Annotated in this window: 202 protein-coding genes and 4 pseudogenes (2 of these 206 only partly in view); 104 read left to right on the top strand and 102 right to left on the bottom strand. The window is 71.8% G+C overall.

Annotation, left to right across the window (positions count from 1 at the left end):
* From DEJ47_RS31165 to DEJ47_RS31150, 4 genes are all read right to left on the bottom strand, one after another.
* Positions 1-830 carry the 5' portion of a sugar ABC transporter substrate-binding protein gene (locus DEJ47_RS31165; RefSeq protein WP_190415657.1) on the bottom strand. It extends 190 nt beyond the left edge of the window, so only the first 830 of its 1,020 coding nucleotides appear in the window; it begins with the start codon at positions 828-830; the stop codon falls past the left edge of the window.
* 115 nt (positions 831-945) lie between these two features.
* Positions 946-1,950, bottom strand: coding sequence for a sugar ABC transporter substrate-binding protein (locus DEJ47_RS31160; protein ID WP_150175984.1), 1,005 nt, complete (start codon positions 1,948-1,950; stop codon positions 946-948).
* A gap of 119 nt (positions 1,951-2,069) precedes the next feature.
* Entirely contained in the window at positions 2,070-2,807 is a 738-nt protein-coding gene (locus tag DEJ47_RS31155; RefSeq protein ID WP_150175983.1) for a GntR family transcriptional regulator, read from the bottom strand.
* Positions 2,808-2,940: 133 nt separating this feature from the next.
* The gene (locus DEJ47_RS31150; RefSeq protein WP_150173862.1) at positions 2,941-3,741 is read right to left on the bottom strand and encodes an SAM-dependent methyltransferase; all 801 of its coding nucleotides are present in this window, start codon (positions 3,739-3,741) and stop codon (positions 2,941-2,943) included.
* Positions 3,742-3,880: 139 nt separating this feature from the next.
* Between DEJ47_RS31150 and DEJ47_RS31145 the strand changes: the two genes are divergently transcribed.
* On the top strand, positions 3,881-4,894 hold the full coding sequence (locus tag DEJ47_RS31145) for a Gfo/Idh/MocA family oxidoreductase (protein ID WP_150173860.1): 1,014 nt from the start codon (positions 3,881-3,883) through the stop codon (positions 4,892-4,894).
* A gap of 67 nt (positions 4,895-4,961) precedes the next feature.
* Here DEJ47_RS31145 and DEJ47_RS31140 read toward each other — a convergent pair whose 3' ends face one another.
* The 4 genes from DEJ47_RS31140 to DEJ47_RS31125 form a co-directional block, all read right to left on the bottom strand.
* Positions 4,962-5,405, bottom strand: coding sequence for a PaaI family thioesterase (locus tag DEJ47_RS31140; protein ID WP_150173858.1), 444 nt, complete (start codon positions 5,403-5,405; stop codon positions 4,962-4,964).
* Between the two features lie 9 nt (positions 5,406-5,414).
* Entirely contained in the window at positions 5,415-6,620 is a 1,206-nt protein-coding gene (locus DEJ47_RS31135; protein WP_150175982.1) for a cytochrome P450 family protein, read from the bottom strand.
* Between the two features lie 98 nt (positions 6,621-6,718).
* Entirely contained in the window at positions 6,719-7,390 is a 672-nt protein-coding gene (locus tag DEJ47_RS31130; RefSeq protein ID WP_150173855.1) for a response regulator, read from the bottom strand.
* Positions 7,387-8,643 (bottom strand): sensor histidine kinase, encoded by a 1,257-nt coding sequence (locus DEJ47_RS31125; protein WP_150173853.1) that lies wholly within the window; start codon positions 8,641-8,643, stop codon positions 7,387-7,389. The genes DEJ47_RS31130 and DEJ47_RS31125 overlap by 4 nt, the downstream gene beginning before the upstream one ends.
* Before the next feature lie 157 nt (positions 8,644-8,800).
* Here DEJ47_RS31125 and DEJ47_RS31120 point away from each other — a divergent pair, with 157 nt between their 5' ends.
* Positions 8,801-9,007, top strand: coding sequence for a hypothetical protein (locus tag DEJ47_RS31120; protein ID WP_150173851.1), 207 nt, complete (start codon positions 8,801-8,803; stop codon positions 9,005-9,007).
* A 22-nt stretch (positions 9,008-9,029) separates the two neighbouring features.
* On the opposite strand, the gene DEJ47_RS31115 is transcribed toward DEJ47_RS31120, so the two are convergent.
* A complete protein-coding gene (locus DEJ47_RS31115; RefSeq protein ID WP_150173849.1) occupies positions 9,030-9,449 on the bottom strand; it encodes a ribonuclease in 420 nt (139 codons plus the stop codon).
* A gap of 204 nt (positions 9,450-9,653) precedes the next feature.
* Here DEJ47_RS31115 and DEJ47_RS31110 point away from each other — a divergent pair, with 204 nt between their 5' ends.
* Entirely contained in the window at positions 9,654-10,394 is a 741-nt protein-coding gene (locus DEJ47_RS31110) for an SDR family oxidoreductase (protein ID WP_150173847.1), read from the top strand.
* Between the two features lie 83 nt (positions 10,395-10,477).
* On the opposite strand, the gene alc is transcribed toward DEJ47_RS31110, so the two are convergent.
* Both alc and allB read right to left on the bottom strand, forming a co-directional pair.
* Positions 10,478-11,608 carry an allantoicase gene (alc, locus tag DEJ47_RS31105; protein ID WP_150173844.1) on the bottom strand — a complete coding sequence of 377 codons (1,131 nt, stop codon included), beginning with the start codon at positions 11,606-11,608 and terminating at the stop codon, positions 10,478-10,480.
* A gap of 4 nt (positions 11,609-11,612) precedes the next feature.
* The gene (gene allB, locus DEJ47_RS31100) at positions 11,613-12,947 is read right to left on the bottom strand and encodes an allantoinase AllB (protein ID WP_150175981.1); all 1,335 of its coding nucleotides are present in this window, start codon (positions 12,945-12,947) and stop codon (positions 11,613-11,615) included.
* A 440-nt stretch (positions 12,948-13,387) separates the two neighbouring features.
* On the opposite strand from allB, the gene DEJ47_RS31095 reads away from it, so the two are divergent.
* Complete coding sequence (locus DEJ47_RS31095) at positions 13,388-14,203, top strand: IclR family transcriptional regulator (RefSeq protein ID WP_150173842.1); 816 nt, start codon at positions 13,388-13,390, stop codon at positions 14,201-14,203.
* Positions 14,204-14,560: 357 nt separating this feature from the next.
* Here DEJ47_RS31095 and DEJ47_RS31090 read toward each other — a convergent pair whose 3' ends face one another.
* Positions 14,561-15,067, bottom strand: coding sequence for a universal stress protein (locus tag DEJ47_RS31090; protein ID WP_150173840.1), 507 nt, complete (start codon positions 15,065-15,067; stop codon positions 14,561-14,563).
* A gap of 96 nt (positions 15,068-15,163) precedes the next feature.
* Between DEJ47_RS31090 and DEJ47_RS31085 the strand changes: the two genes are divergently transcribed.
* A complete protein-coding gene (locus DEJ47_RS31085) occupies positions 15,164-16,636 on the top strand; it encodes a PLP-dependent aminotransferase family protein (protein WP_150173838.1) in 1,473 nt (490 codons plus the stop codon).
* A gap of 50 nt (positions 16,637-16,686) precedes the next feature.
* Here the strand turns inward: DEJ47_RS31085 and DEJ47_RS31080 are convergent, their stop codons facing one another.
* Positions 16,687-16,980: a DUF5955 family protein gene (locus DEJ47_RS31080; RefSeq protein ID WP_150173836.1), complete on the bottom strand. Its 294-nt coding sequence runs from the start codon at positions 16,978-16,980 to the stop codon at positions 16,687-16,689.
* 237 nt (positions 16,981-17,217) lie between these two features.
* Here DEJ47_RS31080 and DEJ47_RS31075 point away from each other — a divergent pair.
* The 6 genes and pseudogenes from DEJ47_RS31075 to DEJ47_RS31050 form a co-directional block, all read left to right on the top strand.
* Positions 17,218-17,823, top strand: a pseudogene (locus DEJ47_RS31075) (NTP transferase domain-containing protein); the annotation flags it as partial.
* Positions 17,824-18,156: 333 nt separating this feature from the next.
* On the top strand, positions 18,157-19,776 hold the full coding sequence (gene aceB, locus DEJ47_RS31070) for a malate synthase A (protein ID WP_150173834.1): 1,620 nt from the start codon (positions 18,157-18,159) through the stop codon (positions 19,774-19,776).
* A gap of 148 nt (positions 19,777-19,924) precedes the next feature.
* On the top strand, positions 19,925-20,509 hold the full coding sequence (locus DEJ47_RS31065; protein ID WP_150173832.1) for a sigma-70 family RNA polymerase sigma factor: 585 nt from the start codon (positions 19,925-19,927) through the stop codon (positions 20,507-20,509).
* Positions 20,506-21,279, top strand: a complete 774-nt coding sequence (locus DEJ47_RS31060; RefSeq protein WP_150173830.1) for an anti-sigma factor domain-containing protein — start codon at positions 20,506-20,508, stop codon at positions 21,277-21,279. Before DEJ47_RS31065 ends, DEJ47_RS31060 begins: the two co-directional genes overlap by 4 nt.
* A gap of 60 nt (positions 21,280-21,339) precedes the next feature.
* The gene (locus DEJ47_RS31055) at positions 21,340-22,932 is read left to right on the top strand and encodes a molybdopterin-dependent oxidoreductase (protein ID WP_150173828.1); all 1,593 of its coding nucleotides are present in this window, start codon (positions 21,340-21,342) and stop codon (positions 22,930-22,932) included.
* A 96-nt stretch (positions 22,933-23,028) separates the two neighbouring features.
* Positions 23,029-23,670 carry a fasciclin domain-containing protein gene (locus DEJ47_RS31050; protein ID WP_150173826.1) on the top strand — a complete coding sequence of 214 codons (642 nt, stop codon included), beginning with the start codon at positions 23,029-23,031 and terminating at the stop codon, positions 23,668-23,670.
* Positions 23,671-23,682: 12 nt separating this feature from the next.
* Here DEJ47_RS31050 and DEJ47_RS31045 read toward each other — a convergent pair whose 3' ends face one another.
* The 3 genes from DEJ47_RS31045 to DEJ47_RS31035 all read right to left on the bottom strand — a co-directional run bounded on the left by DEJ47_RS31045 (position 23,683) and on the right by DEJ47_RS31035 (position 26,297).
* Positions 23,683-24,588: a HipA family kinase gene (locus tag DEJ47_RS31045; protein ID WP_150173825.1), complete on the bottom strand. Its 906-nt coding sequence runs from the start codon at positions 24,586-24,588 to the stop codon at positions 23,683-23,685.
* Between the two features lie 57 nt (positions 24,589-24,645).
* Entirely contained in the window at positions 24,646-25,890 is a 1,245-nt protein-coding gene (locus tag DEJ47_RS31040; protein ID WP_150173823.1) for a serine hydrolase domain-containing protein, read from the bottom strand.
* A gap of 137 nt (positions 25,891-26,027) precedes the next feature.
* Entirely contained in the window at positions 26,028-26,297 is a 270-nt protein-coding gene (locus tag DEJ47_RS31035) for a DUF1905 domain-containing protein (RefSeq protein WP_150173820.1), read from the bottom strand.
* Between the two features lie 145 nt (positions 26,298-26,442).
* Between DEJ47_RS31035 and DEJ47_RS31030 the strand changes: the two genes are divergently transcribed.
* Both DEJ47_RS31030 and DEJ47_RS31025 read left to right on the top strand, forming a co-directional pair.
* Complete coding sequence (locus tag DEJ47_RS31030) at positions 26,443-26,898, top strand: MarR family winged helix-turn-helix transcriptional regulator (protein ID WP_150175979.1); 456 nt, start codon at positions 26,443-26,445, stop codon at positions 26,896-26,898.
* Between the two features lie 91 nt (positions 26,899-26,989).
* The gene (locus tag DEJ47_RS31025) at positions 26,990-29,080 is read left to right on the top strand and encodes an MMPL family transporter (RefSeq protein WP_150173818.1); all 2,091 of its coding nucleotides are present in this window, start codon (positions 26,990-26,992) and stop codon (positions 29,078-29,080) included.
* Here the strand turns inward: DEJ47_RS31025 and DEJ47_RS31020 are convergent.
* The 3 genes from DEJ47_RS31020 to DEJ47_RS31010 form a co-directional block, all read right to left on the bottom strand.
* Complete coding sequence (locus tag DEJ47_RS31020) at positions 29,077-29,913, bottom strand: alpha/beta fold hydrolase (RefSeq protein ID WP_150173816.1); 837 nt, start codon at positions 29,911-29,913, stop codon at positions 29,077-29,079. The two genes, DEJ47_RS31025 and DEJ47_RS31020, sit on opposite strands and share 4 nt — an antisense overlap.
* On the bottom strand, positions 29,910-30,512 hold the full coding sequence (locus DEJ47_RS31015; RefSeq protein ID WP_150173813.1) for a TetR/AcrR family transcriptional regulator: 603 nt from the start codon (positions 30,510-30,512) through the stop codon (positions 29,910-29,912). Before DEJ47_RS31015 ends, DEJ47_RS31020 begins: the two co-directional genes overlap by 4 nt.
* Positions 30,513-30,584: 72 nt before the next feature.
* Entirely contained in the window at positions 30,585-31,250 is a 666-nt protein-coding gene (locus DEJ47_RS31010) for a winged helix-turn-helix transcriptional regulator (protein ID WP_150173810.1), read from the bottom strand.
* 94 nt (positions 31,251-31,344) lie between these two features.
* Here DEJ47_RS31010 and DEJ47_RS31005 point away from each other — a divergent pair, with 94 nt between their 5' ends.
* From DEJ47_RS31005 to DEJ47_RS30960, 10 genes are all read left to right on the top strand, one after another.
* On the top strand, positions 31,345-32,556 hold the full coding sequence (locus DEJ47_RS31005) for a pyridoxal phosphate-dependent aminotransferase (RefSeq protein ID WP_150173808.1): 1,212 nt from the start codon (positions 31,345-31,347) through the stop codon (positions 32,554-32,556).
* Positions 32,557-32,606: 50 nt separating this feature from the next.
* Positions 32,607-33,212: a peptidase gene (locus DEJ47_RS31000; RefSeq protein WP_150173806.1), complete on the top strand. Its 606-nt coding sequence runs from the start codon at positions 32,607-32,609 to the stop codon at positions 33,210-33,212.
* A 35-nt stretch (positions 33,213-33,247) separates the two neighbouring features.
* Positions 33,248-34,474 (top strand): FAD-dependent monooxygenase, encoded by a 1,227-nt coding sequence (locus DEJ47_RS30995; protein ID WP_150175978.1) that lies wholly within the window; start codon positions 33,248-33,250, stop codon positions 34,472-34,474.
* Positions 34,475-34,593: 119 nt separating this feature from the next.
* Positions 34,594-35,898 carry a VWA domain-containing protein gene (locus DEJ47_RS30990; protein ID WP_150173804.1) on the top strand — a complete coding sequence of 435 codons (1,305 nt, stop codon included), beginning with the start codon at positions 34,594-34,596 and terminating at the stop codon, positions 35,896-35,898.
* On the top strand, positions 35,898-36,680 hold the full coding sequence (locus tag DEJ47_RS30985) for a hypothetical protein (RefSeq protein WP_150173802.1): 783 nt from the start codon (positions 35,898-35,900) through the stop codon (positions 36,678-36,680). The genes DEJ47_RS30990 and DEJ47_RS30985 overlap by 1 nt, the downstream gene beginning before the upstream one ends.
* 131 nt (positions 36,681-36,811) lie before the next feature.
* Positions 36,812-37,417 (top strand): histidine phosphatase family protein, encoded by a 606-nt coding sequence (locus tag DEJ47_RS30980; protein ID WP_150173800.1) that lies wholly within the window; start codon positions 36,812-36,814, stop codon positions 37,415-37,417.
* A 42-nt stretch (positions 37,418-37,459) separates the two neighbouring features.
* Entirely contained in the window at positions 37,460-38,383 is a 924-nt protein-coding gene (locus DEJ47_RS30975) for a TIGR03619 family F420-dependent LLM class oxidoreductase (RefSeq protein ID WP_223828557.1), read from the top strand.
* A gap of 42 nt (positions 38,384-38,425) precedes the next feature.
* Positions 38,426-39,067 (top strand): hypothetical protein, encoded by a 642-nt coding sequence (locus DEJ47_RS30970; RefSeq protein ID WP_161235379.1) that lies wholly within the window; start codon positions 38,426-38,428, stop codon positions 39,065-39,067.
* An 80-nt stretch (positions 39,068-39,147) separates the two neighbouring features.
* Positions 39,148-39,570: an acyl-CoA thioesterase gene (locus DEJ47_RS30965; protein ID WP_150173796.1), complete on the top strand. Its 423-nt coding sequence runs from the start codon at positions 39,148-39,150 to the stop codon at positions 39,568-39,570.
* Between the two features lie 211 nt (positions 39,571-39,781).
* Entirely contained in the window at positions 39,782-40,606 is an 825-nt protein-coding gene (locus DEJ47_RS30960; RefSeq protein WP_150173794.1) for an endonuclease I family protein, read from the top strand.
* Between the two features lies 1 nt (position 40,607).
* Here the strand turns inward: DEJ47_RS30960 and DEJ47_RS30955 are convergent, their stop codons facing one another.
* Positions 40,608-41,564: an aldo/keto reductase gene (locus tag DEJ47_RS30955; protein WP_150173792.1), complete on the bottom strand. Its 957-nt coding sequence runs from the start codon at positions 41,562-41,564 to the stop codon at positions 40,608-40,610.
* Positions 41,565-41,634: 70 nt separating this feature from the next.
* Here DEJ47_RS30955 and DEJ47_RS30950 point away from each other — a divergent pair, with 70 nt between their 5' ends.
* From DEJ47_RS30950 to DEJ47_RS30940, 3 genes are all read left to right on the top strand, one after another.
* Positions 41,635-42,405, top strand: coding sequence for a helix-turn-helix transcriptional regulator (locus tag DEJ47_RS30950; protein WP_190415655.1), 771 nt, complete (start codon positions 41,635-41,637; stop codon positions 42,403-42,405).
* A complete protein-coding gene (locus DEJ47_RS30945) occupies positions 42,368-42,967 on the top strand; it encodes a helix-turn-helix domain-containing protein (protein ID WP_150173790.1) in 600 nt (199 codons plus the stop codon). Before DEJ47_RS30950 ends, DEJ47_RS30945 begins: the two co-directional genes overlap by 38 nt.
* Positions 42,968-43,189: 222 nt before the next feature.
* Positions 43,190-43,717, top strand: coding sequence for a DUF4232 domain-containing protein (locus DEJ47_RS30940; protein WP_150173788.1), 528 nt, complete (start codon positions 43,190-43,192; stop codon positions 43,715-43,717).
* Between the two features lie 60 nt (positions 43,718-43,777).
* On the opposite strand, the gene DEJ47_RS30935 is transcribed toward DEJ47_RS30940, so the two are convergent.
* Entirely contained in the window at positions 43,778-44,890 is a 1,113-nt protein-coding gene (locus DEJ47_RS30935) for a serine hydrolase domain-containing protein (RefSeq protein WP_150173786.1), read from the bottom strand.
* A 217-nt stretch (positions 44,891-45,107) separates the two neighbouring features.
* Between DEJ47_RS30935 and DEJ47_RS30930 the strand changes: the two genes are divergently transcribed.
* Complete coding sequence (locus DEJ47_RS30930) at positions 45,108-45,995, top strand: GbsR/MarR family transcriptional regulator (protein ID WP_150173784.1); 888 nt, start codon at positions 45,108-45,110, stop codon at positions 45,993-45,995.
* Here the strand turns inward: DEJ47_RS30930 and DEJ47_RS30925 are convergent.
* Complete coding sequence (locus DEJ47_RS30925; protein ID WP_150175976.1) at positions 45,973-47,235, bottom strand: phytase; 1,263 nt, start codon at positions 47,233-47,235, stop codon at positions 45,973-45,975. The genes DEJ47_RS30930 and DEJ47_RS30925 overlap by 23 nt on opposite strands.
* A gap of 164 nt (positions 47,236-47,399) precedes the next feature.
* Entirely contained in the window at positions 47,400-47,843 is a 444-nt protein-coding gene (locus DEJ47_RS30920) for an ATP-binding protein (protein WP_150173782.1), read from the bottom strand.
* A gap of 156 nt (positions 47,844-47,999) precedes the next feature.
* Between DEJ47_RS30920 and DEJ47_RS30915 the strand changes: the two genes are divergently transcribed.
* Together DEJ47_RS30915 and DEJ47_RS30910 are read left to right on the top strand one after the other, a co-directional pair.
* Complete coding sequence (locus DEJ47_RS30915) at positions 48,000-48,830, top strand: helix-turn-helix domain-containing protein (protein WP_150173780.1); 831 nt, start codon at positions 48,000-48,002, stop codon at positions 48,828-48,830.
* Positions 48,830-49,075: a DUF397 domain-containing protein gene (locus tag DEJ47_RS30910; protein WP_150173778.1), complete on the top strand. Its 246-nt coding sequence runs from the start codon at positions 48,830-48,832 to the stop codon at positions 49,073-49,075. The genes DEJ47_RS30915 and DEJ47_RS30910 overlap by 1 nt, the downstream gene beginning before the upstream one ends.
* On the opposite strand, the gene DEJ47_RS30905 is transcribed toward DEJ47_RS30910, so the two are convergent.
* A complete protein-coding gene (locus DEJ47_RS30905; protein WP_150173776.1) occupies positions 48,975-50,339 on the bottom strand; it encodes an MATE family efflux transporter in 1,365 nt (454 codons plus the stop codon). The genes DEJ47_RS30910 and DEJ47_RS30905 overlap by 101 nt on opposite strands.
* A 103-nt stretch (positions 50,340-50,442) precedes the next feature.
* Here DEJ47_RS30905 and DEJ47_RS30900 point away from each other — a divergent pair, with 103 nt between their 5' ends.
* The gene (locus DEJ47_RS30900) at positions 50,443-50,970 is read left to right on the top strand and encodes a PadR family transcriptional regulator (protein ID WP_150173774.1); all 528 of its coding nucleotides are present in this window, start codon (positions 50,443-50,445) and stop codon (positions 50,968-50,970) included.
* Positions 50,971-50,994: 24 nt separating this feature from the next.
* Here DEJ47_RS30900 and proP read toward each other — a convergent pair whose 3' ends face one another.
* Complete coding sequence (gene proP / locus DEJ47_RS30895; protein ID WP_150173772.1) at positions 50,995-52,470, bottom strand: glycine betaine/L-proline transporter ProP; 1,476 nt, start codon at positions 52,468-52,470, stop codon at positions 50,995-50,997.
* 205 nt (positions 52,471-52,675) lie between these two features.
* On the opposite strand from proP, the gene DEJ47_RS30890 reads away from it, so the two are divergent.
* Positions 52,676-54,901, top strand: coding sequence for an alpha-N-acetylglucosaminidase (locus tag DEJ47_RS30890; protein ID WP_150173770.1), 2,226 nt, complete (start codon positions 52,676-52,678; stop codon positions 54,899-54,901).
* A 66-nt stretch (positions 54,902-54,967) separates the two neighbouring features.
* A complete protein-coding gene (locus tag DEJ47_RS30885) occupies positions 54,968-55,534 on the top strand; it encodes a DUF3291 domain-containing protein (protein ID WP_150173768.1) in 567 nt (188 codons plus the stop codon).
* On the opposite strand, the gene DEJ47_RS30880 is transcribed toward DEJ47_RS30885, so the two are convergent.
* Positions 55,488-56,135 (bottom strand): DUF4360 domain-containing protein, encoded by a 648-nt coding sequence (locus DEJ47_RS30880; protein ID WP_150173765.1) that lies wholly within the window; start codon positions 56,133-56,135, stop codon positions 55,488-55,490. The genes DEJ47_RS30885 and DEJ47_RS30880 overlap by 47 nt on opposite strands.
* Positions 56,136-56,387: 252 nt before the next feature.
* On the opposite strand from DEJ47_RS30880, the gene DEJ47_RS30875 reads away from it, so the two are divergent.
* From DEJ47_RS30875 to DEJ47_RS30865, 3 genes are all read left to right on the top strand, one after another.
* Positions 56,388-57,266, top strand: coding sequence for a chitosanase (locus DEJ47_RS30875; RefSeq protein WP_150173763.1), 879 nt, complete (start codon positions 56,388-56,390; stop codon positions 57,264-57,266).
* A 166-nt stretch (positions 57,267-57,432) separates the two neighbouring features.
* Positions 57,433-58,383, top strand: a complete 951-nt coding sequence (locus tag DEJ47_RS30870; protein ID WP_150173761.1) for a hypothetical protein — start codon at positions 57,433-57,435, stop codon at positions 58,381-58,383.
* Positions 58,384-58,401: 18 nt separating this feature from the next.
* Positions 58,402-58,830 (top strand): nuclear transport factor 2 family protein, encoded by a 429-nt coding sequence (locus DEJ47_RS30865; protein ID WP_150173758.1) that lies wholly within the window; start codon positions 58,402-58,404, stop codon positions 58,828-58,830.
* A gap of 27 nt (positions 58,831-58,857) precedes the next feature.
* Here DEJ47_RS30865 and DEJ47_RS30860 read toward each other — a convergent pair whose 3' ends face one another.
* Positions 58,858-59,289: an SgcJ/EcaC family oxidoreductase gene (locus DEJ47_RS30860; RefSeq protein ID WP_150173756.1), complete on the bottom strand. Its 432-nt coding sequence runs from the start codon at positions 59,287-59,289 to the stop codon at positions 58,858-58,860.
* A gap of 221 nt (positions 59,290-59,510) precedes the next feature.
* On the opposite strand from DEJ47_RS30860, the gene DEJ47_RS30855 reads away from it, so the two are divergent.
* Complete coding sequence (locus tag DEJ47_RS30855; protein ID WP_150173754.1) at positions 59,511-60,422, top strand: hypothetical protein; 912 nt, start codon at positions 59,511-59,513, stop codon at positions 60,420-60,422.
* A 95-nt stretch (positions 60,423-60,517) separates the two neighbouring features.
* Here the strand turns inward: DEJ47_RS30855 and DEJ47_RS30850 are convergent, their stop codons facing one another.
* From DEJ47_RS30850 to DEJ47_RS30815, 8 genes are all read right to left on the bottom strand, one after another.
* Positions 60,518-61,885 (bottom strand): nucleobase:cation symporter-2 family protein, encoded by a 1,368-nt coding sequence (locus DEJ47_RS30850; protein WP_150175975.1) that lies wholly within the window; start codon positions 61,883-61,885, stop codon positions 60,518-60,520.
* Between the two features lie 357 nt (positions 61,886-62,242).
* Positions 62,243-63,643: an 8-oxoguanine deaminase gene (locus tag DEJ47_RS30845; protein ID WP_150173753.1), complete on the bottom strand. Its 1,401-nt coding sequence runs from the start codon at positions 63,641-63,643 to the stop codon at positions 62,243-62,245.
* Between the two features lie 74 nt (positions 63,644-63,717).
* On the bottom strand, positions 63,718-65,136 hold the full coding sequence (locus tag DEJ47_RS30840; protein WP_150173751.1) for a nucleobase:cation symporter-2 family protein: 1,419 nt from the start codon (positions 65,134-65,136) through the stop codon (positions 63,718-63,720).
* Between the two features lie 70 nt (positions 65,137-65,206).
* A complete protein-coding gene (pucL, locus tag DEJ47_RS30835) occupies positions 65,207-66,139 on the bottom strand; it encodes a factor-independent urate hydroxylase (RefSeq protein WP_150173749.1) in 933 nt (310 codons plus the stop codon).
* Positions 66,140-66,144: 5 nt separating this feature from the next.
* The gene (gene uraH, locus DEJ47_RS30830) at positions 66,145-66,552 is read right to left on the bottom strand and encodes a hydroxyisourate hydrolase (RefSeq protein ID WP_150173747.1); all 408 of its coding nucleotides are present in this window, start codon (positions 66,550-66,552) and stop codon (positions 66,145-66,147) included.
* Positions 66,549-67,061, bottom strand: coding sequence for a 2-oxo-4-hydroxy-4-carboxy-5-ureidoimidazoline decarboxylase (gene uraD, locus DEJ47_RS30825; RefSeq protein ID WP_150173745.1), 513 nt, complete (start codon positions 67,059-67,061; stop codon positions 66,549-66,551). Before uraD ends, uraH begins: the two co-directional genes overlap by 4 nt.
* Positions 67,062-67,209: 148 nt before the next feature.
* Positions 67,210-67,587 carry a helix-turn-helix domain-containing protein gene (locus DEJ47_RS30820; RefSeq protein ID WP_150173743.1) on the bottom strand — a complete coding sequence of 126 codons (378 nt, stop codon included), beginning with the start codon at positions 67,585-67,587 and terminating at the stop codon, positions 67,210-67,212.
* On the bottom strand, positions 67,584-67,862 hold the full coding sequence (locus DEJ47_RS30815; protein WP_150173741.1) for a thiamine-binding protein: 279 nt from the start codon (positions 67,860-67,862) through the stop codon (positions 67,584-67,586). The genes DEJ47_RS30820 and DEJ47_RS30815 overlap by 4 nt, the downstream gene beginning before the upstream one ends.
* 126 nt (positions 67,863-67,988) lie before the next feature.
* On the opposite strand from DEJ47_RS30815, the gene DEJ47_RS30810 reads away from it, so the two are divergent.
* The 3 genes from DEJ47_RS30810 to DEJ47_RS30800 all read left to right on the top strand — a co-directional run bounded on the left by DEJ47_RS30810 (position 67,989) and on the right by DEJ47_RS30800 (position 71,386).
* Positions 67,989-68,813 carry a TIM barrel protein gene (locus DEJ47_RS30810; protein ID WP_150173739.1) on the top strand — a complete coding sequence of 275 codons (825 nt, stop codon included), beginning with the start codon at positions 67,989-67,991 and terminating at the stop codon, positions 68,811-68,813.
* A 45-nt stretch (positions 68,814-68,858) separates the two neighbouring features.
* Positions 68,859-69,749, top strand: a complete 891-nt coding sequence (locus DEJ47_RS30805) for a 2-hydroxy-3-oxopropionate reductase (RefSeq protein WP_150173737.1) — start codon at positions 68,859-68,861, stop codon at positions 69,747-69,749.
* A 179-nt stretch (positions 69,750-69,928) separates the two neighbouring features.
* Positions 69,929-71,386 carry a catalase gene (locus tag DEJ47_RS30800; RefSeq protein ID WP_150173735.1) on the top strand — a complete coding sequence of 486 codons (1,458 nt, stop codon included), beginning with the start codon at positions 69,929-69,931 and terminating at the stop codon, positions 71,384-71,386.
* Between the two features lie 349 nt (positions 71,387-71,735).
* Here DEJ47_RS30800 and DEJ47_RS30795 read toward each other — a convergent pair whose 3' ends face one another.
* Both DEJ47_RS30795 and gcl read right to left on the bottom strand, forming a co-directional pair.
* Positions 71,736-72,992, bottom strand: coding sequence for a Shedu anti-phage system protein SduA domain-containing protein (locus DEJ47_RS30795; RefSeq protein ID WP_150173733.1), 1,257 nt, complete (start codon positions 72,990-72,992; stop codon positions 71,736-71,738).
* A 97-nt stretch (positions 72,993-73,089) separates the two neighbouring features.
* On the bottom strand, positions 73,090-74,877 hold the full coding sequence (gene gcl, locus DEJ47_RS30790) for a glyoxylate carboligase (protein ID WP_150175974.1): 1,788 nt from the start codon (positions 74,875-74,877) through the stop codon (positions 73,090-73,092).
* Between the two features lie 282 nt (positions 74,878-75,159).
* Here gcl and DEJ47_RS30785 point away from each other — a divergent pair, with 282 nt between their 5' ends.
* Entirely contained in the window at positions 75,160-75,873 is a 714-nt protein-coding gene (locus DEJ47_RS30785; RefSeq protein ID WP_150175973.1) for a hypothetical protein, read from the top strand.
* On the opposite strand, the gene DEJ47_RS30780 is transcribed toward DEJ47_RS30785, so the two are convergent.
* Entirely contained in the window at positions 75,860-77,140 is a 1,281-nt protein-coding gene (locus DEJ47_RS30780) for an MFS transporter (protein ID WP_398337054.1), read from the bottom strand. The two genes, DEJ47_RS30785 and DEJ47_RS30780, sit on opposite strands and share 14 nt — an antisense overlap.
* A gap of 115 nt (positions 77,141-77,255) precedes the next feature.
* On the opposite strand from DEJ47_RS30780, the pseudogene DEJ47_RS30775 reads away from it, so the two are divergent.
* A pseudogene (locus tag DEJ47_RS30775) lies at positions 77,256-77,641 on the top strand (GNAT family N-acetyltransferase).
* Here the strand turns inward: DEJ47_RS30775 and DEJ47_RS30770 are convergent.
* Together DEJ47_RS30770 and DEJ47_RS30765 are read right to left on the bottom strand one after the other, a co-directional pair.
* Positions 77,619-79,253, bottom strand: coding sequence for an AMP-binding protein (locus DEJ47_RS30770; RefSeq protein ID WP_150173731.1), 1,635 nt, complete (start codon positions 79,251-79,253; stop codon positions 77,619-77,621). The pseudogene DEJ47_RS30775 and the gene DEJ47_RS30770 sit on opposite strands and share 23 nt — an antisense overlap.
* Positions 79,250-80,965 carry an AMP-binding protein gene (locus DEJ47_RS30765; RefSeq protein WP_150173729.1) on the bottom strand — a complete coding sequence of 572 codons (1,716 nt, stop codon included), beginning with the start codon at positions 80,963-80,965 and terminating at the stop codon, positions 79,250-79,252. Before DEJ47_RS30765 ends, DEJ47_RS30770 begins: the two co-directional genes overlap by 4 nt.
* Positions 80,966-81,136: 171 nt before the next feature.
* Here DEJ47_RS30765 and DEJ47_RS30760 point away from each other — a divergent pair, with 171 nt between their 5' ends.
* Entirely contained in the window at positions 81,137-81,985 is an 849-nt protein-coding gene (locus DEJ47_RS30760) for a helix-turn-helix transcriptional regulator (RefSeq protein ID WP_150175971.1), read from the top strand.
* A 24-nt stretch (positions 81,986-82,009) separates the two neighbouring features.
* On the opposite strand, the gene DEJ47_RS30755 is transcribed toward DEJ47_RS30760, so the two are convergent.
* Both DEJ47_RS30755 and DEJ47_RS30750 read right to left on the bottom strand, forming a co-directional pair.
* Entirely contained in the window at positions 82,010-84,487 is a 2,478-nt protein-coding gene (locus tag DEJ47_RS30755; RefSeq protein WP_150173727.1) for an FtsX-like permease family protein, read from the bottom strand.
* 5 nt (positions 84,488-84,492) lie between these two features.
* The gene (locus DEJ47_RS30750) at positions 84,493-85,254 is read right to left on the bottom strand and encodes an ABC transporter ATP-binding protein (protein WP_150173725.1); all 762 of its coding nucleotides are present in this window, start codon (positions 85,252-85,254) and stop codon (positions 84,493-84,495) included.
* A 229-nt stretch (positions 85,255-85,483) separates the two neighbouring features.
* On the opposite strand from DEJ47_RS30750, the gene DEJ47_RS30745 reads away from it, so the two are divergent.
* Both DEJ47_RS30745 and DEJ47_RS30740 read left to right on the top strand, forming a co-directional pair.
* Positions 85,484-86,755: a sensor histidine kinase gene (locus tag DEJ47_RS30745; RefSeq protein WP_150175970.1), complete on the top strand. Its 1,272-nt coding sequence runs from the start codon at positions 85,484-85,486 to the stop codon at positions 86,753-86,755.
* Complete coding sequence (locus DEJ47_RS30740) at positions 86,719-87,387, top strand: response regulator (protein ID WP_150173723.1); 669 nt, start codon at positions 86,719-86,721, stop codon at positions 87,385-87,387. Before DEJ47_RS30745 ends, DEJ47_RS30740 begins: the two co-directional genes overlap by 37 nt.
* Position 87,388: 1 nt before the next feature.
* On the opposite strand, the gene DEJ47_RS30735 is transcribed toward DEJ47_RS30740, so the two are convergent.
* The 6 genes and pseudogenes from DEJ47_RS30735 to DEJ47_RS37150 form a co-directional block, all read right to left on the bottom strand.
* Positions 87,389-88,546 carry a winged helix DNA-binding domain-containing protein gene (locus tag DEJ47_RS30735; RefSeq protein ID WP_150173721.1) on the bottom strand — a complete coding sequence of 386 codons (1,158 nt, stop codon included), beginning with the start codon at positions 88,544-88,546 and terminating at the stop codon, positions 87,389-87,391.
* Positions 88,547-88,619: 73 nt separating this feature from the next.
* A complete protein-coding gene (locus tag DEJ47_RS30730; RefSeq protein WP_150175969.1) occupies positions 88,620-89,885 on the bottom strand; it encodes an APC family permease in 1,266 nt (421 codons plus the stop codon).
* Between the two features lie 219 nt (positions 89,886-90,104).
* Positions 90,105-91,448, bottom strand: coding sequence for a sulfate adenylyltransferase subunit 1 (locus DEJ47_RS30725; protein ID WP_150173719.1), 1,344 nt, complete (start codon positions 91,446-91,448; stop codon positions 90,105-90,107).
* Entirely contained in the window at positions 91,448-92,389 is a 942-nt protein-coding gene (gene cysD, locus DEJ47_RS30720) for a sulfate adenylyltransferase subunit CysD (protein ID WP_150173717.1), read from the bottom strand. The genes DEJ47_RS30725 and cysD (DEJ47_RS30720) overlap by 1 nt, the downstream gene beginning before the upstream one ends.
* Entirely contained in the window at positions 92,386-92,952 is a 567-nt protein-coding gene (cysC, locus tag DEJ47_RS37155; protein WP_223828768.1) for an adenylyl-sulfate kinase, read from the bottom strand. The genes cysD (DEJ47_RS30720) and cysC (DEJ47_RS37155) overlap by 4 nt, the downstream gene beginning before the upstream one ends.
* A gap of 735 nt (positions 92,953-93,687) precedes the next feature.
* Positions 93,688-94,368 (bottom strand): annotated as a pseudogene (locus DEJ47_RS37150) (FAD/NAD(P)-binding protein); the annotation flags it as partial.
* Between the two features lie 156 nt (positions 94,369-94,524).
* On the opposite strand from DEJ47_RS37150, the gene DEJ47_RS30710 reads away from it, so the two are divergent.
* Complete coding sequence (locus DEJ47_RS30710; protein WP_150173713.1) at positions 94,525-94,989, top strand: RrF2 family transcriptional regulator; 465 nt, start codon at positions 94,525-94,527, stop codon at positions 94,987-94,989.
* 49 nt (positions 94,990-95,038) lie between these two features.
* Here the strand turns inward: DEJ47_RS30710 and DEJ47_RS30705 are convergent, their stop codons facing one another.
* Positions 95,039-95,275 carry a hypothetical protein gene (locus DEJ47_RS30705; protein ID WP_150173711.1) on the bottom strand — a complete coding sequence of 79 codons (237 nt, stop codon included), beginning with the start codon at positions 95,273-95,275 and terminating at the stop codon, positions 95,039-95,041.
* A 272-nt stretch (positions 95,276-95,547) separates the two neighbouring features.
* Between DEJ47_RS30705 and DEJ47_RS30700 the strand changes: the two genes are divergently transcribed.
* Together DEJ47_RS30700 and DEJ47_RS30695 are read left to right on the top strand one after the other, a co-directional pair.
* Positions 95,548-95,901 (top strand): PRC-barrel domain containing protein, encoded by a 354-nt coding sequence (locus tag DEJ47_RS30700; RefSeq protein ID WP_150173709.1) that lies wholly within the window; start codon positions 95,548-95,550, stop codon positions 95,899-95,901.
* A 70-nt stretch (positions 95,902-95,971) separates the two neighbouring features.
* Positions 95,972-97,345 (top strand): phosphatase PAP2 family protein, encoded by a 1,374-nt coding sequence (locus tag DEJ47_RS30695; RefSeq protein ID WP_150175968.1) that lies wholly within the window; start codon positions 95,972-95,974, stop codon positions 97,343-97,345.
* A 15-nt stretch (positions 97,346-97,360) separates the two neighbouring features.
* On the opposite strand, the gene DEJ47_RS30690 is transcribed toward DEJ47_RS30695, so the two are convergent.
* The 5 genes from DEJ47_RS30690 to DEJ47_RS30670 form a co-directional block, all read right to left on the bottom strand.
* On the bottom strand, positions 97,361-98,428 hold the full coding sequence (locus tag DEJ47_RS30690) for an LCP family protein (RefSeq protein ID WP_150173707.1): 1,068 nt from the start codon (positions 98,426-98,428) through the stop codon (positions 97,361-97,363).
* On the bottom strand, positions 98,425-100,542 hold the full coding sequence (locus tag DEJ47_RS30685) for a bifunctional polysaccharide deacetylase/glycosyltransferase family 2 protein (protein WP_150173705.1): 2,118 nt from the start codon (positions 100,540-100,542) through the stop codon (positions 98,425-98,427). The genes DEJ47_RS30690 and DEJ47_RS30685 overlap by 4 nt, the downstream gene beginning before the upstream one ends.
* Positions 100,539-100,901 (bottom strand): hypothetical protein, encoded by a 363-nt coding sequence (locus DEJ47_RS30680; RefSeq protein WP_150173703.1) that lies wholly within the window; start codon positions 100,899-100,901, stop codon positions 100,539-100,541. Before DEJ47_RS30680 ends, DEJ47_RS30685 begins: the two co-directional genes overlap by 4 nt.
* Positions 100,902-101,054: 153 nt before the next feature.
* Positions 101,055-102,896 (bottom strand): APC family permease, encoded by a 1,842-nt coding sequence (locus DEJ47_RS30675; RefSeq protein ID WP_150173700.1) that lies wholly within the window; start codon positions 102,894-102,896, stop codon positions 101,055-101,057.
* A gap of 123 nt (positions 102,897-103,019) precedes the next feature.
* Entirely contained in the window at positions 103,020-103,955 is a 936-nt protein-coding gene (locus DEJ47_RS30670) for an anti-sigma factor RsbA family regulatory protein (RefSeq protein WP_150173697.1), read from the bottom strand.
* Positions 103,956-104,250: 295 nt separating this feature from the next.
* Here DEJ47_RS30670 and DEJ47_RS30665 point away from each other — a divergent pair, with 295 nt between their 5' ends.
* Complete coding sequence (locus tag DEJ47_RS30665) at positions 104,251-104,886, top strand: DNA polymerase ligase N-terminal domain-containing protein (RefSeq protein WP_202456426.1); 636 nt, start codon at positions 104,251-104,253, stop codon at positions 104,884-104,886.
* Between the two features lie 8 nt (positions 104,887-104,894).
* Positions 104,895-105,914 carry a non-homologous end-joining DNA ligase gene (ligD, locus tag DEJ47_RS30660; RefSeq protein WP_398337042.1) on the top strand — a complete coding sequence of 340 codons (1,020 nt, stop codon included), beginning with the start codon at positions 104,895-104,897 and terminating at the stop codon, positions 105,912-105,914.
* On the opposite strand, the gene DEJ47_RS30655 is transcribed toward ligD, so the two are convergent.
* Genes DEJ47_RS30655 through DEJ47_RS30640 form a run of 4 tightly spaced genes read right to left on the bottom strand, consistent with a single transcriptional unit; the run spans position 105,892 to position 110,016 of the window.
* Positions 105,892-106,743, bottom strand: a complete 852-nt coding sequence (locus DEJ47_RS30655; RefSeq protein ID WP_150173693.1) for a glycosyltransferase family 2 protein — start codon at positions 106,741-106,743, stop codon at positions 105,892-105,894. The two genes, ligD and DEJ47_RS30655, sit on opposite strands and share 23 nt — an antisense overlap.
* Entirely contained in the window at positions 106,728-107,864 is a 1,137-nt protein-coding gene (locus DEJ47_RS37460) for a glycosyltransferase (RefSeq protein ID WP_263398911.1), read from the bottom strand. Before DEJ47_RS37460 ends, DEJ47_RS30655 begins: the two co-directional genes overlap by 16 nt.
* Positions 107,861-108,928 carry a glycosyltransferase gene (locus DEJ47_RS30645; protein ID WP_150173691.1) on the bottom strand — a complete coding sequence of 356 codons (1,068 nt, stop codon included), beginning with the start codon at positions 108,926-108,928 and terminating at the stop codon, positions 107,861-107,863. Before DEJ47_RS30645 ends, DEJ47_RS37460 begins: the two co-directional genes overlap by 4 nt.
* Positions 108,925-110,016: a glycosyltransferase gene (locus DEJ47_RS30640; RefSeq protein WP_150173689.1), complete on the bottom strand. Its 1,092-nt coding sequence runs from the start codon at positions 110,014-110,016 to the stop codon at positions 108,925-108,927. Before DEJ47_RS30640 ends, DEJ47_RS30645 begins: the two co-directional genes overlap by 4 nt.
* A 159-nt stretch (positions 110,017-110,175) precedes the next feature.
* On the opposite strand from DEJ47_RS30640, the gene DEJ47_RS30635 reads away from it, so the two are divergent.
* The 4 genes from DEJ47_RS30635 (at position 110,176) to DEJ47_RS30620 (ending at position 113,275) form a co-directional block, all read left to right on the top strand.
* Positions 110,176-111,054, top strand: a complete 879-nt coding sequence (locus DEJ47_RS30635) for a DUF72 domain-containing protein (RefSeq protein WP_150173687.1) — start codon at positions 110,176-110,178, stop codon at positions 111,052-111,054.
* 260 nt (positions 111,055-111,314) lie between these two features.
* The gene (locus DEJ47_RS30630; protein WP_150173685.1) at positions 111,315-112,256 is read left to right on the top strand and encodes a YihY/virulence factor BrkB family protein; all 942 of its coding nucleotides are present in this window, start codon (positions 111,315-111,317) and stop codon (positions 112,254-112,256) included.
* Between the two features lie 67 nt (positions 112,257-112,323).
* Positions 112,324-112,716 carry a DUF2267 domain-containing protein gene (locus tag DEJ47_RS30625; RefSeq protein WP_150173683.1) on the top strand — a complete coding sequence of 131 codons (393 nt, stop codon included), beginning with the start codon at positions 112,324-112,326 and terminating at the stop codon, positions 112,714-112,716.
* A gap of 25 nt (positions 112,717-112,741) precedes the next feature.
* Positions 112,742-113,275: a VanZ family protein gene (locus DEJ47_RS30620; protein ID WP_237548628.1), complete on the top strand. Its 534-nt coding sequence runs from the start codon at positions 112,742-112,744 to the stop codon at positions 113,273-113,275.
* Between the two features lie 20 nt (positions 113,276-113,295).
* Here DEJ47_RS30620 and DEJ47_RS30615 read toward each other — a convergent pair whose 3' ends face one another.
* The 7 genes from DEJ47_RS30615 to DEJ47_RS30585 all read right to left on the bottom strand — a co-directional run bounded on the left by DEJ47_RS30615 (position 113,296) and on the right by DEJ47_RS30585 (position 121,330).
* Positions 113,296-113,685: an STAS domain-containing protein gene (locus DEJ47_RS30615; protein ID WP_161270825.1), complete on the bottom strand. Its 390-nt coding sequence runs from the start codon at positions 113,683-113,685 to the stop codon at positions 113,296-113,298.
* Positions 113,686-113,861: 176 nt separating this feature from the next.
* Entirely contained in the window at positions 113,862-115,349 is a 1,488-nt protein-coding gene (locus tag DEJ47_RS30610; protein WP_150173679.1) for a SulP family inorganic anion transporter, read from the bottom strand.
* Positions 115,350-115,414: 65 nt separating this feature from the next.
* Positions 115,415-117,481 (bottom strand): iron ABC transporter permease, encoded by a 2,067-nt coding sequence (locus DEJ47_RS30605; protein WP_150173677.1) that lies wholly within the window; start codon positions 117,479-117,481, stop codon positions 115,415-115,417.
* Between the two features lie 4 nt (positions 117,482-117,485).
* Positions 117,486-118,466, bottom strand: a complete 981-nt coding sequence (locus DEJ47_RS30600) for an iron-siderophore ABC transporter substrate-binding protein (protein ID WP_150173675.1) — start codon at positions 118,464-118,466, stop codon at positions 117,486-117,488.
* Entirely contained in the window at positions 118,463-119,323 is an 861-nt protein-coding gene (locus DEJ47_RS30595) for an ABC transporter ATP-binding protein (protein ID WP_150173673.1), read from the bottom strand. The genes DEJ47_RS30600 and DEJ47_RS30595 overlap by 4 nt, the downstream gene beginning before the upstream one ends.
* 88 nt (positions 119,324-119,411) lie before the next feature.
* Positions 119,412-120,428, bottom strand: a complete 1,017-nt coding sequence (locus DEJ47_RS30590) for a hydroxyacid dehydrogenase (protein WP_150173671.1) — start codon at positions 120,426-120,428, stop codon at positions 119,412-119,414.
* 26 nt (positions 120,429-120,454) lie between these two features.
* Positions 120,455-121,330, bottom strand: a complete 876-nt coding sequence (locus DEJ47_RS30585) for a hypothetical protein (protein ID WP_150173669.1) — start codon at positions 121,328-121,330, stop codon at positions 120,455-120,457.
* Between the two features lie 215 nt (positions 121,331-121,545).
* On the opposite strand from DEJ47_RS30585, the gene DEJ47_RS30580 reads away from it, so the two are divergent.
* The 11 genes from DEJ47_RS30580 to DEJ47_RS30530 all read left to right on the top strand — a co-directional run bounded on the left by DEJ47_RS30580 (position 121,546) and on the right by DEJ47_RS30530 (position 135,789).
* A complete protein-coding gene (locus tag DEJ47_RS30580) occupies positions 121,546-121,734 on the top strand; it encodes a hypothetical protein (protein WP_150173667.1) in 189 nt (62 codons plus the stop codon).
* Positions 121,735-121,800: 66 nt separating this feature from the next.
* Positions 121,801-125,646: a hypothetical protein gene (locus DEJ47_RS37455; RefSeq protein WP_263398910.1), complete on the top strand. Its 3,846-nt coding sequence runs from the start codon at positions 121,801-121,803 to the stop codon at positions 125,644-125,646.
* A gap of 92 nt (positions 125,647-125,738) precedes the next feature.
* Complete coding sequence (locus tag DEJ47_RS36655; RefSeq protein WP_190415650.1) at positions 125,739-128,063, top strand: ArnT family glycosyltransferase; 2,325 nt, start codon at positions 125,739-125,741, stop codon at positions 128,061-128,063.
* A 946-nt stretch (positions 128,064-129,009) separates the two neighbouring features.
* Positions 129,010-130,368 carry a pyridoxal phosphate-dependent decarboxylase family protein gene (locus tag DEJ47_RS30565; protein ID WP_190415648.1) on the top strand — a complete coding sequence of 453 codons (1,359 nt, stop codon included), beginning with the start codon at positions 129,010-129,012 and terminating at the stop codon, positions 130,366-130,368.
* A 165-nt stretch (positions 130,369-130,533) separates the two neighbouring features.
* Positions 130,534-131,976, top strand: a complete 1,443-nt coding sequence (locus DEJ47_RS30560) for a hypothetical protein (protein WP_150173663.1) — start codon at positions 130,534-130,536, stop codon at positions 131,974-131,976.
* Between the two features lie 23 nt (positions 131,977-131,999).
* Positions 132,000-132,494 carry a hypothetical protein gene (locus DEJ47_RS30555; RefSeq protein ID WP_150173661.1) on the top strand — a complete coding sequence of 165 codons (495 nt, stop codon included), beginning with the start codon at positions 132,000-132,002 and terminating at the stop codon, positions 132,492-132,494.
* Positions 132,495-132,543: 49 nt separating this feature from the next.
* Complete coding sequence (locus tag DEJ47_RS30550; RefSeq protein ID WP_150173659.1) at positions 132,544-133,356, top strand: hypothetical protein; 813 nt, start codon at positions 132,544-132,546, stop codon at positions 133,354-133,356.
* Between the two features lie 25 nt (positions 133,357-133,381).
* Positions 133,382-133,807, top strand: coding sequence for a hypothetical protein (locus tag DEJ47_RS30545; protein ID WP_150173656.1), 426 nt, complete (start codon positions 133,382-133,384; stop codon positions 133,805-133,807).
* 39 nt (positions 133,808-133,846) lie between these two features.
* Positions 133,847-134,398, top strand: coding sequence for a hypothetical protein (locus DEJ47_RS30540; protein WP_150173654.1), 552 nt, complete (start codon positions 133,847-133,849; stop codon positions 134,396-134,398).
* A gap of 97 nt (positions 134,399-134,495) precedes the next feature.
* A complete protein-coding gene (locus DEJ47_RS30535; RefSeq protein WP_150175963.1) occupies positions 134,496-135,296 on the top strand; it encodes a polysaccharide deacetylase family protein in 801 nt (266 codons plus the stop codon).
* 43 nt (positions 135,297-135,339) lie between these two features.
* Positions 135,340-135,789, top strand: a complete 450-nt coding sequence (locus DEJ47_RS30530) for an SRPBCC family protein (protein ID WP_150173652.1) — start codon at positions 135,340-135,342, stop codon at positions 135,787-135,789.
* Positions 135,790-135,808: 19 nt separating this feature from the next.
* Here DEJ47_RS30530 and DEJ47_RS30525 read toward each other — a convergent pair whose 3' ends face one another.
* The 5 genes from DEJ47_RS30525 to DEJ47_RS30505 form a co-directional block, all read right to left on the bottom strand.
* A complete protein-coding gene (locus DEJ47_RS30525; protein WP_150173650.1) occupies positions 135,809-136,969 on the bottom strand; it encodes an XdhC family protein in 1,161 nt (386 codons plus the stop codon).
* Between the two features lie 52 nt (positions 136,970-137,021).
* Complete coding sequence (locus tag DEJ47_RS30520; RefSeq protein ID WP_150173648.1) at positions 137,022-138,479, bottom strand: NCS2 family permease; 1,458 nt, start codon at positions 138,477-138,479, stop codon at positions 137,022-137,024.
* A gap of 250 nt (positions 138,480-138,729) precedes the next feature.
* A complete protein-coding gene (locus DEJ47_RS30515) occupies positions 138,730-141,114 on the bottom strand; it encodes a xanthine dehydrogenase family protein molybdopterin-binding subunit (protein ID WP_150173646.1) in 2,385 nt (794 codons plus the stop codon).
* Between the two features lie 2 nt (positions 141,115-141,116).
* Complete coding sequence (locus tag DEJ47_RS30510; RefSeq protein WP_150175962.1) at positions 141,117-141,710, bottom strand: (2Fe-2S)-binding protein; 594 nt, start codon at positions 141,708-141,710, stop codon at positions 141,117-141,119.
* Positions 141,710-142,600 (bottom strand): FAD binding domain-containing protein, encoded by an 891-nt coding sequence (locus tag DEJ47_RS30505; protein WP_150173644.1) that lies wholly within the window; start codon positions 142,598-142,600, stop codon positions 141,710-141,712. The genes DEJ47_RS30510 and DEJ47_RS30505 overlap by 1 nt, the downstream gene beginning before the upstream one ends.
* Before the next feature lie 341 nt (positions 142,601-142,941).
* Here DEJ47_RS30505 and DEJ47_RS30500 point away from each other — a divergent pair, with 341 nt between their 5' ends.
* Both DEJ47_RS30500 and DEJ47_RS30495 read left to right on the top strand, forming a co-directional pair.
* Entirely contained in the window at positions 142,942-144,618 is a 1,677-nt protein-coding gene (locus tag DEJ47_RS30500) for a PucR family transcriptional regulator (RefSeq protein WP_150173642.1), read from the top strand.
* A 171-nt stretch (positions 144,619-144,789) separates the two neighbouring features.
* The gene (locus tag DEJ47_RS30495; protein ID WP_150173640.1) at positions 144,790-145,566 is read left to right on the top strand and encodes a hypothetical protein; all 777 of its coding nucleotides are present in this window, start codon (positions 144,790-144,792) and stop codon (positions 145,564-145,566) included.
* Positions 145,567-145,588: 22 nt separating this feature from the next.
* Here DEJ47_RS30495 and DEJ47_RS30490 read toward each other — a convergent pair whose 3' ends face one another.
* Positions 145,589-146,299 carry a GntR family transcriptional regulator gene (locus DEJ47_RS30490; protein ID WP_150173638.1) on the bottom strand — a complete coding sequence of 237 codons (711 nt, stop codon included), beginning with the start codon at positions 146,297-146,299 and terminating at the stop codon, positions 145,589-145,591.
* Positions 146,300-146,438: 139 nt separating this feature from the next.
* Here DEJ47_RS30490 and DEJ47_RS30485 point away from each other — a divergent pair, with 139 nt between their 5' ends.
* Positions 146,439-147,311 (top strand): (2Fe-2S)-binding protein, encoded by an 873-nt coding sequence (locus DEJ47_RS30485; protein ID WP_150173636.1) that lies wholly within the window; start codon positions 146,439-146,441, stop codon positions 147,309-147,311.
* Between the two features lie 224 nt (positions 147,312-147,535).
* Positions 147,536-148,612, top strand: a complete 1,077-nt coding sequence (locus DEJ47_RS30480; RefSeq protein ID WP_150173634.1) for a DUF2637 domain-containing protein — start codon at positions 147,536-147,538, stop codon at positions 148,610-148,612.
* A gap of 27 nt (positions 148,613-148,639) precedes the next feature.
* Here the strand turns inward: DEJ47_RS30480 and DEJ47_RS30475 are convergent, their stop codons facing one another.
* Complete coding sequence (locus DEJ47_RS30475; protein WP_190415646.1) at positions 148,640-149,125, bottom strand: ATP-binding protein; 486 nt, start codon at positions 149,123-149,125, stop codon at positions 148,640-148,642.
* A gap of 176 nt (positions 149,126-149,301) precedes the next feature.
* Here DEJ47_RS30475 and DEJ47_RS30470 point away from each other — a divergent pair, with 176 nt between their 5' ends.
* Positions 149,302-152,346 carry an alpha-mannosidase gene (locus DEJ47_RS30470; RefSeq protein ID WP_150173632.1) on the top strand — a complete coding sequence of 1,015 codons (3,045 nt, stop codon included), beginning with the start codon at positions 149,302-149,304 and terminating at the stop codon, positions 152,344-152,346.
* A 42-nt stretch (positions 152,347-152,388) separates the two neighbouring features.
* Here DEJ47_RS30470 and DEJ47_RS30465 read toward each other — a convergent pair whose 3' ends face one another.
* From DEJ47_RS30465 to DEJ47_RS30455, 3 genes are all read right to left on the bottom strand, one after another.
* Complete coding sequence (locus tag DEJ47_RS30465; RefSeq protein WP_150173629.1) at positions 152,389-154,131, bottom strand: pyruvate dehydrogenase; 1,743 nt, start codon at positions 154,129-154,131, stop codon at positions 152,389-152,391.
* Between the two features lie 124 nt (positions 154,132-154,255).
* Positions 154,256-156,028: a protein phosphatase 2C domain-containing protein gene (locus tag DEJ47_RS30460; RefSeq protein ID WP_150173627.1), complete on the bottom strand. Its 1,773-nt coding sequence runs from the start codon at positions 156,026-156,028 to the stop codon at positions 154,256-154,258.
* Positions 156,029-156,158: 130 nt separating this feature from the next.
* A complete protein-coding gene (locus tag DEJ47_RS30455) occupies positions 156,159-159,932 on the bottom strand; it encodes a S8 family peptidase (RefSeq protein WP_150173625.1) in 3,774 nt (1,257 codons plus the stop codon).
* A gap of 221 nt (positions 159,933-160,153) precedes the next feature.
* Here DEJ47_RS30455 and DEJ47_RS30450 point away from each other — a divergent pair, with 221 nt between their 5' ends.
* Positions 160,154-161,188: a helix-turn-helix transcriptional regulator gene (locus tag DEJ47_RS30450; RefSeq protein WP_150173623.1), complete on the top strand. Its 1,035-nt coding sequence runs from the start codon at positions 160,154-160,156 to the stop codon at positions 161,186-161,188.
* Between the two features lie 75 nt (positions 161,189-161,263).
* On the top strand, positions 161,264-161,746 hold the full coding sequence (locus tag DEJ47_RS30445) for a DUF456 domain-containing protein (RefSeq protein ID WP_150173621.1): 483 nt from the start codon (positions 161,264-161,266) through the stop codon (positions 161,744-161,746).
* 4 nt (positions 161,747-161,750) lie between these two features.
* Here the strand turns inward: DEJ47_RS30445 and DEJ47_RS30440 are convergent, their stop codons facing one another.
* From DEJ47_RS30440 to rsgA, 3 genes are all read right to left on the bottom strand, one after another.
* Positions 161,751-162,041 (bottom strand): hypothetical protein, encoded by a 291-nt coding sequence (locus DEJ47_RS30440; RefSeq protein WP_150173620.1) that lies wholly within the window; start codon positions 162,039-162,041, stop codon positions 161,751-161,753.
* 74 nt (positions 162,042-162,115) lie between these two features.
* The gene (locus DEJ47_RS30435; protein ID WP_150173617.1) at positions 162,116-163,573 is read right to left on the bottom strand and encodes a DNA-3-methyladenine glycosylase 2 family protein; all 1,458 of its coding nucleotides are present in this window, start codon (positions 163,571-163,573) and stop codon (positions 162,116-162,118) included.
* A 166-nt stretch (positions 163,574-163,739) separates the two neighbouring features.
* Positions 163,740-164,858 (bottom strand): ribosome small subunit-dependent GTPase A, encoded by a 1,119-nt coding sequence (gene rsgA / locus DEJ47_RS30430; protein ID WP_150173615.1) that lies wholly within the window; start codon positions 164,856-164,858, stop codon positions 163,740-163,742.
* A 524-nt stretch (positions 164,859-165,382) separates the two neighbouring features.
* On the opposite strand from rsgA, the gene DEJ47_RS30425 reads away from it, so the two are divergent.
* From DEJ47_RS30425 to DEJ47_RS30415, 3 genes are read left to right on the top strand one after another with little or no spacing between them, the layout of a single operon-like run.
* Positions 165,383-166,927, top strand: a complete 1,545-nt coding sequence (locus DEJ47_RS30425) for a hypothetical protein (protein ID WP_150173613.1) — start codon at positions 165,383-165,385, stop codon at positions 166,925-166,927.
* 43 nt (positions 166,928-166,970) lie between these two features.
* Entirely contained in the window at positions 166,971-167,879 is a 909-nt protein-coding gene (locus DEJ47_RS30420) for a 5'-methylthioadenosine/S-adenosylhomocysteine nucleosidase (protein ID WP_150173611.1), read from the top strand.
* The gene (locus DEJ47_RS30415) at positions 167,876-168,415 is read left to right on the top strand and encodes a hypothetical protein (protein WP_150173609.1); all 540 of its coding nucleotides are present in this window, start codon (positions 167,876-167,878) and stop codon (positions 168,413-168,415) included. The genes DEJ47_RS30420 and DEJ47_RS30415 overlap by 4 nt, the downstream gene beginning before the upstream one ends.
* Before the next feature lie 8 nt (positions 168,416-168,423).
* Here the strand turns inward: DEJ47_RS30415 and DEJ47_RS30410 are convergent, their stop codons facing one another.
* Both DEJ47_RS30410 and DEJ47_RS30405 read right to left on the bottom strand, forming a co-directional pair.
* Positions 168,424-169,095, bottom strand: a complete 672-nt coding sequence (locus DEJ47_RS30410; RefSeq protein WP_223828763.1) for a class I SAM-dependent methyltransferase — start codon at positions 169,093-169,095, stop codon at positions 168,424-168,426.
* 141 nt (positions 169,096-169,236) lie between these two features.
* Entirely contained in the window at positions 169,237-169,791 is a 555-nt protein-coding gene (locus tag DEJ47_RS30405) for a GNAT family N-acetyltransferase (RefSeq protein WP_150173605.1), read from the bottom strand.
* A 342-nt stretch (positions 169,792-170,133) separates the two neighbouring features.
* Between DEJ47_RS30405 and DEJ47_RS30400 the strand changes: the two genes are divergently transcribed.
* A complete protein-coding gene (locus tag DEJ47_RS30400; protein ID WP_150173603.1) occupies positions 170,134-171,351 on the top strand; it encodes a cytochrome P450 in 1,218 nt (405 codons plus the stop codon).
* Positions 171,352-171,377: 26 nt separating this feature from the next.
* Positions 171,378-171,572: a ferredoxin gene (locus tag DEJ47_RS30395; protein ID WP_150175960.1), complete on the top strand. Its 195-nt coding sequence runs from the start codon at positions 171,378-171,380 to the stop codon at positions 171,570-171,572.
* A 33-nt stretch (positions 171,573-171,605) separates the two neighbouring features.
* Here DEJ47_RS30395 and DEJ47_RS30390 read toward each other — a convergent pair whose 3' ends face one another.
* Positions 171,606-174,212, bottom strand: a complete 2,607-nt coding sequence (locus tag DEJ47_RS30390) for a polysaccharide lyase family 8 super-sandwich domain-containing protein (protein WP_150173601.1) — start codon at positions 174,210-174,212, stop codon at positions 171,606-171,608.
* A gap of 222 nt (positions 174,213-174,434) precedes the next feature.
* Between DEJ47_RS30390 and DEJ47_RS30385 the strand changes: the two genes are divergently transcribed.
* Together DEJ47_RS30385 and DEJ47_RS30380 are read left to right on the top strand one after the other, a co-directional pair.
* Positions 174,435-175,703: a hypothetical protein gene (locus DEJ47_RS30385; protein ID WP_150173599.1), complete on the top strand. Its 1,269-nt coding sequence runs from the start codon at positions 174,435-174,437 to the stop codon at positions 175,701-175,703.
* Entirely contained in the window at positions 175,685-176,980 is a 1,296-nt protein-coding gene (locus DEJ47_RS30380; RefSeq protein WP_150173597.1) for a hypothetical protein, read from the top strand. Before DEJ47_RS30385 ends, DEJ47_RS30380 begins: the two co-directional genes overlap by 19 nt.
* A 1-nt stretch (position 176,981) precedes the next feature.
* On the opposite strand, the gene DEJ47_RS30375 is transcribed toward DEJ47_RS30380, so the two are convergent.
* On the bottom strand, positions 176,982-177,746 hold the full coding sequence (locus tag DEJ47_RS30375; protein WP_223828554.1) for a class I SAM-dependent methyltransferase: 765 nt from the start codon (positions 177,744-177,746) through the stop codon (positions 176,982-176,984).
* Between the two features lie 299 nt (positions 177,747-178,045).
* Here DEJ47_RS30375 and DEJ47_RS30370 point away from each other — a divergent pair, with 299 nt between their 5' ends.
* A complete protein-coding gene (locus DEJ47_RS30370) occupies positions 178,046-180,910 on the top strand; it encodes a glycoside hydrolase family 2 TIM barrel-domain containing protein (RefSeq protein WP_150173595.1) in 2,865 nt (954 codons plus the stop codon).
* 20 nt (positions 180,911-180,930) lie between these two features.
* Here DEJ47_RS30370 and DEJ47_RS30365 read toward each other — a convergent pair whose 3' ends face one another.
* The gene (locus DEJ47_RS30365; protein WP_150173593.1) at positions 180,931-181,743 is read right to left on the bottom strand and encodes a dienelactone hydrolase family protein; all 813 of its coding nucleotides are present in this window, start codon (positions 181,741-181,743) and stop codon (positions 180,931-180,933) included.
* 590 nt (positions 181,744-182,333) lie between these two features.
* Here DEJ47_RS30365 and DEJ47_RS30360 point away from each other — a divergent pair.
* On the top strand, positions 182,334-183,212 hold the full coding sequence (locus DEJ47_RS30360) for a hypothetical protein (protein WP_223828553.1): 879 nt from the start codon (positions 182,334-182,336) through the stop codon (positions 183,210-183,212).
* 42 nt (positions 183,213-183,254) lie between these two features.
* Positions 183,255-184,034 (top strand): hypothetical protein, encoded by a 780-nt coding sequence (locus DEJ47_RS30355; protein ID WP_150173591.1) that lies wholly within the window; start codon positions 183,255-183,257, stop codon positions 184,032-184,034.
* A 10-nt stretch (positions 184,035-184,044) separates the two neighbouring features.
* On the opposite strand, the gene DEJ47_RS30350 is transcribed toward DEJ47_RS30355, so the two are convergent.
* Positions 184,045-184,455 carry an NUDIX hydrolase gene (locus DEJ47_RS30350; RefSeq protein ID WP_150173589.1) on the bottom strand — a complete coding sequence of 137 codons (411 nt, stop codon included), beginning with the start codon at positions 184,453-184,455 and terminating at the stop codon, positions 184,045-184,047.
* A 210-nt stretch (positions 184,456-184,665) separates the two neighbouring features.
* On the opposite strand from DEJ47_RS30350, the gene DEJ47_RS30345 reads away from it, so the two are divergent.
* A complete protein-coding gene (locus DEJ47_RS30345) occupies positions 184,666-185,106 on the top strand; it encodes a VOC family protein (protein WP_150175957.1) in 441 nt (146 codons plus the stop codon).
* Positions 185,107-185,163: 57 nt separating this feature from the next.
* On the opposite strand, the pseudogene DEJ47_RS30340 reads toward DEJ47_RS30345, so the two are convergent.
* Together DEJ47_RS30340 and DEJ47_RS30335 are read right to left on the bottom strand one after the other, a co-directional pair.
* Positions 185,164-185,703: pseudogene (locus tag DEJ47_RS30340) on the bottom strand (DUF6597 domain-containing transcriptional factor); the annotation flags it as partial.
* Positions 185,704-185,824: 121 nt separating this feature from the next.
* Positions 185,825-186,766, bottom strand: coding sequence for an AraC family transcriptional regulator (locus tag DEJ47_RS30335; protein ID WP_150173587.1), 942 nt, complete (start codon positions 186,764-186,766; stop codon positions 185,825-185,827).
* A gap of 96 nt (positions 186,767-186,862) precedes the next feature.
* Here DEJ47_RS30335 and DEJ47_RS30330 point away from each other — a divergent pair, with 96 nt between their 5' ends.
* Positions 186,863-187,741 (top strand): NAD(P)H-binding protein, encoded by an 879-nt coding sequence (locus DEJ47_RS30330; RefSeq protein WP_150173585.1) that lies wholly within the window; start codon positions 186,863-186,865, stop codon positions 187,739-187,741.
* A 52-nt stretch (positions 187,742-187,793) separates the two neighbouring features.
* On the opposite strand, the gene DEJ47_RS30325 is transcribed toward DEJ47_RS30330, so the two are convergent.
* Positions 187,794-188,972 carry a YihY/virulence factor BrkB family protein gene (locus tag DEJ47_RS30325; RefSeq protein ID WP_150173583.1) on the bottom strand — a complete coding sequence of 393 codons (1,179 nt, stop codon included), beginning with the start codon at positions 188,970-188,972 and terminating at the stop codon, positions 187,794-187,796.
* 17 nt (positions 188,973-188,989) lie between these two features.
* Between DEJ47_RS30325 and DEJ47_RS30320 the strand changes: the two genes are divergently transcribed.
* The 16 genes from DEJ47_RS30320 to DEJ47_RS30250 all read left to right on the top strand — a co-directional run bounded on the left by DEJ47_RS30320 (position 188,990) and on the right by DEJ47_RS30250 (position 204,249).
* Positions 188,990-190,624 carry an acyl-CoA dehydrogenase family protein gene (locus DEJ47_RS30320; protein ID WP_150173581.1) on the top strand — a complete coding sequence of 545 codons (1,635 nt, stop codon included), beginning with the start codon at positions 188,990-188,992 and terminating at the stop codon, positions 190,622-190,624.
* Between the two features lie 259 nt (positions 190,625-190,883).
* Positions 190,884-192,182 carry a GAF domain-containing protein gene (locus DEJ47_RS30315; RefSeq protein ID WP_150175956.1) on the top strand — a complete coding sequence of 433 codons (1,299 nt, stop codon included), beginning with the start codon at positions 190,884-190,886 and terminating at the stop codon, positions 192,180-192,182.
* A gap of 5 nt (positions 192,183-192,187) precedes the next feature.
* A complete protein-coding gene (locus tag DEJ47_RS30310) occupies positions 192,188-192,775 on the top strand; it encodes a GNAT family N-acetyltransferase (RefSeq protein ID WP_150173578.1) in 588 nt (195 codons plus the stop codon).
* Positions 192,776-192,888: 113 nt separating this feature from the next.
* On the top strand, positions 192,889-192,972 hold the full coding sequence (locus DEJ47_RS37550) for a putative leader peptide (protein WP_317850861.1): 84 nt from the start codon (positions 192,889-192,891) through the stop codon (positions 192,970-192,972).
* Positions 192,973-193,120: 148 nt separating this feature from the next.
* Entirely contained in the window at positions 193,121-194,818 is a 1,698-nt protein-coding gene (locus DEJ47_RS30305; RefSeq protein ID WP_150173576.1) for a nitrite/sulfite reductase, read from the top strand.
* The gene (locus tag DEJ47_RS30300; protein WP_150173573.1) at positions 194,815-194,994 is read left to right on the top strand and encodes a hypothetical protein; all 180 of its coding nucleotides are present in this window, start codon (positions 194,815-194,817) and stop codon (positions 194,992-194,994) included. The genes DEJ47_RS30305 and DEJ47_RS30300 overlap by 4 nt, the downstream gene beginning before the upstream one ends.
* Positions 194,991-195,704 carry a phosphoadenylyl-sulfate reductase gene (locus DEJ47_RS30295; RefSeq protein WP_150173570.1) on the top strand — a complete coding sequence of 238 codons (714 nt, stop codon included), beginning with the start codon at positions 194,991-194,993 and terminating at the stop codon, positions 195,702-195,704. The genes DEJ47_RS30300 and DEJ47_RS30295 overlap by 4 nt, the downstream gene beginning before the upstream one ends.
* On the top strand, positions 195,704-196,318 hold the full coding sequence (gene cysC, locus DEJ47_RS30290) for an adenylyl-sulfate kinase (RefSeq protein ID WP_150173568.1): 615 nt from the start codon (positions 195,704-195,706) through the stop codon (positions 196,316-196,318). The genes DEJ47_RS30295 and cysC (DEJ47_RS30290) overlap by 1 nt, the downstream gene beginning before the upstream one ends.
* Positions 196,315-197,253, top strand: coding sequence for a sulfate adenylyltransferase subunit CysD (cysD, locus tag DEJ47_RS30285; protein WP_150173566.1), 939 nt, complete (start codon positions 196,315-196,317; stop codon positions 197,251-197,253). Before cysC (DEJ47_RS30290) ends, cysD (DEJ47_RS30285) begins: the two co-directional genes overlap by 4 nt.
* Positions 197,254-197,255: 2 nt before the next feature.
* Complete coding sequence (locus DEJ47_RS30280; protein ID WP_150173564.1) at positions 197,256-198,623, top strand: sulfate adenylyltransferase subunit 1; 1,368 nt, start codon at positions 197,256-197,258, stop codon at positions 198,621-198,623.
* A 278-nt stretch (positions 198,624-198,901) separates the two neighbouring features.
* Complete coding sequence (locus DEJ47_RS30275; protein ID WP_150173562.1) at positions 198,902-200,005, top strand: aliphatic sulfonate ABC transporter substrate-binding protein; 1,104 nt, start codon at positions 198,902-198,904, stop codon at positions 200,003-200,005.
* 40 nt (positions 200,006-200,045) lie between these two features.
* On the top strand, positions 200,046-200,837 hold the full coding sequence (locus tag DEJ47_RS30270) for an ABC transporter ATP-binding protein (protein ID WP_150173560.1): 792 nt from the start codon (positions 200,046-200,048) through the stop codon (positions 200,835-200,837).
* Positions 200,824-201,735, top strand: coding sequence for an ABC transporter permease (locus DEJ47_RS30265; protein ID WP_150173558.1), 912 nt, complete (start codon positions 200,824-200,826; stop codon positions 201,733-201,735). Before DEJ47_RS30270 ends, DEJ47_RS30265 begins: the two co-directional genes overlap by 14 nt.
* 6 nt (positions 201,736-201,741) lie before the next feature.
* Positions 201,742-202,506 (top strand): sirohydrochlorin chelatase, encoded by a 765-nt coding sequence (locus DEJ47_RS30260; protein WP_150173556.1) that lies wholly within the window; start codon positions 201,742-201,744, stop codon positions 202,504-202,506.
* A gap of 11 nt (positions 202,507-202,517) precedes the next feature.
* Positions 202,518-203,375 carry an SCO6745 family protein gene (locus DEJ47_RS30255; RefSeq protein ID WP_150173554.1) on the top strand — a complete coding sequence of 286 codons (858 nt, stop codon included), beginning with the start codon at positions 202,518-202,520 and terminating at the stop codon, positions 203,373-203,375.
* A gap of 337 nt (positions 203,376-203,712) precedes the next feature.
* Complete coding sequence (locus DEJ47_RS30250) at positions 203,713-204,249, top strand: GNAT family N-acetyltransferase (RefSeq protein ID WP_150173551.1); 537 nt, start codon at positions 203,713-203,715, stop codon at positions 204,247-204,249.
* Here DEJ47_RS30250 and DEJ47_RS30245 read toward each other — a convergent pair.
* The 6 genes from DEJ47_RS30245 to DEJ47_RS30220 all read right to left on the bottom strand — a co-directional run bounded on the left by DEJ47_RS30245 (position 204,230) and on the right by DEJ47_RS30220 (position 209,718).
* Entirely contained in the window at positions 204,230-204,604 is a 375-nt protein-coding gene (locus tag DEJ47_RS30245) for a DUF4440 domain-containing protein (protein WP_150175955.1), read from the bottom strand. The two genes, DEJ47_RS30250 and DEJ47_RS30245, sit on opposite strands and share 20 nt — an antisense overlap.
* A 4-nt stretch (positions 204,605-204,608) precedes the next feature.
* Positions 204,609-205,160, bottom strand: a complete 552-nt coding sequence (locus DEJ47_RS30240; protein WP_150173549.1) for a DUF1697 domain-containing protein — start codon at positions 205,158-205,160, stop codon at positions 204,609-204,611.
* A gap of 91 nt (positions 205,161-205,251) precedes the next feature.
* A complete protein-coding gene (locus DEJ47_RS30235) occupies positions 205,252-206,460 on the bottom strand; it encodes a S8 family peptidase (protein ID WP_150173547.1) in 1,209 nt (402 codons plus the stop codon).
* A gap of 357 nt (positions 206,461-206,817) precedes the next feature.
* Positions 206,818-207,822, bottom strand: coding sequence for a CDP-alcohol phosphatidyltransferase family protein (locus tag DEJ47_RS30230; RefSeq protein ID WP_150173544.1), 1,005 nt, complete (start codon positions 207,820-207,822; stop codon positions 206,818-206,820).
* Positions 207,823-208,089: 267 nt separating this feature from the next.
* On the bottom strand, positions 208,090-209,292 hold the full coding sequence (mgt, locus tag DEJ47_RS30225) for a macrolide-inactivating glycosyltransferase (protein ID WP_150173543.1): 1,203 nt from the start codon (positions 209,290-209,292) through the stop codon (positions 208,090-208,092).
* Positions 209,293-209,328: 36 nt separating this feature from the next.
* Entirely contained in the window at positions 209,329-209,718 is a 390-nt protein-coding gene (locus DEJ47_RS30220) for a MarR family winged helix-turn-helix transcriptional regulator (RefSeq protein WP_223828761.1), read from the bottom strand.
* 170 nt (positions 209,719-209,888) lie between these two features.
* On the opposite strand from DEJ47_RS30220, the gene DEJ47_RS30215 reads away from it, so the two are divergent.
* Complete coding sequence (locus DEJ47_RS30215) at positions 209,889-210,950, top strand: hypothetical protein (RefSeq protein WP_190415644.1); 1,062 nt, start codon at positions 209,889-209,891, stop codon at positions 210,948-210,950.
* Between the two features lie 9 nt (positions 210,951-210,959).
* Here the strand turns inward: DEJ47_RS30215 and DEJ47_RS30210 are convergent, their stop codons facing one another.
* Positions 210,960-212,558, bottom strand: a complete 1,599-nt coding sequence (locus DEJ47_RS30210; protein ID WP_150173539.1) for an alpha/beta hydrolase — start codon at positions 212,556-212,558, stop codon at positions 210,960-210,962.
* Positions 212,555-214,816, bottom strand: coding sequence for an MMPL family transporter (locus DEJ47_RS30205; protein ID WP_150173537.1), 2,262 nt, complete (start codon positions 214,814-214,816; stop codon positions 212,555-212,557). Before DEJ47_RS30205 ends, DEJ47_RS30210 begins: the two co-directional genes overlap by 4 nt.
* A gap of 220 nt (positions 214,817-215,036) precedes the next feature.
* Here DEJ47_RS30205 and DEJ47_RS30200 point away from each other — a divergent pair, with 220 nt between their 5' ends.
* Positions 215,037-216,278, top strand: coding sequence for a sensor histidine kinase (locus DEJ47_RS30200; protein WP_190415642.1), 1,242 nt, complete (start codon positions 215,037-215,039; stop codon positions 216,276-216,278).
* Complete coding sequence (locus DEJ47_RS30195) at positions 216,275-217,015, top strand: response regulator (protein WP_150173533.1); 741 nt, start codon at positions 216,275-216,277, stop codon at positions 217,013-217,015. Before DEJ47_RS30200 ends, DEJ47_RS30195 begins: the two co-directional genes overlap by 4 nt.
* 39 nt (positions 217,016-217,054) lie before the next feature.
* Here the strand turns inward: DEJ47_RS30195 and DEJ47_RS30190 are convergent, their stop codons facing one another.
* From DEJ47_RS30190 to DEJ47_RS30180, 3 genes are read right to left on the bottom strand one after another with little or no spacing between them, the layout of a single operon-like run.
* Positions 217,055-218,371, bottom strand: a complete 1,317-nt coding sequence (locus tag DEJ47_RS30190) for an ABC transporter substrate-binding protein (RefSeq protein WP_150173531.1) — start codon at positions 218,369-218,371, stop codon at positions 217,055-217,057.
* Positions 218,371-219,207: a carbohydrate ABC transporter permease gene (locus tag DEJ47_RS30185; RefSeq protein WP_398336988.1), complete on the bottom strand. Its 837-nt coding sequence runs from the start codon at positions 219,205-219,207 to the stop codon at positions 218,371-218,373. The genes DEJ47_RS30190 and DEJ47_RS30185 overlap by 1 nt, the downstream gene beginning before the upstream one ends.
* Positions 219,204-220,127: a carbohydrate ABC transporter permease gene (locus DEJ47_RS30180; RefSeq protein ID WP_190415639.1), complete on the bottom strand. Its 924-nt coding sequence runs from the start codon at positions 220,125-220,127 to the stop codon at positions 219,204-219,206. The genes DEJ47_RS30185 and DEJ47_RS30180 overlap by 4 nt, the downstream gene beginning before the upstream one ends.
* A gap of 170 nt (positions 220,128-220,297) precedes the next feature.
* On the opposite strand from DEJ47_RS30180, the gene DEJ47_RS30175 reads away from it, so the two are divergent.
* Positions 220,298-221,161, top strand: coding sequence for a phosphotransferase enzyme family protein (locus DEJ47_RS30175; protein WP_150173529.1), 864 nt, complete (start codon positions 220,298-220,300; stop codon positions 221,159-221,161).
* A 46-nt stretch (positions 221,162-221,207) separates the two neighbouring features.
* Here DEJ47_RS30175 and DEJ47_RS30170 read toward each other — a convergent pair whose 3' ends face one another.
* The 4 genes from DEJ47_RS30170 to DEJ47_RS30155 all read right to left on the bottom strand — a co-directional run bounded on the left by DEJ47_RS30170 (position 221,208) and on the right by DEJ47_RS30155 (position 225,505).
* The gene (locus DEJ47_RS30170; protein WP_150173527.1) at positions 221,208-221,918 is read right to left on the bottom strand and encodes a 3'-5' exonuclease; all 711 of its coding nucleotides are present in this window, start codon (positions 221,916-221,918) and stop codon (positions 221,208-221,210) included.
* A gap of 78 nt (positions 221,919-221,996) precedes the next feature.
* Complete coding sequence (locus DEJ47_RS30165) at positions 221,997-223,238, bottom strand: SAV2148 family HEPN domain-containing protein (protein ID WP_150173525.1); 1,242 nt, start codon at positions 223,236-223,238, stop codon at positions 221,997-221,999.
* A 103-nt stretch (positions 223,239-223,341) separates the two neighbouring features.
* Positions 223,342-224,655, bottom strand: a complete 1,314-nt coding sequence (locus DEJ47_RS30160) for a copper amine oxidase (RefSeq protein WP_150173523.1) — start codon at positions 224,653-224,655, stop codon at positions 223,342-223,344.
* Positions 224,656-224,719: 64 nt separating this feature from the next.
* The gene (locus DEJ47_RS30155) at positions 224,720-225,505 is read right to left on the bottom strand and encodes a Tat pathway signal sequence domain protein (protein ID WP_150173521.1); all 786 of its coding nucleotides are present in this window, start codon (positions 225,503-225,505) and stop codon (positions 224,720-224,722) included.
* 157 nt (positions 225,506-225,662) lie between these two features.
* Between DEJ47_RS30155 and glgX the strand changes: the two genes are divergently transcribed.
* On the top strand, positions 225,663-225,810 hold the 5' portion of the coding sequence (gene glgX, locus DEJ47_RS30150) for a glycogen debranching protein GlgX (RefSeq protein ID WP_150173519.1). 1,961 nt of this gene lie beyond the right edge of the window; the window shows 148 of its 2,109 coding nt (coding positions 1-148); the start codon lies at positions 225,663-225,665; its stop codon lies off the right edge, out of view.

The raw sequence follows: 225,810 nt of genomic DNA, 5'->3' as shown, positions 1-225,810 counted from the left end.
GACTTCAGGCCCGCCGCGACCTTCTCGTTCAGGTCGAACGTGTCGACCTCGGCCTTGCTGCCCGCGCTGTCCGCGGCCTTCACGGCGGTGTCCGCGAAGGGCGCGCCGAGCGTGACGACGGCGTCGACGGACTTGTCGGTCTGCAGCCGCGCCTCGATGGAGGACTGCACGTCGGGCATGTTGGTGCCGGTCACGTACAGGTTCTGGATCTTGCCGTCGAAGGTCTTCTTGGCGCCGTCGCAGCGCTGCTCGTGGCCGACGTTGCCCTGCTCGTGCAGGATGCAGAGCGCCTTCTTCTTGCCGCGCTTGTTGAGCTCCTCGCCGACGGCCTCGCCCGCGATCGTCTCGTCCTGCCCGATGTGGGTGAGCGCGCCGAAGTCCTTGGACTCGGCCGACCCGGAGTTCACGGTGATCACCGGGATGCCGGCCTTCTTCGCGCGGGCGAGGGCGCCCTTCATCGCGTCCGGCTTGGCCAGCGTGACGATGATCCCGTCGACCTTCTTGTCGATGTAGGAGTCCACGAGCTGGGCCTGCTGCTGGGCCTCGTCGTCATGGGCGTAGAGGAAGTTGATGTTGTCCTTTCGGGCGGCCTGCTTGGCACCGCTCTGGACGATGTCCCAGAAGGTGTCGCCGTCGCCCGAGTGGGTCACCATGCCGAAGGTCCAGCGCGGTGTGTTCACCGCGGCCTTCCCCTGGGCGGTCGCCGCCTTGCGGGCGTCCTCCGCGCGTTTGCCGCCGGTGCTGCTGCATCCGGTGAGTCCCGCGGTGACCCCGAGCACCGCCACCAGCACGGCGCCCACCGTACGTACCCCTGTCTTCACCCTTGCCACGACGCCGTGCCCTTCTTGCTCTGCTGCTCTGTGCGGCCGGTCCGGATCCCCGGCCCCAGCCGCCCAAGTATCGACCACGCGGATCACGTGTGTGTTCATCGGGTGCCGCGAGTGTTCATCGCGTCCCGCGTGCGGTGTACTTCTCCAGCTTCGGCACGTCCTTCGCGGTGACGACGGCGGGCCCGGTGAGGACGGGCTTGCCGCCTCCCAGGACGTTGGCGTTGGTCTTGTAGAGCCACAGCTCGTCGACGGAGAGATAACCCTGGAGGTAGGGCTGCTGGTCGACGGCGAACCCGACCTCCTTCGCCTTGAGCCTCTTGACGACCTCGGCGTTGAGGTCGAACGTGTCGATCTCCGCCTTGCTGCCCGTGTCCTCCTTGGCCTTCACCGAGTACGCGGCGATGGGCGCGCCGAGGGTGACGACCGCGTCGATGTCCTTGGTGGCCTGGAGCTTCGCGCTGATGGAGGACTGGGAGGCGGGCGCGTTGGTTCCCTCGACGTTCAGGTTCTCGACGGAGCCGCCGAAGCTTTTCTTCACTCCGGCGCAGCGCTGTTCGAGCGAGACGTTGCCCTGTTCGTGGATGACGCAGAGCGCCTTCTTCCTGCCGCGCTTGTCGAGCTCGTCGCCGACGGCCTCGCCGGCCACGGACTCGTCCTGCCCGATGTGGCTGAGCGCGCCGAACTCCTCGGAGAACTCGCCGCCCGAGTTGATGGTGACGACCGGGATCCGGGCGGCCTTCGCCTCGGCGAGCACGGACCGCATCGCCTCGGGCTTGGCCAGCGTCACGATGATCCCGTCGACCTTCTTGTCGACGAAGGACTGGACGAGCTCGGCCTGGCCCTTGGCTTCTTTGTCGTTGGCGTAGAGGAACTGGACGTTGTCCTTGCGGGCGGCCTGCTCGGCGCCGCTGCGGACGATGTCCCAGAAGGTGTCGCCCTCGCCCGAGTGCGTGACCATCGCGATCTTGAGCCGGGGCGTGTTCACGCCCGTACCGCCCCCGCCTCCGTCGTCCCCGGACATGTCCTCGTCGTCCTTGCCGCCGGAGCTGCTGCAGCCGGCGACGAGCGCGATCACCGCCAGACAGCCGACGACGCCCCTGGCTGTACGGGATGTACGCATGACCTTGCGGGATGTACGCATGGTGGACCACCCCTCGTCTCCCGGCCGCCTCGGTGCGGCTGGAGGAGTTCTAGCGGGGGGCGCGCGGCACCGTCAATAAGTTTGTCAGAACATTCTGACTACGGCCGTACGAGGAGCTGGAACTCGAAGGAGTACCGCGAGGCCCGGTAGACGTGTGAGCCGAATTCGACGGCGCGTCCCGTGTCGTCGAACGTCGTGCGCCGCATCGTGAGCAGTGGGGCGCCCATCGGCTCGGTGAGCAGTTCCGCCTCGTCGGCGGTGGCGGCGCGGGCGCCGACGGACTGGCGGGCGCTGTGCAGGGTGAGGCCCGCGGCGCGCATGAGGCGGTAGAGGCCGGTGGCCTCCAGGCGTGCCGGGTCGAGGTCGAGGAGGCCGGTGGGCAGGTGGTTGCGCAGGTGGGCCATGGGTTCGCCGTGCGCGAGCCGGAGCCGTTCGACGAGGTGCACCTCGTCGCCCTCGGCGACCCCGAGCGCCGCCGCGACCTCGGCGGTGGCGGGTTCCAGGGCGGCGCGCAGGACCCGGGTCTCGGGCCGCTGCCCCGCGGCCTCCAGGTCGTCGTAGAGACTGCTGAGCTCCAGGGGCCGCTTGACCTGGCTGTGCACGACCTGCGTCCCGACGCCCCGCCGCCGCACGAGCAGCCCCTTGTCGACGAGGGACTGGATGGCCTGCCGCACCGTGGGCCGCGAGAGGCCGAGCCGCCCGGCGAGCTCGATCTCGTTGCCGAGGAGGCTGCCGGGCGTCAGGGCGCCCCGCTCGATCGCCGCTTCCAGCTGCTGGGCGAGCTGGAAGTAGAGCGGGACGGGACTGCTGCGGTCGACGCCGAGCCGGAGGTCCACGGTGGGGTCCTGGACCGGTTTGTCCTGAGCTGCTTTGGCGACTGGTTTGGACACGTGGCGAGCGTAGTCCCAGGAGATGATGACGGGAAGTTCTTAAGTTCTGTTGTCCGGACAAATTGGGGACCGGGTGGGGTCAGGGCTTGCGGGCCACCGCCCCGTACATCGCGATCGCGCTGTCGTCGATGCCCGCCTGCTCCGGGCCGGGGCGCCACTTGTGGACCTGGGTGACGCCCGGGTCGACCAGTTCCATGCCGTCGAAGAACGACGTGGCCGTCGGCAGGTCGCGCAGGGCCATGGGCATGCCCTGCGCTGCGTACTCCTCGGCGACCCGGCCCACCTCGTCGGGGGCGAAGTCCGCGGTGCCGATGGTCATGGCCAGGAAGCTGCCCGAGGGCAGCGGTTCCAGGAGGCGCTGGACGAGGCGGCGGTCGTCCGGGGGCAGGATGAAGTGGAGGATGCCGATGACCATGAGGCCGACCGGCTCCCCCAGGTCGATCAGCTCGCGGAACTCCGCGCTGTCCAGGATGGCGTCCGGGTCGTGCATGTCCGCGTCGATGTACGCCGTCGCACCCTCGGGTGTGCTCTGCAGGAGGGCGCGGGCGTGGGCCAGGACGATGGGGTCGTTGTCGACGTAGACCACGTGCGACTCGGGTGCCACCTCCTGGGCCACCTCGTGGAGGTTGGGCGCCGTGGGCAACCCGGTTCCTATGTCGAGGAATTGGCGGATTCCCTGCTCCTCGGCGAGGTAGCGCCCGGCGCGGTGCATGAAGCGGCGGTTCTCCAGCATGTGCACCGGCAGCGCGGGCCAGTGCTCGCACATCGTGTCGCCCGCCGCGGCATCCACGGGGTAGTGGTCCTTGCCGCCCAGGATGTAGTCGTACACCCGCGCCGAATGCGCCGTCGAGGTGTCGATCCGATCGCCCGCGCCGTGCATGGGCCGCTCCAATTCTCTGTGTTCCCACCGGACTTCGGTGTCTGCGCAGAACCTACGCCACCACGCGATGGGGGCCGCGTAAGTTCTGTTGTCAGGACAAAGGATTGACAGGACCGTCCGGCGTCGCGAGGGTGGGTGCATGCGCATCGGACTGATCGGAACGGGCCGCATCGGCTCCTTCCACGCAGCCGCCCTCAGCCGGCACCCCGACGTGACGTCCCTGGTGATCGCCGACGCCGACCCCGAGCGGGCCACCGCTCTCGCGGCGCGGACCGGGGCGACGGAGGTGCCGTCGGCGGACGACGTCTTCGCGACGGGGGTGGACGCCGTGGTGATCACCGCGGCGACGTCCGCGCACGCCGAGCTCATCGGCAGAGCGGCGCGCGCGGGCCTCCCCGTGTTCTGCGAGAAGCCCATCGCCCTCGACCTGCCGGGCACGCTCGCCGCCCTCGCCGAGGTCGAGGCCGCGGGGACCGTGCTGCAACTCGGCTTCCAGCGGCGCTTCGACGCGGGATACACGGCGGCCCGCGAGGCGGTGCGCGCCGGCCGGCTCGGTCGGCTGCACACCGTGCGGGCGATCACCTCGGACCCGGCGCCGCCCCCGGCCGCGTACCTGCCGCTCTCCGGTGGCCTCTACCGCGACTGCCTCGTCCACGACTTCGACATCCTGCGGTGGGTGACGGGCCGGGAGGTCACCGTGGTGTACGCGACCGGGTCCGATGCGGGCCCCGCGATGTTCCGCGACGCGGGCGACGTCGACACGGCCGCCGCGATCCTCACTCTCGACGACGGCACGCTCGCCACGGCCACCGCGACGCGCTGCAACGGCGCGGGGTACGACGTGCGCATGGAACTGGCCGGTGAACGCGACCAGTTGGCGGTAGGGATGGACGAGCGCACGCCGCTCACGTCCGTGGAACCGGCGGGCCCGCCCGCGCCGGTCAAGCCCTGGCCCGGTTTCCTGGAGCGCTTCGCCCCCGCGTACGAGGCGGAGCTCGCCGCTTTCGTGGAGGTGGTCCGCGGCGAGCGGGTGAACCCCTGCGACGGCCGCGAGGCGCTGCACGCGCTGCGCATCGCCGAGGCGTGCGAGCTGTCGCGGCGGGAGCGGCGCCCGGTGCGCATGGCGGAGATCAGGGAGCTGTACGGCGACTGAGAGCCTGCCTTTGAACCCGTAGCCGTCGCGGGCCCCGGCCCCCTACAAGGACCGGGTTCCGGTGCGCTCACGCCGTGGACAGCACCGCCCCCTGCGCGATCGCGCACAGCGTCTCCGCGCCCTCCTCGCCCACCGCGACCAGCTCGCAGCGCACCGTTGCCTGCCGTCGGCCCGAGTGCACCACGGCGGCGTGCGCGATGAGGGTCACGCCGGTCGCGGGTCGTACGTACTGGATGGAGAATCCCGACGTCAGGACGGCAGGCCCGAGCGTCGTGCCCGCGGCGAACGTGATGCTGTTGTCCGCCGCGTACGCCAGGACACCGCCGTGCAGGAAGCCGTTCTGCTGCCGGAGCTCGTCGCGGATCCCGATCTCCAGCGTGGCCGCGCCCTCACCGAACCGCGTGATGCGGGCCCGCATCATACGGCTGAACGGCTGTGCCTCCAGGACCTTCTGGGCCATGGCGAGGTCGAGGGGGTCGGATACCGGCTGCGCGGCCGTGGGCTCGGTCATGCCCGACTACTACCACCGGACGGGAAGCCGCCGCATCCCCCTGATCAGAGTCCCGGGCAGCCACTCCCCCGGCGGGCCGTCCGGCGCGAGGCCGGGGCAGCGTTCCAGGAGCGAACCCAGCGCGATCTTCGCCTCGACCCGGGCCAGCGGGGCACCCAGGCAGTGGTGCAGGCCGTGCCCGAAGGCCATGTGGCCCTGCGGGGCGCGGCGGATGTCGAAGCGGTCGGGCTCGGGGAAGCGGGCGGGGTCCCGGTCGGCCGCGGCGAGGCCGATCCGGACGATCGCGCCCCTCGGTATCACCACGCCACCCAGCTCGGTGGGCTCGGTCGCGAAGCGGTACGTCGCGCTCTCCAGCGGACCCTCATAGCGCAGGGCCTCCTCGATCGCGCCGTCGAGGAGGGTCATGTCGGCGCGCAGGGCGGCCAGTTGGTCGGGGTGGGTGAACAGGGCGTGCACGGCGTTGGCGATGAGGTTGACCGTGGTCTCGTGGCCGGCGATCAGCAGCAGGAACGCCATGCCGCGCAGCTCGGAGGTGGAGAGACGGTCGCCGCCCTCGTCGTCCGTGGTGCGGATCAGGGCGCTCAGCAGGTCGTCGCCCCGGCCCGAACGCCGCTTCTCCTCGACGAGGTCGGCCAGGAACGCGGCGAGTTCCTCGAAGGCGGCGCGCTCCGCCTCCTGGTCGGGCGAGGCCACAACTCCGTTGGACAGGCGGCGGAACGTGGCGCGGTCGATGTCGGGGACGCCCAGCAGCTCGCAGATCACGGTGATCGGAAGGTGGAAGGCGAGCGCTTCGAAGAGGTCGGCGCGACGGGTCGTGGCCGACTCGCCGTGGACGAGCATCGCGTCGAGGAGGTCGTCGGTGATGCGCTGGATGCGGGGGCGCAGGGCCTCGACGCGGCGTGCGGTGAACTCCCGGGTGATGAGGGCGCGCAGGCGAGTGTGCTGGGGCGGGTCGGCTATCAGCAGGTGGGTGCCGATCAGCTCTTCCTCGTGGAAGGCGAAGCCCGCCGCCGCGGCGGACTTGGCGAAGCGCGGGTCGCGGAGGGCGGTTCTGCACTCTTCGTATCCCACCACCAGGTACGTGTCGTCCATGTCCTCCGGAGGTGGCAGGCGGACGCGGTGGACCGGTCCCAGGGCGCGGAGTTCCGCGTAGACCGAGTGCGGGTCCTCTCTGAACCTCGGGCCGTACGTATCCAGGTCGATGCTTTCCGCCATGTGGGTCCCCTCCCAGGTGCTCATGAGGCCAACGTGCCGGGCGCGGCGCTCTGTTCCCGCCCCCGGCCCCGTTCATCCGTCCTGATGAACCGCCGGGTTCAGCCGTCCTCGTCCAGCAGTCCCGCGTCGTGCGCCAACAGCGCGATCTGCACGCGGTTGTTGAGGTCCAGCTTCGTCAGGATGCGCGACACGTGGGCCTTGACCGTGGCGACGCTCAGGAACAGCTGGGCCGCGATGTCCGCGTTCGACCCGCCGCGCCCGACCGCGACGGCCACCTCGCGCTCCCGCTCCCCCAGCGCCGCGAGCCGGTCCGACGCCCGGCGCCTGCGGTCGAGCTGCGGGTCGACGCCGGTGACCTGCGTGATCAGCTGCTGCGTCACCGTCGGCGAGAGCACGGGTTCACCCGCGGCCACCGCGCGCACCGCCGCGACGATCTCGGCCGGCGCCGTGTCCTTGAGGACGAACCCGGCCGCGCCCGCGCGCAGGGCCCGCAGCACCTGCTCGTCGGCGTGGAACGTGGTGAGGACGATGACTTCGGGGGCGTCGGGACGCCTGCGCAGCGCCTCGGTGGCGGCCAGGCCGTCCATCGTGGGCATGCGGATGTCCATCAGGACGACGTCGGGCTCGAGTTGGCCGACCAGCGGGGCGACCTCGGTGCCGTCGCGCGCCTCGCCGACGATCTCGATGTCGTCCGCGCCGCCGAGCATGAAGGACAGCCCGGCCCGCACGAGCGGATCGTCGTCGACGATGAGCAGCTTGATCGGTTTCATGGCGCCCACGGTAGCCAGGCCTCCAGGTGGAATCCGCCGTCGGCCCCGGCCTCGTGGCCGAGCCTGCCGCCCGCGAGCGAGGCCCGCTCGGCGAGCCCGATGAGGCCCTGTCCCGAGCCGGGCACCGCGGGTACGGGGCCGGGCGGTGCGGGGTTGCGGACGGACAGGGTCAGACCTTCGCCGGGCGCGCCCGTGACGGTGACGGTCACTTCGGCGCCAGGGGCGTGTTTGCGGGCGTTGGTCAGGCCTTCCTGGGCGATGCGGTAGGCGGTGCGGCCGAGGGCCGTGGGCACGGACTCGGGGTCGGCGACGCGGTTGTGGAGGACGACCTTCATGTCCGCGTCGCGGGACTCGGCGATCAGGGTGTCGAGAGCGGCGAGGGTGGGCTGCGGCCGACCGGAGGCGTCCGACTCGCCGCCGCGCAGGACACCGATCACCTGGCGCAGATCCTGCAGCGCCTCGTGGGAGCTCTCCCGGATGACACCGGCCGCTCTGACGATCTCCTCGCGGGGTGCGTCCGGGCGGAACTCCAGGGCGCCGGCGTGGACGCTGAGCAGGGTGAGCCGGTGGGCGAGGACGTCGTGCATCTCGCGCGCGATGTCCTCGCGAGCGAGCCGCTGGGCCTGTTCCGCGCGGAGCGCCGCCTCGTTCTCGGCGCGGACGGCACGGTCGCGCAGGCTGAGCAGGAGTTCGCGGCGGGAGCGCACGAACATGCCCCAGCCGATGACCGCGATCGTCAGCAGCACGCCGAAGGCGATCGCGACGCCGTACGGCATGGCGGCGTCCGGGCGCAGCCAGAAGGTGAGCGGGACCACGGCGACCGAGACTCCGCCGATCCAGGCGACGTACCGGAACGGCCGGTGCACGGCGAGGGTGAAGAGCGCGACGGCCGCGGCGCCGCCCGCCGTGTCGGAGGCCACCGCGACCGGCACCATCACGAGGGCGAGAGCGACGGGCCACCGCCTGCGCAGCCAGACCGCGGCGCAGGCCAGCGCGCCGAGCACCTGGTCGAACTCCGCCCAGCCCGGGGAGACGTGCGGGTTGTCGCCGACCGCGTCGGCGCCGAGCATGCCGATGAAGACGGCGGTGAAGAAGCAGGTGAAGTCGGCGATCCAGTCGCGGACGGTCCGCCGCGCCTTGCGTCCGGCGCGGCTCGGATCGAACTCCCGGGCGATGGCGGAGGGCAGCGTCCAGGGTCTCCTGGCCAGGGGCCGCTCGCCCTCGGGAGGTCGCTTGGGGTCAGTGCCGCTCATGGTCGACAAATCTACGCACTGCCGGTCGCCGTGCACGGTCCCCACACGTGATCGTCTACCAAAGTCGCGCAGGTCCACGACTTTCGGACCCGCTCCGGAGGAAGATCCTCGCCCCGCGGCGGATGTCCGCCGGAAAGTGCGGGACGAGGATCTTCGTATGAAGCAGCTACTGGAGTTTCTCGGTGTGGTCCTGTTGTTGCAGGGCGCGGTCGGCCTGGTCCACAGCTTCACCGGCGAGCTGCGCGGCTGGGGTCTGGTCCAGCGCTTCGGCTTCCTCGACGGTTACGAGACGTACGTGAGCGTGGCCCTGATCGTGCTGGGCTGCGCCCTGCTCGCCGCGCTGCGGAGCCCGGGGGCGGACTGAGCGCCGGCCCCGGGCCTCTCCCTCAGCAGCCGTGGTCGACCAGGTCGAAGGACGCGTAGTGGTCGGAGGTGTAGTAGTCCTCCTGGTTCTTCTCGCCGGTCACGATGCGGCGGGCGCCGCGGTCGTCGGAGCCGGGTGTGACGACGGTGTACTCGTGGTAGTAGCCGGAGCTCTGCTTCGGCAGTTCACCTTCGCGGTTCTGGAAGACGGTGCCGTCCTGCGGGTACGGGTAGGGGCCGCCCGCCTCGATCAGGTCGAGGGTGTCGTGCGCCTGAGAAGGCAGCGCTGAGTAGCAGATCTCGCCGACCGCGGTGATGGAGTGCGAGGCGGAGGCGACCGGGGCCGCAGGGGCCGCCGGTGCCGCGCTCGCCGCGACGGGGCCGCCGACGAGCAGGGCGGCGGCCAGGGCGGTGATGCTGACGATTCGTGGGGGGATTCGCATGGGTCCAGTGTGACGCGCGTAGAGGTTGTCGTGTCAACGACAAGTCCGCGAAATTTTCCGGGAGTTAACCGAACGGCGGCGACCCGAAAGCTCCGTGTCCGATTGCCGCCAGCCGATGCCCGTCCGAACGCCTTTCATTGAACCCGCAAGCACTTGGCGATCGTGACGCAGTGCGCTTCAGACGGATGTACGGAAGGTATCGACATGTCAACTCTCAACGGCAGGACGGCTCTGGTCACCGGCGGCAGCCGAGGCATGGGCGCGGCGATCGCGCTGCGGCTCGCCCAGGAGGGCGCCGACGTGGCTCTCACCTACGTGCACGACGAGGCGGCCGCCGACGAGGTGGTCACGAAGATCCGGGCCATGGGGCAGCGCGGTTTCGCGATCCGGGCGGACGCGGCGGACGCCGGGGACGCGGCGGGCGCGGTCGACCGCGCCGCCGACGACCTCGGCGGCCTGGACATCCTGGTGAACAACGCGGGCATCGGCGTCCTCGGCCCCATCGGCGACCTGACGCTCGCCGACATCGACCGGGTGATGGCCGTGAACGTACGGGGGGTCTTCCTGGCCTCGCAGACGGCGGCCGCACGGCTCCGCGACGGCGGACGGATCATCACCATCGGCAGCTGCATCGCGCAGCGCGTCCCGGGCCCCGGCGGCACGTTGTACGCGACCAGCAAGGCCGCGCTGGTCGGACTGAACAAGGCACTGGCGCGGGAGTTGGGCGGCCGGAGGATCACGGTGAACCTGGTCCAGCCGGGACCGATCGACACCGACATGAACCCGGCGGACGGCCCCTTCGCCGAGGGCCAGAGCGCCATGACCGCCCTCGGCCGTTTCGGCTCCGCCGACGAGGTGGCGTCTCTGGTCGGCTATCTCGCCGGGGACGACGCGGCGTACATCTCCGGCACCGAGCTGTCGGTGGACGGCGGTCACGCGGCCTGAGACCCGCGTACCGAGGGACGGACATGGGTGTGGGGCGCGCCGGGGCTGTCCACCCGGCGCGCCCCACGTTCAATGGGGGCGGATCAGCCGCCCAGCTCCTGGTGGCGGGCCGCCAGCTTGGCCGCGCCGTCCTCGGTCAGCGAACCGAACAGGCGCAGCCGGGAGATGCCGCCGTCCGGGAAGATGTCGATGCGGACGTGCGTGCCGACGACCGGCGCGTCCAGCACGAAGCGGTGGTTGGTGTCGGGCTGCAGGCGGGTGCGGGGCAGCGCCTCGACCCACTCGCCCGACGCGCCGTCGCGCACCGAAAGGGCCGCCCAGCCCGCCGAGTTGCCCTTGAGGTAGGCGGTGTCGATCTCGACCGCGCGGATCTCGGACTGCTGCACCAGCTGGTAGCGGATCCAGTCGTTGCCGGTGTCGCGGCGGCGGCGGGTCTCCCAGCCGTCGTCCATCTTGCGGGAGCGGCCCGGCTGGATGGTGTTGGTGGCCGGCGAGTAGAAGCGGTCGGACGCGTCCTCGACCTGGCCACCGTGTTCCAGGGCGACGACGTCGAACGTGCCGAGCGCGGCGAGCCACTTGGGGTCGGCGACGACCTCGCCGTACACGCGCAGGCGGGCGATGCCGCCGTCCGGGTGCTGGTTGACGCGCAGGTGCGTGAAGCGCTGCTCGATGTCGACGGCGAAGCCATTGGCGGCGTGGCCGCCGACGGGCGTGCGCGGGACGAGGGTCGTCCACTTCACGTCGTCGGCGCAGAGCTCCTCGGGCGTCGGCGAACCGTCGACGCTGGTGCCCTCCACGGAGACGGCCTGCGGGTAGTTGCCGCGGAAGTGTGCGGTGTCGACGACGATGCCGCGGATGATGCCGGGCGCGCCGAGCCGGACGAGCGCCCAGTCGTGGTCGTCCTCGGTGGGCCACGGGTGCTCGCCCGAGACACCACGCCGACGGCGGGTCTCCCAGCCGTCCATGACCTTTCCCTTGTGGCCGAAGTGCTCGGGGTCGAACACGGCCGGGTGGGCGAGGAGCAGGTTCTCGCGCATCGCGAAGAACTCGTCGTTGGCGGCGATCACACCGGCGCCGAGCTGCCGGTCGGCGAGGTTGGCGTACTGGGTGAAGGGGAAGTCGGCCGTGCGGTAGTCGGCGTAGGGCTCGCCGCCGCCGTAGGGGCTCGCGTCTCCGGTGAAGGTGGCCACGGGGGATATGTGCTGCGCCGTCACTGTTTCAGTTGTTCCTTTCCAGAAGACGGCCTGCGGGTTCACTGAACTCGCCGCCGTGCAGGATGCGTTCGCCGCGCAGCCAGGTGGATTTCACGACGCCGCTGAGGGTCTTGCCCGCGTACGCCGTGACCCGGTTCCGGTGCTGCAGCTCCGCGGGGTCCACGGTGAAGGTCTCGTCGGGCGCGAGGACCGCGAAGTCGGCGTCGCGGCCGGCCTCGATGGCGCCCTTCTGGTCGAGTCCGACCAGGTGTGCGGTGCGCGTGGACATCCAGCGCACCACGTCCTCGAGGGAGTGACCGCGCTTCCTCGCCTCGGTCCAGACGGCGGGCAGGCTCAGCTGGAGCCCGGAGATGCCGCCCCACGCGGTGGCGAAGTCGTCGGTCTTGAGGTCCGCGGTGGAGGGTGAGTGGTCGGTGACGACGCAGTCGATGGTGCCGTCCGCGAGCGCCTCCCACAGCAGGTCCTGGTTGTCGGCCTCCCGGATGGGCGGGCAGCACTTGAACTCGCTGGCGCCGTCGGGGACTTCCTCGGCGGTCAGGGTGAGGTAGTGCGGGCAGGTCTCGACGGTCAGCCGTACGCCCTCGCGCTTGGCGGCGGCGATGAGCGGCAGCGCGTCGGAGGACGACAGGTGCAGGACGTGCACGCGGGCGCCGAGCCGCTTGGCGACGGCGATGAGCCCCTCGATCGCGGTGTCCTCGGAGATACGGGGCCGGGTCTGGAGGTAGTCCGCGTACTTGGGGCCGCTCTTGTGCGGGGCGGCGTCCAGCTCGTGCGGGTCCTCGGCGTGCACGATCAGGAGCCCGCCGAACCCGGCGATCTCGGCCATGGAGGCGGTGAGCTGGTCCTGGTTCAGCTCGGGGAACTCGTCGACTCCCGAGGGCGAGAGGAAGCACTTGAAGCCGTAGACACCGGCGTCGTGCAGCGGCTTGAGGTCCTTGACGTTGTCGGGCAGGGCGCCGCCCCAGAAGCCGACGTCGATGTGCGCCTTGGCGCGGGCGACGTCCTGCTTGGTCCGCAGGTTGTCGACGGTCGTCGTCGGCGGCAGGGAGTTGAGGGGCATGTCGACGAGAGTGGTGATGCCGCCCGCGGCGGCGGCGCGGGTGGCGGTCCAGAAGCCCTCCCACTCCGTGCGGCCCGGGTCGTTCACGTGGACGTGCGTGTCGACGAGGCCGGGGAGCAGCGTGTCGTCGCCGAAGTCCTCCAGGCGGGCACCGTCCGGCACTTCGGCGTCGTACGCGTCGACAGCCACGATCTTTCCGCCGGCTACGGCCACCGAGGCGGCCCGGGTGCCTTCCGGGGTGATGACGCGGGTCGAGCGGAGCACCAGTTCCACGTTCACGCCCGCGGCGTCGGCCGCATCCGCCGCGCTCGTCGCACCCGTCGCATCGGCGCCGGCCGTTGCGTTCACGTCCCTTTCGGACACCCGCGTCCCCTTTCCGCTTTCTTCTGTTCCGCTACACAGACCTTTTGCTTCCGCTTAACGGAATTCAACGTTCTGTTGAAGGAGTTTTCACGCTCGCTCTCACGGCGTCAAGGGTGTGCTTGCCCACGGCCTTCGCGACCGCCGCCGGACTGGACGTTTCCACAAAGTGGAATTAGAATTCCACTGACCAGAACGTGGCTACGCACAACGAGGGCGTCGGGGCACGCCGGGACAACCTTGCGAAGACACGGACAAAGGCTCCCTGACCGGCGACGACGGCAAGCCGAGCACGAACCCTCGGGAAGAACCGACCGGTAGGCTGCTTCCTTGCCCGCCAGCACCGAAAGGAACGCGCCGTGCCGACGTCAAGCGCCAGCGACGCCCCTGCGGAAACCGCCGCCTCCAAGACCCCCGCCGCGAGCGGCGGTGTCCAGTCCCTCGAGCGCGCCTTCGACCTGCTCGAGCGGATGGCGGACGCGGGAGGCGAGGTCGGTCTCAGCGAACTCTCCGCCAGCAGCGGCCTCCCGCTCCCCACGATCCACCGCCTCATGCGCACGCTGGTCGCCTGCGGGTACGTACGTCAGCAGGCCAACCGCCGCTACTCGCTCGGCCCGCGCCTCATCCGCCTCGGCGAATCCGCGTCCCGGCTGCTCGGCACGTGGGCGCGGCCCTACCTCGCCCGGCTCGTCGAGGAGACCGGCGAGACCGCGAACATGGCGCTCCTCGACGGCGACGAGATCGTGTACGTCGCCCAGGTGCCGTCCAAGCACTCCATGCGGATGTTCACCGAAGTCGGCCGGCGGGTCCTGCCGCACTCCACGGGCGTCGGCAAGGCGCTGCTCGCGCACGCGTCGCCGGACGAGGTCCGCGCGCTGCTCGCCCGCACGGGGATGCCGGCCGCGACGGAGAAGACGATCACCACGCCCGAAGGGTTCCTGGCAGCCCTCGACGACGTGCGCCGCACGGGGTACGCGGTCGACGACAACGAGCAGGAGATCGGCGTCCGGTGCCTGGCCGTGCCGGTGCCCGACTCCCCCACGGCCGCGGCGATCTCCATCTCCGGGCCCGCGGGGCGGGTGACGGAGGCGGCCACGGACAAGATCGTGCCGGTGCTGCAGCAGGTGGCGGTGGAGTTGTCGGCGGCGCTGGCCAGTGCGACACCTGGCTCCTGAGCCTCGACCGGTCCCCAGCCCCGCCGCTGCGCGGCGGATCCTCTCCCACCCACCCGGCCCTCGGCACCACCGACTCCCCGTAGGTGCGCGCGTCACCGGCTCGTTGCCGGGTGACGGGTGGGGACCGTCGCGGAGCGACGGAGAAAACCAGGCCCAGGTCGCGGGGTGCCGGGTGGGCGGGTGGGAAGCCCGTCGCGGAGCGACGGAGTGAGTCGGGCCCGCGAGTCGCCGAGTACCGGGCGGGCGGGTGGGAAGCCCGTCGCGGAGCGACGGAGTGGGGCGGGGGCGTGTGTCGCCGGGGAACCGGCGCGGGCGGGAAACCGTCGCGGAGCGACGGGGAAGCCGGGGTCGCTGGGCTCAATGGCCGGCCAGGGCGAAGTCCGTCGGGGTCATTCTCCGAAGCGTCCGCCGCACCCCCTTGGGAAGCCGAGGCGCCGGAGTCGTGAGCACCGCGCACGTCGCGTGCGCGTGCACGTAACGATGGGTTCGAGGCGCAGGGCGCCAATGGGGGCGGGCGCCTATGACCAGAAGCGCGTCGGGATGCGCGGCCACGTCGCAGAGAACTCGCCCCGCCCGCCCCCGGATCACCCGCCGTTCGGAGACGACACCCCGCGGCGGCCCCCCGAAGACCTCGTCGAAGGCCCGGTCCAGGCGGCCCCTCGCCTCCCCGTACCAGTGGCGCGCCCACTCCGCGTCGGGGTGGCGCAGGTACAGCCCCTCGCCCTCGGGCGGCTCCCACGCCAGGACGGCGACCAGCACACGCCCCCCGCGCCGCGCCTGCTCCGCCCCTGCCCGCAGCGCCGCGAGGCTCGCGAGTGAACCGCTGACCCCGACCACCACCGCTTCCCGCCCTGACATCGTCATGGCTCCTTCCCCAGGCCAAACGCCGACTGAAGTGCTGTGATCGGCAGTCTGTACGCTGATTGGCCTGGACAGCAGGGCCAATCGGCGGGAGTTGGCATGGCAGACGCACGCGTGGTCCACACCGTGGACAGAAGGCTCGGCAGCCGTCAGCTCGCCCAGCTCCTGACCGGCACCGTCGGCGAACGCCCCGGCTACCGCGCGCTGGCGAGCGGCGTGCGCACGCTGCTCCTCGACGGCCGCGTCCCCCTGCACACCCGGCTCCCCGCCGAACGCGAGCTGGCCTCGGCGCTGGGAGTCAGCCGGGCCACGGTCACGGCGGCGTACGACGTGCTGCGCGAGGGCGGGTATGCCCTCAGTCGCCGCGGCGCCGGTACCTGGACCGAGCTGCCGCAGGGACAGCGACCGTCGAGCGTCGCCGCCTTCCCCGCGGGCGACGGCGTCCTCGACCTGGCCGTCGCCGCGCCGGGCGCCCCGGAGGCCGAGCTCGGCGCCGCCCTCGCCGCGGCGGGCGCGATGCTGGCCGAGCACGCCCCGACACCGGGCTACCACCCGTACGGCATACCGGAGTTGCGGACCGCCGTCGCCGAGCGCTTCACGCGGCGCGGTCTGCCCACCCTTCCCGACCAGATCCTCATCACCACCGGCGCCCAGCACGCGTTGTCCCTGACCCTCGCCCTGCTGGGGCGGCCCGGCGACCGTGTCCTCGTCGAGAACCCCTCGTACCCGAACGCGCTGGACGCGATCCGTGGCGCGGGCCTGCGCGCCGTCCCCGTCCCCGTCACGGAGGACGGGTGGGACCCCGGTCTCGTCGAGTCCTCGCTGCGGCAGGCGGCGCCCCGACTCGCGTACCTCGTACCGGACTTCCAGAACCCGACGGGCGCCCTGATGCCGCGTGAGCAGCGCGTACGCGTCCTGGAGACCGTCCGCGCCACCGGCACCTGGCTGCTGATCGACGAGACCATCGCGGACATCGCGCTGGACACGCCGCCGCCCGCGCCCTTCGCCTCGCTCGCGCCGCACGGGGCGGGTGAACAGGTCGTCACCGTCGGGTCGTTGAGCAAGACGCACTGGGGCGGACTGCGGATCGGATGGGTGCGGGCCGGGTCCCGGCTGATCACCGAGCTGGCGACGAAGCGGGTGCCGAGCGACATGTCGACACCGGTCATCGAGCAGCTCGTGGCGTTGCATCTGCTGCGCGGCATGGACGACGTCCTGCGCGAGCGGCTGCCGCGGCTGCGGGCGCAGCGTGACGCGCTCGCCGCGTCACTGGCCCGTCACGTGCCGGAGTGGCGCTGGCAGGTGCCGCCGGGCGGGCTGTCGCTCTGGGTGGACCTGGGCCGCCCCATCGCGTCCTCGCTGGCCCGCGCGGTGCTCGCGCAGGGCGTGCGGATCGAGGGCGGCTCACGGTTCGGCGCGGACCCGGGGACGCACGAGCACCGGCTCCGCATCCCGTACACGCTGTCCGCGGACCTCTCGGAGCAGGCGGTACGCCGCCTGGCGACAGCCCTGTCGGGCGACTTGCGCCCCGGCACGGGAGACGACGTGCCCCGCCGCCCCTGGGTGGCCTGACCTCGCAAGGGGTTGGAATCTTCGTCCACCCCCGCCGCAGAACCGATTCCTCAGCCCCGCCGCCCGTCCGGCTCCCCGAATATCTCCACGGCCATCCGTACCGCCGCCAGTCCCGCCGCCAGTGCGCTGACCGAGCCGATGGCGCCGGCCACGAGCAGGAGGGACCTGCGCATCCTGGGGACCTCGGGGGCACCGCCGTACGCCATCTCCGCCAGCGCGGCCAGTTCGTCCTCGGCGATGCCGCGGTCGGTGAATTCGGCCGGGTGCGCGGCGAGCTCCCGGCGCAGCCGGGCCACCGCGGCGCGCAGCTCCGCCACCCGCGGATCTTCCTCGCTCCCTGACACGTGCCCTCGCCCTTGCCCTTGCCTCTGCTCCACGCTCCGCACCACAGCTTTCCCCCGCGCACCCCGTCGGTGCGGCAGTTCTCGTCCACTTCCTCGGCTCCCCCGTTGCTGGTCGGGCACCAGGGGGCCGCGGGTCAGTAAACCGTTCCCGGGACGGGCCGCGCCACTTTCGCGCACGCCATGGGAGGTGGGTGTCGCGGACATCTCGTGTATCCAGGAGTCATGACGACGGAATCGATGAACACGCAGGTTGACGGGGTGGGCGAGGTCGTCGGGCTGGTGCTCGCCGCGGGGGGCGGGCGGCGCCTCGGGGGGCGGCCGAAGGCGCTGCTCGAACACAAGGGCCGACCGCTCGTGGAGCATGCCGTGCGGGTGTTGCGCGAGGCGGGTTGCGCGCGGGTGCACGTGGTCCTGGGCGCGTCCGCCGACGCCGTACGCGCGCGGGCCTCGCTCCCCGGCTGCGTACTGGTCGACAACCCGGAGTGGGAGGAGGGCATGGGCTCGTCGCTGCGCGCCGGTCTCGCCTCGCTCGCGGGCACGGGCGCGGCGGGCGCGCTGGTCTCGCTGGTCGACCAGCCGGGGATCGGGGCGGAGGCGACGGCGCGGGTCCGTGCCGCGTACCGCTCTCCGACGACGCTGGCGGCGGCGGCGTACGACGGGGTGCGCGGCCACCCGGTCCTGTTCGGGAGCGGTCACTGGGCGGGGATCGGCGCGAGTGCGGTCGGGGATCGGGGGGCACGCGATTACTTGCGGGGGCGCGTGGGCGAGATCACGCTCGTGGAGTGCGGGGACGTGGCGGAGGCGTATGACATCGACACGGCGGAGGACCTGATGCGCCTGGACCCCGGCACGGGCCTGCCGCCCGCCCCCGGAACCCCGGGTCCCGGTCTGTCCCCTGCCCCCGGAACCCCGCCGTCCGACTCCGCCGGAGGGTCGGGGTACGTGGAGTGACCGACGTGGCACTCAGCGACACGTTGTGTCGACGAGAAGAATCTCGACGTCAACAAACCATTGAACTTCCACTATGAGGAAACTAGTATCCACTGACCAGAAGGCCCGTTACCTCGGACGGGGCCAAAAGCCGTACCTCGGCTCCTGTGGCACCCAGTGCCACCGCGTCTGCCCGGCGGCTCGCCCGGCACCGTCCGTGCAGCTCTCTGAAGGAAGTGACAGGACATGTCCGCACTAGCGCCGTCGCCGCTGGCCATCGTCGACGCAGAGCCCCTGCCCCGGCAGGAAGAGGTGCTCACCGACGCGGCCCTCGCGTTTGTGGCCGAGCTGCACCGGCTGTTCACGCCCCGGCGTGACGAGCTCCTCGCCCGGCGTGCCGAGCGCCGAGCGGAGATCGCCCGCACCTCCACCCTGGACTTCCTCCCGGAGACCGCCGCGGTCCGCGAGGACGACTCCTGGAAGGTCGCACCGGCCCCGGCCGCGCTGAACGACCGCCGCGTGGAGATCACGGGCCCGACGGACCGCAAGATGACCATCAACGCCCTCAACTCGGGCGCGAAGGTCTGGCTCGCGGACTTCGAGGACGCTTCCGCTCCCACCTGGGAGAACGTCGTTCTCGGCCAGCTCAACCTCACCGACGCCTACGAGCGCCGCATCGACTTCACGGACGAGCGCACCGGCAAGTCGTACGCCCTGAAGGGCGCCGACGAGCTCGCGACGGTCGTCATGCGCCCGCGCGGCTGGCACCTGGACGAGCGCCACCTCCAGGTCGACGGCAAGCCGGTCCCCGGCGCGCTCGTCGACTTCGGCCTGTACTTCTTCCACAACGCCAAGCGCCTCATCGAGCTCGGCAAGGGCCCGTACTTCTACCTCCCGAAGACGGAGTCGTACCTGGAGGCCCGCCTCTGGAACGACATCTTCGTCTTCGCGCAGGACTACGTCGGCATCCCGCAGGGCACGGTCCGCGCCACGGTCCTCATCGAGACGATCACCGCCGCGTACCAGATGGAGGAAATCCTCTACGAACTGCGCGACCACGCCTCCGGCCTCAACGCGGGCCGCTGGGACTACCTCTTCTCCATCGTCAAGAACTTCCGTGACGGCGGCTCGAAGTTCGTCCTGCCGGACCGCAACCTGGTGACGATGACCGCCCCGTTCATGCGGGCGTACACCGAACTCCTCGTCCGCACCTGCCACAAGCGCGGCGCGCACGCGATCGGCGGCATGGCCGCGTTCATCCCGTCCCGCAAGGACGCGGAGGTCAACAAGGTCGCGTTCGAGAAGGTCAAGAACGACAAGGACCGCGAGGCGAACGACGGCTTCGACGGCTCCTGGGTCGCGCACCCCGACCTGGTCCCGATCGCGATGAAGTCCTTCGACGCGGTGCTCGGCGACAAGCCGAACCAGAAGGACCGCCTGCGCGAGGACGTCTCCGTCGCGCCCGGCGACCTGATCGCCATCGACTCCCTCGACGCGAAGCCCACCTACGACGGCCTGGTCAACGCCGTCCAGGTCGGCATCCGCTACATCGAGGCGTGGCTGCGCGGCCTCGGCGCCGTCGCCATCTTCAACCTGATGGAGGACGCCGCCACCGCCGAGATCTCCCGCTCCCAGATCTGGCAGTGGATCAACGCGGGCGTCGTCTTCGAGACGGGCGAGACGGCCACGGCCGACCTGGCCCGCAAGGTCGCCGCCGAGGAACTCGCCGCGATCCGCGAGGAGATCGGCGACGAGGCCTTCACCTCCGGCAAGTGGCAGCAGGCTAACGACCTCCTCCTCCAGGTCTCCCTGGACGCGGACTACGCGGACTTCCTGACCCTTCCCGCGTACGAGCAGCTCCGCTGACACCACGCACCACCGCAGTACGTCCACGCACTTCACCCCCGGCACCGCACAGCGCCGGGGGTGAAGTGTGTGGAACCTTGACCAATCCGGGGCGCCCGCGGCTACGTATCAGAGATGTACGTCGGTCTGTGGCCTGGAGGGTCTGCGCGTGAATGAAGTCGTCCGCATCGGGTCACGGTCCGCGCCCGGACCCGATCTGCAGGAGTTGCTCGCGCGGGTCGCCCGCGGTGACCAGCAGGCGTTCACCGGGGTCTACGACGCCGTGGCGGGGCCCGTCCTCGGAGTCGTGCGCGGTGTGCTGCGCGACCACGCGCAGTCCGAGGAGGTCACCCAGGACGTCCTGGTCGAGGTGTGGCGCACCGCGCCCCGGTACCGGGCCGACCGCGGTACCGCGATGACCTGGGTGCTCACGCTGGCGCACCGGCGCGCCGTGGACCGGGTCCGCTCCGTGGAGGCGGCCGCCGCCCGCGACCGCAAGGCCGCGCAGCTCGCCGACACCCCCGCGTTCGACGAGGTCAGCGAGGAGGTCGAGGCGCATCTGGAGCGCGAGCAGGTGCGCAGGTGTCTGCGCGGGCTCACCGAGGTTCAGCGGCAGTCCGTGACCCTCGCCTACTACCGCGGTCTGACCTACCGCCAGGTCGCCGAGCTCCTCGCCCTCCCCTTGGGCACCGTCAAGACCCGCCTGCGCGACGGACTCATCCGGCTGCGCGACTGCCTGGGGGTGAGCGCGTGAACAGCGCGGCCGAACTGCACACCCTGACCGGCGCCTACGCCGCCGACGCCCTCGACGACGCCGAACGCGCCCGGTTCGAGGAGCACCTGGCGCTCTGCCCGTCCTGCGACCAGGAAGTACGGGAGCTGACGGCGACCGTCGCCCGCCTGGCCCTCGCCTCGGCCGTCGCACCCCGGGCCGCCCTGAAGGACGAGGTGCTGCGGCGCGTCGCCACCGTCCGCCAGGATGTACCGGATCCGCGGCGTGGGACGGAGACGCCCCCCGGTCCCGCGCCGCACCGGGGGCGCGGCGTCCACCGGTGGGCGCTCGCCGCCTGTCTCGCCGCCGTCGTGGGTCTCGGCGGCACCGCGGTCTGGCAGCACCAGCGCGCTGAGGACGCGCGCGACCAGGCACGGCAGGTGCAGGAGCAGACGAGGGAGCAGGCGCAGGAGCTCGCCGCCGTGCTCGCCGCCCCGGACGCCAGGACCCGCACCGGCGGGCTCACGGACGGGGCGCGGGGCACGGTCGTCGCGTCCAGGAGCCTCGACAAGGCCGTGTTCATCGCGGACGGCATGGCACCGCCCCCCAAGGGCAAGGTCTACCAGCTCTGGTTCGACGACGGCGGTTCCATGCGCTCGGCCGGACTCATGGACCCCGACCGGTCCGCGGCGACCGTCCTGATGCGGGGCGGGATCGGCAAGGCGACCGGCATGGGCATCACGGTGGAGCCCGCGGGCGGTTCGGACGAGCCGACCTCCTCCCCCGTGGCGCTGATGGAGCTGCCCACCTGATTTCCCGCATCCGACGGGGAAGCGACCAATCCGCGCGGCCCGCGGCCTCGGATACTCCATGTGACGACAGAACGGAACCGCCGGAAACCGCGCAGCGACCTGGGGCGTGCCGCGGCCGGTGCCCTGAGCGGGGTACTTGCCGGGTTCGCCGCTCTCGCCGCCGCCGAGCTGCTGTCCTCCGCCGTACGTCCCGAGGCCGGGCCCGTCGTGGCGGTCGGCGGCGCGGCGATCGACCGTACGCCCCCGTCCGTCAAGGACTGGGCGATCCGGGAGTTCGGCACCGACGACAAACTCGTCCTGCAGTCCGGCATCGTCGCGGTGCTCGCGCTCCTGGCGGTCGTGCTGGGGCTCCTCGCCCTGCGCCACCGCCGCCTCGGCGCCGCGGGCGTGCTCCTCTTCGGGGTGGTCGGCGCCGTGGCGGCCGTCTCCCGGCCCGATTCGACCGGCTTCACGGACGCGTTCCCCTCCCTGGTGGGCGCCGTGGCCGGTGCGGCGCTGCTGTATGCGCTCGCCGGTCGTCTGGAGCCGCACGCCGCGTCGGAAGGGGGCGCTGAGGCCGCCGAGTGGGACCGGCGCGGGTTCCTCGTCGCGGCGACCGCTGCCGCCGCCGCGTCGGCGGGCGTCGGAGCCCTGGGCAGGTCGTTCAACGCCTCGCGCGGCAAGGACGCCATCGCATCGCGGGAGGGCATCGTGCTGCCCGCCCCCGCCTCGCCCGCGTCCGACGTCCCCAGGGGCGCGCGGCTGCGCGTGCCCGGCATCAGTCCCTTCCTCACGCCCGCCGAGGACTTCTACCGGGTGGACACCGCGCTGATCGTGCCCAAGGTCGACGCCGACGCCTGGCGGCTGCGCATCCACGGCAAGGGCGTGGCGCGTGTGACGAGCCTGTCCTTCCAGGACCTGCTGCGGCGTGGACTGGTCGAGCGGGACATCACCTTGACCTGTGTGTCCAATGAGGTCGGCGGCCCGTACGTGGGCAACGCCCGCTGGATCGGCGTGCGCCTCGCCGACGTGCTCGCCGAGTGCGGGGTGGTGCCCCCGGTCCGCGGCGGCCCCGCGGACCAGCTGGTCGCGCGGTCCGTGGACGGCATGACCATCGGCACACCCGTCGACGACGTGATGGACGGCCGTGACGCACTGCTCGCGCTCGGCATGAACGGTGAACCGCTGCCGTTCGAGCACGGGTTCCCCGTCCGCATGGTGGTGCCGGGGCTGTACGGATACGTCTCCGCCTGCAAGTGGATCGAGGACATCGAGCTCACGACGTTCGACGCGTACGACCCTTACTGGGTACGGCGCGACTGGGCCGCCAAGGCCCCCGTCAAGACCCAGTCCCGCATCGACACCCCCAAGCCGTTCGCCCGGCCGACGGCGGGCACGGTGATGGTCGCCGGGGTGGCGTGGGCGCAGCACCTCGGCATCGACAAGGTCGAGGTGCGCGTCGACGACGGCCCTTGGCGGAGCGCCGACCTGGCCGCCGAGGACACCCGCGACACCTGGCGCCAGTGGTCCTTCCCCTGGCAGGCCGCTCCGGGCGGTCACACCCTCACGGTGCGGGCGACCGACCGTACGGGCACCGTCCAGACGGCGGAACGAACCCGCACGAGCCCCGACGGGGCGAGCGGCCGGCATTCGGTGGTGGTCACCGTCACCTGACCCCGTGTCCCCCCTCCACTGACCCCCGTATCCCTTCCCCTCCGCCGGTACGCGAGTTCACCGGTACTCAAGTTCACTCACCCCCCTGGAGAAGTCATGAACACCACCCCCCGCCGTGTCCGTCGCGCCGCCGTCGCCGCCGCCTCGGCCGCCTTCCTGCCCCTCGCCCTCACGGCCTGCTCGGACGACAGCTCGGACAGCGCCGCCGACAGCCCCTCCAAGAGCGCGTCGGCGGAACCGTCCAAGGCGATGGGCTCCATGACGGAGCCGTTCGGGCCCGCCTGTTCGTCCGTGCCGAAGGACGGCAAGGGCAGCTTCGACGGCATGGCGAAGGACCCCGTGGCCACGGCCGCGTCGAACAACCCGGCCCTGTCCACGCTGGTGACCGCCGTCAAGAAGGCCGGACTGGTCGACACGTTGAACAGCGCCGAGGACATCACCGTCTTCGCGCCGACGAACGACGCCTTCGCGAAGATCCCCAAGGCCGACCTGGACAAGGTCCTCAACGACAAGGCGCAGCTCACCAAGATCCTCACGTACCACGTGGTCGGCCAGCGGCTGACGCCCGACGACCTGAAGAGCGGCTCCTACGCGACGCTGGAGAAGTCGAAGCTCACGACGTCCGGTTCGGGTGAGTCGTACAAGGTGAACGACTCGGCGAACGTCGTCTGCGGCAACGTCGAGACGGCCAACGCCAACGTGCACATCATCGACACGGTCCTCATGCCGAAGAGCTGAGGGCCGGGGTCGTCAGCCGAGATGGGTCGACCAGTCCTGCTGGGCCGCGGGCTTCCCGTGCAGATCGGGGACGCGCTTCAGCCAGGCGGGCCGGCCCTTCTCGGTGGCGGCGGCGCGCCGTGCGTCCGCGGCGGCCAGTTCGCCGCGGGAGGGGAAGCACGTGGGCAGCCAGACCGCGGAGGCGCGGGCGCGGGCCAGGAGGTGCTCCACGTACGCCTCGCGCACCGCGTCCGGCGAGTCGAAGCCCGGCTCGTCGGCGAGCCACGCGTCGGGGACGAGGGCGACGATCTCGCGGAGGGCGTCCTCGGTGACGAGGGGCGCCAGTTCGGCATCGGCGGCCGCCATGTCCGGGCCGTACGAACCGAGGGCGTGGTGCCGGAAGTCGTACTCCTTGTCGGGAGCGGAGGCGCCCCAGCGGTGGTGGAAGACGAGCGCGGCGCCGTGGTCGATGAGCCACAGCTTCGGCGCGTGCACACCGAACGTGGGCCAGATCATCAGGTTCGAACTGTGCACCGTGCGGTCGACGTTCGCGGTGAGGGCGTCGAGCCAGACGACCTTGCCGGCCTCCAGCGGGTCGACGTCGATCGCCTCGGGCGTGAAGTCCGCGGCGCCCGGCAGCAGGTCCATGCCGAGGTTGAGTCCCGCGCTGGCGTGCAACAGGTCCTGGACCTCCTGGTGCGGTTCGTCGGCGCCGACCGCCGGGTCGAAGTGGACCAGGACGAGCTCGGGGAAGCGCAGGCCGAGGCGGCGCGCGAGCTCGCCGACGATGATCTCGGCGACGAGCGCCTTGCGTCCCTGGGCGGACCCGGTGAACTTGACGACGTACGTCCCGAGGTCGTCGGCCTCGACGACACCGGGCACGGACCCACCGGTCCGCAGCGGGTTCACATACCGGACAGCAGTCACTTCACGCAGCACACGGGCCACTGTATGCCGGAGGTCGGTGCGGGCACGATCAGGTTTTCGCGCGCACGGTCATGTGGTGCCGAGGACGGCGCTCATCTCACGTTCGATGATCTCCTGGAACGGGATGTCGTCGTGATTGCCGAGGACGACGCCGACCCACCCGCTGTCCGGGTAGATGTTCCAGCTTGCGACGCTGCCGGGGTCGACGCCCGCGCGGCCGTTCAGCCACTGACCGTCGATCAGGCTCACGGGCATCATGTACGTCGCGAACGCCGCGTCGGCGGGGCTGGACCGGGCGGCTCGTAGACCGCCTCCCTGCGGGGCCAGCGGGATCTTGGGAGCGGTGAGGAGTTCGGCGTAGGGGCGGTCCAGTACCGTGCCGTCGGCCAGCGCGTGGGCGAAGCGGACGAGGTCCGGTGCGGTGGCGAAGCCGCCGTCGCCGGGGAGGTCGATGAAGCCGCGGGCCGGGTTCTTGCCCGGTTGGAGCGGGTCCGGGCTGCCCTTGTCCAGGTTGCGGACGGCGTCCACGCGGCTGCCGTCGGCCTGGCGCATGTACGCGTGCGCGATGTGCGGGTCGGTGAGCCACTGCGGCCTGGTGTAGAACGCCGTGCCGGTCATGCCGCACCGCCTGAAGATGTGCTCCTCCACGTAGTCCCAGTACGTCATGCCGGTCACCGCCTCCACGATCAGGGCCGGGATGGCGACCTCGGCACCGGCGTGGTCGGTGGGCGTGCCGGGCGGTGCCACCGGTTTCGCCTGCCGGGCCCACTCCTCGTGGAACTCGCGCACCTCTTCCTTGCTCCGGAAGACGCGTTGCGGGTCCTCCTCCGGGGTGTTGAGCCCGGACGTGCCGGAGAGCAGGTGGTGGATGGTCACCTTGTCGGCGATCTCCTCGGGGAAGCCCTTCAGATGGACGCCCACCGTGTCGGAGAGCCGCAGCCTGCCCCGCTGTGCCAGCTGCAGGACGGCCACGGCGCCGAACGGCTTGCCCGCGGAGGAGAGGTTGAACGCGACGCCGTCGTGGTTGCGGATGTTCTTCTCCTCGTCCGCCATCCCATAGCTGCGCGACAGCACCGTCCGGCCGCGGTGGGACAGCAGTACGACGCCGGAGAACCTGTCCTCGGCGGCCAGCTTCGCCACGTACCGGTCGTAGGCTCCGCCCGGTCGCGTGTCCCGCGGGATGCCGCGGCGACCGGCCGGGGCGGGGCGGGCCCCCACCGGCTGCGTTCCTCCCGCCGTCACGCCCACGGCGGCGAGACCGCCCCATCCGAGCAACCGCCGCCGCCCCATCCCCCGTACGGAATCCGAGCCCATGTCACGCGCCCTCCTGGTCGACGGACCAGCCGTCCGCCGGTCGGAGGGCGGTCCGTGGCTCCACTCAAGACGCGGGGGCGTTGTGGGGGCGTATGCGTTTTCGGATACACCCGCGATACGTGGCGTCCCGGTGCGCCTCAGGCGGTCAGCCGCTCCTCCAGGCGGACCGTCACCGTGTCTCCCTCCTCCTTGCCGATCGCCTTGCGCACCTCCGCCTTCACCGGCAGCTTGTGCGTGCCGTCTCCCAGCGCCATGAACGAACTCCGGAACGGATGGCCGTCGATCGTGCCCCGGACCTTCACCAGGCCGCGGGTGCCGAAGAACTCGGCCGACTCGGGCCACACGACGTACGTCCAGCCGCCGACGGCCGGGCTCTTCCGCAGGGTCGCGGTGAACTGCTTGTCCATCACTGGTACCGCCTCTCGATGAGGTATCCCTGTAGTCCCTGTCCATGAGGTCTCGCTGTAGGGAGGACCGTCGCGGGGGCGGAAAATCACCGCTCCCTCCCGTGGGCGTCCGCGGGCGGCTCTATAGGCTGCTCGCGTGGCGTCCATGAAAGATCCGGTACCTGACGGCAGCGCGGCGACCGACCTGGTCGCGTTCGCGGTGCAGTTGCGCCGTATGAACGGTGAGATCAACCGTCTGGTGCACGCGTTCGCCGCGGGTCACGAGCTGCACGCCACCGACGTCCAGGCCTTGGGCGCCATCCTCGACGCGCAGGAACCGATGACGCCGGGACGGCTCAGGGCGCACCTGGGCCTGACGTCCGGCGCCGTGACCGCGTGCCTGGACCGGCTGGAGCGGGCCGGGCACATCCGGCGGTCGCGGGAGAGCCAGGACCGCCGGGTCGTACACCTGCACTACGAGGCGAGCGCCCGCGCCGCCGCGCGGGCCTTCTTCCAGCCGCTGGCGGTGGCCACGGAGAGCGCGCGCGGGCGCTTCAGCGCGGAGGAACTCGCCGTCGTCCTGCGCTTTCTCACGGCGCTGAACGAGGAACTCGCCGAGTAGGACGGACGGGACGGGGCAAGTGTTTGGTTCAATCATTGAGATTGTTTTTTGTTGAGCTACTTTTAGGCCCCCAGGAGCTAGGAGCCCCCGCATGCCCTCCGCCCGCCTTCCCCGCTGGCTCCTGCCCGTCGTTCTGCTCGTGGTCTGGTTGGGGGTCGGTGCCACGCTGGGCCCCTACGCCGGGAAGCTGGGCGAGGTCGCCACCAACGACCAGGCCGCCTTCCTGCCGCGGAACGCCGAGTCGACGCGGGTCATCGACGCCCAGCGCGCCTTCGACCAGGAGGAGTCCGTGCCGGCCATCGTCGTGTGGACGGCGGACTCCGCCGCGTCGTCGGAGCGTCTGAGGGACTCGCAGCAGGCGGCGGCCACGCGCGCGCTGCGCTCGCTGGACGGCTCGTCCGGGGTCGCGGGCCGCGTGTCGCCCGCCCTGCCCGCCGAGGACGGCCGGGCCCTGCGGGGCGTCGTGCCCCTGCGGCCCGACCTGGGCGACCGGCTGCCGCAGGTCCTGGAACGGATCGAGGAGCGCGCGGCGCGGGTGCCGGGCACGACCGTGCAGGTGGCGGGTCCCGCCGCCAGTCAGGCCGACCTGTCCGACGCCTTCTCGGGCATCGACGGCATCCTCCTCGGCGTCGCCCTGGTCACCGTCCTGCTGATCCTGCTGCTGGTCTACCGCAGCGTGCTGCTGCCCTTCGTCATCATCGTCGGTGCCGTGTTCGCCCTGGGGCTGGCGTGCGCGATCGTCTACGTGCTCGCCGACCACGACGTGGTCCGCGTGGACGGGCAGGTGCAGGGCATCCTGTCGATCCTCGTCATCGGCGCCGCGACGGACTACGCGCTGCTGCTCACCGCCCGCTTCCGGGAAGAGCTCGCCGGCACCCGCGACAGGACGGCGGCCATGCGCGCCGCGCTGCGCCGTTCGTCCGGGCCGATCGTCGCCAGTGGTGCGACGGTCGCGCTCGGTCTGCTGGCGCTGCTGCTCAGCGATCTGACGAACAACCGTGCGCTCGGCCCGGTCGGTGCGATCGGCATCGTGTGCGCCGTGCTGAGCGCGCTGAGTTTCCTGCCCGCAGCGCTGCTCCTGCTGGGCCGCGCCGCGTACTGGCCCGCGAAGCCCCGCACCTCACCGGACCCCTCCGGCGGAGGGAACGGGGTCTGGGGGAAGGTCGCCGCGCTCGTGGACCGGGCGCCGCGCAAGGTGTGGGCCGGCACGCTCGCCGCGCTGTGCGTGTGTGCCGCCTTCGCCCCCACCCTCACCTCCAAGGGCGTTCCGCTGGACGAGATCTTCGTCAACGACGCACCCTCCGTGGCCGCGCAGGACACGCTGAGCCGCCACTTCCCCGGCGGCTCGGGCAACCCCGCCGTCGTGATCACCGACGCCGACCGCACGGACCGGGTCACGGCCGCTGCGAAACGCACGGAGGGCGTGGCCGACGCCTCCCCGGTGACCGCCTCGGGCCGCCCGGGAGATGGGGAGGACAAGCCCCGCGTCGTCCAGGGGAAGGTGCGGGTCGACGTCACGCTGAAGGATCCCGCCGACAGCGACGCCGCGAAGCGGACCGTGGCGCGGCTGCGCGACGCGGTGCACCGCACGGGCGGGCCCGACAGCCTCGTCGGCGGCTACACCGCCCAGCAGTACGACACCCAGCGCACGGCGGAGGAAGACCGCGCGCTCATCGTGCCGGTGGTCCTGGCCATCATCCTGGTGATCCTCGTCGGCCTGCTGCGGTCCCTGTTGATGCCGGTGCTCCTCGTCGCCACGGTGGCCCTGAACTTCGTCGCGACGCTGGGGGTGTCCGCTCTCGTCTTCGAGCACGTGCTGGGCTTCAGCGGCACCGATTCGTCGGTGCCGCTGTACGGCTTCGTCTTCCTCGTCGCCCTCGGCGTGGACTACAACATCTTCCTGATGTCCCGGGTCCGTGAGGAGTCCGCGCGCCACGGCACCCGGCAGGGGGTCCTGCGCGGGCTGACCGCGACGGGCGGCGTCATCACCTCCGCGGGCGTCGTCCTGGCCGCCACGTTCGCCGCCCTGGGCGTCATTCCCCTGGCCTTCCTGGTGCAGATCGCGTTCATCGTCGCGTTCGGCGTCCTGCTGGACACCCTGGTCGTACGGTCCCTGCTGGTACCGGCGCTGGTCCGGGACATCGGGCGGGTGGCCTGGTGGCCGGGGCACACGCGCCTCTAGGCGTGCAGTGCCTCGCGGAGGCGTTCGGCGAACGCGGCCGGGTGGGTGGTCAGGCCGGTGTGCCCGCCGGGAAAGTGCCGGAGTTCCGTGCCGAGACGCTCGGCCAGGAAGGCGGCGGGACGGTAGGGGAGTTCCCCGCGCGACTCCTCACCGCAGGCGAGCACGAGCCGGTCCGACAGGGTGGCGAGCCGGGTGACGTCGGGAGCGTAGGACATGAAGGCGGGCACGATGCGTCCGACGAAGTACGGCAGGGCGCCCAGGGTCTGCTCGGCCCGTGCCGCCGCCTGCGGCGGGAGTTCCGTCGCGGGTGCTGGGTCGGCGGTGTCGCCGTCCTTGCTCAGGCCGGCGGCGAACACGGCCATGGCCGGCATCGGTCCCCGCTCACGGAACGTCTCCTGGACCCGCGCGAGCAGCGCGCGGTGCGCGGCGGCGTCCGGCAGGACCTCCACGACCGGCGGTTCGTGCACGACGGCACATTGCACGCGTTCCGGGTGGGCGAGGAGCAGGTGCAGCGCGGCGATCGCTCCCGAACTGGAGCCGAACACGCGGGCGGGCGCGTCGGGCGAGAGCAGGTCGAGCAGCCGGGCCGCGTCCTCGGCGTGCTCGGCCACGCTCTGTTCCGTCTCCGGGTCGTCAAGCGTGCTTCCGCCCATTCCCCGTGGGTCGTACGTCACCACCGTGGAGGCGTCGGCCAGGTCGGCCGCCACCGCGGCGAGGGAGGCGGCGCCGCCCGTGCCACCCGGTATCAGGAGCAGGAGCGGGCCCCGCCCGCGCACTTCGTAGTGCAGGGTCGCGCCGTTCACGCGCAGGGTTCCGACGGTCGGCTCGGTCATGCCGTCTTCTCTCCGGTTTCGCTCTCGGACGTGGGCCAGTGCTCAAGGAGGGTGTGCAGGGCGTCGAGTGCGCGGCTCCAAGAGGCCTGGGCGGGGCGCTTGTGCGCGAAGCCGCCCGCCGCTTCCAGTGCGACGAACCCGTGGAACGTGCTGCGCAGCAGGCGGACCGCGTCGGTCAGGTCGGGTTCGGCGAGGCCGTAGGCGCGCAGCATGCCGTAGGTCAGCTCGACCGCGCGTCGCGGTCCCGGCGCGTCCGCGGCCAGCGCGGGATCGATGTCGACCGGGGTCTGCGTGGCCGTGTAGCGGCCGGGGTGCAGGCGGGCGTAGTCGCGCCAGGCGTCCGCGAACGCGACCAGCGCGTCCTTGCCCGACCGGCCCGCCGTGGCCTCCGCGATGCGGATCGTCTTCTCGTCCGCCGCCAGCAGCGCGATGCGTCCCCGCAGGTCCTCCAGGCCGCGCACGTGCGCGTAGAGACTCGCGTCCTTCACACCGAGCCGCCGCGCCACCTGGGACATCGTCAGCCGGTCGAGCCCGACCTCGTCCGCGAGTTCGGCGCCCGCGATCGTCACCCGCTCCGCCGTCAGTCCGGCCCGCGCCATGGACAACCTCCGTTCCTAGGGTCCCTAGGTTAAAACTAGGACCCCTAGGAACGGAAACCGGATACTGCCGCTTCAGCTTTCACGCAGGGCCTTCGCCAGGACGCCGTCACCGCTGAGCTCGATCCGGCCGTCCCGTACGCCCTCGCCGAGGGTGAGTTCGCCCCGGACGACGGCCGCACATGTCGCGGCGTCCAGAGCCACCCGGGCGTCCGGTTCCTCCGGGGCCTCGCCCTCGCCGTACCCCTCACCGCTCGCACCCGCACGCACGTGGAACACGCCCTCGTCGAGCCGCACCTCCAGCACCCCTTCGGCGTCCAGCGCCGCCAGGAACCCGAGGAGCGGCAGCGCGAACCAGTGCGCCCGCACCGCGTCCGTGGGCCTGCGTTCCGCGAGGGCGGGGGCGCCCCAGGCGGCGAGGGCCTTGAGGACCGGGAGCAATGCGCGGCCCCGTTCGGTCAGTTCGTAGACGAACGCCGACGCGGGCGGGGGCAGTTTGCGGCGGGTGCTCAGGCCCTGCTGCTCCATGTCCTTCAGGCGCGACGCGAGGACGTCCGTGCTGACGCCCGGCAGGTCGGCGTGCAGGTCGGTGTAGCGGCGCGGGCCCGCGAGGAGTTCACGGACGATCAACAGGGTCCAGCGGTCGCCCACGGCGTCGAGACCTCGGGCGGCGGCGCAGTACTGGTCGTAGCTTCGGCGGGACCGGGCGGCGGCGTTCGGCCGGGGCGGCTGAGGTGGCATGCGGCATAGTCTAAGCAAGTCGTTGGACTTTCCAAGCGGGAACTTGGTAAAACCAAGCGACACCGAGCAGTACTCGCCACGGGAGGCGCAGCGCATGGAGTTCCGGCAGTCGAGCAAGCTCAGCGAGGTCTGTTACGAGATCCGGGGCCCCGTCATCGAACACGCCGACGCGCTGGAGGAGGCGGGCCACAGCGTCCTGCGCCTCAACACCGGCAACCCCGCGCTCTTCGGCTTCGAGGCGCCCGAGGAGATCGTCCAGGACATGATCCGGATGCTCCCCCGGGCGCACGGCTACACGGACTCGCGCGGTGTCCTGTCCGCCCGCCGTGCCGTCGCCCAGCGCTACCAGGCACTCGGTCTGGACGACGTCTCCGTGGACGACGTCTTTCTCGGCAACGGCGTGTCCGAACTGGTCACGATGGCGGTACAGGCCCTCCTGGAGGACGGCGACGAAGTCCTCGTCCCGGCACCCGACTTCCCCCTGTGGACCGCCGTGACGACCCTCTCCGGAGGCAAGGCCGTCCACTACGTGTGCGACGAGTCCGCGGACTGGTACCCCGACCTCGACGACATGGCCGCGAAGATCACCGACCGCACCAGGGCCGTCGTGATCATCAACCCCAACAACCCCACGGGCGCGGTCTATCCGAAGGAGATCCTGGAGGGCATCCTCGACCTGGCGCGCCGGCACGGCCTGATGGTCTTCGCCGACGAGATCTACGACCAGATCCTGTACGACGACGCCGTGCATCACAGCGTCGCCGCCCTCGCCCCCGACCTGGTCGTCCTCACCTTCTGCGGACTTTCGAAGACGTACAGGGTCGCCGGTTTCCGGTCCGGGTGGATGGTCGTCACCGGGCCGCAGCAGCACGCCAAGAGCTATCTGGAGGGGCTGACGATGCTCGCCTCCATGCGGCTGTGCCCGAACGCGCCCGCGCAGTACGCCATCCAGGCCGCGCTCGGCGGCCGCCAGTCCATCCGTGAACTCACCGTGCCCGGAGGCCGGTTGCACGTGCAGCGCGACCGGGCCTGGGAGAAGCTGAACGAGATTCCCGGCGTCTCGTGCGTGAAGCCGAAGGGTGCCCTGTACGCGTTCCCGCGCCTGGACCCGAAGGTCCACCGGATCCACGACGACGAGAAGTTCGTGCTCGACCTGCTCCTCCAGGAGAAGATCCAGGTCGTCCAGGGCACGGGCTTCAACTGGGCCCGCCCCGACCACTTCCGCATCCTCACGCTTCCGTACGCCGACGACCTGGACGCGGCGATCAGCCGCATCGGCCGCTTCCTGAGCGGCTACCGTCAGTGACCCCAGTGGTATCCGAGACGCCGGTGACGGCGCCGACCGCCAGGAGCACCGTGCCGCCCTGTACCGACTGCGGACGTTCCGTCCTCACGCAGTTCGCCTCGCCCGACCTCGTCGCGCCCATCGTGTACGAGGGCTTCGACCGCGCCGCCGACCCGGCCTGGCGCACCTCGGGCGCCGCGACCCTCGACGACTACGCGCGCTGGTGCGGGCACCTGTGCGGCCTGACGTGCTTCCGGATGACTCTCGGCCCGTCCGCGCCGCCCCTGTTCGCCCTGCGGGACGGCGCGCTCGAGTACGGCGCGTACACCGACGTGGACGGCGTCATCAAGGGCATGGTCTATGCCCCGTTCGCCGAGTACGCCCGCGACGCGTTCGGCGTCGATGCCGAGGTCCACCGGCATCTCTCCGTCGCCGAGATCGGCGCGCTCCTCGACGAGGGGCGGCAGGTCATCGCCTCGGTGCACTTCGAGATCCGCCGCCCGCACCTGCCGTCGCCGGGCAGGGGCGGCCACCTGGTGCTTCTCACCGCGCGCACGGCCGAAGGACGCCTGCACTTCCACAATCCGTCCGGCGTCGACGCGGCGACCCGCACGGCGGTGCTCACCCCCGACACGTTCGAGCCGTTCTTCGCCGGGCGCGGGGTGTCACTGCGCTGACAGACGGTCACCGCGGCTGCCAGGATGGCGCCATGATGCGTGGAGGCAGGGTCGCCGTCGTGGGCGGCAGCGTCGCCGGATGCGCCGCGGCCCTGGCCGCGCACCGCGGCGGCGCGGACGAGATCACCGTGTACGAGAGGGCCGCCGGGGATCTCGCCGACCGCGGTGTGGGGCTCGCGGTGCACGACTCGCGCTACGCCGAGCTGGAGTCGGCGGGCTACCTGGACGCGGGCATGCCGTGGGTGCAGCTCGTGCGGCGGCGCTGGTACGTGCGGGACGACGCGTCCGGCGCCCCGGTGGGCCGGGAGATCGCCGTCATGCCGTTCCCCTTCCGCACGTACAACTGGGGTCCGCTGTGGCGGGAGTTGCGCCGCCGCGTCCCGGAGGGCGTGGACTTCCGCACCGGGGCCCCGGTGCGGCATGTGCGACCCGGACCGGACGGCGTCGAGGTGATCACGGACGGCGGCAGCACCCGCCACGACCTCGTGATCGGCGCCGACGGCTACCGCTCCGCCGTCCGCGCCGCCCGCTTCGGCGACGTACGCCCCGCCTACGCGGGCTACCTCGCCTGGCGCGGCGCCTTCCCCGTGGACCGGCTGAACGCTCCGGAGCTGTGGGCCGAGGACGACTGCGTGTACGCCGTCTTCCCGGGCGGCCACGTGATCATCTACCGCATCCCCGACGGCGCGGGCGGCCACCGCGTCAACTGGGTCCTGTACACCGCCCCGCCTCCCGGCCTCGACCTCGGGCTCGGCCTCGACCTGCGGCTGACCGGCCCCACGAGCCTGCCGCCCGGCGGCCTCACCGACGCGCTCACCGCCCACCTCGGCTTCGTGGCCGACGAACTCCTGCCGCCCTACTGGGGCGCGCTGCTGCGCGAGACGACGCCCGACGAGCTCTTCCTCCAGCCCATGTACGACTTCACCGCGCCGCGCTGCACGGCGGACCGCGTCCTGCTCGTCGGCGACGCGGCGGCGGTGGCACGGCCGCACACCGGCGCGGGCGCGGTCAAGGCGCTGCAGGACGCCACGGTCCTGGAGTCCGCCCTCGCCACGGCGGACACCTGGGCGGACGCCCTGGACACCTACGACACCGACCGCACCGTCTCCGGGCGCGCGATGGTGGACCTGGGACGGCGGCTCGGCGGGGCACTCGTCCAGGCGACGCCGGACTGGGGCGCGATGGACCAGGCGGCGATGGAGACGTGGTGGACGCGGGCCGACGGGTCGGGCGCGTTCGGGGGCCGCGTGCTGAAGCGCTGACGCCGAATCGCTGACGACGCTTCCCTGACGTCGCTGCTTCACTGACGTCGCGGCTTCACTGACGCCGTATCCCTGACGTCGTTTTGGGAATGCGCGCTCTTGATCAATAGTATCCGGCGATGATCACAAGACACCGGCCGGCGGCCTGGGTCATCGCCCTGCTCGCCGCCCTGACCGCCGGGCTCGTCACGGCAGGCCCCGCCGCCGCCGATGACGACGACGAACCGGCACGGCCCAACCCGAAGGTCGAGCTCGTCCTCGACGTCAGCGGCTCCATGCGCGCCCGCGACATCGACGGCAAGTCCCGCATGGCCGCCGCGAAGCAGGCCTTCAACGAGGTCCTGGACGCGACCCCCGACGAGGTCGCGCTCGGCATCCGCACCCTGGGCGCCAACTACCGCGGCGACGACCGCAAGACGGGCTGCAAGGACACCGAGCTGCTCTACCCCGTGGAGCAGCTCGACAAGGCGGGCCGCACCGACGCGAAGACCGCCGTGGCGACGCTCGCGCCGACCGGCTGGACGCCGATCGGCCCGACGCTCCTCAAGGCCGCCGACGACCTGACGAAGGACGACGACGCCGAGCGCAGCCGCCGCATCGTGCTGATATCCGACGGCGAGGACACCTGCCAACCGCTGGACCCGTGCGTGGTCGCCCGCGACATCTCCGCCAAGGGCATCCACCTCACCATCGACACGCTCGGCCTCGTCCCCGACGCCAAGACCCGCGACCAGCTGAGCTGCATCGCGGAGGCCACCGGCGGCACGTACACGTCGGTCCGGCACACCGACGAGCTGGCGGGCCGCGTCAAGCAGTTGGTGGACCGCGCGGCCGACCCGGTCGTCACGCCCGTGGAGGCGAAGGGCGCCGCGCAGTGCACCGACGCGCCCGAGCTGAAGTCCGGTCTCTACACCGACCGCGAGAAGTTCGGCGAGCACCGCTGGTACCGCGTGGACGTTCCCGCGGGCAAGGAGCTGCGCGCCTCCGTGAGCGTCGCCGCCGACCGGGCCGTCAACAAGGACTACGGCGTGCTGCTGCGCGCCGAGACTCAGACCGGCCGCGAGATCGTGCGCGGCCAGGAGTCCGGCGACGGACGCACCGACGTCATCTCGACGGGGCTGCGCTATCCGCGCCCCGAGGCGGACGACGGTGACGAGGGCGCCAAGTACGGTGCGAGTGAGACCGTGTGTCTGCGCGTCAGCAACTCCTTCTCCGCTCCCGCTTCGGTGAAGTCGTCTCCCGGCCTCCCCCTCGAGCTGGCGGTGGATCTCGTGGACTCCGGTGACGACGCGTCGGACGTCGCGTCCTTCGGGCTCGGCCACGGCTGGTGGCTGCTCGGCGTGCTCGTCCTGGTCGGCTTCGTCGCCGGTCTGCTCTGGGGCTGGCTGTCGCGCTGGCGCTTCGCGGTCTGGAGGACCAACTGATGCGTACGACACGTGTGGTGCGGCGCTTCGCCGTGACGACCGGCGCCGCCCTGCTGGCGCTGACCGGGGCGGCCGGTTCGGCCGCCGCCGACGACGAGACGCCCGAGAAGGTGACGGAGGCGGGCACGTCCTTCCGCACCGCCACCGCGCTCCGCATCGACCAGGAGGCGACGGCGGAGGCGTCCACGGGTGACTACCTGTACTGGGCGTTCCCCGTGGACGCCGGGCAGCGCGCCACCGTGCACGCGACGGTGAAGCTGCCCGAAGCGGCGGCCCGGCACGCCGCGTCCACCTGGCAGGTCGACGTGTACGACGGGCTGCGGCGCCGTCAGGCCTGCCGCCTCGGCACGCCCACGAAGACGGCCGCGCAGGACGCCGCGTCGGTGTCGCTCTCCTGCTCGCTGCGGACCGTCAGGTCCTGGTCGGAGCAGTGGGCGAACGACCCGCTGCCCGGCACGTACTACCTGCGGCTCACGGTCACCGACCTCAAGGCGGACGACCTGGGGCTTCCGGTGCGGGCCGAGGCGAAGGTCACCGCGACCGACGCGGGCGGCGCGCAGGCCGTCGACGGATCGCTGGGCGAGCCGCTGGTGCCGGGCGCGGGCTCGGACGAGCGGCGGGCGGCGGCCGTCGAGCCGGAGGACGGCTGGTCCGGCGGCTGGTGGTCCTCGCGCTGGCTCTGGACGGCGGCGGGCGGTGTCCTCGCGGCGCTCGCGGGCGTCGGCGGCTACGCGCTGACACGCGGGTCGGGACGGCCCGCGCGGGTGCCGCAAGGCATGTAGCGCCGGTCCCGGGGACCGACCGCCCCCGCTTGACGGGTCCCGCCGGGCGCGGGGGCCGGAGGGCGTGGCAGGCTCGGTGGTGGCGGTGCCGGACGGCCCGCCACCACCGGGAGAACAGGAACGGCGCGATCATGGGTGATCTGCTCCTCGTCCGGCACGGCGAGACGGAGTGGTCCCTGTCGGGGCAGCACACCAGCTGGACGGACATCCCCCTCACCGACAACGGCAGGGAGCAGGCCCGCTCGCTGGCCCCGCTCATCAGCAGGTTCCGGATCGGGGCGGCGTTCACGAGCCCGCGGCAGCGCTCGCGGGAGACCGCGGAACTCGCCGGGTTCGGTGACGCGCGGGTGGACCCGGACCTGAGCGAGTGGGAGTACGGCGCGTACGAGGGCGTCACGACCGTCGAGATCCACCGCACCCGGCCCGACTGGTACCTGTTCACGGACGGGGTCGCGCTCGGCCCGCCCGAGCACCCCGGGGAGAGCCCGGAGCAGGTGGGCGAGCGCGCCGACCGCATGCTGGCGAAGGTGGACGCGGCGCTCGCCGACAACGAGGGCAGCGTGGTCCTCTTCGCGCACAGTCACTTCCTGCGCGTCCTGACCGCCCGCCGCCTGGGCCTGCCCGCGTCGGGCGGCTCGATGTTCCTGCTGGCCACCGGCACGGTGAGCCGGCTGAGCACGGAGCACCGGCGGCACGTGGTGGCGAGCTGGAACCTGCGCCCGCAACTGGTGAAGTGACGCCGCCGTCCGTCGCTGTGACGGCATTCGACACACGTCACGATGATCATCAAGACTGCGGTCATGCGATACGGCGTGAACCTCCTCAACTTCGGCTCCGGCACGACCCCCGACTCGCTGCTCCGGCAGGCGACCGACGCCCGTGACCTCGGGTTCGGGTTCGCGATGATCTCCGACCACATAGCGGTGACGCCCGACGTCCACGAGGTCTATCCGGCGCCGTTCTACGACCAGTTCGTGCTCGCCGCGTACCTCGCGGGCCGGGTGCCGGGGCTGCGGCTCGGGACGACCATCACGGTCGTCCCGTACCGGCACCCCCTGCAGACCGCGCGCATGGCCGCCAACATCGACCGGCTCAACGACGCCGGGTTCATCCTGGGTGCCGGGGTCGGCTGGTCGGCGGCCGAGTACGAGGTGCTCGGCGTGCCCTTCCGCGAGCGCGGCGCGATCACCGACGAGTACCTGACGGCGATCCGCGCCGCCTGGCGCGAGGACCCGACGTCCTTCCACGGCACGTACGTCTCGTACGACGGTGTACGCACCGCACCCGCCCCCGCGAGCAGCCCGCTGCCGGTCTGGGTAGGCGGCAACTCCCCCGCGGCGCAGCGCCGTGCGGCCCGCCTGGGCGAGGGCTGGCACCCGTTCATGCCGAGCCGGGCCCTGCTCGACGAGGCGCTGCCCCGCATCGCCGCGGAGGCGGAGGCGGCGGGGCGGCCCGTGCCGGGCCTGGCGCCGCGCCTGCAGATCCGCGTCGGCGAGCAGCCGGACACTCCGGAGCGTCCGCTGGGTCACGGCAGCGTCGGCCAGATCCGCGGCGACCTGGAGACGCTGGCCGGTCTGGGCGCGACGGACGTCCTCCTGGACACGTATCCCGGCACTCCCGGGGAGCGGGCGGACGCGGCCGAGGACCGACGCGTCCTCGAACTCCTGATGTCAGTGGCGCAGGGCACCATCGGTACCAGTTGACGAACCCGTCGACGGAACCGGCCCGGGGAAGGGGTGCGCGCGGTGAAGCCTCCGACAGCTGCTCAGCGACGGATCATCGAGGCCGCGGACCCGCGGACGGGCCGCCTCTCCGGCACCGAGGCCCAGCTGCAGGCCCTGGTGCGGGCGCGTCTCGCCTTCCGCCATCCCCGGCCGCCGCACGCGTGCTTCCTGACGCCGGCGGGCCATCGCGTACGCGACGAGGCCGCCGCCCCCGCGTCTCCCGCCCCGGAACCACCACCCGCGCCGCCCGCCGAGTCCGGTGTCTTCGCCGCGCGCACCGGCACGGAGACGGAACGGACCGGCGCGGAGGGCCCGGCCCGCGTGCGTGAGGTCCGCAGCGCCTGGGAGGGGCTGGTCGAACTGCGCCGCATGACGAACCCGGACGCCGCGCGCGACCGACCTTGCGCGTGGGAACGCGCGCACCTGGTGCAGGCGGCGGCCCTCGCCCTGGAGGCGGCGGGCTGCCGCCCCGCGGACCCCGACCGACCGGGTTACCGGGTCTCCCCCACTCCGCAGCCGGAGGCCGTCGCCGTCCGCGAACCGACACCGGAGGGCATACGGGCGTGTGCCGCCGCCCTGGAACGGGCGGGCTGGCAGACCAGTGAGCACGCGGAGCCGCGCGGGGGCGGGCGCTGTGTACTGGCGTCGCCGCGGCGGGTGTGAGCGGCGGAATGCCGTACAGGTCGGCCGAGTTGAACGCAGCGAGCGAGCCCGATGAAGACCGGTCCAGCGAAGGGAACACCGTGACAGAGCCCTACTCCGTGAGTGTCGGCGTCCGTGGGTACGAGACGGACACGCAGGGCCATCTCAACCAGGCCGTCTACCTGCAGTACGCCGAGCACGCCCGCTGGTCGCTGCTGCGCGCGGCCGGCATCGCCCAGACCGACCTCCTGGACAAGGGCGTCGGCCCGGTGGTCCTGGAGACGACGGTCCGCTACCGGAGCGAACTCCTCGCGGGTGACGAGACGTCGGTGAGCTGCGTGTTCGTGTGGGGCGAGCGCAAGACGTTCGGCGTCGAGCAGACGATCACTAAGGCCGACGGGACGGTCGCCGCGACGGTCTCCTCCGTCGGAGGGCTGCTCGACCTCAAGGAGCGGCGGCTGGTGGCGGATCCGCGCGAGTACTTCAGGGCACTGGCGGTGGACGCGGCGGTGCTGGGGCTGTAGCGGCAGGCAGCGGCCACGAAAGGCGGCCCGATCGCTCCCCTCCTCCTTCGTGTACATGACATCGCCACCCAACCACCTCGATACGTTCACACAGTCGTACGCACATCCGTGCCACTCTCCCGATGGTTGAGTAGTCAACTCGCGTAGACCGCACGCCCGTCGGGTTCGGGTGGGCGGCGCGCGAGGCCCACGGGAAAGGACACACCCCCACATGCCCGTCCCGCGCGTACGCCGCTGGAAACCCCTGGCCCTGACCGCGGCCGCGGTCCTCGCCGGCATCACCGTGCCGGCCACCGCCACGGCCACCCCCTCCCCCACGCCCGCCCCGGCCCCCGCGGCTGTCGGCGCCTATGACGACACGTACTACAAGGACGCGCTCGGCAAGACAGGCCCCGAGCTGAAGTCCGCGCTGCACACGATCATCAGCAAGCAGACCAAGCTCTCGTACGACCAGGTCTGGAACGCCCTCAAGACCACGGACGAGGACCCGGCCAACAGCTCGAACGTGATCCTGCTCTACTCCGGCACCTCGCGGAGCAAGAGCAGCAGCGGCGGCGACCAGGGCGACTGGAACCGCGAGCACGTCTGGGCGAAGTCCCACGGGGACTTCGGCACGGCGACCGGCCCCGGCACCGACGTCCACCACCTTCGTCCCGAGGACGTCACGGTCAACAGCATCCGTGGCAACAAGGACTTCGACAACGGCGGCGGCGCGGTCCAGGGAGCCCCCGGCAACCTCACCGACGGCGACTCCTTCGAGCCACGCGACGCGGTCAAGGGCGACGTGGCCCGCATGATCCTCTACATGGCGGTCCGCTACGACGGCGAGGACAGCTTCCCCGACCTGGAGCCCAACGACCGGGTGGACAACGGCAGCGCGCCCGCCATCGGCCGGCTCTCCGTCCTGAAGCAGTGGAGCGACGAGGACCCGCCGGACGCGTTCGAGAAGAACCGCAACCAGGTCATCTTCGACAAGTTCCAGCACAACAGGAACCCGTTCATCGACCACCCGGAGTGGGTGGAAGAGGTCTGGTGACCTAGGGCCTGTGTCGAAGGTCCCGCCTGCCCGGCGACGCCCGGCACGCGTGCTCGCCGAGCGCGTCCAGTTCCGCGAGGTCATCGGCGTCGAGCCGGAGCGCAGCCGCCGCCACGTTCTCCGCCAGGTGGTCCGGCGACGACGTGCCGGGGATCGCGAGCATCGACGGGGAGAGGGCGAGCAGCCACGCCAGGGTGACCTGTGCGGGGGTGGCGCCGTGCCGGTCGGCCACATGCCGGAGCGCCGAGAGGTCGGGCGCTCCGGCGCCGCCGAAGGGGAAGTACGGGACGTACGCGATGTTCCGCGCGGCACACAGGTCGACCAGTTCCGCGTGGTCGCGTGCCAGCGGGCTGAACCTGTTCTGGACCGCGGCGACGGTCGCGATCGCGCTCGCCTCCGCGAACTGTCCGGGTGTCGCGTTGCTGACGCCGAGGTGGCGGATGAGGCCTTCGTCGCGCAGGGCCGCCAGCGTGGCGAACCGGTCGCCGCCCGGCCCGTCGGTCCGCAGGAAGCGGAGGTAGACCAGGTCGAGGTGGTCCCGGCCCAGCTCGCGCAGGTTCCGGTGGACGGCGGCGCGCAGCTCCGCCGGGTCGGCGGGGTCCATCCAGCTGCCGTCGGGGAGGCGGCCGGGGCCGACCTTCGTGGCGATGACCAGGTCGTCGGAGTAGGGGTGGAGGGCCTTGCGGATGAGGTCGTTGGCCGCGATGTCCCCGTAGAAGTAGAAGGCGGCCGTGTCGATGTGATTCACGCCGAGCTCGACGGCGCGGCGCAGCACGGCGATGCCCCGCTCGGGGTCGTGCGCGGGGCCGTCCCAGCCGGCGGAGGGCAGACGCATGGCGCCGAAGCCCATGCGGTGGACGGGGCGGTCGCCGCCGAGGAGGTGGGAGCCGGCCGAGGCGGCGGGGAATCCGTCCGCACTCGCATGCGGGTCTGCGCCGGTGTTCTCCGTGGTTGTCATGGGGCAGATCCTGCGATGTGCGCCTCCCGCACGCGATCACGTGGCCACTTGCTGCCAGACTGCCCCCACCATGCCGAGCACATCGAACACAACGAGCACATCGAACACGTCCAGCACGGATCAGATCGTGTCGCTGCGGGGCGAGCGGGAACTGGTGCGGCGGGCCGGTGAGCTCATCACCGGGGCCCGCGAGGAGTTCCTGTGCGCCGCGGCGGACCTCGTGACCTTCTCGCCGGGCGTGAACGCCGCGTTCGCCGGGGGCCGTCGGCCGCCGGTCACGCCGGGCGGTCTGACGATGCGCAAGCTGTACACGCCGCGCGCGTTGGCGGACGCCCGGTCGGAGGCGCGGCTCGTCCGGATCGCCGAATCCGGCGTGCAGGTGCGCATTTCGGCGGCGCCGCTCGCCCACGAGGCGATCGTCATCGACCGGCGTGTGGCGATCCTGGCCGGGGCGCCGGTCCAGGGGGTGCGTACGTTCACGGTGATCCGGACGCCGGTCGCGGTCGAGGGCGTCAGGACGCTGGTGCACGCGGCGTGGGAGACCGCCGTCGACCTCGACGAGTTCCGCAGGGCGCGCCCGCCCGCGCTGAGCGAGGAGGCGCGCCGGGTCCTGCGGGCGCTGAGCGCCGGGCACACGGACGAGGTGACGGCGCGCGGGCTCGGCATGTCGTTGCGTACGTACCGCAGGCGCGTGGCCGACCTCATGACGGCGCTCGGCGCGACGTCCCGTTTCCAGGCGGGGCTGCGGGCGCGGGAGTTGGAGTGGGGCGCGGGCGGTGGGACGGTCGACACGCAGACACCTCATGACCGGGAGGAAGGTGCCGACCGCTGTGACCGATGACCAGGCCGTACTGGAGAACGTCGGGCCGCGACTGCGGGGGTTCCGCAAGGCGCTCGGCCTCACTCTCGCCACGCTCGCGGAGCGCACGGGCCTCACGCCGAGCACCATCTCCCGGCTCGAACGCGGTCACATCCGGCCGACGCTTGAGCAGCTCCTCCCCCTCGCCCGCGCCTACGCCGTGCCGCTCGACGAACTCGTCGCGGCGCCGGCCACCGGCGATCCGCGGGTCCATCTGCGCCCCTTCCGCAAGGACGGGCTGACGTTCGTGCCGCTCGGGGTGAAGACGGGCGGGATGCGCGCGTACAAGGTGATCTACCCGCCCGTGTCGCAGCTCCCGCCGCCGCGCTTCCACGTGCACCCCGGCCGGGAGTGGTTCTACGTACTCAACGGGACGGTCCAGCTCGTCCTGACCGACACCCGCACGGAGCTGACGGCGGGTGAGGCGGCGGAGTTCGACACGGCGACGCCGCACTGGATCGGCAACGCGCGGGACGACATCCCGGCGGAGACGATCGCCCTCTACGGGCAGCAGGGCGAGCGCGTACACGTCGCGGATGTCTGAGGAGTCGTCCCGGTCGCCTCGCGGTAGCCCGTTCGTCCCAGTCCCTCGTTCCAGGGTGACGGCGTTTGTGCTGGTCAGAGACTGTTCTCGCGTTCCGGCGTCCCGTTTCGCAGGTGGGTGCTGGCGGCCGGGACGGATCACGGCCCAGGCTGTGGATCGTCCGAGCGGCTCGCCGGACGAACCACTCACGAGCCACCACTCACCGCACCCATGGAGCAACCAATGCGTTCGCGTCTCGCCGCCCGCCCCGCCCGTCTGGTCCTGACCGCCGTGGCCGCCGCCGCCCTCGCCACCACCGCCGCCGGTACCGCGCTCGCCGTCGGGGGGCAGTCGAAGGCCCCCGTCGAGCAGGTCTGCGGGACCAACGATCTCACCTTCAAGGTCACCGAGAAGACGCAGGCCGGCGGCTACCTGCTCGTGACCGCCAAGGCCAGGCCCGGCATCACCTGCTACCTGGAGGGCACGTTCCCCTCGGCCGGTTTCGGCTCGCACCCCGACCGGCAGGTCACCCCCGCCGAACAGGCCGTCACCGACAGCGTCAAGGTGTCCGGCACCAAGGCCGCGTACGCCGGCATCAACCCCAAGTCGACCAACGACGACTTCGGCGCGGAGTTCGACCGGATGGCGATCGCCGTCGCCGGTGACGAGGCGAACGCCACCGACGTCCGCCTCCCCAGCACGACCCTGATCGACAAGCCGAAGAGCACGAACTGGCACGCCGACGCGGCGGACGCCGTCCCGTTCGACTGACACCCGCTTCCGCACGACCGCTCCGCCCCGCCCGGGGCGGAGCGGTACGGGGCAGTCGCGTCAGGCCGACGCGAAGCCCAGGGCGCAGCCGTAGCTGAACTCCGTCTCCAGGAGGTCGTTGAAGATGCCGATCGGGTCCTCCCAGTGGCCCGTCGCCCAGTCCGCGTTGATGTTCACCGCGAGCATGTGCGTGCCGTCGCGTGTGCCGTAGACGTACGACCAGGAGCCGAAGAGGGCGCCGCCCATTCCCCAGACCGCCGTGCCGGAGGGCAGGAGCAGGCGGGAGATTCCGGCGCCGTACGTGGTGCGGGGGAGCCAGTCTCTGGTCGGCACCATCGTGAGCAGGTCCCGTTGCTGCTCGGGGCGCAGAAGACGGCCGCCGAGGAGGGCGGAGAAGAACTTGGTCAGGTCGTCGACGGTGGAGATCATGCCGCCCGCCGCCCAGTACGGGCTCGCCTCCAGCTCCGTGACGTCGTGGACCGGCGCGTCCGGGTCGGTTGAGAACAGTTTGGTGTAGTGGTGTGCGTGGGGCTTCGGGAGGGACCTGTCGGCCGGCGGTGGCAGGGACGTTCCCTTCAGGCCGAGCGGGCGGACGACGCGGTCGGCGAGCTCCTCCGCGAGCGTCCGGCCCGTCACCCGCTCGATGAGCATTCCGACGACGATGTAGTTCGTGTTGGAGTACGCCCAGCCCGTGCCCGCAGGGAAGTCCGCGGGGTGCGACAGGGCGATGCCGACGAGGTCCGCGGGCGTGTACGTCTCCTGCTTGCTCAGCGCCGCCTGGTCGTGCGTGTAGCTGTAGATCCCGCTGGTGTGGTCGAGGAGCTGCCGCACGGTGATGGTGGTGCCGTCGTGCCCGTTCCCCCGGAGCACGCCTGGCAGCCACTGTTCCACGGTGTCCCGCGGTGTCAGCCTGCGCTCGCCCACGAGCTGCAGGAGCACCGCGGCGACGAACGTCTTCGTGATGCTGCCGATCCGGAACCTGTCGTCGTGCCCCCGCACCCGCCGCGTCCGCGTGTCGGCGTCCCCCGCCGTGCCGTACCAGTTGCCGCCGCGGTCACGGACCTGGGCGACGATGCCCGGCACTCCCCCCTCCCGCACGGCCCGGTCGAGGACGCGCTGGGCGGATGCGTGGCCACCACCTCGGGTGTGCGCCACGCTAGTGGCGTCTTCCATGTGACCCCCCTGGTTCTGTCTGTCGCGCTGTTGTTTCTTCTGTTTCTTCTGTTTCTTCAGTCGCGCTTGGTCTCCTGCTTTCTTTCGCGACAACTGAAAGCTACGTTGCACATGCGTCCGTCTGAAGCGGCACACGGCGGACAACTTCGTGCAACAGGCGGGTTTTTGGGGTCGCGTAGCGTTGCCGATGAGGGCTAACGCAACGCTTAGGGGGGACATGGGCGGCGGAAGACTGTCGGCGGAGGACCGGAGAGCCATCGAGGCGGGACTTGCCGAGGAGTTGTCGTACGCCGCCATCGCCCGGCGGCTCGGACGGGCGACCTCGTCCGTGAGCAGGGAGGTCGCCCGCAACGGCGGCCCCGACGCCTATCGCGCGGAGCACGCCGACCGCGCCGACGCGTGGCGCAGGCGCAACCGGCCCCCTTCCCGACGACCCGCGGCACCCGAGCCCGAGCCCGAGCTGGATCACGATCCCGACCCCGCCGCCGTCCAGGCGTACGTGGACAAGTTCGCCTCTCTGCTGATCGCCGTGGGGCTGCCCCGCACGGCCGCGAGAGTGCTGGCGTGCCTGGTGACCTCCCCGACCGGTGCCGAGACCTCCGCGGAGCTCACTCGGCGCCTGAAGGTGAGCCCGGCCTCGGTGTCCAAGGCTGTCGGGTACCTCGAAGGGCTCGACGTCCTCTCCCGCGAGCACGAGCCCGGCGGGCGCCGCGACCGCTACGTCATCGACGAGGAGGTCTGGCTGCGCGCCTGGCTGACCAGCGCGCACAAGAACGCGGCCTGTGCGGCGACCGCCCGGGAGGGTGCGGACCTGTTCGGGCCCGACACCCCCACGGGGGCGCGGCTCAACGCGATGCACGCGTTCTTCGCCGGGATTCACCGGAGCATGACGGGACCGCCGACCTCCGCGGCCGTCGAGGACGCGCTGACGGTACTGGCCGCGCTCTTCCACGCGGCCCGGCCCCTCACCACGGGTGAGCTCGCCGCCGCCCTCGGCTGGCCGACGTCACGCGTCGTCAGCGCCGTGCAGGCGGCGGGATACGACCCGGGAGTGCGGCTCACACCCGAGCAGCGGGCGGCGCTCAGTCGTCCAGCGTCTTCATGACCTTGCCGAGGTCGACGAACTTGAAGTTCGTGGCGGGGCGGTCGCCGTCGCCGGGCGCGTCGTGGCCGTCCTGGACGACGAGAAGGCCGTTCGGGTACTTCGAGCCGAGCGGCTCGTTCAGCGCTGCCGCGCCGTCGCACTCCTCCGACCCGTCGAGCGCACCGCCCGCGGGAGTGACCCGGAAGCCACCCTCGTACTCGTTGCGGTCGCTCCGTTCGCGGTCGTACGCGGCGAAGGTGTTGTCGCCCTGGCTGGAGGCGAGGAGATACCCGTCCCCGTCCTCCTCATGGACGAGGGTGAGCCCCTCCACGTCGGCGGTGACGCGCTTGCCGCCGTACCCGGGGTCGGCGCCGGCCTCGCACTCCTCCGTCTCCTCGTCGTAGACGCCGGGCACGCCGTACTCCCGCACCTTGTCGACGAGTTCGGGCTTGCCGGTCAGGTCGGCGCGCATGCGCCAGATGCCGACGTCCTCCTGCCCGGCGTACAGCGTGCCGTTGGCCGGGTCGACGACCATGCCCTCGACCTGCGGGAGTTCGCCAGGTTCGGCGCACGGGCTCCACGTCGTGCCGTTCGGCAGCCGGAACGAGGACGGCAGGTCCAGCGTACGGACCTTGCGGTACGTGACCTTGCCGCCGCTCGCCGGGAGCAGTTCGAGGAGCGCGACGCCGGTGCGTTCGCGCTGACTGACCAGGGCGTACGAACGGCCGCTCGCCTTGTCCTGCCAGGTCGCGAGGCCGTACGCGGTGCGCTGCTCGTTGACCTCGTCCTGGTCGGCGGAGAAGACGCGCGGCGCGGCGGGGTCGGTGACGTCGGTCAGGGGGCCGCCGGACCGGTCGCGGTCGATCCGGTAGAAGCGCAGCTTGTCGTGGCCCCGGTCGCTGGTGACGGCGAGGTCGGCGGCCCCGGACGACAGCTTCAGGCCGCGCACGAGGTCGACGTTGTTGAAGCGGCCCGGCGCGTCGTCGGGCCCTTGGGCGGGCGGGGCGGCCACGGACTGGACGGGCCGGGCGTCCAAGTCGTAGGCGCGCAGGCCCCCTTCCTTGGCGGTGGCGATCACCAGGCTGCGCGCCGGGTCGGCGGTGTTGCGCCAGATCGCCGGGTCGTCGGCGTCGGCGTTGCCGCCCGCGTCGTCGTCGTGCAGGACAGGGGTCTCGGCCCTGGGGGTTATGCCGGGCAGCGGTTCGGCGGCCGTCGCGGTGGCGGAGGCGGTGGAGGTGGCCGCCACGAAGGCGGTGGTCATGGCGAGCACGACCGAACCAATCGTTCGACGGGTCGGACAGTGTCTGGTCACGCGGTGTCTCCTCGTTCCGGGAACGGATGGATCTTGCGTGAGACTGGGGCCCGACGGTGTCCGCGCGGCGTACGCGGCACATCGGGTAACACCCCGCCCGAATGTACGCGCGGTTAACTCCGTTCGTGGCCCTGCGTGGTGAGCTCGGCCCACACCGTCTTGCCGACCTTGCGTCCGGCCACGCCCCACTCGGTGGCGAGCGCGGCGACGATCACGAGCCCCCGCCCCGACTCGCCTTCCGCGCCCCCGGACTTGCGCGCGACGTGCGAGACGACGTCCGCACGGGCGTCGGCGACCTCGATACGCAGCGTGTCGGCGCGCAGCGTCAGGCCGAGCTCGAAGTCGAGGCCCGGTACGCGACCGTGGGTCACGGCGTTCGCCGCGAGCTCGGCGACGATCGCCTCGGCGGCGTCGGAGAGTTCGGTGTCGTACGCGATGCCCCAGCCGTCCAGGTGATACCTGGTCAGCCTCCTCGCGAGGCGGGCACCCCGGGGCGTGGAACTGAAGCGTTGCGCGAAGGTGCGGGGTGCGGCGGCGGGGCGCGCTTGGGTCGGCATGGCGGCAACGGTGGCTGTTCAGGGGGTCGGGGCACCAGGCACGAAACTCGTACGCTGAGTAATTGTACGAGTGCGAAGGGTGGACAGTACGGGTAACGGAACGTGAGCATGGGCGCGTTGGCGCAGACCGATAGCCGAGCGTCAGGGATACCCGTGATGTCGTCAAGTACGACGAACAGTAATGAGCCCGAACCGACCGATGGCCTCAAAGCCTTCGGTGCCGTTCTGAAGAGCTTCCGCAAGCGCGCCGGGTACACGCAGGAGTCCCTGGCCCCCGAAATCGGCTACTCGGCCCATTTCATCGCCTCCGTCGAGCAGGGCCGCCGGTTTCCGCCGCCCCGGTTCGTCGACCAGTGCGAGATGGCGCTGGACGCATTCGGGACGCTGAGGCTGGCGGCGAACCAGCTGTCGCGGCAGCGGGGGTTGGCGTCCTGGTTCCGCCAGTGGGCGCGGCTGGAGCAGGATGCGGTCGCGCTCTCCACGTACGAGTGCCGGTTGATTCCGGGCTTGTTGCAGACGGAGGCGTATGCGCGGACGCTGTTCATCAATCAGCTTCCGCCACTGGGCGACGACCAGATCGAGGCGCAACTGGAGGCGCGCGTCGAGCGCCAGCAACTCCTCACGGGGCGCCCGAACACGGCGTACAGCTTCATCCTTGAGGAACACTTGTTCCTGCGCGACATGGGCGGGCATGAAGTCACCATGGAACTCATCGACCACGTCCTCGGACTCGCCGAGCGGCGGAACATCGAGCTTCAGATCATGCCGGTGGTGAGGGAAAGCCATGCGGGACTGGGTGGGCCTGTGCAACTGCTGGAGACGCCGGAGAACCAGTGGTTTGCCTATTCCGAGGGGCAGCGGAGTGGCCAACTCATCTCCTCCCCGAAGGAGATCAGTGTTCTCCAGATGCGGTATGCCAGGATGCGCGCACAGGCTCTCTCGTTCGACGACTCCGTGGGCCTGTTGAGGCGGATGCGAGGAGAATGATGGGCACCCCCGAACTGACATGGTTCAAGAGCAGCTACAGCAGCAGCGGCGACGGCGACTGCCTGGAAGTCGCGCTCACCTGGCGCAAATCCAGCTACAGCGGCGGCTCTGGAGACGACTGCGTAGAGATCGCCCCCTGCCCCACTACCCTCCACGTACGCGACTCCAAGAACCCCGATGGCCCCCAACTCGCCCTGTCCTCCCGCGCCTGGACGGATTTCGTCGCGTACGCCTCCCTCCGCTGACGCGCGTCAGCGCCGCGCATTGCAGAGCCACCGCGCATGCCATGGCCCCACAGATGCCGGGTAGGCCGTGGTCCAACAGGGCGTACGCCAGGACCAGTTGGACCACGACACCGCCCGTCGTGATGCGGGCCAACGCCGGGCTGCTGCCACCGCCCTCGTAGACTCCGGCCACGCCGATGAAGCAGGCGAGCAGCACCAGGTACGGACCGAGGCATCGCAGGTACAACACGCCCGCGTCCGCCACCGCACCCTCCGCCCCGAACCCCCGCATGACCAAGGGCGCGGCGGCGAGCAGCACCAACGCCGCCGTCGCGCCGACCGCACCGGCGATCCGTAGCGCCTCACGGGCAACGGCCCTCCGCTCGTCCCGGCCCGCGCCCAGCAGATGCGCCGTATGGATCGCGGCGGCCTGGCGGACGGAGTAGAACGCCATCGTCGCGACGTACGTCGCCTTCGTCGCGATGCCGTACGCGGCGACCTCGTCCACACCGACCCGGGCCACCACCCCGACCAGCGCCAACGTGCCCGTCATGCGGACGACGAAGTCGGCAGACATGGGCAGACCTGTCGCCGCCGTCCGGCGCGCGTCCGCGAGGAGAGTCCGCACCCCCAGGCCTGACGGCCCGAGCGACGGCCGCAACACCAACAAGCCGCAGATCAGCGCCACCGAGCGACCGGATACCGTGGCGATCGCCGCGCCCCGCACGCCCAGGTCGCAGCCGAGGATGAGCAGCGGGTCCAGGACGAGGATCAATCCGTTGGCCAGCAGGGCGAGCCGCATCGGTGTGCGCGTGTTCCCCGAGCCTTTGAGGATTCCGTCGACCACGTTCGTGGCGAAGTAGACCGCCATGCCCGGCAGCGCGATCGCGAAGTACTGCGTGGCGAGGTGTACGGAGGTGCCGCCGTCCTCTCCGAGCACCCACCGGGCCAATGGCTCCCGGCAGACGTATCCGCCGACCGCAACCACCGGGGTGATCAGCGCCCACAGCACCCAGCCGCCCCGCACGGCCGAGCGCTCCGCCACCAAGTCCCCCGCTCCCCGCGCACGCGCCACCAGCACGGTCGTACCGGAACCGGCCATGAGGATCACGCCGAGCAGCACGTTCTCGACGTTCGTCGCGACGGCCACCGCGGCGACCGCGGCCCCTCCCAGTCCCGCCACCCAGACCATGTTGATGATCCCGGCGGTCACTCCGGCGAGGAGTTCCCCGTAGACCGGTAGCGCGAGCGACACCAGCCGCCGCCGGTGCTCCGTCGGACCCATGACCCATCCCCCTCCCTCGTACCTCGAAAAGAGGTATCGCGAAAAGAGATAGCATCACGGGCACGGAACGCACAAGGGTGACAAGGGTGAAAGGGCGCCGACCATGCTGGAGTTGGCGATTCTGGGGTTCCTGTACGAGGAGCCCCTGCACGGGTACGAGCTCAAGGGCCGTATCCAGGACCTGAACGGGCACATCCGGCCCGTGAGCGACGGCGCGCTCTACCCGGCGATCAGCCGGCTCACGAGCGCCGGGTACGTCGACCAACGCATCGAACCCGGCAGCAGCGCCGCGCCTCGCCGGGTCCTCTCCCTCACCGACGCCGGGCGCACCCGGCTCCTCGCACGCCTCCGCGAACCCAAGGACGTGGAGATCACCGACGGGCAGCGCTTCTTCACGCTCCTCGCGTTCCTGCGCCACCTTCCCGAACCGGCCGAACAGGCCGCCGTGCTCCGCCGCAGGCAGGCGTTCCTGTCCACCCCCGCCAGCTTCTTCTACCGCGACGGGAAACCCGTACGGGCGGAAGAGGCACCGGACCTCTTCCGCCAGGGGATGCTGCGCATCGCCCGCGCCACCGGCACGGAGGAGAAGGCGTGGCTGACCGAGGCCATCGCCACCCTGGAGGAATCCTGAGGGGAAAACCCTGAGGCATCCGCCTCAGGACACCCGCTGCGACTCCACCAGCTCCCGCGCCTCCTCGTCCGTCGCCACCGACGGCGGCGAGCCCTCGAGCGGCTTGCGGGCCGTCTCCTTCATCGCGGCGACCGCGATGATGCCGACGAGTCCGGCGAGCATCGTGTAGAACGCGGGCATCAGGTCGTTGCCGGTCGCGCCGATCAGCGCGGCGACGACCAGCGGGGTCGTGCCGCCGAAGAGGGAGACGGAGATGTTGAAACCGATGGAGAGGGAGCCGTAGCGGACGTCCGTCGGGAAGAGGGCCGGGAGCGACGAGGACATGACGCCCAGGTAGCAGACCAGGGCGAGGCCCAGGATCAGCAGGCCCGCGAAGACCGCGATCGTCCCGCCCTGCTTGATCAGCAGGAACGCGGGGAGGGCGAGGACGAAGAAACCCACCGAGCCCGCCATCAGGACCGGCTTGCGGCCGATGCGGTCGGAGAGGCGGCCGACGGAGTTGATCAGCGCCATCAGGATCAGCATGACGATGACGATCGACATCAGGCCGCCGGTCTCGCCGAAGCCGAGCTGCGTGAGGTACGTCGGCATGTAGGACAGGAGCATGTAGTCGGTGATGTTGAACGCCGCGACCAGCGCGATGCACAGCAGCATCGCGCGCCACTGGCCGAAGAAGGACTCCCTGAACGACTTCTTGTCGCGCTCGGCGGCAGGACCGCTCTCCGCCTCCTCCATCTTCTGGAACGCGGGCGACTCGTCGAGCTTCAGCCGCAGGTAGAGGCCGATGAGGCCGAGCGGCGACGCCACCAGGAACGGGATGCGCCAGCCCCACGACTGCATGGCATCGTCGCTGAGCCCCGCGGTGAGGGCGGTGACGAGGACCGCGGCGACCGTGTAGCCGATGAGCGTGCCGAACTCCAGGAACGAGCCCCAGAAACCGCGGCGCTTGTCGGGCGCGTACTCCGCGATGAACGTCGCGGCACCCCCGTACTCGCCGCCCGTCGAGAAGCCCTGCACCATGCGGCAGAGGACGAGGAGGACCGGCGCCCAGACGCCGATCGACGCGTAGCTCGGGATCAGGCCGATCGCCAGCGTCGCCGTCGACATCATGATCATGGTGAGGGCGAGGATCTTCTTGCGGCCCACCCGGTCGCCGAGCGGGCCGAAGAACATGCCGCCGATGGGCCGCACCAGGAACGCCGCGGCGAAGGTCGCCAGGGAGGAGAGGGTCTGCGCGGTGTCGTTCCCGGAGGGGAAGAACTCCTTGCCGATGATGACGGCGAGGTAGGCGTAGACACCGAAGTCGTACCACTCCATCGCGTTGCCCAGCGCGGTCGCCTTCACCGCGCGCTTGACCTGCGCCTCCTCGGTGACGGTGATGTCCGTCTGGCGCAGGCGCGGGTTCTTGCGGCGGTGGATCGCCCGGAAGAGCGCCCGGTGCCGTGCCACGGCTTCGGGAGCCGGTGCTGCCGGTGTTTCTGGGGCTTCGGGCGCGCTCACTTCTCAGTCACTCTCTCTGTCGGCACACGGGTCCGTCGGGGCGGACGTCGATCAACATTGCCAACCCCGATGAGGCAACGTGCCCGCTGTTGGTCCTTACGAACGTGGCCTGAAGTCCCTGTTCCGAGGGACTTGAGACCCGTTTCGCCACATACTCACCGGGCAGGTGTTGCTCCGGTGGCATCACCCGACCGACGGAGCCCGCATGCCCCTGCCCCGCCGCACCTTCCTCACCGGCCTCGCCGGGACCGCCGGTGTCACGGCCGTCTCCTGTTCCGGCACGACGGCTGACGGCGCCGCCCCTCACACCCCCGCCTCCGGCGCCGCCGCCGAGGCCGCCCGGCGCCTGCTCCCCCGCCACTGGAACCAGATCGAGTTCAGAACCGCGCCCAAGGAGGCAGGCGCCGAGGACTCCTTCCGGGTCACCGGCCGCCGCGGTCGCATCACCGTCACCGGCGCCACCCCCGCCGTGCAGCTCACCGGTTTACGCCACTACTTGAAGCACGTCACGCGCGCCGACATCACCTGGGCGGGCAGCCGCACCGACCACCTCCCCGACCGGCTCCCCGCACCCGGCGAACCACTCACCGGAGCGGCCAACACCCCGCACCGCTTCGTCCTCAACGACACCAACGACGGATACACCGGCGCCTACTACGACTGGGACTACTGGGAGCACGAGATCGACGTGTTCGCGCTCCACGGCTACAACGAAGTCCTCGTGTACGCGGGCACGGACGCCGTTTACCATCGCGCCTTCCAGGAGTTCGGGTACTCGGACGCCGAACTGCGGGCGTGGATACCGGGGCCCGCCCACCAGCCGTGGTGGCTCCTGCAGAACATGGCGTCGTTCCCGCACCCCGTCTCCCGGCAGCTGCTCGACGCCCGCGCCCGCCTGGGGCGCCGCATCTGCGACCGGCTGCGCGACCTCGGCATGACGCCGGTCCTGCCGGGCTGGTTCGGGACCGTGCCGCCGGACTTCGAGAAGAAGAACCCGGGCGCGCGGACCGTCCCGCAGGGCGACTGGGTCGGCTTCGCGCGGCCGGACTGGCTGGATCCGCGCACCGGCCATTTCGCGCGCGTGGCCGCCGCGTTCTACCGCGCGCAGGACGAGCTGTACGGCCCGACCACGATGTACAAGATGGACCTGCTCCACGAGGGCGGCAAGCCCGGCGACGTCCCCGTCGGCGACGCGGCGAAGGGCGTCGAGAAGGCGTTGCGGGCCGCGCACCCCGACGCCACCTGGGTGATCCTCGGCTGGCAGCACAATCCGCCGAAAGCCATCACCGACGCAGTCGACAAGAAGCGGATGCTCGTCGTCGACGGCCTCTCCGACCGCTTCCCGCACATCACCGACCGCGAATCCGACTGGGGCTCGACGCCCTACACCTTCGGCTCCATCTGGAACTTCGGCGGCCACACGACCCTGGGCGCCAACACCCCCGACTGGGCGGCCCTGTACGAGAAGTGGCGCACGAAGAAGGGCAGCACGCTCAGCGGCATTTCCCTCATGCCGGAGGCCGCCGACAACAACCCCGCCGCCTTCGAGCTGTTCTCGGAACTCGCCTGGCGCGACGGCGACCTGGATCTGGAGAGCTGGTTCCGGGAATGGTCGGCCTCCCGGTACGGCGCCGCCGACCCGCACGCCGAGGCCGCCTGGGACATCCTGCGCCGCACGGCCTACGGGACGACCCGCGCCGACAAGTGGGCCGAGGGCGCCGACGGTCTCTTCGGGGCCCGGCCCGACCTCGCCGCGAAGTCGGCGGCGGCCTGGTCACCGAAGAAGCTGCGGTACGACGCGGCGGCCTTCGAGCCCGCGCTCGGTGAACTCCTGGCGGTGCGGGCCGGCTTGCGGAACTCGTCCGCGTACCGTCGCGACCTGCTCGACGTCGCCCGGCAGGCGCTCTCCAACCGCAGCCGCGTCCTGCTGCCGCGCGTCAAGGAGGCGTACGACGCCGGGGACGCCGCCCGCTTCGACCGCCTCACCCGCGAGTGGCTGACCCTGATGGACCTGCTCGAACGGCTCGTGGCCACCGACTCCCGTCATCTGCTGGGGCGTTGGATCGCGGACGCCCGCGCGTGGGGCGCCGACGCGGCGGAACGGGACCGGCTCGCGTACGACCAGCTGTCCCTGCTCACCGTGTGGGGCACGCGCTCCGGTGCCGAGGCCGGCCTGCGCGACTACGCGAACCGCGAGTGGGCGGGTCTCGTGGGCGGCCTGTACCGGTCGCGCTGGGAGCGGTACTTCAAGGAGCTGCGCGCCGCCCTCGCGGAGAACCGCGCCCCCGAGAAGATCGACTGGTTCGTGATGGAGGAGGCGTGGACCGAGAACCCGGGACGCCTGGCGACCCGGCCGAAGGGTGACACGCACAAAGCAGCGGCAAAGGTATGGGACCACCTCAAACGTCACGGAGGGCATGTGAAGCGGTAAAAAGCAACGTCGACAGAGCCCGCGGCGGCGGCTACCTTCACCTGGTCTTCAACCAGGGAGAGACGCGTGCCCCAGCTTGCTCTGTACACCTTCGGCGTCCTGAAGTCACCGCTCGCCGACACCTCACCCCTGACGCGCGAGTTCTACGACATCGGCGGAACCGTCTACCAGGAGATCAGCCGGCAGCCCGGATACCTCGCGCACGCGGAACCGGCGGGCCACGACCGGGGCAAGCTCTTCGGGGCGGACTGGGGTGCGTGGGGCGAGTTCACCGTACCGAGCTGGTACGACAAGGGCCGCACGCCGGAGACCACCGCGCTGGCCACGACCCTGTCGCTCTGGACGGACGTGCGCCCCGCCTTCGACGCCCTCTACACCGGCCTGCACCGCACGGCGCTGAACAGGCGTTACGACTGGTTCGAGAGGACGGGGCACCCGAACCACGTGTTCTGGTGGGTCGCCGACGGGGCGATACCCACCTGGCGGGACGGGGTCGCCGTCCTGGAGTACCTCCAGGACGGCGCCCCCGCGCCACACGCCTTCACCTTCCACCACTCGTTCACCCCCGAAGGGGCGACGCCGGGACTCAGGCGCGCGGGCACTGCTTCCACGCCACGTGGTAGATCGTGCTGATGTCGCCGTCCGTCGAGTCCATCGTCATGAAGCTCGACTTCGCGGGATCGGACGTCCCGAGGTCGACCCGCAGCTCCGTGTTGATGTTGAAGTTCCGTTTCACGCCGCACGGCGCCCACACGAGCTGCGCCCAGTCCGTCGTGTCGGTCGCCTGCCAGTTGTCGTTGTAGGCGCCCTTGAACTCATGGCTGATCGCGGCCGTCTGGGGCGAACCCTGGAAGTAGTACGACGCCTTCTCTGTGCCCTTGGCGCCGGGCTGGAGCGAGGCGTAGCCGCGGTAGTCCGCGCTCGCGATCGCGTACGTGAAGCCCGAGGGAACGTGCACGATCAGGCTGAGCTGGCAGTTCCGGCGGAACGCGGTGGGGTCCGCGCCGCCGCCCGCCCTGGCGAGGTAGTCGCTGTAGGTCACGGTGAACGCCGTGTTGTCCTGGGAGACGGCGACGGCCGCGGTGCCCTGGGGGCAGCCGGACCCGTTCACCGTGGCGACCTCGATCACGATCTTGTCCGGGGGCGGATCGAGGATCGTCGTCGGGTTCTGCGCGGGGAGAGTCGAACCGAACAGCGCCGCGACGGCGCCGCTCAGCAGCAGTGCACCGGCCATGGTTCTCCGTTCCGTTACTGAGGAGGGGGGTTGGAGAAGTGCCTGTGTGCGTGGAACGCGGTGCGGGTGCCTGGAGCGGATTGCGTGAGCGAGGGGATCGTATGGACCCACGGGTCCGGCGCACAGAGCGATGTCCGGCCATTCGGAATATCGGGCTCATCGCGCCTTGACGGGTATACGCCACTCCAGATCTCTGGTAGGAAACCTTCCTAACAGTACGCGGCACGTGAACTCCCCCATCTGGAGGCCCCCGTGGAAACCCCCCACCACATACGCCCGCGCACCACCCGCCCGGCGGACACCACCGCGACCTCCCGTCGCACCCTGCTCGCCTTCATCGGCGCGGCAGCCGTGGCGGGCCCGCTCCTCGCCACCCAGTCGGCGGGCGCGGCCACCCCGTTCTCCTCCCTCATCACGGCGGGCGGACTCGACGACCCGGCGAAGAAGGAAATCGCGATGCAGATCGTCTGCAGCGCGGAGAACTCCTCGCTCGAATGGAAGAAGCAGTACCGGTACATCGAGGACATCGACGACGGCCGCGGCTACACCGCGGGCATCATCGGTTTCTGTTCGGGCACCGGCGACATGCTCGACCTCGTCGAGCTCTACACGCGGCGCAAGCCCGGCAACATCCTCGCCAAGTACCTGCCCGCGCTGCGCAGGGTCGACGGCTCCGACTCGCACGAGGGGCTCGACCCGACGTTCGTGCGCGACTGGGAGCGGGCCGCCGACACGGACGCGGAGTTCCGCAAGGCGCAGAACGACGAGCGCGACCGGGTCTACTTCAACCCGGCGGTCAAGCAGGGCAAGGCGGACGGCATCGGCACGCTCGGCCAGTTCTGTTACTACGACGCCATCGTCATGCACGGCGACGGCGGCGACTCCACCAGCTTCCGCAACATCCGCAAGCGCGCGCTGCGCTCGGCCAAGCCGCCGGCCCAGGGCGGCGACGAGGTGACGTACCTGAACGCCTTCCTCGACGCGCGCGTCTGGGCGATGAAGCAGGAGGAGGCCCACGAGGACACCAGCCGGGTCGACACGGCACAGCGCGTCTTCCTGAAGAAGCGCAACCTCAACCTGGACCCGCCGCTGGACTGGAAGGTCTACGGCGACCCGTACCACATCGGGTAGGCCGGGACGCGCGGGGCGCCCACGGCGTCCCGCGCCCTCCTTGCTTCTTCCTCCTTGCTTCTTCCTCCTTGCCTCTTGCCTCTTGCCTCTTGCACGCCGTCCTGGGTACGGTCCCGGCCAACTCCCCGTCTACGCGCGTCTACCTGCACCGAGGTGAGAGATCTCCATGTTCCTCCGTACGACCACGACCGTGCTGACCGCGGCAGCCGCCCTGCTCTCGGCGGGCGGCCCCACGGCGTCCGCGGCCCACGCGCCGGGCGGCGGCTGGCAGCAGGTCGGGGACGACATCAAGTCCGGCATCAGCGGGCTCGCCGTCACCAGCGACGGCCACCGGCAGGGGCGGACGGACGCCCTCGTCGTGCGCGACAACAAGAAGCCCGGCGAGAACCGCGTCGCGCGGCTTACGTACCGCCCCGGCGCCGACCGCACGGCTCCCACCCACGTCGAACCGCTCGCCTGGACGGGCACCGCGGAGCCCGTCGACCTGGAGGCGATCGAGGCGGTGCCGGGCGCCCGCGGCGAGTTCGTGGCCCTGGCGAGCCGCGGCCTGGTCCACCACCTCAAGATGACCGGCACCGGGATCCAGGTCCTCGACACCTCCCCGCTCCCCGCGACAGCCGACGGCGACGACTACGAGAGCTTCGCCCTGACCTCGCGGCACGGAAAGCTGGCCGCGGTCTGGGCCGACCGGGGCGCGGGCGAGAAACGTCCGGCGACGCTGCGCGCCTCGACGTTCTCCTTCAACAAGTCCGGCGAGGCCGACTTCGGCCCGGTCAGCACGGCTCGGCTCCGCGCCCCCTACCCGACGGGCGACGTCCGGCACGCCTCGGACATCTCCGTCGCCCCGTCGGGCCGCCTCGTGATCAGCTCGGCGTCCGACGCGGGCGACGACGGCCCCTTCGCCTCGGCCGTCCTGAACGCGGGCACGCTCTCCGTGAGCCGCTCCGGGAAGGTGCGGCTGTCCGTCGCCAAGTCACCCGAGGTGCTGCGGAAGTTCAAGGGCGTCAAGATCGAGGCGGTCGAGTGCCTGCCGGGCACCGGCGGCAGGGCGCTGCTCGGCACGGACGACGAGAACGCGGGCGGTTCGGTCAACTCCGCGTCCGTGTGCGGCAGGTAGGGGTGTTACGGTCCCGGCATGTCCGAGATCCAGATACCCGCGGCCGAGCAGCCCAAGGCCGAAATCGACGCACTGACCGCCGAGTTCTTCGGAGCTTTCGACAACCGCGGCGGCAAGGCCGCGGACGTCGCCAGGATCCGTCGGCTCATGCTGCCCGGCGGGGTGATCGTCGTGACGGGACCGCAGTACGCGGCCTACACCGTGGAGGAGTTCATCGAGCCCCGCGAGCGGCTGCTCGCCGACGGACGCCTCGTCGAGTTCGCGGAGTGGGAAGTCTCGGAACGCACCGACATCGCCGGTGACATCGCGTGCCGGTTCGGCGAGTACGCCAAGGCGGGCGTCATGGACGGCGAGCCGTTCGAGGGCGGCGGCACGAAGACGATGCAGTTCGTCCGCACGCCGGAGGGCTGGCGGATCGCCGCGTTCTCCTGGTACGACCACCCCTGACGTCAACCTCCCGGCCGAGGGTCGTTCTCAGCCGAGGATCGGGGTCGTCTGGGAGGACGTGATCCGCCAGGTCCCGTCCTCCTTCACAAGGACGTGCGTGAGGCGTCCCGCGGAGGCGGGCAACGGGGTCACCGCCTCGCCGTCGGCCCCCGGCCGCCGCCCGTCGGAGACCCGCTTGACGCTCGCCACGATCGCCACGTCGTCCCGGACGAAGCGGATGTCCTCCTCCTCGACCGTGGTGACCACGTCGGCGAGCGGCGACGCCAGCGCCTGCCGCATCGCCTCCTCCAGCGTGTCCCGTCCGGCGACGCGGCGCCCGCCGAAGTTCACGACGGTGGTGTCGGCGGTGAACAGGGGGATGAACCGCTCCACGTCGTTCTGGAACTCGCTCGCGTCCGCGACGACTTGACGGACGGCGGCGATGTCGGCGGCCTGAACAGTGGGCGACTCGGTAGGCATGACGGTTCCCCTGGAGGTCTTGAGTGGGACGCCCCCGGGTGGGCTTCCCTGATCCACACCCTCGTATCTCAAGTGCACTTGAGGTCAAGCGATCAGGAGTGCACCCCGGCAGCGGAAGACCCCCCGGACCACGAGGACTGCACGCGGTGCTGCCCTTCGGTTCCTGGCGCCGGCGGGGATGCACGGGAAGAGTGGGGCGCTCTGTACCTGGAGGAGTCCCGTTGCGCGACCACGACCACACCGGAAAGCACACCGCCGCGAAAGCGCGGGCCGCGGCCCGCAGACCCGCGGCCCCCGCCGACGCCCCGCTCCAGGGGCTCCTGGGTCTGCAGGGCTCGGCGGGCAACGCAGCCGTCGTCCAGATGCTCCGTCGGGCCGGACAGCCCGCGGGGCAGGAGCAGCACCAGCACGGTGCGGGCTGCGGCCACCAGCAGGCCGAGGAGACCGTGGTGCAGCGCGCGGGCGGGCAGGACCCGAATGCCATGGACATCGACCGGCTGGACTTCTCCGACGCGGAGGAGCTCTCGGACGGGGGCACGGACTCGGAGGCCGGCGAGTACGACTACCCGTCGTTCATGGCCGAGCGCGGCAAGCACCCCCGCTCCACCACGCCGACTCCTCAGCCCGCGGCGGGTTTCGGTGACAGCACCTACGGCATCGACCCCGGCAAGGTGAAGTCGATGCGAGAGGACAGGAAACAGGGCCGTGCCGTGCCGCCGCTGCGGTACCGCAAGGACAACGAGCCCCTGTACCGCTGGGACGGCAGGACGCCGGACCAGATCCTCGGCAAGGGGTTCAAGCCCTGGAACGAGAAGCTGCCGGCGAGCCTGCGGCACTACCAGAAGCTCCTGCAGCGCACGGGGTTCGTCAGCACGACCCGTTCGCCGGGCGGATACGTGCCCGACTGGGCGCGGCAGCCGGACGGCAGCGGCTGGCGATACGTGATCCACGCGCCCGGCGGGATCGACCTGGTCGACACACTGGGGACCACGTCCTTCGCCCAGCAGCAGGAAGTCATCTTCTGGAAGGGCATCCAGGCGGGTTACGTCGTCCGCGCGGAGCTGTGCGACGCGGGCGGGAACATCATCAAGGTCGTCAAGAGCGGTGGCGACGACGCGATGGACGTCGACTGAGCGCTGCGCGGCAGCGCTGAGAGAAGCGTTCCCTCGCGCGGGACCTGACCGCGCGAGGGAATGGCCTACTTTGTGCGTGGGACCTAACCGGGGCCTCAGTGCGCCACCGCCTCGCTCTGCCCCTTGCCCTGACCCGGCGCGCGCGTCTGCGCGATCTCACCGCCCGGCTCCATCGGTGCGGTCACGTCGTCCTCGTCGCGGCCCTTGCCGATGTGGTTGAAGACCAGGTTGAGGAGCACGGCGGCCACACAGCCCGTCGAGATGCCCGAGTCGAGGATGATCTTCGCGGTCTCCGGGAACGCGTGGTAGAACTCCGGCGCCGCGATGGGGATGAGGCCGACGGCGAGCGAGACGGCCACGATCAGGACGTTGTTGTCCTTCTCCAGGTTCGCCTTGACCAGCGTCTGGATGCCGCTGGCCGCGACCGACCCGAAGAGGACGACGCCGGCGCCGCCGAGCACGGGGCGCGGCACGACCGCGATGAGCGAGGCGGCCATCGGGCAGAGGCCCATGAGGACGAGGAAGCCGCCGCCGACGGCGACCACGTACCGGCTGCGGATCTTCGTCATCGCGACCAGGCCGATGTTCTGCGCGAAGGCGCTGCACATGAAGCCGTTGAAGAGCGGGCTGACCGCGGAGCCGAGGGTGTCGGCGCGCAGCCCCGCGGCGATGGTCTTCTCGTCGGCGGGACGGTCCACGATCTCGCCGAGGGCGAGCATGTCGGCGGTCGACTCGGTCATCGAGACGACCATGACGACGCAGAGCGAGACGATCGCGGCGGCCGCGAACTGCGGGGCGCCGAAGTGGAACGGGGTCGGGAAGCCCACGATGTCGGCGTCGCCGACCGGGCCGAAGTCCGTGACGCCGAACGGGATGGCGACGAGTGTGCCGATGACGAGGCCGAGCAGGACCGCGATCTGCTTCACGAAGCCGGTGGTGAAGCGGCGCAGCAGCAGGACGATGACGAGGGTGATGCCGGCGAGGCCCAGGTTCTTCATCGAGCCGTAGTCGTCGGCGCCGGGGACGGGCCCCTGCGCCCAGCCGAAGGCGACGGGCATCAGCGAGATGCCGATGAGGGTGATGACCGTGCCAGTCACGACCGGCGGGAAGAAGCGGATCATCTTCGAGAAGAACGGGGCGGCGATGAAGCCGAGGATGCCCGCCACGATCACCGCGCCGAAGATGATGGGCAGCGCGTCGTCCTTGTTGTCGGTCGACTCGACGACCGCGATCATCGGGGCGACACCGGCGAACGTGACGCCGTTGACGAAGGGCAGCCGGGCGCCGATCTTCCAGATGCCGAGGGTCTGCAGGAAGGTGGCGAGGCCCGCGGTGAAGAGGCAGGCGCCGGTGAGGAAGGTGAGGTCCTTGGCCGAGAGACCGATGGCGGCGCCGACGATGAGCGGCGGCGCGACGACTCCGGCGTACATGGCGGCCACGTGCTGGAGGCCGGTCGTCGCCATCTTCAGGGCGGGGAGCTTCTCGTCGACGGGGTGTATGGACCCGTCGGCGCGTATGGACCCGTCGTCGGTCTCTGGATCCGGGGTGGTGCCTTGCTTGGTGAACCTGGGCTGAGTGGCCACTGTGGCTCCTCCGGTTGTTTTCCGGTCCCGGCGGGGCCGCCGGCACTTTTCGCTTCTGGGAGGTGGTGCATGGTGCAAGGACTTGCTCGGTGTGCAGTTGTGGGAAATGCGCCCAGGTAGTGCTGACCGCCCCGGGAACGCGAAGCTTTGGGCCGCGTTCCGGGGCGGCACCTGAGCAGCCCGCTCGGCTGCTCAAGTCCGGTCGAGGGCCGTCCCCCCCGACCGGAGTTCTCGGGTTCAGCTCTCGGCGGCGATCCGCGCGAGGCGCTGCGCCTGCTCGCGGGTGGAGCGGGCGATGGCGTCCTCGTCGGCGTGCAGCAGGGTGCCGTTCTCGACGACCGGCTTGCCGTTGACGAGGGAGAGCGTGACGGGGGCGGCGGCGCCGAAGACGATGGCGGTCACCGGGTCGGCGATCGAGGCGTGCCCGATGCCGTCGATCTTCCACAGGACCAGGTCGGCGAGCTTGCCGGCCTCCAGGGAGCCGATCTGCGTGGCGCGGCCGAGGACCTGCGCGCCGCCGTACGTGCCGAGACGCAGGGCCTGGCGGGCGTTGAGCGCGGCTTCCTTGTGGGCGCCGAGGCGGTTGATCAGCAGGGCGTTGCGCAGCTCGGTGTGGAGTTCGCCGGACTCGTTGGACGCGGTGCCGTCGACGCCGAGGCCGACGGGGACACCCGCCTTGAGCATGTCGGGGACGCGGGCGATGCCGGCGGCGAGGCGGGCGTTGGAGGACGGGCAGTGGGCGACGCCCGTCTTCGTGCGGGCGAACGCCTCGATGTCGGAGTCGTTCATGTGGACGCAGTGCGCCATCCACACGTCCTCGCCGAGCCAGCCGGTGGACTCGAAGTAGTCGGTCGGGCCCATGCCGAACAGCTCGTGGCAGAACTTCTCCTCCTCGACCGTCTCGCTGCCGTGGGTGTGCAGACGCACACCCAGGCGGCGGGCCAACTCGGCGCCCTGCTTGAGGAGTTCGGTGGAGACGGAGAACGGCGAGCAGGGCGCGACGGCGACCTGCGTCATCGCGTCGAACGACGCGTCGTGGTGCTTCTTGACGGTCTCCTCGGTGGCGGCGAGCGCGCCGTCCAAGGTCTCGACGGCGAAGTCCGGCGGCAGACCGCCGTCCTTCTCGCTGCGGTCCATGGAGCCGCGGGCCAGGGTGAAGCGGACGCCCATCTCGGAGGCGGCACGGATGATCGACCCGGAGAGGTCGCCGGAGCCCCGCGGGAACACGTAGTGGTGGTCCATGGCGGTGGTGACGCCGCCGCGGGCCATCATGCCGAGGGAACCCTGCGCCGCCGCGTACGTCATCTGCTCGTCGATGCGCGCCCAGGTCGGGTACAGCGCCACCAGCCAGTTGAACAGGTTGTGGTCCGTGGCCAGACCCCGGGTGATCCACTGGTAGAAGTGGTGGTGCGTGTTGACCAGGCCGGGGGTGACGAGGTGGCCGGTGGCGTCGACACGGCGTACGACGTTCGTCAGGCCTTCGGGAGCCTTGCCCGCGCCGATCGACTCGATCCTGTTCCCGGCGACGACGATGTGGCCCGACGCGTACTCGGTGTCCTGGGCGTCGACGGTCGCGATCGCGGCGTTCTCGATGACGATGCGTTCTACGGCGCCTTCAGGGGTTGCCGATGCTGCCATGGTGCTTCCTTACTGTGTGTGGCATGGGGGTCCCCCATGCTCCTCAAGAGCTTGGGGGAGGGCACGGCATGACCCTAGGGAGATTTGAGTGCCGCGGCGGTGGAGCCACGGGTGCCGAGATGGTGAAAGAACAGGTTGAGCGTGACCGCGACGAGCGCGCCGGCGCTGATGCCGGAGCCGAGCACGGTCTGCGCCCAGGCGGGGAACTCCGCGTAGAAGGTGGGGGCGGCGAGCGGGATGATGCCCGCGCCGAGCGCCACGGCCACCAGGATGATGTTGGAGCTGTCGTCGAGGCCCGCCTCGGAGAGCGTACGGATGCCGCTGACCGCGATGGAGCCGAAGAGGACGATGCCCGCACCGCCGAGGACCGGCATGGGGACGACGTTCACGACGGCGCCGAGCACCGGGAAGGCGCCGAGCACGATGAGCGCGCCGCCCGCGACCGCGACGACGTAGCGGCTGCGTACGCGGGTCAGGGAGACCACGCCGACGTTCTGCGCGAAGGCCGAGGTGGGGAAGCCGCCGAAGACGGGGCCCACCAGGGTGGCGAGGCCGTCGGTGCGCAGGCCGCGGGTAATGGTCTTCCCGTCGGTCCTGCGCTCGCAGATCTCGCCGAGGGCGAGCATGCCGGCCGCGGACTCGGTCATCAGGACCAGCATGACGATGCAGAGCGAGAGGATCGCTGCGGGCTGGAAGACGGGGGCGCCGGCGGCGAACGGCGTGGGCAGGGCGGCGAGCGGGGCCGTCTGCACCGACGTGAAGTCGGCCATGCCGAACGGGATCGCGGCGAGCGTTCCGATGAACATGCCCGCGAGCAGCGCGACTTGCTTGAGGAAGCCGCGTCCGAACCGCTGGAAGAGCAGGATCACGACGAGCGTGAAGGCGGCGAGCGCCAGGTACTTCATGTCGCCGAACGTCGGGTCGGTCTCGTCGCCGCCCTGCGCCCACTTCACGGGCACGGGCATCAGTGTGACGCCGATGAGGGTGATGACGACGCCGGTGACGAGCGGCGGGAAGAAGCGGAGCAGCTTGCCGAAGAAGGGTCCGACGGCGAGGCAGAAGACGCCCGCGACCATCACCGCGCCGTAGATCGCGGGGAGTTGGTCGCCCTTGGCGTTGGTCTCGGCGATCGCGAGGATGGGTGCGATGCCCGCCGAGGACGCGGCGTTCACGAACGGCAGGCGGTTGCCGACGAAGCCCTTGACGCCGAGCGTCTGCAAGATGGTGGCGAGACCGGCGATCAGGAGACCGGCGGCGATGAGCCGGGTCTGGGCCACGGTGTCGAGACCGCAGGCCTGGCCGATGATGAGCGGAGGGGTGACCACACCCGCGTACATGGCGGCGATGTGCTGGAGTGCGGCGGGGACGAGCCGCGAGGGGTGGAGCTTCTCGTCCACCGGGTGACAGTCGTCGGTCGACGTGCTGTCAGCTGTGTCCGGTGGGGTGGAACACGGGCCTTCGGCTGCTGCCGGCCCCTTTGCAGGCTGTGCCATTGCGGATGTTCCCTCCGGTGTGGCGCGCCCCCCGCCCACTGCGGGCGGGACGGGGGGCGCGCATCCCGCGTCAGAGGTTGGTCATGTCGACCGGGATCTTCGGCTCGACGCCGTCCCGCAGGATCGTGGCCTCGATGAGGCCGTACGGGCGGTCGGCGGCGTAGTAGACGGCTCCGTCCTTGGCTTCGTTGTCGAGGCCGAAGGGCGAGAGGTCCTGGCGGAAGTGGTGCTTGTTGGGCGCGGAGAAGCGGATCTCGTCGATCTCGCTGCGGTTGTTGATGACCCGCGAGCCCATCTGGTACAGCGTCTGCTGGAGCGAGAGCGAGTAGGTCTCCACGAAGGCGTGCAGGATGTGCTTCTTCGCCTGCTCGTACGACCGCTCCCAACTCGGCATGCGCTGCTCGTCGTTGGTCCAGTTGTGCCGCCACCAGGTGGACAGGGAGGTGGCGAGGATGCGGTCGTAGTCTTCCTGGAGGGTCGTGTACTTGTCCTTGATGAAGCCCCAGAACTCGGAGTTCGTGGAGTTCATCACGGTCAGGTCCTTGAGCCCCGAGAGGACCTCGAAGTTCTCGCCGTCGTAGGTGATCTGGGCGAGCCGCGTCTCCTGGCCCTTGCGGACGAAGGAGTGGTTGACCTCGTCGGCGCCGATGAACTTGGCGTTGCTGTCGGAGCCGCCGATGCGCTCCCAGGCGTACTCCTCGATCCGGATGCGGGCGCGGTGGATCGAGGGCTGGCTGTCCACGAAGTGCCGGGCGAGGTGGATGCCGTACTGCTCGGCGGACTCGATGCCGTACTCCTTGGCGAACGCGAAGCAGGTGTTCTTCGTCGTGTCCGTCGGCAGGCAGTTGGCGTTCGAGCCGTTGTAGTGGACGTCGTCCAGGTCGCCGGAGAGGGCGACGGAGACGTTCAGGTCCTTGATGTGGTGGGTGTCGCCGTCCCGCGTGATCTTTACGACCCGGTTCTCAGCCTTGCCGTACTGGTTCTGTCCCAGAATGGTGGGCATGTCTGCTAGCTCCCTCGGTAAACGGAGTAGCCGAACGGGTTGAGCAGCAGCGGTACGTGGTAGTGCTCGCCCGGCGTGACGGCGAACGTGATCGCCACCTCCGGGAAGAACGCTCCGGTCGCACCGCTGTCCCGATTCGCGGGGGCGTCCTGCTGCGCCTCGGCTTGCTGATTGTTCTTGGTCAGGAAGTACGCCTCGGTCTCGAAGTCGAGGCGTACGTGCGAGGTGCCTTCCGGCAGGGCCGGCAGGTCCTTGCAGCGCCCGTCCGCGTCGGTCGCGCTGCCGCCGAGCGCCTTCCACTCATCCCCTGCACCACTGCGGGCGGACAGGGAGATGGCGACGCCCTCGGCGGGGCGGCCGACGCTGGTGTCCAGGATGTGCGTGGACACCGAGGCGGTCGTTTCCGTGCTCATGCGGTCTGCTCCTCCAGGAGGCGGGTCAGGCGGATGCGGTTGATCTTGCCCAGTTCGGCGCGGACGATCTCCCGCTCCTGTTCGGGCGAGTTGCCGATCCGCTCCTTGACCGCGTCCCGCATCTGCTCACCGGTGCGTCCGGTGGCGCAGATCAGGAAGACGTGACCGAACTTCTCCTGGTAGGCCAGGTTCAGTTCGAGCATTTCGGTCTTGAGTTCCTCGGAGGCGCCCGCCATGCCCCGCTGTTCGCGGGACGAGGTCGGGTCCCCGGGCTTCGGGCGCCCGATCGGCGGGTGCCCCGCCATCGCCTCGGCCAGGTCGTCCGCGGTGAGCTCGGCCATGGCGGCGTCGCTGGCGGCGAAGAGGTCTTCGGCGGTGGCGTAGGGGCGCTGGGCAAGCAGCTTGCTCCCCCAGGCCGAAGAGGCGCAGGCCTCGTGGAGCGCGGCGGTGGCCGCGGCCTCTTCCAAGGCGTTGAACCGGGTGAGACCGGGCGTCGTACTCGAAGTCACGGGGAGCCTCCGTGGCCTTGTGCTGGACGGGCTGCGGAACAGCTAAGACCTTGAACAACGCAGCGTCAACACTTTGTTGAAATAACTTGAACAAAGAAGCCGCCACCCGCGGAACGGGTGACGGCTCGGCTGCGCACCGTGAGGGAGCTCACTCGCCTTTCGCGGCGTTCTCCCTGTTCAGGTAGTTGTAAACGGTGAAACGGCTGACGCCGAGCGCGCCCGCCACCGTCTCGACGCCGTGCCGGACGGAGAACGCGCCGCGCGCCTCCAGTATCCGTACGACCTCCTGTTTCGCCTTGCGGTCCAGCTCGGACAGGGGCCGGCCCCGCTTCCGCTCCAGGGCGAGCAGGATGTGGTCCAGCGAGTCGGCGAGCTGCGGCAGCCGCACGGCCACCACGTCCTCGCCCTCCCAGGCGAGCACGACGTCGTCGGTCCCCGCCTGGTCGGGCGGCATCATCTCGCCGCCCATGGCGTCCACCAGCGGTTTCACCGCGGTGACGAAGGGGTCGTCCCCAAAGCCGGTCACTTATCCGCCTCCCCCGGGCCCGCCGGCTTCCCCGGCTCGCCGATCACGTTGACCTGGAGCGAGACGCGGGTGGCGCCCGCCCCCAGGGACCGGCGCAGCATCGCGTCGACGGCATCCAGCACCGCGTCGACGTCGCCCTCGGCCGTATTGCCGAACGGACCTACGTCCACGGCGTCCAGCGGGGCCCCCTGAATGACCTCACGGGCCACCACCGCGTGGGCGGGGGCCTCGTCGAGATCGAAGGGTTCGGTCGTGAACTCCACTCTCAATCGCACGCTCAACAACCTAATGCCGCCGTCGGAATTTTCGGCAGCCCCCTCTTGACAGCTTCCGCGGATCGGAGGCAGTCTTCCACCAGACAGAAATGAACTTCCGCAATACGGAAGGAGCGCGGAAGCCCCATGGGATACTCCGACCAGCGCTTCAATGTGAACCTGTCGATCCTCTTCACCGAGCTCCCGCTCCTTGAGCGCCCCGCGGCCGCCGCGAAGGCGGGCTTCGGCGCGGTCGAGCTGTGGTGGCCCTGGGTCGACGCCCCCACCCCCGAGCAGTCCGAGCTCGACGCCCTGAAGAAGGCGATCGAGGACGCGGGCGTGCAGCTGGTGGGCCTGAACTTCTACGCCGGTCAGCTCCCGGGCCCCGACCGCGGCGCCCTGTCCGTCCCCGGCGAGGAGAGCGAGAAGTTCCGCGCCAACCTCGCGGTGGCGGCGGACTTCGCGAAATCGCTCGGCTGCACGGCGCTGAACGCGCTGTACGGCAACCGCGTCGACGGCGTGGACCCGGCCGTCCAGGACGAACTCGCCCTGGAGAACCTGGTGCTCGCGGCGCGTGAGGCCGACCGCGTCGGTGCGATCCTGCTGATCGAGGCGCTGAACAAGCCGGAGTCGCCGCTCTGCCCGATCGTGAGCGCCCCCAAGGCGATCGAGATCGTGGACAAGGTGAACGCGGCCACCGGGCTCGGCAACGCGAAGTTCCTCATGGACCTGTACCACCTGTCCATGAACGGCGAGGACCTGCCGTCGGTCATCGAGCAGTACGCGGCCAAGACCGGCCACGTGCAGATCGCGGACAACCCCGGGCGCGGGGCTCCCGGCACGGGATCCCTTCCTCTTGAGGGTCTCCTCGACCAGCTCAAGAAGGCGGGCTACGAGGGGTGGGTCGGGCTGGAGTACAAGCCGGGCGACCGCCCGAGCGCCGAGGCGTTCGGCTGGCTGCCGAAGGCCTGAACCGCTCACCCGTTCACCGCAGTTGCAGTCAGAAAGGCACCCTCAATGAGCAACCTTCCCAAGATCGCGTGGATCGGCCTCGGCATCATGGGCTCCCCCATGTCCGAGAACCTGATCAAGGCGGGTTACTCCGTCACCGGCTACACCCTTGAGCAGGACAAGCTGGACCGTCTGGCCGCGGCCGGCGGCACCGCCGCCAAGTCCATCGCCGAGGCCGTCAGAGACGCCGACGTGGTCGTCACGATGGTGCCCGCGTCGCCGCAGGTCGAGGCCATCGCGTACGGTCCCGACGGCATCCTGGAGAACGCGAGGTCGGGCGCGCTGATCGTCGACATGTCGTCGATCACCCCGCAGACCTCCGTGGACCTGGCCAAGGCCGCCAAGGAGAAGGGCCTGCGCGTCCTGGACGCCCCCGTCTCCGGTGGCGAGGCCGGCGCGATCGAGGCCGTGCTCTCCATCATGGTCGGCGGCGAGCAGGCCGACTTCGACGAGGCCAAGCCGCTCCTGGAGGCTCTGGGCAAGACCATCGTGCTGTGCGGTCCGCACGGCTCGGGTCAGACCGTGAAGGCCGCCAACCAGCTCATCGTCGCCGTCAACATCCAGGCGTGCGCCGAGGCCGTGGTCTTCCTGGAGAAGTCCGGTGTGGACCTGAAGGCCGCGCTCGACGTCCTGAACGGAGGGCTTGCGGGCTCGACCGTGCTGACCCGCAAGAAGGACAACTTCCTGAACCGGGACTTCAAGCCCGGCTTCCGGATCGACCTGCACCACAAGGACATGGGCATCGTCACCGACGCCGCCCGCAACGTCGGTGCGGCCCTGCCCGTCGGCGCGGTCGTCGCCCAGCTCGTCGCCTCGCTGCGCACGCAGGGTGACGGCGGCCTCGACCACTCCGCCCTGCTGCGCGCCGTCGAGCGCCTCTCGGGCGCCGAGCTCTAGCCACGCCGCTGGAGCTCCCCTCCAACTTCCGGGCCGTGGCGGCGCTGACACCTGTCCTGTCGCGCCCAGGCGTCGCCGCGGCCCGGAACTCCATCATCAACTTCAACAAACTGTTGACGTAGCAGTTCAGGGGTCCTTACGCTCCGAACACCTCAGCAGTCACAGCACGGAAGGTCACGATGTCGAAGCGCGTGCTTACGACCGAGTCCGGCGCCCCCGTCGCCGACAACCAGAACTCCGCCACCGCCGGCGTCGGTGGCCCGATCCTCCTGCAGGACCAGCACCTGCTGGAGAAGCTCGCCCGCTTCAACCGTGAGCGCATCCCGGAGCGCGTGGTGCACGCCCGCGGCTCCGGTGCGTACGGCTACTTCGAGGTGACCGACGACGTCACCGGCTTCACCCACGCCGACTTCCTCAGCGAGATCGGCAAGCGCACGGAGGTCTTCCTGCGCTTCTCGACCGTGGCGGACAACCTGGGTGGCGCGGACGCCGTCCGTGACCCCCGTGGCTTCGCGCTGAAGTTCTACACCGAAGAGGGCAACTACGACCTCGTCGGCAACAACACGCCGGTCTTCTTCATCAAGGACCCCATCAAGTTCCCCGACTTCATCCACTCCCAGAAGCGTGACCCGTTCACGGGCAAGCAGGAGCCGGACAACGTCTGGGACTTCTGGGCGCACGCCCCCGAGGCGACGCACCAGATCACGTGGCTCATGGGCGACCGCGGCATCCCCGCCTCGTACCGCCACATGAACGGCTACGGCTCGCACACCTACCAGTGGACGAACGCCAAGGGCGAGGCCTTCTTCGTCAAGTACCACTTCAAGACGAACCAGGGCATCCGCTGCCTCTCCGCCGAGCAGGGCGCCGAGACCGCGGGCAAGGACCCCAACTCGCACCAGACGGACCTGCTTCAGGCCATCGAGCGCGGTGTGAACCCGTCCTGGACGCTGCACGTGCAGATCATGCCGGCGGCTGAGGCGGCCGACTACCGCTTCAACCCGTTCGACCTCACCAAGGTGTGGCCGCACAAGGACTACCCGCTGCAGCGCGTGGGACGCCTGGTCCTGGACCGCAACCCCGACAACGTGTTCGCCGAGGTGGAGCAGGCGGCCTTCTCCCCGAACAACTTCGTTCCGGGCATCGGCCCCTCGCCCGACAAGATGCTCCAGGGCCGCCTGTTCGCGTACGCGGACGCGCACCGCTACCGCCTGGGCGTCAACCACACCCAGCTCGCGGTGAACGCGCCGAAGGCGACGAAGGCCGACAACTACGGCCGCGACGGCCTGATGGCGTCCAACGCCTACGGCCGTGACCGCAAGAACTACGAGCCCAACTCGTACGACGGCCCCGTCGAGACGGGTCAGCCGCTCTCGGCGCCGCTCGCCGTCGCGGGCTACACCGGCACGCACGAGGCCGCGACCCACACCAAGGACGACGACTTCTTCCAGGCCGGTGAGCTCTACCGCCTGATGTCCGAGGACGAGAAGTCCCGTCTGGTGGCGAACATCGCCGGCGGCCTGTCGCAGGTCTCCCGCGACGACGTCATCGAGAAGAACCTCGCCCACTTCCACGCCGCCGACCCCGACTACGGCAGGCGCGTCGAGGAAGCGGTCCGCGCGCTGCGCGAGGACTGAGCGAGTTCCGCTGTAACTCCCAGGCTGCGCCAGTGGGTTGACGGGAGGTCGACCCACCGGCGCTGAGCCCGCACCGCCACGGACCCGGATGAGGGGTGGTCCCGTGCGCACCGCGGGCAGTCCGCTCCGGCGGACAGGCACGGGTCCGCGGCGGCTCTGCGAGCCAGTGCGGTGGTAAAGGTCCGACGGGCTCCCTTCTCGACCTGAGGGAGGGGAACCCCCGGTCCATCGCAGCCGCCGCGGTCCCCACCGACGCCCCCCTTCTCTACGGGGGCCCACAGACTCCGTCCGGCAGCGCGTATGCATGTTCCGCCAGTCGCGCGCGGTCGGACGGGCACCACGCAAGACCTCACGGCCGGAGCGCCGGGTACGGACGGTCCCGTACCCGGCGCTCTTCCGCGTGCGCGGGGCCCGCGAGGGAAAGGCGGGCGTTGTCGAGGAGCTCTTTGTAGGTGAGGACCTCGACGCGGCTGACATGGGAATTGAACGTCCGCAGAGCCTCGTTGATCTCCTTCTCCGGCACGTCGGACTGCACGTCGGGGTGGCCGACCAGGACCAGCGCGCTCGCCCTGCGCGTCTCGATGCCGAACTCCTCGCGGATGCGGTCGCGGTTCTCGTCGAGGCCCACCAGGTAGTTGACCGCTTGGCCCACGGCGTCGTGCACCTGGGCCGTCGGCACCCAGGCCCCCCGGTGCTTCTTCACCAGCGCGCCCTGCAGGCCCCTCGCTCGCTTCAGCTCCACCACGTGCAGGGAGCCGTCGCCGCGGAGCAGCGGGATGTCCAGCTCGTCACCGGGCACCAGGCGGCGCTGGGCGAACTCGGCGACATAACGGCCGCCGAAGATCCAGGGCTGGCCATGGAGAGCACGCTGCAGGTCGTGCTCGGACGCGTCGGGGTCCTCGACGACCTTGCGCAGCTCCTCGAGGCCGGCTGCGCGGCGCCGCAGCTCGGCCGCCCGCAAAAGAAGCCGCCCCTCGTCGTCGGCGGCGAGCAGCGCCAGTGCCTCCGGTGAGGTGGTGATCCGCTTGGCCGCCTCTGCGGGGTCCTCGATGTCGATGCGGCCGTCACGCAGGATGCGCTCCAGCCAGAGCGCGATCTCCGCGCTGCCGCGCGGGACGACGTAGCGCCCGGGGCGGTCTGCCGGTGCCTCCAGGAACCGGGCGTCCCGTTCCAGGCTCCGCAGCCGGTCCGACAACTCCCGCGCGGAGGCCTGCGGTTGCTCGGCGAGGTAGCTCTCGCAGGCGTCCGCCGCCTGGGCGTAGCCCGCCGCGACGATGCCCCCGATGCCTCCGCCGCCCGAGCGGCGCTCGCCGTCCCGGAACAGCCGCAGCCGGTCGTCCAACTCGGGCTTGAGAATGCGCCCTTCGGCGTAGTCCAAGGCGTCCTGCACGAGGCGTACGACCTGCCACTCGCCCGCCGCGGCCGCCTTGCCCCGGGCCTCCGCGAGCAGCCCGAGGAGCTTCTTGCCGCCCCGGATGTTCCCCCTCGGGTCCGAGCGCAGGTGCCGTGCCACGGCTGCCAGGCACTCCCCCGTGCCCGCGTCCGCCGCCGCCTCCGCGGCGATCTGCACCTGCTGCTCCAGCGTCGCGTCAGCTCTCGGTTGCATGCCGGCCAGTGTGCCGCCCGGCACTGACAGTCCCGCACGCCGAAGGGGCGGCCCACCCCCCACGGGTGGACCGCCCCGGTCAGTGGGTCGGCCGGTGTCAGACCTTCAGCGGGCGGATCGCCGTCGGCGCGTGGCCCGGCTCCGTCGCGAGTTCCTCGAACTCCTTGACGGCGCTGATGTCGGCCGTCGGGCTCATCGAGATGTTCGTGATGCGCTCCAGGATCGCCTCGACGACGACCGGGACCCGGTACTCCTGGGCCAGCTTCTTGGCCTGCTCGAACGCCGTCCCCAGCTCGTTCGGGTCGGTCACGCGGATCGCCTTGCAGCCGAGGCCCTCGGCGACCTTGACGTGGTCGACGCCGTACACACCGAGCTCGGGGCTGTTCTGGTTCTCGAACTCCAGGTTGACCTGGAAGTTGATGTCCAGGCCGATCTGCGCCTGACGGATCAGGCCCAGGTAGGCGTTGTTGACCAGGACGTGGACGTACGGGATGCGGTGCTGTGCGCCGACCGCCAGCTCCTCGATCATGAACTGGAAGTCGTAGTCGCCGGAGAGGGCGACGACCTGCGTGTCCGGGTCCGCCTTCGCGACGCCGAGCGCGGCCGGGATCGTCCAGCCGAGCGGGCCCGCCTGGCCGCAGTTGATCCAGTGGCGCGGCTTGTAGACGTGCAGCATCTGCGCGCCGGCGATCTGCGAGAGGCCGATCGTCGTGACGTACCGCGTGTCCTTGCCGAACGCCTTGTTCATCTCCTCGTAGACGCGCTGCGGCTTCATGGGGATGTCGTCGAAGTGCGTGCGGCGCTGGAGGGTCTCCTTGCGCTCCAGGTGGGAGGCGACCCACGCCGAGCGGTCCGGCAGCCTGCCCGCGGCCTTGAGCTCCTTCGCCACCTCGACGAACAGCTCCAGGGCGACCTTCGCGTCGGACGCGATGCCGTAGTCGGGGGCGAAGATCTTGCCCAGCTGTGTCGGCTCGATGTCGACGTGCACGAACTTGCGGTCCTTGGTGTACACGTCGAGGTTGTAGCCGGTGTGGCGGTTGGCCCAGCGGTTGCCGATGCCGAGGACGAAGTCCGACTCCAGGAACGTCGCGTTGCCGTAGCGGTGGCCGGTCTGCTGGCCGACCATGCCCGCGTTCAGGTCGTGGTCGTCGGGGATCGTGCCCCAGCCCATCAGCGTCGGCACGACCGGCGTGTCGGTGATCTCGGCGAACTCGACCAGCAGGTCGGAGGCGTCGGCGTTGATGATGCCGCCGCCCGCGACGATCAGCGGCCGCTCGGACTCGACCAGGAAGGTGATCGCCTTCTCGATCTGGGCGCGGGTCGCGGACGGCTTGTAGACCGGCAGCGGCTCGTACGTCTCCGGGTCGAACTCGATCTCCGTCTGCTGGACGTCGATCGGCAGGTCGATGAGGACCGGGCCCGGACGGCCCGAGCGCATCAGGTGGAACGCCTGCTGGAAGACGCCGGGGACCTGCGCGGCCTCCAGGACGGTGACGGCCATCTTCGTCACCGGCTTGGCGATCGACGCGATGTCGACGGCCTGGAAGTCCTCCTTGTGGAGCAGGTGCGTCGGCGCCTGGCCCGTGATGCAGAGGATCGGGATCGAGTCGCCGGTCGCGGAGTACAGGCCGGTGATCATGTCGGTGCCGGCGGGTCCCGACGTACCGATGCAGACACCGATGTTGCCCGGGTTGGTCCGGGTGTAGCCCTCGGCCATGTGCGAGGCGCCCTCGACGTGGCGGGCGAGGGTGTGGTCGATGCCACCGCCCTCCTTGAGCGCCTTGTAGAAGGGGTTGATCGCGGCGCCCGGCACACCGAACGCGTTGACGACGCCTTCGCGCTTGAGGATCTCAACTGCCGCGCGGGCAGCGGTCATACGAGCCATGGGGTTCTCCTGCTTCGACAACAACTTCGACAGCTGCGGCAGCTGTGTCAGCTGTTCGGCTGACGGATACGGCTGGCGGATCCGGCTCCCGTCGCGCCCCGCGGTGAGCTCCTGTTTCCGCATTGTGGAAATTTAGTTCTGCTATATGGAAGCAATGTAAGCGGGGGTGCCGGACACCGTCAAGAGAGATCGGTCAACTGGCAGCCGCCCGGCAACGCTTGGGTGGAGGATGGGGAGAGACCCGGGGTGGTGACGGCGGCGGTGACGGAGAGTGGCGTGCCGATGGTCCCGACAGTGCCGATACGGTGCCCGAAGTGCGGGCGCGAGCACGTGTACGCCCCGCCGTCCTACCCCTGCGCGTGCGGCGCCCCCGTGGCCCCGGCGGTGGGCCGGGACGCGACTCCCGAACCGGTCACGGACCGCACCTGGGCGGAGTCCTGGATCACGGCGCGCTGCGCGGCGTGCGGGCACGAGGGCCACTGGCCCCACCCGGAGCTGGACTGCTCCTGCGGGGCGGTACTGCGTGTTCCGGTCGCGGGGGCGACCCGCGTGCCGCCCGGACACCCCGCTCACATCCCCCTGCCGCGTACCGCCCCGCGTCCCCGCCCCGCCTTCCACCCCGTCACGATCCGCGACGCCCGCGATGCCGTGACCGTCGCCGCCCTCTACCTGCGCTGGCTCGGGTACCTGAACACCCGCAGCACCACGCGGCGCCCGCCCTCCGGGTCCCGGATCGCCGCCCGCGGCATGCTCGCGCAGGTCGAGCCGGCGCCGCGGCCCACCGCCCCGCGGGACATCGAGTGCCTGTGGCTGACCGCGCTGACGGAGGCGGGCGACACCCCCGTGGCGTGCGCGTTCTTCTCCCTCGCCGGTTATACGTCCGAGGCCCGCACACGCGCCGACTCCCTGGGCGTCCCTCTCTTCACGATGGACACGACCGGCACCCCCCAGCCGGTCAACGGAGCGGCGTACGAACTGGTGGCTACGGGCGCGTGAGGGACCCGGCGCCGCGCATGTGTGCCACGTGCCGGAGCAGCGCCGGCGTCGTGAGGACGGCGACCAGGCCGCACACCCCCGGCCAGCCGAAGGCCCCGTACGCGTGCACCGACAGCCACGAGCCGACGCTTCCGCCCAGATACGCGCAGGTCATGTACGCGGTGTTGAGGCGGGCCCGCGCCTCGTCGCTGAGTGCGAATATCCGTACCTGATTGGCGACCGTGCCGGACTGCATCGCGACGTCGAGCAGCAGCGACCCCACCGCGAGGGCGGCGAGCCCCACCGCCCCGCCGAGGCCGCCCGCGAACAGGACGGCGGCGGCCACGAGGACGGCGACCATGCAGACGAGATTCACCGCGTCGGAGCCCCGGCGGTCCACCTGGCGTCCCGCCACCGGCGTGCAGAGCATCGTCGCCGCGTTGACCAGCGCGAGCACGCCGACCGCCGACGCGCCGAGCCCGTACTCGGGCCCGGTCAGGAGCAGCGCGACGCCGGTCCACAGCGCGGAGAACCCACCGAAGATCATCGCCTGGTAGAAGCCGGAGCGGCGCAGGTCGGGCTCGGTGCGCAGGAGCCGCAGGGACGCGGCGAGCAGGGCGGGATAGCGCTGCCGGGTGGGCGCGGTCGACCAGGGCAGCGCGCGGGCCAGTACGCACGCGATGAGCAGCGCGACCAACGACGTCATCAGGTACGGCGCGCGCCAGCCAAGCCACTCCCCCACCGTCCCGCCGAAGACACGCGACAGCAGCATCCCGCCGATCGACCCGCTCAGGAGCGTGCCCGCGACGGCGCCGCGCCGCTCCTCCGGTACGAGTCCTGCCGCCGTCGGCGCGATGACCTGCGCCACGACGGTGGTGACGCCGACGAGGACGCTCGCGACGATCAGCGGCGATATCCCGGGCGCGGCGGCCGCGCCGAGCAGGCCGAGGCCGGAGAGGGAGAGGAGCGTGACGATGAGCGTCCGGTACGGGACGCGGTCGCCGAGCGGTACGAGGAGGAAGATGCCGCCCGCGTATCCGAACTGCGTGGCGGTCACGACGAGCGCGGCGGCGTCGGCCGACACGTGCAGTCCGTCGGCGACCAGGGGGCTGACGGCCTGCGGGAAGTAGACGTTGCCGACGGCCACGCCACAGGTGACGGCGAGCAGCAACACCATGCCCCGGCTCAGACCGGACGGCCCCACCCCGGCGGGGCCCGCGGTTCCGGATCCGGCTCCGGCTTCGACGGTCCCGGGCTCCTCGGGATCACCGGCCTCGGACAGACGCACACGCACCCCAGGGGATCGACGGGAAGGTCCACCTGCTCGACGGACCGGCCCACGATCCCCGCTCGCCCCGCCCCGGCACAACACATTTTGGCCGGGCCATATTCACCGCATGCGCATGCGCATCCGCCCCGCCACCGCCACCGACCTGCCCGCGCTCCAGGACATCGAGCGCGCGGCGGGCGAACCGTGGACCACCACGCGCCGCACATCGAGCAGGTCACCGTGCACCCCCGTGCCGCCCGCCGCGGCGTCGGGCGTGCGCTGATCGGGTACGCCGCGGGTCGCGCCCGGGAGGAGGGTGCGACCGCGTTGACGCTGACGACGTTCGCCGACGTGCCATGGAACGCCCCGTACTACGCCCGCGTCGGTTTCCGTCCGCTCGCGGACGCCGGACTCACCCCGGCTCTGCGTGCCATCCGCGCGCACGAGGCGGAGCCAGGCCTCGACCGGTGGCCCCGTCTGTGCATGCGCAGCGACCTCACTCCCCGTAGCGCTCCCTGAGCTCGATCTTGCGGACCTTGCCGGAGACCGTCATGGGGAACGCCTCCAGGACGCGCAGGGCCGCCGGGATCTTGTAGTGGGCCAACTTCCCCTTGCAGTACGCCTGGAGTTCCTCCAGGGTGAGGGCGTCGTCCGGGTCCCGCACGATCACGCAGGCCAGCGGCACCTCTCCGTACCGTTCGTCGGGGACGCCCACCACCTGCACGTCCGCGACCTTCGGGTGGCCGTACAGAAACTCCTCGATCTCGCGGGGGTAGATGTTCTCGCCCCCCTTGATGATCATGTCCTTGATGCGGCCGACGATCCGCACGTAACCGTCCTCGCGCATGACCGCGAGGTCCCCCGTGTGCATCCAGCGCCCGGAGTCGATGACCTCGGCGGTCCGCTCCGGCTCGTCCCAGTAGCCGAGCATCACGCTGTACCCGCGCGTGCACAACTCCCCGGAGGCGCCGCGCGGCAGCGTCACGCCGGTCGCGGGGTCGATGACCTTGACCTCGATGTGCGGCAGGACCCGGCCGACCGTGCCGGTGCGGCGTTCCAGGTCGTCGTCGCGGCGGGTCTGCGTGGAGACGGGTGAGGTCTCGGTCATGCCGTAGCAGATGGAGACCTCCTCCATGTGCATCTCGGCGACGACGCGCTTCATCACCTCGACCGGGCAGGGCGAGCCCGCCATGATGCCGGTGCGCAGCGAACTCAGGTCGTACGTCGCGAAGTCGGCGAGGTTCAGCTCGGCGATGAACATCGTCGGCACGCCGTACAGAGAGGTGCAGCGCTCCCGTTCGACGGCGTGCAGCGTGGCGACCGGGTCGAAGGACGGGGCGGGGATGACGATGCAGGCGCCGTGCGAGGTGGCGCCGAGGTTGCCCATCACCATGCCGAAGCAGTGGTAGAAGGGCACGGGCAGACAGACGCGGTCCCGCTCGGTGTAGCCGACGGTACGGCCCACCCAGTAGCCGTTGTTGAGGATGTTGTGGTGGGAAAGCGTGGCGCCCTTGGCGAAGCCGGTGGTGCCGGAGGTGTACTGGATGTTGACGGGGTCGTCGCAACTCAGCTCGGCCTCGCGGGCCGCGAGTCGTGCGTCGGTCACTCCGTCGGCCGCGGTCAGCAGCGCACCCCACGATCCTTCGTCCCCGATGTAGTGGACGGCGCGCAGTTCGGGGCAGCGGGGCCGCACCTCGTCGACGAGCGCGCGGTAGTCGCTGCTCTTGTGGGCCTGCGTGGCGATCAGGACGGAGACGCCGGACTGGTTGAGCACGTACTCCAACTCGTGTGCGCGGTACGCCGGGTTGATGTTGACCATGATGGCGCCGATGCGGGCGGTGGCGTACTGCACGAGGACCCACTCGGCGCAGTTCACCGCCCAGATCCCGACACGGTCCCCCTTGGCGACGCCCGCACCGAGGAACGCGCGCGCCAACTGCCGGATGTCGGCGCCGAATTCCGCGTACGTCCATCGCGTGCCCGCCGCGACGTCCACGAGCGCGTCCCGGTCGGGCCACGTCACGACGGCCCGGTCGAGGTTCCGCCCGATGGTGTCGCCGAGGAGCGGCGTACCGCTCGTACCGTGCGCGTAGGAGAGCGCGCTGGAAAGTGCTTCGTCTCGTCCGCTCACCGGAAGTCCTCCTCGCGGTACTCCGCGTCCGAACCCGCGGCGGTCGCCTCGCGCAGCTCGATGCGGCGGATCTTGCCCGACACGGTCTTGGGGAGCGCGCCGAACTCGATGCGGCGCACGCGCTTGTACGGGGCGAGCACCGCGCGCGAGTGCTCGAAGAGCAACTTGGCCGTGCCGGGGCCGGGTTCGAACCCTTCGGCGAGCACGACGTACGCCTTCGGCACGGCGAGCCGCACCGGATCGGGCGCGGGCACGACCGCGGCCTCGGCGACCGCCTCGTGCTCCAGGAGCGCGCTCTCCAGCTCGAACGGGGAGATCTTGTAGTCGGACGCCTTGAAGACGTCGTCGGCGCGCCCGACGTAGGTGATGTAGCCGTCGGCGTCGCGCGAGCCGATGTCGCCGGTGCGGTAGTAGCCGCCGGCCATCGCCTGTGCCGTGCGCTCGGGGTCGCCGTGGTAGCCGGCCATGAGGCCGACCGGGTCCGGGCCGAGGTCCAGGGCGATCTCCCCCTCCGTGGCGCCGGGCGCGCCGGTCACCGGGTCGAGGAGCTCGACGGCGAAGCCGGGGGTGGGGCGGCCCATCGAGCCCGGCTTCAGTTTCTGTCCGGGCGAGTTGGCGACCTGCACGGCGGTCTCGGTCTGCCCGAAGCCGTCGCGGATGGTGACGCCCCAGTCGCGCCGCACCTGTTCGATGACCTCGGGGTTGAGCGGCTCGCCGGCCGCGACGACCTCGCGCGGCGGGGTGCGCAGCTGGGTCAGGTCGGCCTGGATGAGCATGCGCCACACGGTGGGCGGCGCGCAGAACGACGTGACGCCGGCCCTGTCCATCTCCGCCATGAGCCGTGCGGCGTCGAAGCGGGCGTAGTGGTGGATGAAGACCGTCGCCTCCGCGTTCCACGGGGCGAAGAGGTTCGACCAGGCGTGCTTGGCCCAGCCGGGCGAGGAGATGTTCAGGTGGACGTCGCCGGGCTTGAGGCCGATCCAGTACATCGTGGCGAGGTGGCCCACGGGGTACGAGACATGGGTGTGCTCGACGAGCTTGGGCCGGGCGGTGGTGCCCGAGGTGAAGTAGAGCATCAGGGGATCGTCGGCGAGGGTGATGCCGTCGGGCTCGAAGACGTCGGGGGTGGGGGTGGTGTGCGCGGTGTCGTCGTCGGCACCGGCGTACGGGATCCATCCGTCGCGCGCGGCCCCGGGCTCCCCGCCGACGGTGATCCGTGTGTAGTCGCCGGGTACGTCGTCGAACTTCGCGGTGTCCTCGGGGCGTACGACGACGTGCCGGGCGCGGCCGCGGTCGATGCGGTCGCGCAGGTCGGCGGGGCCGAGGAGTGGTGTCGCCGGGATGACGACGGCGCGCAGCTTCATCGCTGCGAGCGCGATCTCCCAGAGCTCGGCCTGGTTGCCGAGCATGACGACGACACGGTCGCCGGCCCGGACGCCCAGCGCGCGCAGCCAGTTGGCGACCCGGTTCGAGCGGGCGGACAGGTGCGCGAAGGAGAAGCGCGACTCCGTGCCGTCCTCCTCGACGATGTGCAGGGCCGTGCGGTCGTTGTCCTGCGCGATGACGTCGAACCAGTCGAGCGCCCAGTTGAACCGTTCGGGCCGCGGCCAGGCGAAGCCTTCGTACGCGGCGGCGTAGTCCTCTCGATGCCGCAGGAGGAAATCCCGTGCGGTACGGAACTGCTCCGTGGCGCTCGTGCCGTCAGTCGTCATGTGCACCCCTAGTTGTGCTGAAGCTCGTGCCGTCGCTCGTGCTGCCGTACTCATTGCCGGACGCTACGGAACATCGTGTAATTCGTGAGGCGGATCTCACTACCCCCGGACGGGGGTGTCGCGAGGTGAAAGGGCGGGCGCGTGTCGGCTGACGGCGGCGAGACGGTGGAGATGCGGGCCGCTCTGCTGCGGCTGCGCCGCGGCACGGGGCTACCGGTGGCGTTCGGCGGTCTGCTCGACGGGCCGCGCCAGGTCCGCATCGGCGAACTCATCGGCACGGGTACGCGCGCGCTGCAGGGCCTCGCCATCTCGTCGGGGAACGGCCTCGGCGGCAAGGCGGTCGCCCTGTCACGGCCCTGCGCGGTCACCGACTACCGCGTCTCGCGGCACATCAGCCACGAGTACGACGCGGCGGTCGCGGCGGAGGGCCTGCGGTCGGTGCTGGCGGTGCCCGTGGTCGTACGTCGCCGGGTGCGCGGAGTCCTGTACGGCGCGCTGCGCGCGGCCCAGCCGCTCGGCGACCGGGCGCTGTCGGCGGCGGTGGCCGCGGCGCGGGACGTGGAGCAGGCGCTGGTCGTACGGGACGAGGTGCGGTCGCTGCTCGCGGCGGCGCGGGAAACGGTGGCGGGGCCGGGCGGGGGCCCGGGTCCGGGACCCGGGCCGGGGCCGGGGCCGGAGGCGTGGGAGCAGGTGCGGGAGGCGCACGGGGCGCTGCGCGCGCTGGCCCCGCGGGTCACCGACGCGTCCCTGCGGGCCGAACTCCTCGCGGTGTGCGGCCGCCTGGAAACGGCGGCACTCCTCCCCGGCCACCCCCGGGACCGCCCGGTGGCCCTCGCCCCGCGCGAGGTCGACGTGCTGTCCTGCGTTGCCGCCGGAGTGACGAACGCGACGGCCGCGGAACGCCTCGGCCTGCGCCCCGAGACGGTGAAGGGCTACCTGCGCTCGGCCATGCGGAAACTGGGTGCGCACACGCGCCTGGAAGCGGTGGTGGCGGCGCGCAGGGAGGGCCTGTTGCCTTAGGGGCTACAGGTGCCTCAGCGGGCTTCAAGGCCTGTACGGGACGTCCCGCCCGGCCCGCAGCGCCAGACCCGCAGGGACGACCGACGCCACCACGGCGAGCACCGCGCAGGCGCACAGGATCGCCCCGAGCGTCGCCCACGGGATCACGACGGGCGTCCACACCGAGAGCAGCCCCAGCGCGCCCCACATCCCCGCCAGGTTGAGCCCGGCGACCAGAGTTCCCAGCAGCCCGCCGATCACCACCACCGTCAGGGCCTCCGCGGCGACAAGGCGCAGCACCTGCCACCGCGTGGCGCCGGCCAGCCGCAGTGCCGTCAGTTCGCGGGTCCGGTCGGAGGTCGCCATGACCATCGTGTTGGCCAGGGAGACGCCCGTGTAGAGGAGAGCGATCCCGAGGACCATGAAGAGGCCCACCCGGGTCGTCCGGTCGGCCGCGGGGGCAGTCCCCCGCACCCACTCGTCCTTCGTGAGCACCTTTCCGCCCGACGTCCGCACCGCCTCGCGCAGGTCCGAGGCCGCTGCGGCCGGGTCCGCACCCGCCGCGAGGCGTACGTCGACCCGGTCGACGGGTGCCGCGGCGGCGTTGTGCGGGGTGACGTAGGCGCCGTTGTCACCCGTGCCGGTGGTCATGACGGCCGCGATCCGCAGGGACTTCCTCCTGCCGTCGCCGAGCCACACGTCCACCCGCTCGCCCACGGTGTGCTCCGCCCACTCCTCGTTGACGATGATCGAGTCGTCGTCCAGGTCCTCCGCCCTCCCCGCGGCCAGCGGGAGGCGTGCCGTGGCGGCGAGGGGTCCCGGTTCGACGGCTCTGGCGTCGGACCTGATGAGCGCCACGCCGTCCTCCAGGACGTACACGGCGGTCGACGAACTCGCCGCGACCTCGGTGGTGCCGTCCACGGCCCGGATCCGCCGCAGCGCCGGCTCGTCGAACCCGGTATCACCCGCCGAGGTGACCACGAAGTCGGCGGCCGTCCGCTCCCGCACCTCCGTCGCCTTCGCCCCGCCGAGGGTCGCCGTGGCGCCGAGCAGCGACCCGGCCAGCGCGACCGTGACGAGGACGGGAGCGGCGACGGCGGCGGTACGGCGCACCCCGGCGGCGGCGTTCTCCCGTACGAGCATCCCGCCCGCACCCGGCAGCCGGGCAGGCAGCCAGGCGACCAGCCGGGCCAACGGCCGCACCAGCACCGGCGCGAGCAGCGCGACGGCGGTGATCAGCAGCATGGGCCGACTCACATAGGTCTTGCGCTGCAGCAGCTCGCCCGGTGCCGTCACCAGAGCCAGGACCAGGGTCACCGCGCCGGTGGCCAGGAGCGCGGAGCCCGCCGCCCATCGGCCCCACGTCAGGGGCCGGGTGTCGACGGACGCCTCGCGCAGCGCTTCGGTGGGGCCGGTGCGCCCCGCACGCCAGGACGCGGCCATCGCACCGCACAGAGCGACGAGCAGGCCGGTCCAGAACGCCGCGTGGTAGGGCCAGGTGTGGTCACCGATGGTGAACCAGCGGGGCGCGAGGCCCTCGTGGACGGCCCACGCGGCGAGACGTGGTGCTCCGCAGGCGCCGAGCACGCAGCCGGCGGCCGAGGCGAGCACGCCGACCGCGAGCGCCTCGGCGACGACCATGCGGCGGATCTGCCCGGGGGTCGCCCCCGCCGTGCGGAGCAGCCCGAACTCGCGGCGCCGCTGGGCCACCGCGAAGGCGAAGGTGGACGCCACGACGAACACCGACACGAATCCGGAGACACCGCCCGCCGTGCCGAACAGGGCGTTCATGGCGGTGAGCGCCTCACTGTCCCGGTCGGGGTCGGCGTCGGCGTAGCGGCGCGCGTCACCGGTGAGAACCCGGACACCGCCGCCGTCGCTTGCGCGTACCACCTCGCGCACGGCCGCCGGGGCGGCATCCACCACGAGTTGGAGACTGCGCGGCGACAGTCGGGCCGCGCGGGCGTCGGTGTGGAACACGGCGTTCTCGAAGCCGAGTCCCGCGACGGTGCCGACGACGCGCACGGTGCCGCCGCCGGTCCGCAGCCGGGTGCCGGGACGGGCCCAGTCCCCGCTGACGACGACCTCGTCCGCGGCGCGGGGCGCGCGTCCCGCGTCGAGCTCGTACGGCGCGAAGGCCGCGGTGGACCAGGGGTGGCCCACCAGGTCGTCCGGACCGCGCTCCGCCCGCACGGCGAACGACCGGTCCTGTACGACGGTCCCGAGACGCCGCAGCTTCGCGACCAGCGCGTCCGGGACGGGGTGCGGCTGGGCGAGCTCGCGCGTGTGGATGCGGGTGCGGGTGGGGTCGTCGGGCGAGGTGGGCACCGTGAGGGTGTCCTGTCCCTTGACGACGACGGGCGCGGCGGCGAACCGGTCCGGGCCCCGTGCCGGTGCGTCCTGCGAGGAGGCCAGGGCGAGTGCCATGACGGCGATGAGGGCGACGCCCAGGGAGAGCGCGACGAAGCTGCCGACGAAGGTGGGCCAGCGGTGGCGGAGGGTACGGAGGGTGGTGCTCGGCATGGCGCTCAGCACGGTGCCGCCTCGAGGTTGGTCATGCGGGCGGCGATGGCGTCGGCGAAGGCGGCGCCGTTCAACCGTGTGGACCCGCCGCTCAGTTCACCGTTGACCCGCCCGTCGACGAGGAAGACCACACGGTCCGCGTGGGCCGCGGCGACGGGGTCGTGCGTGACCATGACGACCGTCTGGCCTTCCCGGTCGACCATGCCGCGCAGCAGGGCGAGCACCTCGCCGCCGGTCCGCGAGTCGAGCGCGCCGGTCGGTTCGTCGCCGAACAGCACGTCGGGCCGGGTGATCAGGGCGCGGGCGAGGGCGACCCGTTGCTGCTGGCCGCCGGACAGTTCCGTCGGCCGGTGCCGCGCCCGGTCGCCGAGTCCGACCTGCCGGAGCGCCTCGCGCACCTGCGCTTTCCTGGGGCGGCGCCCGGCAAGGCGCAGGGGCAGGGCCACGTTCTGCTCGGCGGTCAGCGAGGGCAGCAGGTTGAACGCCTGGAACACGAAGCCGATGCGCTCGCGGCGCAGCAGGGTCAGGCGTTTCTCGCCCAGCCCGGCCAGCTCCGTGCCGCCCACGGTGACCGACCCGGACGTGGGCCGGTCCAGACCCGCCGCGCACTGCAACAGCGTCGACTTGCCGGACCCGGACGGCCCCATCACGGCGGTGAACGTCCCCCTGGGGAACGTCAGCGATACGTCGTCGAGGGCGGTGACGGACGTACCGCCGGAGCCGAACCGCCGCGTCACAGCGCGCAATCGGATCGCGTCGTCTGTCATGTGTCGTGCCACCAGTACCCGCTCCTCGGCTCGTCGGTGGCACCACGAAACCGCGAAAGCCCCTGGTGACGCAGTACGGCGGGACCGAGACCCGGGGTAGGGCCAGGCATACCCCGGATACGGGCCCCGGCCTGATGGCAGCGGCCGACGGCGTCCCCGTACGGTCGTGCGCATGCATCCTCGGAACGTGCCGCAGGGGGCCGGGCGGCAAGGGAACCTCTGGCGGGCCATGTCCCGGCCCGGCTTCCTCCTGTCGGCCTGGCCCTGGCGCGCCGCCGCGTACCTGCTGACCGGCGCGGTGACCGGCGCCGTCACCCTGGTGGTGATCGTCGTGGTGGCGGCGGTCTGCGGCGCGCTCACCCTGGTCCTGGTCGGGCTTCCGCTGCTCGTCGTGGCCGCGCTCGGCGGAATCCCGGTGGCGGGGACGGAACGGCGCAGGCTCCGCCTGGTCGGCCGCGCCCCGGCGGCGGGACGCCACCAGGTGCCGACCGAGCCGGGCCTGCGCCCCTGGCTGACCACCCGGCTGCGCGAGCCGATGACATGGCGGGAGCTCGGGTACGCCCTGCTGTTCGCCGTGCTCCTGTGGCCGGTCGACGCCGTGGCGATCGTGGTCGCCCTGTTCCTGCCGCTTTCGGTGGTGGCGACACCCTTGCTGATGGCGACGGCCGGTGAAGGCGACGAGGCGAAGGTGCTGAAGCAGTGGACGGTGACCACGTGGCCAGCCGCGTACGCCGTCGCTGTCCTCGGCCTGCTCCTGCTGGCCCCCGGCGCGTACGTGCTCGGCGCCACGGCGGGCGCCCGAGCCGCCCTGACCCGTCTCCTGCTCTCCCCACCCGAGGGCGAGCTGGGCGCCAGGGTCGTCGAACTGGCGCGCTCCCGCGCCCGGTTGGTGGACGCCTTCGAGGCCGAGCGGCGCCGTATCGAGCGCGACCTGCACGACGGCGCCCAGCAACGCCTCGTGGCCCTGTCCATGACGCTGGGTCTTGCCCGGCTCGACGCCCCGCCGGGCCCGCTGGCCGACCAACTGGCCAAGGCACACGGTGAGGCGGGCGACGCGCTCGCGGAGCTGCGCGAACTCATCCAGGGCATCTACCCGAAGGTCCTCACCGACTACGGCCTCGAAGCCGCGGTCACCGACGCCGCCGACCGCTGCGCGGTCCCCGTCGACGTGGAGCTGCGGCTGCCGGGCCGGACCCCGCAGGCGGTCGAATCGGCGGCGTACTTCGTGGTCTGCGAGGCGCTCGCCAACATCGAGAAACACAGCGGGGCGGAGCGCGCGCGGATATCCGGCGGACATCGCGCCGGACGCCTCTGCCTGGAGCTGCACGACGACGGCCGCGGCGGCGCGGATCCGGCGGCGGGCAGCGGCCTCACGGGTCTCGCGGACCGGGTGTCGGTCCTGGATGGCAGACTTGCCCTGACCAGTCCGCCGGGCGGGCCGACTCTGTTGCGTGTGGAGTTTCCTTGCGAGTTGACCAGGGCGGCCGACCGCTCCGCGTAGTACTGGCCGAGGACAGCGTGCTGCTGCGCGAGGGACTCGTCGGACTGCTCGCCCGCTGCGGCCACGAGGTGGTGGCGGCCGTCGGGGACGCGCGGGCGCTGGTCGCCGCGGTCGAGGAGCAGGCCCCGGACATCGTCGTCACGGACGTGCGCATGCCGCCCGACTTCCAGGACGAGGGCCTGCACGCGGCGGTACGGCTGCGCGAGCGGCGCCCCGCGCTCCCGGTCCTGGTCCTCAGTCAGTACGTGCAGCGGTCGTACGCCGCCGAACTCCTGGACTCCGGCGACGGATCGGGCGTCGGCTACCTCCTCAAGGACCGCGTCGGCCAGGTCGAGGAGTTCGTGGAGGCGCTGCGGAAGGTGGCGGACGGCGGGACGGTGGTCGACCCCGAGGTGGTGCGCCAGTTGCTGCGCCGCCGCCGCGACCCGCTGGAGCAGCTCACGCCTCGCGAGCGCGAGGTGCTCGCGCTGATCGCCGAGGGCAAGTCGAACGGTGCGATAGCCAGGGAGCTGGTGGTGTCCGACGCGGCGGTCGGCAAGCACATCGGCAACATCCTGACGAAGCTGGACCTGCCGCAGACCGACGAGACGCACCGCAGGGTGCTGGCGGTGCTGACGTACCTGAGGGCGTGAGTCAGTCGCCGATGACGCTCCCGAAGCGGATGTCGTACGACGACGACGTCTCCGCGACACGCGTCAGCATCCACTCGGCCTCCCGCACCAACTCCTCCCGCTGCGCGCGCCCGAGCGCACGCCCGAAAGGCTCGATGGTGAGCAGGGCCTGCCCACTCCTCGGGTCCTCCTCCAGCCGCCACACTCCCGCGAGAAACCCGTCGAGCAGGAAGACGCAGTACGAAAAGTTCCCTTTCCACGTGCGCCCTCTGTACGCGGCTGGGATGACACGGGTCCGGTCTGCGTGCGACAGCAGAAGATTGTCGTACTCGGGAAGGAAGCGGGGCGGGGCCGGGGTGTCGGGGTCGGGGCGCGGTGCGTCGGGCAGGTCGAAGAGCTCGACGCCGTTCTCGTCGCGGAACGTACGCAGCCGGGGCCGGAGCCGCTCGAACACCGCACGGAGCCGGGTGAGGCGGGCCCAGGTCTGCATGTCCTTGACGGAGGCGGGCCCGAAGGCGGCGAGGTACCGCAGGACGGTGTCGTCGAGGGAGCCGACGCCGGATGCGGCCCCCGAGGAACCGTCACCCCCGACCCACTCCCCCAGCGTGGTGAGCGCGACCTGCCCGCTGCGCCGCCACAGCCCGCGCGGGGTGACCTGGACGAGCGGCAGCAGACAGCGGGCGGCGACGGCGAGGGACTGCGGGTCGGCGTCGGGCCACCGCACGAGCAGCACCTCACGGAGCTGCTTCATCGTGTGCGGCTCGGCCTCGACGGCCGCCCGCGCGATGTCCGCGAGCTCCGCCAGGTCGACGCCGACGAGCCCTTTCCTGAACCCCGTCAACTCCGCCTCGCGCGCGCCCTGGACGAGCGGCCGCAGGGTGCGGGCGTCGGCGGCGGTGTGCAGATGGATGGTGGAGCGCAGGGTGACGATACGGACGACTTCACGGGTTTCGAGGAGCGTGGAGAGCTCGCGGGGATCGAAGTCCGCGAGGCGGGCGGCGAGGGCGTAGTAGGGCGGCTTGACGTTCTGCGCCTGAAGACCGACGAGATGGCCGACGGCATCCTTGACCGACAGCTCATCCGTCCGACGCAGGAGGTGCTGCCGGTCGAGGGTGGCGCGGTTGAGGGCACGGGTTCCCAGGACGGGCGTTGACCGGCCCGAAGCCGACGTGTTCTTCATGGACGGCACGCTAACGGTGGTTGAGGACACCTACGGTCCGCGACCCCGCACGATTTCGGAGGTCCCGGCTTCGTCACGTGGCTCGGGCCGCCCTGCGGCGCGCCCCGAAGACCGCCGCCCCGACGAGCAGGACGGCCGCTCCCGTGATCACGGATGACAGCGGCAGGGCGAAGGCCAGGACGAGGCAGCCGGTGAGGCCGACGACGGGGACGGCGCGGTTCGGGCGGCCTTCGGCGGGGGTGAGGGTCCAGGCGGAGGCGTTGGCGATGGCGTAGTAGGCCAGGACGCCGAAGGAGGAGAACCCGATCGCTCCGCGGACGTCCGTGGTCGCCGCCGCCACGGCGACGACGGCGCCGACGAGGAGTTCGGCCCGGTGCGGAACCTTGTACTTCGGGTGCACGGCGGCCAGGGCGTGGGGCAGGTGGTGGTCGCGGGCCATCGCCAGGACCGTGCGCGAGACGCCGAGGATGAGGGCGAGCAGGGCGCCGAGGGCGGCCAGGGCGGCACCGACGCGTACGACGGGCGCGAGCCGGTCGGCGCCGGCGGTGTGCGCGGCCTCGGTCAGCGGCGCTCCGGCGGCGGCGAGACCGTCCGGGCCCAGGACCAGCAGGACGGAGACGGCGACGAGGGTGTACACGACGAGGGTGATGCCCAGCGCGATCGGGATGGCGCGCGGGATGGTGCGGGCCGGATCGCGCACCTCCTCGCCGAGTGTGGCGACGCGGGCGTAGCCGGCGAACGCGAAGAAGAGCAGGCCCGCCGCCTGGAGCACACCGCCCGCCGTCGCATCCGCGCCGATGTCCAGGTGCGCCGTGTCGACGGCGCCGGACGTGAGCGAGGCGACCACGACGGCGACGAGAACCGCGAGGACGACGGCGACGATGACGCGGGTGAGCAGGGCGGATTTCTGGACGCCCGCGTAGTTGACCGCGGTCAGGACGAGCACGGCGGCCACCGCGACCGCGTGGGCCTGGCCGGGCCAGACGTAGGAGCCGACGGTCAGGGCCATGGCCGCGCAGGAGGCGGTCTTGCCCACCACGAACGCCCAGCCCGCCAGGTAGCCCCAGAACTCGCCCAAGCGCTCACGTCCATAGACGTAGGTACCGCCGGAGGCCGGGTACTGCGCGGCGAGCCGTGCGGACGAGGTGGCGTTGCAGTAGGCCACGACGGCGGCGAGCGCGAGGCCGAGCAGCAGCCCGGAGCCGGCGGCGCGGGCCGCCGGGGCCAGGGCGGCGAAGATGCCCGCGCCGATCATCGCCCCCAGCCCGATCGTCACCGCGTCCGGCACCCCCAGCCGCCGCCGCAGCTCGTCCGGAACCCCGGCGGCGGGCTTGGACACCTTGTTCGACTCCACTGCTTCCCCTCGGCTGCGGGCGGGGTTCGGCGGCCCCGCTCTCGCGCGCACGATAGGCGACGGACGACCGCTACGGTCGCTTCGGCCGGCTCGGCGTCCGGGCTCAGCCGCCCTTTCGTGCCACCATGCGCCGCGTTCATCGCGCTGCTCGCGCCGGGTTCGAGGACGGCGAGGTGCGGCGGTCCGGCGGCGGGAGTTACGCGGTCATCGGCCGCAAGCGGTGGCCCCCGCCGCGAAGTCGCCCACCATGCCCGCGGTCAGCGTGGTGCCGTCGCCCGGGTCGATGAGGATGAACGAACCGGTGCGGCGCGAGTCGGCGTAGGCGTCGAGGGGCAGCGGCTCCGCGGTGCGCAGCCGCACCTGCCCGATGTCGTTGGCGACGAGCCGGCCGGGATGCGGGTGCTGGGAGAGGTCGTCGAGGGTGAGCCGCGACGGGATGTCCTTCACGATGGCCTTGACCGTGCGGGTGCCGTGCTTGAGCAGCACCCGCTGTCCGACGGTCAGCGGCGCGTCGGCCACGTGGCAGACCGTCGCCGTCACGTCCTGTGTGAGGGCCGGCGCGGCAGCGCTCGGCACGATCAGGTCGCCGCGCGAGACGTCGACGTCGTCCTGGAGCAGGACCGTCACCGACTGCGTCGGCCACGCCGCGTCGACCGGCTCGCCCAGCAGGTCGATGCCGGAGATCCGCGTGGTCCGGCCGGACGGCAGGACGGTGACCTCGTCGCCGACGCGGAACGTACCGGCGACGATCCTGCCCGCGTAGCCGCGGTAGTCCGGATGCTCGGCGGTGCGCGGCCGGATCACGTACTGCACGGGCAGCCGGGCGGCGCGGGTCGCGGGGTCCTGGCCGACGGGCACGGTCTCCAGGTGTTCCAGGACGGTGGGGCCGCCGTACCAGTCCATGTGCGCGGACGGCTCCACCACGTTGTCCCCGGCGAGCGCCGAGATCGGGATCGCGGTGACCTCGGGGACGCCGAGCCCGGTCGCGTACGCCGTGAACTCCCCGGCGATCTCCGCGAAGACGGACTCCTCGTACCCGACGAGGTCCATCTTGTTGACGGCGACGACGACGTGCGGGACGCGCAGCAGGGCGGCGATGGCGGTGTGCCTGCGGGTCTGCTCGACGACGCCGTTGCGGGCGTCCACCAGGATCACCGTCAGCTCGGCCGTGGAGGCGCCGGTGACCATGTTCCGGGTGTACTGCACGTGGCCGGGGGTGTCGGCGAGGATGAACCGGCGCCGGGCCGTGGCGAAGTAGCGGTAGGCGACGTCGATGGTGATGCCCTGCTCGCGTTCGGCGCGCAGGCCGTCGGTGAGGAGGGCGAGGTCGGGGGCGTCGGCGCCACGGCTCGCGGAGACGCGCTCCACGGCCTCCAGCTGGTCGGTGAGGACCGACTTGGAGTCGTGCAACAGCCGTCCCACGAGGGTGGACTTGCCGTCGTCGACGGAACCGGCGGTGGCGAAGGCCAGCGTGTCGACGGTGGCACCGGTCCTGCTGGTGGCGCCGGTGGAGCCGGTGGAGCCGGTCGTGCCGCTGGGAACGCTCATCAGAAGTACCCCTCGCGCTTGCGGTCTTCCATCGCGGCCTCGGACATCTTGTCGTCGGCGCGGGTCGCGCCGCGCTCGGTGAGCCGGGACGCGGCGATCTCGGTGATGACGGCGTCCAGCGTCGTCGCGTCGGAGTCGACGGCGCCGGTGCAGGACATGTCACCGACCGTGCGGTACCGCACGAGCCGCGTCTCGACCGTCTCACCCGCCTTCGGCCCGCCCCACTCACCCGCCGTCAGCCACATCCCCGCCCGCCGGAACACCTCACGCTCGTGGGCGAAGTAGATCCCGGGCAGCTCGATGTCCTCGCGGGCGATGTACTGCCACACGTCCAGCTCGGTCCAGTTCGACAACGGGAACACGCGCACGTGCTCACCCGGCGCGTGGCGGCCGTTGTAGAGCTGCCACAGCTCGGGGCGCTGGCGGCGCGGGTCCCACTGCGAGAACTCGTCGCGCAGCGAGAACACCCGCTCCTTCGCCCGCGCCTTCTCCTCGTCCCGGCGCCCGCCGCCGAAGACCGCGTCGAACCGCTCGCTCTGGATCTTCTCCGTCAGCGGCAGCGTCTGGAGGGGGTTGCGGGTGCCGTCCGGGCGCTCGCGCAGCACTCCGCGGTCGATGTAGTCCTGCACGGAGGCGACATGCAGCCGCAGCCCGTGCCGGGCCACCACCCGGTCGCGGTACTCCAGCACCTCGGGGAAGTTGTGTCCCGTGTCGACGTGCAGCAGCGAGAAGGGGATCGCCGCGGGGGCGAACGCCTTCAGCGCCAGGTGCAGCATCACGATCGAGTCCTTGCCGCCGGAGAACAGCAGCACCGGGTTCTCGAACTCACCCGCCACCTCGCGGAAGATGTGCACCGCCTCCGACTCCAGCACGTCCAGGTGCGAGAGGTGGGGTGCGCCGTCGGTCGGCAGTCCCGCGGTGGTTGACGCGACCGTGGTCATATGAGCCCCCGTTCGGTGAGCATGAGGTGGATGCCGTCCGCCGAGACGGAGACCGGCTCGCGGTGCGTGTGCAGGCGCAGGTCGGGGCGCTCGGGCGCCTCGTACGGGTCGTCCACTCCGGTCAGCCCCTTGATCGCACCGGCGGCCTGCTTGGCGTACAGGCCCTTCACGTCCCGTACCGAGCACACCTCCACGGGTGCCGCGACGTGGATCTCCAGGTACGGGATGCGCGCGAGGTCGTGGCGGAGCCGGACGCTCTCGCGGTTGGCCCGGTAGGGCGCGATGACCGGGACCAGCGCGATGACGCCGTTGCGGGCGAGCACCTCGGCGACCATGCCGACGCGTCGTACGTGCGTGTCGCGGTCCTCGCGGGAGAAGCCGAGCCCCGTCGAGAGGCTGGAGCGCATCTCGTCCCCGTCGAGGACCTCCACGCGGTGTCCCTCCGACCGCAGTCGGGTGGCCAGTTCGCGGGCGACGCTGCTCTTTCCGGCGCTGGGCAGTCCGGTGAGCCAGACCGTGCAGCCGGTGCGGTGGCGCACCCGCGCCGACGGTGGGGAGGCCACGACGACCGGGGTATCAGCGGCGACCGCGGGGGCGCTGTCGGTCCGGGCGGCGCAGAGGATCGAGCGTGCGATGTCCGCGGCCTGCTGCCGGATCTCCGGGACGGCGGTGGTCTCCCACAGTTCGCCGCGCCGGTGCGCACCGAGCGTCCACATCGAGCGGTATCCGTCGCGGGACCGCAGTTGGCCGCCGGGGGTGGTGGCGAAGCCCATGCCCAGCGGTCCCGGCAGGGCGAGTCCGGACGACAGCAGGCAGGTCAGCAGTGGGTCGTCGGATGCGGCCGGGCGGAGGCCCGGCCCGGAACAGTCCACCACCCAGCCGACCCGTACGGGTGCCGAGCCCTCCGGTGTGAAGGTCAGCGCGTCCGGATCGATCCGGGTGTCGGCGGCGTCGCCCACGTGCAGGCGCAGCCTCCGTGCGGCCCTGAGCCGGGACACCGCCTCCGCCGTTTCCGGCGCCATCCGGTGCCGGGCCACGTTCCAGCGGGACCGGTCGGTGCGCAGGAACTCCGCTCGCTGCTCGTCCCCCAGCGCGCCCCACAGGCGGGCGGTGAGCGGCCGCAGGCCGTCGACGGCCGGACGCCAGTCGCCGTGTGCGCGCGTGACCTCCCGGATGTGCCGCAGGACCGCCGCCCGCAGCGGTCGCAGCGGCAGGCCCTCCAGGGGTTCGGTTGGCGTCACGGGTGGCAGCGGCGCGACGGCGTGGGCCCGGGGCAGCAGGCCGTGGCGGGACAGTACGTGGACGGTGCGGCCGGGGCGGGCGAGGGTCAGGGCGACGTCCACAGCGGTGAGGCCGCTGCCGACGAGGAGTACGTCCGCGTCGTCGGCGAGCGGTCCCGTCAGCGCGTCGGGGGCCCAGGGGTCGCTCACGAACCTTTTGGACGCGCGGAGTTCGGGCGTCGCCCACGGGGAGCGCGCCGCGAGTGGGCCGGTGGCGAGGACCACGCTGTCGGCGGTGAGGCGGCTGCCGTCGGCGAGGGTCAGGCGGGCTCGGTCGCCGTGCCAGGCGCAGGCGGTCGCGCGGGTGTGGAGCCTCCGGTGGGTGACCAGGTCGCCCGCCCGGTCGACGGCGGCGGCCGAGGTGGCGGCGAGGTAGTCGCCGTAGTGGCGTCGGGGGACGAAGGAGCGGGCGGTCGCGGTGGCGTCGCGGTTCGCGACGAGCCAGTCGACGAAGTGACCGGGGCGGTCCGGGAGGCAACTCATGTTCCCGGCGGGCACGTTGAGGAGGTGCCGTGGATCGTCCGTGGCGAAGGCCACGCCCGCGCCGGTCCGCGGGCCCGGGTCGACCAGGGTGATCCGCACCGGCCGACGGCGCCGGACCGCTTCCTCGGCGGCGTGGATGACGACCATGGTTCCGGCGGCGCCGGCGCCCACCACCACGAGTCTGTGCGGGGCTTGTGCGCGTGTGCTGGAGAGCATCTGCACCTCCGCGAGGGATTGTCCACCAATTCGATAGGTTATATGCCAGGGGGTGGACGCAGTGCCCCCTGCGGTTCGTCAAATGTCGGGAACCAGCGGCAGGTTGGCCGAAAGCGACCTGGCGTGGCCCCGACCGGCCCACGGAGGGTGGAGCATATGCGGATCACGGCCCGGACGGACTATGCGATACGGGCGATGGCCGAACTGGCCCGCAGTCCGCAGTCCCCGCAGAAGGCCGAGCAGCTGTCCGACTCACAGGACATACCGGTGCGTTTCCTGCTGTCGATCCTGCGCGAGCTGCGCCAGCACCGTCTCGTGCACAGCAGTCGTGGCCCCGACGGCGGGTACCGGCTCGCCAGGCCGCCGGAGGAGATCTCACTCGCCGACGTCATCCGGGCCATCGACGGTTCGCTGGCGAACATCCGCGACCTCAAGCTCAGCGAGCTCAGCTACCCGGGCCCGGCGGCGGCGCTGCCGGACGTGTGGCGTGCGGTGCGGGTGAGCCTGCGCCAGGTCCTGGAACGGGTGACGCTCGCCGACCTGGCGGTCGGCGAGCTTCCCCCCTCGGTCAGGCAGCAGGCACAGGAGTACCGGGAGGACGTCAGGCACCCGCCCTCCTAGCACTCCCGCCCCACCGCCACTACCGGCGTCAGGACCTTCCGTACCGGCCTCAGGCCGCCTCGTCCTCGCGGCGTGCCCCCGCCACCGTCACCCGGCGTCCCCCGCGGTGCTGGCCGGAGGCGCCGGACGGCCGGGGGCGTCCGGCGTGCCCGGGGATCAGGCGCAGGTGGCGCCGGTGGCGGCCGGAGGGCGGTGGGGCCTCTGCTTCCAGACGGCTCTCGATCAGATCCATACCGATCAGGAGCAGCCCCATGACCGGCAACAACAAGAGAGCGACTATCAACATCTGCGGCAACCTCCCCGCGGCGTTCTCTCCCGGTTGCCCCTCCGGGGCGCCTTCACCGGTCCGGAGATGTGAAGGTCCCGCAACGCTGTCCGTGCGGCCCCACCCGGCAGGGGTGAGGGCGCCGGGCCACGTTTCATCCGCGCCGACGCGAGCATGCGGCTACCACGCGTCACTGAGAGCGGTTGCACACGGCGGTCGCCCAGAGCAGTCGCACTCAGCGGTCGCACACAGCACTGATGCCGATGCCGCTTGCGGCGGAGAGGAACCGCGCGATGACCGACAGAGTCCCGGCCCCGGGGAGCCCGCACAGCCACGTCTCCGTCGCCCGCCTCCTGGACTGCGCGGTGGAGGGCAGCGACGGGCCGATCGGCAAGGTCGACCCGGTCTCGGAGGAAGTGGCGCCCGACCACATCGTCGTCGACACCGGCGGGACGCTCCTGAGCAAGAAGGTCCTGCTGCCCCTCTGGGTCGTCTCGCACGTCGACGAGGCGACCCGTACCGTCCACGTGCCCCACACGAAGGACCACGTCAGAGACGCCCCGCGGTTCGACAGGGACCTGCGGGTCACCGACCCCAGCTACCGGGCGCGGATAGACGCGCACTACGCCACGCAGCCGGGAGGCTGACTCCCCCGCCGGACCGGTCCGGCCGAAAGAAACCTATAGTTTCGGGGTGTATTCGCGAATAGACCGCAGCATGGAGCGCGCCGCGTGGCGTCGGCCACGGGTGCTCCTGTGGGCCGGGGCGGGTGTGGTGGCCCTCGGGCTGCTCATCGCCCTGGAGGTCGCCGCCCGTCACTACGGCGGCGAGCCCGGCCCGCTCACCAATCAGGCGCGCGAAGTGCTGTTCCCGCCCAAACCGGGGCCGCTCTACGGCGGTCTCGCGCTGATGATGGTGGTCCTCACCTGGCGGCAGAGACTCATCGCGGCCGGTGCCGCCATCGGCATCGACGCCGTGTTCATCCTGGTGCGCCGGGCGGTCGACGCCGATGTGCCGGAAGGACAGTTCTTCGGCAACGGCGCCCTCTGGGCCATGCTGGGCGTCGCTGTCTTCGCGCTCACCCGCCGCACCGGCGAGCAGCGGATCCTGCTCCTGAAGGGCGTCGGTCTCGGCCTGCTCCTCGTGGCGGGCCGCAAGACCGGTGACACCTGGCTGCTCATCACGGCCAAGACCCGCCCGACCGTCCTCGACCCGTACGTGGCCGTCGCCGACCACGCCCTGGGCAACCCGTCGTGGCTCGCGGGCCGGCTCCTCGACGCGAGCGGCCCGGTCGTCCGGCACACCACGGACCTCGTCTACGCGCAGCTCGCGGTCGCCGCGGTCGTCGTCGCCCTGTACCAGCTGCGCAACGTGTCCGCCGAGGGCCGCTTCCCACGCCATCACCTGGTGCGCACGTTCCTGCTGATCGGCCTCATCGGGCCCGCCTTCTACATGATCTTCCCGGTGGTCGGGCCGATCTTCGCGTACGGCCCCGGCACCTCGGGCACCGGCGGTCTCCAGTGGGCGGTGGCCGACCTGTGGCCGCACACCCCGGTACAGATCGGCGTCCCGCATCCGGTGCCGTACGACGGGATCACCCCGCGCAACTGCATGCCCAGCCTGCACACCGCGTGGGCCACCGCGATCTTCATCCACTCCCGCAAGGGGCCGCGCTGGTTCCGGTACGCGGGCACGTTCTGGCTCGTCGCGACCCTCACCGCCACGCTGGGCTTCGGCTACCACTACGGCGTGGACCTCCTCGCCGGCGTGGTGTTCTCGCTCACGGTCGAGGCGGGTCTGCGCACGTTCGACCGCGGCTGGGACCGGTCCGGGGTCCGTCTCGTCGGATACGGCACCGCCGTGTTCGCCGCGCTCCTCGCCTCGTACCGCTTCCTGCCGGTGCAGATGGCCGAACACCCGTGGTTGTCCGGTCCCCTCGTCGTCCTCGCGATGCTCTCGGTGATCTACGTGTACGTGCGGACCACCCGCGCGTGGGACGCGCGGCCCGAGCCGGTGCGGCTGCCCCGGCAGGCGGACGGTGAGCCCGTGCCGGAGTCCCGGGAGCAGCCGCCCGCGCCCGAGCTCGTGTGAGTCATTCCGTCCGCGTCATGCGGCCGGCGGTCTGTCGTGCCGCAGATCGGCGAAGAGCCGGGGCGCCTTCTCCGGGTCCCACTTCAGGACGTTGCCCTTGGACGTGGGGACGCCTATGCCGGACACGGGCACGTTGAGCCGCCTGCCGTGTCCGCCCGACACGCTCTGCACGGCGCGGAACATCCGGCTGAGATCGCGCAGGCTCATGTCCTCGTCGACGATGAGCGTGTCGAGTCCGGCCTGCGCGGCCGGGCCGATCCGCGTGGGGTCGAAGAGCGTGTCGGGGCGTGCGGCCTGGTGGGCGAGGGTCGACAGGAGCTTCTGCTGGTTCTTCGACCGGCCCAGGTCGCCCTCCCGCTCCTGGTGGCGCTGGCGTACGTAGGCGAGCGCCTGCCTGCCGTCCAGGGTGTGGCAGCCCTCGCGCAGGTCGGCGCCCGACTTCTCGTCCTTGATGTCACGGTCCAGGCACATCCGTACGCCGCCGACGGCGTCGACGATGTTCACGAACCCGGCGAAGCCGATCTCCGCGTAGTGGTCGACGCGCAGGCCGGTGTTCCGCTCGACGGTGTGCGCGAGGAGCTCGGGGCCGCCGTAGGAGAAGGCGGCGTTCAGCTTGTCCCTCTCCGGGCGCTTGATCTTGCCCGTCGTCGTGTCGAGGCGGCCGGGCAGGGTGACCCAGGAGTCCCGCGGCAGGCTGACCATCGTCGCGCCGTTGGCCCCGGTGTGCAGCAGCATCATCGAGTCGGTGCGCCGCCCGCCGCCTCCGCCCGCGTGGAGGTCCTTCACGTCGTCCTCGGAGAGTCCGTCGCGGCTGTCCGAGCCGACGATGAGGTAGTTGGTGCCCTCGCCGGGCGGCGGTCGGTCGCCGTACGCGCCGAGGTCGACGTCGCGCCGGAGCCGGGTCTCGGCCCAGCCGTACGTGCCGCCCGCCGCGACGACCGCGGCGGCCAGCAGGACGAGCACCGTCCGCCGCAGCCTTCTGCGCCTCTTCGGTCTGCGGGCGTGGGCGCGCCGCGGCCCGTAGCGGGAGCTGGGGCGCTCGGCGAACCGCTCACGTGTGACCGTGGGGTCCGTCTGTGTCATGTCCGGCTCCCTTGCAGGGTCGGCCGCTCCTCCTCGGGCGGCGGGGGCGGTGACGGGGGCGGCGCCTCGACCAGGTAGGGGTCGGCCGTGCCCGCCCGTTTCATGCTGTGCCACTTCAGGCGGGTGCCGAGCAGCGCCGTGGTCACGGAGTGGATGACCACGAGGTACATCAGCTGGCGGTAGACGAGCTGCTGCAGCGGCAGCGCCCACAGGACCCGCAGCCGTTCGCGGTCGAGCCGCAGCGCGTACGCGGCGGTGACCAGCTGCACGGAGAGGAACCCGAACCAGACGAGCGCCGCCTCGACGGGGTCGCGGAAGACCGCGCCGAACAGGGCGAACAGGTCGACGACCGGCGCGCACAGCGGCAGCACGATCTGGAACAGCGTGACGTAGACCGCCACGCGGCGCCCGAAGCGTCCGGCGGGGCCGAGTTCCGTGACCGCGCGGCGGTGCTTCCACATCGACTGGAGGGTTCCGTAGCACCAGCGGTAGCGCTGGCGCCACAGCTGCCGGATGCTGGTCGGCACCTCGGTCCACGCGACCGCCGACTCCTCGTACACGACGCGCCATCCCGCCCGCCAGAGCGCCATCGTGAGGTCGGTGTCCTCGGCGAGGGTCTCGTCGCTGACGCCGCCGACGCCCATCAGGGCGTCCCTGCGGAAGGCGCCGATGGCCCCCGGCACGGTGGGCATGCACTCCAGTACCTCGAACATCCGCCGGTCCAGGTTGAAGCCGAGGACGTACTCCAGGTGCTGCCACTTGCCGAGGAGGCGGCGGCGGTTGCCGACCTTGGTGTTGCCGCTGACCGCGCCGACCGCCGGGTGGGCGAGCGGCTGGACGAGGCGGGCCAGTGCCTCGGGCTCGAAGATGGTGTCCGCGTCGACCATCACGACGATGTCGTGCCGTGCGTACGCCAGGCCGGTGTTGAGGGCGCTGGGCTTGCCGCCGTTGGGCTGCCGGATCACCGTCACCCGCGGGTCGGCGATGGACTCGGCGATGTCGGCGGTTGCGTCGGTGGAACCGTCGTCGACGACGATGATCTGGAAGTGCGGGTAGGTCGAGGCGAGCAGCGAGTACACGGTGGAGGCGATGCCCGCCTCCTCGTTGTACGCGGGCACCAGGACGGTCACCGGCTCCCGCACCTCGCGCAGCCGGGGCGCTCCGGGCCGGAACCGGTGGAGTCTGCGCACGTGGAGCCGGGCGAACACCGCGAACAGGAGCATGCGCAGGACGCCGAGCACACCGGTGAGGGTCAGCGCCCACACCATCACGGCGAGGAAGGCGTGCCCGAGCTGCTGCGTCCACACCAGGCCCTGGCCCTCGACCTCCCGGACGACCGGGACCTCCGCGTTGAACGAGGCCCTGCCGAGGCCGCCGCTGATGGTGGTGAACCGCTTGACGCGGTGGTCCCGCAGCAGGTCCTGGGCCTCGTGGTAGCCGAGGTCGGTCTGGCTGTGCTGGGTCACCACGCCCCGCCACGGCTTGCGGTCCTTGTGGTCGGAGGCGACCACGAGGTAGCCCTGGTCGGCGGCCCGTTTCGCGGCGGGCCACTCGGGTCCGCAGAGCGTGTCGGCGGCCGTGGTGTGCGGCAGTCGCAGCAGGGTCGTCTCGATGCCGGCCGTGCCCGCGAGCGCGGTCTGGGTGAGGGACAGTTCCAGGCGTGCGCGCAGCGGCGACGCGACACCGAGGTCACCGCCGCTGTACGTGTACGAGCCGATCTCGTGGCCCTCGCGCAGGATCCGCCCCATCAGCTCCGGATGTTCGGCGGCGTCCTTCCCGTACACGAAGAACGTGGCCTGCGCGTGGTGCCTGCGCAGCAGGTCGAGCAGGCGCGGTGTCCACACCGGGTCGGGTCCGCCGTCGAAGGTGAGCGCGGCGGTGCCGGGCGGCATGGCCGCGGTGGTGACTCCCTCCGGGCCGAACCGCAGCAGCGGCTTTCCGTCGTCGGCGGTGCGCGGGATCGGGCGGGTGCACGGCGGTTTGGCGCGCGCGGCGTCGACCTGGTGGGTCGTCCAGCCCTCGAAGAGGAGGGCGACGGCGACGACCAGGAGGACGAGCAGGAGCACGAGCCAGTGTCCGCGTGGGGGGCGGCGGACAGCGGCGCGCCGGCTCACTGCTCCGCGCCTCCGGCCGGCGCTGCGCCGGATCTGCCGGTGGGCGGGCGGTGCCGGTCGCCGCCGTCGCCATGGCGCGCACTCGTCCCCGCGCCCGTGGACGTACTCGTTCCGTTCGTGCTCGGCGGGTGTGTGCCGACGGGGTCGCGGAGGCCGTCTGCCAGCGCGCCGACGAACAGCAGGTAGCCGAGGCAGGCGCAGCCGACGAGCAGCGCCATGCCCTGCAGTGCGCGTCTGCGCAGTCCCGACTCGTCGATGAAGACGGGGAGTCGCGGTGCGACGGCGGCTTCGGGACGTCGTGTCACCGGCGCCGCGCGCGCCGTGTGCGGTGTGCCGGCTATGTGGGGGGTGCCTTGCACTGGTGCTCCTGATCTGCGGCCGCGCGACGCGCGGCTCTTTGTATGTGGGGGTCCCCGACCCTACTCGGGGACCCACGGCCCGGGGCAACAGGCCGATCGGGGAGGCCAGTCGGGGTGAAAAGCCGCGGACCGTCCCAGACGGGTCCGGGCAGATCAGGTCAGACGGAACCTGAGGCGACAGATCGCCGCGTCCGTGTTTCTGCGCACAGCGCGCGCGACGACCGCCCCGCGCCGGTTCTGCAGGATCCGCTGCCAGCGGCGCGCCGGTTCGGTCTCGGGGATGAGGACCGTGACCCGGGCGCCCGGGTGCGTCTCGTGGACCTTTCTGACGTACGCCGCCACCGGGCCGCCGACGGTGCGGCGCGCGGAGGGAAGTTCGACGAGGTCGACGCCCGGGTTCCACAGCTCCCAGTCGCGGCGCAGCGCGGCAGCCGTCTCGCGGTCCGCGGGTTCGTCGTACGTCACGGTCACCGCGCGCACCTCGTCGCCGAGCGAGACCGCCGTGTTCAGTGCCTCGCACGTCAGCTTCGACAGGCCGACGACCGGGACGACCACCAACGAGCGTGCGCGGCACGGGGGTTCGGGCACGCGGCCGATGCCGAGCCGTTCGCCGATACGTGTGTAGGCGCGATGGACGGTCTCGAGGGCGAGCACGAGCAGCGGCAGCGCGATCACGATCAGCCAGGCGCCGTCGTGGAACTTGGTGGCGGTCACGACGACCGCGCCGACGCCGGTGAGCAGTGCGCCCGCGCCGTTGAGCAGTGCTCTGCCGCGCCAGTTCGTGCCGCGCTCGCGCCGCCAGTGCAGCACCATGCCGGTCTGGGCGACGGTGAAGCCGACGAAGACGCCGATCGCGAACAGCGGCACGAGGGTGTTGGTGTCGCCGCCGGAGAACAGGAGCAGCGCCGCCGAGACGGCGGCGAGCGCGAGCACGCCGTGCCGGTGCACCTGACGGTCGGCCTTGAGGGCGAAGACGTGCGGGACGAAGTTGTCGCGGGCGAGCAGTTCGAGCAGGACGGGCAGGCCGCCGAAGGAGGTGTTGGCGGAGAGCGCGAGCAGCACCATGGTGGCGAACTGGACGACGTAGAAAGCCCAGTTGTGGCCGAGGGAGGCGTCCGCGAGCTGGGCGAGGACGGTGACGCCGTCGGCGGGCCGCAGCTCGAAGCGGGAGATGAGCACGGCGAGCCCGATCAGCATCGCGCCGAGCAGCCCGCCGAGGACGGCCTCCGCGTGCTGAGCGCGCCGGGCCCTCGGCTCGCGGAACGAGGGTACGGCGTTCGCGATGGCCTCGACGCCGGTCAGCGCCGAGCAGCCGGACGCGAAGGCCTTGAGCAGGAGGAGGGCGCCGACCGTCGTGGCGTTGTCGGCGACGACGGAGGCGTGACCGTCGGCGGCGGCGGTGGAGACCGGGCCGTCGCGGAAGAGACCGACGGCGATGAGGGTGAAGATCGCGACGACGAACACGGCGGTCGGGACGATGAACACCTTGGCGGACTCGACGATGCCGCGCAGGTTCACCGCCGTGATCAGGGCGAGCACCGCGAGGCAGATCACCAGCCGGTCGCCGTACAGCTCGGGGAAGGCGGAGGTCAGTGCGGCGACCCCGGCGGTGACGGCGACGGCGACGTTCAGGACGTAGTCGAGGACGAGGGAGGCCGCGGCGACGAGGCTCGTGCGGCGCCCCAGGTGGCGCTTGGCCACGGCGTAGGAGCCGCCGCCGTCCGGGAACGCGGCGATCACCTGCCGGTAGGAGGCGACGAGGACGGCGAGCAGGCCCGCGATGGCGAGGGTGACGGGGAGGGTGAAGCCGAGGCCGTGGCCGCCCGCCGCGGCGAGCACGAGGACGATCGCCTCCGGCCCGTACGCCACGGACGCCAGGGCGTCGAGGGAGAGCGCGGCGAGTCCGGTCAGGGCGGTGAGCCGGTGTCTGTCGCCGGGGTCGGGGCCCGCGGTCGTGCTCTCGGCGGTGACGGACCTCGCAGTCAGGATGGACATGCGCCCAGGTTCCGTCGGCGGGCGCCGCGCACGGCTCGTCCCTTACGGACCCTTCATGCCGCGCGCCCCGTTCCTGACGGGGTTCTGACGGTCAGGGGTCCCGTCGGTCGAGAACCCCGTCGGTCAGATGCACTGGAAGTAGCAGTGGGTGGTCGTGCCCAGGGCCGGGTCGGTGTGGACGCGGACGAGGTCGGTGAGCACGTGCACCATGAGCAGGCCGCGCCCCCCGAACTGGTCCTTGGCCGGGGAACGGCGGCCCGCGAGCGGATCGGTGAGGACACCGGCGTCACGGACCTCGCAGACGACGTGGCCGTCCTCGGCCCAGACCCGCAGGGCGCCCGAGCCGCCGCCGTGCACCACGCTGTTGGTCGTCAGCTCGGAGACGACCAGGGCGAAGTCCTGGAGGCGGGCCTCGGGCATGCCGAGTTCGGTGGCGCGGAGGATGGCGAGATGCCGTACGTCGGACAGGGACTGCTTCGCGTACGCCGCCGGGGGCACGTCTTCGGGGGCCGTCAGGGGCTGGTTGTAGCGGGAGACCACCGCGTCGGGCGCGTAGGTGTCGCTCGGGTCGGTCCGGCCCCCGCGGATGACGGTGGGATGGGTGGCGTGAGCGTCGGCCAGGACCGTTTCCGCCAGTCCCGCCTCGTCGTAGGGGCAGAGAATCGTTGCTTCACGGCCCTGGAACGCCAGGTTGATCAGTGCCTCGTGCTGCGCGCAGGCCGGGTACTCCGTCGCGGTGCGCGCGGCCCAGATGGGCTCGCCTATGATGCGCGCCCGCCGGCCGGGGTGGGCGTCGGCGAAGGCCCGGAGGACGCGCGGGATGATCCGCCCGGGGTTGCGGCCCGCCTGCTCCATGTCGAGCAGCCGCACCTCTCCCGCCCGCTCCCCCAGCGCGTCCCTGATGAGTTCCAGGTTGGCCGCGGGCACCGCCACGGCCACCGCCTCGCCCGCGTCGAGCCCCTCACGGACGAACGGCACGGTGCCCGCCAAGTACTCCTCCGCGCCCCGGTAGAACAGCGCCGGGTGGACGAAGGACTCGGTCTGGGTCGGGGCACTCATGGGGCGGACACCTCGCTTGCCGGCGGATCGGGCCGGAGCGGCTCCGGCGGGCGGGTGGCCCATTATCCCCTACGTGGCTCGAACCCACGGTGAGTCGAAGTCGAACAAGTCCGCCGCGGCCCGTGCCACGGCCGCGGGCGCCTGCCGTGCGCGTGAAACCGGGCGTGCATAATCTGGCCGAAACCGAGCACAGAGGGCGCGGAAGGGAGTCGAGGTGAGCGAGAAGAGCGGGAAGAACGACAAGGCCCAGAAGGCCGAGCGGAACGAGAAGGGCGGGCAGACCGGCAAGGACGCTCTGCGGACCTACCGCGGCAAGCGGCACTTCGACAGAACCGCGGAGCCCAGCGGTGAGCGCGGGGCGCGCGACGCGGACAAGCGCGACGCGGACGGGCGGGGCCCCGACAGCGAGCCCTCGTTCGTCGTGCAGATCCACGACGCGAGCACGATGCACTTCGACTTCCGTCTGGAGGTCGACGGCGTGCTCAAGTCGTGGTCGGTCCCCAAGGGCCCCTCCACCGACCCGCAGGACAAGCGGCTCGCCATCCCCACCGAGGACCACCCCCTGGACTACCGGGAGTACGAAGGCGTGATCCCCGAGGGCGAGTACGGCGGCGGGACCGTCATGGTCTGGGACCGCGGCACGTACCGGCCCACCAGCCACGACAAGCGGCGGCGTCCCGTGCCGTTCGCGCAGGCCCTGGAGAAGGGCCACGCCACGTTCGAGCTGCACGGCGAGAAGCTCCGCGGACAGTACGCGCTGACCCGCTTCCACGGCCGGGAGGAGCAGGACGCCCCGTCCGGCGGCCGTGCGAAACCGACGTGGCTGCTCGTGCGGACCGGGCACCACTCGGGCGGCGGCACCCCCGACCCCCGGCGCGCCCGCTCGGCCCGCAGCGGCCGTACGCTCCGCCAGATCGCCGAGCAGGGCTGACCCCCGCCGTGGAACGGAGCGCGCTGGAGACACTGCCGCCCGACCTGGCGGGCCGCACCCGCGAGGCCGCGCCGGGCGTCGAACTCGCGGCGTCGCCGATGCTGGCGACGCTCAGCGACCGGCGCGACTTCCCGCAGGGCTGGGTCTTCGAGAGGAAGCTGGACGGCATCCGCGTCCTCGCCGTCCGCGAGAACGGGCAGGTCACGCTCCGGTCCCGGTCCGGGCGGCGGCTCGACGCCACGTATCCGGAGATCGTCGAGGCGCTCGCCGCGCAGGAGTGCCCGGACTTCACCGTCGACGGCGAGATCGTCGCGTACGCGCACGGGCGCACCGACTTCGCGCGGCTCCAGCAGCGCATGGGCCTGACCCGGCCCGCCGACGTCGCGGCCAGCAAGGTCGCCGTGACCTACTACGTCTTCGACCTGCTGCGCCTGGACGGCACGGACGTGCGGCGGCTGCCGCTGCGCACCCGCAAGTCCCTGCTGCGCCGCTCGGTCGCGTTCGCCGCGCCGCTGCGCTTCAGCGCGCACCGCAACGCGGGCGGCCCCGAACTCCTCGCCGACGCGTGCCGGCGCGGCTGGGAGGGGCTGATCGCCAAGCGGGCCGACAGCACCTACCAGGGGCGGCGCTCGGACGACTGGCTGAAGCTGAAGTGCTCACAGGGGCAGGAGTTCGTGGTGGGCGGCTTCACCGAGCCCGCGGGCAGCCGGGTCGGCATCGGCGCGCTGCTGCTCGGCTACTACGAGGAAGCCGAAGGGCGGCTGCGGTACGCGGGCAAGGTCGGCACGGGCTTCGACCGCAGGACGCTGCTCGCCCTGCGCGGCGAACTCGACGGGCTGCGGGTGGACGCGTCGCCGTTCGAGGGCCGGGTCGCGGAGCGGGCCGCACGGTGGGTTCGGCCGCGGCTCGTGGCGCAGATCGCCTTCTCGGAGTGGACGCGCGACGGCCTGCTCCGTCACCCGCGCTACCAGGGGCTCCGCGACGACAAGGATCCGGCCGACGTCGTCAGGGAGCGGACGGAGCCCTGAGCAGCGGTCCCGGTTCCGCCTTGCGCCACGCGTCGGCCGCGTGGTCGTAGACGGCGAGGCCCCGCGCCTCGAACGCGCGCAGCCACCCCTCCATCGGCCAGCTGCCCCAACGGCGCTTGTAGATCGCCCCGTTGCGCAGGATGTCGTCGATGTGCTGCACGGGAGGCTGATGGGTGGGGTGGTGCTGGTGGTAGGCGGGCGCTCCGCCCACCCACCACAGGTCGACGCCCCGGTGGGCCGCGGTGGCGGCGAAGTCGGTGTCCTCGCCGCCGTATCCGGTGTAGTCCTCGCAGAAGCCGCCGACGTGTCTCCAGGTGCGGGCGGTCAGGGCGAACGACAGGGACCAGAACAGGTGCGGGTCTCCCCCGCGCAGCACCTGGCCGTGGGCGGGGACGGGCCGTGCGGGATGGGGCCGGGCCATGTCGTGCAGCTCGTCGAGGCGGTAGCCGCCGCGTGGCGGGGGCGGCAGATAGGCGACGGTGCCGCACAGCAGCGCCCAGTCGTGGGCGGCGTTGACGTAACTGTCCAGGAGCGTGGGCCCGGGCACACAGTCCACGTCGAGGAAGACCAGCAGGTCCGCCCCGAGCGCCATGGCCCGCGCCGCGCCCGCGTTGCGGGCGGCGGCGAGCGGCAGCCGCCCGTCGGCCAGCGGCAGCGTGACCACGTCCGCCGCGGGTTCCCTGCCGGTGGCGAGCGGTTCGATGTCCGGGTCGTCCATGGAGACGATCACATAGTGGTCTGGTACGCGTTCGCCCCGGGCGAGGCCGTCCTGCTGGAGCAGCAGGTGCCGGTGGCGCCCCGCCGCGAGAGTGATCACCGCGGTACGCATGCCGTCCTCCGCGTCGGCCGGGCCGCCAGGTCGGTGAGGAGGCGGGCCGCTCGGTCCGCGCCGTCGCCGTGGGACCACTGGTCCCATCGGTCCGGGCGGGCGGCCGCCTCGGTGAGGAGCGCGGGCCACTCCCCGGCGTCGGGCCAGCTGTCCCGCACGGTGGCGAGGCCGGCCGTCCGCAGCGCTCGGGCGGTGGCGTGCTGCTCGCCGTGGGGCCGGTCCTCGGGAATGACCACGGTGGGCGCGTGTGCGGCGGCACATTCGGCGACGGCGTTCTGCCCGGCGTGGGTGACCACGACACGGGCCCGGCAGAGCACGGGCCAGGGGTCTTCGAGCCAGGCCGACGGGGAGGCGCCGTCGGGGGTGGACCGGCCCGCGGTCCCGCCGCCCGAAGCCGGGGTGCCGCGGCCGGGGGCGTTCGGCGCTCCGGCGGGCGCCGCCGGGCCGCCTCTCGCGCGGTTTCCGGGGGCCCGGCCCCCCAGGACCGTCCACGTCCAGTCCGGCGTCGCCCGTTGCGCCTCGCGGAGGTGGTCCTCGGTGAGGTGCGTGCCGCCCGCGCCGAGCATGACCGCCACCTCCTTGGTGGCCGGGGCGGCGTCCGCCGTCGGCCGAGGCCGTCCGTCGTAGCGGGAGATGCTGCCCGTGTGGACCGTCTTGGCGTGCCAGTGCGCGGGCCAGCCAGGTTCCGGGACGGTGTGCGGCCAGGGGGCGAGGAGCGCGTCGGCGAGGTCGTAGCCGAGGCGGTGGGCGGGGTCCTTGCGGTCGCCGCGCATGGCCGCGACGACGACGGGGACGCCCATGAGGCGGGCCAGCGCCGCCGCCTCGACGGACACGTCGCTCACGAACAGGGACGGGCTCTCGCGGCGGATCCACTGCGCGATGATCCCCATGCGTTCGCGGTGCCCGGGATGGTGCAGCGGCACCCAGTGGAGGCGCCCGCCGGCCGTGGGGTCGAGCGGGTCGTCGGCGGTGTCCGTGGGCAGGGGGACCCACGGGCCCGTCCAGGCGGCGGGGCGGGGCAGGGAGGAGAGGAGGGTGACCTGGTCCGGCGTGCGGGACGCGATGCACATCGCGCGGTGCAGGTGCCCGCGCCCCTGGTGGTGGACGTAGTAGCCGATCACCTCGCCACCTCCTCGTACAGGCGCGTGTACGCGTCGGCGGTGCGGCCGAGCGAACAGAACCGTTCCGCGCGGCGCCTCGCCTCCCCGCGGTCGAGTTCCATGACGCGCGGGATGAGCGCGGCGAGCGCCGCCACGTCCCCGGGCGGCGCGAGCAGCCCGCAGGCCGGGGTGAGGATCTCCGCGAGGGCGCCGCGGTCGAAGCCGCAGACCGGCGTGCCACAGGCCAGCGCCTCGGCCACGACGAGCCCGTACGGTTCGTCCCAGCTGGGGGTGACCAGCGCGGCGGCCGAGTGGGCGAGGAGTTCGGCGAGCCCGTGCCGGTCGAGGTGGCCGACGTACTCCGCGCCGTCGCCGAGCAGCGGCGCGACCTCCTCCTCGTAGTACCGCTCGTCGGAGACCGGCCCCGCGAGCTTCAGCGGCACTCCGGCCGCGCGGGCGGCCCGGATCGCCAGGTGGGGGCCCTTCTCGGGGACGATCCGGCCCGACCAGGCCAGGTCGCTGCCGCCGGGCCCCGGCCGCCAGAAGTCGGTGTCGATGCCGTTGCGCACGACGCGTGCCTCGGGCACGACGGGGTGCCAGGCCGACGCCGTGTACTGGCTGACGGCGGTGAACACCACCGGGCACACGTCGTGGCTCTGGATGGCGGACTCCAGCCACGGGGTGGGGGGCGTGTGGAGCGTGGTGATGACCGGGACCCGCAGGGCCGAGGCCATCGCGACGGGCAGGTAGTGCAGGCTGTTGTTGTGCACGACGTCGAAGCGGTGCTCGCCGTCCCGCGCCAGGTCGAGCATCAGGCTGAGGTACGCGTGATGTTCCTCTATCCACGCGGTGCTGGGCATCGACGCGTCGGAGCGGGCCGCCGCGCTGAGCACGACGTGCCGCACGGGCAGTTCGCAGGCGCCGAGCGCCGGATCGGAACCGGGCGCCGCGAACAGGTCGACCTCGTGTCCGCGCCGCGTCAGCGCGTGCGCGAGGCCCCACGTGTGCGCTTCGAGGCCGCCCGCGAACGGCTCGGTGATGGGGTGCCGCGCCGACGCGATGAGCGCCACCCGCACGCTGCTCATCGGAGGACGTCGGTGTAGAGGGCGCGGTGGGCCGCCGCGATGTCGGCACGCTCCCGCGTCCTGTGCGGCACCGCGGCCCGCGGGGCCGGCCTCTGCGCGTGGGCGGCGAGCACCGCCTTGTGCAGGGACTCCTCGTCCAGACCGTCGTCCTGGGTGTGCCCGTAGGTGTGGCAGGGGCGCTGTTGCGCGTAGAAGCCGCAGTCGGGCGCGGCGACGGCGGTTCCGAGGTCGTGGCAGGCTTCGAGCCATCCGGAGTGCGTGCCGAACCGGTAGGGCAGCACGGACAGGTCGAGCGAGGTGAGGTAGTCCCAGAGCTGTTCGTCGTCGAAGTAGTCGTGCACGACGAGCGTGAGGCGGCCCCGTTCGTCGAGGTCCCGGAGCTCGCTCAGGAGCCGCGGGGCGTGCGCCGGGGAGGCCGGGTCCGCGACCTCCCGGTGGATGTTGACCTGGAGCTCCGCGTCGGGGAGCCCCGCGACGGTGTCCGCGAGGACGCGTACGACGGGCAGCACGTCCATGTTCGGCCGCAGGCTCTTGGCGTGCACGCCCACCCGGAACCGGTCGCGGGACGGTCTGGCCCGGTCCAGGAGCGGGAGTTCCACCACATGGGGGTGGGGCAGGACGGTCGCCGCGCGGCCCCAGCGCCGGCTGATGGTGGCCGCCGCGCCGTGGGTGAGGGTGATCAGCCGGTCGGCGGCGGGGATGACGACGTTCAGTGCCTCGTCGTGGGCGGAGGGGCGGGGCTGATGGGGGTTGCGCAGGTCGTGCACGGTGTAGACGAGCGGCTTGTCGTGGGCGCGCAGGGTGTCCACGAGGGCGGTCAGCTGGTCGGGGCTCTGCGCGTCGAACCCGAAGTGCAGGTGGAAGACGTCGAAGTCCCGGTGGTGGGCCTCGACCCACTCCGGTTGCAGCATGACCGGTGGCCACCAGCGTGCGGAGGTGCTGGGCGCGCCGTTGGGCCTGGGGTCGGCGAGGCGCAGGACGCCGTCGGGTTCCGCCGGGGAGCAGTGGCGTACGTACACGTGGCCCGCGGGCACCGATGCGACCCGGATCTCACGGTGAAACGTGGGGCGCGGCGTTCCTTCCAGCACGGCGACTCCTCAGTGCGGGGACTGGGCACTCCCGTCCAGTCTGTAGAGAGCCGCTGCGTCCCGCATGCGGAGCGGAACGGAGCGTAAGGGACGAGAGGGGTGGCGCAGCGATCGCCGTCGCGCACTTGTCACCGTGCGGGATGGGGGTACCGGGCCCCCATGGGCGACATCCTGGTGGGCACGTGTTCGTGGACCGATCCGGCACTGGTCCGCAGCGGCTGGTACCCGCGCGGGCGGCGGGACGCGGCGGGGCGGCTGCGGTACTACGCCGAGCGGTTCCCGGTCGTGGAGGTGGACTCGACGTATTACGGGCTGCCCGCCGAGCGCAACAGCCGGCTCTGGGCCGAGCGGACCCCGGAGCGCTTCACGTTCGACGTGAAGGCGTTCTCGATGCTCACCGGGCACCCCACGCGCCCCGCCGCGCTCCCCGCCGACCTCCGGTCCACCGCCAGGGACGGGGCCGTCCTGGACGAGGTGTGGGCACGCTTCACCGCCGGGATCGCGCCGTTGCGGGACGCCGGGCGGCTCGGGAGCGTGCTGTTCCAGTTCCCGCCGTGGCTGCGGCCAGGCGGGCGCGCCGAGGAACTCCTCTCGGACACCGCGCGGCGCACCCGGGGCTGGCCGGTCGCGGTGGAGTTCCGCCACCCCGACTGGTGGGACGCCGGGAACGCCGAGGCCACACGTGCGCTGCTCGCTTCGCACGGCATGGCGGCGGTCGCCGTCGACATGAACCAGTCGGTGCCGTCCGCCGTGCCACCGGTCGCGCCGGTCACCGTGCCCGCGCTCTCCGTCGTACGGTTCCACGGCCGCAGCGCCTCATGGGGACAGGGCAGCAAGGAGGACCGCTTCCGGTACGCGTACGACGAGGACGAACTCCGCGCCTGGCTGCCCCGGCTGCGCGCCCTCGCCGAACGGACCGAGGAGGTGCACGTCCTGTTCAACAACTGCTGCGCGGACGCTGCCGTGCGGGCCGCCGAGTCGATGACGCGCCTGCTCGAACCCTCTCCCGCCCGGGGCGGTACCGAGCACCTCTTCTGATGGGATAAGATCAATGTCGCCTCCTCAAGCCGGACTTCCGGTCGGGGGACAGGCGTTGGTCGTCCAAGGAAAGACGCCCCGCTTCCTGCGGGGAAATGCAGGTGCAAGGCCTGCCCAGCGCTCCATATGAAGCCCTGGACTCCGCATGTCGGAGTCCAGGGCTTCTGTCGTCTCCGGGCACGAAACCGCGCAGGCAGGGCAACAGAACAAAGGAACACCTGGCGGCATCCGCGCCGCCGACCGCAAGAAAGAGCAGCCCTATGGACAGTTCACCGTCCGCCGTCCACGGAGCACCGGCTCTGGCACCGCACGGCCGCAAGGGGGACTCCGGCTCCGGCACCCCGTCCACCTGGGCCCTGCGGCGCACCGCGCTGCGCCGCACCCCCGTGTCGATGTGGGACGACGACGTGTCGGACTGGGCGGCGGCACTGACGTACTACGCGATCCTCGCCCTGCTCCCCGCGCTGCTCGTCACCGTCAGCCTCATCAGCCTCGTCAGCCCCGCCACGACCCAGGCGCTCATCGCCGAGGTCACGGACTGGGCCCCGGCCGAGTCGGGCCGTTCCCTGCACCGGGCGCTCAGCGACATGGCGGACGCGCGCTCCGCCGCGCTCACCGTGGTGATCGCCGGCGCCGTCAGCGCGGTGTGGTCCGCGTCGAGTTACGCGGCCGTGTTCCGCCGTGCGCTGCACGCGATGCACGGCGTCGAGGACTGCCGTCCCCTGTGGCGCAAGGGCCACCGCGTGGTGATGACCGCGCTCACGCTGCTCGGCCTGCTCGTCGCCAGCGCCCTGCTGATCGTGGTCAGCGGTTCGGTCGCCGAGAGCGTGGGGCACCGCATCGGTTTCGGCGACGCGGGGCAGACCGCCTGGACCGTCCTGAAGTGGCCCGCGCTGCTCTGCCTGGTGGCGCTGCTCGTCCTCGTCCTGTTCCGCAACGCGCCGCCCGAGGCCCGCGGCTGGCGCCACATCCTGCCCGGCGGGCTGCTGTCCGCGCTGCTCTGGCTGCTCTCCTCGGGCCTGTTCACGCTGTACGCGACGGTGTTCGGGACCTACGGCAAGCTGTACGGCTCCCTCGCGGGCGTCGTCGTCTTCCTGGTGTGGCTGTGGGTGTCCAACCTGGCGCTGCTCGCGGGGGCGCAGTTCACGGTCGAGGTGGAGAAGGCACGGGGCATCACATCGCCATCTCCGGGTACCGGATGAACGGTTGACACCATGAGAGGTACTGCCACCAGAGGGACTGCCACGACAGGGACTCGGGGACTCACACATGGACACATCCTTGGAAGCGCTCCTCGACCGGGTGCGGCAGCGCGGAAGTTACGCCGACCGCCAGCAGGCGGCGGGCGCCGTCGAGAACGTACTGGTCGTCCTGGGCGCGCACTTGGTGGGGGACGACCGCACCGACCTGGCCCGGCTGCTGCCCGAGGGGTGCGGGGCCCTGCTCACCGACGTGGAGCCCGCCGCCGGGCCGTTGTCCGCCGCGGAGTTCGTCGACGCGGTGGCCGCTCGGACGGCCGAGGACACGGCGGGCGCGCGCCGCGCCGTCACCTCGGTGCTCGGCACGCTCGCGGACGTGACGGACGACGCGCTGCTGCGCCGCATCCTCACGCAGCTCCCGCCGGGGCACGCGGGGCTGTTCGGCCGCACCGAACCGGCGTGAGGGACCGAGGGACGAGGAGGCGCTGATGGCACGGACACGACGGTACGAGGAGGATCGGCGCGCGGCGCCCATGTCGCCGCTGGGGCGGGCGGTGACCATGCTGGTGGCCTTCGCCTTCATGGTCGGGTTCGCGGTGGTGCTCGCCCGGCTGACGCTGGAGCCGTCAGCGGGTTCGGAGGCGCTGACACACAGCAACTTCACCCCGGGCGACTCCATCGACGCGTATCTCGCGCAGCCCGCCTTCCGTGACACGGTGAAGCAGCTCGGCGGGAACATCCTGCTGGGCGTGCCGTTCGGTGTGCTGCTGCCCGTGGTGCTCCCCCACACTCGCGGGTTCGTGCGGGTCGGGATCGCCACGGCGGTGACGATGGTGCTGGTCGAGCTGGCGCAGGGCGCGTTCGTGACGGGCCGCACCTTCGACATCGACGACGTCATCCTGAACACGGCGGGCGCGCTGATCGGTTACGTCCTGCTGGGGCGGCGTCTGGGCCGGGCGATCCATCCGCGCCGACGGCACTGGTGGCACCGCTTCACGCGGCGGAACGCGGTCGACGCCTGACGGCCCACCGACCCACCCGCCTATTCGGCGAGACGGCCCATGCCCAGGCAGTGCAGCGTGGCCGCGGACCGGGGGCAGGCGCCGCGCACGGCGAGGGTGCCGCCCACCGCCCTGAGGGCTCGCAGCGTGCCGAAGAAGACGCCCGCGCCCTCCCGGGCGAGGTAGGTGACCTCGGACAGGTCCACGATCAGATGCCGGCAGCCGTCCTGGACCAGGTCGCGTAGTTGCGCGGCGAGCGAGTCGGCCTCGCGGGCGGTGATCTCGCCGCGCAGGCTCACGCGGACCAGGCAGCCGGTGACGAGCACGCGCGAGATGCCCGCGCGGCGCAGTCTGCGGGCCGTGCCCGGACTGGGCAGCCACGGCGTCCTGCGGATGTGCTCGGGAAGCGGAACGGAATCAGAAGCTTGCACGGGACAGACCTTCCGGCGGTACGCCGCCTGTCGGCCGAGACGGGCCGAAAGGTACTTCTTCATACTTCTTCCATACGTCTATACCACGCCGCTCAGGGGTTCCGCCAGAGGTCTACTCCAATACCCACGACCAGCCGGGGCGGGCCGCTCGGCTGAGCCCGCCCGCCGCCTGCCTCTCAGTCGGCCGAGGTGAGTTCGCCGCTGAGCCTCTCGTACCGCTCGGCGCTCGGCCGGTTGAGGCCGACGATCTCGACGGCCTTGCCGCGCTGCTCGTACTTGGTGGTGATGGCGTCGAGCGCGGCGACCGTGGAGGCGTCCCAGATGTGCGCGGCCGACAGGTCGATGACGACCCGGTCCGGGTCCCCGGCGTAGTCGAACTGCGTGACGAGGTCGTTCGACGAGGCGAAGAACAGCTCGCCGGTCACGGAGTGCACGACGCTGCCGCCGTCGGGAGCGGTGACGGAGGTGACGTTCGTGAAGTGGGCGACGCGCCGGGCAAAGATGACCATCGCGGTGATCGTGCCGACGACGACGCCGATGGCGAGGTTGTGCGTGGCGACCACGCAGACCACGGTGACGACCATGACGACGATCTCGCCGGCGGGCATCCGCTTGAGCGTCTTCGGGGCGACGGAGTGCCAGTCGAAGGTCGCGAAGCACACCATCACCATCACGGCGACCAGCGCGGCCATCGGGATGTCGGAGACCACGGGTCCGAAGACGACGCACAGCACCAGCAGGAACGTGCCCGCCAGGAACGTGGAGAGGCGGGTGCGGGCGCCCGACACCCGTACGTTGATCATCGTCTGGCCGATCATGGCGCAGCCGCCCATGCCGCCGAAGAAGCCGGTGACGATGTTGGCGATGCCCTGGCCGACGGACTCGCGGGTCTTGGAGGAGTGCGTGTCGGTGATCTCGTCGACGAGCTTGGCCGTCATCAGGGACTCCATCAGGCCGACCAGCGCCATGGCGAGCGCGTAGGGGGCGATGGTGGTCAGGGTGGCCCAGGTGAACGGCACGTCGGGCAGGCCCGGCACCGGCAGGGACGAGGGCAGCTCGCCCTTGTCGCCGACGGTCGGCACGGCGATGCCCGCGGCGACCGTGATCGTGGTCAGGACGACGATGGAGACGAGCGGCGCCGGGACCGCCTTGGTGACTTTCGGGAAGAACACCATGAGCGCGAGCCCGGCCGCGAGGAGCGGGTAGACCGCCCACGGCACGTCGTGCATCTCCGGCACCTGCGCCATGAAGACCAGGATGGCGAGGGCGTTGACGAAGCCGACCATCACGCTGCGCGGCACGAACCGCATGAGCTTGGCGACGCCCAGCGCGCCGAGGACGATCTGGAGGACACCGGCCAGGACGACGGCGGCCACGAGGTAGCCGAAGCCGTGCTCGCGGTTGAGCGGCGCGATCACCAGGGCGACGGCGCCGGTGGCCGCGGAGATCATGGCGCGGCGGCCGCCGACGACCGAAATGGTGACGGCCATGGTGAACGACGCGAACAGGCCGATCGCCGGGTCGACCCCGGCGATGATCGAGAACGAGATCGCCTCGGGGATCAGCGCGAGTCCGACGACGAGACCGGCGAGGATCTCGGTGCGCCAGACCTTCGGGTCGGAGAGCCAGTCGGGACGCAGCGCGGAGAATGTGGGCGTGGGCAAGTAGGGCTACCTGAGGTGTGCGGGAGAGGACCGCCCACTCTATAGGGGGACGTCCGACACAGGCGCTAGCGGCGGCTGCGCACCAGCAGATACAGGAAGTACGGCGTGCCGATCACGGCGGTCATCAGGCCCGCGCCGAGCTGCGCCGGTGCGATGACCGTCCGCCCCACCAGGTCGGCGGCGCAGACCAGCAGGGCGCCGAGGAGCACGGCGACCGGGATCACACGCACGTGCTGTCTGCCGACGAGGGCGCGGGCCGCGTGCGGGGCGACGAGTCCGACGAAGCCGATGGTGCCCGCGGCGGCCACGGCGGTGGCGCTCAGGAGCACGCTGAGGACGAGGAAGCCGAAGCGGCCGCCGCTCAGGTTCAGACCGAGCAGCCGGGGGGTGTCCTCGTCGAGGGAGACGAGATCGAGTTCGGTGCGCCGGGCGACCGCGACGGTCAGGCCCGCGGCCAGGACGAGGGCGAGGGGCACCACGTCGGGCAGGGTGCGGCCGTAGGTGGAGCCGCCGAGCCAGGTGAGCGCCTTCGTCGCGTTGAACGGGTCGGTGAGGATGATCAGCATGCTGATGACGGCCGTGGCGCCGGTGGCCACGCCGAATCCGACGAGGACGAGCCGGTTCTGCCCGAACCCGCCCCTCGCCGCGAGGCCGAAGACGAGGACGGCACTGGCGGCGGCGCCCGCGAACGCGCCGCCCGCGATGGTCCACGACCCGGCGGTGGGCACCGTCGTCACCAGCAGCACGGCGCCGAGCGCGGCGCCGTTCGTGACGCCGAGGACGCCGGGCTCGGCGAGGGGGTTGCGTGTGACGGCCTGCACGAGGGTGCCCGCGAGGGCGAGCGCGGCCCCGGCGCAGAGCGCGGCGAGGACACGCGGTACCCGGGTGTCGAGGACGAAGGAGACGGTCTGTCCCGCCCGGCCCTGCGTCCAGTTGACGACGTCGCCCATGAGCAGCTTGCTGTCGCCGATGAGGACCGCGGCGACGACCAGACCGGCGAGGGCGGCCACGAGGACGACGGTCGTGCCGAGGAAGACGCGGCGGCTGCGGATGCGCAGCCGGTCGGGCTGGGCGGCACCCGCCGTGTCCCGCACCCGGGCGGCCATGACGACCAGGAAGAGGGCGCCGAGCAGGCTGGTGACGACGCCCGTCGGCACGGCGACCGCCACGTCGGAGGGCACGACGGCGCGCAGCAGCACGTCGGAGCCGAGGACGAGGGCCGCGCCGGTGAGCCCCGCGACGGGGAGGCTCGCCCGGGAGCGGGTGAACGCGCGGATCCTGCGGGCGAGGGGGCGCACGAGGGCGGGGGCGCAGAGGCCGACGAAGCCGATGGGGCCCGCGAGGGTGACGGCGGAGGTGGACAGGAGCGCGGCGAGGACGACGGCGGTGAGGCGGGTGGAGCGGACGGGGACGCCCACGCCGCGGGCGGCGTCGTCGCCGAGCGCCAGGGCGTCGACCTTGCGGGCGAGCAGCAGGAGTCCGACGAGCCCGACGACGGCGACGGGCAGCATCTGCAGTACGCCGTCGAAGCCGTTCTGCGCGACGCTGCCCTGGTTCCACTTGTACAGACCTTCGGTCTCCTGCGGGAACAGCTGGAGCATGCCTTCGGTGACGGCGGTGAGGCCGAGGGTGAGGGCGCTGCCCGCGAGGACGAGCCGGACCGTGCCCGCGCCGAGGCCGGAGAGTCCGAGGACGACGGCCGCGGCGAGGAGTCCGCCGGCGAACGCGACGCCGGAGGAGGCGAGAAAGGGCAGGGTGACGCCGGTGGCGGCGGCGATGCCGAGCGCGGCGTAGGAGCCGGCGTTGACGGCGAGGGTGTCGGGTGAGGCGAGGACGTTGCGGCTGACGGCCTGGAGGGCGGCGCCCGCCATGCCGAGCACGGAGCCGACGAGGAGCGCGGCGGTCATGCGGGGCAGCCGGGAGGCGATGACGACGGAGCTGTCGGCGGTGTCGGCCCGTCCGGTGAGGGCCTTCCACACCTCGGGGGCACCGACGGCGGCGGTGCCCTGGGTGATGTCGACGACGGCGAGCGCGGCGACGAGGAGGAGCAGTGCGGCCGTCACCGCGACCGCGCCCGTCCGGGACGCGGCTGCCGACGGACGGGTGGCGGGAGCGGTTGCGGTGACGGCCATGGTGCTACTTCTTCAGCGCCTTGACGACGGAGTCGACGTACTGGTTCATCGACTCGGTGCCGCCGAACATCCAGATGCCGTCGGGCAGCCGGTGCACGTTGCCCTTCTTGACGAACGGCAGGGACGTCCACACCTTGTCCTTCTTCAGGACGCCGGTGAACGGGTTGCTGCCCTTGTCGTCCTTGTTGCCGATGTAGGCGAAGTGGACGTCCTCGTCGAGCTTGGTGAGACCCTCGACGTCGGTGGTGCCGAGGCCGTAGGCCTTGTCGCCCTTGACCTTCCAGTCGTTCTTCAGGCCGAGCTTCTCGTTGACGGCGCCGATGAGCGAACCGTCGGTGTACGGCCGGATGGAGGTCTGGTTGCCGGTGACGTAGCCGTCGGCGAAGGCGTACTTCGCGCCGTCCTTGCCGGCGGCGGCGAGCGCCTTCCTGCCCTCGGCGAGCTTCGCCTCGAAGCCCTTCTTGAGCTTCGCGGCCTGCTCGGTGGTGCCGGTGGCCTCGGCGAGCAGGTCGAGGTTCTTCGTCATCTGCCCGATGGGGTCCGCGGCGTCGGCGGGGCGCAGGTTGAGGACCGGGGCGATCTTCCGCATCTGCTTGACGGCGGCGGCCGGCAGGTCGGTGGTCGCGATGATGAGGTCGGGCTTCAGGGACGCGATGGTGTCCATGCTCGGCTCGCCGCGCGTGCCGATGTCCTTCGCGTCGTTCTTCAGCGGTACGGCGCTGTCCCAGGCCTTGTAGCCCTTGACGTCGGCGACGCCGGTGGGGGCGACGCCCAGCGATATCAGGCTCTCGACGGCGTTCCACTCGGTGCCGACGACCTTCTTGGCGGGGCCGTTCTTCAGCGTCACCTTGGCGCCGGTGCCGTCGGTGAGGGTGATGGAGTCGGCGCTCTTCGCGTCGTCGGCGGCGGGCTCGGTGGTGCCGCAGGACGACAGGGCGAGGGCCGCGGCGGTGGCGGCCGCCGCGGTGATCAGGTGGCGTCTCATGAGGTGGTGCTGAGCCTTTCGCTTCGCGAGTGGTGACGGCCGATGGCGCGGGTGCGCAGGCGGCCGGTGAGGGGGTCGGAGTCGACTTCGATGCGGATGCCGTACGTGTCGCTGAGGCGTTCCGGTGTCAGTACGTCCGCGGGGTCGCCGTCCGCGACGACCCGCCCCTCGTCGAGCAGGAGGATCCGGTCGGCGACGGCCGCGGCCTGATCGAGGTCGTGCAGGACGGCGCCGACGGCGATGCCGTGGTCGTCCGCCAGGTCCCGCATGAGGTCGAGGAGTTCGACCTGGTAGCGGAGGTCGAGGTGGTTCGTGGGCTCGTCGAGCAGGAGCACGCCCGTCTCCTGGGCGAGGCACCCGGCGAGCCAGACGCGCTGGAGCTGGCCTCCGGACAGGTGCTCGGCGCCGCGCTCGGCGAGGTCGGTCACGCCGGTCATGGCGAGCGCCCGGTCGACGGCGGCACGTCCGCCGGGGTCGGCTTTGCCCCACCGTCCCCGGTGCGGGTAGCGGCCGAACTCGACGAGGTCGCGCACGGTCAGGCCGCTGGGCGTGGGGCGGCCCTGGGTGAGCAGGGCGACGTGGCGGGAGAACGCACGGGGGCTCAGGGCGAGCCCGTCGGTGTCGCCGTCGATGACGAGCTTCGCGGTGCGGGGGCGCTGGAGCCGCGCGAGGGTGCGCAGCAGGGTGGACTTGCCGCTGCCGTTCGGCCCGACCAGGACGGTCACCTGGCTCGGGCGCAGCGTCATCGAGGCGTCGTGGACGACATCGACGCCTTCGTACGCCACGGTGACGCCCGTGGCGATCAGTTCATGACCTGGGGGGCGCTGGGCCGCGGCGGTCTCTTCACCTACATGCACGCCGCAGAGGTTAGCCTAACCTAATCGCGATGCGGAACAGGGCCCCGAATGCTGGACGCAAGCGGGTATTCGGCCATATCGTCCGCGCTCAGGCGAGGTACGCCAGTCTGTCGTGATCCACGGGGTGCGCGAAGCCGCCGCCCGCGGCCCAGCGGCGCACCTCGGCGACGGCGGCGTCCGCGAGCCGCCGCCACTCGTTGCCCTGGGAGCCCGCGACGTGCGGGGTGAGCAGGACGTTCTCGGCGGACCACAGGGGGTGGTCCGGAGGCAGGACGTCGGGGTCGGTCACGTCGAGCACGGCCCGGATGCGCCCGGCGGTGACGGCTTCGGTGAGCGCGTCCTGATCGAGGATCGCGCCCCGCGCGGTGTTGACGAGTACGGCGTCGGGACGCATCGCGCCGAGGAGTGCACGGCCGACGAGCCCACGGGTGGCGGGCAGCAGCGGCGTGTGGACGCTCACGGTGTCGCTCCGCGCGAAGAGTTCGTCGAGCGACACCGGCTCGGCGCCGAGTCCGGCGGCGTCCTCCGCCGTCACGTACGGGTCGTGCAGCAGGAGCCGCAGGTCGTGGGGGCGCAGCAGCTCGATGACGCGGCGGCCGGTGAAGGAGGCGGAGAGGATGCCCACGGTGCGGCGGTAGTTTCCGGTGCTGCGCGGCGTGCGCGCCCAGTCCACCTCCGTGCGCGCGGCACGGAAGTCGCGGGCGCTCTCCAGGACGCGCTTGCCGGTGAGCAGGATCATCGCGACCGTGTACTCGGCGACGGGCAGCGCGTTGGCGGCGGCGGCCGACGACACGGCGACGCCGCGCTCCCAGCACGCGTCGGTGATGTGCTCGCGGACGGACCCGGCCGTGTGGACGACGGCACGCAACCGGGGCGCGTGCGCGAGGACTTGCTCGGTCAGCGGCGGACAGCCCCAGCCCGTGACGAGCAGTTCGACGTCGGTCAGTACGGATCGCGCGCGGTCGGTGGTGAAGTCGTCGAGCACGGGCGGCGGTTCGAGCGCCACGACCTCGGCGAGGGCGTCGAGGACCGACGGTTCCAGGATGGCCTCGGCTGCCTTCCGTGACATGGCCAGGGCGGCGGTGGGCCGGGGGGACGGTGGCATCTCTCTCCTCGTGGGGGCCACGGTTCTCACGTCTGCTCCATGACGGCCGCCCAGGAGCAGGGGGCGGCTTGGCTGCCGTCGAGCTGCACGCCGTGCGGCAGGCAGGATGCGACGGGCAGCTTTCCGGCGGCGCGGGCCCACCGGGCGTACGCGTCCGCCTCCGGGGAGCCGGCTTTGCGCAGGGCGGTCACGAGCGCTTCGTGGCAGGCTTCCGTGGCCCGTTCCCTGTCGATGTGCGCGAGCGGGTCGCGGCGCGCGCATGCCCATGCGTGCGGGGGCGGGCCAGGCGGCGGGGCTTCGCGTACTTCCAACAACCAGGGACCGAGGTCCCGCACGGTCCGAGGGAGGGCGGGGGCGGGGTGCGGAGCGGTCGTGGCATGCGCAACGGGCTCGGCGTGCGGAACGGACGCGGGATGCGCATCGGGCGCCGGGATGGCGTTTACAGCGTGGGCGGCGCGTACGGCGGACGCATCGCCCCCTCCAGCCGCCCCCTCGCCCGACCCCGGCAGCCGTCTCTCGCCCGAGCCCGACGGCCGCCCCTCGGGGGTGCCGAGCGTGCCGGTCCTGCGTTCGCGGGTCCACTCGTCACACGCCTCGTCCAGCAGGTCGCGCAGCGTGCGCCCCGGCGCGGGGTCCCCCGCCCACGCGGCCCAGACGCCTGCGAGTGCCACGACCCTGTCGTGGCTGCGCGACTGGGGGATGCTCATGGCCCCCGGCTCCTCGGGCGTCCAGTCGTTGATCCGCTGCCCCGAGAAGCCGCGCAGGGCCGCTCGGCCCGACGCGTCGAGCTCGCGCGCGACCGTGGCCTGGGAGACGGAGAGACCCTGTGCGCGCCGGGCGCATTCCGCCCGCAGGCGCAACCCGCGCAGGTGCTCCCACAGCCGCTGCCGTGCCGCTCCCACTCCTCGGCCCCTTCCCCCGCGCTCGCCGCCGCTGCCCGTTCCCTCCGGAACGGGTGATCCGGGCGCGGGTACGGCAGGGCGTCGACCAGCAGGATAGTTCGCCGGAGGCGCCCGGTCCGCCCGCTCCGCCCGGGAGTGCCGGGTGCCAGGGCCTCTCGGCCGCAGGGTGCTGTCACGGACCGGGCAAGGGGCACGGTCGGGGCAGGGAGGTTCGGATGCGGTACGAGAGCGACGCGGCAGGGGACGCAGCAGAGCGGGTGGCGGGGCGTCCGGAGGGAGCGCCGCCGGAGGAGCGGGATCCTCCGCTCTGGGCCGCGGTCCGCCGTCGCGCCGTCCTGAGCGTGGCGGACACGCCGGGCCCGCTCCTGGTCGTCCTGACCGACTGGTGGATCCGGTCCCTCTGAGCCGGTGGATTGTCCGGTTCCGGCGGCCTGTCGGCGGGCTGCCGGGCCGGACAATGGCGGGCGGGGGTGATCGTGGTGCCACGGGGTGAGCGGCCGCTGGAGGACGACGGTGGCGAGCTCACCGCCTTCGCGGCCGATCTGAGGCGGTTGAGGGAGAAGGCGGGCAGCCCGCCCTACCGACGGCTGGCCCGCGACGCCCACTACTCCTCGACGACGCTCGCCGACGCGGCGAGCGGCCGCCGGCTCCCCAGCCTGCCCGTCACGCTCGCCTACGTGCGGGCGTGCGGCGGCGACACGGAGGCGTGGGAGGCGAGGTGGCGCGCGCTGGGTGCCCGGCTCGCGGCGGCGGAGGACCACGCGGACGAGGACCGGGACACGGAACGGCACCGGGGACCGTACGTGGGCCTCGCCGCGTTCCAGCCCGAGGACGCGGACTGGTTCTTCGGACGCGAGCAGCTCACCGAGGACCTGGTGGCACGGGTGCGTTCCCGGCGCTTCCTCGCCGTGTTCGGCGCGTCAGGGTCCGGGAAGTCCTCCCTGCTGCGCGCGGGGCTGCTGCCCCGGGTGCGGGAAGCGGACGCACCCGGATGGGACGTCGTCCTCTTCGCTCCCGGCGCCCGCCCCCTGGAGGCGTGCGCCGCGCGGCTGGCCGGGGTGTCCGGGGACTCAGCGACCGCTCTCCGCACCGACCTCTCCACGGACCCGCGCGCCCTGCACCTGACCGCCCTCAAAGCGCTGGCAGGACGGTCCGAGGACGCCGAACTCCTCGTGGTGGTCGACCAGTTCGAGGAGGTGTTCACGCTCTGCGACGACGCGCGTGAGCGTACGCGGTTCATCACCGCCCTGCTCACCGCCGCCCGAGCCCCCAACAGCCGCACCCGCGTCGTCCTCGGTGTGCGGGCCGACTTCTACGCCCGCTGTGCCCGGCACCCCGAGCTCGTCGAGGCCCTGCGCGACGCCCAGTTGCTCGTGGGGCCGATGACCACCGACGAGCTGCGCCGGGCGATCAGCCGGCCCGCCGCACGCGCCGGCTGCACCGTCGAGGGCGCGCTGCTCGCCCGCGTGATCGCCGACGCCACCGGTCGCGCCACCGTGCTGCCCCTCGTCTCCCACGCCCTGCGCGAGACCTGGCGCCGTCGCCGCGGGAACACGCTCACCCTGGCCGGGTACGAGGCCGCGGGCGGCATCCGGCACGCCCTCGGCCAGACCGCGGAGACCGTCCACGCCGCCCTGGACGGCCATCAGCGGCAGCTGGCCCGCGCTCTCCTGCTGCGCCTCGTCGTCGTCGGCGAGGGCACCGAGGCCACGAGACGCCGCCCCGCACGCGCCGACCTCGACTCCCTGGGCGGGCCGGACACCGGACCCGGAGACGTACGGACGGTCCTCGACGCGCTCGCCGGAGCCCGCCTGATCACCCTGGACACGGACACGGTCGAGCTCACCCACGAGGCCCTCCTGCAGGCCTGGCCGCGGCTGCGGCACTGGATCGACGAGGACCGCGCCGGGCTCCTGCTCCGTCAGCGGCTGAGCGACGCGGCGACCGCGTGGGACCGCGAGCACCGCGACCCGGGCGCGCTGTACCGCGGCACGCGCCTCGACGCGGCCGAGGACGCCTTCCTCTCCCACGGCCCTCCGTCCTCCGGCGCCTCCGCGGGCAGCGAACTCACCGAGCTGGAGCGCGACTTCCTCGCGGCCAGCACCGCCGCCCGGGAACGCGAGCGGCTCGCCGAAGCGCACACCACGCGGCGGCTGCGCCGCTTCACGCTCGCCCTGTCCGTCCTGCTGCTGCTCGCCCTCGTCTCGGGGCTGCTCGCCTGGGACCAGTACCGGGCCAGCGAGGGCAACCGGCGCGACGCCGTCGCCGAGCAGCGCAGCGCCCTGTCCCGGCAGCTCGCCGCGCAGTCGGCCGCGCTCCTCCCCGCCGACTCCGACCTCGCCTCGCTCCTCGCCGTGTACGCGTACCGCATCCACCCCACCCCCGAGGCCACCGCGGGCCTCTTCGCTGCGGCCTCGGGCCCCCTGCAACAGCGCATGACGGGACACCGGGGCGAGGTGACGGCGGTGGCCTTCAGCCCAGACGCGCGGACCGTCGCCAGCGGCGGCGAGGACGGAACCCTGCGCCTCTGGAACACCGTGACCGGGCGGCAGAAGCGCCTGCTGACGGGCCGTCATGGCGCGATCCGGTCCGTCGCCTACGGGCCCGACGGGCAGACCGTTGCCGCAGGCGGTGACGACGGGTCCGTCCGGTTGTGGAACACGGCGACCGGGTCCTCGCGGGCCATGAGGACCGGTCTCCGGGGTGCCGTGCGGACGGTGGCGTTCAGCCCTGGCGGGCGCACGGTCGCCGGTGGGGACCGTGACGGCACCGTCCGGGTGTGGGACGCGTCCTCGGGCGAGGTCCACCGCACCCTGAGGGGGCATCAGGGAGCCGTGCGAGCACTGTCGTTCGGCCCCGACGGGCGCCGTCTGGCCAGCGGTGGCGACGACGGGACGGTGCGGCTGGGGGCGACGGCCGGCGGCGGGACGCGTGTCCTGCGGACCGGGCGGAGCAGCGCCGTGGTGTCCGTGGCGTTCAGCCCCGACGGCCGTACGGTGACCGGTGGCGCCCGCGACGGCACCGTACGGGTGTGGGACGCGGCCACCGGCAAGGAGCGCGGCGCGCTCGCCGAGCGGCGCAGGGACGCGGAGTCGGTGGCCTTCAGCCCGGACCGCCGTACGGTGCTCAGCGGCCAGCACGACGGGACGGTACGCCTGTGGGACGCCGCGACCGGAACGCTGCGCGCCGTGCTCGCCGGGCACCGGGGCTCCGTCCCCGCCACGGCCTTCAGCCCGGACGGGAGCACGGTGGTCAGTGGCGGGCGTGACGGCACGGTACGGCTGTGGGCCGTGTCGACCGGGAAGGAGCGCGTCACGGTGCCGGGACGGCAGGGTGCCGTGCGGTCGGTGGCGTTCAGTCCGGACGGGCGCACGGTGGCCGGAGGCGCGCACGACGGCACCGTACGGCTGTGGGACGCGGCCGACGGCAGGACGCGGAGGGAGCTGACGGGGCACCGGGGGGCGGTGCGGTCGGTGGCGTTCAGTCCCGATGGCCGTACGGTGGCGGGAGGTGGTGACGACGGGACGGTACGGCTGTGGGACGCGGCGACCAGCAGGGCCCGCAGGGTGCTGACGGGCCATCACGGGGCGGTACGTTCCGTTGCGTTCAGCCGTGACGGGCGCACCGTCGCGGCGGGCGGGGCGCGGGGCGGCGGTGGCGACGTACGGCTGTGGAACGCGGAGACCGGGAAGCCGCGTGGAGCGCCGGGGCGGCAGCGGGAGGACGTCTGGTCCGTGGCGTTCGGGGCCGACGGCCACACCCTCGCCGTCGGGGGCGACGACGGAACCCTGCGGCTGTGGGACGCGGCGGGCGGCACGTCCCGCACCATCCGCACCGGTACCGAGTCCCCGGTGCGGACCGTGGCGTTCAGTCCGGACGGGCGCACGGTCGCCGGGGGCGCCGAGGACGGCACGCTGCGCCTCTGGGACACGGCCACGGGTGCGGCCCGCGCCACACCCGCCGGGACCCGTCGCGACGCCCGGTCGCTGGCGTTCAGCCCGGACGGGCGGATGGTGGCGGGCGGGGACCGGGAGGGGACCGTCCGGCTGTGGGACGCCACCACCGGGCTCCAGCTCTCCGTCCTGGCCGGGCACGAGGGCCCCGTGTGGTCCGTGGCGTTCGGCCCGGACGGACACACCGTCGCCAGCGGGGGCGAGGACGGCACGCTGCGACTGTGGAGTGTGCTGCGCGGCACCGGGGAGGCGGTGGACCGGATCTGCCGCGCGGTGCGCAGGGATCTCAGCCGGGAGGAACGCGACCGGTACCTGAACGTCCCGGACGAGGGCGAGTGGCCCCGGCGGGCCTGCGCGCGCTGACCAGGGCGCCGTTCGGTGCCGTTGTCCGGCGCTTGTTGTCCGGTACGTCGCGTCCGACACCGGACAATCCCGTACCGGTAGAAGCATGAGGCATGACGTCCCTGACCAGCGCGCCGCCCGCGGGCCGGACCTCGCCGGACCGGCGGCCCCGGAGCCGGCTGCGGTTCTGGCGCTCCCCCGCCGGCCAGCCCCGGTGGGCCAGGCCCGCGCTCCTCGGCATCGCCGCCCTCGCCGCCCTGCTCTACACGTGGAACATCACGAGCAGCGGCTTCGCCCCCTACTACTCCGTGGCCGCCCGCAGCATGTCGGTGAGCTGGGAGGCGTTCCTCTTCACCAGTCTCGATCCGTCGGCCACGCTCACCCTGGACAAGATCGGCGGCTTCCTGTGGCCGCAGGCCCTTTCGGCACGGATCTTCGGCTTCCACGACTGGGCGCTGACGCTGCCGCAGTGCGTCATGGGCGTGATCTCCGTCCTGGTGATGTACCGGCTGGTGCGCCGCTGGCAGGGACCTGCCGCCGGACTGCTCGCCGCGGGGCTGCTGACGGTGACGCCCGTGGCGGCCTCCATGTTCGGCCACGCGATGCTCGACGGGGCGGTCACCCTGTGCCTCGTGCTCGCCGCCGACGCGTACCAGCGGGCCGTGCGGAGCGCGCGCCTGCGGTCGCTGCTCCTCTGCGGACTGTGGATCGGGCTCGGCTTCCAGGCGAAGATGATGGAGGCGTGGGTCATCGTGCCGGCGCTCTTCGTCGGGTACCTCGTGGCGGCTCCGGTGCGGCTGCGGCGCCGGCTCGGCCAACTGGCCCTGGCGGGCGCCCTGATGTTCACCGTGTCGCTGTCGTGGGTGGCGCTGATGACGTTCACTCCCGAGCGCGACCGCCCGTACGTGGACGGCTCGACCGGCAACAGCGCGGCGGCGATGGTCTTCGGCTACAACGGCTTCAACCGGCTGCACGCGGGGCTCATCGACGGGGCGGCGCCGGCCGCGGGGGCGGCGCGGACGTCCCCGCAGCCGGGCGGCACGGACGCTCCCGGGTCGAGCGCCGACGGCCCCGGCGCATCCGACCCCGACACCGGCAGCACCGGCGCACCCGGGCCCGACACCGGCAAACCCGGCACACGGGGGCCGGGCGCCGAAGGCTCCGGCGGTACGGGAGGCACGGGAGGCGCTGGTGACACCGAAGGCACGGGAGGCCCTGGTGACACCGAAGGCACGGCTAGCGCTGGTGACGCCGAAGGCACCGGCAGTACCGCCGGTACCGGTACCGGCGACACCCGGGGCACCACGAGCAGGCAACCCCACCCCGACCCCGACTCCACCAGCGCCCTCAAGCTCTTCGAGAGCGCCCGTTACGCGCCCCAGATCGGCTGGCTGTACCCGCTGGCGCTGAGCGCCCTCGTCCACGGCCTCCTGCGGCACCGCAAGGCCCCCCGCACCGACCAGGCCCGCGCCGGTCACCTGATGTGGGGCGTCTGGCTGATCGGCACCGCCGCGCTGCTGAGCTCGTTCGACTTCCCCCACACCGCCTACCTCGCGCCCCTCGCCCCGCCGCTCGCCGCACTGGCGGCGGCCGGAACCGTCGCCCTCTGGCGCGCGCACCGCAAGGCCGAAGGCGGGGCGCGGGCGTGGGTACTGCCCGCCGTCATCGTCGCCGAGACCGCCTGGACCGTCCGCCTCGCCTCCGACTACACCGGCTTCGCGCCCTGGCTGATCCCCGTGACCGTCGCGGCCGCACTGATCGCCGTCCTCGTTCTGACGCTCCGCCGGACCGCCGCGCGCCGCCGCTTCGCCCTCGCGGGGATGCTGGCCGGCTGCGTGGCCATGTTCGCCGCGCCGGCCGCCTGGTCGCTCTCGGTGCTGGACGAGCGGCACGCGGGCTCGGCGTTCGACGCCGCCGCGGGCCCGCTGCCCGCGGGGCTGCCGACGGGGAAGCCCTCGATCAGTCACCGGCCCGGCGCGGGCGGTGGCCCCGGCGGGCCCACCGGTGGAGACGCCGGGCCCACGGGTGGCGTGGGCGCCATCGGCCGGGACCTCCGCACCTCCCTGACGCCCGCCCAGAGCGAGCTTCTCGCCTACGTCGAGAAGCATGACGGGAACGCCAAGTACCCCTTCTCCGCCGAGAACTGGGCGGCGGCGGCCCCGTACATCTACGCCGAGGGCACCCCCGTCCTGCCACTCGCCGGAATGCACTCGACCTCCGTCACCCTCACCGAGTACCGGCACCTCGTCGCGAGCGGGGACATCCGCTTCGCCCTCGTCGACGCCGCGGGCGCGAAGTCGTCGGAGGTCGGCTCCTGGATCGCGTCGGCCTGTGCCGAGGTCGACCCTCGGGCGTACGGAGCGACCGACCGCGGCAGCGAGAAGGCACCCGCGCAGACCCTGTACCGCTGCGAACCGTCCGACGCCACGAGCCACTGAACCGGCGAGGACCGACGCACCCACCGACCGGGGGAGGAGCGGTGGCCGTCCCGACGGGCATCCGTCGGCACGGCCACCGCACCCCCGTATCCGAGACCCTCGCCCCCCTGACCCGCGGTAACCCCCTCCGCCCGCATTCGAACAGCCACCGGCCGCCCCGTCCCCGTGGCCGGATCGTCGTGACGGAGCGGGAGATATCCGCCTCGATCGCGGCGTCCCGCCGGAGCGACGGAAAGATCCCCGCGATGAGGGGCCAGATTGGCAGAAAACGCGTTGCGTCACCCCGCACCCGCGCCCGGTCCTGCCGCTTTGCCTATCCGCCGCGCACATGCCCACGGCATGGTGTCCGAAAAGCGGGGAGCCGCCCTGAAGCCGCGGAACGCTCCGGTTGCGGGTGTGGCATTTGTTGACTGACAAACCATCAGATGGTCCGCACTCCCTTTCAGACAGAACTCGTAGTTTCGATTTCTCGTTTTATCGACGGCGCCTACGGTGGTCGCTGTGGGGGCAGGCACTGACCATGCCGGGGAGACGACCGCTGCGCAGAACTCTTCGAAGGGGAGCCCGTGCGGCCTGCGCTGAACGCGCGCCGCCGGAAAAAGAAGTGCCGTCCGGTTTGATCAGCCGGACGGCGAGCCTTTGCTGCGGCCCAGCGAAAAGCCTGCCTTCGCCCGGTCGCGCGCACCGGACCATCCATGTCGGGTACACGGGGGCTTTCCAAGGGGGGACCCTAGTGACGGAATCTCGCTCGAGTGATCCCGGATCGGAACAGAGTGACTCAACGTCGGATCGGAGCGGATTACTGCTTGAGGCCTTTGATCCGCAGCAGTTCAGGGAGAACTCGGAAACAGCTCTCGCCAAGCTGGAGAAACACCTGTCGGACATCTCGATCAGAGGTCTCGAACTGATCGAACCGCTCAGGCTCACCCAGGCCGCGAGGGCCCTCATGACGACTGAGCACGACAAGATCGCCGCGTTCGACGAGGAGCGCCTCGCGGGCATCATCGACCTGTACGTCCGTACGGGGATCCAGGTCCACTCCCCCGGATACATGGGGCGGCAGTTCTCCGGAGTCGTCCCGCTCGCCGGCGTCATCGACTTCGTGAGCTCCGTGGTCAACCAGCCGTCCTCGTTCTACGAGGCGGGCCAGCTGCCCAACGCCGTCGAGCGGATCATGGCCGACGAGCTGAACCGCTTCATCGGGTGGGACCCCGAGCGCTTCACCATGATCACCACGTCGGGCGGCTCGCTCGCCAATCTGACCGCCCTGCTCGCGGCCAGGAACGAGAAGCTGCCCGGCTACTGGTCACAGGGCGGTTCAGCGGTGCGCGGCCAGCCCCGGCCCGCCATCGCGGTCGGCGCGGACGTGCACTACAGCGTGGCGCGCGCGGCCGGTGTGCTCGGCATCGGTGACGCGCAGCTCGTCCGGCTGCCGCTCAACCGGCAGCAGCAGATCTGCCCCGGCGAGGTGCGCGCCGCCCTGGAGGCAGCCGAGCGGCAGAACCTCAAGGTGTTCTGCATGGTGGCCTCGGCCGGCAGCACCTCGGTGGGCGCGTTCGACCCGATCGACGAGCTCGCCGATGTGGCCGCGGAGAAGGGCATCTGGCTGCACATCGACGGCGCGCACGGCGCGAGCCTGCTCGTGTCGGACACGCTCCGCGACAGGCTGCGGGGCGTCGAGAGGGCGGACTCCCTGACCTGGGACGCGCACAAGATGATGTTCGTGCCCGCGCCCTGCACGATGCTCTTCTACCGGAACAAGGAGACCGCGCTCTCGGCATTCCGGCAGAAGGCCAGCTACGTCTTCGACGAGGAGCCGGACGTCTACACCGCCTACGACAGCGGCGGAAAGAACTTCGAGTGCACGAAGCGTCCCATGATCATGACGCTGTGGGCACTGTGGGCCATTTACGGACGGGCCCTGTTCGCGGAGAAAATCGAGTACCTCTGCCAGTTGACGGAAGAGGCATACGGTGTGGTGCGGGCCGAACCCGATTTCGAGGCCCTGCACCGCCCGGAAGCGAACATTCTGTGCTTCCGTTACCATCCGGTCGACCTCGAGAACAGACTCGGCAGGCGGGTCGGGAAGAAAGACGTGCACCACCTGCAGATCGCCATCAGGAACCGCATCAAATTCGAGGGGAACTTCTTCATCTCGAAAGTGAACGTCGACGGGGTGGCGGCACTGCGGGTGGTCATGATGAACCACCAGATCACCGGCGAGCACTTCAGGATGCTGCTGTCAGAAATCAGAAGGACGGCACGGGAACTGCTCGACGGAGAAGAGGGAACAGAAAAAGCGTAGAGGGGACGGATGTTGAGTACATCTCATGCTCCACAGGCACCTCACGTTCCACCTCAGGCACCTCACATTCCATCGCCCGCGCCGGCTCCCGGCGGCGCCCGCGAACTGGCCAACTGGCTCATCCCCGACTGGGAACTCCAGCCGGAATCCGTCGAAGCCGTCACCGTGCTCCCCTCGTTCGCGAGCAAGATGCGCGAGTGCGAGCGGGTCTGCCAGACGCTGTACAGCGAGATCCCCCACGAGATCCAGGACGCGGTCGTGCTCCGCCGCCTCCAGCAGATGGTGAACACCGTGCTGCTCAACCCGCTGTGGCGCGAGCGGCTGCGCGGCGCCGGCATCCGGCACGCCCCCGAGACGTACGAGGAGTGGCAGCGCATCCCGCTGTCCGACAAGGACGTCCAGCGCGACTTCTTCATGGACGCGCGGCCCGGCATGGTGGTGCCCCTCACGCGCGGCGAGTTCGAGATCGTGGCGAGCGGCGGCACCAGCGGCGGCAGCCCCCTCGAAGTCGTCTACTCCTTGAGGGAGTTGAAGGACACCTATGAGATCGCGGGCCGCTTCATGGGCGCGTACCAGCTCGCGGGGCACCTCGCGGGCAGCGACCCGAAGTGGCTGTTCACCACGTTGGCCGACTACCAGATGTGGAGCAGCGGCACCATGGTCGGCGGCGTGCTGCAGCACGTGCCGGGCGTCAACTATGTCGGCGCGGGGCCCGTCACGGCCCCCGTCCTGGAGCACATGTTCTCGTACCGGGGCCCGAAGGCCCTGATGGGGATTTCGGCGGGCATCGCGATCCTCGCCGAACTCGGCGCGGGCATGCGTCAGGAGTACCGCGACAGTTTCCGTGTCGCCCTGTACGGCAGCGGTGTGCTGCCGCAGCGCAAGCGCGTGGAGCTCCAGGCGCTGTACCCGAACCTGTCGATCCTCAGCTACTTCGCCGCGACCCAGGCGGAGACGATCGGCCTGCAGCTGGACGTCGCGTCGCCGTACCTGTCGGCGGTGCCGGGCCTGCACTTCATCGAGATCGTCGACGAGGAGGGGCGCCAGGTCCCCGAGGGCGAGGAGGGCGAACTGGTCGTCACGCGGCTGCACGCGCACGAGACGCCGCTGCTGCGCCTGAAGCTGGGCGACCGGATGATCCACCGGCCCCGGACGGAGGGACCCGGCCTGAAGACGCGGCAGTTCGAGTTCGCGGGCCGCACCGGGGACGTGCTCCACATCAACGACAGCCAGTACTCGGGCGCGCGGGCCTACGCGGCGCTGCGCGACGAGCTGAAGGCGGCCGAGGTCGTGGACCTGGACGCGGTGGCGCACGACATCCAGTTCGTCAACCACCGCGAGGGCAAGACGATCACGCTGTACGCCGCGGTCGACGACGTCATGGGGCTGACCTATCGCGCCGACACCGTGCTCGGCCCGTGCGGTCTCCACCAGGTGTTCGTGAACGCGCTGCCGCGCGCCCTCTCGCTGTTCAACCACGGCGAGGCCAACGCCGCGTCGATCGAGAGGACCGGTTACACCCTCCAGCTCAAGTTCGTGCCCAGGCTGTCCGCGGAGATCGAGCGGACCGCCGTCGGAAAGGTCCCGCTGGTCCGGGACCGCGGCTAGGGAGTGCAATGAACAGGAGCGGTATGAAAACGCAGGTGAACATCGTCGCCGTCGTGGACGTCATCGGTGCGCTGTCCGTCAAGACGCTGCTCGACGGCAACCTCTGCATGGTCGACGACGGCGCGTTCGACAGCGCCCATCAGGGCACGGCGGACCTCGTCACCGTGGTCAAGCCGGGCCAGGTGGTGTCCTGGACCGCGCTCGCCGTGGACCTGCAGACGCCGGTCGAGATCAAGAACATCTCGTTCGCGCCGGCGGGCGGGCGCAACGGCGCGGCCCCGTCGGGGCCCGCCATGAGCCCGCCCGGAACCCAGGGAACCATGACCGGCGGAACCCACGGCCAGGCGCACGGCCAGGAGGAGTCGGAGGGCGACAAGCTCGACCTCGACGTGTGGACCGGCGTGGTGCCGCACTGGATGACGCCGGGCGTGCCGTACCAGTACCGCCTCGAACTCCAGATGTACGAGGGCTCCAACAGCGTCATGTCCATCGACTCGCCCGCGTTGATGTGCCAGTAGCAGACCGCACGACGACGGCAAGGCCGGGAACGACGACGAAGGCGGAATCATGCCCCAACAGTTGGCGATCATCGTGCTCGTGGACGTCGGCAACGCGCTCGCGTCCAGCACGCTCGAAGGCAACACCTATCTGTTCGACAACATGAAGCTGCACGGCTCCGAGAACGAGGGGACCGGCGAGCTGGTGACCGCGATCAACGGCTCCTACTGGCGCGACGGCTCCCAGGCCAGCGAGCAGGTGCTCAACTGGCTGCCGTACAGCCTCGGTTCCATCCCGCCGACCGTGCCCCGCGGCTACGAGGTCGAGCGGGCCCGGCAGACCGACGAGCAGGCGCTCGCCGAACTGCAGGAGCTCGCCGCGAAGTCGACCGTGCCGAGCAGCGACGCGGAGGCCGAACTCAACCGCATCCGGCGGAGCGTGGGTACGCGGATCAAGACGACGCGGCGCACCCGGGGCCGGATGTCCGGGCAGAAGATCGTGGACGTCACGGGTCAGGTCGTCACCGAGGACGCGACGGCCGCGGCAAGCCACCCGGCGCCCGTGATCACCGACATCTACGGCGAGGCCGTGGAGTCGAAGATCATGTATCCGGCGGAGTACGGCTCCCCGGACATGGTCACCGACGGCTGGTACTGGTCGGCGACGGTCGACACGTCCCGCCCGGGGACGTACTCGTACATGATGCGTGTCCAGCTGCACAAGCTGGTGCAGACGAACGGCGAACTCCGGTGGGACCCGGTGAACCTGACGTGCGCGTCGGCGCTGAAGATCACCTCCGAGCCGCGGCGCAACGCCTTCACCAAGGCCGGCGTCGGCCCGCTGCCCATCCCGCCTGCCGTGCGCCCCGGCCGCGGCGCCTGAGCCACCACCGGACGAGGAGGAACGGATGACCACCAAACCGAGGCGGGAAGCCGCCGTGAAGCGGCCGATCTCCATCACCGCAGTCGTGGACGCCGTCGGCGCGCTCGCGGCCGGCGACATGCGCGGCCATCTGTACATGTACGACACGAACAAGTCGGGCGGGTCCACGGGGTTCGGAACCGAGGAACTGCAGACGAAGGCGCGGCGCGGGGACCAGATCCTGTGGAACTGTCTGGCGCTGGAGTGCGAGGCGTTCGTCGCGATCGACGACATCATCATCGACAGCGACGTCTGCGAGCCGGTGCGGAAGGTGTATCCCGGCACCGATGTCGCGTACTGGACGGGGACGGTGAAGAAGGACGCCGGTCCGGTCACGTACCAGATCAAGTTCAAGCTCGGCACGCGGGACGAACCGATCACCACGACCCTGTCGTCGTCCCTCGTCGGCTAGGGACCGGGCAGTCATGACGGCGTACGCGAAGGAGGCACGGTGAGCACCACTGCGCGCAGCGGCGTGGAGAAGCAGAACCCCGGTCAGCTGAACTCGGTCCAGCTCAACATCGTGACGATCATCAACATGGAGCGGGCGACGGCGACGGGTTCGCTGAGTGACGCGATGTACATGATGGACAACAGCATCGGCGGCAAGGGGCAGGGCACCTCGTCGCTGGAGACGGTGTGCAAGCAGGGGCAGGTCATCAACTGGATCGTGCGCCCGATCGACATGGAGAAGCGGCTCGACGGCACATGGCCGCCCATGCCGAAGATCAACAACATCGTCTTCCTCGACACCGAGCTGGGTGACGAGGAGGACGTGGCGGAGCGGCGGATCTTCAACGAGCTGAAGATCTACGGGATGCCCGACCGGATGCGGGACAAGTTCACGCCGGTCTACTACTACTGGGCGGGCACGGTGATGAGCACGGCGAAGCCCGGTCTGTACCGCTACCGGCTCGTGATGGAGCTGGAGCAGGAGAACAAGAAGGAGCGGCTGTACCTGAACACGGCCATCCACCCCTCGATCCGGGTGATCCCCGTCTGACCCGAGGTCCCGGGGCGTCCCGGGGCGGTTCCCAGGCAGCGGACGGCCACTATGCACAAGGTGTATACGCCCTGTGTATAGTGGCCGCATGCCCCCCATGAACACGCCATCCGCTTGCAAGACGACGCACTCGGCCAAGAGGTTGCGTCGCACCGCTCCCGTCCTCGCGGCGGGCGCGGCCCTCGCCCTCGCGCTGACGGGGTGCACCAAGCTCGACACCACGTCGCCCAGCACCGTGCGCAAGGACGCGGCCGAGGCCAAGCCCGCGGACCAGGGGAAGTTCGGCACGGTCGACTGCCGCAAGGCCAAGTGCGTGGCCCTGACGTTCGACGCGGGGCCCAGCGAGAACACGCCGAGACTCCTGAAGATCCTCAAGGACGAGAAGGTCCCGGCGACGTTCTTCACGCTCGGCAAGAACCACATCGAGAAGTACCCCGAGCTCGTGAAGCAGATGGACGCCGAGGGCCACGAGGTCGCGAGCCACACCTGGTCGCACAAGATCCTGACGAAGATCGACGCGGACGAGGCGCGCCGCGAGCTGGAGCGCCCCAACAAGGCGATAGAGAAGCTCATAGGCAAGAAGCCGACGCTGATGCGCCCGCCGCAGGGCCGCACCGACGACGACATCAACAAGCTCTCCAAGGAGCTCGGGCTCTCGGAGGTCCTGTGGACCGTCACCGCCAAGGACTACACGACCAATGACTCCAAGCTGATCCAGAAGCGCGTCCTGGACCAGACGAAGCGGGACGGCATCATCCTGCTGCACGACATCTACAAGGGCACCGTCCCGGCCGTGCCCGGCGTCATCGACGGGCTCAAGAAGCGCGGCTACGTCTTCGTGACGGTCCCCCAGCTCCTCGCCCCCGGCAAGGCCGAACCCGGCAAGGTGTACCGCTAGTCACATGGCGCCGTCAGCGGGTTCCTCTGGCAGGCTCGAAGGCGTGGCCATCTTCCAGATCACCCGCGACACTCCCCTGCCCGCCGCCGAGGCGTGGCGCAGGCTCACCGCGTGGGAGCGGCACGGCGACGTCGTCCCGCTCACCCGCATCACCGTCGGCACTCCCCCGCCCACCCATGTGGGCACGGTCTTCGTGGCGCGCAGCGCGCTGGGCCCCGTCGGCTTCGACGACGTGATGGAGGTCGTCGAGTGGTGCCCGCCGGACGGCGCCTCGCCGGGGCGGTGCCGCCTGGAGAAGCGCGGGTCGTTCGTGACGGGGTGGGCGGAGATCGAGGTGTATCCGGCCACCTCGGGCCCGGGTTCCACGGTGGTGTGGCGCGAGGATCTGCGCGTACGGGGGCTGCCCTCGCTCTGCGACGGGGTGCTGTCGTCCGTGGCGCGGCGCATGTTCGGACGCGCGGCGGACCGGCTCCTGGCGGGCGGGCCGGTATGAGTCCGGTGCCGTAGGTCTGTCAGGCGACCGACCCGATCCGCCCGGACAGTTCGCGCGAACCGTCGTGGTGGATCGGCGTGTGCGCCCCGGTGAGGGAGACCCCGCTGCCGCCCCGGCGGTTGGCGACGATCTCCGCGGCGATGGAGAGGGCCGTCTCCTCGGGCGTACGGGCTCCCAGGTCGAGGCCGATGGGCGAGCGCAGGCGCGCCAGCTCCAGCTCGGTGACGCCGACCTCGCGCAGGCGCTTGTTGCGGTCCTCGTGCGTACGGCGCGACCCCATGGCCCCGACGTAGGCGACGGGGAGACGCAGCGCCAGCTCCAGCAGCGGTACGTCGAACTTGGCGTCGTGGGTGAGGACGCAGAGCACGGTGCGGCCGTCGACCTCCGTGCCCTCCAGGTAGCGGTGCGGCCATTCGACGACGATCTCGTCGGCGTCGGGGAAGCGGGTGGGGGTGGCGAAGACGGGCCGGGCGTCGCACACGGTGACGTGGTAGCCGAGAAACTTGCCCATGCGGACCAGCGCCGACGCGAAGTCGATGGCGCCGAACACGATCATGCGGGGCGGCGGGACGCTCGACTCGACGAGGACCACGAGCGGCTGCCCGCACCGGGAGCCGTCCGCGCCGATCTCCACGGTCGCGGTGCGCCCGGCGTCGAGCAGGGCGCGGGCCTCCGCCGCCACGGTGCGGTCGAGCTCGGGGTGTCCGCCGAGGCCGCCCTCGTACGCGCCTGTCCCGTCCGTCGTACGGACGAGGAGGGCGCGGCCGAGGAGCTCGGCGGGCCCGGACGTGACCCGGGCGACGGCGGCCGCCTCCCCCGCACAGGCCGCGGCCAGGGCGGCGGCGAACACCGGCCTGGACACGGAGTCGGCGCGGACCGGGGTCACGAGGATGTCGATGATGCCGCCGCAGGTCAGACCCACGGCGAAGGCGTCGTCGTCGCTGTAGCCGAACCGTTCGAGGACGGTCTCGCCGTCCTCCAGGGCCTGCCGGCACAGTTCGTAGACAGCGCCCTCCACACATCCGCCGGAGACCGAGCCGATCGCCGTGCCCGCGCTGTCGACGGCGAGCGCGGCGCCCGGCTGCCGGGGCGCGCTCCCGCCGACCGCCACCACGGTGGCGACGGCGAAGTCACGTCCCTGCTCGACCCACCGGTTCAGCTCGTCGGCGATGTCCAGCATGTCGGCCTCCTCAAGGCTCTCGGGGCTACGGGTGTGCGGAGGGCTCAGCGCCTCAGTGGACGCCCAGCCATCCTTCGATGGGGTTGAGGGCGAAGTAGACGATGAAGATCACCGTCAGGCCCCACATGAAGGCGCCGATCTCGCGCGCCTTGCCCTGCGCGATCTTGATGGCGACCCAGGAGATGACGCCCGCCGCGACACCGGTGGTGATGGTGTACGTGAAGGGCATGAGCACGACGGTCAGGAAGACCGGGATGGCGGTGGCGCGGTCGGCCCAGTCGACGTGCCGGGCGTTCATCATCATCATCGCTCCGATGACGACGAGCGCGGCGGAGGCGACCTCCTGCGGCACGATCGCGGTGAGCGGCGTGAAGAAGAGGCAGGCGGCGAAGAAGAGGCCGGTGACGACGGAGGCGAGGCCCGTGCGGGCACCCTCGCCGACCCCGGTGGCGGACTCGACGAAGACGGTCTGGCCGGAGCCGCCCGCCACGCCGCCGATCGCGCCGCCGGCGCCGTCGATGAACAGCGCCTTGGAGAGGCCCGGCATACGGCCCTTCTCGTCGGCCAGGTTGGCCTCGGTGCCGACGCCGATGATGGTGGCCATCGCGTCGAAGAACCCGGCGAGCACCAGGGTGAAGACGATCATGCCGACGGTCATCGCGCCGACCTCGCCCCAGCCGCCGAACTCGACCTCGCCGATGAGCGAGAAGTCGGGCGACGAGACCGCGCTGCCGTGCAGTTCGGGGGCGCCGTTCGCCCACTGCTTGGGGTCGATCACGTCGAGCGCGTTGAGGACGACGGCGATCACGGTGCCGGTGACGATGCCGATCAGGATCGCGCCCGGGGTGTTGCGCGCCTGGAGCATGAAGATCAGGAGCAGGGTGCCCGCGAAGAGCAGGACGGGCCAGCCGGAGAGCTCACCGGCGGGGCCGAGGGAGAGCGGGGTGGCCTTGCCGGGGTGGACGAAGCCGCCCTTGACCAGGCCGATGATGGCGATGAACAGGCCGATGCCCATGGTGATGCCGTGCTTGAGGGCGAGCGGGATCGCGTTCATGATCATCTCGCGGAGCCCGGTGACCACCAGAAGCATGATCACCACGCCGTACATCACGCACATGCCCATGGCCTGCGGCCAGGTCATCTCGGGCGCGACCTGCGAGGAGATCACACCGGACACGGAGAGCCCGGCGGCCAGGGCCAGCGGCACCTTGCCGACGAAGCCCATGAGGAGCGTGGTGACCGCCGCGGCGAGCGCCGTCGCGGTGATCACGGCCTTCTGGCCGAGGGTGTCCCCCGCCGCGTCCTTGCCGGAGAGGATCAGGGGGTTGAGCAGGACGATGTACGCCATCGCCATGAAGGTGGTGATTCCGCCGCGCACCTCGCGCGCGACCGTGGATCCTCTCCGGGATATGTGAAAGTACCGGTCGAGCCAAGACCTGCCGGCCGGGACGCGTGAGCCGGGGCCCGCGTCCTCTGCGGTGGTCTTCGGCTCCACTGACGACTGGGTCATGGTGCCTACTCCCAAGGTTCACAGGGGCACCCGCGGAGTCGCGGGATTTGGGATGGTGCGTTGGCTGCACGACCCGGGGGACGGCCCGAGACGAACGACATCTCCCTCGAAGGAGCGGAGAGTTGAGCTCCGAGCGGTGCGGGCGGTGGAAGTGTGACGTTCCTGGCAGCCGCGCACCGCTCGGAGAACCTTGCTGATCCCCGAGCGGGGGATCAGGTCCCCGAGCGGGGGACCTTCCCTCGGCGAGGGATCACGTGCCGGTGAGGTGTTCGGGACGTACCGGCGTCTTGTCGAGCTCGAGACCCGTCGCGTTCCTGATGGCCGCGAGGACCGCGGGGGTGGACGACAGGGTCGGGGCCTCTCCGATGCCGCGCACGCCGTACGGCGCGTTCGGGTCGGCCAGTTCGAGGTAGTCGACCGGGATGGTCGGCGTGTCGAGGATGGTGGGGAGCAGGTAGTCCGTGAAGGAGGGGTTGCGCACCTTCGCGGTCTTCGGGTCGACGATGATCTCTTCCATCACCGCGACACCCAGGCCCTGGGTGGTGCCGCCCTGGATCTGCCCGATGACGGAGAGCGGGTTGACCGCCTTGCCGACGTCCTGGGCGCAGGCCAGCTCGATCACCTTGACGAGGCCGAGCTCGGTGTCGACCTCGACCACCGCGCGGTGCGCGGCGAAGGCGTACTGGACGTGGCCGTTGCCCTGGCCGGTCCGCAGGTCGAAGGCCTCGGTGGGGCGGTGCCTGAACTCCTCCTCCACCTCCACGGCCTCGTCCTCCAGGACCTCCACGAGGGTGGTGAGGACCTCGCCGCCGTCGGTGACGACCTTGCCGCCCTCCAGGAGGAGTTCGGCGTTGGCCCACGCCGGGTGGTACGAGCCGAACTTGCGCCGGCCGATCTCCAGTACCTTCTCGCGGACGATCTCGCAGGAGTTCTTGATGGCGCCGCCGGTCATATACGTCTGGCGGCCCGCGGAGGTCGATCCGGCCGAGCCCACCTGCGTGTCGGCGGGGGCGATGGTGACCTGCTGGACGCCGAGCTCGGTGCGGGCGATCTGCGCGTGGATGGTCACGCCGCCCTGGCCGACCTCGGCCGCGGCGGTGTGCACGGTGGCCACGGCCTCGCCGTTGATGACCTCGAGGCGGATCTTCGCGGTCGAGTAGTCGTCGAAGCCCTCGGAGAAGCCGACGTTCTTGATGCCGACCGCGTAGCCGACGCCGCGGACGACACCCTCGCCGTGCGTGGTGTTCGACAGGCCGCCGGGCAGCGCGCGGACGTCGGCGCCCTCGCTGGACTCCCACTGGCGCACGGGCGGCAGCGGACGGGCCTTGACGCGGCGCAGCAGCTCGGCGACGGGGGCGGGCGAGTCGACCGGCTGCCCGGTCGGCATGATCGTGCCCTGCTCCATCGCGTTCTTCTGCCGGAACGCCACCGGGTCCATGCCCAGCTTGGCGGCGACCTTGTCCATCTGCGCCTCGTAGGCGAAGCACGCCTGGACCGCGCCGAAGCCGCGCATGGCGCCGCAGGGCGGGTTGTTGGTGTAGAGGCCGATCGCCTCGATCTCCACGTCGTCGACGACGTACGGGCCGACCGAGAGGGACGAGGCGTTGCCGACGACCGAGGGGGTCGACGACATGTAGGCGCCGCCGTCCAGGACGATCTTGCACTTCATGTGCGTGAGCTTGCCGTCCTTGGTGGCGCCGTGCTCGTAGTAGAGCTTCGCCGGGTGCCGGTGGACGTGGCCGAAGAACGACTCGTACCGGTTGTAGACCATCTTGACCGGCTTGGAGGTGCGCAGGGCGAGGACCGAGGCGAGGATCTGCATCGAGATGTCCTCGCGGCCGCCGAACGCGCCGCCGATGCCCGCCATCGTCATGCGGACCTTCTCCTCGGGCAGGCCGAGGCAGGGGGCGATCTGCTTGAGGTCGGAGTGCAGCCACTGGGTGGCCACGTACAGGTCGACGCCGCCGTCCTCGGCGGGCACCGCGAGGCCGGACTCCGGGCCGAGGAAGGCCTGGTCCTGCATGCCGAACGTGTACTCGCCCCTGACGATGACGTCGGCCTTCTTGGCGGCCTCGTCGGCGTTGCCGCGGATGATCGGCTGGCGGTGCACGATGTTCGGGTGCGGGACGTGCCCGGCGTGGTGGTCGCCGCGGTTCTCGTGGACCAGGATCGCGTCGGGGGCGGTCGCGGACGCCTCGTCCGTGATGACCGGCAGTTCCCGGTACTCGACCTTGATCTTGGCGGCGGCGCGGCGCGCGGTCTCCGGGTGGTCGGCGGCCACGAGGGCGACCGGCTCGCCGTGGTGGCGGACCTTGCCGTACGCGAGGACGGGGGTGTCCTGGTACTCCATGCCGTAGTTCTTCGCCGCCGGCAGGTCGTCGGCCGTCAGGACGGCATACACGCCGGACAGGGCGAGGGCCTCGGAGGTGTCGATGGACACGATCTCGGCGTGGGCGACGGTGGAGCGCAGGACCTGGCCCCAGAGCATCTCCTCGTGCCACATGTCCGAGGAGTACGCGAACTCGCCGGTGACCTTCAGGGTGCCGTCGGGGCGCAGCATCGACTCGCCGACGCCGCCCTTCGTCTGCGAGCCCTGGGTGACGTTGGCGGGGATGCCAGTGGTGGTGCCGGCCATGATCAGACCACCTCTCCCTGGCGGGCCGCGGCGAGGCGGACCGCGTCGAGGATCTTCTCGTAACCCGTGCAGCGGCACAGGTTGCCGGAGAGCGCCTCGCGGATGTCCGCGTCCGACGGCGTGTCGTTGCGCTCCAGGAGCTCGTCGGCGGCGACGAGCAGACCGGGGGTGCAGAAGCCGCACTGGACGGCGCCCGCGTCGATGAACGCCTGCTGGATCGGGGAGAGTTCGGTGCCCTCGCCGGTCTGCGAGTCCTGGCCCTTGGCGCTCCACTGCTGGGCGTCCTGGAGGGACGTGCCGCAGGCGCCGGAGGCGCAGCCGCCGCCCGGGTGGGCGTCCTGACGGTGCTTGGCGTAGTCGGCGAGGCCCTCGACGGTGGTGACCTCGCGGCCCTCCGCCTGTCCGGCCGCGACGAGACACGCGCAGACCGGCACGCCGTCGAGACGGACGGTGCAGGAGCCGCACTCGCCCTGCTCGCAGGCGTTCTTGGAGCCCGGGAGCCCCATGCGCTCACGCAGCACGTACAGAAGGGACTCGCCCTCCCAGACGTCGTCGGCTTCCTGCTTCCGGCCGTTGACCGTGAAGTTCACGCGCATCATGCGACTCCCTCAGTGCTGCGGCCCTCGCCGCGGTACGACTCCCAGGTCCAGCCGAGCGTGCGGCGGGCCATGATCCCGACGGCGTGCCGACGGTAGTTCGCCGTTCCGCGCACGTCGTCGATCGGGTTGGCGGCTCCGGAGGCGAGCTCCGCGAACTGCTTCGCGATCGAGGGGGTGATGATCTTCTTGCTGTCCCAGAAGCCGCCCTCTTCGAGCGCGGCGTTCAGGAATTCCTCGGCCGCCTTCGCCCGGATGGGCGTGGGGGCGGCGGAGCCGATGCCGGTCCGCACGGTCCGGGTCTCGGGGTGCAGCGCGATACCGAAGGCGCACACGGCGATGACCATCGCGTTGCGCGTGCCGACCTTCGAGTACTGCTGCGGACCGTCCGCCTTCTTGATGTGGACGGACTTGATGAGCTCGTCCGGGGCGAGCGCGTTGCGCTTCACGCCGGTGTAGAACGCGTCGATCGGGATGAGGCGGGAGCCCCGCACAGACTCCACCTCGACCTCGCAGTCGGCGGCCAGCAGGGCGGGGTGGGCGTCACCGGCCGGGGAGGCGGTGCCCAGATTGCCGCCGACGCCGCCGCGGTTGCGGATCTGCGGGGAGGCGACCGTGTGCGAGGCGAGCGCCAGACCGGGCAGCTCCGTGCGGAGCTCCTCCATGATCTGGGTGTACGGGACGGAGGCACCGAGCCGGACCGTCTCCTCGCCCACCTCCCACTCGCGCAGCTCGACGATGCGGTTGAGGTCAAGCAGGTACTCGGGACGACGGTGGTCGAAGTTGATCTCGACCATCACGTCGGTGCCACCCGCAATCGGCACAGCCGTGGGGTGCTCGGCCTTGGCGGCGAGCGCCTCCTCCCAGCTGGCGGGGCGAAGGAAGTCCATGAGGCTCTCTTCTTGTTCGTATCGAGGGTCTTTCGCTTCGAGGGACGGGAGCATTCCGTTCCGGCCACTCGGGCCGTTGGTCCCTCGACTGCTCGTTCATGTGCTGTTAACGCGGAGTGGGCCAAGTACACCGCTCGCTCGTCCGATGGGGTCAGTCACCGAAACCATGAAGGAGTTGGCTGGCCAAGGCGTGCGTCTTGTAGATTCGTATGAAGAACGGGCCCCAGTAACCTCGCGGGTTCCCCCCGGAAACCCCGGACTCACGCCGGTGGCGGGTCCCGGCGCTACAGAGCGCACATGTTTGTACACACCATTCGAGACAGATCGGCGGCGACGACACCATGCGGCTGCGCGCACTCCTTGACACCGACGCGCTGGGCCTGCGGCTGCTCGGCGGCGAGGACGAGCTGGACCGCACCGTGCGCGGTGTGATGACCACGGACCTGCGGGACCCCAGCCGCTATCTGGCGGGCGGCGAGCTGGTCCTCACCGGCCTCGCCTGGCGCCGCGACGCCTCGGACACGGAGCCCTTCGTGCGGATCCTCGCGAGCGCCGGTGTCGCCGCCCTCGCGGCCGGCGAGGCCGAGCTGGGCGACATCCCCGACGACATCGTGCAGGCCTGCGCCCGGCACCGCCTTCCGCTGTTCGCGGTCAACGAGTCGGTGGCCTTCGCGACGATCACCGAGCACGTCGTGCGCCAGGTGTCCGGCGAGCGCGCCGGGGACCTGGCCGCCGTCGTCGACCGGCACCGCCGCCTGATGACCTCGGGCCCGGCGGGCGGCGGGCCCGACGTCGTCCTCGACCTGCTCGGCACCGACCTGGACCTGCGGGCGTGGGTCCTGTCGCCCGCGGGGCGTGTGATCGCCGGGTCGGGCGCGGCCGGAAACGTCCTGCCCGCGCCGCTGAGCGCGCGGCTCGCCGGGGAGCACCTGGCGGCCGTCAGGACCGGACGGCGCGGCCCGCACCGCGTGACGGTCGACGCGGTCACGTACTCGCTGTTCCCCATTCGGACCAGTGGGCGCGGAGCGGCCGGCGCCTCGCGCGACGTGCGCGAGTCCGTGCTCTCCGACTGGGTCCTCGCGGTGGAGGCCGACGCGGGCGACTGGCCCGAGGAGCGGCTCGACCTGCTGCAGGGCGTCACCCAGCTCATCGCGGTGGAGCGCGACCGGCGCGACGCGGCCCGCACGGTACGCCGCAGGCTGGCCCAGGAGGTCCTGGAACTGGTGCAGACCGGTGCCGCCCCCGCGGAGATCGCGGCCCGACTGCGCGTCGCCGCCCCGGTGCTGCTGCCCGGTCTCGGTACGGCTCCGCACTGGCAGGTCGTCGTGGCCCGCGTGGAGTGGGAGGGCGGGGAGATCGACGGCGGTCCCGTCGCCCAGGCGCTCCTGGAGGAGATCCTCGTCGACCCGGCGGCGTCGGGCCCCGAGCCGTCCGACCGGATCGCCGTCGCGCACACCGGCGACGAGGCGATCGCCCTCGTACCGCTGCCCGCGGTCCCCGGCGAGCACGAGGGGCCCGAGACGGGCCTGCTCGCGGACGCGCTCCTCACCTCCGTCCACGATCCGCTGGCGGCGGGCCTGGACGGCGACGGCCGCCTCACGCTCGGCGTCAGCGCGTCCGTGCACTCGGCGGAAGGGCTGCGCGGCGCCCTGGAGGAGGCACGGCACGCCCGCCGGGTCGCGGCGGCGCGGCCGGGGCGGGTCTGCGCTGCCGGGCACCAGGAGCTGGCCTCGCACGTGCTGCTGCTGCCGTTCGTGCCGGACGACGTGCGCCGGGCGTTCACCGCGCGGCTCCTCGACCCGCTGCGCGAGTACGACCAGCGCCACCGCGCGGAGCTCATCCCGACGCTGGAGGCGTTCCTCGACAGCGACGGCTCGTGGACCCGGTGCGCGGCGCGACTGCACCTCCACGTCAACACGCTGCGCTACCGGGTGGGACGTATCGAGCAGTTGACGGGTCGTGACCTGTCGCGTCTGGAGGACAAGCTCGATTTCTTCCTCGCGCTGCGCATGAGCTGAGGTCATCCGGGTCGGGCCCGGTCCGCGGTGACGAACCGCCGACCGGGCCCGGCCCGTTTCCTTGCCCGCCCTTTGTGAAATCTTTCACCCAGCCTCTTGGCCCGGTGCCGCGATCCATGCTGAGATTCGCCCACGACTCAACAGCTCAATGGTGTGCTCGGGGAGGGCAACGTGGCGCATACCGCCATGTCTGGTACCGGAACGACTGCAGAGCACGATCCACTCCAGACCGCGGTATGGCGGCTGCGCTCACGCGGCTGCTGGACCGACGCTGCGGCACTGCTCGCCTCACGGGCGGGGGCCGCGGCGGCACTCCAGAGGACGGCGCTCCTCGTCGAGCGGTGCCTGTTCACCGGGGAGGGCTGGGGCGAGGCGGAGGACGGCCTGCGGACCGCGGAGGCGCTCGCCGAGGACGACGACGACCGCGGCGCGGCGGCCTGCGAACGAGGCCAACTGGCGTACGCCTCCACCGTCTTGAACGTACGCGACCGGGCCGACGAAGCGCGTACGGCGCTCGGCAGGGCGGCGGCGCTGCTCGCCCCGAACGCACCGGGGCGCCCGCTGCTCGACTTCCGCCGCGGTCTCATCGCGGAGCACATCGCGGACTCCCCGCAGTCGGCGAAGGCGGCGTACCGGCGCGCCCACGCGGGCGCCACCGCCCACGCCGACCCGCTCCTCCTCTCCTTCACGTGGCGCCACCTGGCCGGACTCGCCCTGCGCGACGGTGAGTTGGCGGAGGCGCGGCACGGTTTCGCGGAGTCCCTGCGCATCCGCGAGGAGCTCGGCTACCTGGTCGGCACGGCCCCGGCACTCGCCGCGTTGGCGGACGCGGAACCGGAACCGGAGGCCACCCGCCTCCGCGCCGAGGCCACCCGCCTCTTCCGCCTCCTGGGCGGCGTCCCCTCCTGGCTGGCCCACCACCTCCAGCCCCCGGCGGCCGCGGTCTGACGCACCCCTGACGGACGCCCCGCTAGCCCGACGCCCCCGTGAAGTGTTCGCGGACCAGGGACGAGACGACGGGGAGGTCCTGGGCGGTGAGGGCGTCCAGGAGGGCCACGTGTTCGGCCGCGTCGGCCACCAGGTCGGCGCGGCGGCCCGCGACGGGGCCGGTCGACAGGGGCCACTGGGAGCGGCGGTGCAGGTCCTCCGCGACCTGGACCAGCTGCTGGTTGCCGGAGAGGGAGAGGACGGCGCCGTGGAAGGCGCGGTCGGACTCGGCGTAGTGGGCGAGGTCGCCGCCCGCCGCGGCCGTCGCGGTCGCCTCGGCGAGGGGCCGCAGCCCGGCCCAGCGCGCCGCGGGCACCGTACGGGCCAGGCGCAGCATCACCGGGACCTCGATGAGCGCCCGCACCTCGGCGAGCTCCGCCAGTTCGCGCGCGCCGCGCTCGACGACGCGGAAGCCGCGGTTGGGGACGACCTCCACCGCACCCTCGGTGGCCAGCTGCTGCATCGCCTCGCGGACGGGCGTCGCGGAGACGCCGAAGCGGTCGGCGAGGGCCGGCGCCGAGTAGACCTCGCCGGGCGCGAGCTCGCCGCCGACGAGCGCGGCGCGCAGCGCGGCGAGGATCTGACCGCGCACGGAGCTGCGCCGGACCGCGTGGCGCGCCCCGGCCTGTTCGGGCACCCGGACGCGCGGCGCCCCGGCGAGGGGACCCCCCTCGCGTGCTCCGGTCTGCTCCACCGCTTGCCCCCGCCCTGCCTCTGATCGCTGTGAAAGGTACGACAGGCACCATAGGCGGACACGACCGGAGTTGAAACATCGATCACGTCGGGTAAGGTAAGGCTAACCTGCTATCGATCGCGATTCGGTGGTCCCGCGCATGTCCGTACCCACGTTGGCCGCACCCGCCCAGGGCGCCCCCAGTGCCGTAGCGGACTCCTACGTCCGTCTGGGCGAGGTGTACTCCGGACTGCGCGTCACCGAGCTCGGTCACGAGGAACAGGCCCCACAGGGCGGCGGCTGGGTCACCGCCGCCCGGCTCGCGGAGGGCGGGGCCGACCTCGACGCATTCCTGGCATGGGACAACGCACAGGTGCTCAAGGACTACGGCACCCAGGCCCGCCCGGACGTGATCGCGAGCTTCGGCCTGCACCGCTACGCCTGGCCGGCCACCCTGCTCATCACGGTCCCGTGGTTCCTGCAGCGCCGCGTCCCGCGCTTCCCGGTCGCCGACGTCTCCTTCCAGCGCACCCTCGGCCGGATGGCCGTCCGGTCGAACGGTTTCGCCTGCCTGCCGGACGACCCGGCGGCGGCGCGGCCCGACGCCCGCGTCGTACCGGACGAGGAGGCCCTGCGCGCGGAGGTGCGGGCCGCGGTCGCCGAACACCTGGGACCGCTCCTCGACGGCTTCGGCCCGCGGATGCGGCGCCGCTCGCGCGCCCTGTGGAGCGTCGCCACGGACGAGATCGTCGAGGGTCTCTGGTACGTGGCACACCTCCTCGGCGAGGAGCAGCGGGCGATGACGGAGCTGGAGCGGCTGCTGCCCGGCGCCACCAAGCCGTACGTCGGCACGGCCGGCTTCCGGGAGCTGACGGGCCCGAACGGCGAGTCGCTGCCCACCCGCGACCGGGCGAGCTGCTGCATGTTCTACACGCTGCGCCCCGACGACACCTGCGTCACCTGCCCGCGCACCTGCGACGCGGAGCGCATCGCGCGGCTGAGCGCGGACGCCGAGGCGACCGCTTCCGCCTGAACCGCCGCTTCACCCTGAACCGCCACTTCAGTCCGAACCACCGTTTCGAGCGCGTTTAATCGAACTCAACTTCCGGTATTGCGCCGCGAGTTCGAGCAAAAGTACGCCGTGTGTGCTCCCGCGCACCCCCATGGCGTCTTCTTGCGCCGAAACCCCGTGGGGTCCCTCCGGGTTGGGTCAATATGGCGCCCGATACGCCCTACCGCAATGCAAGGGACCCCCAGATGAGACTGACCGACATATCGCTGGACTGGCTGCTCCCGGGTGGCGTCCTGCTCCTGGGCCTGCTGGTGGCGGTTGCGGTGCTCACGCGCGGCAAGCGAGGCCACGCCAAAGCAGCCAAGGGAAGCGCGAGCGACGAGTCGTGGGAGCGCAGCGAGGAACGCCGCAGACGCAAGGAAGCGATCTACGGAACCGCGTCCTACGTCCTCCTGTTCTGCTGCGCGGCCGTCGCCGCGGCGCTCTCCTTCCACGGCCTGGTCGGCTTCGGCCGGCAGAACCTCAGCCTCTCCGGCGGCTGGGAGTATCTGGTCCCGTTCGGCCTCGACGGCGCGGCGATGTTCTGCTCCGTCCTCGCCGTGCGCGAGGCGAGCCACGGCGACGCGGCCCTCGGTTCGCGCCTGCTCGTGTGGACGTTCGCGGGCGCCGCCGCCTGGTTCAACTGGGTGCACGCGCCGCGGGGTCTCGGCCACGCGGGTGCCCCGCAGTTCTTCGCGGGGATGTCCCTCTCGGCGGCGGTCCTCTTCGACCGCGCGCTGAAGCAGACCCGCAGGGCCGCACTGCGCGAGCAGGGCCTGGTGCCACGACCGCTGCCGCAGATCCGCATCGTGCGGTGGCTACGGGCGCCCCGGGAGACCTTCGGGGCGTGGTCGCTGATGCTCCTCGAAGGCGTACGCACCCTGGACGAGGCCGTCGAGGAGGTCAGGGAGGACCGCCGCGAGAAGGAGCAGACGCGGCTGCGCAGGCGCGATCAGGAGAAGCTGGAGCGCGCGCAGCTCAAGGCCCTCAGCAGGGGCCAGCGCAACTGGCAGGGCCGTGGCGGCGGCCGTCAGGTGGACGTACAGGCCGTCGCACCGGCCGCCGGGTCCGCGCAGGTCGGCGCGGACCCTGCCATAGCGGCGCAGGAACAGCTGCCGGTACGCTCCCGTCCCTCCCTCCAGGCCGTCAGGAACGGCCCTGACGACGCGGCTCCCGTCGCGCCCGTCACCGTCGACCTCACGGCCGAGGACGACACGCAGGCCCTGCCCCGGCTCGACTCGCTGGAGCGGAAACTGAAGGACCTGGAACAGCAGTTCGGCTGATGCCGGGGCCGTACGGCGGCGGTGCGCTCATGCCGCGCCGCCGCCGTCCAGCTCGAACCAGACCGCCTTCCCCACGCCGTGCGCCCGTACTCCCCAGGCGTCGGCGAGGGACTGCACCAGGATCAGGCCCCTGCCGCTCGTACCGTCGTCGGCGATCGGTACCCGCGGCTCGGGTCGGTGGCCCACGAAGTCCCTCACCTCCACGCGCAGGCCGTGCGGGCCCACGGTCGCCGTGACGACCGCCTCGTGATCGGTGTGCACCAGTGCGTTCGTGACCAGTTCACTGGTGAGGAGTTCGGCTATCTCGCTCTTTCCGGGTTTTCCCCAGTGCCGCAGAAGTTCTCGCAGGGATTTCCTGACCTCGGACACCGCGCGCAGATCCGCTCTCCCCAGCCGCCGCGTGAGCTGACCCTTGTCGGGCCCGTCCCGCGTATCACCGGTCCTCTCGTCCCGTATTTCCGGTGAAGAGGCCCCGAGATTGCCGGGACCGCCCCCTCGTGAGTGCCTCGTCATGACCCCCGCCCACAAAGCGATGTCTCTGCCTCCCTTTCGAACAGCCTCACGGGATGCATGCCCCGGGCCGGTCACGGCACGCTTGTCGAATCGTCAATTAACGGCGGGGGGTGCATCCGGGAGTTGAGGGGAAGTGAAGCGGTGGACCCCACCGTCGAGCGTCCCGAGGAGCACGAGTGCACGACGACAGACTGCTGGTGGAAGGCCGCCTGGAGCGGGCGCTGCGCCAGTTCATCCGGCCCGCCCAGTACACCCGGCGCACGCCGCTGACCCTCTCCGTGTGGCACGCGCCGGGCGAACCGGTGCCCGTCGGGACCGCGCTCGAAGCGGAGTACGAGCCCTTCGAGACCGGCACCGCGTGGGGAAATCCCTGGTCGACCAGTTGGTTCCGGCTCCAAGGGCAGGTGCCCGACGAGTGGCGGGGGCGCCGCGTCGAGGCCGTGATCGATCCCGGTTTCACCGGTGAAGGACCCGGCTTCCAGGCGGAGGGGCTCGTCTACGACGCGGCGGGCGTTCCCCTCAAGGGCGTTCACCCGCGCAATCGGCATATTCCAGTGGCCTCCCCTGCTCAGGGCGGCGAACCGGTGCACCTACTCCTCGAAGCGGCGGCCAATCCGGCCGTTCTGCACGACTTCGTGCCGACACCCCTGGGCGACGTCCTGACCGCAGGCAATACCCCGATCTACCGATTCGCGTCTGCCGATCTCGCCGTACTGAACGAGGACGTATGGCAGCTGATCCTCGACATCGAGGTCCTTTCCGAGCTCATGCGGGAACTGGACGCCGACCGTCCGCGTCGCCACGAGATCCTGCGCGCCCTGGAGGACATGCTCGACGCGCTCGATCTGCACGACGTACCGGGCACGGCCGCCGCCGCGCGGGCGGAACTCGCCGATGTCCTCGCGCGGCCCGCGCACGCCAGCGCCCACCGCGTATCGGCAGCCGGACACGCGCATATCGACTCGGCGTGGCTGTGGCCCCTGCGCGAGACGGTGCGCAAGGCTTCGCGGACCTTTGCCAACGTGACGGCGCTGGCCGAGGAGTATCCGGAGCTGGTCTTCGCCTGCTCGCAGGCCCAGCAGTACGCGTGGGTCAAGGAGCACCAGCCGCACATCTGGGAGCGCATCAAGAAGGCGGTCGCGGACGGCACCTGGGCGCCGGTGGGCTCGATGTGGGTCGAGTCGGACGCCAACATGCCGGGCGGCGAGGCGCTCGCCCGGCAGATCACGCACGGCATGCGGTTCTTCCGCGAGGAGCTCGTCGTCGAGACGGAGGAGATCTGGCTGCCGGACTCCTTCGGCTACACCGCCGCCTTCCCGCAGCTGGCGAAGCTCGCGGGCATCCGCTGGTTCCTCACGCAGAAGCTGAGCTGGAACCAGTCCAACAAGATGCCGCACCACACCTTCTGGTGGGAGGGCATCGACGGCACCCGCGTCTTCACCCACTTCCCGCCCGTGGACACCTACAACTCGCAGTTCCACGGCGCCGAACTCGCCCACGCCGAACGGAACTTCGCCGACAAGGGACGCGCGTCCCGCTCGCTGGTGCCGTTCGGCTGGGGCGACGGCGGGGGCGGGCCCACCCGCGAGATGATGGAGCGGGCGCGGCGCCTGCGCTCCCTGGAGGGCTCGCCGCGCGTCGAGATCGAGAAGCCGTCGGCGTTCTTCGCGGCGGCCGAGGAGGAGTACGGCGCCGACGCCCCGGTCTGGTCCGGCGAGCTCTACCTGGAGCTGCACCGCGCCACGTACACCACCCAGGCCGCCACCAAGCGCGGCAACCGGCGCAGTGAACACGCCCTGCGCGAGGCCGAGTTGTGGTGCACGGCGGCGGCGGTGCGCGATCACGCGTACGTCTACCCGTACGACACGCTCGACCGGCTGTGGAAGACGGTGCTGCTGCACCAGTTCCACGACATCCTGCCCGGCTCGTCGATCGCCTGGGTGCACCGGGAGGCCCGCGACACCTATGAACGGGTCCTCGCCGAACTCGACGAGATCACGGCGTCGGCCGTGCGGTCGCTGGGCGCGGGCGGGCCCGCGGTCCTCAACGCCTCGCCGTACGCGCGCAGCGAGGTCGTCGACCCCGGTGACGGCATGCTGGTCCGGGTCGACGTGCCCGCGCTCGGCACGCGGAGCATCGACGCGGCACGGGACGCCGGGACGGGTGCGGTGGCGCACACCACCGGCGACACGATCCTGCTCACCAACGAGCACCTGAGCGTCACGGTCGACGCCGCCGGGCTGCTCGCCTCCGTCAAGGACCTGGACGCGGGCCGCGAGGTCCTCGCCGCCCCCGGCAACCTCCTCCAGCTGCACCCCGACCATCCCACGCACTACGACGCGTGGGACCTCGACAAGCACTACCGGCGCCGTCACACCGACCTCACCGACGCCGACTCCGTGGAGCTCGTCGAGGACGGGCCGCTGCGGGTCGCGGTGCGTGTCGTGCGGACCTTCGGGGCCTCGCGGATCACACAGGAGATCCGGCTCGCGGCGGGCAGCAGGCGTCTGGACGTCGTCACGGACGTCGACTGGCGGGAGTCGGAGAAGGTCCTGAAGGCCGCGTTCCCGCTCGACGTGCACGCCGAGCGGTCCGCCGCCGAGATCCAGTTCGGCCATGTGCACCGGCCCACGCACGCCAACACGGGCTGGGACGCGGCGCGTTACGAGATCTGCGCGCACCGCTGGCTGCGGGTGGCGGAGGAGGGGTACGGCGTCGCGGTGCTCAACGACGCGACGTACGGCCACGACGTGACGCGCACGGAACATGGCGACACGCTCGCCACCACGGTCCGCCTCACGCTGCTGCGGGCCCCGCACAGCCCGGACCCGGAGACCGACCAGGGCAGGCACCGCTTCACGTACGCGCTGCTGCCCGGGGCGGCGACCGGTGACGCGGTGGCGGAGGGTCTCGCGCTCAACCTGCCGCTGCGCGTCGCGGACTCCCCCGTCCTGCCGTCGCTGGTGGACGTCGACCACCCGGCGGTCACGGTCGAGTCGGTGAAGCTCGCCGACGACCGCAGCGGCGACGTGATCGTACGGCTCTACGAGTCGCGCGGCGGCCGGGCCGCGGCCACGCTCACCACGTCCTTCCCCGTCGCGCGGGCCGAGGTGACGGACCTGCTGGAACGGCCGCTGCACGAGGCGGGGACGGGCGAGGCGGGCCTCGCGCTCGCGCTGCGGCCGTTCCAGATCGTCACGCTGCGGCTGCGGCCGGCCTGAGGCGGCGGGCGTGCCGGGGCCCGGGGATTCACGAGCAGGTCCTCACGGCCTCGGCACGTTCCGCAGGTTGGAGCGGGCCATCTGCAGCATCCGGCCCACCCCGCCGTCCAGGACGATCTTGCTGGCGGAGAGGGCGAAGCCCGTCACCATGTCCGAGCTGATCTTGGGCGGGATGGAGAGCGCGTTCGGGTCGGTCACGATGTCGACGAGGGCGGGGCCCTTGTGCGCGAAGGCGTCCTTGAGGGCACCGGCGAGCTGCTTGGGCTTCTCCACCCGCACGCCGTAGGCACCCGCGGCGCGGGCGACGGCGGCGAAGTCCGGGTTGTGGTTCGCCGTGCCGTAGTTGGGGAGCCCGGCGACCAGCATCTCCAGCTCCACCATGCCGAGTGAGGAGTTGTTGAACAGCACGACCTTCACGGGCAGGTCGTGCTGGACGAGGGTGAGGAAGTCACCCATGAGCATGGAGAAACCGCCGTCGCCCGACATGGAGACGACCTGCCGCTTCCGGTCGACGAACTGGGCGCCGATCGCCTGCGGCAGCGCGTTCGCCATCGAGCCGTGGCTGAAGGAGCCGATGATCCGGCGCTTGCCGTTCGGGGTGAGGTAGCGGGCCGCCCACACGTTGCACATGCCGGTGTCGACGGTGAACACCGCGTCGTCGGCGGCGAGGTCGTCGAGGACCGAGGCGACGTACTCGGGGTGGATCGGGACGTGCTTCTCGACCTTGCGCGTGTAGGCCTTCACGACGCCTTCCAACGCGTCGGCGTGCTTCTTGAGCATCTTGTCGAGGAACTTGCGGTTCGACTTCGGCGAGACGCGCGGGGTCAGACAGCGCAGCGTCTCGCGCACGTCGCCCCAGACGGCGAGGTCCAGCTTCGAGCGGCGGCCGAGGCGCTCGGGGCGGACATCGACCTGGACGATCTTGACATCGTCCGGCAGGAAGGCGTTGTACGGGAAGTCGGTCCCGAGCAGGATCAACAGGTCGCATTCATGGGTGGCTTCATAGGCGGCGCCGTAGCCCAGCAGGCCGCTCATGCCCACGTCGTACGGGTTGTCGTACTGGATCCATTCCTTGCCGCGCAGCGCGTGGCCCACCGGGGACTTCACCTTCTCGGCGAACTCCATCACCTCGGCGTGCGCGCCGGCCGTGCCGCTGCCGCAGAACAGGGTGACCTTGTCCGCCTCGTCGATCATCGCGGCGAGCCGCTCGATCTCCGCGTCGCCGGGCCGCACGGTGGGCCGGGACGTCACCAGCGCGGTCTCGGCGGCCTGCTCCGGCGCGGGCTCGCCCGCGATGTCCCCGGGCAGGGACACCACACTCACCCCGCTCTGCCCGACGGCGTTCTGGATGGCGGTCTGCAGCAGCCGCGGCATCTGCTTCGGCGTCGAGATCAGCTCGCTGTAGTGACTGCATTCGCGGAACAGCTGGTCCGGATGGGTCTCCTGGAAGTACCCGAGCCCGATCTCGCTCGACGGGATCTGCGCGGCGAGCGCGAGGACGGGGGCCATGGAGCGGTGCGCGTCGTACAGGCCGTTGATCAGGTGGAGGTTGCCGGGTCCGCAGGAGCCCGCGCAGGCGGCGAGGTTCCCGGTGATCTGGGCCTCGGCGCCGGCCGCGAAGGCGGCGGTCTCCTCGTGCCGCACCTGGACCCAGTCGATGTCCTTGGTGCGTCGGATGGCGTCCACGATCGGATTGAGACTGTCGCCGACGACTCCGTACAGGCGCTTGACGCCCGCGCGGACGAGGATGTCGACGAACTGCTCGGCGACGTTCTGCTTGGCCATGCTGTACGCACCTTCCGACGCTGGTGAACCGTGATTCACCCCTTGTGACCCATGGACCAGGACTTACTCGTACGAAGCCGGAACTTCTGGGCGCCTCTGGTCCATGAATTCACAGGTGCGGCGGTCATGCCTCCCAGACCGCGGCGGCCGTCCGGTCGTCGGCGTACCCCTTGACCCTGACCTGGATGTCGGCCAGGAACGCAGTGAGCCCCGGCGGGCCGCCCTTCTCCCATCTGCGGATGAGGTGTTCGGCGAGTTCGGGCTCGCCGCGCAGCGGCTCGGCGAGGCCTTCGCTGCACAGGACGAGCGTGTCACCCGGGCGGGCGATGGAGGCGCGGAAACGGAAGGGGTCGCGGGGCGGCTCGGGGGCGGGTTCGTACGGGCTCGGGGGCGTGGTGATCCCGAGAGCCATGGTGAGCCGATCACCCTCCTGCGCCGTGTCCGGCGAGGGCGGGGGCGGGGGCGGCGATCCGAACCCGACGACGGCTTCGCCGGTGGCGTCCGCGACCCTCGGCTCGATGTCCTGCCACGCGCCGTCGCGCAGCCGGAAGAGGCCGCCCGCGCCGACGCCGAAGAAGACGCGCGTACGGCACCGGGGGTCGGCGGGCAGCAGCAGACACCGCAGGGACGCGGCGTACTCGTCCGGCTCCAGGCCGAGGTCCGCGGCGTGCGCGCGGAGCTTGCCGAGGCTGCGGTCCGTGAGGCGGTGCAGCCCCGCCTTCAGGTCGCCGCGCCGGGCGGCCCTGATGTCCTCGGCGAGCCGCGCGTGACTGCGCCCGACGGCCCGCCCGATCCAGTCGCACGCCTCGGCGGCGGCGCGGTGTGCGCCGGGGGTGGCTCGGGCGCCGGTGGCCGTGGCGACGAGCACGAGGGCGTCCTCCCCGCTCCCGAAACGGGCGGTGAGCAGCGCGTCACGGCGCGGCTCGCCCCGGTACCGGGCGGAGTCCCCGCGCACGGAGGCGGCCCGCAGCGTACTGGCCCCGTACCGCGCCCCGTCCAACACGGTGTCGGCGACGAGGTCCCCGAGGTCATCGGGATCAGCGGCGGGCAGGGCACTGGGCTCGGCTTCGTAGGTGGGCGGCCCGTCCCCTACGTAGAGGACCCCGTCGTCGGCCGGTCGCGGAGACGCGCCGTGGGCGGCGGACGTGCCCCGGGCGTCGGGCGGACGTGAAGCGGGCGCACCGGCGCGAGGCTCTTCCGTGGACGCCACGGAGTACCCGCCCGCCGCGCCGCGCTCGCCGGCCGGGAACGTCGACGGTCCGGCGGGCGCGGTGGGCGGCGCCCATGGCGGCGGGGCGGTGAAGGCGGGCGGGGTGCGCGGGGCGCGGGGCGCGGCGGGGTCTTCGGGGGCAGGAGGCGCGGCGGGTTCCGGCCGACCGGCCGGGGGGCGGGCGGCGAACGGTTCGTGCGACGAATCCGCCGCGCCGCCCGAGGCGTCGCCCCCACCGGGGCCGGGGGCGGCGGAGGGCCCGGCAGGCTCGGGCTGACCGGCCGCGTCGGGCGGTGCCTCGTCGCCGCGCGGGCGCAGCGAGGCAGCTGGGCCCGAAGGCACCGGCCGCTCGGGCGAGGGGTGGGCCGGCCCCGGCATGGCGATTGGCGCGTTGCCGCCGCGAGGGCCGGGGGCGGGGGCGGGAGGGACCGGCCTGGTGGCCCTGTCGGGCGGTGCGTCGTCGCTGCCCGGGGCGGGTGGCCGGAGTGGGGGGTCGTCGGCGTCGGCGGGGTCCGTGGGCGGGCGCTGCGTCGGGAAGGGGGCCTGGAGTGCGTTCGAGGCCGAGGCGAACCTGTCGTCCACGGTGTCCGGTGCCGGAGACGGGCCCGTGTCCGGCGCGGCGTCGTCGTACAGCTGTCCCCACCAGTCGTCGTCGCGACCGCTGGGCCTGTCCCCCTGCTGGCTCATGCCCCTAATTTTCCACCGCGACGGCCGTACGAAAACGGTGCATCCGGAAATTCCGGCCATCTCGGCGACGACAGGGACCGCCGGGCGGGCCCACCCCCCACAGGAGGACCGCCCGGCGGGACCGGTGTGACTAGCGCACGTCGTAGGCGCGAGCCACGGTCTGTGTGACGGAGTTGCCGTGGGCGTCCGTCAGTCGGGTTTTGAGCCGGACCGGCTTGCCGGAGGCGCCCGCGTGGTTCACGGTCGCGCTCCACTTACCGTCGTGTTCCGCGGTCTTCGCCGCCGTCCACGTCCGGCCCTCGTCGTACGAGTACGACAGCTGCGCGTCGGTGAGCGCGCCGGGCTCGTAACCCGCGTGCCCCGTCACGCCGAGTTCAATCCGCTGTCCGTCCTTCGCGGGGAGAGTTTTGAGCCCGTCCTCGGGGAGGCCATACCGAGGGAAGAGCATCGGGATGCCCTGGGAGGCCGCGCTCTCGTCGAGACGGGAGCGGAACGACCACGTCGTCTCCGTCGACGTGGACCGGTGCCACACGCGTGAGCCGAGCTTCATCGTGGAGAGGGTCAGTTCGTACGCGGCGTCCTCCGCCGGGACGTCGAACACCCCGTACGGCCAGCCGGACTCCCCCACGACCTCCCCGTCCCGCTCCAGCCGCACCGACCCGATGTCACCGAAGCTGCCCTGGATCCCGCCGTGTTCGGCATCGGCCCAGAAGCCCGGGGCCACCCCGATCAGGTTCCCCTGCCGCTCACCGGCGAGCGCGGGCCCGCCCGCGGCGTCGCGGGGCGCGCCGGGCGTGAGGACCCCGTCGTACCAGGTCTCCTCGCGGCGCTCGCCCTTCTCGTACGTACGCACCGGGTCGATCATGAACTCGCCGTACGGGAAGCTGCTGGACACCTGGTGGCCCCAGCCGGTCGTGCCCGCCGAGTAGTACTCGGTGCGCTTGCCGGGCGCGGGAACGGACGCGAGGTTGCCGAAGTAGATCTCCAGGCCGGTGGGGCGGACCGCCGAGGGCAGGTCCACGTAGTCCGTGGCCTGGCCCATGGCCCGGTACGTCGCCTGATTCGCGGCGAGGTCCTTGTCCCGCACGCGGTAGGCGCGGTCGTCGCGGATCTGACCGGTCTCGGGGAACGCGAGGTTGTAGACGTAGGGGCTGTTCGCCGTGGCCTTCCACTTCAACTCGACGGTGCCTGAAGCCAGTCGGGACTGCACGTACGCCGCCTCGTCCGGTTCGATGCCGAGGACCGGCAGCGGGGAGCCGGTGAATCCGGCGGACGGATACCAGCGGCCGGGTGCCGCGCGGTGGGCGAGGACGGCGACCGCGCCGGCCTTTTTCGCCTCGGCGGCCACGGCCGCCACGTCGCCGCTGTCGGGTGCCTCGACCAGCGCGATCCTGCCCTTGACGCCCGCGGCCTGGAGCTCCTGCGCGGTGCCGGACCGCGCGTCGACGACGGCGGCCTTCCCCGTGCCGTCGAGGTTGGCGGAGCCGAGGGACGCGGTCAGGGGGTGCAGCTCCTTGCCCGGCTTCTCGCCGTCCATGACTGCGAGTCCGGAGATCTGGGGTGCCGCAGCACGCCAGTAGCTGCCGGACTCGAAAGTGCCGTCGGCCGGTTTGCCCTCCACGGACTGGTAGTAGGAGCGGACGGTGCGCGGTCCCGCGGCCGTGCCCGCGTGCAGCCAGTTGTCCTTGCCCCAGGTGCGGGCGAACGCGAGGGTGGCGCCGCGCACTTCGGACGCCCTGTCCGTCCTGACGGTGAGGCGGTGCGCCTCGCGGGCGTCGAGCGTGATCGTGGTGTCCTTCTTCACCTCGACCTGCGGGCGGGCGATATGGGTGAGGGAGTCCGTGAGCTTCTGGTTGCCGCCCTCGGCGTCCCGCGTGTCGATGAACCCGGTCAGGAAGTAGGAGCCGGGCCGGACTTGGTATGTCTGGTCGTTCGCGCCCTCGTTGAAGCGCCGCTCGCCGGTGGCGGTGTCGGTGCCGATGAGGTCGACGGATGACGCGCCGTCAGCAGGCTCGCCATGGCGGTCGATCAGTTTCACGCGGAGGCTGACGGTCTCCGGCTGGACGTAGAGGGAGAAGGGCGTGGAGACGCGGGTGCCGCCGTCGGCCGTGGCGAGGACGCGTCCCGTGACGTCGCCGTACTGGGCGCGCTTGAGCTCCGCGTCAGGGTTGATCTTCAGCGGTACCCGCACGGTGGCACCGGCCGGGACGGTCACGGCGCGCTTGCCGAGCCGCGCCACACCGGAGCGGACGGAGGAGCCGTCGTTGCCGGTGACACGGTCCACCGACAGCCTCAACTCCACTTTCCTATCCGTGGTGTTGGTGTAGGGCACGTCGACGGTGGTGCGGTCGGAGGAGTCCTGCGGCCAGCCGAAGCCACCGCCCTGCACGGCCGGCGAACCGAGCACCTTCTGGCCGACGGCGGCCTTGGCGTCGAGGCGCCCGCCGCCGGTCTCGCGCGCGTCGCCGGGCACGCGGCTGTCGGCGGACGACACGAGGGCCGCCTTGATCCGCGCGGCGCTCCAGTCGGGGTGGCGCTGCTTGACCAGGGCGGCGGCGCCCGCGACGTGCGGGGTCGCCATCGACGTACCGCTCATGGACCGGTACGCGTGCACGCCCCTGCCGTCCGCGGCCGCGGCGGAGATGCCGACACCGGGCGCGGCGATCTCCGGCTTGAGGGTGTGTGAGCCGTACGCCGGGCCGCGGCTGGAGAAGGAGGCGGTGGTGTCGTCGCGGTCGACGGCGCCGACGGTCAGGACGCCGGGTGCGCAGCCGGGCGAGGACACGGAGTCGAGGGAGGGTCCTGTGTTGCCGGCGGCGACGACGAAGAGGGTGTCCTTCGCGGACCGCGCGAGCTCCTCGGTCGCCGTGGACATCGGGTCGGTGCAGTCGGTCCGCGCCGGGTTGCCGAGACTCATCGAGACGACGTCGGCCTTCTGGTCGACGGCCCACTGCATGCCCTCGATGATCCAGGACGTGGCGCCGGACCCGCTGTCGTCGAGGACCTTGCCGTGCAGCAGCGTGGCGCCGGGCGCGACGCCTTTCTTCCTGCCGCCGCTCGCCGCGCCGGAGCCGCCGACGGTGGACGTGGTGTGGGTGCCGTGGCCCTGCCGGTCCTCGTCGTCCGGGGAGCCGGTGAAGTTCTTCGTCGCGCCGATGCGGCCCGCGAGGTCGGGGTGGCGGGCGTCGGCGCCGGTGTCGAGGACGGCGACCTTGGTGCCCTTGCCGTCGTATCCGGCGGCCCAGGCCTCGGGGGCGTGCACCTGCTTGGTGGAGCGTTCGAGGGTGGCCTCGACCTTGGCGTCGAGCCAGAGCTTCTTCAGGTCGCCCGCGGCACGGGAGCGGGTGTTGGTGATCTCCGCCCAGAAGTCGGCGGCCTTCTTTTTGTCGGCCTTCAGGGCGACGCCGTCGACGGGTTCGAGGACGGGGCCGCGCTCGGCGCCGCGCGGGGTGGCGGGCACCGCGCGGGCGACGTCGACGGACTTGTCGTACACGGCGATGAGCGGCAGCTTTTGGGAGTGCGCGTCGTCGTAGCCCTGCCGGACGAGCCCGGTGACGTTGAAGAGCTCCTCGTCGACGAGGCCCTCGGCGATGGCGTGGACGGCGCCTTCGGGATAGACGTACAGGTCCTTGCCGGACTGCCGGGTCTGGACCAGCGGTGTCGTGCCGTCCTCGGCGGGCAGTGCGGAGGCTCCCGCCCCGTTCTTGCCGTCGGTCCTGACCAGGACGCGGTCGCCGGTGACGAGGGTGACGACGGAGCCGCCGTCGCGCTGGGGGGCGCTGCCCACCAGTGGCCTCGTGTCCGCCGTGTCCGCGCGTGGCTCGGCCACGGACGGGACGGCCGCGGTGACGGCGAGGGCGACGGCGGACGCCGCCCCCAAGGCCGTACGCGATATCGGGCGCATCGCTCTCCCCAGGGTTGGTGGGCATGCAGGCGGGCGGGCAGGCAGGACCACGGCCACGGCGGCCCGAAGGCCGCGAACATGGCCACGCCTTGTGCTGCGGTGGCGTCACCTTGTCATCGGGACGGGCGGTGCGGGGATGATGTCCTCGGGCGGGTTTACGCCGTGGCTGTTTCCCGCCACGGCGCCGCCGGGACGGAGCACTGGGGAGGGACGGTCGCCGCATGCTGGCTGCGATAGGTCTGGACGAGACACACGAGTCGGCGTACCGGGCGCTGGTGTCGGTGGGCGCCGCCGACGTCGCGGATCTCGCGCGCAGGCTCACTCTCGGCGAGCCGGAGACCGAGCGGACGCTGCGCCGCCTGGAGCGGCACGGGCTCGCCGCGCAGGCGTCGGGCAGGGCGGGCCGTTGGGTGGCGGCGCCGCCGGGTGTGGCGCTCGGCGCGCTCCTCGCCCAGCAGCGGCACGAACTGGAGAAGGCGGAGCTGGCGGCGACGCTCCTCGCGGAGGAGTACCGCGCGCAGGCCACCGAGCCGACCGTCCACGACCTGGTCGAGGTGGTGACCGGCGCGGCCGCGGTCACCCAGCGGTTCCTCCAGCTCCAGCTGGGGGCGAGTGACGAGGTGTGCGCCCTGGTCACCGGCAGCCCCGTCGCCATCACCGGCACGGAGAACAGTGCCGAGGAGCAGGCGGCGGGCCGCGGTGTGCGCTACCGCGTCGTGGTCGAGCGCGCGGTCCTCGACCTGCCGACGGGCCTCACGGAACTCTCGGCCGCGATCGGCCGCGACGAACAGGTACGGGTGGTGGACCGCGTCCCCACGAAACTCGTGATCGCCGACGGCACCCTCGCGATGGTGCCGCTGACCTCCCGCACGGCGGAGCCCGCGGCGCTCGTGGTGCACGCCAGCGGCCTGCTGGAGTCGCTGTCGGGCCTCTTCGAGGCGGTGTGGCGGGAGGCGTTGCCGCTGCGCATCGGCGAGAGCGGCGGCGCCCTGACCGAGGACGCGCCGGAGGGCCCGGACGGCACGGACCTGGAGATCCTGTCCCTGCTGCTCGCCGGTCTGACGGACGCGAGCGTCGCGAAACAGCTGGACCTGGGTCTGCGGACGGTGCAGCGCCGGGTGAAACGGCTGATGGAGCTGACGGGGGTGACCACGCGGTTGCAGCTGGGCTGGCACGCGTACGAACGGGACTGGGTGGCACGTCGACCGCAGCCCGCGGGCCGCCCGCCGGGGCGGAGGACCTCGCACCAGGCCTGACGTGCCCCCCGGTTCCACCGGACCTGCGGTTCCACCGGACCTGCGGTTCCACCGGACCTGCGGCACTCTGGGCAGATGGGAGCGTGGGAACTCCTGCTGGTCGGCGTGGTCATGTTGCTCGGCCTGTGCGGAGTCTTGGTGCCCGGCGTGCCGGGGGCGTGGCTGGTGTGGGCCGCCGTCCTCTGGTGGACGCTGCAGGACCCGAACGGCCTCGCCTGGGGCGTCCTCGTCGGCGCGACGCTCGTCCTCCTCGCGGCGCAGGCCGTCCGCTGGCAGCTGCCGCCGCGCCGCCTGCGCGAGAGCGGCGCGACGCGCCGCATGGCGGTCTTCGCCGGAGCGGGCGCGCTGCTCGGCTTCTGCGTCCTGCCGGTGATCGGCGCGCTCCCGGGCTTCATCGCCGGAATCTACGCCGGCGAACGCCTGCGTCTGGGCGGCCATGGCGAGGCCCTGACGGCGACCCGCACGGCCATGCGCAGGGGCGGAAGCAGCGTCCTGACGGAACTGTTCGCCTGCCTGCTGATTGTGGGGGCGTGGTTGGGGGTGCTGATCTGGGGGTGACCGCTCAGCGGGGGCGATGGCCGTGAGGGTGGTGGCGGTCGCTTTCGTCCAGGTCGATGTCGATCTGATCGCGGATGAGTTTGTGCGTGTCGCCTTCGGGGGCGTGCGGGGCGGGGGCTTTCTGGAGCACGGCGGCGGACGGCTGGTGGTGCTCGGGGCCCTGGGCGGGGAAGGCGGCTCCGGTCGTGCCGGCCAGTACGGCTGCGGCGCCGGCGGCGATGACGGCCCGCCGGACGAGCCGGACGCGTGGGACGCGTGGGACGCGTGGGACGCGCCTGGTGGTCCGGTGGAACATGGGCGGCAACTCCTCGGGGCGGGTCGTCGGGTGAGTGGTTGCCGCAGTCTCCCTCCTCCGGATGAGAGGGCCTCTTATGCGCCGCCGCCCAGGGCGAGGTGACGCAGCGCGTAGGACCGCCACGGGCGCCACGCGTCGAGAGCCCGCTCCGGGCCGCCGGGCAGAGCCACGTCCGGGTCGCCGAGTGCCCGCATCCGGATGACCGCGGCCGTCCGCGCGTCGACCCCCAGGGCCCGCAGCGCGGCCTCCGCGTCGTCGCGGTCCGCGCCCGCGTCCAGGCGCAGGGAGCCGTCGGCGAGCGCCCCGGCCAGCGCGCCGACCGTACCCGGCACGGCGGCGAGAGCCGCCGGGGCGGGAAACGTGTGGGTGAGCCCGCCGCACGCGGCGTCGAGCACGGTGCCGTACTCCCGTACGAGACGCCCCGCACCCTCCCTCCCCACCAGCGCACGCACCGCGAACTCGTCGGGGTCGGCGGTGCCCGGCGACCGCAGCCCGGGTCTGGCGGCGACGAGCGGTGCGAGCCGGGGGTCGGCGCCGAGCCGCTCGTCCACGGCGTACGGGTCGGCGTCCAGGTCGAACAGGCGGCGCAGGCGCTGCACGGCCGTGGTGAGGTCGCGCAGGTCGGTGAGGTGCAGCCGGGCGTCGAGCCAGCCGCCCCGGTGCAGGGCCTCACCGGACGACCCGGCGCCGGTGCCGGTCGTCGCGTCGTGGTGTGTCTCCTCGACGGCGACGATGCCGGTGCCGACCGGCAGCCGGAGCGTACGCCGGTAGGTGCGGGCGCCCCGTTCGCCGGTGACTTCCTCGATGCCGGTGACGGCCTCCGCGGCGAGCAGGTCGAAGACGGCGTCGGCACGGTACGGGCCGCGGTGGGCGAGGCGGAGCGGGATGCCGGCGGCGGGGGTGGCGCGGGCGGCACCGCGGCGGGGCGCGGCGGCGCGCAGGGCGGTGGGCGTCAGCGCGTACACCGTCCTGATCGTGTCGTTGAACTGCCGCACGCTGGCGAACCCGGCGGCGAAGGCGATCTCGGTGACGGGCAGGTCCGTGGTCTGCAGCAGTACGCGGGCGGTGTGCGCGCGTTGCGCTCGCGCGAGGGCGACGGGGCCCGCGCCCAGCTCGGCGGTGAGCTGACGCTGCACCTGCCGGGCGCTGTACCCCAGCCGCACGGCGAGCCCCGGTACGCCCTCACGGTCGACGACACCGTCCCCGATCATGCGCATGGCGCGTCCTACGACGTCGGCGCGCACGTTCCAGTCGGCGGACCCGGGGACGGCGTCCGGCCTGCACCGCCGACAGGCACGGAAACCGGAGGTCTGGGCGGCGGCAGCGGTGGTGTAGAAGCGGACGTTCTGACGCTTCGGGGTGACGGCGGGGCAGCTGGGACGGCAGTAGATCCCGGTGGTCCGAACAGCGAAGAAGAACGCCCCGTCGAACCGGGCGTCCCGGCTGCGCACGGCTTCGTACCTGGTCTCTTCATCGATCACGCCTCCATTGTGGGGTGGAGGGGAGAGCGACGGCTGGCGGGATTCGGACATGAAGATGCGCGGCTTCACCCCCATGTCCGGGCCCCGGGGGGGGCAGGGGCGCGGGGAACTGCGCGCCCAGCCACAACGGACCGCAGCGCCCCACCACCCCCGCCCCCACCACCCCCCCCCACCGCCCGAGCACAGCGCAGGCGCCCCCGCTCAGCGCAGACCCCTCTCAGCGCAGGCGCCCCCGCTTGATGTCGAGCGCCGCGCGCCCCTCCGCCCCCCGCAACCGCCACTGCCTCCGCATCTCCGCGCGGGCCCGCACGTCCGTCTTGGCGACGATGCGCTGGTTCTCGCGGATCAGCTTGCGGTAGCTGTCGAGGCGGCGTTCGGAAAGGACGCCGGACTCGACCGCTTCGAGCACGGCACACCCCGGCTCCGCCCCGTGGGCGCAGTCGTGGAACCGGCACCGCGCCGCCAGCTCCTCGATCTCGGAGAACACCTGCCCGACGCCGCTCTCGGCGTCCCACAGGCCCACTCCGCGCAGTCCGGGCGTATCGATGAGAACCCCGCCCCCGGGGAGGGGGATGAGGTTGCGGGTGGTCGTCGTGTGCCTGCCCTTGCCGTCGACGTCGCGGATGGCCTGGACCTCCATGACGTCGGCCCCGGCGAGTGCGTTGGCGAGCGTCGACTTGCCGGCGCCGGACTGCCCGAGCAGCACCGACGTACCGCCGGCGACGACCGCGGCGAGGACGTCGACGCCGTCCCCGGACGTGGCGCTGACGGGCAGCACCTGCACGCCGGGCGCGGCGGTCTCCACGTCCTCGACGAGGTGGCCGAGCGTCGCGGCGTCCGGCACGAGGTCGGCCTTGGTGAGGACGACGACCGGCTGCCCGCCGGACTCCCAGCCGAGGGCGAGGAACCGTTCGATGCGCGCGAGGTCGAGCTCCGCGGCGAGCGACACGGCGATGATCGAATGGTCGACGTTGGCCGCGAGGATCTGCCCCTCGGACCGCTTGGAGGAGGTGGAGCGCACGAAGGAGGTCCGCCGCGGCAGGTACGTCTGTACGTACCTGGGGTCGGCGCCGTCCGCGTCCACGGCGACCCAGTCGCCGGTGCACACGACCTTCAGCGGGTCGCGCGGGGTGACGAACTCGGTGTCGGCGCGCACGGTGCCGTCGGCGGTGATGACGTCGCACTGCCCGCGGTCCACCCGGGCGACGCGCCCCGGCACGAGACCTTGCGCCGCGTAGGGCGCGAACTCGGCTTCCCAGTCGGCGTCCCAGCCGTACGGGGCGAGGGGATGCGAGGCGGCAGCCGAGGAGAACGGTGAAACAGAGGAGAAAGACAAGGGGAACCCTTCACAGGGGTGGCCCCGGCACCCGCGCACGCTGTCGGCGCGGCGCGGAAGGAGGAGGTCGGATCAGCCGGTGGCCACGGAGGTGGACTTGATGAACTTCCGGATGCGGGCAGCGCCCATCGCAACGACAGCCATCGGTCGACACCTCCAGATTCTGGTCCTGCTCGCCACTGATCCTGCTCCACCGAACCCGACGCCCGAACGACCGCCTGGGAACACCCGAACCCTATCCACACGCCCGGCCGAGCCACCACCGATTTATTTCTTCACGTTCGAGCCAAGATCCCCGTGCACGCGGACCCGCCCCGCCGTACGGAACCGGAACACCTCAGCCCCGGCCGGACCCGGCCGCACCACCCGGCGCACCGGACAGGCCGGACACCGGAAACGGGAGGCTCCGCGTGCTGCGCCCCTTCGTCCGGCAATGAGCTGTCGCCGCGAAAACGCTGCCGCTACGCTCCCTGCCACGTTCCCGGACAGGGGGTCAGCGGGGGCGATATGGGGGACAGATGGCCATGCCCGAGACGCCCGTGGGGGCGTCGGGTCAGCAGGACCGGGCCGCCACGCGACGCATGTGCGCGGGCGTGTACCTGGACGCCGAGTACCGCACCGCCGTCATCCAGCAGGTCTACAACGCACGGAAACGCCGCGTCGCGCCCTCCTACGGCTACGACCTGGTGCCCGTCCTCGCGCACGCCTGGCGCGCCTGGTGGCTCGCGACAGCGGCGAACGCCCTGATCGTCGCGGTCCTCGGTGTGGCCTACGCCGCCCGGCCCGCCGCCGCGTTCCTCGCCACGGCGGTGCTCGTCGACCTCACGCTCCTCGTCTCGTTCGCCGCGCGCTCCTCCGGCCGCACCGGTGACGGACCGCCCAGGGCCCACGCGAGAGGGCTCGTCGCCGCGGCGCTGGCCACGGTCGTGGCCGTCGCCATCGTGGTCGCGACCGACGGGCCCCGGGGTTTCACCGTGGCCGCCGTGATCATCCTGGTCCTCTGTCTCGTGCTCGCGACGGTGTCGGTGCTGCGCCAGCTCGCACTGAACGGGCTGCGAGCGGGGCTGGAGGCGGAGCGGCCGCTGCGGATGAACCGGCGGCTCTCCGTCATCGACGGCCAGCAGCGGCATCCGATGGTGGTCTACACCGCGGAGGTGCCGTTCATCGGCAGCGGTCGGCGCCTGGGTACCTGGTCCTTCGCCCAGCGTCTCGTCGAGACCAAGGGGATCGGCGGCGAGAAGGACGTGGAGTTCACGAAGAAGCCGTTCCCCACCTGGGACCTCGTGGAGGAACTGCGGCGGGCCATCACCGCGTTGGGCACGGAGGACGACCCCGAGACGAGGCTGCCGGGGCTCATGGTGACCGACTCCCTTTTCGTGGAGGGCCGTTACGCGATGGGCTACGCGCGTGAGCTCACGGACACCCCGAACTCCGACATGGTGCGACGCATGCTCGACAGTCCGACCGAGACCGCCCGCCACTACCTGACCTGCCGGGTGGAGTCGTGGGGCGGCGACCTGGTGACGACGATCTTCGTCCATGTGTCACTGCAAGGGCGCACCCTCTACATCGAGTTCACCACCTGCGGGCTCGCGCCGACACGGCTGGAGTACCACGCGATCGACGTCGTCGGCAGGACGGGGCGCATGGCGGTGGTCCGGGCCGCCTTCACCGGCCTCCGGAACCTGCCCGTGGTCTCCCTCGCCCCGGTACGGCTGCTGGGCGCCGCGTCGCTCCTCCTCGGCTCACTGGGCGCGGCACCCGACGCGACGGCGGCGAGCCTCAAGCGCGGCAACAACATCGGCGCCGAGCTCAGCGCACGGGAACTGGCCTCCATCGAAGCCGACGAGAGCTACTTCCAGACCTTCGACGTCGCCAAGCATTCCAAGGTCATCGAACGCCGACTGCTCGCCACGGTCGGGGAGTTCTTGAGGGAACACGGCGTCGACACCACGGAGTTCCTGCAACGGGCCACCGCCATCCTCAACAACGGGGTCATCAACACGGGTTCCGGCAACGTGGAGTTGGGGGACACGGCGATGGGCGTGAACACGAGCGTATCCAAGTGACCCCGGGGGGATTCGTCATGCACACGAGCGGGACCGGTTGAGCATGAGCAATTACGGGATCGAGAACAGCGGCAGCGGGAACGTCACCATCAGCGGCGCCGTCGCCATGGGCACGGGCACGAGCGTGACGCAGCACGGTGTCGCTCCGGTGGCCGGGCCCGCCGCCCCGCAGGATCCCGCGCGGGCCGCACCGGCATGGGACGCGGGCGTCGTCACCGTGCTCAGTGTGGAGACCCGCGCCGTCCTCGACGAACTCTCGAAGTGGGGCTCGCACGCCGAGGCCCGCACCCGGCAGGGCGCCGTCTTCCACGAGTTCACCCGCGAGCACTCGGGGCGGACGGTGCGCCTGGTCGTCACCCAGTCCCTGCTACCGGGCCAGCACTCCGCCGGCGGCACGGTCGAGGAGCTGCGCAGGGAGTACGCCCCACGCCTGGTCGTCCTCGTGGGCATCGCCGGCTCCATCCACCCTGACGCGCTCCTGGGCGATGTCGTCGTCGCGCAGGAGGTGATCCACTACGAGCCGCGCAAGGTGACTCCGGACGGCGTGCTGCGCCGGGGCCGGGCCCACGCGGTGACGGCGGGCGTCCAGCACGCCGTCAACGGCTTCTTCACGGCACACGGTGAGCCCTGGCCGCTGCCCCACTCCCCCGGCCACCGTGCGCTGCGCGGCCCGATCGGGTCGGGTGAGGCCGTCCTCGCGGACGTACGGGCCGATGAGCGCCACTACCTTCGCGAGTACAACGAGAAGATCCTCGCCGTGGAGACGGAGGGCGCGGGCCTCGCGACGGCCGTGCACGCGTCCCTCGGCGGGACCGACGCCGCACACGCGTGGCTCGTCGTCCGCGGGATCTCCGACGCGGCGGACGCGGACAAGAACGACGGCCACCACGAGCTCGCCGCCAGGAACGCGGCGTTCGTGTTCAGCTCTCTCCTCCCCCACCTCGCGGGATGACGGAACCGGAGGAGGTGACGCCGGGGCGCGTGCTCCTCGTGGAGTACGAGCAGCTGAAGGCAGAGCAGAAGAGCCGGATCACCCTCAGGGACAACCTCATCTACGCCATGCTGGCCGCCACCGCCGCCGTGATCGCCGCGACGATCCCGTCCACCAGTCGCACGGCGCTGCTGCTGCTCCTGCCGCCCCTCTCCGTCCTCCTGGGCTGGACCTACCTGGTGAACGACGAGAAGATCTCCGCCATCGGCCAGTACATCCGTACCGAGCTGACGCCCGCCCTCTCCGCCGTGGTGGGCGACGGCGTCTTCGGGTGGGAGGCGGCCCACCGCGGGGACCGGCGGCGCGGCTCCCGCAAGAGACTGCAGCTCGCCGTGGACCTGCTGGCCTTCTGCGTCAATCCCGCGGCCGCCCTGACCGTCTTCTGGATCCACGGCCATCTCACGTGGCCGCTGGTCACCGTCTCCCTCGCCGAGAGCGCCGCTGTCGTCGGGCTGGGGATCCAGATAGCGCTCTACGCGGACATGGGCCGCTCCTGATCTCCCGGTTACCGCGCCACGAACACGTACTCCCGCCCCGGCCGGTCCGGGGCGTCACGGATCTCGTCCACCACGAACCCCTGGGCCGTCAGTTCCGTCTCCACCTCCTCCCGCTCGCGGAAGCGCAGCGTCGAGTCCGACGTCAGCACCTGTCCGTCCGCCTCGAAGACGTAGGTCCAGCGGTACGACACCAGCGGCCCGTCCACCGCGGGCACCTCGACCCAGCTCTCGATCGCCCCGACGCCCGGAATCCGGGTCACGCGGTACGAGGCCTCCCGGTTCCACGTCTCCCAGGCGCGCCGGGCCGGGACCCTCGTCTCGAAGACCAGGCGGCCACCCGGGCGCAGCGCTTCGCGTGCCGCCCGCAGGGTCTGCCGCCACGCTTCCGGATCGGTGATCTGCTGGGCGACGTTCGCCGTCATGGTGACCAGGTCGACCCGCAGCGGCGGGAGCGACGAGGCGTCGCCGTGGATCCAGCGCACGCGTTCGGCACCGGGCTTGGCACGGGCGACGTCCAGTGACGCGGCGGCCGGGTCGACGCCCACGACGTCGATGCCACGCGCGGCGAGCTTCAGCGCGAGGACACCGGTGCCGCAGCCGACGTCGAGGACCCGACGCGCGCCGGACATCTCCGCCATGGCGACGTACGCGTCGAGGTCGGAACGGTCGGGGTCGAACACGTCGTAGAGGGCGGCGAGGCGCGGATGCGCGTACTCCGCATCGACCGTGCCCGTCCCGGGGGCGGGCGGGCGCGTCTGCCCCGCACGCGCTCCTTCCGCCCCGCGCCCCGCACGCGCTTCCTCCACCTCACACACCCCGTCTCACGCCCTGCCCCCCGCACGCCACTCCCGTGCCGGCACCGACCAGATCTCCGTGTCCTGCCGCACCCCCCGGTAGGGGTCGTCCTCGCGCAGGCAGCCCTCGCGGGTCATGCCGAGGCGCTTGGCGACGTTGATGCTCGGGGTGTTCTCGGGGGCCACCCGCCACTCCACGCGGTGCATGCCGCGCGCCTCGATCGCCCAGTCGATGACGACACGTACCGCACGCGTGACCAGTCCGCGCCCCGCCGCGTCCGGTTCCAGCCAGCAGCCCGCCTCGCACGTGCCCGACGCCGCGTCGAACGCGCGGAGCAGGACGCCGCCGACGAGGCGTCCTTCGAGCCGGATGCCGTGGACGCGGCCGGTGTCGGCGGCCGTCTTGTCGGCGTAGCGCTGGAGCCAGGCGCGTGCGGAGTCCAGGTCGGCGGTGATGTCGGGGAGTCCGACGTAGCGTCCGATGTAGTCGCGGCCGCGGTCCATGTGGGCGAGGAACTCCTCGGCCTGCCACGGTTCCAGCGGGCACAGTTCCGCTCCGTCTCCCAGGGGTATCGCGAACATCCTCGTCCTCCACAGTGGCCGCGCGGTCGATCCGGATCTTCGCACGGCGGTACGCGTACTCGGCCGGAACGTGCCCTTCAGCAGGCAGTCACGGCGCCCGTGAGGGCTGCCCCGGCCCTCGTGGGGCGGCCTCGTGGACAGGCGCCGAGCACCCCGCAGCCGTCGCGCAGCTGTCCCGGCGCCGTCACCGGCCGGTGGACGCAGGCAGGTTGAGCGGAGGGTGTGGTTCCGGACAACTCCAGACGCCCGGCGATCTGGCCGGTCTTGTCGTGGACGAATTAGTTGCCTCAGCCATCCAATGGGGAGTGGATCAGGGACGAACTGCGCTTGCGAGGTACTTCCATGACGGAGACAACGAAGCCCACCAAACCCATCGCCTTCCCCCAGGACCGCACGTGCCCGTACCACCCGCCCACCGCGTACGAACCGCTGCGCGAAGACTTCCCCTTCTCCCGCGTCAGGCTGTTCGACGGCCGTTCCGTGTGGCTGGTCACCGGGCGGGCGGCGGCGCGTGAGCTGCTCATCGACCCACGCCTCTCCGCCGACCGCGAGAACGAGGCCTTCCCCGCTCCGACCGAACGGTTCGCCCGCCTCCGTGACCGCCGCATCGCCCTGCTCGGCGTCGACGACCCGGAGCACAACGTACAGCGCCGCATGCTGATCCCCAGCTTCTCCGTCAAGCGCATCGCGGCGCTGCGCCCGCAGATCCAGGCGACGGTCGACCTGCTCCTGGACGCGATGGCCGAACAGGGGCCGCCCGCCGAGCTGGTGAGCGCCTTCGCGCTGCCCGTCCCCTCGATGGTGATCTGCACCCTGCTGGGGGTGCCCTACGGCGACCACGAATTCTTCGAGGAGCAGTCGAGGCGGCTGCTGCGCGGCCCCACCGCCGAGGACACCCAGGCGGCACGGGACGCGATGGACGCCTATTTCTACGAGTTGATCGACAAGAAGCGCGCGGAACCCGGTGAGGGGCTGCTCGACGAGCTGATCACCGAGCAGCTCGCGTCCGGAGCGGTGGACCCGGAGGAGCTCGTCCGGCTCGCCACCATCCTGCTGATCGCCGGGCACGAGACGACCGCGAACATGATCTCGCTCGGCACGTTCACGCTGCTCCAGCACCCCGACCGGCTGGCCGAACTGCGGGCGGGCCTGCGTGCCGATCCGCCGCTGCTGCCGGGCGCCGTCGAGGAGCTGCTGCGCTTCCTGTCCATCGCGGACGGGCTGCTGCGGGTGGCGAAGGAGGAGATCGAGACCCCGGCGGGCACCATCCGCGTGGACGACGGCGTCGTCTTCGCCACGTCCCTCATCAACCGTGACGACACGGTCTTCGACAGCCCCGAAGGCCTGGACTGGCACCGCCCGGACCGGCACCACCTGGCCTTCGGCTTCGGCATCCACCAGTGTCTGGGGCAGAACCTCGCCCGCGCCGAGCTGGAGATCGCCCTCGGCACCCTCTTCGAGCGCCTGCCGGGGCTGCGGCTCGCGGCGCCCCCGCAGGACATCCCGTTCAAGCCGGGCGACACGATCCAGGGGATGCTCGAACTCCCCGTCACCTGGTGAGGGGCGGAGGAACCCGCGTGGAGCACATGGTGATTCATGTCGAGAAGGACAGGTGCGTGGGCGCCGGCATGTGCGCGCTCACCGCGCCGGGCGTCTTCACCCAGGACGACGACGGCCTCAGCGAGGTGCTGCCCGGCCGTCAGGACGGCGGCGGTGATCCGTTGGTGCGGGAGGCCGCACGGGCGTGTCCGGTGCAGGCCATCAGCGTGGAGGAAGGGTGACGGACATTCAGGTATGCGCGTAGGGCGGCGGGTTCACTCGGTCAGCGTGACCGTGAAGCTCCTTCCGTACGCGTGGTGCGTGTCCACCTCGATGCGGGTGCCGCCGGGGACCCGGTCCACCCGGACCTGCGGGTCCCCGGCGCTCCCGCGCAGGGAGCGGCCGCGGAGCAGGACCGTCACGGTGTCCCGGTCCATCGTCGGGTCGGACACCGCGACACGGACGGTGCCGCCGTGGACAGTGCCGCCGCGGTGGCCTCCGCGCTGGACGAGGACCGAGGCGGGGCCGTGCACCCGGAGCCCACCGGCCTCGTGGCGCCCCCCCGTGAACGCGTTGGCCGCCGTCAGGCCGAGCCCTGTGTGCGTGACGGCCTGCAGGCGACGGGAGTTGGCGAGGACCTTGAGCGGCCCATGGCGGTGGGCGCGCAGCCCGGCCTCGCCGGCGTTCGGCACCAGTGCGTAGGCGAGGCGTGCGGGCCGGGCGCCCGCCGTCCCGTCGACGGTGACACCGAGGACCGAACGGGTCACCGGGGCATCGGGGTTGGCGGTGCGGACGACGCGGCGGCTGCGGGTGACCTCGTCGAGGGTGACCCGCACCTTCGGTGTGTCGAGGAAGACGTATCCGACGGCGGTGCCCTCCGTGGTGTTGGCGTAGCGCAGCCAGTGCAGGTCGGCGGTGCCGGGGCCGGTCCAGGGGCGGCCGTCGCGCAGCGCGCCGGTGAGGGAGATCCGGTCGTCGGGGGCGGCGGTGCGGGCGTCGACGGTCGTGGTGACGGCGCGGCCCGCAGCGTCTCCCACGTCGGCGGCGAGCACCACGATCTCGTCGTCGAACAGGAACCACGACTTGGTCGCCGTCGCCGCCCGGTGCACGACGAAGTCGTCGGGCAGCAGTGCCCGGTCGCGGTACGCCACGTCGCTCGACTGCACCATTCCCGCCGCGCCGTACGCCCCCAGGACGGCGCCGCCGGAGAACCGGTTGGTGCCGCGCGGGAAGTAGACGTACTTGTTCTGCGACTCGGACGACGGGGTGAAGCCGAGGGGGTGTCCGGGGTTGTCGTAGTACGGCTTTCCGTACAACTCCGGGACCGTGCGGCGCTGTTCGACTGGAGCGGTGACTCCCGCGAGACCGTACGGCGAGACCGTCGTGTAGTGGTCGACCCCGTACGCCCGGCTCTGGTCCTGCCCCGACAGGTACAGGTAGTACGCGCCGTCGCCCTGGAACCACGGCATGAGGTTCTCGCCGTTCATGTACTCGTACTTGCTGACGCGGTCCGAGCTCCGCGCGAGCGCGAAGGCGTATCCCGGCCGCCGGTGCACCGTCCTGTCCATGGCGTTGAAGGCGACGCTCCGCGCGGCGGGGTTGAGGTCGGCGGGCGGTACGGCGGTGTCGTCGAGGATGTCGGCGTACCGCACGACGCTGACCGGCGACACGAAGCGGGCCGGGTCGAGGGGCGCGCGTGAGGCGGTCCTGACGTGTTTGACGTAGCTCTTCAGGGCGGTGGCCGTGGGCCCGGAAGCGAGCGAGGAGAGGTCGACGACCGCCTCGACGACCGTCGCGACGTCCGTGTACCCGGAGTCGGGGCGCGACACGGCGCGGCCCTTGACGATCTCCATCATCCAGCCCTCGAATATCAGCGGGGCGAACCCGTTCCGCACCCAGCCGTACACGGTCGGCACGAGTTCCTCGCCGTGTGCGAAGCCGGTGCCGTCGAGGATCTTGAGCGTCTGCACGACGCGGGTGAGCAGGCCCTTTCCGTACGAGCCGGTGTACGCGACGGACGAGTGCTGGATGAAGGAGCCGTCCGCGTAATGCCCGTCCGTGACCCCGTGTTCGAGGCGGTACGGATCGATGGTGGCGAAGACCGTCAGCTGGTCGGTGAGGGCCTTGCGGATCCGCGCCTCGCCCGGCTCGCCCAGGAGGGCGCCCTGGAGGATCCGGTTGGTGGTGATGTCGGCGAGGTTGGCGCCGGTGTGGAAGCGCGAGTCGAGGTCCACGTCGCCGTCGGTGCCGTTGCGCAGATAGGCGTCCATGGAGGCGACATAGGTGGGGAGCAGGGCGGGGCGGTGGGCGGAGACGGCGTCGGCGAGCAGGACCAGGGTCTTGCTGATGTGCTGGGAGATGCCGATCTCCCAGTGGAACCAATTGCCGTAATAGCCCTTCGACTGGTCGCCGTAGTGGCGCTCGTGCAGCCAGGCGAGACCGTCGAGCGCCCGCCGTTGCACGGTCGTGCTGCCGTACAGGTCGGCGGGGAGGCCGGGGGCGCGGGTGGCGAGGGCGATCTCGTACAGCCTGCGGTAGGCGGTGTTGAGGTTGGCCTCGTCGGTGCCGAGCACCAGACCGGCGAAGAGCTCCCCCTCCCGCGCGTCGTCCATCGCCTTCAGGTTGGCCCGCGCGGTCCTCTCCATGGCGGCGAGCTTCGCGGCGGTCTCCGGGCGCGCGTTCGACTCGGCGGTGCCGGCGAAGACGGCGACGGTGTTGGCGACGAGCCGGGCCCGGCCCTCCGCGCCCGCGACGGCGGACGCCGGGCCCGCGGGGACCACCGCCATCAGGCCGGCGGCCGACAGGACGGACGTCGCGGACGTGGCAGATGCGACGGACATGGCGGACATGGCGGACAACAGGCGTCTGCGGCTGATCTCCATGGCGGCCTCCAACGGTGACGTGCGGGGCGTTCCGGGAGTGCGGGGCGTCGGGGCGTGTTCCGGATGTACGCGAGGGGTGCGTACGGGGAGCATTCGGGGGCGTGCGGAGTCAAGCAGACGGCCCGACCGGCGACAAGGGTCCCCGCCCCCGGCGCGTCCCGGCCGGTTGATAGCGTCCCTTTCGATCATGGTGCCGGGCGTGTACGGGGGAAGGGGAGCGCCATGCCTGAGAAGGGCGCGCCGCGCACGCGACGGCGCACCTGGCCGGTGGCCGCTGTGGCGGTCGCCGTACTGGCCGCGTCGTCCGTGACCTGGTTCGCCGTGGCGCGGGCCGAGGAGCGCGAGGAGCGGCTCGACGCCAACCGCGAGCTGGTGACGCGCGGCTGTGCGGGGCTGCTCCGCGAGGAGATGTACGCCTCCGCGCCGGACGACGCGCGGGGCGCACTCGACGAGTACGGGACTCTGTTGCGGCCGGGGGAGGAGAGCCGCGCGCTGCTCGACTGCACGCTGGCCTGGGGCGACGGTGACGGTGGCACGACGGCGGGTGTACGGGCGCGGGTGCGGGCCGAGGCGGTTCCCGAGCGCACGTCTCCCGGTTCCGTGACGGGCGACTTCGGGCTGCCGCTTCCGCCGTCCGCCACGGGCAGCGTGGGCACGGCGGACCGGCCGAGCGGCGGTGGCCCGGTGGCGACCGCGTCCCTGCTCGTCGACTGCCCGAAGGGCCTGCACGGGCGGGGCCGCACGGCGCGGGACCTCCTCGTGTCGGTGGACCTGCCGTCCGCCGCGGACGGGGCGGACGTGTACGGCGTCCCGGGAGCGGAGCGGCTCGCCGTCGCCCGTACGGCCGCAAAGGTCACCAACTGGGTCGCGCGGAAGCAGGGTTGTGGGAGCGAGCCGCTGCGGACCGAGCCCGGTGCCGCCCCGGCGAAGACGCCCGCGCTCTGCGCCTGGCTCTCCCCCGAGGGGCTCGGGTCGACTCCCGGCAAGTGGAGCTTCGACGGCAACGACACGACGTACAACCGTCGGACCGGCACGTGCGGCGGGCAGTGGGACGACACGGCGGGCTCCCCCGGCCACCTCACGGTCCGGGCGGCGGGCGCGCAGAGCTGGTCGGGCGTGCTCGCGGCCGGCGCGTACGAGGAGTACGCCGACAAGGCCCTGGTGCCCGACCCGAAGGCCCCGTCCGGGCACGACAAGTCCCTCGCCGTCCAGCAGTCGGATGACGACCCGCAACTCGCCCTGTGGGCCCGGTCCGAGTGCGTGGCGGGACCGACGTACCACCGTGTGTGGGTGACCCCGGCCTTCGACTTCGACCGCGGCCCGGCGGACGGCGAGACCGTCCTCGGACCGAAGGACCGGCGGCGCCTCTCGCGGCACGCGCGCACGGTCCTGGACCGCTACCTGTCGGCGCCCGACGGCTGGCCGAAGCGTTCGCACTGCCGCGGGACGGAGATCGTGGGAGAGGTGGCGGAGTGGCGCGGGCGCGACTGACCTGGCGGACGAGGACGGGACGCGCCGTCCTGTCGTCCTGCGGGGCGCTCGTCGCCCTGGCCCTGCTGGCGGGCGGCTTCTACTGGTGGGGCGGCCCGCGCGAGCACCGCATGGCACAGCGGGTGCTCGACGAGGCGTGCGACGGCGTGCTGCCCTCGCGCGAGATGCGGGACGTGCTCGGCGACGGGCCGTTCGAGAAGGGGCCCGGCCGGGTGGACGTCCTGCTGTCCGAGGACGAGGAGGGGTCGGACCGCGCCGGGGACGAGGGCCGCACGGTCACCTGCTCCGTCACCGGCGACGGCGTGCCCGTGGCGGGCGGCGGCACGAACGAGGCCGAGGTGCAGGTGACCGTGCAGAGCGTGCCGCAGCGGCGCGGGGGCGACTTCGCGGTGGACCGCGCGTCGGTACGTGGGCGCGGCACGAACCCGCTTTACCCGCGCCCCGCGGCCGAGCTTCCGCCCGTCGGGCTGGGCGGCGGCTGGCGGGGCCTGTTCACGACCGGCGAATCGGCCACCGACACGGACCCGTCCGTGGGCAGCGGCGCCACCGTCGTGACACTCCTGGACTGTGCGCGTGACCGCGGCGGCCTTCTCGTCACCGTCGACGCGAAGGACGAGGACATCACGCTGGACGATCCGCGCCGCCGTGCCGCCTTCGCGCGGATCGCCACGGGAACGGCCGTCAAGGCGTCCGGGAAATGGGGCTGCGACGCCGCGCCGGGCAAGCCGCTCCGCACGGTGGCGCTCCCGGTGAACGCCGACGAGAGCGTGCCGCTCGCCGACGCGTCCGGGACGTGCGAGGGCGTCCCCGGCCGCGGCGGACGCGTCTCCCGGGCCTGGGAGAGCGCGAGCGGCGAGAGCCCCGTCGAGGTGTGCGTCGTGGCGGGCGGGCGCCCCGAACTCCCGGGTCCGGCCCCGTCGGACGAGACGCCCCGCTACCACCTCACCGCGTTCTACGGCCCGTACGCGGTCTCCGAACGCCTCGACCACGAGCGCCGTCACGGCGAGTACACCGAGGAGCCGGGCCCCGCCGACGCCCCGGCCGGACGCCTCGCGGGCGGCGGCCGCTGGGCGAGCGCGGTCTGCCGGGACGGCAGCGGTCCCGCCCTGTTCACGGTCCGGGACGAGGGGGCGTGGCGTGAGGACAGGTCGGGCACGTACGACAGACACCGCACAAAACCGTCGGCGGCCGACCTCGCCCACGAGCACGCGGCGTTGAAGGAGTTCGCGCGACGCTCGGCGCACGCCCACGGCTGCGGGACGCCGGAGCTGTCCTGAGTCACGTCCGTACGTAGCGCCGGAACAGCCCGTCCGGGTCCGTGCCCGCGCGGGCGAACCGGCACCGCTCCAGGAGCCGGTTCGCGTCGTCCTCGGCGTACAGGCGGTAGACGGAGCGCTGGTGGGCGAGGACGGTGTCGTCGCGCAGGACGCAGTAGTCCTTGGTGATGCGCCCGTTCCCGTGGTCGCGGACATCCTGGGCGTAGACGAGACCGCCGGGCAGCGGCCGCCGGAAGGGGCGGTGGGCGTCCTGGACGGCGAGCAGCAGGCAGCCGCCCGGCCGGAGCACCTCGGCCAGGTTCTCCAGACCCTTGACGTTGTCCTCGTCGTCCGGGAGATGACTGCCCAGCCGGAGGCCGTCCCGGTCGCGCAGGAACAGCCAGATCCCGCCGACCGAGTAGGCGGCGGCGAAACCGCCGGGCAGGTCCGGGGCGAGGATGTCCTGGGCCAGGAGCCGGACGCGCCCGCGGAGCCCGGATCTGGCCCGCGCTCGGGCCAGCATGGCCGCCGTGTGGTCGATGCCCGTCAGCCGCACGCTCGCGGGCACGAGGTCCAGGAGTGCCTCGCAGACCAGGCCGGTACCGACGCCCAGTTCGAGGACGTCGGTGCCGTCCACCGGCTGATCGGTGCCGTCCGCCAGCTCGGTGGCCAGGGCACGCGCGTACCGGGCGTAGTCGTAATAGCCCGACGTCATGATGGCGTCGTAGTACTCGGCAAGGGCGGCATAGGAACCCGCCGTGTCGAGTCCGCCGTCCGGTCCACCCACCCGAGCCCCCGTCCCGCTCGCCGCCGGGCACGTCCCGGGCGCGCCTCGTCATGATGGCCCGCGACGGGACGAACGGACAGTGGGCAGCGTTTCCGCCCGCCGTGTCCCGCTCCGCTCCGCGATGTGCCGCGGCGGTTCGCCGCCCGCGGGCAGCGGCGGGTCCGGCACCGGTGTCTCCCAGGTCACCGTCAGCAGCAGGGTGTCGCCGTGCGGCCCGTCCAAGCCCGGCCCCAAGAATCCAACGACTCCCACTCCTGGAGGATGGCGGGCCCCCGCCCCCGCACGATCTGATGGAACCCATGGAGCTTCCCCACCACGAGGACGTGTCCCCCGGCAACGGCTGTCTCCCGCCCCGCGCGTGGTACGCGGCGTCGGACGCCGCCACCTTCTCCCTCAACGGTCCCTGGCGCTTCCGCCTCTCCCCCACCGCCCACTCCGAGGACGACGCCTTCGCCGCCGACGGATACGACAGCGCGGCCTGGGACGAGATCGCGGTGCCCGGCCACTGGGTGCTGCAGGGGCACGGCGCGCCCCAGTACACCAACATGCTCTACCCGTTCCCGCTCGATCCGCCGCGCGTCCCCACCGAGAACCCCACCGGCGACCACCTGCGCACCTTCGACCTGCCCCCCGACTGGCCGGCGGACGGCACCGCAGTCCTCCGCTTCGACGGCGTGGAGTCCTGCGCGCGCGTCTGGCTGAACGGCACGGAACTCGGCGACTTCAAGGGCTCCCGGCTCCCCCACGAGTTCACCGTGGGCGAGCTGCTGCGCCCGTCGGGCAACATCCTCGCGGTCCGCGTCCACCAGTGGTCCGCCGGTTCGTACCTGGAGGACCAGGACCAGTGGTGGCTGCCCGGCATCTTCCGTGACGTGACGCTCCTGCACCGGCCGGACGGCTGTGTCCGCGACTTCTTCGTCCACGCCGCGTACGACCACCGCACGGGCACCGGCACGCTGCGGGTCGACTCGGACGTCCGGGGCCGGGTCACCGTGCCCGAGTTGGGGATCGACGTGGCGACCGGCGAGGAGACCGCCGTGGCCGTGGAGCCGTGGACGGCCGAGACGCCGCGCCTGTACGACGCGACACTCGCCACACCCGGGGAGCGCGTCCCGCTGCGCGTCGGCTTCCGCACGGTCACCGTCGAGGACGGAACCATCAGGGTCAACGGCCGCCCCATCCTGTTCCGGGGCGTGAACCGCCACGAGTTCCACCCGGAGACGGGCCGGACCGTCGACCTCGCAACCATGCGCGCGGACGTGGTCCTGATGAAGCGTCACAACATCAACGCCGTCCGCACCAGCCACTATCCGCCCCACCCCGCCTTCCTCGACCTGTGCGACGAGCTGGGCCTGTGGGTCGTGGACGAGTGCGACCTGGAGACCCACGGCTTCGGAGCCGTCGGCCGGCGCGCCGACCCGGTCGACGACGACCGCTGGACGCCCGCGCTCCTGGACCGCGCAGCCCGCATGGTCGAGCGCGACAAGAACCACCCCTCGGTCGTCCTGTGGTCGCTCGGCAACGAGTGCGGGACCGGCCGCGGCCTGACCGCGATGGCCGACTGGATCCGTTCGCGCGACGACAGCCGCCTCCTCCACTACGAGGGCGACCGGTCCTGCGCGGACACGGACGTCTACTCGCGGATGTACGCCGACCACGCCGAGGTCGAACGCATCGGCCGGGGCGAGGACGAGGGACCCGAGCGGCGCCGGCGCCTCCCCTTCATCCTCTGCGAGTACGCCCACGCCATGGGCAACGGCCCCGGCGGACTCAGCGAGTACCAGCAGCTGTTCGAGACATACGAACGGCTGCAGGGCGGGTTCGTCTGGGAGTGGATCGACCACGGCATCGCGCACCCCGCGTACGAGTACGCGTACGGCGGCGACTTCGGCGAGGAACTGCACGACGGGAACTTCGTCTGCGACGGCCTCGTCTTCCCCGACCGGACGCCGTCCCCCGGACTCGTCGAGTACAAGAAGGTGATCGAGCCCGTCCGCATCGAGGGCGACGGCCCCGCAGGCACGGTCACCGTCACCAACCTCCACGACTTCACCGGCCTCTCCCACCTCGCCTTCACCTGGTCGTACGAGAAGGACGGCACGACCGTCGCCGAAGGCACCCTCGCCGTGCCGCGGGTCGGGCCCGGAGAGCGCACGGAGGTCACGCTGCCGCCCCCGCCGCGCCGCGCCCCGGACGCCGAGACCCAGTGGACGGTACGGGCGTCGCTCGCCGAGGACACGGCGTGGGCACCGGAGGGCCATGTGGTGGCGTGGGCCCAACTGCCCGTCGAGTACGGCATGGTCCTGCCCGTGCCCGGCGGGGCGGCACCGACGGCGGACGCGGACGGGCGGCACATCGCGCTCGGCGCAGCCACCTTCGACGCCCGCACGGGCACGCTCATCGCCTTCCACGACCGGGAGATCACCGGCCTGCGCCTCGACGTGTGGCGGGCCCCCACCGACAACGACAACGGCATGCCCTGGCTCCCCGAGCCGTCCGTGGCCGACCGCTGGCGGGCGCTGGGTCTGCACCGCATGCACCACCGCGTCGACGCCGTCGTGCTGACCGATCAGGGACTGACGGTGCGCACCCGGGTGGCGCCCGCGGCGAGCGACCTGGCGCTGCGCACGGAGTACCACTGGGCGTCGAACGGCCCCAGGCTGCTGCTGCGGATGTCGGTGACGCCGGAGGGCGAGTGGCCCGTGCCGCTGCCGCGCCTCGGCATCCGCTTCGGGCTGCCGGGGGCTTCGGGCCGGGTGCGGTGGTTCGGCGGCGGGCCCGGCGAGGCCTATCCCGACACCGCGGCCGCCTCACTGATCGGCGTATGGGAGTCGGACGTCGACGCGCTGCAGACGCCGTACGTGCGCCCGCAGGAGAACGGGGCGCGCCCGGCCGTCCGCTGGGCCGAGGTGGGCGGGGTGCGCGTGGAGAGCGACGGCGCGCCCGCGTTCACCGCCCGCCGCTGGACCACGGAACAGATCGACGCCGCCCGGCACCGCACCGACCTCGTCCCCGGCGACACGGTCTGGGTCAACCTCGACATCGACCGGCACGGCATCGGCACGCAGTCGTGCGGGCCGGGCGTCCTGCCCCAGTACGAACTCCGCGCCACCCCGCGGCCGTCGTCCCTGAGCTGCGTGTTCTCGGTGGTGGCGGACGGCTGAGGGAGACGCGCCTCCGCCCTCTAGGCCGTGGGGGTCAGCCGTTCCCGCAGGAACGCGACGACCCGTTCGCGTGCCGCGTGCGCGGGGTGCCCCGGCACCTCGCGCACCTCCTCCGTGAGGACGGAGTGCGCCGACTTCGCGAACCCGGTCCCGTTGCCCGGCGACGAGTCGAGTTCGATGACCTCGAACGCGTCGCCGAAATGGCGGCGCAGCGTGGCGAAGCGGTCGCGCGGGACCAGCTTGTCCTCGCTGAACCGCAGCCCGAGCGCACACAGCCCCTCGTTCCTGGTGCGGGCGACGACGGTGTCGAACTCGGCGCGGGACAGACCGGGGTCGACCCGGCGCGCGGCGCTCACCGGCAGCGGCAGCGAAGGCTGGCTGAGCACGGGCGCGAGGACGGCCGGGTCCGTGGCGGCGGCGAGCGCGAAGCCGCCGGTGAAGCACATGCCGATGACGCCGACCCCCGGGCCCGGTGTGCGGGACGCCAAATCACGGGCGAGGGCGCGGAGGTGGTCGGCGAAGGGGCGCCGGGCGTTGGTGGCGAAGGCGCGGAACTCTGAGGCGACGCAGACGCGGCCGAAGACGCCCAGGGCATACGGTACGGAGACCGGGCGGCCCGGCTCGCCGAAGGGGGACGGGATCGCGACGGTGAAGCCCTGCTTCACCAGGTGCTCGCCCAGGCCCAGGACTCCGGGGTGCACGCCCGGGATCTCGGGAACCAGGACGACGCCGGGGCCTGTCCCTTTCTCATGGACATCATGGGTGAGACCGGCTCCCGTGAAGGGGGACGCGTTCCACCCCGTGAGGTCCGCGGTCGGTTCCGAACCGGGCACGGTGCCCACTCCCTTTCGCTCTCACATGTCATATGGGTAGGTGGAGTTCATGCCTACAGCACGCATGCGCACAAGCACAGACCCCGCCGGGCACCCCGTGCCACCGGAGCCGCCCTCCGACCCGCCGTCGGGGCGGGTCGTGACGTGGCTGAGCAGATTCGGGCCCCTCGCCGTGGGCTACGCGGTGTTCCAGGCCCTGGTGGGGCTGCTCCCCGACGCGCTGTTCGGGGACACGGCCCGCTACTCGCTCGCCGTGGTCAGCGGCCTCGGGACGGGGATCTCCGCGTGGCTCGCCGCGGCGCTGCTGCGCGCCAGGGGGTCGGCGGACGACGGGGCCGCCGACCCCCTGGACGGGGTGCCCGCGGCCCGGAACGGCGTCCGGTGGCCCGGTCGAACCAGGGGCTTCCGGGCCGCTGCCGGGGCTCTCCGCCGCCACGTACGCCACGCTCGTCGACCGTCTCACGGTCTTCGACGATCCGCTGGTCGGCCGCCTCACGGGCTGGTCGCACGCGCTCGACGAACAGCCGGAGCCGGTACGGCCGACGGCGACCGGCACCGCGTACGGACTGCACATCGTCCTCGAACTCGGAGTGCCCGACGGGCGGTTGCGCGCCTCCGACCTCGTGGAGACGCTGTGGCGGCTGCGGTTGCCCGAGGGCGGCTGGTCGGCGCGGTCACAGGGCGCGGTGGGGCGGCCCGAGGTGACGGCGCTGGTGCTCGGCGCGCTGGCGCGGGCGGGCGCGGACGGCCGGCTTCTCGCCGCGGAGGCGGAACACTGCACGGAGCGCTTCACCCGCGAACTCGAACCCGCGGGGGCGGAGTTGACCCACGTCGTGACGACGGTGCTGCGCGGGCTGCTGCGCGCGGCACCGGGCTCGCCCGCCCTGCCGGTCCTGCGGGACGCGCTCGTCGACGGGGCCGTGACCGATCCGGCGCGCGACCACCGGCGCTGCTGGGGTTCCCGGCTCACCCCGCCGCGCGGCAGGACGGTGGCGCCGTCGGCCGTGCACACGGCGCAGGCCGTCGTCGCGCTCGACCGGGCGGCCCGGGTGCTCGGCGAGGACACGAACGCCCGCGCCACGCGCGAGGAGGGCATCCGCTGGCTGCTCTCCTGCCCCGGCGCCGCGCACGACGGCTGCGACGACCTGGAGAGCGGGCACGAGACGGTGCGCCGGCCGCACCCCGACGACGCGTCGCGCTCCGAGGTGCTCGCCGTGCGGCACTTCTCGGCGGCCTGGGTGATGCGGGCACTGCTCACGCCGGGCGCGCACGCGGTCGCCGTCGACGAGGGCACGGAAGCGGTCCGGCAGGAGATGCTCGCGGGGGCGGCGGCGTGCGTGTGGCGGCAGCAGGACAACGGGATCTGGACGTGGGACGGGGCCGATCTCGCCTACCCGCTGTGGATGACCTACCAAGGCCTTTCGGTGCTGCGGGCACATGCCGTATGGATGTATCAGCCGGGTGGCTGAGGCGCGCGGACGCGGGGAGAGTGCGACGAGGGGGAGAGTGCGTTGGGTGGTCGGCACGTCCAGGACGCCACGAAGCTGCTGGAGGAGTCGCTGGACGGGCCGGAGGGGGACGACGAGCTGGTGCGGGAGGCTCGCTCCGCCGTCGCCGAACTGGGCTCCACTGAACGACTGTTGCCGCTGGTCCGTGAACTGGCGGCCGGCGCGGGCGACCCCTCGGGATGCGCGCTCCTGTCGTACCGTCACGTTCTCGGCTTCGACAAGCTGCTCCTCATCGACGGCGGACCGCGGCACATGCTGCGCGCGCACGTGTGGCATCCGGGCCGCGGCACCCGCGAGGACATCCACAACCACCGCTCGCCGCTCGCCTCGTACGTGGTGCGGGGCGCGCTGGGCATGGAGCTGTACGAGCGCGCGGCCCCCTGCGCCGGGCAGGGCGTCGCCGCGGCCTGGTACCGGGAGTCCTTGACGGGTGAGGAGGGCGACTGGCTCCTGGAGCCCGCGGGCGGCGCGCGGCTGCGGCTCGTGCAGAGCGCCCGGTACACGGCGGGGAGCGGTTACGCGCTGCCGCCGCATGTGCTGCACCGCGCGTGGTGCGACTCCGCGGGGCCGACGGTCACGCTGTTCCTGGAGACGGGGTCGGGGCGGCGGCGGTACACGGACGTGTTCGCGGGAGCGGGGACGGGAGCGGTGCCGGCGACGGCCGTACCCGTGGCCGACGACACGGCCGGGCGTGCGGTGGCGAAGAAGCCACTCGAGGTGAACGACTACCTGGCGGAGTTGTCGGCGCTGGCCGACCTGCTCGCGGAGGACCCGACGACCTGACCGGGGCGGCTCAGCCGAAGGCCTGGCGGACGATCTCCCGGTTGTAGTCGTCGATCCGGACGGTGCCGAGGTCGGCGGGGGCGAGCCAGCGGTGGTCCTGGTCGGGCAGGGGCAGGGTCACGTCGAAGGTGAGGGGCCGTACGAGGAAGTTGTCCTGCCAGTTCTTGACCTCGTGCCCGCGGTACGTACTGACGAAGGAGGACTCGCCGACCTTGCGGAGGACCCGGCCGAGCAGTCCCGTCTCCTCCTTGAGCTCTCTCAGGACGCCGTCCCGCGGACTCTCGCCGGGCTCCAGCTTCCCGCACGGGACGCCCCACACGCCGGGCAGGAACCGCTCGGTCTCGCTGCGTCGCACGAGCAGCACACGACGGCGGAACACCACGACAGCCGCCGCGAGCCGGTTGTCACCGGGATAGTCCATGTCCTCCAACGTAGCGGGGAATCGGGGCCGGTGACAGTCACGACGGCGGCTCGTCGGCCACCTGTTCGCGTTCTCCCTGGTCGAGCCGGAGCGGAGGGTAGACGTCCGTCGGCAGAGTGCCGTAGACCACCACCCGCGCGGCTCAGCGGTGCGGGCACCGTGTCCGTTTCCTTCAAGACCGGTGAGCGGCCCCCTGCCTACGCTGCGGGCATGGACAGCACACCGAAGTCAGCCACTACGAAGTCCCCCACGCCCCGTTTCGACCTGATCGGCCTCGTCGTCTCCGACCTGGCCGCGTCGCTCGCGTTCTACCGCCGTCTCGGCCTGGAGTTCCCCGAGGGCGCCGAGAGCCTGCCGCACGTGGAGGCGGCCCTTCCTGGCGGGCTGCGGATCGCCTTCGACACGGAGGCGACCGTGCGGTCGTTCCACCGGGACTGGCAGCCGCCCGCGGGCGCGGGCCGGATCGGGCTCGCCTTCCACTGCGGGACGCCGGCCGGTGTCGACGCGGTGTACGGGGACGTCACGGGCGCCGGGTACGCGAGCGAACTCAAGCCGTTCGACGCGCCCTGGGGTCAGCGGTACGCCGTCGTGCTCGATCCGGACGGCAACGGCGTCGACCTGTTCGCGCCGCTGGGTTCCGCCGCCGAGTAGGGCGCTCAGCGACACCCCCGTCAACTCCCGCACGTCGCGGGCCAGATGCGCCTGGTCGGCGAAGCCCGCGACGGCCGCCGTGTCCGCGAACGACATGCCGTCGCGGGCCAGCGCGAGCGCCCGCTGCAGGCGAAGCACCCGGGCCAGCGTCTTGGGCCCGTAGCCGAAGGCGTGCAGCGAACGGCGGTGCAGCCGACGGGCGTTGATGCCCGCGTCCGCCGCGGTGCGCGTCACCGAGTGGCCCGCGTCCAGGGAGGCGACGACGTGGGCGAGCAGCGGGTCGGGCGGCTCGGCGCGGGCGACGCGCTCCGCGGCGACGGCCTCCAGGACGGCCATCGGATCGTCGGCGTCGTCCACCCGCTCCGTCAGCCGACGCGCCTCGGCGGCGCTCCACAGATCCGCCAACTCGGCCCGCCGGTCGCGCAGTTCGTGGGCGGGTACGCCGAGGAAGGCGGGCGCGGTGCCGGGACGGAACCGAATGCCGACGAACCGCGTGCCGGGTTCCATGTCCTGCGGGACGTACGCGCGGGTGTCCGGCCCCGCGACGAACAGCTGGCCCTCGGTCCACAGCAGGTCCATGCAGCCGTCGGGCAGCACGGGCCGGGTGTCGCCGGGGGCGCCCGTGGCCACACGGGTCCAGACGACCGCGCCGGTCAGCCGGGACGGCCGCTCCCGGTAGTCGCGGGGTTCGACGCGTTTCGTGGCCACGTGTCCGAGATTACGCGGCGGCACCGACCCGGTGCTCCTGCGGACTCACCCCGTACACCCGCTTGAACGCCCCGGACAGGGCGAACGCGCTGCCGTAACCGATGCGGCGGGCTATCGAGCCGATCGTCAGGTCGGTGTCGCGCAGCAGGTCCGCGGCGAGCGCGAGGCGCCAGTTCGTCAGGTACGTCATCGGGGGCTCCCCCACGAGCTCCGCGAAGCGTCGGGCCAGCGCGGCCCGTGAGACGCCCGTCTTCTGTGCGAGGGCCGCGATCGTCCAGGGGTGGGCCGGGTCGTCCTGGAGCAGGCGCAGGGCGCTGCCGACGACCGGGTCACCCATCGCCCGGTACCAGGCCGGCGCCGCCGCCTCCGGACGGGAGAACCAGGCGCGCAGAGCGGCGATCAGGAGCAGGTCGAGGAGCCGGTCCAGGACGACGGCCTGGCCCGGCTCGTCCTTGCCGATCTCGTCGGCGACGACCGGGGTCAGCGGACACTGCCACACCTCGCCGGGCAGGACGAGCAGCGGCGGCAGCGCGTCGAGGAGCCGGCCGGTGATCTCGCCCCGCATCTGGTACGTGCCGATCAGCATCTCCACGGAGGCGTCGCGCCGCTCGCCCCAGGCGCGCGGGCCGAGGTCGCGGTACCGGGCCACGGGGGCGCCGTCGAGGGGTGCGCAGCGCTGTCCCGGTTGGATCTCGGCGAAGGGTGCGGTGTCGGGTTCCCCGGCGCACGTGTAGTGGTCGGGGCCGCGGGCGATCGCGAGGGCACCGGGGCGGATGCGCTGCGCGGGCGAGCCGTCCGCCGGGGTGATCCACGCGTCGCCGCGCACCATGACCATGACGGACAGCGGCGCCTCGTCCGCGATGCGGACGGACCACGGCGGGTCGAAGAGCGCGCGCATCATGAAGGCGCCTCGGGCGCGCGGCCCTTCGAGCAGTCCGGCGAGTACGTCCATGCCGGAAGCGTAGAGGGCGGACGCGTGGACGTACGCGTATGGCCGTGAGCTCCTCGGCGATGGTTCCCCGGCGGGCCCGGCAGTTGACTGAGGGCCATGACGACGAACACTGAGAACACGACCGCAGAGCACACGACGAGGACGACGGACACGGGCATGACCGTGCTGGTCACCGGGGCCACCGGGCGCGTGGGGCGCCGGGTCGTGGAGTCCGCCGAGGCGGCCGGGCTCACCGTGCGGGCCGCCTCGCGGAGCGGCACCGTGCGGTTCGACTGGACGGACCCGTCGACGTGGGCGGGCGCCCTGCGGGGCGCGGACGCCGCGCACCTCGCGTACCTGCCGGACGTGGGCGCGCCCGGCGCGGCCGGGACGGTCGGCGCGTTCGCCCGCGAGGCGGTGGCGGCGGGCGTACGGCGGCTGACGCTGCTGTCGGCGCGGGGCGAGGACCAGGCGCACGCGACCGAGCGGGCGGTACGGGACTCGGGGGCCGAGTGGACCGTCGTACGGGCCAGTTGGTTCGCGCAGAACCTCAGTGAGGGGCCGCTCCTCGACGCGATGCGGGGCGGGGAGCTGGTGTTCCCCGCAGGTGAGGTGCTCGAACCGTTCATCGACGCCCGCGACATCGGTGACGTGGTCGTGGCCGCGCTGACCGGCGGCGACCGGTTCACGGGCCGCACCCTCGACCTCACGGGTCCCCGGCTGCTTTCGTTCCGGCAGGCGGTGGCGGAGGTCGCGGCGGCGGCGGGGCGCGAGATGACGTACGTGCCGGTCTCCGCCCGCGAGTACGGCGCGGCGCTCGCCGGGTTCGGGGTGCCCGCCGAGGAGGTGGAGTTCCTGATCGAGCTGTTCGAGACGAACCTCGACGGCCGCAACGCGAGGTGCTCCGACGGGGTGCGGGAGGTGCTGGGCCGCGACCCGAGGGATTTCGCCGACTTCGCCGGGGAGCAGGCGGCGGCCGGCACCTGGAAGTGCTGACCTCACGCCCTCCGGGGCGGGAGTCCCGGGGCGCTGCCCCGGGCCCCGCTCCTCAATCGCCGGAGGGGCCGTTGTCCCCGGGACCCGTCCCGTTCCGCTTCGCGTGCTTCGGCTGTTTCGCCGGCGTCCGCAGCCGCGACGACACGTCGTCCGGCGGCAGGAACCGCGACCAGCGCTCGGGGAACTCGGACGGCATCTCGGGGTCGTCGGGGTCGTCGAGGTCCGCCATCGCCTCCCGCGCCGCGGCCGCGCGGGCCACCACCTCCGCGGCCTGCGCCTCCCTTATGCGGTCGTTCGCGGCGCGCGCCGCGGCCGTGGCGACGGACGGCCAGACCCGGTCGATGGCCGCGTTGACCGCGGCGCCGACCAGGACCGCGAACGCGGAGACGCCGATCCACAGCAGCACGGCGACGGGCGCCGCGAGCGAGCCGTAGATGGTGGGGCCCTCCACCGTGCTGGTGAGGTAGATGCGGAGCAGGAAGCTGCCGAGCACCCACATGGCGAGGGCGATCAGCGCGCCCGGCATGTCCTCCACCCACGGCGAACGCACCGGCACTGACACGTGATACAGCGTCGTGAGGAAGACGACGGAGAGGATGACGACGACCGGCCAGTACAAGATCTGGACGACCGTCGTCGAGCCCGGCAACAGGTTCACCACCGCGTCCGGGCCCGCCACCATCAGCGGCAGCGCCACCGACCCGATGAGCAGCGCCACGATGAACAGGCCGAAGGCGAGGATCCGGGTCTTGACGATGCCGCGGACGCCGTCGAGGCCGTACATCACGGTGATGGTGTCGATGAAGACGTTCACGGCGCGCGAGCCGGACCACAGGGCGAACAGGAAGCCGATGGAGATGACGTCGGGCCGGCTGACCCGCATCACGTCGTCCAGTATCGGTTCCGCGATCTGGTGGACGCCCCGGTCGGAGAGGACCGTGCGGGACGCCTCCAGGATGTTGTTCTGCACGCTGGCGATGGTGTCCGCGCCCGTCCACCGGTCGACGTACGCGAGCAGGCCGATGAGGCTCAGCAGCAGCGGCGGGACGGAGAGCAGCGTGAAGAAGGCCGCCTCGGCCGCGAGCCCCAGGATGCGGTACTCGATGCACGAGTTGACGGTGTCCTTGAGCAGCAGCCAGGCGGTCCTGCGCATGGAGACGTTCCGGTAGAGAGCGCGGGCCCGGTTCCAGCGGCCCGACGGCCGCCCGGGTGTTTCTTTTGCCTGGTGCACCTCCTTACCGTAGCGGCATGGCAGCCAGCACCCACACAGTGACCAACCAGGCTCCGCCCCTGGTGGGATATGACGTATTCACGTCCGACCGGGCCCTCGTGGAAGGGGTCGAGCGGCACCTCGATCCGGCGCTCCTCGATTCCGCCCGCGACGAGCTCTCGTTGCTCGGCCGGGCCGCGGGATCCGCCCAGGCGCAGAAGTGGGGAGATCTGGCGAACACGAATCCTCCGGTTCTGCACACGCACGACCGGTACGGCAACCGGATCGACGAGGTCGAGTTCCACCCGGCGTGGCACCGGCTGCTCGGCAAGGCGGTCTCCGCGGGCCTGACCGCCGCCTGGGCGCGGCCCGGCGGGCATCTGCGCCGGGCCGCCGGATTCCTGGTGTGGACGCAGGTCGAGGGCGGGCACGGCTGCCCGGTCTCGATGACGCACGCCGCGGTGCCCGCGCTCCGCGCCGACCCGGCGCTCGCCGCCGAGTGGGAGCCGCGCCTCACCTCGACCGTGTACGACGAGGGGCTGCGCCCGGCGTCCCGGAAGGCGGGCGCCGTCTTCGGGATGGGCATGACGGAGAAGCAGGGCGGCAGCGACGTACGGGCCAACACCACGCGCGCGCAGGCCCTCGCCGAGGAGGGGACGTACGCGCTCACGGGGCACAAGTGGTTCTGCTCCGCGCCCATGTCCGACGGGTTCCTGGTCCTCGCGCAGGCCGAACAGGGCCTGACGTGCTTCCTCGTGCCGCGGGTCCTTGAGGACGGCTCGCGGAACGTCTTCGCCATCCAGCGGCTCAAGGACAAACTGGGCAACAGGTCCAACGCGTCCAGCGAGGTCGAGTTCGACGGGACGTGGGCGCGGCGGGTCGGGGACGAGGGGCGCGGGGTGCGCACCATCATCGAGATGGTGGCGGCGACCCGACTGGACTGTGTGATCGGGTCGGCGGCGCTGATGCGGCAGGCCGTCGCTCAGGCGGTGCACCACGCCACGTACCGGGAGGCGTTCGGCGGCAGGCTCGTCGACAAGCCGCTCATGCGCAACGTACTGGCCGATCTGGCGCTGGAGTCGGAGGCCGCCACGACGCTGGCGCTGCGGCTGGCCGCGGCCTACGACGACGGGGGCGAGCAGGAGCAGGCGTTCCTGCGGCTCGCGGTGCCCGCGGCGAAGTACTGGGTGACCAAGCGCTGCACTCCACTGGCGGGTGAGGCGCTCGAATGCCTGGGCGGCAACGGTTACGTGGAGGATTCGGGCATGCCGCGGCTGCTGCGCGAGGCGCCGCTCAACTCCATCTGGGAGGGGTCGGGGAACGTCCAGGCGCTGGACGTGCTGCGGGCGCTGCAGCGGGAGCCGCGGGCCCTGAACGCGTTCCTCCAGGAGGTCGGGACGGCGCGCGGCGCGGACCACCGCCTGGACGCCGCGATCAAGGACCTGCTGACCGAACTGGCCGACCTGGAGGGCATCGAGGGGCGCGGGCGGCGGCTCGTGGAGCGGATGGCGCTGGTGCTCCAGGGCTCACTGCTTGTGCGGTACGCGCCTCCGGAGGTCGCCGACGCGTTCTGCGCCTCGCGGCTCGGCGGGGACTGGGGCGCGGCGTTCGGCACGCTGCCGCACAGTCTCGATCTGGCGTCGGTGGTGGAGCGGGCCGCTCCGGGCGTCTAGCGCCTGTGTCGGAATTCCTTGGCCGGCACGGGGGTGGTGCTGCGCCGACACGGCACCACCCCCGTCACACAGGCCCCTTGAGGAGCGTGCACACCGCACGGGCGGTGTTGCTGTCCAGATTCGGGCCCCGCCCGGCCCTTGGCCAGGGTTGCAGGAGGTTGCAACTCGCTCCCGGGAAGCCTCCGCAGGAGGCACGATGAAGGGGCGCCCGCACGCGCTCCCGCACGCCCCCGGTCTGGCCGGAAAGGACCCCGTGGTCATGAACGCCCCGTCGACGATCGACCTCGCGCGGCTCTCCGCCATGGACCGCGCGCACGCCGCGCTCGTCTTGAAGGGGGTGCGCGACGCCATGCTGTCCGGGGAGCGGCCGAGGGTTCTGCCGCGGCCGGTGATCGGCGACTCGTGGGGGCGGATGATTCTCCGCGGCGTCGATCCGGACCGCGACGTCCGGTCGCGGCTGCTGAGCGAGGAGGAGCTGGAGGAGCGCCGCCGCGCCTCGCCGCTCCGGGAGATCCTGCCCGTCCTGCGCGACGCGCTGGTGTCCGTGGCGGACGCGGCGCAGCACATCGTGGTCGTCAGCGACGCGGACGGGCGTGTGCTGTGGCGCGAGGGCAGTGCCGCCGTGCTGCGCAAGGCGGACTCGCTCGGGTTCGAGCCGGGCGCGGACTGGAGCGAGGAGGTCGTGGGCACGAACGGCATAGGGACGCCACTGGTGGTACGCCGCCCCGTGCAGGTGTTCTCCGCCGAGCACTTCGTGCAGACCCACCATTCGTGGACGTGCGCGGGCGCCCCGGTGACCGATCCGCGGGACGGCAGGCTCCTCGGCGTGGTCGACGTCAGCGGTCCGCTGCGGACCATCCATCCCGCGACGCTCGCTCTGGTCGACTCGGTCGCCAAGCTCGGGGAGGCGCGGCTTCGGGACCGCCATGTGACGGCGCTCGACCGGCTGCGCGCGGTGGCGGCTCCGGTCCTCGCGCGGCTCGACGGGCGGGCGCTCGCGGTCGACGTGCACGGGTGGACGGCCGCGGTGACGGGCATGCCCCCGGCGGACCGCCTCACGCTCCCCAAGTCCTTCGGCGCGGGCCGCACCTGGCTGCCGTCGCTGGGCCCGTGCCTGGTGGAGCCGCTGCCCGGCGGATGGCTGCTGCGCCCGGAGGACCCGGGTGACGTGCCGCGGCCGGTCGCCGCGACCCGGCTCGTCCTGGACGTGAGCAGTCCGCGCCGGTGGACGCTCTCGGTGCTCGGCGGCGCCCATGACTGGACGCACGAGCTGAGCCCGCGCCACGCCGAGCTCCTCTATCTCCTCTGTACGTACCGCACGGGACGCACCGCTTCGGGGCTCGCCGAGGACATGTTCGGCGACCCGGCGCGCACGGTGACGGTGCGCGCGGAGCTCTCCCGTGTACGGCGCTATCTGGGCGGTCTTCTCGCCCACCGCCCCTACCGCTTCCACGAGGACGTGGACGTCGACGTGATCATGCCCGAGCGTCCGGCGGACCTACTGCCGCACTCGATGGCGCCCGCGGTGCGCGCGGCGCGACGGCGCATGATTCTCTGAGCCCCATGAGCATCACTGTCACCACCTGGTCCCTCGAACAGACCTCTCCGGCCGACCTGCGCCCGGCCGCCGCGCCCGACGGGGACGTCCGGATCGTGCGCGCCGAGGTCCCCTCGCCCGAGTTCAGCCGTTTTCTGTACTCATCCGTCGGCGGGGACATCCGCTGGTCCGACCGGCTCTCCCTCACGTACGCGGAGTGGCAGAAGCTCCTCGACCGGCCGGGTGTGGAGACGTGGGTCGCCTACGAGAAGGGGACGCCGGCGGGGTACGTGGAGCTGGCGGCGCGCGGCGAGAACGGGGACGCGGCGGAGGGCGTCGTGGAGATCGTCTACTTCGGACTGATCCCCGCCTTCCGGGGGCGCCGCATCGGCGGGCACCTCCTCTCGTACGCCGTCGCGCGCGCCTGGGACCTGGCCGAGCGGTGGCCCGGGCTCGCGCCGACCGAGAGGGTCTGGCTGCACACGTGCTCCAAGGACGGTGAGCACGCCATGGACAACTACCGGCGGCGCGGATTCCGGCTCTTCGACACGAAGGTCGAGGAGGAGGCGGACGTGCCGACTCCGGGCCCTTGGCCGGGGGCCGACCGCGACTGAACCGTCCGCGCGCCGCTGTGACCGACGACACCCTTGTCCACGATACGGGACAAGGGTGTCCGCATTCTGGATAATGCTGGACTGGGTCGAAAGTCCCGTGACACGCTTCCGGCATGGATCGCACTGGAAACGCCTTGGTGAGTCGACGTCACGTCGACCTCGGCCGCATGTCCAGCGCCATGTGTCCGGCTCGCTGATCGATTCAGCACAGCCGCTCCCCCTCCCCTGAACCCCCTCCCTGCGCAGCGCCGCGCGCACGTCCCCGCATGCGTCCACCGTGCGCGGTCACGTGCCGATTTCGCAGGTCAGAGCACGCATTCCCGCTGCCCCGAAGGACGTACCGCCATGGCCGCCACGCCAGAGAAGCCTGCCCCAGCAACGCCACGCCGCAAGGTGAGCCGTCACCGCGGCGAGGGTCAGTGGGCCGTCGGTCACTTCACGCCGCTCAACGGGAACGAGCAGTTCAAGAAGGACGACGACGGTCTCAATGTGCGGACACGTATTGAGACGATCTACTCGAAGCGTGGTTTCGACTCCATCGACCCGAACGACCTCCGCGGCCGTATGCGCTGGTGGGGGCTGTACACCCAGCGCAAGCCCGGGATCGACGGCGGCAAGACCGCGGTTCTCGCGCCGGAGGAGCTGGACGACGAGTACTTCATGCTCCGCGTCCGCGTCGACGGCGGACGGCTGACCACCGAGCAGCTGCGCGTGATCGGCGAGGTGTCCCAGGAGTTCGCGCGCGGCACCGCCGACCTCACCGACCGCCAGAACATCCAGTACCACTGGATCCGCATCGAGGACGTCCCCGAGATCTGGCGCCGCCTCGAAGCCGTCGGCCTCTCGACCACCGAGGCGTGCGGTGACACGCCCCGCGTCATCCTCGGCTCCCCCGTGGCGGGTGTCGCCGAGAACGAGATCATCGACGGCTCCCCCGCCATCGACGAGATCCAGCGCCGCTTCATCGGCAACCCCGAGTTCTCGAACCTGCCCCGCAAGTTCAAGACCGCGATCTCCGGGTCGCCGCAGCTCGACGTCGCCCACGAGATCAACGACGTCGCCTTCGTCGGCGTGCACCACCCCGAACACGGCCCCGGCTTCGACCTCTGGGTCGGCGGCGGCCTCTCCACCAACCCCAAGCTCGGCGTGCGCCTCGGCACCTGGGTCGCGCTCGACGACGTTCCGGACGTGTTCGGCGGCGTCATCGGGATCTTCCGCGACTACGGCTACCGGCGCCTGCGCAACCGCGCCCGCCTGAAGTTCCTCGTCGCCGACTGGGGCCCGGAGAAGTTCCGGCAGGTCCTGGAGGACGAGTACCTCCAGCGGAAGCTGGTCGACGGGCCCGCCCCCGAGCAGCCCGCGGGCACCTGGCGCGACCACCTCGGCGTCCACCGGCAGAAGGACGGCCGCTTCTACGTCGGCTTCGCGCCCCGCGTCGGACGCGTCCACGGCACCACCCTCACGAAGATCGCCGAGGTCGCCGAGGCCCACGGCTCGGGCCGGCTTCGCACCACCGCCGAGCAGAAGATGATCGTGCTCGACGTCGAGCAGGACCAGATCGACTCGCTCGTCTCCGCACTCGAAGCCCTCGACCTGCGGGTCAACGCCTCGCCGTTCCGGCGCGGCACCATGGCCTGCACCGGCATCGAGTTCTGCAAGCTCGCCATCGTCGAGACGAAGGCACGCGGCGCCTCGCTCATCGACGAACTGGAGCGCCGCATCCCGGAGTTCGACGAGCCGATCACCATCAACATCAACGGCTGCCCCAACGCCTGCGCCCGCATCCAGGTCGCCGACATCGGCCTCAAGGGCCAGCTCATGCTCGACGACCAGGGCAACCAGGTCGAGGGCTACCAGGTGCACCTGGGCGGCGCCCTCGGGCTCGACGCAGGCTTCGGCCGCAAGGTCCGCGGACTGAAGGTCACCGCCACCGAGCTCCCCGACTACGTGGAGCGGGTCCTCAAGCGCTTCCAGGAGCAGCGCGAGGACGGCGAGCGCTTCGCCACGTGGACCGCCCGCGCACCCGAGGAGGCCCTCAAGTGAGCGAGCGTGCCGCCCCGTTCCACTGCCCCTACTGCGCCGACGAGGACCTGCGCCCCCACGAGGCCGGACACGGCGCGTGGGAATGCGGGGCCTGCAACCGGGCCTTTCAGCTGAAGTTCCTCGGGCTGCTCGCCCGGGGTGTTCAGCCCACCAGCAGTGGAGAGAGCCAGATATGACGACCGCTCAGGACCAGAAGGCGCGCACCGACGACGAGTTGAAGGCACTCGCCGAGCAGGCCGGGCGCGACCTGGAGGACGCCTCAGCCCTGGAGATCCTCCAATGGGCCGCCGACACCTTCGGGGCACGCTTCTGCGTGACCTCCTCGATGGAGGACGCGGTCGTCGCCCACCTCGCCTCGCGCGCCAGGCCCGGCGTCGATGTCGTGTTCCTGGACACCGGCTATCACTTCCCGGAGACCATCGGCACCCGTGACGCCGTCGAGGCCGTCATGGACGTCAACGTCATCACCTTGACGCCCCGCCAGTCCGTGGCGGAACAGGACGCGGTGTACGGCGCGAAGCTCCACGACCGCAACCCCGACCTGTGCTGCAGGCTGCGGAAGGTCCAGCCCCTGGAGGAGGGCCTCGCCGGGTACACCGCGTGGGCCACCGGGCTGCGCCGCGACGACTCGCCGAGCCGCGCGAACACCCCGGTCGTCGGCTGGGACGAGAAGCGCGGCAAGGTCAAGATCTCGCCGATCGCCCGCTGGACCCAGGACGACGTCGACGCGTACGTCACCGAGCACGGCGTCCTCACCAACCCGCTCCTGATGGACGGCTACGGCTCGGTGGGCTGCGCCCCCTGCACCCGCCGCCTCCTGGAGGGCGAGGACGCGCGCGCAGGCCGCTGGGCCGGCAACGCCAAGACCGAGTGCGGGATCCACTGATGGCCGCGCGGCAGACGCAGCAGCGGACACAGACGACACAGCCGCAGCCCCCGCAGCAACAGACCCGGGAGAACCACGTGACGACCGGAGCCACCGTCTGGCTCACCGGCCTGCCCAGCGCCGGCAAGACCACCATCGCGTACGAACTGGCGGGCCTACTGCGGTCGGAGGGACACCGCGTGGAGGTCCTCGACGGCGACGAGATCCGCGAGTTCCTCTCGGCGGGCCTCGGCTTCAGCCGCGAGGACCGGCACACCAACGTGCAGCGCATCGGCTTCGTCGCCGAACTCCTCGCGCGCAACGGTGTGCTGGCCCTGGTGCCGGTGATCGCGCCGTTCGCCGACAGCCGCGAGGCGGTGCGCAAGCGCCACCAGGCCGGGGGCACCGCGTACCTGGAGGTGCACGTCGCGACACCGGTCGAGGTCTGCTCCGTACGCGACGTGAAGGGCCTGTACGCGAAGCAGGCGGCGGGTGAGATCTCCGGGCTCACCGGGGTCGACGACCCCTACGAGGCGCCGGAGTCGCCCGATCTGCGCATCGAGTCGCAGGACCAGACCGTGCAGGAGTCAGCGGCGGCGGTTCACGCGCTGCTCAGCGAAAGGGGTCTCGCATGACGACCGTCGCGAAAGTGACCGACGAGGGCACCGACAGCCCGTACGCGCTCAGCCACCTGGACGCGCTGGAGTCGGAGGCGGTGCACATCTTCCGCGAGGTGGCGGGTGAGTTCGAGAACCCGGTGATCCTGTTCTCCGGCGGCAAGGACTCGATCGTGATGCTGCACCTGGCGCTGAAGGCGTTCGCCCCCGCGGCGATCCCCTTCTCGCTGCTGCACGTCGACACGGGACACAACTTCCCCGAGGTGCTGGAGTACCGCGACCGCGTCGTCGCCGAACACGGGCTGCGGCTGCATGTCGCCTCCGTGCAGGACTACATCGACCGCGGAGTGCTGCGCGAGCGCCCGGACGGCACCCGCAACCCCCTCCAGACGCTGCCGCTGACGGAGAAGATCCAGAGCGAGCGGTTCGACGCCGTGTTCGGCGGCGGGCGCCGGGACGAGGAGAAGGCGCGGGCGAAGGAGCGGGTGTTCTCGCTGCGCGACGAGTTCTCGCAGTGGGACCCGCGCCGCCAGCGCCCCGAACTGTGGCAGCTCTACAACGGCCGCCACGCGCCCGGCGAGCACGTCCGCGTCTTCCCTCTCTCCAACTGGACCGAGCTGGACGTGTGGCAGTACATCGCCCGCGAGGACATCGAGCTGCCCGGGATCTACTTCGCCCACGAGCGCGAGGTGTTCGAGCGGGCGGGGATGTGGCTGACGGCGGGTGAGTGGGGCGGGCCGAAGGCGGGTGAGACGGTCGAGACGCGGCTGGTGCGGTACCGCACGGTCGGTGACATGTCCTGCACCGGCGCCGTCGACTCCGACGCGACGACGCTGGACGCCGTCATCACCGAGATCGCCGCGTCCCGGCTCACCGAGCGCGGCGCGACCCGCGCCGACGACAAGATGTCCGAGGCCGCGATGGAAGACCGCAAGCGCGAGGGGTACTTCTAACCATGAGCAACAGCACCGCCGAGCCGGTCAAGCCGCTCTCCACCGAGCAGCTGTCGGCCACCACCCTGCTGCGGTTCGCCACCGCCGGTTCCGTCGACGACGGCAAGTCCACCCTCGTGGGCCGCCTTCTCCACGACTCCAAGTCGGTCCTCACCGACCAGCTGGAGGCCGTGGAGCGCGTCTCCGCGAGCCGTGGCGCCGACGCCCCCGATCTCGCCCTCCTCACCGACGGGCTGCGCGCGGAGCGGGAGCAGGGCATCACCATCGACGTGGCGTACCGCTACTTCGCCACGGCCCGGCGCCGGTTCATCCTGGCCGACACCCCCGGCCACGTGCAGTACACCCGGAACATGGTCACCGGCGCCTCCACCGCGGACCTCGCCGTCGTCCTCGTCGACGCCCGCAACGGCGTCATCGAGCAGACCCGCAGGCACGCCGCGGTCGCCGCGCTGCTCCGCGTCCCGCACGTCGTCCTCGCCGTCAACAAGATGGACCTCGTCGCCTACGACGAGACCGTCTTCGCGAAGATCGCCGAGGAGTTCACCGCGTACGCCGGCGAACTCGGCGTACCGGAGATCACCGCGATCCCGATCTCCGCGCTGGCCGGGGACAACGTGGTGGAGCCGTCCTCCAACATGGACTGGTACGGCGGCCCCACCGTCCTGGAACACCTGGAGACCGTGCCGGTCAGCCACGACCTCGCCACCTGCCACGCGCGGCTGCCCGTGCAGTACGTGATCCGTCCGCAGACCGCCGAGCACCCCGACTACCGCGGCTACGCGGGCCAGATCGCGGCCGGTGCCTTCCGGGTCGGCGAGTCCGTGACGGTCCTGCCCTCGGGCCGCACCTCCAAGGTCGCCGGGATCGACCTGCTGGGGCAGCCGGTGGACGTGGCGTGGACGCCGCAGTCCGTCACGCTGCTCCTGGAGGACGACATCGACATCTCACGCGGCGACCTGATCGTGCCGAGCGGCGACGCCCCCGCGACCACGCAGGACGTCGAGGCGACCGTCTGCCACGTCGCGGACACCGCGCTCTCCGTCGGCCAGCGGGTGCTGCTCAAGCACACCACCCGCACGGTCAAGGCCATCGTCAAGGAGATCCCGTCGCGGCTCACCCTCGACGACCTCTCCCAGCACCCGGAGCCCGGCCGGCTCGTCGCCAACGACATCGGCCGGGTCAGGATCCGCACCGCCGAGCCGCTCGCCCTCGACTCCTACGCGGACTCGCGCCGCACCGGCTCCTTCCTGCTGATCGACCCGTCGGACGGCACGACGCTCGCGGCCGGCATGGCGGGCGACGCGTTCGCCACACCCGCCGACGAGGCGGCGCAGGCCGGTGCCGCGGACGACGAGGGCTGGGACTTCTGACATGACCTACGTCGACGTATACGCGACGTTCGCGAAAGAGGGCGGACGCATCGGCAGCGGCGCCCTCGGCAGCGGACAGGGCGGGGTCGCGCGATGTGCGGAGTAAGGCCTCCGGCGGGAACGCGGCGCGCGCACCACGTGTGCGCCCCCGTTCTCCCCGTATCCGCGGCACCCGCAGCACCCGCGCCCCGTGCGCGGCCACCACACAGACGAAGACCAGCCGATCTCCCGGCCACGACCTGACGGCGTGCGCCGGGCCGACGAGGGGACCACTTCCCGTGCCTGCTCCACGTACCCGACTCGCCGCACTCGCGGCGCTGCCCCTCCTCGCCCTGGCGCTCGGCGCCTGCGGTTACGGCTCCGAGGCCTCCGACGAGGACGGCAAGTCCAAGGTCGCCGAGGGTGCGAAGAAGATCGAAGACCTGGACAGCGTGAAGATCGGGTACTTCCCGAACCTCACCCACGCCACCGCCCTGGTCGGCAACCAGGAAGGCCTGTTCCAGAAAGAGCTCGGCGGCACCGAGGCAAAGTACGCGCAGTTCAACGCGGGCCCCTCGGAGATCGAGGCGCTGAACGCGGGGTCGATCGACATCGGCTGGATCGGCCCGTCCCCGGCCATCAACGGATTCACCAAGTCGCAGGGCAAGAACCTGCGCATCATCGGCGGTTCGGCGTCCGGCGGCGTGAAGCTCGTCGTGAACCCGAAGAAGATCAAGTCCCTGGACGACGTCAAGGGCAAGAAGATCGCGACGCCGCAGCTCGGCAACACCCAGGACGTGGCGTTCCTCAACTGGATCGCCGAGCGGGGCTGGAAGGTCGACGCGCAGAGCGGCAAGGGTGACGTGTCGGTGATCCGCAGCGACAACAAGGTCACCCCCGACGCCTACAAGTCCGGTTCCCTGGACGGGGCTTGGGTGCCGGAGCCGACCGCGTCGAAGCTGGTCGCCGAGGGCGGCAAGGTGCTGCTCGACGAGGCCGACCTGTGGCCGGGCAAGAAGTTCGTGATCACCAACATCATCGTGCGGCAGGAGTTCCTGAAGGAGCACCCGAAGGTCGTCGAGGCCGTGCTGCGCGGCGCCGTGAAGACCAACGCGTGGATCGCGGAGAACCCGGAGAAGGCCAAGGCCGCCGCGAACGCGCGGCTCAAGGCGGACGCCGGGAAGCCGCTGCCCGCCGAGGTGCTCGACCCGGCGTGGAAGTCGATCCAGACCACGAACGACCCGCTGGCCGCGACGCTCGAGGCCGAGGCGGACCACGCGGTCAAGGCCGGTCTCCTGGAGAAGCCCGACCTCAAGGGCATCTACGACCTCGGTCCGCTGAACAAGGTCCTCAAGGCCGAGGGCGAGTCCCCGGTCGTCGACGCCGGTCTCGGCGTCAAGTAACCCGGCAGACGACGTTCCCAGCTCCCAGGAGGTGACGACCATGGCCACGACCCTCGCCAAGGCCGCGGAGGACACCCGCACCACGGCCGAGCACGCCGCACGGATCGAGCACGTCTCGAAGTCGTTCGGCGGCCCCGCCGGACCCCAGCTGGTCCTGGACGACATCACGCTCGATGTCGCGCCGGGCGAGTTCGTCACCCTCCTGGGAGCCTCGGGCTGCGGCAAGTCGACGCTGCTCAACCTGGTGGCCGGGCTCGACGAGCCGTCCGCGGGCACGATCTCGACGGACGGCCGCCCCGCCCTGATGTTCCAGGAGCACGCGCTGTTCCCGTGGCTGACCGCGGGCAAGAACATCGAACTCGCCCTGAAGATGCGCGGCGTGCCGAAGGCGGAGCGCCGCCCGAAGGCCGAGGAGCTCCTCGGCCTCGTCCGGCTGCAGGGCGCGTACGGCAAGCGGGTGCACGAGCTGTCCGGCGGCATGCGCCAGCGGGTCGCGCTGGCCCGCGCGCTCGCCCAGGACAGCAGGCTCCTGCTGATGGACGAGCCGTTCGCGGCGCTCGACGCGATCACCCGTGACGTCCTGCACGACGAGCTGACCCGCATCTGGCGCGAGACGAACGTCTCCGTCCTCTTCGTCACGCACAACGTGCGCGAGGCCGTGCGCCTCGCGCAGCGTGTCGTGCTCCTCTCGTCGCGCCCCGGCCGGGTGGCGCACGAGTGGCGGGTCGACATCCCGCACCCGCGCCGCATCGAGGACACCGCCGTGGCGGAACTGTCCGTCGAGATCACCGAACAACTGCGTGGGGAGATCCGCCGCCATGGCCAGCACTGACACTTCGACCGGCCCGGTCAAGGAGTCCGGCGACAGCCAGGACCTCGCCGGCCTGGAGGCGGGCCTCGACGCGCTGGAGTCGCACGCGGGCCCCACCCGTACGCCCGTGCGCCAGGTCCTGGTGCAGAAGGTGGTGCCGCCGGTCACCGCGGTGCTGCTGGTGCTGCTCGTCTGGCAGGCGCTCGTCTCCTTCGACATCGTCGACGACCCCTCCAAGCTGCCCCCGCCGTCCGCGGTGTGGGACGAGGTCCACGAGGCGTGGCTGCAGGGCAACCTCCTCGACTACATCTGGACGTCCGTCTCGCGCGGGCTGCTCGGCTTCCTGTTCGCCCTGGTCATCGGCACGCCGCTCGGTCTGATCGTGGCGCGGGTGCGGTTCGTGCGGGCGGCGATCGGACCGATCCTGTCCGGTCTGCAGTCGCTGCCCTCGGTGGCGTGGGTGCCGCCGGCGGTGATCTGGCTGGGCCTGGACAACTCGATGATGTACGCGGTGATCCTGCTGGGCGCGGTCCCGTCCATCGCCAACGGTCTGGTGTCCGGCGTCGACCAGGTGCCGCCGCTGTTCCTGCGCGCGGGCCGCACGCTCGGCGCGACGGGCCTGCGGCACACCTGGCACATCGTGCTCCCCGCGGCGTTGCCCGGCTATCTCGCGGGGCTCAAGCAGGGCTGGGCGTTCTCCTGGCGCTCGCTCATGGCCGCGGAGATCATCGCGTCCTCGCCCGACCTCGGCGTGGGCCTCGGCAGCCTCCTGGAGAACGGCCGCAACGCCAGCTCCATGTCGATGGTCTTCCTCGCCATCTTCCTCATCCTCATCGTCGGCATCGCCATCGACCTGCTGATCTTCAGCCCGCTGGAGCGGCGCGTCCTGCGCAGCCGCGGTCTCCTCGCGAGGAGCTGAACCGCCGTGCACCGTCCCGTCCTTCTCGTCGTCGCCCACGGCAGCCGTGACCCGCGGCACGCCTCGACCGTGCGCGCGCTCGTGCGCCGAGTGCGGTCGCTGCGTCCGGGACTGCGGGTGGAGACAGGCTTCCTCGACTTCGACACCCCGACCGTCTCCGGCGTCCTTGAACGGCTCGCCGCGGAGGGCGTGCGGGACGTCGTGGCGCAGCCGCTGCTGCTGACCCGCGCGTTCCACGCGAAGACGGACATCCCCGCGGTGCTGCGGGAGGCGCCCGCCGCGCTGCGCGTCCGGCAGGCGGCGGTGCTCGGCCCCTCGCCGCTGCTCGTCTCCGCGCTGGAGCGGCGCCTGTACGAGGCGGGGCTCGACCCCGCCGACAAGTCCTCGACCGGGGTCGTGCTGGCCTCGGCGGGGTCGTCGGACCCGGAGGCGATCGCAGTGATCGCTGACATCGCGCGGGAGTGGCGGCGTACCGGTTGGTGCGCCGTGCGGCCTGCGTTCGCCTCCGCTTCGCTGCCGCGCACGGAGGACGCCGTGCGCGCGCTGCGGGACGTGGACGGGGTGCGGCGGGTCGCCGTCGCCCCCTACGTCCTGGCCCCCGGCTTCCTGCCGGACCGGATCGCGCGGGGCGCCGCCGGAGCCGACGTGCTGGCCGACGTCCTCGGTCCCGCTCCGGAAGTGGCGCGTCTGCTGGTGCGGCGCTACGACGAGGCGTATGCGCCCGGCACGTGCCCTGTTGCTCCCCTGGCGCGGATTCCCGCTCTGGCCTAGCTTGTGGGTTCATGACCCCGAGCCGATCCCGCACGCTGTGGCTGCGCACCGAACCCCTGCACGCGGTGGTCTACTTCGAGGAACGCTGCCGCGGCCTCGGCAGGGCCGTCGGCCTCAAGGGCTTCTGGATGGGGTACTTCGCGGCGCGTACCGCGCCGATGGGGCGGGTCGGGGCGGGGGTGGCCACGGCGGCACTCGGTGTCTTCGCGCCGAACATGGTGGCGCGGTCCCTGCCGTCGGCGTGGGAGTACGCGTCGCCGGACCGGGTCATCGAGGAGCGCGCCCGCCTGACGGCCGGCGCGCTGCGCCAACTGGTGCCGCACGTCGAGGCGTTGGCGGCCAAGGTGAATGATCCGCTTCTCGCGATGGTGGAGGACGCGCCGTCACTCGCCCGTCCGCTGTTCGCCGCCAACCGCGACCTGGTGCACCGCTCGGATCCGGTCGAGCGCCTGTGGCAACTGGCGACATGTGTACGTGAGTTCCGTGGCGACGCACATGTCGCGGTCCTCGCCGACCACGGCCTGGACGCCCGCGAGAGCCTCGTCCTCGCGGCGGCGACGGACCGCGTGGAGCCGGCGGGCATCCGCCAGGACCGGGGCTGGACGGAGGAGGAGTGGGCGTCCTCCGTGGACCGCATGCGCGTCCTGGGGCTGCTCGACACGTCCGGCCACGTCACGGAACACGGGGTGACGAAGCGGGAGCTGATAGAGGAGGACACGGACCGCCTCGCGTCCCGCCTGCTCCGCCCCCTGGCCCGCGGCGAGACGGACGCCCTCCTCACCGCCCTGGCCCCGGCAACCCGCCGCATCCTGGACTCGGACGTCCTGCCGTTCCCGAACCCGATCGGGCTGCCGCGGGTCGCGGGCTGAGCGGGACCACCCGCGGGCACGGCTGAGCCGGTCGCCGCGGGCGGCTGCCGGAGCGTGACCGCCGCGGGCGCGGGGTGGACCGGGCCGCCACGGGCACCCGCGGGTGGCTGACGGAGCCGGGTCGCCGCAGGCGCGGGGTGAACCGGTCTGCCACGGGCGCGCGCCGCGGGTAACAGGCCGAGCAGACCACCGCAGGCACGGGCTGAACCCGACCGCCGCAGGCACGGGCACGGGCCGGGTCGCCTGCGTCGCGAGCTGAACCCGCCGCCCGGGTCACCGGCCGAGCCGGGTCCGAATTCGCTTGCCCCGTCGCACCGGGGGACTTAGCGTCACGCGGATGACGCCCGAACTGCGCTCCGAACGCCTCTCGCTCTCCCCCTACGTCGCCACCGACGAGGCTGACTTCGTCGCGCTCTTCCAGGACGAGGCCGTGGGTCGCTGGTTCGGGGACGGCATGCAGAGCGAGGCGGAGGACCGTGCCCTGTTCGGCAGGATCTTCACGCTCATCTACGCCGAGGAGCGCTTCCCCGTCTGGGCGGTCCGGCACGAGGGGCGTTACGTCGGCCACGCCGAGGTCAAGCCGTCCCCGGAGACCTGGCTCGACGGCACCGAGATCGTCTACGGCCTGGCGAGGGACGCCTGGGGCCAGGGGCTCGGGACGGAGCTCGCGGAGCTGCTCACCTCGTACGGGCACGAGACGCTGGGCCTGACCGAGGTCCATGCGACGGTCGACGCGGGCAACGCCTCTTCCCTCTCCGTCCTCACCCGCCTCGGCTACGTACAGGTCCGCGAGATCCCGGAGGGGGACGGCAGGGTCACCCTGCACCTCGTCTCCCGCCGTCCCGCGCCGCCCGTCACTCCGCTGCGTCGCTGAACGGCGTGGCCTGGTGGAACCAGAGCTGCCAGCCGCTGTCCGTGCGGCGCCACAGGGAACTGCGGTGGGCGCGGCGGCCGCCGCTGTCCGTGTCGAAGGTCAGGTGCACCAGGTCGTCTGCCAGTTGGACACCGCGCATGCGGGAGGTCGTGACGGGGGCGGCGCCGGGGTCCTCGGACGCCGTGAGGACCCGCACGATCGACGCGCGGTCCCACCGCGTGCCCGAGGCACCGAACTCGGTGAACTCCGGGTGCAGGAGCGCCCCGAAGAGCTCGGGCGACACGCGCACATCGGGGTCCAGGAGGCGCAGTTCCGCTTCGATGGCCGCCTCGACGGCAGGCGTGCGGTCGGACACGGAGTCAGGCACGGGTCATCTCCTCCAGCCGGGTGACCGTGTTCCAGTTGCGGGAGGTGGCGACGAGGCCCTTGGTCAGGCGGGGCCGCGCGAGGACATCCGCGAGCTTGGAGCGACCGAGGCCGTCGGGGGCGTACAGGTACAGGACGCGGTCGCCGAGCCTGAACTCCTCCGGCAGGTACGCCGGTTCGTCGACGGAGGAGAAGCGGGACGGGTCCACCGGTCCGGAGAAGTACGTGACGTGCAGTTGCTTCGGCTCCAGGTCCGCCGCGGGGAACGGGCAGGCGTCCACCACCGCCTTCAGGTACGCGTGGTCGCGGACGAGGACGTCGACGGTGAAGCCGAAGTGCTCCTCGATCGCGGCGCGCAGGCCCGCGGCCAGTGTCTCCTCGTCGGTGCGTTCCGCCGTGAAGACCGCGTTGCCGCTCTGCAGATGTGTCCGTACGCCGCCGTGCCCGAGCCCCTCGACGAGGGTACGCAGCTCGGCCATCGGCACCCTCTTGTGTCCGCTCACGTTGATGCCGCGCAGCAGCGCCGCGTAGGTCTTGATCGCCATGCGCACACGATAGGCCGGACGCGCACGGCGAAGCGGCCGCCGTGCCCCGTGGGGGTGGGCACGACGGCCGCGGCTCAGTGGGGCGGCGAGATCACTCGACGACCTTCAGGAGCTTGTTGGGCGTGCCCTCGCTCGGGTTGGAGATCTTGTCCGGGGTCGCACCGTCGGTCAGCGCCTTGGCGACATCCGCGGGCTTGGCGTCCGGGTGGGCGGCGACGTAGACGGCGGCGGCGCCGACGACGTGCGGGGTGGCCATCGACGTACCGGAGATCGTGTTGGTGGCGTCGTCACCGGTGTTCCAGGCGGAGGTGATGTCCGAGCCCGGGGCGTAGATGTCCACGACGGAGCCGTAGTTGGAGAAGTCAGACTGCTCGTCGTCCTTGGTGGAGGAGGCGACCGTGATGGCGTCCTTCACGCGGGACGGGGAGCCCTGGGAGGCGTCGGTCGACTCGTTGCCCGCGGCCACCGCGAAGGTGACGCCGGAGTCGATCGCCTTCTGGACGGCCGCGTCGAGCGCTTCATCCGCGCCGCCGCCGAGGCTCATGTTGGCGACCGAGGGGCCCTTGTGGTTCTTGGTGACCCAGTCGATGCCCGCGACGACCTGCTCGGTCGTGCCCGAGCCCTGGTCGTCCAGGACGCGGACGGCGACGATCTTCGCCTTCTTGGCGACGCCGTGCGCGTCACCGGCGATGGTGCCCGCGACGTGCGTGCCGTGGCCATTGCCGTCATCGGCGTTGTCGTCGTTGTCGATGGCGTCGAAGCCGGAGGTCGCGCGGCCACCGAAGTCCTTGTGGCTGACGCGGACGCCGGTGTCGATGACGTACGCGGTCGCACCCTCGCCGGCGGCGTCGGGGTAGGTGTACTTCTTGTCCCCGGCGGTGTCCGCCTGGTCGATGCGGTCCAGGCCCCACGACGGCGGGTTGTCCTGCGTGGCGTCGATGGTGAACTTCTTCGACTGGACGACCTTGCCGACGGTCGGGTCGGCGGCGAGACGCTTGGCCTCGGTCTCGGTCAGGCCCTTGGCGGAGAAGCCGTTGATCGCGGAGGAGTAGTTCCGCTTCAGCTCGCCGCCGTACTCCTCGGCGAGGTCGGCCTTGGCGCTTTTGTCGGCCTTCTCGTCGAGCATCACGATGTAGCTGCCGGCGACGGCGCCCTTGGCGTCGAGGCCGTACACCTTGCCCTCGGCGGGGGTGCTCGCGCCGGCGAAGGAGGTCGCGAAGACGGTGACACCGACCGCGGTGGCGGCGGTGGCTATCGCGGCGGAGAGCTTCATCGTGCGGGCACGCTTGTGAGTTGCCATGAAGAGGGGTCTCCTCAGTGCTGTGTGGGGGGATGTGGGGGGATTTATTCAGCTGTCGCCCAAGGCGCCGCCGTGACAACAAGTTCGTTGCGACGACCCTTGCGGCCCGGAAGATCTCCGGGTGTTGGGACGAAACACTGTCCGATTGACGCGCGCAGATCAATACCTTCATACAGCTGTGACTTGTTCAACAAGGTTCCGTAATAACAAACCGTCTCTGGAGCGGCGGAACGGACATCCCGGTCCACAATGCCCCCAACTCGCGGTAACACAAGGCACTTTGCGCCCCATGCGCAACGCCGGGCGGGCTGGAGAGCCCAGCCCGCCCGGCGTCGGTGTCGGTGTCGCGCGTGCGGCTCAGGCCGCGGTGACGACTTTCTGCTCCTCGAAGGAGTCGATGGTCCGCGTGAAGTCACGCGTCGAGAGGAGCAGCTTGTAGATGATGGCGAGTTCGAAGACCAGAAGGAGCGCCCCGGAGACGATCGTCACCGGCATCACCGCGTCGAAGAGCGGGCCGATCATGAAGACGCCCATCTGGAATTCGATTCCGCTCACCAGGTGCGCGCGAATACGGTGGCGCAGCAGGAAGGAGCGCACCCGGAGATACGCGGGGAACTTCTGCCGGAACTCCTGATGGAGGTCGATCACCTGGGCCTTGGGCTTCGGCGCGGTCTGCTCGTCCGTCTCGGTGCCGGTGGTGCCGTCCGAGGGCTGCGTGACGTAGCCCGCCCCCGCCTCGCCCGCGGCGCGCTGCAGGTCCTGCTCGATGTCCGCCGAGGGGTTGTCCCGCAGCAGGTCCTCCATGAAGGCGAGCTCCGCCTCGTTCTGCGCGCGCTTCGCGGCCCGCATGCGCGCCTTGATCTGCTTGCGCATGGTGTGCCGGATCTTGAAGATCTCCAGCGAGTTGATGTAGCGCAGGGTGTCGAGCGCGACGACGGCGAGGGCGAGCCATATGTAGAAGGTGTCGCCGGTGCGGTCGTACTGCCCCCACATGAGCGCCACACCGCACACCATCACGCGGATGCGGTCGAAGACGAAGTCCAGCCAGGCGCCGAAGACGGAGCCCTGCCCGGTGAGCCGGGCGAGCTTGCCGTCCATGCAGTCGAAGATGAAGCTGACGTGGTAGATGACCGCGCCGAGTACGAGCCACTTCCAGTCGCCGAACGCGAAGCACGCCGCCGAGCCGAGGCCGAGGATGAACGCCCCCCAGGTGATCTGGTTGGGCGTGACGCGCGTCCGCATCGCGGTGAACCGCACGAGCGGCGTGGCGACCGGATCGACCAGCATCACGGTCCACCACGCATCGCGCTTCTTCTCGGTGATGCGGCGCACCTCGGCGAGGGGCGGTATGTCTCGACGCATGGGGGTTCAACTTCCTGGCGTTCGGCGAAAGTTCATCCCACGCTAGAAAGCAGTTCGGGAAAGGAACAAGATCTGACGTGTACAACCTTTGGCCGGGGGTAACGGTCAACCTTTCAGGACGAGTCAATGGCCCTTCCAGCATGGTGGCGCGTTACCTGAGCGTTACCGAATGACCGCTCCGTTACCGAATCGCGTCACGGAGCGTTACGAATGCCCCGGGGGCGGCCCCTTCTCTGCCCGAAGAGGCAGTCGCCCCCCGACGACACCTCAGCGGGGCCGCAGTTCCGCCTCGATGAGGTCTGCCGCCCGCTTCGTGCCGCCCTCAGCGGCCATCGCCCGCTGGATCTCCCCGAGCCTGCGGGCCACCTCCGGGTCGCCCGCCAGCGCGAGGACGGCCTCACGCAGCGTCGCGGCGGTGGCCTCCTCCATCGGCAGGTGCCGGGCGACACCGAGCGCCTGGAGCATGTCGGCGTTGCCGAACTGGTCCACGGCCTGCGGCACGGCGACCATGGGCGTCGCGGTGGCGAGCCCCTCCTGGCTGCCGCCCGCGCCGGCGTGCGTGATGAACGCGTCGGCCTGCTTGAGGATCGCGAGCTGCGGCACCCACGGGTGCACCTCCACGTTCCCCGGCAGTGCGCCGAGCTCGGCCGGGTCGACGTGCCGTCCGACCTGGAGCACCACATGCCAGCCGGGCAGGTCGCCGAAGGCCTCGACGCACGCGCGGTAGAAGGCGGGCTGCTTGGTGAACGCCGAGCCCAGCGAGACGAGCAGCACCTTCTCGGCGCCGGCCGGCCGCTCCCACTCCCCCTGGGCCGCCCGGTCGCCCTGGCAGGCGCCGACGAACGTGTGCACGCTCTCGTCGACCCGGTCGGCGTGCGGCTGCAGCGCCTTCGGGATGAGGACGAGCGAGCGCGGCGGGCGTCCGACGAAGGGGTCGCAGTGCTGGGTGATGCCGTTCTCCGCCAGCCAGGCGTGGAAGCGCGCGTAGTACGCCTGGCCGCGCTCGGTCTTCTTCAGCTCCGCGTACATCGGCTCGGCGACTTCCTCCTCGTACCCCTCCCAGGCGACGAGGTTCGGCGAGAGGGAGATCTCGGGGACGCCCCAGCGGCGGGCGAGGACGCGCGCCGGGTAGGACGTGATGTCGTGCAGGACGAGGTCGGGCTCGTCGCCTTCGTAGGCATGGGCCAGTTCGGGCAGAACGGTGATCGCGTCGGTGAGGAACGGTTCGATGTTGTCGATCAGCTCGGTGCCCCACGCCTCCGGGTCGGCGTCCGCCGAGGGCAGGGTCGTGGTGTAGGGCCGGGGCTCGGCGCCGGTCTCGGCGACCTTCTCCACGAAGGCGTGCGGAATGGCGTACGTGACGCGGTGGCCGCGCGCGACCAGCTCACGGATCACTTCGAGGCTCGGGTTGACGTGCCCGTGGGCGGCGATCGAGAACATGGCGATGTGGGCGGGCCGGGGTGAGGTCATGCCGGAACATTAAACGAGACGATACGTCTCGTGCAACTAGTCGTCGGAAACTTCCCCGTTGTAACGGAGCAGATATTCGGAGAACCGGGCCAGATCCGCGCCGCTCCACCCCGCGAGCCGCTCCCGGAAGGCGACCCGTCGCGCGTCGCCGACCTGCGCCAGGACCTCGTTGCCCTCCTCGGTGAGGTGCAGCACGTGCACCCGCTGGTCGGCAGGATCGGGCCGCCGCTCGACGAGCCCGGCCTTCTCCAGCGCCCCCACCTGCCGACTGATCGTCGACTTGTCGAGCGTGTAGTGCGCGGCCAGATCCGTGGCGCGGCAGCCGCCCTGGTGCTCGAGGTGACTGAGCAGCGTGAAGGACACGAGCGAGAGCTCGGGGTGCATGCGCGCGGCGGTGGCGCGCGCCCGCCGGGCGAACGCGGTCATCTCCCGCTGGATGACCTCGATGGACGCGTCCCGGACTGCGGGCCTGTCCCCGTCTCGATCGGTCACGATTTCTCCCTCTCCACGAATGGTTGTAGAGTACAACATCGCAAAGAGTTGCATTTACCAACTACCTGCCGCCTGTGCCGCCGACCAACCTCCGGAGTCCCCCCATGTCCGCCACCGCGGAATCCGCCCCCCGACTGCGCGACGCCCTGCGCCACGTCCTCCTCCACCTGGTCACACCCTTGCTGATGTGCCTCGGCATGGGCCTGGCGTACATGGGTGCGTTCGTGACACCCGAGCCGAACGACATGCCGGTCGCCGTCGTCGGGTCGGGCCAGCAGACCCAGCTCCTCGCGCAGAACATCAAGGACAAGGCGGGCGACGCCCTGGACGTGCGCACGCTCGCCGACCGCGAGCAGGCGGTCGACGCGCTCAAGTCCCTCGACATCGCGGGCGCCTATGTCCCCGACGCGAAGTCGCCCGAGCTGATCGTGGCCACCGCGGGATCCGACATGAGCGCCACGGCGGCCCAGAAGCTCTTCACCCCGGTCGCCGCCAAGCAGGGCCTGCCGCTGAAGGTCACCGACGTGGCGCCGCCCGTCGAGGACGACCCCACGGGCCAGGGCCTCTTCTTCCTGCTCGTCGCCGTGAGCATCGGCTCGTACGCATCGGTCGCCGTGCTCGGCGCGGCGGGCGCGGGCCTGCGGATGCGGGCCAGGGCGGGACTCGTCGTGGGGGTCTCCTTCGCCGTCAGCCTCATCGGCGCGGCGCTCGCGGGCCCGATCTTCCACCTGGTGCACCAGGGCCTGTGGGGCGTGTGGGCCATGGCCTGGCTGTACGCGGCGGGCATTCTGTTCATCGGCGTCGGACTGCACACGTTCCTGAAGCGCTGGACGACGCTGGCGATGATGGTGCTCTTCGTGATGCTCAACTTCACGACGTCCGGCGGGCTCTTCAGGCCCGAGCTGCAGAACGGCTTCTTCGGCTCCCTGCACGCGTTCTGGAACGGCGCGGGCTTCGTCGAGGGCATCCGCAGCCACCTGTACTTCGGCGGTCACGGCCTGGGTCGGCACGTGTGGACGCTGGCCGCCTGGCTGCTGCTCGGCCTGCTGGCCGTCGGCGTCGCGGCCCTGTGGGAGCGCCGGAACCCCGGCCTCCCGGACGCCGCTGCCGGTGCCCGGGAGACCGAGGTCCAGGAGGAGGAGATGGAGGAGTCGGTCGCGGTCTGAGAGCCTGTGTCAGCGGCCGTCCGCCTGCTGGTCGCGCGGGCAGGTGTAGTCCTCGGACGGCAGCTCGCCGGTGAGCAGGTAGTCGTTGACCGCCTTGTCTGCGCAGGCGTTGGGGTAGCCGACGAAGACCGCGTGGGTGCGGACCGGGACGGTCACCAGCTTGGAACCGCGCATCGCCTTGTGCATGCCGAGGCCCTGCTCGTACGTGGTGCGGGTGTCCCCCGTGGCCTGGATCTGCAGGGCGGGCAGGTCACTGGAGACCTTGGTGGGCGCCTCGCTCGGCTTCGCCTTCCACCAGCCGCAGGGCATCGGCGCGTTGTGGAACGGCCCGAACACCGGCTGCTTCGGCCGGGCCTTCTCGATGGCCTTGCGGTACCACTCGGCGTTGCCCGGCGCGGTGGTGTCGGCGCACAGGACGGCGAGGGCGGAGGCGTAGTCCCTGCCCGTCCCCGTCTCGTCCGTGCGGAACATGGCGCCGAGGAGCCCCGCCAGACGCTCCGACGGCTCGACGGTGCGGCCCGCGGCGGCGTCGAGGAGCAGCCGGACCGTCTTCGCGTACTCGGCGTTGTCGATGTCGTCCGTACCGAGGAAGTAGAGGACGAACGGCAGCGACTCGTGGTCGAGCCGGTCGCCGCCGACCTGGATCGGCCGCTGCGCGGCCCGGCGGACCAGACCCTCGACGGTGGCCCGCACGGCCGCGGGCGTCTTCCCGAGGTGGTACTCGCCGTCGCGCGGCGCGGCCCAGCGCGCCAGGTCGTCGAGTGCCTTCTCGTTTGCGGGCCCCATGGCCTGGAACATCTTGAGGCCGTAGTCGCGGGGGTTCATGGCACTGTCCAGGACGAGTCTGTCCACCCTGTCGGGGAACATGTTCGCGTAGACCGCGCCGAGGTAGGTGCCGTACGACTGGCCGAACCAGGACGTCTTGCGCTCGCCGAGCGCGCCGCGTATGACGTCCACGTCACGGGCGATGTTGCGGGTGGAGTAGTGGGCGAGCCGGTCACCGTACTTCTTGTTGCACTTGCGCGCGTCGTCGGCCGACTTCTTCGCCACCCGGTCGAACGAGGCACGGTCGAAGCCCGCGCCGCGGAACCAGGAGATGCTGTCGAGGCCGCAGTCGAGCGGCGAACTCTCCCCGAGTCCCCGGGTGTCCATCCCGATGACGTCGTACGCGGCCGCCACGCGCGGCGTCATCTTGGCCCGCAGCTGCGCGGGCATCCCGAGCCCGTGACCGCCGGGGCCGCCCGGGTTGGTCTGGATGATGCCGCGGCGCTCGCGGTCGGAGCCGGTGGCCTTCATGCGCGAGACGGTGAGGGAGAGGGTGGGGCCCTTCGGAGCGGCGTAGTCGAGCGGGACGGTGACCTTCGCGCACTGCGTGCCGGTCCTGGTCAGCTCGGGGTCCTTGCAGGGGCCCCAGTCCAGGCGCTGCTGGTAGTAGCGGTCGAGTCCTTTCAGGGTGGCGGTGTACGCGGCGTTGTCGGCCGACGTGTTCGCCTGTGACCCCGCCTCGGTCGGGGAGTCGTCCGTGCTCGTCGCGCAGCCGGTCACTCCGGCGGCGAGGGCGAGGGTGGCGGCGAAGGCGGACAGGGTGGCGCGGGGTGCGGTGTTCATATGCGTCCTTGCTTTTCGTGCTGTGCGTGCTGTGCGTGCCGGCCGAAGTGTGCGGGGGCGGCCGCGTACTGCTGCTGGTGGTCTGCGGAGTAGTGCTGCTGGTGGTTCATGGAGTGGTCGTGATGTTGCGGCGTCCGGCGGGACCTGCGGGGCCACCAGAGCCCGCGGCCGAGGACCGCGGCCAGCGCGGGGACCAGGACGAGGGACAGCACGAGCGAGGAGAGGATGATGCCGAGACCCGTGGCGAAACCGATCTCCTGCGTGGCGGGGCTCGCGGCGAGGCTGGCGAAGGACCCGGCGAGCACGACGCCCGCCGTGGCGATGGCGGGCGCGGTGTGCCGCACCGCCTCCGCGACCGCGTGCCGGGCCGTCACCGGCTTCTCCATCTCCTCCCTGATCCGGTCGGTGATCAGGATGTTGTAGTCGGTGCCGAGGGCGACGACGAAGAGGAACAGCACGAGCGGCAGGGTGAACGACACCCCGGGCCGGTCGAGTCCGTGCTGGAAAAGCAGGGTGCTGGCGCCGAGCGTGGCCAGGAACCCGAGGCCTACGGCGATCATCAGGACGACCGGGGCGAGCAGGGAGCGCAGCAACAGGAAGAGGATGACGGCGATCAGCAGGGCCGCGACCGGGAAGACCAGCCGCAGGTCCTTCTCGACTGCCGTCGCGATGTCGGCGAAGACGGCCGCCGTCCCCGTGACGTACGCCTTGGTGCCCTCGGGTGCCGTGCGCGCGGCCGTCTCCCGCACCGGTCCGGAGACCAGGTCGCGGGCCTTCTGCGTATCGGACTTGACGCTGAGGAACAGGTCGACCCGCGCGGCCGTGCGGTCCTTGTTCAGGACCGGCTTGCCGACCTCGCCGACGCCCTCGGCCTTGCCGAGGGAACGGGTCATGTCGCCGAGCGCACTCGCCTTGATCGCGGTGCCGTCCGTGCTCCGTACGTAGACGCTGTGCGGGTCGGAGACTCCGGCGGGGAGGCTGCGGGAGATCTGTTCGGCGGTCCGCACGGCGGCCGTCTCGTGCGTTCCCTGTTGGTCGTAGCTCATCTTGATGCCGACCGCGCCGGCGCCGAGCGCGCCGAGCAGCACCAGGCTTGCGAGGGCGTACCGCAGCGGGCGGCTGCTCACCGCGTGGCCGAGGCGGGCGGCGACCCCGCCGGTGTGCTCCTTCTTCCAGGCGCGGGCCGGCCAGAACATGCCGCGTCCGAACACGGCGAGGAGGGCGGGCATGAGGGTGAGGCTCGCGAGGAGCATCACGAGCACGGAGATGGCGATCGCGGGCCCGAGGACCCGGAACTGGCCGAAGCTCGCGAGACCCAGTGTCGCGAAGGCCGCCACGATCGTCAGGGCCGCGGACGTGATCGCGCTGCCCACCCGCCCGGTCGTCTCGGCCGCCGCCTCCCGGGCGTCCTGGTCGGGACGGTTCCGCAGCTGTTCCCTGAACCGGAACATCAGGAAGAGGAAGTAGTCGATGCCGATGCCCAGGAGCACGACGCTGATCAGTGAGGGCGTGGACGCGTCGAGTTCGATCCCGAAGAGCTTCGCCGCACCCACCACGGCTCCCGAGGCGACACCGCCGATCAGGGCCACCGCGATCAGCGGCACGATCGCGGCCGCCACGCTGCGGAACACCAGCACGTTCAGAAGGACGATGAGGCCCATCGTCAGGGCCGAGCCGACTTTCCCGGTGGTTTCCTCGGCGTCCACGTCGTCGACCGTCGAGGCGATTCCGCCGGTGAATCCGACGCGCAGGTCCTCCTTGGCGAATGCGCCCTTCGCGTGGTCGCGGAATTCCTTGTAGACCTTCTGCAGGCCCGGGTCGTTCGGATTTCCGTCGAGCGACACCGTGAGGAGCCGGAAACTCTTGTCCGGTGCCACGGCGCCCGGCGACACGCGCGGCGTCTGCGAGTGGTCCTTCATCAGCGGCTCGGGCTTCGGTCCGACGACCCGCTCCCGGCCCAGGTCGGCCGCCGTGCCGGTGATGTGCCGCTGGTCGGCGGGGGTGAGTCTCCCGCCGTCGTCCCTGGCGACCAGCACGGTCAGCGCGTTGGCGTCGGGCTTGGTGCCGAAATCCTCCTCCGCGATGCGCAGCGCCACGGCCGAGTCGTACTTCTTGGGCAGGAAGTCGCCCGCCTGGGAGTCGGTGACGTCGTACATCATCGCGCCGCCCACGAACGTGAGCGCCGTCCCGAGAACGGTCCATAGGACGACCGTCATCCATCGATGTCGGGTGGAGAAAGAGGTCAGCTTGCGGATCATGTCAAAAGGTCATCACGCGGGGCCCCTTGAACACGTCGGCCGCCGGGAGGGGACGCACCCGGGACCCGGGTCCGGCGTTCCGCCGCACCCAGTACTCCAGTACTGGGCGCGAGAACCGTCCCCGCGGCGATTCACCGTCCGGCGCACCGGGATGTAATGGTGCGAAGAAGAGATGGCCCGAACCGGTCGGTTCGACGAGTTCACAAGTGGAGGCGCCCGGATGGGACGCGACTTCTTCCCTCCGGTACCGCCCGCGGAGAGCACGCGGCCGACCAAGGGCGACGTGGTGATCGCCGTCCTTGCGGTGACGCTCGATGTACTGGCCTACCTGACCCCCGGCGAGGAGGGGCCCGGCGCGCGCGTCACCGTCCCGGGCGTCCTGCTGGTCTGCGTCGCCGCGGTCCCGCTGCTCTTCCGGCGCCATCACCCGATGCCCGTGCTCGGCGCCGTCCTCGCCGTGCAGCTGGCCGTCAACACGGGCCTGGTCGTGGACCCGGGCGAGGCCATGTCGAACAGCTACGGCGCTGCCGTGTCGGTGGCCCTCTACACCGTGGCCCGGTACAGTGAACGGCGCGCCGTGGCGCTCGCCGTCGTCGCCGCGGCGCCCGTGCAGATCCTGCGGTACGTGAACAACGACGAGGCCACTTTGGGGATGGGCGTCACCGACGTACTGGTCACGCCCTGTCTCCTCGTCGCCATAGGTCTGGCCGTGCGGCAGTGGAAGCGGCAACTGGACATCAACCGGAAGCTGCTCGCCGACCGGGCGGTGACGGAGGAGCGGCGTCGCATCGCCCGGGAGCTCCACGACATCGTCGCCCACCACATCACCACCATGTACCTGATGTCCGGCGGGGCGCGGTCGACCTTGGACCGCGATCCGGAGACGGCCCGCGAGGCGCTGGTGACCCTGGAGGAGTCGGGCCGCACGGCCCTGCACGAGATGCGGCAGCTCCTCGGCGTCCTGCGCAGCACCGAGACGCCGGAGGAGACGCCGTCGGAACCGCAGCCCGGGGTGAACGACATCGAGCGGCTCGTCGCCGACTCGGTCGCCGCGGGTCTGCCGACCGAGCTGCACGTCACCGGCCGGGCCCGGCCGCTGCCGATGACCGTCGGCCTCACCCTCTACCGCATCGTCCAGGAAGCGCTGACCAACGCCCGCAAGCACGCGGGGCCCGCCCGCGCGACGGTGCGGATCGGCTACCTCCCGGACCGGGTCACCGTCGAGGTGGCCGACGACGGCGCCGGCGGCGGGGACCCGGGCACGTCCCGCACCGGCGGTGGATACGGTCTCCTCGGCATGCGGGAACGCATCGCCCTCCACGACGGTTCCCTGCACGTCGGCAACCGTGCCGGGGGCGGCTTCGCGGTGACCGCGGAAGTACCGCTGCCCGCGGGCACGTACGAGGAGCACACGCAGCACGAGATGAACGCGATCGACGAGAAGGACGGGACGCCCCGATGACCTCTGCCACCCCGCCCGCGCCCGCACCCGAGCAGAGCGGCGAAGCCGGCCGGATCACCGTGCTCATCGCGGACGACCAGCCCCTCGTACGCCGGGGTCTCTCCCTCATCCTGCGCTCGGACCCCGCCATCGAGGTCATCGGCGAGGTGGACGACGGCGCGCAGGCCGTCGCGGCGGCCCACGAACTCCGCCCGGACGTCGTCCTGATGGACATCCGCATGCCGGTGCTCGACGGGGTCAGGGCCACCGAGCGTCTGAGCGCCGAGCTGCCCCGGTGCCGGGTTCTCGCGCTCAGCACCTTCGACATGGACGAGCACGTGGTCGGCGCCCTGCGGGCGGGCGCGTCGGGGTTCCTGCCCAAGGACGTCTCCCCCGAGGAACTCGTGGCCGCGCTGCGCACCGTCCACCGCGGCGAGGCCGTCGTCGCGCCGCGGCTCCTGACCCGGCTGCTCGCCACGTTCGTGGCCCCGGCACCGGTGCCTGCCCCGCCCGGCGCGGACCTCTCCGGGCTCACGCCGCGCGAGGTGGAGGTGCTGCGGCTGATCGCCGCGGGTCTCGACAACACCGAGATCGCGCAGCAGATGGCGATCGGCGTCCAGACCGTGAAGAACCACGCCACCGGCATCTTCGCCAAACTCGGCGTCCGCGACCGCGCGCAGGCGGTCATCGCGGCGTACGAGTCGGGCCTCGTACGGGCGGGGCAGTCCGGCGCGGGGCAGCCCGGCCAGGGGCTGTGACACCCCAGGCGCTCCCGGACGCCACCGCCCTCGCATCCGCTAGCGCTGGTACCGCGCCAGCACCAGGTTCCCGTCCTTCACCAGCCGCTTCTCCAGTTCGTCGAGGTCGATCGCCCCGCTGTAGTACTCCTGGAGCGCCGGGGTGGCGACCTTGTCCTTCCACTCGGGGTAGCCGCGCACGGACTGGGCGGGCGCCGGGCGCAGGTCCTCGGACAGAGCCGTGCCCGCGGACCAGCCGTTCTTCTCCGTGCGCAGAGCCGGGTCCTTCAGCGCCTCCTCGCCGGTCGGCAGCATCCAGTCGCCGCGCGCCAGCTTCACCATGTTCTTCGGCCGCAGGAAGAAGTCGATGAACTCGGCCGCCTCCTTCTTGTGGGCGCTGTCCTCGGAGACGGACAGGGTCTGCGGGCTGACGCCCTGTGCGAGCCCTTCCTCGCCCGCCGGAGCGGGCAGCACCTGCCACTCGAAGCCCTTCGGCGCCTGCTGGACGATCTGCTGGCGGTACGAGAAGCCGAGCGGGACCATCGCGTACTTGCCGCCGAAGAACCCCGGCAGGGTGTCGGAGCCGCCCATGCCGAGGGTGGTGCCGGACGCGCTCTTGTCGACGTTGACCTGGTCGTGGACCGTGCGCGGCATGACCTGGTCGGGCGCGTCGAAGCGCACGTCGACCTTTCCGTCCGCGCCCCGGTGGAACATCTTCCCTCCGGTCGACAGGGAGAGGTTGAGCGTGGCCGAGACGGGCTCCTTCAGCGGCCAGGCGACGCCGTACTTCCCGTCGGTGCCGTCGCCCAGCTTCTTGGTGATCGCCCGGAACTCCGGCCAGCTCCACGGCTTCTCGGGCGTCGGGATGCGCACGCCTGACTTCTTCAGCCACTTCGCGTTGGCGATCAGGACGCGCGGCTCCTGGAGGAACGGCACGCCGTAGATCTTGCCGTCGAAGGTCGCCGTCTCCCAGCTGCGCCGCGGGATGTCCGCCTTGAGACGCTCGGGCAGGAGGTCGCCGATGTCCGCGAGATACCCGCCGTAGGCGAAGTCGGCGAGGTCGTCCGACGCGTCGTGGATGATGTCCGGCGCCTCACCGCCCTCGAAGGAGGTGAGCAGCTGGTCGTGGACGCTGTCCCAGCTGCCCTGGATGTACTCGACCTTCACGTCCGGGTGGGTGGCGTTCCACTCCTCGACGAGCGCCTTGTTGGCGTCGACGGACTCCTTCTGCCAGGCCAGGGACTGGAACTGGAGGGTGATCTTCCCGTCGTCGTCCCCGGAGTCCCCGCTGCATCCGGCGAGCAGCAGCGTCAGGGAGGCGAGGGCGGCGGCCAGTCGGGGTGCCGTGCGGGACGCCCTACGCGGTGTCGTGCGCATCAGGCCTTCACCGCCCCCGCCAGCATGCCGCCCGTGATCCGCTTCTGGATGATCGCGAAGATGACGAGGGAGGGGATGGTCGCGAGGAACGCCGCCGCCGCGAGCGGGCCGAGGTCGGCGACGCCCTCCGTGCCGATGAAGCGGTTGAGGATGACCGGCAACGTCTGCTTCTCCGGGGTCTTGAGGAGGACGAGCGCGAAGAAGAACTCGTTCCACGCGGTGATGAAGGCGAACATCGCGGTGGCGACGATGCCGGGGGCGAGCAGCGGCGCGACGACCGAGACGAAGGTCCGCACCTTGCTCGCGCCGTCCACCGCGGCGGCCTCCTCCAGCTCGGTGGGGACCGCGCGGACGTACCCGACGAGCATCCACAGCGCGAACGGCAGCGACCACACCACGTAGACCATGATCAGACCGAGCAGCGAGTTGATCAGGTGCAGGTTCTTCAGGATCAGGAACAGCGGGATGATGATCAGGACGAACGGGAACGCCTGGCTGATCACCACCCAGCCGGTGGCGGCCTTCGCGACGCGGTTGCGGTGCCTGGCCATGACGTACGCCATCGGGGTCGCGATGACGACCGCGATCAGGGCGGCGCTGAGCGCCGCGATCAGTGAGTTGCCCGCGGCCTGGAGGAGCGGCTGCTCGTCGAACGCCTGGCGGAAGTTGTCCAGGGTCGGATCCTTCGGGATCCAGGTGGGGTGCAGGCTGCCCAGTTCCCGCGCGGGCTTGAACGCCGTCGAGATGAGCCAGAGGAACGGGAAGGCGAGGAAGACCAGGTAGGCGGTGAGTGCCGCGTACTGCGCGGCGCGCGCCGGCTTTTTCGTGCGCATCATGCCTCGTCGCCTCCTTTCAGTCGGCCCACGAGATAGACGGCGAGGATGACGGAGATCACCGCGACCATCACGCAGCCCATGGCCGCCGCGTAGCCGAACTGGCCGTAGCGGAAAGCCTCTTCGTAGGCGAAGAGCATGGGGAGGCGGGTGCGGCCGCCGGGGCCGCCCTGCGTGAGGACGTAGACCAGGGCGAACGAGTTGAAGTTCCAGATGAAGTTCAGCGCGGTGATGGCGAGGGCGATGGGTTTGATCGCCGGCCAGGTGACCGTGCGGAACCGGCGCCAGGCGCCCGCGCCGTCCATGGCGGCGGCCTCGTGCAGTTCGCGCGGGGTGTTCTGCAGTCCGGCGAGCAGCGCGACGGTGGTCTGCGGCATGCCGGCCCATACCCCGACGACGATGACGGCGAGGAGCGCGGTCGCCGTGCCGGTCAGCCAGTCCTTCCCGTCGCCGAGGCCGAGGTCGGAGAGCGTTTCGTTGAGCACGCCCGCGTCCGGGTGGTAGACGAGCCGCCACATGATGCCGACGACGACCTCGGGCATCGCCCACGGGATGATCGCGAGTGCCCGCGCGAGCCAGCGCATCCGCAGCGGCTGGTTGAGCAGGAGGGCGAGGCCGAGTGCGAGGAAGAACTGCGGCACGGTGACGCCGAACGCCCAGAGCAGACCGATCCTGAACGAGTCCCAGAACAGCGTGTCGTGCAGCAGGTCCTGGAAGTTGAGGGCGCCGACCCACTGGGTGGGTTCGGTGCGGCCCGACTGGGAGTCGGTGAAGGCCAGCGCGATGCCGTAGAGGAGCGGGCCGACGCTGAGGACGAGAATCGGGATGAGGGCGGGCAGCACGAGGAACCACGCGCCGCGGTCCGCGACTCCGCGTCCCGGCTTCCCTCTCGCTGACCGCTTCGTTGCGGTCGCCAATGTCACGGGATCGGCTCCTTCGGGCGGCTCGTGAGGGTCAGGCCGCCCCGGCGGCCTCCGTCATCGTGCTGATGTGATCTTGATACGTCAAGCAGCTGCGCGCCCTCGCACGCCGCTTGGCCTGTGCGAATGCGAGACTGTCGGGCGAACGGGGCAACGGGTGCGGGAGGCACGGGATGGACGAGGCGCGGGCGCGGGACGTACTGGACGCGGCGGATCTGCCGGTTCCGGCGGGCGGGGCCCACCTGCTCGCCCTCGGCGAGAACGCGGTGTTCGCCGTCGGCGAGCTGGTCGTCAAGGTCGGACGGGCCGCCCCCGAGCTCCTCGCCAGGGCGCGGCGCGAGACGGCGATCGCCCGTTGGCTGGAAAAGGCGGGCGTCCCGGCGGTGCGGGCCGCCGAGCCCGAGGCGCGGCTGGTGGACGGCCATCCGGTGACGCTCTGGCACCGGCTGCCGGAGGCGGTGCGCCCGGCCGAGCCGCGCGATCTCGCCGGGCTGATCCGTCGCGTGCACGATCTGGATTCCCCCTCCTTCGAGCTCCCCCGTCGTGAACTGCTCGGTGGTGTGGAGCGGTGGCTGCGGCTCGCGGGTGACGCGGTCGACCCGGCCGACGCGGACTATCTCCGCGAACGCAGGGACGGGTTCGCGGCGGCCGCGGGGGCGCTGACGCCCCGTCTCGCACCGGGGCCGATCCACGGGGACGCGCTGCCCCGCAACGTCCTGATCGGTCCGGAAGGGCCGGTGCTCGTGGACCTGGAGACCTTCTCCTTCGATCTGCGGGAGCACGATCTGGTCGTCATGGCGCTCTCCCGCGACCGGTACGGGCTCGCGCCGGAGGCGTACGACGGGTTCGTGTCGACGTACGGCTGGGACGTGCGGGAGTGGGAGGGGTGCGCGGTGCTGCGCGGCGCGCGGGAGACGGCCAGCTGTGCGTGGGTCGCGCAGCACGCGCCGTCCAACCCGAAGGCGCTCGCCGAGTTCCGCAGGCGGGTGGCGTCACTCAGGGACGGGGACGCGGAAGTCCGCTGGTACCCCTTCTGAGCAGTGAGCGTCCCACGCGGGGGGGGGCAGCTCTCCGCCTGAGGCATCAGCTCTCCGCGCGCAGCGGCCACACCCCGTCCACGACCGCGTCCGCGTTGCCCTTCTTGCGCAGGAAGTTCTGGAAGTCCGCGGCCCATTCCGCGTACCACCCGATCTGGCTGCGGTGCAGGTCCGCGGGGCCGAGGGACGCGACCTTCGGGTGGCGGTCGGCTATCGCGCAGGCCAGTCGCGCGGCGGCCTGGGCGTCGGCCGCGGCGTCGTGGGCGGCCTCGAGCCGCACGCCGTACTCCGTGCAGACCGCCTCCAGGTTCCGCTTGCCCCTGCGGTAGCGCTCGACGGAGCGGTCGATCGTGTACGGGTCGATCACCGGGCCGGGGGCGCTGCCGCCGAGCCGGTCGCGCAGGGAAGGCAGGCCGTGCCTGCGCAGCTCGGCGGAGAGCAGGCTCAGGTCGAAGACCGCGTTGTACGCGACGACCGGGACGCCCGACAGCCAGTACGACGTCAGGACGTCGGCGAGCGCGTCCGCGACCTCGGCGGCGGGCCTGCCCTCGGCCGCCGCCCGTTCGTTCGTGATGCCGTGCACGGCCACCGCGTCCGCCGGGATCGGAACTCCCGGGTCCGCGAGCCAGGTGCGGCGCCCCAGCGTCTCGCCGGCCTTGACCTCGATCACCGCGCCGGTGACGATGCGCGCCTCGTTCGGATCCGTCCCTGTCGTCTCCAGGTCGAAACCGATCAGCAGCTCCTGGTGCCAGCCCATGGCCGCCCCCTTCTTCGTGGTGCTTTCCCCCAGTGACCACCACGATCCCATGCGCCACTGACAATCCGGGGGGCGGAGTCAGGACACCGGGCGCGAGTCCGCCCAGGCCACCTCGAACTCCTCGCGGTATGTGGCGAAAAGGCCGCCCTCGCCCGGATCGCCCGACTTGACCACCCGGCTGCCGCCCCTCAGCACCAGTACCGGCGCCTCCATCCCGCGGGTCCTGCGCAGATACGACTGGACGACGCCGATGCCGTCCGCGCCGTCCCCGTCGACCAGGTAGGCGGTGAAGCGCGGCGTCTCGTCGAACACCTGGATCTCGAAGGAGCCGGGGTCCTTGAGTCGCGCCCTGACCCGGCGCATGTGCAGGATGTTCATCTCGACGGACCGGCTCAACTCGCCCTTTTTTATCCCCAGTTCGCGCTCCCGGCGTTTGACCGCGCTGCTCGCCGGATTGAGGAAGAGCAGCCGCGTCCGGCACCCGGACTCGGCCAGCCGGACCAGGCGCCGCCCGGAGAAGTTCTGCACCAGGAGGTTGAGCCCTATCCCGATGGCATCGAGCCTGCGGGCGCCGCCGAACATGTCCTCCGCCGGGAACCGGCGCAGCAGCCGCACCCGGTCCGAGTGCACGGCCACCACGTCCGCGTACCGGTCGCCGACGAGATCCTCGACCGCGTCGACGGGGAGGCGGCGCGCGGAGGGCGTGTCGGTGCCCGAGCCGAGCATGTCCAGGAGGCGGGCGGAGGCGCGCTCGGCCTGGGCGAGGACCGTCTCGGAGAGGGCGCGGTTGCGGGAGACGACGTTGCGGGTGACCTCCAGCTCGTCGAGGGCGAGCTCGACGTCGCGCCGGTCGTCGAAGTACGGCTCGAAGCACGGCCAGTGCTGCACCATCAGCTCGCGCAGCTGCGGCAGCGTCAGGAAGCTGAGGACGTTGTCGTCGGCGGGGTCGAGCAGATAGCCCTTGCGGCGGCTCACCTCGCGCACGGCGACGGCCCGCTGCACCCACTCCTGTCCGGCCGGGCCCGCCGCGGCGACGACCCAGTCGTCGGCATGGACGGGTTCGTAGACGGGACGCAGAACAGCGGCCACGACCGCGCGCAGCCGCTGCTCCACCAGGTTCAGCCAGATGTAGGCCCGTCCCGCGCGCTGCGCGCGCGTACGGACCTCGCGCCAGGCGTCGGCGTCCCAGTCCAGTTCCGGTCCGATCTGAGATCCCATCTCCATCGGCCGGGCCAGGGACACCGCTCCAGGGGGTACGTCCGCGGAGCTCCCCTCGTGACCCTCGTCACCAGGGGGCAGCTCCCGCCCGCCCGAGCTCACCCGCGCACCGCCTTCCGCTCCCGCGAACACTCCCCCGGTCAACGATCAAGGAAGGGTACTCCGGGAGCGGCGGGCGGTGCAGCCCGATGGCCCGGGCAGTTTCTCAACGGCCGACCGGCGGCTGACCGTTCTGGTCGGCGAGGTCCTGCGGAGTGAGCGGGCTCATGGCGGTGACGTCGCGCGCGGCCAGCGAGAAGCCCTGCCAGTGGACCGGCATCGGCTGCTGGTCCTCGTCACGCGCGATGTGGTGGAAGCCGACGTGGACCCAGGTGACAGGGTGGTCCATGGCCTGGCCGTTCACCCACTTGTCGACGCTGTCCGGGGTGCCGTTGGGGCAGCCGGGGTTGTTGCTCGCGTACTGCTCGCACTTCTTGTACTGGGTGAAGTACACGTCGTGCTTGGTGAACTCGCGGCCCGCGTGCTTGGTGCTGGGGCCGGGCACGATCTCGTACGAGCGCGGATGTCCGTCCTTGTTCTTGCCGGTGTTGCTGACCACTCGCCACCAGCGCATGTCCTTGCGGTCGCCGGCGAGCTCCTTGGTGACCTTGGTGCGGGTGGTCTTCGTGGTGGGGCTGCCGTCCCCGGTGGGCGGGGTGACCTTGGAGTCGTACTGCTCGACCTTGGCCTTCGGGGAGCCGTCCAGGCCGAAGTTGAGGCGCCAGAAGACGTTGTGGGCGTGGCTCTCGGCCTTGGCCTGGTCGCCCTTGCCGATGGGCCAGCCGCGGTCGTCGCCGCCGTCGTAGTCGTACGGCGAGAGGCTGCCGGTGGCGCCGACGTTGGAGGTGATGGTGCCGTCGGAGGAGAAGCGCCACTCCGTTATGTACTCGTACCAGGAGGCCTTGTTCACGGTGTAGACGAGGAGGTCCTTGCCCTGGCCCGTGAAGGTCTTCCCGGTGCCGCCGGTGCTCGCGTCGTCGTTGAGGCGGTACGCGTGCCCACGCGCGCGCGTGGTGGTGCACAGGCCCTTCACGTTGCCGCGGTGCGGGACCTTGACGGTCTTGATGGTGCCGCCGGGGCATTCGCCGGGGTTGAGGTTCTGCAGGGCCTGGCCGAAGTCGGTGCCGGTGACGTCGTCGTACTCGGCCTGGCCGTCGTCGTAGGGGACGTGGACCTGGGCGAGCCGGGCGCTGGTGAGGACCGGGATCGGCTTCGCCTCGCCCTTCGGCTGGTAGCTGATCTTGTCGAGGATCAGGCCGGAGAGCGTGTTGTAGTGCCAGCACATGCGCCAGGTCGTGCCGCCGTCGACGGTCTGCTCGATCTTGTACGCGTCGCTGCAGTCGGCCGCGGCCGGTGCCTGCGGTGCCCGCGGGGCCGCGGTTGCGGGTCCGGCGACGGTGACGGCGCCGCCGACGAGCGCGGAGACCGCGAGGGCCGTCGTGGCCCTCTTTCGGGCGCGCGAAAGTCTGTTGACGTGCATGGTGAAGTGGACTCCCTCGTCCGAGGAGAAGGTGGCGTGTGGTGTCGTGAGCGGGTGGCCGGGATCAGCCGAGGCGGCCCACGGTGCGGGTGCTCAGGTCGACGACGAGGGCCCTGGTGTCGATCCACGGGCCGCTCTTGACCTTGGTGACGACCTGCAGGCACCGGTTCCTGCCGCACTCGCCGAGGCTGGCAGGCACGCGCTTCACGGTCTCCTTGCGGAAGACCATGCCGCTCAGCTGCAGCTGGTCGGGGCTGGTGAGCGTCTTGCCCGTGGCGTGCTTGAAGTCCTTCTTCAGCCCCTTGCCGAGCGGGTCGGCGATCAGCAGCCTGGCACCCTCGGCCAGCTCTTCCTGGCTGGGCGGCGGCTGCACGTTCTTCGTGGTGACCGTGTCGGCCACCTTGCCGGTCTCCAGGTTCACCGTCTTGGTGATGACGGTGTCCTTCTTGTAGTCGTAGTACACGACTTCGGCGCTGCGCGGCGCGTCGCCGCCGTTCGGGTCCGGCTCGCTGAGGTTGGTGGACAGCAGCTGCGGGCCGCGGTCACCCTCCACGTCCCGTGCGCTGGAGCGCAGCCGGCCCGACACCGAGGCCTTCTCGGCCCGCTCGATCTCCTCGTCGGTCAGCGGGTCGCTGCCGACTCCCTTCGCGCCTTCCTCCGGCGCCGCCTCCACGACGCCGTCCTTGGCCACGGCGTCCTGCTTCGCCGCCGCCGCGTTGGCCTGGCGGTCCCCCGACCCGCCCGCCTCGGACCCCGACAGATTGACGCCCACCAGCACGGCTGCCGCGGCGACCGCGACCGTCGTACCGGCCACCACCTTCCCCAGGTGGCGTCTGACTATGTCTCGCACTACTCCCCCTACTCCCCTGGCGCCCCATTCGTGGGCATGCCGAGTATGTGGTCAGACGGTTAGACGGGTACAACTCCTGGGTGGTTGCCCCACTTTCGGGCACACTCTGGCCGAAGTGGCCCCGACTTGAGGGGGCGTGAGTGGAAGAGTCGTATACATGCAGGTCTGGCCTGGGCAGGCGTATCCCTTAGGTGCCACGTACGACGGAGCGGGCACGAATTTCGCGGTCTTCTCCGAGGCCGCCGAGCGAGTGGAGCTGTGTCTGCTGCACGACGACGGCTCGGAGACCGCCGTCGAGCTGCGCG

The sequence above is a fragment of the Streptomyces venezuelae genome (assembly GCF_008642355.1).
Lineage (GTDB): Bacteria > Actinomycetota > Actinomycetes > Streptomycetales > Streptomycetaceae > Streptomyces > Streptomyces venezuelae_B.
Note: the sequence above shows the minus strand (reverse complement) of the source record. Positions and strands in the feature narration are given on the sequence as shown.

Excerpts from the sequence above, each read along its gene's own strand:
- DEJ47_RS31160 (WP_150175984.1), bottom strand. The coding sequence starts at position 1,950 with ATGCGTACATCCCGTACAGCCAGGGGCGTCGTCGGCTGTCTGGCGGTG.
- DEJ47_RS31150 (WP_150173862.1), bottom strand. The coding sequence starts at position 3,741 with ATGCACGGCGCGGGCGATCGGATCGACACCTCGACGGCGCATTCGGCG.
- DEJ47_RS31145 (WP_150173860.1), top strand. The coding sequence starts at position 3,881 with ATGCGCATCGGACTGATCGGAACGGGCCGCATCGGCTCCTTCCACGCA.
- DEJ47_RS31140 (WP_150173858.1), bottom strand. The coding sequence starts at position 5,405 with ATGACCGAGCCCACGGCCGCGCAGCCGGTATCCGACCCCCTCGACCTC.
- DEJ47_RS31135 (WP_150175982.1), bottom strand. The coding sequence starts at position 6,620 with ATGGCGGAAAGCATCGACCTGGATACGTACGGCCCGAGGTTCAGAGAG.
- DEJ47_RS31130 (WP_150173855.1), bottom strand. The coding sequence starts at position 7,390 with ATGAAACCGATCAAGCTGCTCATCGTCGACGACGATCCGCTCGTGCGG.
- DEJ47_RS31125 (WP_150173853.1), bottom strand. The coding sequence starts at position 8,643 with ATGAGCGGCACTGACCCCAAGCGACCTCCCGAGGGCGAGCGGCCCCTG.
- DEJ47_RS31120 (WP_150173851.1), top strand. The coding sequence starts at position 8,801 with ATGAAGCAGCTACTGGAGTTTCTCGGTGTGGTCCTGTTGTTGCAGGGC.
- DEJ47_RS31115 (WP_150173849.1), bottom strand. The coding sequence starts at position 9,449 with ATGCGAATCCCCCCACGAATCGTCAGCATCACCGCCCTGGCCGCCGCC.
- DEJ47_RS31110 (WP_150173847.1), top strand. The coding sequence starts at position 9,654 with ATGTCAACTCTCAACGGCAGGACGGCTCTGGTCACCGGCGGCAGCCGA.
- DEJ47_RS31090 (WP_150173840.1), bottom strand. The coding sequence starts at position 15,067 with ATGACGATGTCAGGGCGGGAAGCGGTGGTGGTCGGGGTCAGCGGTTCA.
- DEJ47_RS31085 (WP_150173838.1), top strand. The coding sequence starts at position 15,164 with ATGGCAGACGCACGCGTGGTCCACACCGTGGACAGAAGGCTCGGCAGC.
- aceB (WP_150173834.1), top strand. The coding sequence starts at position 18,157 with ATGTCCGCACTAGCGCCGTCGCCGCTGGCCATCGTCGACGCAGAGCCC.
- DEJ47_RS31050 (WP_150173826.1), top strand. The coding sequence starts at position 23,029 with ATGAACACCACCCCCCGCCGTGTCCGTCGCGCCGCCGTCGCCGCCGCC.
- DEJ47_RS31040 (WP_150173823.1), bottom strand. The coding sequence starts at position 25,890 with ATGGGCTCGGATTCCGTACGGGGGATGGGGCGGCGGCGGTTGCTCGGA.
- DEJ47_RS31035 (WP_150173820.1), bottom strand. The coding sequence starts at position 26,297 with ATGGACAAGCAGTTCACCGCGACCCTGCGGAAGAGCCCGGCCGTCGGC.
- DEJ47_RS31030 (WP_150175979.1), top strand. The coding sequence starts at position 26,443 with ATGAAAGATCCGGTACCTGACGGCAGCGCGGCGACCGACCTGGTCGCG.
- DEJ47_RS31025 (WP_150173818.1), top strand. The coding sequence starts at position 26,990 with ATGCCCTCCGCCCGCCTTCCCCGCTGGCTCCTGCCCGTCGTTCTGCTC.
- DEJ47_RS31020 (WP_150173816.1), bottom strand. The coding sequence starts at position 29,913 with ATGACCGAGCCGACCGTCGGAACCCTGCGCGTGAACGGCGCGACCCTG.
- DEJ47_RS31015 (WP_150173813.1), bottom strand. The coding sequence starts at position 30,512 with ATGGCGCGGGCCGGACTGACGGCGGAGCGGGTGACGATCGCGGGCGCC.
- DEJ47_RS31010 (WP_150173810.1), bottom strand. The coding sequence starts at position 31,250 with ATGCCACCTCAGCCGCCCCGGCCGAACGCCGCCGCCCGGTCCCGCCGA.
- DEJ47_RS31005 (WP_150173808.1), top strand. The coding sequence starts at position 31,345 with ATGGAGTTCCGGCAGTCGAGCAAGCTCAGCGAGGTCTGTTACGAGATC.
- DEJ47_RS30995 (WP_150175978.1), top strand. The coding sequence starts at position 33,248 with ATGCGTGGAGGCAGGGTCGCCGTCGTGGGCGGCAGCGTCGCCGGATGC.
- DEJ47_RS30990 (WP_150173804.1), top strand. The coding sequence starts at position 34,594 with ATGATCACAAGACACCGGCCGGCGGCCTGGGTCATCGCCCTGCTCGCC.
- DEJ47_RS30985 (WP_150173802.1), top strand. The coding sequence starts at position 35,898 with ATGCGTACGACACGTGTGGTGCGGCGCTTCGCCGTGACGACCGGCGCC.
- DEJ47_RS30980 (WP_150173800.1), top strand. The coding sequence starts at position 36,812 with ATGGGTGATCTGCTCCTCGTCCGGCACGGCGAGACGGAGTGGTCCCTG.
- DEJ47_RS30975 (WP_223828557.1), top strand. The coding sequence starts at position 37,460 with ATGATCATCAAGACTGCGGTCATGCGATACGGCGTGAACCTCCTCAAC.
- DEJ47_RS30960 (WP_150173794.1), top strand. The coding sequence starts at position 39,782 with ATGCCCGTCCCGCGCGTACGCCGCTGGAAACCCCTGGCCCTGACCGCG.
- DEJ47_RS30955 (WP_150173792.1), bottom strand. The coding sequence starts at position 41,564 with ATGACAACCACGGAGAACACCGGCGCAGACCCGCATGCGAGTGCGGAC.
- DEJ47_RS30950 (WP_190415655.1), top strand. The coding sequence starts at position 41,635 with ATGCCGAGCACATCGAACACAACGAGCACATCGAACACGTCCAGCACG.
- DEJ47_RS30945 (WP_150173790.1), top strand. The coding sequence starts at position 42,368 with ATGACCGGGAGGAAGGTGCCGACCGCTGTGACCGATGACCAGGCCGTA.
- DEJ47_RS30940 (WP_150173788.1), top strand. The coding sequence starts at position 43,190 with ATGCGTTCGCGTCTCGCCGCCCGCCCCGCCCGTCTGGTCCTGACCGCC.
- DEJ47_RS30935 (WP_150173786.1), bottom strand. The coding sequence starts at position 44,890 with ATGGAAGACGCCACTAGCGTGGCGCACACCCGAGGTGGTGGCCACGCA.
- DEJ47_RS30930 (WP_150173784.1), top strand. The coding sequence starts at position 45,108 with ATGGGCGGCGGAAGACTGTCGGCGGAGGACCGGAGAGCCATCGAGGCG.
- DEJ47_RS30925 (WP_150175976.1), bottom strand. The coding sequence starts at position 47,235 with ATGACCACCGCCTTCGTGGCGGCCACCTCCACCGCCTCCGCCACCGCG.
- DEJ47_RS30920 (WP_150173782.1), bottom strand. The coding sequence starts at position 47,843 with ATGCCGACCCAAGCGCGCCCCGCCGCCGCACCCCGCACCTTCGCGCAA.
- DEJ47_RS30915 (WP_150173780.1), top strand. The coding sequence starts at position 48,000 with ATGTCGTCAAGTACGACGAACAGTAATGAGCCCGAACCGACCGATGGC.
- DEJ47_RS30910 (WP_150173778.1), top strand. The coding sequence starts at position 48,830 with ATGGGCACCCCCGAACTGACATGGTTCAAGAGCAGCTACAGCAGCAGC.
- DEJ47_RS30905 (WP_150173776.1), bottom strand. The coding sequence starts at position 50,339 with ATGGGTCCGACGGAGCACCGGCGGCGGCTGGTGTCGCTCGCGCTACCG.
- DEJ47_RS30900 (WP_150173774.1), top strand. The coding sequence starts at position 50,443 with ATGCTGGAGTTGGCGATTCTGGGGTTCCTGTACGAGGAGCCCCTGCAC.
- DEJ47_RS30890 (WP_150173770.1), top strand. The coding sequence starts at position 52,676 with ATGCCCCTGCCCCGCCGCACCTTCCTCACCGGCCTCGCCGGGACCGCC.
- DEJ47_RS30880 (WP_150173765.1), bottom strand. The coding sequence starts at position 56,135 with ATGGCCGGTGCACTGCTGCTGAGCGGCGCCGTCGCGGCGCTGTTCGGT.
- DEJ47_RS30870 (WP_150173761.1), top strand. The coding sequence starts at position 57,433 with ATGTTCCTCCGTACGACCACGACCGTGCTGACCGCGGCAGCCGCCCTG.
- DEJ47_RS30865 (WP_150173758.1), top strand. The coding sequence starts at position 58,402 with ATGTCCGAGATCCAGATACCCGCGGCCGAGCAGCCCAAGGCCGAAATC.
- DEJ47_RS30860 (WP_150173756.1), bottom strand. The coding sequence starts at position 59,289 with ATGCCTACCGAGTCGCCCACTGTTCAGGCCGCCGACATCGCCGCCGTC.
- DEJ47_RS30850 (WP_150175975.1), bottom strand. The coding sequence starts at position 61,885 with ATGGCGACGACCGGCCTCCAGCACGTGGCCGCCATGTACGCCGGAGTC.
- DEJ47_RS30845 (WP_150173753.1), bottom strand. The coding sequence starts at position 63,643 with ATGGCAGCATCGGCAACCCCTGAAGGCGCCGTAGAACGCATCGTCATC.
- DEJ47_RS30840 (WP_150173751.1), bottom strand. The coding sequence starts at position 65,136 with ATGGCACAGCCTGCAAAGGGGCCGGCAGCAGCCGAAGGCCCGTGTTCC.
- pucL (WP_150173749.1), bottom strand. The coding sequence starts at position 66,139 with ATGCCCACCATTCTGGGACAGAACCAGTACGGCAAGGCTGAGAACCGG.
- uraH (WP_150173747.1), bottom strand. The coding sequence starts at position 66,552 with ATGAGCACGGAAACGACCGCCTCGGTGTCCACGCACATCCTGGACACC.
- DEJ47_RS30810 (WP_150173739.1), top strand. The coding sequence starts at position 67,989 with ATGGGATACTCCGACCAGCGCTTCAATGTGAACCTGTCGATCCTCTTC.
- DEJ47_RS30805 (WP_150173737.1), top strand. The coding sequence starts at position 68,859 with ATGAGCAACCTTCCCAAGATCGCGTGGATCGGCCTCGGCATCATGGGC.
- DEJ47_RS30800 (WP_150173735.1), top strand. The coding sequence starts at position 69,929 with ATGTCGAAGCGCGTGCTTACGACCGAGTCCGGCGCCCCCGTCGCCGAC.
- DEJ47_RS30795 (WP_150173733.1), bottom strand. The coding sequence starts at position 72,992 with ATGCAACCGAGAGCTGACGCGACGCTGGAGCAGCAGGTGCAGATCGCC.
- gcl (WP_150175974.1), bottom strand. The coding sequence starts at position 74,877 with ATGGCTCGTATGACCGCTGCCCGCGCGGCAGTTGAGATCCTCAAGCGC.
- DEJ47_RS30785 (WP_150175973.1), top strand. The coding sequence starts at position 75,160 with ATGGTCCCGACAGTGCCGATACGGTGCCCGAAGTGCGGGCGCGAGCAC.
- DEJ47_RS30765 (WP_150173729.1), bottom strand. The coding sequence starts at position 80,965 with ATGACGACTGACGGCACGAGCGCCACGGAGCAGTTCCGTACCGCACGG.
- DEJ47_RS30760 (WP_150175971.1), top strand. The coding sequence starts at position 81,137 with ATGCGGGCCGCTCTGCTGCGGCTGCGCCGCGGCACGGGGCTACCGGTG.
- DEJ47_RS30755 (WP_150173727.1), bottom strand. The coding sequence starts at position 84,487 with ATGCCGAGCACCACCCTCCGTACCCTCCGCCACCGCTGGCCCACCTTC.
- DEJ47_RS30750 (WP_150173725.1), bottom strand. The coding sequence starts at position 85,254 with ATGACAGACGACGCGATCCGATTGCGCGCTGTGACGCGGCGGTTCGGC.
- DEJ47_RS30745 (WP_150175970.1), top strand. The coding sequence starts at position 85,484 with ATGTCCCGGCCCGGCTTCCTCCTGTCGGCCTGGCCCTGGCGCGCCGCC.
- DEJ47_RS30735 (WP_150173721.1), bottom strand. The coding sequence starts at position 88,546 with ATGAAGAACACGTCGGCTTCGGGCCGGTCAACGCCCGTCCTGGGAACC.
- DEJ47_RS30725 (WP_150173719.1), bottom strand. The coding sequence starts at position 91,448 with ATGAGCGTTCCCAGCGGCACGACCGGCTCCACCGGCTCCACCGGCGCC.
- cysD (WP_150173717.1), bottom strand. The coding sequence starts at position 92,389 with ATGACCACGGTCGCGTCAACCACCGCGGGACTGCCGACCGACGGCGCA.
- DEJ47_RS30710 (WP_150173713.1), top strand. The coding sequence starts at position 94,525 with ATGCGGATCACGGCCCGGACGGACTATGCGATACGGGCGATGGCCGAA.
- DEJ47_RS30705 (WP_150173711.1), bottom strand. The coding sequence starts at position 95,275 with ATGTTGATAGTCGCTCTCTTGTTGTTGCCGGTCATGGGGCTGCTCCTG.
- DEJ47_RS30700 (WP_150173709.1), top strand. The coding sequence starts at position 95,548 with ATGACCGACAGAGTCCCGGCCCCGGGGAGCCCGCACAGCCACGTCTCC.
- DEJ47_RS30695 (WP_150175968.1), top strand. The coding sequence starts at position 95,972 with ATGGAGCGCGCCGCGTGGCGTCGGCCACGGGTGCTCCTGTGGGCCGGG.
- DEJ47_RS30690 (WP_150173707.1), bottom strand. The coding sequence starts at position 98,428 with ATGACACAGACGGACCCCACGGTCACACGTGAGCGGTTCGCCGAGCGC.
- DEJ47_RS30675 (WP_150173700.1), bottom strand. The coding sequence starts at position 102,896 with ATGTCCATCCTGACTGCGAGGTCCGTCACCGCCGAGAGCACGACCGCG.
- DEJ47_RS30670 (WP_150173697.1), bottom strand. The coding sequence starts at position 103,955 with ATGAGTGCCCCGACCCAGACCGAGTCCTTCGTCCACCCGGCGCTGTTC.
- DEJ47_RS30655 (WP_150173693.1), bottom strand. The coding sequence starts at position 106,743 with ATGCGTACCGCGGTGATCACTCTCGCGGCGGGGCGCCACCGGCACCTG.
- DEJ47_RS30645 (WP_150173691.1), bottom strand. The coding sequence starts at position 108,928 with ATGAGCAGCGTGCGGGTGGCGCTCATCGCGTCGGCGCGGCACCCCATC.
- DEJ47_RS30635 (WP_150173687.1), top strand. The coding sequence starts at position 110,176 with ATGGGCGACATCCTGGTGGGCACGTGTTCGTGGACCGATCCGGCACTG.
- DEJ47_RS30630 (WP_150173685.1), top strand. The coding sequence starts at position 111,315 with ATGGACAGTTCACCGTCCGCCGTCCACGGAGCACCGGCTCTGGCACCG.
- DEJ47_RS30625 (WP_150173683.1), top strand. The coding sequence starts at position 112,324 with ATGGACACATCCTTGGAAGCGCTCCTCGACCGGGTGCGGCAGCGCGGA.
- DEJ47_RS30620 (WP_237548628.1), top strand. The coding sequence starts at position 112,742 with ATGGCACGGACACGACGGTACGAGGAGGATCGGCGCGCGGCGCCCATG.
- DEJ47_RS30605 (WP_150173677.1), bottom strand. The coding sequence starts at position 117,481 with ATGGCCGTCACCGCAACCGCTCCCGCCACCCGTCCGTCGGCAGCCGCG.
- DEJ47_RS30600 (WP_150173675.1), bottom strand. The coding sequence starts at position 118,466 with ATGAGACGCCACCTGATCACCGCGGCGGCCGCCACCGCCGCGGCCCTC.
- DEJ47_RS30590 (WP_150173671.1), bottom strand. The coding sequence starts at position 120,428 with ATGCCACCGTCCCCCCGGCCCACCGCCGCCCTGGCCATGTCACGGAAG.
- DEJ47_RS30580 (WP_150173667.1), top strand. The coding sequence starts at position 121,546 with ATGCGGTACGAGAGCGACGCGGCAGGGGACGCAGCAGAGCGGGTGGCG.
- DEJ47_RS36655 (WP_190415650.1), top strand. The coding sequence starts at position 125,739 with ATGACGTCCCTGACCAGCGCGCCGCCCGCGGGCCGGACCTCGCCGGAC.
- DEJ47_RS30565 (WP_190415648.1), top strand. The coding sequence starts at position 129,010 with ATGACGACTGAGCACGACAAGATCGCCGCGTTCGACGAGGAGCGCCTC.
- DEJ47_RS30555 (WP_150173661.1), top strand. The coding sequence starts at position 132,000 with ATGAAAACGCAGGTGAACATCGTCGCCGTCGTGGACGTCATCGGTGCG.
- DEJ47_RS30550 (WP_150173659.1), top strand. The coding sequence starts at position 132,544 with ATGCCCCAACAGTTGGCGATCATCGTGCTCGTGGACGTCGGCAACGCG.
- DEJ47_RS30545 (WP_150173656.1), top strand. The coding sequence starts at position 133,382 with ATGACCACCAAACCGAGGCGGGAAGCCGCCGTGAAGCGGCCGATCTCC.
- DEJ47_RS30535 (WP_150175963.1), top strand. The coding sequence starts at position 134,496 with ATGAACACGCCATCCGCTTGCAAGACGACGCACTCGGCCAAGAGGTTG.
- DEJ47_RS30525 (WP_150173650.1), bottom strand. The coding sequence starts at position 136,969 with ATGCTGGACATCGCCGACGAGCTGAACCGGTGGGTCGAGCAGGGACGT.
- DEJ47_RS30520 (WP_150173648.1), bottom strand. The coding sequence starts at position 138,479 with ATGACCCAGTCGTCAGTGGAGCCGAAGACCACCGCAGAGGACGCGGGC.
- DEJ47_RS30515 (WP_150173646.1), bottom strand. The coding sequence starts at position 141,114 with ATGGCCGGCACCACCACTGGCATCCCCGCCAACGTCACCCAGGGCTCG.
- DEJ47_RS30510 (WP_150175962.1), bottom strand. The coding sequence starts at position 141,710 with ATGCGCGTGAACTTCACGGTCAACGGCCGGAAGCAGGAAGCCGACGAC.
- DEJ47_RS30505 (WP_150173644.1), bottom strand. The coding sequence starts at position 142,600 with ATGGACTTCCTTCGCCCCGCCAGCTGGGAGGAGGCGCTCGCCGCCAAG.
- DEJ47_RS30500 (WP_150173642.1), top strand. The coding sequence starts at position 142,942 with ATGCGGCTGCGCGCACTCCTTGACACCGACGCGCTGGGCCTGCGGCTG.
- DEJ47_RS30485 (WP_150173636.1), top strand. The coding sequence starts at position 146,439 with ATGTCCGTACCCACGTTGGCCGCACCCGCCCAGGGCGCCCCCAGTGCC.
- DEJ47_RS30480 (WP_150173634.1), top strand. The coding sequence starts at position 147,536 with ATGAGACTGACCGACATATCGCTGGACTGGCTGCTCCCGGGTGGCGTC.
- DEJ47_RS30475 (WP_190415646.1), bottom strand. The coding sequence starts at position 149,125 with ATGACGAGGCACTCACGAGGGGGCGGTCCCGGCAATCTCGGGGCCTCT.
- DEJ47_RS30465 (WP_150173629.1), bottom strand. The coding sequence starts at position 154,131 with ATGGCCAAGCAGAACGTCGCCGAGCAGTTCGTCGACATCCTCGTCCGC.
- DEJ47_RS30460 (WP_150173627.1), bottom strand. The coding sequence starts at position 156,028 with ATGAGCCAGCAGGGGGACAGGCCCAGCGGTCGCGACGACGACTGGTGG.
- DEJ47_RS30455 (WP_150173625.1), bottom strand. The coding sequence starts at position 159,932 with ATGCGCCCGATATCGCGTACGGCCTTGGGGGCGGCGTCCGCCGTCGCC.
- DEJ47_RS30450 (WP_150173623.1), top strand. The coding sequence starts at position 160,154 with ATGCTGGCTGCGATAGGTCTGGACGAGACACACGAGTCGGCGTACCGG.
- DEJ47_RS30445 (WP_150173621.1), top strand. The coding sequence starts at position 161,264 with ATGGGAGCGTGGGAACTCCTGCTGGTCGGCGTGGTCATGTTGCTCGGC.
- DEJ47_RS30440 (WP_150173620.1), bottom strand. The coding sequence starts at position 162,041 with ATGTTCCACCGGACCACCAGGCGCGTCCCACGCGTCCCACGCGTCCCA.
- DEJ47_RS30435 (WP_150173617.1), bottom strand. The coding sequence starts at position 163,573 with ATGTCCGAATCCCGCCAGCCGTCGCTCTCCCCTCCACCCCACAATGGA.
- DEJ47_RS30425 (WP_150173613.1), top strand. The coding sequence starts at position 165,383 with ATGCCCGAGACGCCCGTGGGGGCGTCGGGTCAGCAGGACCGGGCCGCC.
- DEJ47_RS30420 (WP_150173611.1), top strand. The coding sequence starts at position 166,971 with ATGAGCAATTACGGGATCGAGAACAGCGGCAGCGGGAACGTCACCATC.
- DEJ47_RS30415 (WP_150173609.1), top strand. The coding sequence starts at position 167,876 with ATGACGGAACCGGAGGAGGTGACGCCGGGGCGCGTGCTCCTCGTGGAG.
- DEJ47_RS30405 (WP_150173605.1), bottom strand. The coding sequence starts at position 169,791 with ATGTTCGCGATACCCCTGGGAGACGGAGCGGAACTGTGCCCGCTGGAA.
- DEJ47_RS30400 (WP_150173603.1), top strand. The coding sequence starts at position 170,134 with ATGACGGAGACAACGAAGCCCACCAAACCCATCGCCTTCCCCCAGGAC.
- DEJ47_RS30395 (WP_150175960.1), top strand. The coding sequence starts at position 171,378 with ATGGTGATTCATGTCGAGAAGGACAGGTGCGTGGGCGCCGGCATGTGC.
- DEJ47_RS30390 (WP_150173601.1), bottom strand. The coding sequence starts at position 174,212 with ATGGAGATCAGCCGCAGACGCCTGTTGTCCGCCATGTCCGCCATGTCC.
- DEJ47_RS30385 (WP_150173599.1), top strand. The coding sequence starts at position 174,435 with ATGCCTGAGAAGGGCGCGCCGCGCACGCGACGGCGCACCTGGCCGGTG.
- DEJ47_RS30370 (WP_150173595.1), top strand. The coding sequence starts at position 178,046 with ATGGAGCTTCCCCACCACGAGGACGTGTCCCCCGGCAACGGCTGTCTC.
- DEJ47_RS30350 (WP_150173589.1), bottom strand. The coding sequence starts at position 184,455 with ATGGACTATCCCGGTGACAACCGGCTCGCGGCGGCTGTCGTGGTGTTC.
- DEJ47_RS30345 (WP_150175957.1), top strand. The coding sequence starts at position 184,666 with ATGGACAGCACACCGAAGTCAGCCACTACGAAGTCCCCCACGCCCCGT.
- DEJ47_RS30335 (WP_150173587.1), bottom strand. The coding sequence starts at position 186,766 with ATGGACGTACTCGCCGGACTGCTCGAAGGGCCGCGCGCCCGAGGCGCC.
- DEJ47_RS30330 (WP_150173585.1), top strand. The coding sequence starts at position 186,863 with ATGACGACGAACACTGAGAACACGACCGCAGAGCACACGACGAGGACG.
- DEJ47_RS30320 (WP_150173581.1), top strand. The coding sequence starts at position 188,990 with ATGGCAGCCAGCACCCACACAGTGACCAACCAGGCTCCGCCCCTGGTG.
- DEJ47_RS30315 (WP_150175956.1), top strand. The coding sequence starts at position 190,884 with ATGAACGCCCCGTCGACGATCGACCTCGCGCGGCTCTCCGCCATGGAC.
- DEJ47_RS30310 (WP_150173578.1), top strand. The coding sequence starts at position 192,188 with ATGAGCATCACTGTCACCACCTGGTCCCTCGAACAGACCTCTCCGGCC.
- DEJ47_RS37550 (WP_317850861.1), top strand. The coding sequence starts at position 192,889 with ATGGATCGCACTGGAAACGCCTTGGTGAGTCGACGTCACGTCGACCTC.
- DEJ47_RS30305 (WP_150173576.1), top strand. The coding sequence starts at position 193,121 with ATGGCCGCCACGCCAGAGAAGCCTGCCCCAGCAACGCCACGCCGCAAG.
- DEJ47_RS30295 (WP_150173570.1), top strand. The coding sequence starts at position 194,991 with ATGACGACCGCTCAGGACCAGAAGGCGCGCACCGACGACGAGTTGAAG.
- cysC (WP_150173568.1), top strand. The coding sequence starts at position 195,704 with ATGGCCGCGCGGCAGACGCAGCAGCGGACACAGACGACACAGCCGCAG.
- cysD (WP_150173566.1), top strand. The coding sequence starts at position 196,315 with ATGACGACCGTCGCGAAAGTGACCGACGAGGGCACCGACAGCCCGTAC.
- DEJ47_RS30280 (WP_150173564.1), top strand. The coding sequence starts at position 197,256 with ATGAGCAACAGCACCGCCGAGCCGGTCAAGCCGCTCTCCACCGAGCAG.
- DEJ47_RS30270 (WP_150173560.1), top strand. The coding sequence starts at position 200,046 with ATGGCCACGACCCTCGCCAAGGCCGCGGAGGACACCCGCACCACGGCC.
- DEJ47_RS30265 (WP_150173558.1), top strand. The coding sequence starts at position 200,824 with ATGGCCAGCACTGACACTTCGACCGGCCCGGTCAAGGAGTCCGGCGAC.
- DEJ47_RS30255 (WP_150173554.1), top strand. The coding sequence starts at position 202,518 with ATGACCCCGAGCCGATCCCGCACGCTGTGGCTGCGCACCGAACCCCTG.
- DEJ47_RS30250 (WP_150173551.1), top strand. The coding sequence starts at position 203,713 with ATGACGCCCGAACTGCGCTCCGAACGCCTCTCGCTCTCCCCCTACGTC.
- DEJ47_RS30240 (WP_150173549.1), bottom strand. The coding sequence starts at position 205,160 with ATGGCGATCAAGACCTACGCGGCGCTGCTGCGCGGCATCAACGTGAGC.
- DEJ47_RS30235 (WP_150173547.1), bottom strand. The coding sequence starts at position 206,460 with ATGGCAACTCACAAGCGTGCCCGCACGATGAAGCTCTCCGCCGCGATA.
- DEJ47_RS30230 (WP_150173544.1), bottom strand. The coding sequence starts at position 207,822 with ATGCGTCGAGACATACCGCCCCTCGCCGAGGTGCGCCGCATCACCGAG.
- mgt (WP_150173543.1), bottom strand. The coding sequence starts at position 209,292 with ATGACCTCACCCCGGCCCGCCCACATCGCCATGTTCTCGATCGCCGCC.
- DEJ47_RS30220 (WP_223828761.1), bottom strand. The coding sequence starts at position 209,718 with ATGACCGCGTTCGCCCGGCGGGCGCGCGCCACCGCCGCGCGCATGCAC.
- DEJ47_RS30215 (WP_190415644.1), top strand. The coding sequence starts at position 209,889 with ATGTCCGCCACCGCGGAATCCGCCCCCCGACTGCGCGACGCCCTGCGC.
- DEJ47_RS30210 (WP_150173539.1), bottom strand. The coding sequence starts at position 212,558 with ATGAACACCGCACCCCGCGCCACCCTGTCCGCCTTCGCCGCCACCCTC.
- DEJ47_RS30205 (WP_150173537.1), bottom strand. The coding sequence starts at position 214,816 with ATGATCCGCAAGCTGACCTCTTTCTCCACCCGACATCGATGGATGACG.
- DEJ47_RS30200 (WP_190415642.1), top strand. The coding sequence starts at position 215,037 with ATGGGACGCGACTTCTTCCCTCCGGTACCGCCCGCGGAGAGCACGCGG.
- DEJ47_RS30195 (WP_150173533.1), top strand. The coding sequence starts at position 216,275 with ATGACCTCTGCCACCCCGCCCGCGCCCGCACCCGAGCAGAGCGGCGAA.
- DEJ47_RS30190 (WP_150173531.1), bottom strand. The coding sequence starts at position 218,371 with ATGCGCACGACACCGCGTAGGGCGTCCCGCACGGCACCCCGACTGGCC.
- DEJ47_RS30185 (WP_398336988.1), bottom strand. The coding sequence starts at position 219,207 with ATGATGCGCACGAAAAAGCCGGCGCGCGCCGCGCAGTACGCGGCACTC.
- DEJ47_RS30175 (WP_150173529.1), top strand. The coding sequence starts at position 220,298 with ATGGACGAGGCGCGGGCGCGGGACGTACTGGACGCGGCGGATCTGCCG.
- DEJ47_RS30170 (WP_150173527.1), bottom strand. The coding sequence starts at position 221,918 with ATGGGCTGGCACCAGGAGCTGCTGATCGGTTTCGACCTGGAGACGACA.
- DEJ47_RS30160 (WP_150173523.1), bottom strand. The coding sequence starts at position 224,655 with ATGCACGTCAACAGACTTTCGCGCGCCCGAAAGAGGGCCACGACGGCC.